Origin of the sequence: Zobellella aerophila, from assembly GCF_039539325.1 — a bacterium.
Classification (GTDB): Bacteria; Pseudomonadota; Gammaproteobacteria; order Enterobacterales; family Aeromonadaceae; genus Oceanimonas; species Oceanimonas aerophila.
The window spans coordinates 456,730-687,415 of sequence record NZ_BAABCX010000002.1 but is presented as its reverse complement, the minus strand read 5'-3'; the positions used below and the strand labels follow the sequence as shown (position 1 = coordinate 687,415).

209 protein-coding genes, 5 tRNA genes and 5 pseudogenes (2 of these 219 running past the window's edge) are annotated in these 230,686 nt (G+C 58.8%); 157 read left to right on the top strand and 62 right to left on the bottom strand.

Going from position 1 to position 230,686, the window contains the following annotated elements; translation table 11 throughout:
• Window positions 1-167 carry the final stretch of a 2OG-Fe(II) oxygenase family protein gene (locus ABD806_RS10845; protein ID WP_344957783.1) on the top strand. The gene continues 676 nt to the left of window position 1, outside the view, so the window shows 167 of its 843 coding nt (coding positions 677-843); its start codon lies off the left edge, out of view; its stop codon occupies window positions 165-167.
• 770 nt (window positions 168-937) lie between these two features.
• Window positions 938-2,635: a cytochrome-c peroxidase gene (locus ABD806_RS10840; protein ID WP_344957781.1), complete on the top strand. Its 1,698-nt coding sequence runs from the start codon at window positions 938-940 to the stop codon at window positions 2,633-2,635.
• 223 nt (window positions 2,636-2,858) lie between these two features.
• On the opposite strand, the gene ABD806_RS10835 is transcribed toward ABD806_RS10840, so the two are convergent.
• From ABD806_RS10835 to rpsU, 5 genes are all read right to left on the bottom strand, one after another.
• A tRNA-Ile gene (locus ABD806_RS10835) sits at window positions 2,859-2,935 on the bottom strand.
• Window positions 2,936-3,074: 139 nt separating this feature from the next.
• Window positions 3,075-5,018: an RNA polymerase sigma factor RpoD gene (gene rpoD, locus ABD806_RS10830; RefSeq protein WP_344957778.1), complete on the bottom strand. Its 1,944-nt coding sequence runs from the start codon at window positions 5,016-5,018 to the stop codon at window positions 3,075-3,077.
• A gap of 141 nt (window positions 5,019-5,159) precedes the next feature.
• The gene (dnaG, locus tag ABD806_RS10825; protein ID WP_344957776.1) at window positions 5,160-6,932 is read right to left on the bottom strand and encodes a DNA primase; all 1,773 of its coding nucleotides are present in this window, start codon (window positions 6,930-6,932) and stop codon (window positions 5,160-5,162) included.
• 74 nt (window positions 6,933-7,006) lie between these two features.
• Entirely contained in the window at window positions 7,007-7,450 is a 444-nt protein-coding gene (locus tag ABD806_RS10820; protein WP_344957774.1) for a GatB/YqeY domain-containing protein, read from the bottom strand.
• 15 nt (window positions 7,451-7,465) lie between these two features.
• Window positions 7,466-7,681, bottom strand: coding sequence for a 30S ribosomal protein S21 (gene rpsU / locus ABD806_RS10815; protein WP_014293599.1), 216 nt, complete (start codon window positions 7,679-7,681; stop codon window positions 7,466-7,468).
• 172 nt (window positions 7,682-7,853) lie between these two features.
• Here rpsU and tsaD point away from each other — a divergent pair, with 172 nt between their 5' ends.
• The gene (gene tsaD, locus ABD806_RS10810; RefSeq protein ID WP_344957767.1) at window positions 7,854-8,870 is read left to right on the top strand and encodes a tRNA (adenosine(37)-N6)-threonylcarbamoyltransferase complex transferase subunit TsaD; all 1,017 of its coding nucleotides are present in this window, start codon (window positions 7,854-7,856) and stop codon (window positions 8,868-8,870) included.
• Window positions 8,871-8,963: 93 nt separating this feature from the next.
• Here the strand turns inward: tsaD and ABD806_RS10805 are convergent, their stop codons facing one another.
• A complete protein-coding gene (locus ABD806_RS10805; RefSeq protein ID WP_344957765.1) occupies window positions 8,964-9,407 on the bottom strand; it encodes a PACE efflux transporter in 444 nt (147 codons plus the stop codon).
• A gap of 87 nt (window positions 9,408-9,494) precedes the next feature.
• On the opposite strand from ABD806_RS10805, the gene ABD806_RS10800 reads away from it, so the two are divergent.
• On the top strand, window positions 9,495-10,370 hold the full coding sequence (locus ABD806_RS10800) for a LysR family transcriptional regulator (protein ID WP_344957763.1): 876 nt from the start codon (window positions 9,495-9,497) through the stop codon (window positions 10,368-10,370).
• On the opposite strand, the gene ygfZ is transcribed toward ABD806_RS10800, so the two are convergent.
• Window positions 10,367-11,245 (bottom strand): CAF17-like 4Fe-4S cluster assembly/insertion protein YgfZ, encoded by an 879-nt coding sequence (ygfZ, locus tag ABD806_RS10795; protein WP_344958064.1) that lies wholly within the window; start codon window positions 11,243-11,245, stop codon window positions 10,367-10,369. The genes ABD806_RS10800 and ygfZ overlap by 4 nt on opposite strands.
• Window positions 11,246-11,444: 199 nt before the next feature.
• On the opposite strand from ygfZ, the gene ABD806_RS10790 reads away from it, so the two are divergent.
• Entirely contained in the window at window positions 11,445-11,657 is a 213-nt protein-coding gene (locus ABD806_RS10790; RefSeq protein ID WP_344958062.1) for an FAD assembly factor SdhE, read from the top strand.
• A complete protein-coding gene (locus tag ABD806_RS10785) occupies window positions 11,626-12,009 on the top strand; it encodes a protein YgfX (protein WP_344957761.1) in 384 nt (127 codons plus the stop codon). Before ABD806_RS10790 ends, ABD806_RS10785 begins: the two co-directional genes overlap by 32 nt.
• Here ABD806_RS10785 and nadB read toward each other — a convergent pair.
• Window positions 11,985-13,610, bottom strand: a complete 1,626-nt coding sequence (gene nadB / locus ABD806_RS10780; RefSeq protein ID WP_344957759.1) for an L-aspartate oxidase — start codon at window positions 13,608-13,610, stop codon at window positions 11,985-11,987. The genes ABD806_RS10785 and nadB overlap by 25 nt on opposite strands.
• 181 nt (window positions 13,611-13,791) lie before the next feature.
• On the opposite strand from nadB, the gene rpoE reads away from it, so the two are divergent.
• The 10 genes from rpoE (at window position 13,792) to pdxJ (ending at window position 22,227) form a co-directional block, all read left to right on the top strand.
• Window positions 13,792-14,367 carry an RNA polymerase sigma factor RpoE gene (rpoE, locus tag ABD806_RS10775; RefSeq protein ID WP_344957757.1) on the top strand — a complete coding sequence of 192 codons (576 nt, stop codon included), beginning with the start codon at window positions 13,792-13,794 and terminating at the stop codon, window positions 14,365-14,367.
• Between the two features lie 18 nt (window positions 14,368-14,385).
• On the top strand, window positions 14,386-14,943 hold the full coding sequence (locus tag ABD806_RS10770) for a sigma-E factor negative regulatory protein (protein ID WP_344957756.1): 558 nt from the start codon (window positions 14,386-14,388) through the stop codon (window positions 14,941-14,943).
• A 15-nt stretch (window positions 14,944-14,958) separates the two neighbouring features.
• Complete coding sequence (locus ABD806_RS10765; protein ID WP_425583113.1) at window positions 14,959-15,936, top strand: MucB/RseB C-terminal domain-containing protein; 978 nt, start codon at window positions 14,959-14,961, stop codon at window positions 15,934-15,936.
• Window positions 15,933-16,382 (top strand): SoxR reducing system RseC family protein, encoded by a 450-nt coding sequence (locus ABD806_RS10760; RefSeq protein ID WP_344957752.1) that lies wholly within the window; start codon window positions 15,933-15,935, stop codon window positions 16,380-16,382. The genes ABD806_RS10765 and ABD806_RS10760 overlap by 4 nt, the downstream gene beginning before the upstream one ends.
• Before the next feature lie 78 nt (window positions 16,383-16,460).
• On the top strand, window positions 16,461-18,257 hold the full coding sequence (gene lepA / locus ABD806_RS10755; protein ID WP_344957750.1) for a translation elongation factor 4: 1,797 nt from the start codon (window positions 16,461-16,463) through the stop codon (window positions 18,255-18,257).
• A 2-nt stretch (window positions 18,258-18,259) separates the two neighbouring features.
• Window positions 18,260-19,174 carry a signal peptidase I gene (gene lepB, locus ABD806_RS10750; RefSeq protein ID WP_344957748.1) on the top strand — a complete coding sequence of 305 codons (915 nt, stop codon included), beginning with the start codon at window positions 18,260-18,262 and terminating at the stop codon, window positions 19,172-19,174.
• A complete protein-coding gene (rnc, locus tag ABD806_RS10745; protein WP_344957746.1) occupies window positions 19,174-19,842 on the top strand; it encodes a ribonuclease III in 669 nt (222 codons plus the stop codon). The genes lepB and rnc overlap by 1 nt, the downstream gene beginning before the upstream one ends.
• Window positions 19,839-20,744, top strand: a complete 906-nt coding sequence (gene era / locus ABD806_RS10740) for a GTPase Era (protein ID WP_344957743.1) — start codon at window positions 19,839-19,841, stop codon at window positions 20,742-20,744. Before rnc ends, era begins: the two co-directional genes overlap by 4 nt.
• A gap of 42 nt (window positions 20,745-20,786) precedes the next feature.
• Entirely contained in the window at window positions 20,787-21,497 is a 711-nt protein-coding gene (gene recO / locus ABD806_RS10735) for a DNA repair protein RecO (protein ID WP_344957741.1), read from the top strand.
• Window positions 21,490-22,227 (top strand): pyridoxine 5'-phosphate synthase, encoded by a 738-nt coding sequence (gene pdxJ, locus ABD806_RS10730; protein WP_344957739.1) that lies wholly within the window; start codon window positions 21,490-21,492, stop codon window positions 22,225-22,227. Before recO ends, pdxJ begins: the two co-directional genes overlap by 8 nt.
• 140 nt (window positions 22,228-22,367) lie before the next feature.
• Here the strand turns inward: pdxJ and barA are convergent, their stop codons facing one another.
• Window positions 22,368-25,061, bottom strand: a complete 2,694-nt coding sequence (gene barA / locus ABD806_RS10725) for a two-component sensor histidine kinase BarA (RefSeq protein ID WP_344957737.1) — start codon at window positions 25,059-25,061, stop codon at window positions 22,368-22,370.
• Between the two features lie 79 nt (window positions 25,062-25,140).
• On the opposite strand from barA, the gene rlmD reads away from it, so the two are divergent.
• The 14 genes from rlmD to rpoS all read left to right on the top strand — a co-directional run bounded on the left by rlmD (window position 25,141) and on the right by rpoS (window position 39,269).
• Window positions 25,141-26,454: a 23S rRNA (uracil(1939)-C(5))-methyltransferase RlmD gene (gene rlmD, locus ABD806_RS10720; protein WP_344957735.1), complete on the top strand. Its 1,314-nt coding sequence runs from the start codon at window positions 25,141-25,143 to the stop codon at window positions 26,452-26,454.
• A gap of 8 nt (window positions 26,455-26,462) precedes the next feature.
• Window positions 26,463-28,667, top strand: coding sequence for a GTP diphosphokinase (gene relA, locus ABD806_RS10715; protein WP_344957733.1), 2,205 nt, complete (start codon window positions 26,463-26,465; stop codon window positions 28,665-28,667).
• 10 nt (window positions 28,668-28,677) lie between these two features.
• Window positions 28,678-29,478: a nucleoside triphosphate pyrophosphohydrolase gene (mazG, locus tag ABD806_RS10710; protein ID WP_344957731.1), complete on the top strand. Its 801-nt coding sequence runs from the start codon at window positions 28,678-28,680 to the stop codon at window positions 29,476-29,478.
• Window positions 29,479-29,602: 124 nt separating this feature from the next.
• On the top strand, window positions 29,603-31,240 hold the full coding sequence (pyrG, locus tag ABD806_RS10705) for a glutamine hydrolyzing CTP synthase (RefSeq protein WP_344957729.1): 1,638 nt from the start codon (window positions 29,603-29,605) through the stop codon (window positions 31,238-31,240).
• A 77-nt stretch (window positions 31,241-31,317) separates the two neighbouring features.
• Window positions 31,318-32,619: a phosphopyruvate hydratase gene (gene eno, locus ABD806_RS10700; RefSeq protein WP_344957727.1), complete on the top strand. Its 1,302-nt coding sequence runs from the start codon at window positions 31,318-31,320 to the stop codon at window positions 32,617-32,619.
• Between the two features lie 106 nt (window positions 32,620-32,725).
• The gene (gene ftsB, locus ABD806_RS10695; protein ID WP_344957725.1) at window positions 32,726-33,025 is read left to right on the top strand and encodes a cell division protein FtsB; all 300 of its coding nucleotides are present in this window, start codon (window positions 32,726-32,728) and stop codon (window positions 33,023-33,025) included.
• Window positions 33,022-33,717 (top strand): 2-C-methyl-D-erythritol 4-phosphate cytidylyltransferase, encoded by a 696-nt coding sequence (ispD, locus tag ABD806_RS10690; RefSeq protein ID WP_344957723.1) that lies wholly within the window; start codon window positions 33,022-33,024, stop codon window positions 33,715-33,717. Before ftsB ends, ispD begins: the two co-directional genes overlap by 4 nt.
• A complete protein-coding gene (gene ispF / locus ABD806_RS10685) occupies window positions 33,714-34,196 on the top strand; it encodes a 2-C-methyl-D-erythritol 2,4-cyclodiphosphate synthase (protein ID WP_344957720.1) in 483 nt (160 codons plus the stop codon). Before ispD ends, ispF begins: the two co-directional genes overlap by 4 nt.
• Window positions 34,186-35,220: a tRNA pseudouridine(13) synthase TruD gene (gene truD / locus ABD806_RS10680; RefSeq protein WP_344957718.1), complete on the top strand. Its 1,035-nt coding sequence runs from the start codon at window positions 34,186-34,188 to the stop codon at window positions 35,218-35,220. Before ispF ends, truD begins: the two co-directional genes overlap by 11 nt.
• 21 nt (window positions 35,221-35,241) lie before the next feature.
• A complete protein-coding gene (surE, locus tag ABD806_RS10675) occupies window positions 35,242-35,988 on the top strand; it encodes a 5'/3'-nucleotidase SurE (RefSeq protein ID WP_344957716.1) in 747 nt (248 codons plus the stop codon).
• A 4-nt stretch (window positions 35,989-35,992) separates the two neighbouring features.
• Window positions 35,993-36,619, top strand: coding sequence for a protein-L-isoaspartate(D-aspartate) O-methyltransferase (locus ABD806_RS10670; protein ID WP_344957714.1), 627 nt, complete (start codon window positions 35,993-35,995; stop codon window positions 36,617-36,619).
• Window positions 36,616-37,197 (top strand): YqaA family protein, encoded by a 582-nt coding sequence (locus ABD806_RS10665; RefSeq protein WP_344957712.1) that lies wholly within the window; start codon window positions 36,616-36,618, stop codon window positions 37,195-37,197. Before ABD806_RS10670 ends, ABD806_RS10665 begins: the two co-directional genes overlap by 4 nt.
• Before the next feature lie 35 nt (window positions 37,198-37,232).
• Window positions 37,233-38,246: a peptidoglycan DD-metalloendopeptidase family protein gene (locus ABD806_RS10660; protein WP_344957710.1), complete on the top strand. Its 1,014-nt coding sequence runs from the start codon at window positions 37,233-37,235 to the stop codon at window positions 38,244-38,246.
• 42 nt (window positions 38,247-38,288) lie between these two features.
• On the top strand, window positions 38,289-39,269 hold the full coding sequence (gene rpoS, locus ABD806_RS10655; protein ID WP_344957708.1) for an RNA polymerase sigma factor RpoS: 981 nt from the start codon (window positions 38,289-38,291) through the stop codon (window positions 39,267-39,269).
• A 298-nt stretch (window positions 39,270-39,567) separates the two neighbouring features.
• Here the strand turns inward: rpoS and mutS are convergent, their stop codons facing one another.
• Together mutS and pdxR are read right to left on the bottom strand one after the other, a co-directional pair.
• Window positions 39,568-42,138 carry a DNA mismatch repair protein MutS gene (gene mutS, locus ABD806_RS10650; RefSeq protein ID WP_344957706.1) on the bottom strand — a complete coding sequence of 857 codons (2,571 nt, stop codon included), beginning with the start codon at window positions 42,136-42,138 and terminating at the stop codon, window positions 39,568-39,570.
• A gap of 65 nt (window positions 42,139-42,203) precedes the next feature.
• Window positions 42,204-43,637 carry a MocR-like pyridoxine biosynthesis transcription factor PdxR gene (pdxR, locus tag ABD806_RS10645; protein ID WP_344957704.1) on the bottom strand — a complete coding sequence of 478 codons (1,434 nt, stop codon included), beginning with the start codon at window positions 43,635-43,637 and terminating at the stop codon, window positions 42,204-42,206.
• A 344-nt stretch (window positions 43,638-43,981) separates the two neighbouring features.
• On the opposite strand from pdxR, the gene ABD806_RS10640 reads away from it, so the two are divergent.
• From ABD806_RS10640 to ABD806_RS10570, 15 genes are all read left to right on the top strand, one after another.
• Entirely contained in the window at window positions 43,982-45,034 is a 1,053-nt protein-coding gene (locus tag ABD806_RS10640; RefSeq protein ID WP_344957702.1) for a TlpA family protein disulfide reductase, read from the top strand.
• Window positions 45,035-45,118: 84 nt separating this feature from the next.
• A complete protein-coding gene (locus ABD806_RS10635; RefSeq protein WP_344957700.1) occupies window positions 45,119-47,149 on the top strand; it encodes a protein-disulfide reductase DsbD family protein in 2,031 nt (676 codons plus the stop codon).
• A 40-nt stretch (window positions 47,150-47,189) separates the two neighbouring features.
• Window positions 47,190-47,837 (top strand): FMN-dependent NADH-azoreductase, encoded by a 648-nt coding sequence (locus ABD806_RS10630; RefSeq protein WP_344957698.1) that lies wholly within the window; start codon window positions 47,190-47,192, stop codon window positions 47,835-47,837.
• Window positions 47,838-48,142: 305 nt separating this feature from the next.
• Window positions 48,143-48,637, top strand: coding sequence for a CinA family protein (locus tag ABD806_RS10625; protein WP_344957696.1), 495 nt, complete (start codon window positions 48,143-48,145; stop codon window positions 48,635-48,637).
• Window positions 48,638-48,719: 82 nt separating this feature from the next.
• Window positions 48,720-49,793 carry a recombinase RecA gene (recA, locus tag ABD806_RS10620; RefSeq protein WP_344957694.1) on the top strand — a complete coding sequence of 358 codons (1,074 nt, stop codon included), beginning with the start codon at window positions 48,720-48,722 and terminating at the stop codon, window positions 49,791-49,793.
• Between the two features lie 76 nt (window positions 49,794-49,869).
• Complete coding sequence (locus ABD806_RS10615) at window positions 49,870-50,322, top strand: regulatory protein RecX (protein ID WP_344957692.1); 453 nt, start codon at window positions 49,870-49,872, stop codon at window positions 50,320-50,322.
• 150 nt (window positions 50,323-50,472) lie between these two features.
• Window positions 50,473-53,097 carry an alanine--tRNA ligase gene (gene alaS, locus ABD806_RS10610; RefSeq protein WP_344957690.1) on the top strand — a complete coding sequence of 875 codons (2,625 nt, stop codon included), beginning with the start codon at window positions 50,473-50,475 and terminating at the stop codon, window positions 53,095-53,097.
• Window positions 53,098-53,246: 149 nt separating this feature from the next.
• Window positions 53,247-53,438: a carbon storage regulator CsrA gene (gene csrA / locus ABD806_RS10605; protein ID WP_116474299.1), complete on the top strand. Its 192-nt coding sequence runs from the start codon at window positions 53,247-53,249 to the stop codon at window positions 53,436-53,438.
• 134 nt (window positions 53,439-53,572) lie between these two features.
• Window positions 53,573-53,665, top strand: a tRNA-Ser gene (locus ABD806_RS10600).
• Window positions 53,666-53,670: 5 nt separating this feature from the next.
• Window positions 53,671-53,747: transfer RNA gene (locus ABD806_RS10595), tRNA-Arg, on the top strand.
• A gap of 32 nt (window positions 53,748-53,779) precedes the next feature.
• Window positions 53,780-53,856 (top strand) — tRNA-Arg (locus ABD806_RS10590).
• 38 nt (window positions 53,857-53,894) lie between these two features.
• A tRNA-Arg gene (locus ABD806_RS10585) sits at window positions 53,895-53,971 on the top strand.
• A 318-nt stretch (window positions 53,972-54,289) separates the two neighbouring features.
• Window positions 54,290-54,544 carry an OadG family protein gene (locus tag ABD806_RS10580; RefSeq protein ID WP_344957687.1) on the top strand — a complete coding sequence of 85 codons (255 nt, stop codon included), beginning with the start codon at window positions 54,290-54,292 and terminating at the stop codon, window positions 54,542-54,544.
• Window positions 54,545-54,598: 54 nt separating this feature from the next.
• Window positions 54,599-56,398, top strand: a complete 1,800-nt coding sequence (gene oadA, locus ABD806_RS10575) for a sodium-extruding oxaloacetate decarboxylase subunit alpha (RefSeq protein WP_344957685.1) — start codon at window positions 54,599-54,601, stop codon at window positions 56,396-56,398.
• Between the two features lie 9 nt (window positions 56,399-56,407).
• Entirely contained in the window at window positions 56,408-57,538 is a 1,131-nt protein-coding gene (locus ABD806_RS10570; RefSeq protein WP_344957683.1) for a sodium ion-translocating decarboxylase subunit beta, read from the top strand.
• A 774-nt stretch (window positions 57,539-58,312) separates the two neighbouring features.
• Here the strand turns inward: ABD806_RS10570 and ABD806_RS10565 are convergent.
• Window positions 58,313-59,158: a Tim44 domain-containing protein gene (locus ABD806_RS10565; RefSeq protein WP_344957681.1), complete on the bottom strand. Its 846-nt coding sequence runs from the start codon at window positions 59,156-59,158 to the stop codon at window positions 58,313-58,315.
• Window positions 59,159-59,450: 292 nt separating this feature from the next.
• On the opposite strand from ABD806_RS10565, the gene dnaB reads away from it, so the two are divergent.
• Together dnaB and alr are read left to right on the top strand one after the other, a co-directional pair.
• On the top strand, window positions 59,451-60,845 hold the full coding sequence (dnaB, locus tag ABD806_RS10560; RefSeq protein WP_344957679.1) for a replicative DNA helicase: 1,395 nt from the start codon (window positions 59,451-59,453) through the stop codon (window positions 60,843-60,845).
• 9 nt (window positions 60,846-60,854) lie between these two features.
• Window positions 60,855-61,937 carry an alanine racemase gene (gene alr / locus ABD806_RS10555; protein ID WP_344957677.1) on the top strand — a complete coding sequence of 361 codons (1,083 nt, stop codon included), beginning with the start codon at window positions 60,855-60,857 and terminating at the stop codon, window positions 61,935-61,937.
• Between the two features lie 274 nt (window positions 61,938-62,211).
• Here the strand turns inward: alr and ABD806_RS10550 are convergent, their stop codons facing one another.
• Entirely contained in the window at window positions 62,212-62,418 is a 207-nt protein-coding gene (locus ABD806_RS10550) for a hypothetical protein (protein ID WP_344957675.1), read from the bottom strand.
• A gap of 40 nt (window positions 62,419-62,458) precedes the next feature.
• The gene (gene zur, locus ABD806_RS10545) at window positions 62,459-62,896 is read right to left on the bottom strand and encodes a zinc uptake transcriptional repressor Zur (RefSeq protein WP_344957673.1); all 438 of its coding nucleotides are present in this window, start codon (window positions 62,894-62,896) and stop codon (window positions 62,459-62,461) included.
• A 134-nt stretch (window positions 62,897-63,030) separates the two neighbouring features.
• Here zur and dusA point away from each other — a divergent pair, with 134 nt between their 5' ends.
• The 5 genes from dusA (at window position 63,031) to oxyR (ending at window position 67,813) form a co-directional block, all read left to right on the top strand.
• Window positions 63,031-64,020, top strand: coding sequence for a tRNA dihydrouridine(20/20a) synthase DusA (gene dusA / locus ABD806_RS10540; protein WP_344957671.1), 990 nt, complete (start codon window positions 63,031-63,033; stop codon window positions 64,018-64,020).
• A gap of 29 nt (window positions 64,021-64,049) precedes the next feature.
• Window positions 64,050-64,286 carry an HP1242/YdcH family protein gene (locus tag ABD806_RS10535; RefSeq protein WP_344957669.1) on the top strand — a complete coding sequence of 79 codons (237 nt, stop codon included), beginning with the start codon at window positions 64,050-64,052 and terminating at the stop codon, window positions 64,284-64,286.
• A gap of 157 nt (window positions 64,287-64,443) precedes the next feature.
• Entirely contained in the window at window positions 64,444-65,172 is a 729-nt protein-coding gene (locus ABD806_RS10530; protein ID WP_344957667.1) for a glutathione peroxidase, read from the top strand.
• 212 nt (window positions 65,173-65,384) lie between these two features.
• Window positions 65,385-66,836 (top strand): dihydrolipoyl dehydrogenase, encoded by a 1,452-nt coding sequence (locus tag ABD806_RS10525; protein WP_344957665.1) that lies wholly within the window; start codon window positions 65,385-65,387, stop codon window positions 66,834-66,836.
• An 83-nt stretch (window positions 66,837-66,919) separates the two neighbouring features.
• Entirely contained in the window at window positions 66,920-67,813 is an 894-nt protein-coding gene (gene oxyR / locus ABD806_RS10520; protein ID WP_344957663.1) for a DNA-binding transcriptional regulator OxyR, read from the top strand.
• 135 nt (window positions 67,814-67,948) lie between these two features.
• Here oxyR and ABD806_RS10515 read toward each other — a convergent pair whose 3' ends face one another.
• Window positions 67,949-70,339: a penicillin-binding protein 1A gene (locus tag ABD806_RS10515; protein WP_344957661.1), complete on the bottom strand. Its 2,391-nt coding sequence runs from the start codon at window positions 70,337-70,339 to the stop codon at window positions 67,949-67,951.
• Window positions 70,340-70,528: 189 nt separating this feature from the next.
• Here ABD806_RS10515 and pilM point away from each other — a divergent pair, with 189 nt between their 5' ends.
• The 9 genes from pilM (at window position 70,529) to ABD806_RS10470 (ending at window position 78,908) form a co-directional block, all read left to right on the top strand.
• Window positions 70,529-71,587 (top strand): type IV pilus assembly protein PilM, encoded by a 1,059-nt coding sequence (pilM, locus tag ABD806_RS10510; protein ID WP_344957658.1) that lies wholly within the window; start codon window positions 70,529-70,531, stop codon window positions 71,585-71,587.
• On the top strand, window positions 71,575-72,135 hold the full coding sequence (locus tag ABD806_RS10505) for a PilN domain-containing protein (RefSeq protein WP_344957656.1): 561 nt from the start codon (window positions 71,575-71,577) through the stop codon (window positions 72,133-72,135). The genes pilM and ABD806_RS10505 overlap by 13 nt, the downstream gene beginning before the upstream one ends.
• Entirely contained in the window at window positions 72,132-72,722 is a 591-nt protein-coding gene (locus ABD806_RS10500) for a type IV pilus inner membrane component PilO (protein ID WP_344957654.1), read from the top strand. The genes ABD806_RS10505 and ABD806_RS10500 overlap by 4 nt, the downstream gene beginning before the upstream one ends.
• Window positions 72,719-73,237 carry a pilus assembly protein PilP gene (locus ABD806_RS10495; RefSeq protein WP_344957652.1) on the top strand — a complete coding sequence of 173 codons (519 nt, stop codon included), beginning with the start codon at window positions 72,719-72,721 and terminating at the stop codon, window positions 73,235-73,237. The genes ABD806_RS10500 and ABD806_RS10495 overlap by 4 nt, the downstream gene beginning before the upstream one ends.
• A gap of 32 nt (window positions 73,238-73,269) precedes the next feature.
• Window positions 73,270-75,297: a type IV pilus secretin PilQ gene (locus tag ABD806_RS10490; protein WP_344957650.1), complete on the top strand. Its 2,028-nt coding sequence runs from the start codon at window positions 73,270-73,272 to the stop codon at window positions 75,295-75,297.
• A 165-nt stretch (window positions 75,298-75,462) separates the two neighbouring features.
• On the top strand, window positions 75,463-75,981 hold the full coding sequence (aroK, locus tag ABD806_RS10485) for a shikimate kinase AroK (RefSeq protein ID WP_344957648.1): 519 nt from the start codon (window positions 75,463-75,465) through the stop codon (window positions 75,979-75,981).
• A 14-nt stretch (window positions 75,982-75,995) separates the two neighbouring features.
• Window positions 75,996-77,078 (top strand): 3-dehydroquinate synthase, encoded by a 1,083-nt coding sequence (gene aroB / locus ABD806_RS10480; RefSeq protein ID WP_344957646.1) that lies wholly within the window; start codon window positions 75,996-75,998, stop codon window positions 77,076-77,078.
• Between the two features lie 194 nt (window positions 77,079-77,272).
• Window positions 77,273-77,989, top strand: a complete 717-nt coding sequence (locus tag ABD806_RS10475; protein WP_344957644.1) for an SPOR domain-containing protein — start codon at window positions 77,273-77,275, stop codon at window positions 77,987-77,989.
• A gap of 67 nt (window positions 77,990-78,056) precedes the next feature.
• Entirely contained in the window at window positions 78,057-78,908 is an 852-nt protein-coding gene (locus tag ABD806_RS10470; RefSeq protein ID WP_344957642.1) for a Dam family site-specific DNA-(adenine-N6)-methyltransferase, read from the top strand.
• Here ABD806_RS10470 and ABD806_RS10465 read toward each other — a convergent pair.
• Entirely contained in the window at window positions 78,905-79,084 is a 180-nt protein-coding gene (locus ABD806_RS10465) for a DUF2970 domain-containing protein (protein WP_344957640.1), read from the bottom strand. The two genes, ABD806_RS10470 and ABD806_RS10465, sit on opposite strands and share 4 nt — an antisense overlap.
• A gap of 105 nt (window positions 79,085-79,189) precedes the next feature.
• Here ABD806_RS10465 and rpe point away from each other — a divergent pair, with 105 nt between their 5' ends.
• The 5 genes from rpe to ABD806_RS10440 all read left to right on the top strand — a co-directional run bounded on the left by rpe (window position 79,190) and on the right by ABD806_RS10440 (window position 82,506).
• Window positions 79,190-79,864, top strand: coding sequence for a ribulose-phosphate 3-epimerase (gene rpe / locus ABD806_RS10460; RefSeq protein ID WP_344957638.1), 675 nt, complete (start codon window positions 79,190-79,192; stop codon window positions 79,862-79,864).
• Window positions 79,857-80,537 (top strand): phosphoglycolate phosphatase, encoded by a 681-nt coding sequence (locus tag ABD806_RS10455; RefSeq protein WP_344957636.1) that lies wholly within the window; start codon window positions 79,857-79,859, stop codon window positions 80,535-80,537. The genes rpe and ABD806_RS10455 overlap by 8 nt, the downstream gene beginning before the upstream one ends.
• Before the next feature lie 22 nt (window positions 80,538-80,559).
• A complete protein-coding gene (gene trpS / locus ABD806_RS10450; protein WP_344957634.1) occupies window positions 80,560-81,567 on the top strand; it encodes a tryptophan--tRNA ligase in 1,008 nt (335 codons plus the stop codon).
• 59 nt (window positions 81,568-81,626) lie between these two features.
• Window positions 81,627-81,839: a hypothetical protein gene (locus ABD806_RS10445; RefSeq protein WP_344957632.1), complete on the top strand. Its 213-nt coding sequence runs from the start codon at window positions 81,627-81,629 to the stop codon at window positions 81,837-81,839.
• A gap of 190 nt (window positions 81,840-82,029) precedes the next feature.
• Window positions 82,030-82,506, top strand: a complete 477-nt coding sequence (locus ABD806_RS10440) for a DUF6515 family protein (RefSeq protein WP_344957630.1) — start codon at window positions 82,030-82,032, stop codon at window positions 82,504-82,506.
• 111 nt (window positions 82,507-82,617) lie between these two features.
• On the opposite strand, the gene ABD806_RS10435 is transcribed toward ABD806_RS10440, so the two are convergent.
• Genes ABD806_RS10435 through ABD806_RS10425 form a run of 3 tightly spaced genes read right to left on the bottom strand, consistent with a single transcriptional unit; the run spans window position 82,618 to window position 85,646 of the window.
• Entirely contained in the window at window positions 82,618-83,172 is a 555-nt protein-coding gene (locus tag ABD806_RS10435; RefSeq protein ID WP_344957628.1) for a TadE family protein, read from the bottom strand.
• 9 nt (window positions 83,173-83,181) lie between these two features.
• Entirely contained in the window at window positions 83,182-85,002 is a 1,821-nt protein-coding gene (locus ABD806_RS10430; RefSeq protein ID WP_344957626.1) for a pilus assembly protein TadG-related protein, read from the bottom strand.
• A gap of 23 nt (window positions 85,003-85,025) precedes the next feature.
• A complete protein-coding gene (locus tag ABD806_RS10425) occupies window positions 85,026-85,646 on the bottom strand; it encodes a TadE/TadG family type IV pilus assembly protein (protein ID WP_344957624.1) in 621 nt (206 codons plus the stop codon).
• A gap of 479 nt (window positions 85,647-86,125) precedes the next feature.
• Between ABD806_RS10425 and ABD806_RS10420 the strand changes: the two genes are divergently transcribed.
• Window positions 86,126-87,838 carry a hypothetical protein gene (locus ABD806_RS10420; protein WP_344957622.1) on the top strand — a complete coding sequence of 571 codons (1,713 nt, stop codon included), beginning with the start codon at window positions 86,126-86,128 and terminating at the stop codon, window positions 87,836-87,838.
• Window positions 87,839-88,277: 439 nt separating this feature from the next.
• Window positions 88,278-89,783: a ShlB/FhaC/HecB family hemolysin secretion/activation protein gene (locus ABD806_RS10415; RefSeq protein ID WP_344957620.1), complete on the top strand. Its 1,506-nt coding sequence runs from the start codon at window positions 88,278-88,280 to the stop codon at window positions 89,781-89,783.
• Between the two features lie 203 nt (window positions 89,784-89,986).
• Here ABD806_RS10415 and ABD806_RS10410 read toward each other — a convergent pair whose 3' ends face one another.
• Window positions 89,987-90,211, bottom strand: coding sequence for a Flp family type IVb pilin (locus tag ABD806_RS10410; protein WP_344957618.1), 225 nt, complete (start codon window positions 90,209-90,211; stop codon window positions 89,987-89,989).
• A gap of 446 nt (window positions 90,212-90,657) precedes the next feature.
• Here ABD806_RS10410 and cpaB point away from each other — a divergent pair, with 446 nt between their 5' ends.
• The 8 genes from cpaB to ABD806_RS10370 all read left to right on the top strand — a co-directional run bounded on the left by cpaB (window position 90,658) and on the right by ABD806_RS10370 (window position 98,552).
• The gene (cpaB, locus tag ABD806_RS10405) at window positions 90,658-91,608 is read left to right on the top strand and encodes a Flp pilus assembly protein CpaB (RefSeq protein ID WP_344957616.1); all 951 of its coding nucleotides are present in this window, start codon (window positions 90,658-90,660) and stop codon (window positions 91,606-91,608) included.
• A 13-nt stretch (window positions 91,609-91,621) separates the two neighbouring features.
• Window positions 91,622-92,863 (top strand): type II and III secretion system protein family protein, encoded by a 1,242-nt coding sequence (locus ABD806_RS10400; RefSeq protein ID WP_344957614.1) that lies wholly within the window; start codon window positions 91,622-91,624, stop codon window positions 92,861-92,863.
• A gap of 10 nt (window positions 92,864-92,873) precedes the next feature.
• Window positions 92,874-94,043 (top strand): CpaE/TadZ family protein, encoded by a 1,170-nt coding sequence (locus ABD806_RS10395; protein WP_344957612.1) that lies wholly within the window; start codon window positions 92,874-92,876, stop codon window positions 94,041-94,043.
• Entirely contained in the window at window positions 94,040-95,287 is a 1,248-nt protein-coding gene (locus ABD806_RS10390; RefSeq protein WP_344957610.1) for a TadA family conjugal transfer-associated ATPase, read from the top strand. Before ABD806_RS10395 ends, ABD806_RS10390 begins: the two co-directional genes overlap by 4 nt.
• 112 nt (window positions 95,288-95,399) lie before the next feature.
• Window positions 95,400-96,218 carry a type II secretion system F family protein gene (locus ABD806_RS10385; protein WP_344957608.1) on the top strand — a complete coding sequence of 273 codons (819 nt, stop codon included), beginning with the start codon at window positions 95,400-95,402 and terminating at the stop codon, window positions 96,216-96,218.
• 1 nt (window position 96,219) lies between these two features.
• On the top strand, window positions 96,220-97,107 hold the full coding sequence (locus tag ABD806_RS10380; RefSeq protein ID WP_344957606.1) for a type II secretion system F family protein: 888 nt from the start codon (window positions 96,220-96,222) through the stop codon (window positions 97,105-97,107).
• Window positions 97,104-98,123, top strand: a complete 1,020-nt coding sequence (locus ABD806_RS10375; RefSeq protein WP_344957604.1) for a tetratricopeptide repeat protein — start codon at window positions 97,104-97,106, stop codon at window positions 98,121-98,123. The genes ABD806_RS10380 and ABD806_RS10375 overlap by 4 nt, the downstream gene beginning before the upstream one ends.
• A gap of 150 nt (window positions 98,124-98,273) precedes the next feature.
• On the top strand, window positions 98,274-98,552 hold the full coding sequence (locus ABD806_RS10370; protein WP_344957602.1) for a DUF3613 domain-containing protein: 279 nt from the start codon (window positions 98,274-98,276) through the stop codon (window positions 98,550-98,552).
• 57 nt (window positions 98,553-98,609) lie between these two features.
• On the opposite strand, the gene ABD806_RS10365 is transcribed toward ABD806_RS10370, so the two are convergent.
• Window positions 98,610-99,347, bottom strand: coding sequence for a response regulator (locus ABD806_RS10365; RefSeq protein ID WP_344957600.1), 738 nt, complete (start codon window positions 99,345-99,347; stop codon window positions 98,610-98,612).
• 348 nt (window positions 99,348-99,695) lie between these two features.
• A complete protein-coding gene (locus tag ABD806_RS10360; protein WP_344957598.1) occupies window positions 99,696-102,413 on the bottom strand; it encodes a PAS domain-containing sensor histidine kinase in 2,718 nt (905 codons plus the stop codon).
• A 421-nt stretch (window positions 102,414-102,834) separates the two neighbouring features.
• Between ABD806_RS10360 and ABD806_RS10355 the strand changes: the two genes are divergently transcribed.
• The 4 genes from ABD806_RS10355 to ABD806_RS10340 all read left to right on the top strand — a co-directional run bounded on the left by ABD806_RS10355 (window position 102,835) and on the right by ABD806_RS10340 (window position 108,064).
• A complete protein-coding gene (locus ABD806_RS10355; RefSeq protein ID WP_344957596.1) occupies window positions 102,835-103,302 on the top strand; it encodes an A24 family peptidase in 468 nt (155 codons plus the stop codon).
• Between the two features lie 321 nt (window positions 103,303-103,623).
• Window positions 103,624-104,985, top strand: a complete 1,362-nt coding sequence (locus ABD806_RS10350; RefSeq protein ID WP_344957594.1) for an aspartate aminotransferase family protein — start codon at window positions 103,624-103,626, stop codon at window positions 104,983-104,985.
• A gap of 200 nt (window positions 104,986-105,185) precedes the next feature.
• Complete coding sequence (locus ABD806_RS10345; protein ID WP_344957592.1) at window positions 105,186-106,607, top strand: APC family permease; 1,422 nt, start codon at window positions 105,186-105,188, stop codon at window positions 106,605-106,607.
• Between the two features lie 8 nt (window positions 106,608-106,615).
• Entirely contained in the window at window positions 106,616-108,064 is a 1,449-nt protein-coding gene (locus ABD806_RS10340; protein WP_344957590.1) for an aldehyde dehydrogenase family protein, read from the top strand.
• A gap of 76 nt (window positions 108,065-108,140) precedes the next feature.
• Here the strand turns inward: ABD806_RS10340 and ABD806_RS10335 are convergent, their stop codons facing one another.
• The 8 genes from ABD806_RS10335 to ABD806_RS10300 form a co-directional block, all read right to left on the bottom strand.
• A complete protein-coding gene (locus ABD806_RS10335) occupies window positions 108,141-108,953 on the bottom strand; it encodes a response regulator transcription factor (RefSeq protein ID WP_344957588.1) in 813 nt (270 codons plus the stop codon).
• A 54-nt stretch (window positions 108,954-109,007) separates the two neighbouring features.
• Entirely contained in the window at window positions 109,008-110,972 is a 1,965-nt protein-coding gene (locus ABD806_RS10330; RefSeq protein WP_344957586.1) for an acetoacetate--CoA ligase, read from the bottom strand.
• Between the two features lie 135 nt (window positions 110,973-111,107).
• Window positions 111,108-111,728 carry a maleylacetoacetate isomerase gene (maiA, locus tag ABD806_RS10325; RefSeq protein ID WP_344957584.1) on the bottom strand — a complete coding sequence of 207 codons (621 nt, stop codon included), beginning with the start codon at window positions 111,726-111,728 and terminating at the stop codon, window positions 111,108-111,110.
• Complete coding sequence (locus ABD806_RS10320; protein ID WP_344957582.1) at window positions 111,715-112,701, bottom strand: fumarylacetoacetate hydrolase family protein; 987 nt, start codon at window positions 112,699-112,701, stop codon at window positions 111,715-111,717. Before ABD806_RS10320 ends, maiA begins: the two co-directional genes overlap by 14 nt.
• A gap of 255 nt (window positions 112,702-112,956) precedes the next feature.
• Window positions 112,957-114,087: a homogentisate 1,2-dioxygenase gene (locus ABD806_RS10315; RefSeq protein WP_344957580.1), complete on the bottom strand. Its 1,131-nt coding sequence runs from the start codon at window positions 114,085-114,087 to the stop codon at window positions 112,957-112,959.
• Window positions 114,080-114,298, bottom strand: coding sequence for a DUF2783 domain-containing protein (locus ABD806_RS10310; RefSeq protein ID WP_344957578.1), 219 nt, complete (start codon window positions 114,296-114,298; stop codon window positions 114,080-114,082). The genes ABD806_RS10315 and ABD806_RS10310 overlap by 8 nt, the downstream gene beginning before the upstream one ends.
• Entirely contained in the window at window positions 114,291-115,973 is a 1,683-nt protein-coding gene (locus tag ABD806_RS10305) for an FAD-dependent oxidoreductase (RefSeq protein ID WP_344957576.1), read from the bottom strand. Before ABD806_RS10305 ends, ABD806_RS10310 begins: the two co-directional genes overlap by 8 nt.
• 24 nt (window positions 115,974-115,997) lie before the next feature.
• The gene (locus ABD806_RS10300) at window positions 115,998-116,966 is read right to left on the bottom strand and encodes an MBL fold metallo-hydrolase (RefSeq protein WP_344957574.1); all 969 of its coding nucleotides are present in this window, start codon (window positions 116,964-116,966) and stop codon (window positions 115,998-116,000) included.
• Between the two features lie 254 nt (window positions 116,967-117,220).
• On the opposite strand from ABD806_RS10300, the gene ABD806_RS10295 reads away from it, so the two are divergent.
• The 4 genes from ABD806_RS10295 (at window position 117,221) to ABD806_RS10280 (ending at window position 120,767) form a co-directional block, all read left to right on the top strand.
• The gene (locus ABD806_RS10295) at window positions 117,221-118,255 is read left to right on the top strand and encodes a TRAP transporter substrate-binding protein (protein ID WP_344957571.1); all 1,035 of its coding nucleotides are present in this window, start codon (window positions 117,221-117,223) and stop codon (window positions 118,253-118,255) included.
• Window positions 118,252-118,767 carry a TRAP transporter small permease gene (locus tag ABD806_RS10290; RefSeq protein ID WP_344957569.1) on the top strand — a complete coding sequence of 172 codons (516 nt, stop codon included), beginning with the start codon at window positions 118,252-118,254 and terminating at the stop codon, window positions 118,765-118,767. Before ABD806_RS10295 ends, ABD806_RS10290 begins: the two co-directional genes overlap by 4 nt.
• A gap of 1 nt (window position 118,768) precedes the next feature.
• Window positions 118,769-120,067, top strand: coding sequence for a TRAP transporter large permease (locus tag ABD806_RS10285; protein ID WP_344957567.1), 1,299 nt, complete (start codon window positions 118,769-118,771; stop codon window positions 120,065-120,067).
• 208 nt (window positions 120,068-120,275) lie between these two features.
• Window positions 120,276-120,767: a MarR family winged helix-turn-helix transcriptional regulator gene (locus tag ABD806_RS10280; protein ID WP_344957565.1), complete on the top strand. Its 492-nt coding sequence runs from the start codon at window positions 120,276-120,278 to the stop codon at window positions 120,765-120,767.
• 97 nt (window positions 120,768-120,864) lie between these two features.
• Here the strand turns inward: ABD806_RS10280 and ABD806_RS10275 are convergent, their stop codons facing one another.
• Window positions 120,865-121,623, bottom strand: a complete 759-nt coding sequence (locus ABD806_RS10275) for a helix-turn-helix domain-containing protein (RefSeq protein ID WP_344957563.1) — start codon at window positions 121,621-121,623, stop codon at window positions 120,865-120,867.
• A 197-nt stretch (window positions 121,624-121,820) separates the two neighbouring features.
• Here ABD806_RS10275 and ABD806_RS10270 point away from each other — a divergent pair, with 197 nt between their 5' ends.
• Window positions 121,821-123,527, top strand: coding sequence for an FAD-dependent monooxygenase (locus ABD806_RS10270; RefSeq protein WP_344957561.1), 1,707 nt, complete (start codon window positions 121,821-121,823; stop codon window positions 123,525-123,527).
• Window positions 123,524-123,727, top strand: coding sequence for a hypothetical protein (locus ABD806_RS10265; protein WP_344957559.1), 204 nt, complete (start codon window positions 123,524-123,526; stop codon window positions 123,725-123,727). Before ABD806_RS10270 ends, ABD806_RS10265 begins: the two co-directional genes overlap by 4 nt.
• Window positions 123,728-124,167: 440 nt before the next feature.
• Here the strand turns inward: ABD806_RS10265 and ABD806_RS10260 are convergent, their stop codons facing one another.
• Complete coding sequence (locus tag ABD806_RS10260; protein WP_344957558.1) at window positions 124,168-124,743, bottom strand: DUF2939 domain-containing protein; 576 nt, start codon at window positions 124,741-124,743, stop codon at window positions 124,168-124,170.
• A gap of 183 nt (window positions 124,744-124,926) precedes the next feature.
• Here ABD806_RS10260 and ABD806_RS10255 point away from each other — a divergent pair, with 183 nt between their 5' ends.
• The 3 genes from ABD806_RS10255 (at window position 124,927) to ABD806_RS10245 (ending at window position 127,602) form a co-directional block, all read left to right on the top strand.
• On the top strand, window positions 124,927-125,310 hold the full coding sequence (locus ABD806_RS10255) for a SpoIIAA family protein (protein WP_344957555.1): 384 nt from the start codon (window positions 124,927-124,929) through the stop codon (window positions 125,308-125,310).
• A gap of 187 nt (window positions 125,311-125,497) precedes the next feature.
• Window positions 125,498-126,715, top strand: coding sequence for a CehA/McbA family metallohydrolase domain-containing protein (locus ABD806_RS10250; protein ID WP_344957553.1), 1,218 nt, complete (start codon window positions 125,498-125,500; stop codon window positions 126,713-126,715).
• A gap of 299 nt (window positions 126,716-127,014) precedes the next feature.
• Complete coding sequence (locus ABD806_RS10245) at window positions 127,015-127,602, top strand: hypothetical protein (RefSeq protein WP_344957551.1); 588 nt, start codon at window positions 127,015-127,017, stop codon at window positions 127,600-127,602.
• Between the two features lie 251 nt (window positions 127,603-127,853).
• Here ABD806_RS10245 and ABD806_RS10240 read toward each other — a convergent pair whose 3' ends face one another.
• From ABD806_RS10240 to ABD806_RS10230, 3 genes are all read right to left on the bottom strand, one after another.
• The gene (locus ABD806_RS10240; RefSeq protein WP_344957549.1) at window positions 127,854-129,323 is read right to left on the bottom strand and encodes a helicase HerA-like domain-containing protein; all 1,470 of its coding nucleotides are present in this window, start codon (window positions 129,321-129,323) and stop codon (window positions 127,854-127,856) included.
• 108 nt (window positions 129,324-129,431) lie between these two features.
• The gene (gene putP, locus ABD806_RS10235; protein ID WP_344957547.1) at window positions 129,432-130,925 is read right to left on the bottom strand and encodes a sodium/proline symporter PutP; all 1,494 of its coding nucleotides are present in this window, start codon (window positions 130,923-130,925) and stop codon (window positions 129,432-129,434) included.
• A gap of 195 nt (window positions 130,926-131,120) precedes the next feature.
• The gene (locus ABD806_RS10230) at window positions 131,121-131,894 is read right to left on the bottom strand and encodes a helix-turn-helix domain-containing protein (RefSeq protein WP_344957545.1); all 774 of its coding nucleotides are present in this window, start codon (window positions 131,892-131,894) and stop codon (window positions 131,121-131,123) included.
• 148 nt (window positions 131,895-132,042) lie between these two features.
• Between ABD806_RS10230 and ABD806_RS10225 the strand changes: the two genes are divergently transcribed.
• Entirely contained in the window at window positions 132,043-133,032 is a 990-nt protein-coding gene (locus tag ABD806_RS10225) for a Vgb family protein (protein ID WP_344957543.1), read from the top strand.
• Window positions 133,033-133,057: 25 nt separating this feature from the next.
• Complete coding sequence (locus ABD806_RS10220) at window positions 133,058-133,291, top strand: hypothetical protein (RefSeq protein ID WP_344957541.1); 234 nt, start codon at window positions 133,058-133,060, stop codon at window positions 133,289-133,291.
• Window positions 133,292-133,345: 54 nt separating this feature from the next.
• On the opposite strand, the gene ABD806_RS10215 is transcribed toward ABD806_RS10220, so the two are convergent.
• The 3 genes from ABD806_RS10215 to flgA form a co-directional block, all read right to left on the bottom strand.
• Window positions 133,346-133,795, bottom strand: coding sequence for a flagella synthesis protein FlgN (locus ABD806_RS10215; protein WP_344957539.1), 450 nt, complete (start codon window positions 133,793-133,795; stop codon window positions 133,346-133,348).
• The gene (gene flgM / locus ABD806_RS10210) at window positions 133,792-134,079 is read right to left on the bottom strand and encodes a flagellar biosynthesis anti-sigma factor FlgM (RefSeq protein WP_344957537.1); all 288 of its coding nucleotides are present in this window, start codon (window positions 134,077-134,079) and stop codon (window positions 133,792-133,794) included. Before flgM ends, ABD806_RS10215 begins: the two co-directional genes overlap by 4 nt.
• Window positions 134,080-134,191: 112 nt before the next feature.
• Window positions 134,192-134,917 carry a flagellar basal body P-ring formation chaperone FlgA gene (gene flgA / locus ABD806_RS10205; RefSeq protein ID WP_344957535.1) on the bottom strand — a complete coding sequence of 242 codons (726 nt, stop codon included), beginning with the start codon at window positions 134,915-134,917 and terminating at the stop codon, window positions 134,192-134,194.
• A 169-nt stretch (window positions 134,918-135,086) separates the two neighbouring features.
• Between flgA and flgB the strand changes: the two genes are divergently transcribed.
• The 11 genes from flgB to flgL all read left to right on the top strand — a co-directional run bounded on the left by flgB (window position 135,087) and on the right by flgL (window position 145,361).
• Complete coding sequence (gene flgB, locus ABD806_RS10200; RefSeq protein ID WP_344957533.1) at window positions 135,087-135,497, top strand: flagellar basal body rod protein FlgB; 411 nt, start codon at window positions 135,087-135,089, stop codon at window positions 135,495-135,497.
• A gap of 31 nt (window positions 135,498-135,528) precedes the next feature.
• Window positions 135,529-135,936 carry a flagellar basal body rod protein FlgC gene (flgC, locus tag ABD806_RS10195; RefSeq protein ID WP_344957531.1) on the top strand — a complete coding sequence of 136 codons (408 nt, stop codon included), beginning with the start codon at window positions 135,529-135,531 and terminating at the stop codon, window positions 135,934-135,936.
• Window positions 135,937-135,938: 2 nt separating this feature from the next.
• Window positions 135,939-136,616: a flagellar hook assembly protein FlgD gene (gene flgD / locus ABD806_RS10190; protein WP_344957529.1), complete on the top strand. Its 678-nt coding sequence runs from the start codon at window positions 135,939-135,941 to the stop codon at window positions 136,614-136,616.
• Between the two features lie 47 nt (window positions 136,617-136,663).
• A complete protein-coding gene (gene flgE, locus ABD806_RS10185) occupies window positions 136,664-137,845 on the top strand; it encodes a flagellar hook protein FlgE (protein WP_344957527.1) in 1,182 nt (393 codons plus the stop codon).
• Window positions 137,846-137,858: 13 nt separating this feature from the next.
• A complete protein-coding gene (locus ABD806_RS10180) occupies window positions 137,859-138,611 on the top strand; it encodes a flagellar basal body rod protein FlgF (protein WP_344957525.1) in 753 nt (250 codons plus the stop codon).
• A 13-nt stretch (window positions 138,612-138,624) separates the two neighbouring features.
• Window positions 138,625-139,407 (top strand): flagellar basal-body rod protein FlgG, encoded by a 783-nt coding sequence (gene flgG / locus ABD806_RS10175; RefSeq protein WP_344957523.1) that lies wholly within the window; start codon window positions 138,625-138,627, stop codon window positions 139,405-139,407.
• 19 nt (window positions 139,408-139,426) lie between these two features.
• Entirely contained in the window at window positions 139,427-140,110 is a 684-nt protein-coding gene (locus tag ABD806_RS10170) for a flagellar basal body L-ring protein FlgH (protein WP_344957521.1), read from the top strand.
• Between the two features lie 114 nt (window positions 140,111-140,224).
• Window positions 140,225-141,418, top strand: a complete 1,194-nt coding sequence (locus ABD806_RS10165; RefSeq protein WP_344957519.1) for a flagellar basal body P-ring protein FlgI — start codon at window positions 140,225-140,227, stop codon at window positions 141,416-141,418.
• Window positions 141,418-142,446 (top strand): flagellar assembly peptidoglycan hydrolase FlgJ, encoded by a 1,029-nt coding sequence (gene flgJ / locus ABD806_RS10160; RefSeq protein ID WP_344957517.1) that lies wholly within the window; start codon window positions 141,418-141,420, stop codon window positions 142,444-142,446. Before ABD806_RS10165 ends, flgJ begins: the two co-directional genes overlap by 1 nt.
• 81 nt (window positions 142,447-142,527) lie before the next feature.
• On the top strand, window positions 142,528-144,135 hold the full coding sequence (gene flgK, locus ABD806_RS10155; RefSeq protein WP_344957515.1) for a flagellar hook-associated protein FlgK: 1,608 nt from the start codon (window positions 142,528-142,530) through the stop codon (window positions 144,133-144,135).
• Window positions 144,136-144,158: 23 nt separating this feature from the next.
• Window positions 144,159-145,361, top strand: coding sequence for a flagellar hook-associated protein FlgL (flgL, locus tag ABD806_RS10150; protein ID WP_344957513.1), 1,203 nt, complete (start codon window positions 144,159-144,161; stop codon window positions 145,359-145,361).
• Window positions 145,362-145,427: 66 nt separating this feature from the next.
• On the opposite strand, the gene fliR is transcribed toward flgL, so the two are convergent.
• The 13 genes from fliR to fliF form a co-directional block, all read right to left on the bottom strand.
• Window positions 145,428-146,216 (bottom strand): flagellar biosynthetic protein FliR, encoded by a 789-nt coding sequence (fliR, locus tag ABD806_RS10145; protein ID WP_344957511.1) that lies wholly within the window; start codon window positions 146,214-146,216, stop codon window positions 145,428-145,430.
• A 6-nt stretch (window positions 146,217-146,222) separates the two neighbouring features.
• Window positions 146,223-146,492, bottom strand: coding sequence for a flagellar biosynthesis protein FliQ (fliQ, locus tag ABD806_RS10140; protein ID WP_344957509.1), 270 nt, complete (start codon window positions 146,490-146,492; stop codon window positions 146,223-146,225).
• Window positions 146,493-146,513: 21 nt separating this feature from the next.
• The gene (gene fliP, locus ABD806_RS10135; protein WP_344957506.1) at window positions 146,514-147,272 is read right to left on the bottom strand and encodes a flagellar type III secretion system pore protein FliP; all 759 of its coding nucleotides are present in this window, start codon (window positions 147,270-147,272) and stop codon (window positions 146,514-146,516) included.
• 2 nt (window positions 147,273-147,274) lie between these two features.
• Window positions 147,275-147,697: a flagellar biosynthetic protein FliO gene (gene fliO / locus ABD806_RS10130; protein ID WP_344957503.1), complete on the bottom strand. Its 423-nt coding sequence runs from the start codon at window positions 147,695-147,697 to the stop codon at window positions 147,275-147,277.
• Window positions 147,694-148,122 (bottom strand): flagellar motor switch protein FliN, encoded by a 429-nt coding sequence (gene fliN / locus ABD806_RS10125; RefSeq protein ID WP_425583112.1) that lies wholly within the window; start codon window positions 148,120-148,122, stop codon window positions 147,694-147,696. The genes fliO and fliN overlap by 4 nt, the downstream gene beginning before the upstream one ends.
• 49 nt (window positions 148,123-148,171) lie before the next feature.
• Window positions 148,172-149,215 carry a flagellar motor switch protein FliM gene (fliM, locus tag ABD806_RS10120; RefSeq protein ID WP_344957499.1) on the bottom strand — a complete coding sequence of 348 codons (1,044 nt, stop codon included), beginning with the start codon at window positions 149,213-149,215 and terminating at the stop codon, window positions 148,172-148,174.
• Between the two features lie 20 nt (window positions 149,216-149,235).
• Window positions 149,236-149,712, bottom strand: a complete 477-nt coding sequence (fliL, locus tag ABD806_RS10115) for a flagellar basal body-associated protein FliL (RefSeq protein ID WP_344957497.1) — start codon at window positions 149,710-149,712, stop codon at window positions 149,236-149,238.
• A 122-nt stretch (window positions 149,713-149,834) separates the two neighbouring features.
• The gene (locus tag ABD806_RS10110) at window positions 149,835-151,118 is read right to left on the bottom strand and encodes a flagellar hook-length control protein FliK (RefSeq protein WP_344957495.1); all 1,284 of its coding nucleotides are present in this window, start codon (window positions 151,116-151,118) and stop codon (window positions 149,835-149,837) included.
• Window positions 151,119-151,126: 8 nt separating this feature from the next.
• Window positions 151,127-151,594 carry a flagellar export protein FliJ gene (fliJ, locus tag ABD806_RS10105; protein WP_344957493.1) on the bottom strand — a complete coding sequence of 156 codons (468 nt, stop codon included), beginning with the start codon at window positions 151,592-151,594 and terminating at the stop codon, window positions 151,127-151,129.
• Entirely contained in the window at window positions 151,591-152,985 is a 1,395-nt protein-coding gene (gene fliI, locus ABD806_RS10100; protein WP_344957491.1) for a flagellar protein export ATPase FliI, read from the bottom strand. Before fliI ends, fliJ begins: the two co-directional genes overlap by 4 nt.
• Window positions 152,982-153,743 (bottom strand): flagellar assembly protein FliH, encoded by a 762-nt coding sequence (gene fliH / locus ABD806_RS10095; RefSeq protein WP_344957489.1) that lies wholly within the window; start codon window positions 153,741-153,743, stop codon window positions 152,982-152,984. Before fliH ends, fliI begins: the two co-directional genes overlap by 4 nt.
• On the bottom strand, window positions 153,736-154,746 hold the full coding sequence (gene fliG, locus ABD806_RS10090) for a flagellar motor switch protein FliG (RefSeq protein ID WP_344957487.1): 1,011 nt from the start codon (window positions 154,744-154,746) through the stop codon (window positions 153,736-153,738). Before fliG ends, fliH begins: the two co-directional genes overlap by 8 nt.
• Window positions 154,739-156,439 carry a flagellar basal-body MS-ring/collar protein FliF gene (gene fliF, locus ABD806_RS10085; protein ID WP_344957485.1) on the bottom strand — a complete coding sequence of 567 codons (1,701 nt, stop codon included), beginning with the start codon at window positions 156,437-156,439 and terminating at the stop codon, window positions 154,739-154,741. Before fliF ends, fliG begins: the two co-directional genes overlap by 8 nt.
• A 284-nt stretch (window positions 156,440-156,723) precedes the next feature.
• On the opposite strand from fliF, the gene fliE reads away from it, so the two are divergent.
• Together fliE and ABD806_RS10075 are read left to right on the top strand one after the other, a co-directional pair.
• A complete protein-coding gene (gene fliE / locus ABD806_RS10080; protein WP_486389743.1) occupies window positions 156,724-157,017 on the top strand; it encodes a flagellar hook-basal body complex protein FliE in 294 nt (97 codons plus the stop codon).
• A gap of 531 nt (window positions 157,018-157,548) precedes the next feature.
• Window positions 157,549-159,483: a putative bifunctional diguanylate cyclase/phosphodiesterase gene (locus ABD806_RS10075; RefSeq protein WP_344957481.1), complete on the top strand. Its 1,935-nt coding sequence runs from the start codon at window positions 157,549-157,551 to the stop codon at window positions 159,481-159,483.
• 93 nt (window positions 159,484-159,576) lie between these two features.
• Here the strand turns inward: ABD806_RS10075 and ABD806_RS10070 are convergent, their stop codons facing one another.
• From ABD806_RS10070 to ABD806_RS10055, 4 genes are all read right to left on the bottom strand, one after another.
• The gene (locus ABD806_RS10070; RefSeq protein ID WP_344957479.1) at window positions 159,577-159,933 is read right to left on the bottom strand and encodes a flagellar protein FlaG; all 357 of its coding nucleotides are present in this window, start codon (window positions 159,931-159,933) and stop codon (window positions 159,577-159,579) included.
• The gene (locus ABD806_RS10065; protein ID WP_344957477.1) at window positions 159,914-161,896 is read right to left on the bottom strand and encodes a methyl-accepting chemotaxis protein; all 1,983 of its coding nucleotides are present in this window, start codon (window positions 161,894-161,896) and stop codon (window positions 159,914-159,916) included. Before ABD806_RS10065 ends, ABD806_RS10070 begins: the two co-directional genes overlap by 20 nt.
• A gap of 114 nt (window positions 161,897-162,010) precedes the next feature.
• Complete coding sequence (locus ABD806_RS10060) at window positions 162,011-162,709, bottom strand: OmpA/MotB family protein (RefSeq protein WP_344957475.1); 699 nt, start codon at window positions 162,707-162,709, stop codon at window positions 162,011-162,013.
• Window positions 162,702-163,511, bottom strand: coding sequence for a motility protein A (locus ABD806_RS10055; protein WP_344957473.1), 810 nt, complete (start codon window positions 163,509-163,511; stop codon window positions 162,702-162,704). Before ABD806_RS10055 ends, ABD806_RS10060 begins: the two co-directional genes overlap by 8 nt.
• A 677-nt stretch (window positions 163,512-164,188) precedes the next feature.
• Between ABD806_RS10055 and ABD806_RS10050 the strand changes: the two genes are divergently transcribed.
• From ABD806_RS10050 to ABD806_RS10000, 11 genes are all read left to right on the top strand, one after another.
• Entirely contained in the window at window positions 164,189-168,034 is a 3,846-nt protein-coding gene (locus tag ABD806_RS10050) for an O-linked N-acetylglucosamine transferase family protein (RefSeq protein ID WP_344957471.1), read from the top strand.
• Window positions 168,035-168,044: 10 nt separating this feature from the next.
• A complete protein-coding gene (rfbF, locus tag ABD806_RS10045; protein WP_344957469.1) occupies window positions 168,045-168,815 on the top strand; it encodes a glucose-1-phosphate cytidylyltransferase in 771 nt (256 codons plus the stop codon).
• Complete coding sequence (gene rfbG, locus ABD806_RS10040) at window positions 168,776-169,912, top strand: CDP-glucose 4,6-dehydratase (protein WP_344957467.1); 1,137 nt, start codon at window positions 168,776-168,778, stop codon at window positions 169,910-169,912. Before rfbF ends, rfbG begins: the two co-directional genes overlap by 40 nt.
• Window positions 169,909-170,469 carry a dTDP-4-dehydrorhamnose 3,5-epimerase family protein gene (locus ABD806_RS10035; protein ID WP_344957465.1) on the top strand — a complete coding sequence of 187 codons (561 nt, stop codon included), beginning with the start codon at window positions 169,909-169,911 and terminating at the stop codon, window positions 170,467-170,469. The genes rfbG and ABD806_RS10035 overlap by 4 nt, the downstream gene beginning before the upstream one ends.
• Window positions 170,466-171,689 (top strand): methyltransferase domain-containing protein, encoded by a 1,224-nt coding sequence (locus ABD806_RS10030; protein ID WP_344957463.1) that lies wholly within the window; start codon window positions 170,466-170,468, stop codon window positions 171,687-171,689. Before ABD806_RS10035 ends, ABD806_RS10030 begins: the two co-directional genes overlap by 4 nt.
• Window positions 171,686-172,795, top strand: a complete 1,110-nt coding sequence (locus ABD806_RS10025; protein WP_344957461.1) for a DegT/DnrJ/EryC1/StrS family aminotransferase — start codon at window positions 171,686-171,688, stop codon at window positions 172,793-172,795. The genes ABD806_RS10030 and ABD806_RS10025 overlap by 4 nt, the downstream gene beginning before the upstream one ends.
• Before the next feature lie 79 nt (window positions 172,796-172,874).
• Entirely contained in the window at window positions 172,875-173,633 is a 759-nt protein-coding gene (locus ABD806_RS10020) for a hypothetical protein (protein WP_344957459.1), read from the top strand.
• Window positions 173,634-173,636: 3 nt separating this feature from the next.
• Complete coding sequence (locus ABD806_RS10015) at window positions 173,637-174,956, top strand: NAD(P)-binding protein (RefSeq protein ID WP_344957457.1); 1,320 nt, start codon at window positions 173,637-173,639, stop codon at window positions 174,954-174,956.
• On the top strand, window positions 174,919-176,061 hold the full coding sequence (locus ABD806_RS10010) for a class I SAM-dependent methyltransferase (RefSeq protein WP_344957454.1): 1,143 nt from the start codon (window positions 174,919-174,921) through the stop codon (window positions 176,059-176,061). Before ABD806_RS10015 ends, ABD806_RS10010 begins: the two co-directional genes overlap by 38 nt.
• Entirely contained in the window at window positions 176,061-176,795 is a 735-nt protein-coding gene (locus tag ABD806_RS10005) for a WbqC family protein (protein ID WP_344957451.1), read from the top strand. The genes ABD806_RS10010 and ABD806_RS10005 overlap by 1 nt, the downstream gene beginning before the upstream one ends.
• The gene (locus ABD806_RS10000) at window positions 176,773-177,549 is read left to right on the top strand and encodes a cephalosporin hydroxylase family protein (protein WP_344957449.1); all 777 of its coding nucleotides are present in this window, start codon (window positions 176,773-176,775) and stop codon (window positions 177,547-177,549) included. The genes ABD806_RS10005 and ABD806_RS10000 overlap by 23 nt, the downstream gene beginning before the upstream one ends.
• 208 nt (window positions 177,550-177,757) lie before the next feature.
• On the opposite strand, the pseudogene ABD806_RS09995 reads toward ABD806_RS10000, so the two are convergent.
• From ABD806_RS09995 to ABD806_RS09985, 3 genes and pseudogenes are all read right to left on the bottom strand, one after another.
• Window positions 177,758-178,174, bottom strand: a pseudogene (locus ABD806_RS09995) (transposase); the annotation flags it as partial.
• 142 nt (window positions 178,175-178,316) lie between these two features.
• Window positions 178,317-179,207, bottom strand: coding sequence for a flagellin N-terminal helical domain-containing protein (locus tag ABD806_RS09990; protein WP_344957447.1), 891 nt, complete (start codon window positions 179,205-179,207; stop codon window positions 178,317-178,319).
• Between the two features lie 343 nt (window positions 179,208-179,550).
• A complete protein-coding gene (locus ABD806_RS09985) occupies window positions 179,551-181,230 on the bottom strand; it encodes a methyl-accepting chemotaxis protein (RefSeq protein WP_344957446.1) in 1,680 nt (559 codons plus the stop codon).
• Between the two features lie 278 nt (window positions 181,231-181,508).
• On the opposite strand from ABD806_RS09985, the gene ABD806_RS09980 reads away from it, so the two are divergent.
• The 37 genes and pseudogenes from ABD806_RS09980 to ABD806_RS09805 all read left to right on the top strand — a co-directional run bounded on the left by ABD806_RS09980 (window position 181,509) and on the right by ABD806_RS09805 (window position 220,718).
• Window positions 181,509-183,203 (top strand): HD domain-containing phosphohydrolase, encoded by a 1,695-nt coding sequence (locus ABD806_RS09980; RefSeq protein ID WP_344957445.1) that lies wholly within the window; start codon window positions 181,509-181,511, stop codon window positions 183,201-183,203.
• Between the two features lie 443 nt (window positions 183,204-183,646).
• The gene (locus tag ABD806_RS09975; RefSeq protein WP_344957444.1) at window positions 183,647-184,801 is read left to right on the top strand and encodes a methyl-accepting chemotaxis protein; all 1,155 of its coding nucleotides are present in this window, start codon (window positions 183,647-183,649) and stop codon (window positions 184,799-184,801) included.
• An 8-nt stretch (window positions 184,802-184,809) separates the two neighbouring features.
• Complete coding sequence (locus ABD806_RS09970) at window positions 184,810-185,178, top strand: response regulator (RefSeq protein ID WP_344957442.1); 369 nt, start codon at window positions 184,810-184,812, stop codon at window positions 185,176-185,178.
• A gap of 279 nt (window positions 185,179-185,457) precedes the next feature.
• Window positions 185,458-185,790, top strand: a complete 333-nt coding sequence (locus ABD806_RS09965) for an STAS domain-containing protein (protein ID WP_344957440.1) — start codon at window positions 185,458-185,460, stop codon at window positions 185,788-185,790.
• A gap of 26 nt (window positions 185,791-185,816) precedes the next feature.
• The gene (locus ABD806_RS09960) at window positions 185,817-187,988 is read left to right on the top strand and encodes a chemotaxis protein CheA (RefSeq protein ID WP_344957438.1); all 2,172 of its coding nucleotides are present in this window, start codon (window positions 185,817-185,819) and stop codon (window positions 187,986-187,988) included.
• A gap of 116 nt (window positions 187,989-188,104) precedes the next feature.
• Window positions 188,105-188,644 (top strand): annotated as a pseudogene (locus ABD806_RS09955) (MCP four helix bundle domain-containing protein); the annotation flags it as partial.
• Window positions 188,645-188,782: 138 nt separating this feature from the next.
• Window positions 188,783-189,745, top strand: a pseudogene (locus ABD806_RS09950) (methyl-accepting chemotaxis protein); the annotation flags it as partial.
• Between the two features lie 12 nt (window positions 189,746-189,757).
• Window positions 189,758-190,285 (top strand): chemotaxis protein CheW, encoded by a 528-nt coding sequence (locus ABD806_RS09945; protein WP_344957434.1) that lies wholly within the window; start codon window positions 189,758-189,760, stop codon window positions 190,283-190,285.
• A gap of 159 nt (window positions 190,286-190,444) precedes the next feature.
• Window positions 190,445-191,308, top strand: a pseudogene (locus ABD806_RS18035) (HAMP domain-containing protein); the annotation flags it as partial.
• An 18-nt stretch (window positions 191,309-191,326) separates the two neighbouring features.
• A pseudogene (locus tag ABD806_RS18030) lies at window positions 191,327-192,178 on the top strand (methyl-accepting chemotaxis protein); the annotation flags it as partial.
• Window positions 192,179-192,190: 12 nt separating this feature from the next.
• Complete coding sequence (locus ABD806_RS09935; protein ID WP_344957430.1) at window positions 192,191-192,721, top strand: chemotaxis protein CheW; 531 nt, start codon at window positions 192,191-192,193, stop codon at window positions 192,719-192,721.
• Window positions 192,722-192,809: 88 nt separating this feature from the next.
• Entirely contained in the window at window positions 192,810-193,607 is a 798-nt protein-coding gene (locus ABD806_RS09930) for a CheR family methyltransferase (protein WP_344958060.1), read from the top strand.
• Window positions 193,608-193,646: 39 nt separating this feature from the next.
• On the top strand, window positions 193,647-194,708 hold the full coding sequence (locus ABD806_RS09925; protein ID WP_344957428.1) for a protein-glutamate methylesterase/protein-glutamine glutaminase: 1,062 nt from the start codon (window positions 193,647-193,649) through the stop codon (window positions 194,706-194,708).
• A 168-nt stretch (window positions 194,709-194,876) separates the two neighbouring features.
• A complete protein-coding gene (fliD, locus tag ABD806_RS09920) occupies window positions 194,877-196,220 on the top strand; it encodes a flagellar filament capping protein FliD (RefSeq protein ID WP_344957425.1) in 1,344 nt (447 codons plus the stop codon).
• A 56-nt stretch (window positions 196,221-196,276) separates the two neighbouring features.
• A complete protein-coding gene (gene fliS, locus ABD806_RS09915; protein ID WP_344957423.1) occupies window positions 196,277-196,696 on the top strand; it encodes a flagellar export chaperone FliS in 420 nt (139 codons plus the stop codon).
• 1 nt (window position 196,697) lies between these two features.
• Complete coding sequence (locus ABD806_RS09910) at window positions 196,698-197,066, top strand: flagellar protein FliT (protein WP_344957421.1); 369 nt, start codon at window positions 196,698-196,700, stop codon at window positions 197,064-197,066.
• A 31-nt stretch (window positions 197,067-197,097) separates the two neighbouring features.
• Window positions 197,098-198,195: a flagellar hook-length control protein FliK gene (gene fliK / locus ABD806_RS09905; RefSeq protein ID WP_344957419.1), complete on the top strand. Its 1,098-nt coding sequence runs from the start codon at window positions 197,098-197,100 to the stop codon at window positions 198,193-198,195.
• Window positions 198,188-198,460: an EscU/YscU/HrcU family type III secretion system export apparatus switch protein gene (locus ABD806_RS09900; protein WP_344957417.1), complete on the top strand. Its 273-nt coding sequence runs from the start codon at window positions 198,188-198,190 to the stop codon at window positions 198,458-198,460. Before fliK ends, ABD806_RS09900 begins: the two co-directional genes overlap by 8 nt.
• A 556-nt stretch (window positions 198,461-199,016) precedes the next feature.
• Complete coding sequence (flhD, locus tag ABD806_RS09895) at window positions 199,017-199,328, top strand: flagellar transcriptional regulator FlhD (protein ID WP_344957415.1); 312 nt, start codon at window positions 199,017-199,019, stop codon at window positions 199,326-199,328.
• Between the two features lie 16 nt (window positions 199,329-199,344).
• A complete protein-coding gene (flhC, locus tag ABD806_RS09890) occupies window positions 199,345-199,899 on the top strand; it encodes a flagellar transcriptional regulator FlhC (RefSeq protein ID WP_344957413.1) in 555 nt (184 codons plus the stop codon).
• 177 nt (window positions 199,900-200,076) lie between these two features.
• Window positions 200,077-200,946 carry a flagellar motor stator protein MotA gene (gene motA / locus ABD806_RS09885; RefSeq protein ID WP_344957411.1) on the top strand — a complete coding sequence of 290 codons (870 nt, stop codon included), beginning with the start codon at window positions 200,077-200,079 and terminating at the stop codon, window positions 200,944-200,946.
• Window positions 200,943-201,890 (top strand): flagellar motor protein MotB, encoded by a 948-nt coding sequence (gene motB, locus ABD806_RS09880; RefSeq protein ID WP_344957409.1) that lies wholly within the window; start codon window positions 200,943-200,945, stop codon window positions 201,888-201,890. The genes motA and motB overlap by 4 nt, the downstream gene beginning before the upstream one ends.
• Before the next feature lie 30 nt (window positions 201,891-201,920).
• Window positions 201,921-204,011, top strand: coding sequence for a chemotaxis protein CheA (cheA, locus tag ABD806_RS09875; RefSeq protein ID WP_344957407.1), 2,091 nt, complete (start codon window positions 201,921-201,923; stop codon window positions 204,009-204,011).
• Window positions 204,008-204,493, top strand: a complete 486-nt coding sequence (locus ABD806_RS09870) for a chemotaxis protein CheW (protein ID WP_344957405.1) — start codon at window positions 204,008-204,010, stop codon at window positions 204,491-204,493. Before cheA ends, ABD806_RS09870 begins: the two co-directional genes overlap by 4 nt.
• Window positions 204,494-204,594: 101 nt before the next feature.
• Window positions 204,595-205,827 carry a methyl-accepting chemotaxis protein gene (locus ABD806_RS09865; protein ID WP_344957403.1) on the top strand — a complete coding sequence of 411 codons (1,233 nt, stop codon included), beginning with the start codon at window positions 204,595-204,597 and terminating at the stop codon, window positions 205,825-205,827.
• 98 nt (window positions 205,828-205,925) lie between these two features.
• Window positions 205,926-208,115, top strand: a complete 2,190-nt coding sequence (locus ABD806_RS09860) for a methyl-accepting chemotaxis protein (RefSeq protein ID WP_344957401.1) — start codon at window positions 205,926-205,928, stop codon at window positions 208,113-208,115.
• Entirely contained in the window at window positions 208,112-208,996 is an 885-nt protein-coding gene (locus ABD806_RS09855) for a CheR family methyltransferase (RefSeq protein ID WP_344957399.1), read from the top strand. Before ABD806_RS09860 ends, ABD806_RS09855 begins: the two co-directional genes overlap by 4 nt.
• 240 nt (window positions 208,997-209,236) lie before the next feature.
• Window positions 209,237-210,298 carry a protein-glutamate methylesterase/protein-glutamine glutaminase gene (locus ABD806_RS09850; protein WP_344957397.1) on the top strand — a complete coding sequence of 354 codons (1,062 nt, stop codon included), beginning with the start codon at window positions 209,237-209,239 and terminating at the stop codon, window positions 210,296-210,298.
• Between the two features lie 42 nt (window positions 210,299-210,340).
• Window positions 210,341-212,017, top strand: a complete 1,677-nt coding sequence (locus tag ABD806_RS09845; RefSeq protein WP_344957395.1) for a methyl-accepting chemotaxis protein — start codon at window positions 210,341-210,343, stop codon at window positions 212,015-212,017.
• A 55-nt stretch (window positions 212,018-212,072) separates the two neighbouring features.
• Window positions 212,073-212,462 carry a chemotaxis response regulator CheY gene (gene cheY, locus ABD806_RS09840; RefSeq protein WP_344957393.1) on the top strand — a complete coding sequence of 130 codons (390 nt, stop codon included), beginning with the start codon at window positions 212,073-212,075 and terminating at the stop codon, window positions 212,460-212,462.
• 50 nt (window positions 212,463-212,512) lie between these two features.
• On the top strand, window positions 212,513-213,205 hold the full coding sequence (gene cheZ, locus ABD806_RS09835; protein ID WP_344957391.1) for a protein phosphatase CheZ: 693 nt from the start codon (window positions 212,513-212,515) through the stop codon (window positions 213,203-213,205).
• Window positions 213,206-213,325: 120 nt separating this feature from the next.
• Window positions 213,326-214,573 carry a flagellar biosynthesis protein FlhB gene (gene flhB, locus ABD806_RS09830; RefSeq protein WP_344957389.1) on the top strand — a complete coding sequence of 416 codons (1,248 nt, stop codon included), beginning with the start codon at window positions 213,326-213,328 and terminating at the stop codon, window positions 214,571-214,573.
• Window positions 214,570-216,651, top strand: coding sequence for a flagellar biosynthesis protein FlhA (gene flhA, locus ABD806_RS09825; RefSeq protein WP_344957387.1), 2,082 nt, complete (start codon window positions 214,570-214,572; stop codon window positions 216,649-216,651). Before flhB ends, flhA begins: the two co-directional genes overlap by 4 nt.
• On the top strand, window positions 216,652-218,907 hold the full coding sequence (flhF, locus tag ABD806_RS09820) for a flagellar biosynthesis GTPase FlhF (RefSeq protein WP_344957385.1): 2,256 nt from the start codon (window positions 216,652-216,654) through the stop codon (window positions 218,905-218,907). It abuts the gene before it with no gap.
• Window positions 218,904-219,416, top strand: coding sequence for a hypothetical protein (locus ABD806_RS09815; RefSeq protein WP_344957383.1), 513 nt, complete (start codon window positions 218,904-218,906; stop codon window positions 219,414-219,416). The genes flhF and ABD806_RS09815 overlap by 4 nt, the downstream gene beginning before the upstream one ends.
• The gene (locus tag ABD806_RS09810; RefSeq protein ID WP_344957381.1) at window positions 219,413-219,817 is read left to right on the top strand and encodes a flagellar protein FlhE; all 405 of its coding nucleotides are present in this window, start codon (window positions 219,413-219,415) and stop codon (window positions 219,815-219,817) included. Before ABD806_RS09815 ends, ABD806_RS09810 begins: the two co-directional genes overlap by 4 nt.
• A gap of 214 nt (window positions 219,818-220,031) precedes the next feature.
• Window positions 220,032-220,718 (top strand): RNA polymerase sigma factor FliA, encoded by a 687-nt coding sequence (locus ABD806_RS09805; protein ID WP_344957379.1) that lies wholly within the window; start codon window positions 220,032-220,034, stop codon window positions 220,716-220,718.
• 12 nt (window positions 220,719-220,730) lie between these two features.
• Here ABD806_RS09805 and ABD806_RS09800 read toward each other — a convergent pair whose 3' ends face one another.
• A complete protein-coding gene (locus tag ABD806_RS09800; RefSeq protein ID WP_344958058.1) occupies window positions 220,731-221,606 on the bottom strand; it encodes a LysR substrate-binding domain-containing protein in 876 nt (291 codons plus the stop codon).
• A gap of 149 nt (window positions 221,607-221,755) precedes the next feature.
• Here ABD806_RS09800 and ABD806_RS09795 point away from each other — a divergent pair, with 149 nt between their 5' ends.
• Both ABD806_RS09795 and fghA read left to right on the top strand, forming a co-directional pair.
• Complete coding sequence (locus tag ABD806_RS09795; protein ID WP_425583098.1) at window positions 221,756-222,880, top strand: S-(hydroxymethyl)glutathione dehydrogenase/class III alcohol dehydrogenase; 1,125 nt, start codon at window positions 221,756-221,758, stop codon at window positions 222,878-222,880.
• 140 nt (window positions 222,881-223,020) lie between these two features.
• Window positions 223,021-223,860 carry an S-formylglutathione hydrolase gene (fghA, locus tag ABD806_RS09790; protein ID WP_344957376.1) on the top strand — a complete coding sequence of 280 codons (840 nt, stop codon included), beginning with the start codon at window positions 223,021-223,023 and terminating at the stop codon, window positions 223,858-223,860.
• Window positions 223,861-223,919: 59 nt separating this feature from the next.
• On the opposite strand, the gene ABD806_RS09785 is transcribed toward fghA, so the two are convergent.
• Complete coding sequence (locus tag ABD806_RS09785; protein ID WP_344957374.1) at window positions 223,920-225,869, bottom strand: methyl-accepting chemotaxis protein; 1,950 nt, start codon at window positions 225,867-225,869, stop codon at window positions 223,920-223,922.
• A 566-nt stretch (window positions 225,870-226,435) separates the two neighbouring features.
• Here ABD806_RS09785 and ABD806_RS09780 point away from each other — a divergent pair.
• From ABD806_RS09780 to ABD806_RS09770, 3 genes are read left to right on the top strand one after another with little or no spacing between them, the layout of a single operon-like run.
• Window positions 226,436-227,398 carry an HlyD family secretion protein gene (locus ABD806_RS09780; RefSeq protein WP_344957372.1) on the top strand — a complete coding sequence of 321 codons (963 nt, stop codon included), beginning with the start codon at window positions 226,436-226,438 and terminating at the stop codon, window positions 227,396-227,398.
• The gene (locus ABD806_RS09775) at window positions 227,395-228,327 is read left to right on the top strand and encodes an ABC transporter ATP-binding protein (protein WP_344957370.1); all 933 of its coding nucleotides are present in this window, start codon (window positions 227,395-227,397) and stop codon (window positions 228,325-228,327) included. The genes ABD806_RS09780 and ABD806_RS09775 overlap by 4 nt, the downstream gene beginning before the upstream one ends.
• The gene (locus tag ABD806_RS09770; RefSeq protein WP_344957368.1) at window positions 228,324-229,409 is read left to right on the top strand and encodes an ABC transporter permease; all 1,086 of its coding nucleotides are present in this window, start codon (window positions 228,324-228,326) and stop codon (window positions 229,407-229,409) included. Before ABD806_RS09775 ends, ABD806_RS09770 begins: the two co-directional genes overlap by 4 nt.
• An 18-nt stretch (window positions 229,410-229,427) precedes the next feature.
• Here ABD806_RS09770 and ABD806_RS09765 read toward each other — a convergent pair whose 3' ends face one another.
• Both ABD806_RS09765 and ABD806_RS09760 read right to left on the bottom strand, forming a co-directional pair.
• Window positions 229,428-230,207, bottom strand: a complete 780-nt coding sequence (locus ABD806_RS09765) for a helix-turn-helix transcriptional regulator (protein WP_344957366.1) — start codon at window positions 230,205-230,207, stop codon at window positions 229,428-229,430.
• 252 nt (window positions 230,208-230,459) lie between these two features.
• Window positions 230,460-230,686, bottom strand: partial view of a class II histone deacetylase gene (locus ABD806_RS09760; RefSeq protein ID WP_344957363.1) — the end only. Its footprint extends 877 nt past the window's final position; 227 of the gene's 1,104 nt are visible here — the last part of the coding sequence; its start codon lies off the right edge, out of view; it ends in the stop codon at window positions 230,460-230,462.

Genomic DNA, 230,686 nt, shown 5'->3' with positions numbered 1-230,686 from the left:
TCCCCTCAACCTCACATCGGGTGATCAATCCCGAGGGCATGGATAAGGGCAAATCGCGCATTTCCCTGCCGCTGTTCCTGCACTCCAGGCCGGAGGTGGTGCTGTCGACGCGTTATACCGCCGACAGCTACCTCAAGGAACGCCTTAGAGAGCTGGGTGTAATCTAAAGCGTTGGTAACCGGTCATGTCAATAACCGGGCCTCCGTGCGCCCAGGATTTTGCCCTGAACAGACTCATCTTAAGCCATCAGCAACATCGGCCGCCAGGAAGGCCGTCATACCGGTACGGCGGGCACTCGCCGACCTTCGAGTCACCGGCGAAATACGAGGCGATGAGAGGCTGAGGGGGTAAACCGTCTCAGGGTTGTTACAAGGCCCGTAAATAATAAAGTTGTAACGACGATGAAACACCAAAAAAATTAAAAAACTAACTTTCTGATTTTAATGAAAACTCTTTGTTTTTAACTGTTTCTTATTCGTTACATCATGTTTTTATATATGGGGGGTTGATATTTTAATTTACTGATATTTAATTTGTTTTTTTATTTTTTATTGTTCGTTATCTTTACTGCTCATCATTTTTATATGGTGTAAGCATCGATGCTGCGCGCGAATAATTTTTTGCAAAGCTCGCGATTTTCGTCAACGCTTAATAAGCGACAGGGATAAGGCTATTTTGCTCCCGCCTTTAATGATGTTTATACGCCTGAAAGGACCTGCCGATTGTCGGCGTGGGCGATTGCGTCTTCCTGAACCTGACGATAAAGAAGAGCAATGTATTTATTATTTAATTGTAAAAAATTAAATAATATTTGGCGGTGATATCGCTGTCACTCAAACGGCTGTAGCAATCGATGGATGATGGATATTGCTGAGTCTGACATTTTCGCCACAGCCGCAACGGCAGGTATTGCTGTAAATGTGAGGAGCATATAGCAATGATCACAACAACTTTTCGGACATCCGCGATCGCGAAAGCAGTGACCATGATCGTGTTTGCGAGTGGCCTGAGCTTAACCGCCGGCCAGGCAGAAGCCAAGAAGGGTACCGTCGTTTTGGACGACAGTGAACGGATCGCGGCCCTGGTCGAACTCGGCAAAGAGGTGTTCTTCGATCCCATCTCCAAACCCAAGGGAAAGCAGTCCTGCTCCAGCTGCCATGATCCGGTGTCGGGCTGGACGGGTCCTACCTCGGACACTAACTTGGTCGAGGTGGCCCAGCCGGGCGCCGACATTCATAAGGATCCCGGGGCCAGGGGTGGACTCAAACCGCCCACCAATGCCTACGCGACCTTGATTCCACCTTTTGCCACGGCCGCAGGACCCGTCCCCGCCTTTGGCGGCACCTTCTGGAACGGTCGCGCCGAAGGAGCCGATCCTCAGTTTCCGGAAGGTGCCACAGCCCATATTTTTTTGGAGGATGTGATTAAAGCGAATGACTCCCAGGGCTTTAAAGCTGCGGTGATGAAATTCATTGGTCCGGTGGCCGATCAGGCCCTTAATCCTTTCCCCAATCCGGTCGAGCAGAATATCCGCGAAAAGGCAGCCTGTCAGCAAGTCAATAAAGCGGATTACGCCCATCTGTTTACGGACGCCTGGGGTGAGCGTATCAAATGCGATCAGAATAACTACAGCACCAGCTTCAAGCGCATTGCGGTGGCGCTGGCAGCCTATCAGGATTCTCCCGAGGTCAATTCTTTCAGCTCCAAACGCGATAATGCGCTGCGGGATGAATTAGCTTGCATGAGTGCACAAGACATACAAGCATTACCCTGGGTGCAGCGGTTGGAAGAGGGAGAGAGTGTCGAAAGTGTCTTGTCCAGATTCGGACTCGCACTTGACGATTTGGAGACATGCGCCGATGGCTTACCCGATGCGACTCCGGGACAGTTTCCGCTGGCGGGGTTGAGCCCTCAAGAAAACTGGGGCCATGATCTCTTCTATGCGAATTCCGTCCAGTTCGGCCCGCCCAGACCGCTCCCTATTCAACCCGGTGCTTTCGCCACTTGTGATGCAGCTGGCAACACTTTTCCCGATGGGATTGAGTTGACGGAAGCCAGGCTTGGTGCCGGCTGTTCATTGTGCCATAGTAATAACCCGGGTGCAGACAACGGCTCAGAGCCGTTACAGACCTATGCCGATCACGGTTATCATAATATCGGCACGCCGGTGAACTTCGAGATCCCCGGGAATGTCGCATCGGATATTGGCTTGGCGGGTCACACCGGGAATGATGGTCACATCGGTCAGGTGAAAGCGCCGACCCTGCGCAATGTTGACAAGCGTCCATCGCCAAATTTTGTGAAGGCCTATGCCAGCAACGGCTGGTTCAAGAGCCTGGAAAGCATAGTGCATTTCTATAATACGTCTTTTGTTAAAACAGCCGACAATAATGTCAATCACTCGGTGACACGCTGTCCTGATGGCGTCACAACCGAAGCGGAAGCGATTGCATTGGGTGATGATGGCCTTCCTGCCTGCTGGCCTGCACCCGGACATGACAATGGGGTATCTTTTAATGCTGCGGGTAGCGTGGGGCGCCTGACCGGTAATCTTGGGCTCAGTACCTGTGACGAAGAGGCACTCGTTGCCTACCTGAAAACCTTGACCGATGAGGCCGTTGTGGAACTCCCATAACGGGCTGAATCACGCTGCTTGATCTTGCCGCCATCGTTAAGGCGGTGGCCAAAGCCGATAGAAAAATTGCCGGTACCATTTGGTACCGGCAATTTTTGTTTAAAGCGTATTGCAAGAGTGCATCGGGGCCTGGGGCGTCGATCAGCAAGCGGTAGGCATAGCATTAACATCGCGCCAAATAAAAAAGCACCTAGCCCGATATGAGCTAAGTGCTTGATATATTTGGTGGCCCCTGCTGGACTTGAACCAGCGACCGATCGATTATGAGTCGAGCGCTCTAACCAACTGAGCTAAGGGGCCAAAAGTGGGGGTGATTATAGGGAAAGCACTTTGGTCTGTCCAGTACCGGCCTTGCTATATGTTTGATTTTTAAGCGGTGGCATGGTGGGGCTGGAAACAATAAGGGGCGCCCTGGCGCCCCTTATTGATGTGTTTTTGCTTACTCGTCGAGGAAGCTGCGCAGCACTTCCGAACGGCTCGGGTGGCGCAGCTTGCGCAAGGCCTTGGCCTCGATCTGGCGGATGCGTTCCCGGGTAACGTCGAACTGCTTGCCGACTTCTTCCAGGGTATGATCCGTGTTCATATCGATGCCGAAGCGCATGCGCAGCACCTTGGCTTCCCGGGCGGTCAGCCCGGCCAGCACGTCATGGGTGGCGTTGCGCAGGCTTTCGCTGGTGGCCGAGTCGGCGGGCAGCGAGAGGGTGGTATCCTCGATAAAATCGCCCAGGTGGGAGTCTTCATCATCACCGATGGGGGTTTCCATCGAGATCGGCTCCTTGGCGATCTTCAATACCTTGCGGATCTTGTCTTCCGGCATGGCCATGCGGTGGGCCAGCTCTTCCGGGGTCGGCTCCCGGCCCATTTCCTGCAGCATTTGCCGGGAAATCCGGTTGAGTTTGTTGATGGTCTCGATCATATGCACCGGAATACGGATGGTGCGGGCCTGATCCGCGATGGAGCGGGTAATGGCCTGTCGGATCCACCAGGTGGCGTAAGTCGAGAACTTGTAACCACGACGGTATTCAAACTTATCTACCGCCTTCATCAGGCCGATATTGCCTTCCTGGATCAGGTCGAGGAACTGCAGGCCCCGGTTGGTGTATTTCTTGGCGATAGAAATAACCAGACGCAGGTTGGCCTCCACCATTTCCTTCTTGGCGCGACGGGCCTTGGCCTCGCCGATGCTCATGCGGCGGTTGATGTCCTTAATCTGGGAGATGGTCAGGCCGGTTTCTTCTTCTATGCGTTTCAGCTTGCCGATGGCGCGTAGCACATCTTCGGTCACCTCTTCCATCTTGGCGGACCAGGCTTTGCCGGCGGTCAGTTGCTTATCGAACCAGGCCTGTTCGCTTTCGTGGTGGGCAAATGCCTGCACGAAGGTCTTTTTCGGCATCTTGCACTGCTCGACGCACAGCTTCATGATGATACGTTCCTGTACCCGTACCCGCTCCATCATGTCACGCATGCTGTTGACCAGGCGATCAAACTGCTTGGGGACCAGGCGGAACTGACGGAATACGTCGGCCAGGATAGTTATCTGCTCGGCGGCCTCATTAGAGGTGCGCCCCTTGGCCTGGATGGTGGCGCGGGTGGTCTCGTACTGGGTACGCAGCAGCGCGAACTTTTCCCGGGCGACTTCCGGATCCGGACCTGTATCGGCGTCTGAATCCTCGTCGTCACCGTCTTCATCTTCGTCTTCATCGTCGTCTTCGTCATCCAGATCTTTTTCGCTCAGCTCAGAGCCGATATGGGTGGCGGTGGGGGCGACTTCATCGGTTTCGTCCAGGTCGACAAAGCCGGAGATGATATCGCTCAGCTTGATGTCGCCGGCTTCAAAACGATCAAATTGATCCAGCAGCGAGGTGATGGCTTCCGGATATTCGGCCACCGAACTCTGCACCTGGTTGATGCCGTCCTCGATACGTTTGGCGATGTCGATTTCGCCTTCCCGAGTCAACAGTTCCACCGTGCCCATTTCGCGCATATACATGCGCACCGGGTCAGTGGTCCGGCCGATTTCTGATTCGACGGAAGCCAGCGCCTGGGCAGCGGCCTCGGCGGCATCTTCGTCGGCGGTGGTTTCCGACATCATCAGGTCATCGGCATCGGGGGCGCTTTCGACGACCTGGATGCCCATGTCGTTGATCATCTGAATGATGTCTTCAATCTGATCGGAGTCGACAATCTCCTGGGGGAGGTGATCGTTCACCTCGGCATAAGTCAGGTATCCCTGTTCTTTACCTTTGGCAACGAGAAGCTTAAGCTGTGACTGTGGGGTTTGCTCCATAGAACTCGTCCGATTAGATGTTGCAAGAGGGTGTAGGCATAAGGCACTCTTTTTATGGCGCGCAAGTAGCCGATTATAACAAAAATTGACCAGCATGACTATGCCGGTCCGTGCTTGCCAACACCTCTCACCATCTTGATTTTTATGGGAGCGGGTGCTGCAGCAGGTTCTGCTTCTGTATCCCCGTCGAGGGGCTTCATACGATATTGGGGCCAAGCATCCATTTTTCAACGACACTCAGCCCAGGCTACTTTTGCTCTCTGTTAACAATAGCAGCAATTCCTGTTTTTCTGCCGGGCTCAGCCCCTGCGGGCTGTTACTTTTCTGCTGCAGGGTCTCAATACGGCTTGCCAGGTACCCGTTGATCAGTACCACGAAGATATCCTGCAGTTCCTGCTCAATATTGTCACCGGCGAATAAGTCTTCGGCCATCGCCAGCCTGGCGAGGGCCTGTTCGGCGCCGTGTCCGCGCCAATGTTCCAGCAGCTGGGCGGTGCTCATGTCTGGCTGACGCTGAACCTGGCCTAGTAGCTCAAGCAGCAATTCGATGCCGGGCAGAGACAGTTCGGTCAGTTCGAACATGGGCGGCAGCCTGGCCGCGACAGCCGGATATTGTAGCACAAGTGCTATGGCCCGGCGAAGGGGGGTCAGCTTTATCTTTTTCGGATCCTGCCGACGTTCGCTGCTGGTCGTTGCCGTTGGCTGGAGACGGCTGAACAGCTCCCGCACCCGGCGTTCATTTTCGCCCCAGTTCAGCTGGCGCGACAGCCGGGTGATCAGCCCCTCCCGGGTAAAGCCTTCCGGTACCCGGCCGATGGCCTCTGCCGCCCGCTTGGCCAGTTCATGCTGGCCCGCCTCGCCACCGAGCTGGTTATCCTGGGCCAGCCGTTCGAACAGAAAATCCCCGAAGTCCTGGGCCTGGCCCAGCATCTCTTCAAAGGCCTGGGCGCCCAGCTTGCGCACCAGGGTGTCCGGATCTTCACCTTCGGGCAGGAAGATGAATTTCAGGCTGCGGCCGTCCTGCATCTGCGGCAGGGCATTGTCCAGGGCGCGCCAGGCGGCTTCCCGCCCGGCCCGGTCACCGTCATAGCAGCAGACCACCTCCTGGGTGGTGCGGAACAGTAGCCGCAGGTGTTCCGGGGTGGTGGAGGTGCCCAGGCTGGCCACCGCATAGTCGATGCCGAACTGGGCCAGGGCGACCACGTCCATATAGCCTTCCACCACCAGGATGCGTTCCGGGGTGCGGTGAGCCTGGCGGGCTTCGTACAGGCCGTAGAGTTCCCGTCCCTTGTGGAACACTGGGGTTTCCGGGGAGTTCAGGTATTTGGGTGTACCCTGTTCCAGGATGCGACCGCCGAAGCCGATGATACGCCCCTTACGATCGCGGATGGGAAACATGATGCGATCGCGGAAGCGGTCGTAGACGCGGCCGTTGTCGCTCTTGAGCAGCATGCCGCCTTCGAGCAGTTGCTGTTCGGCATCCGTGCTTCGAGCAAACTGACGTTTGACGGCATCCCATTGATCCGGGGCATAGCCGATGGCGAACTGCTTGACGACTTCTCCGCTCAGACCCCGGCCTTTCAGGTAATCGATAGCTTGCTTCGATTGTTTGAGCCGGCTCTGATAGAAGCGATTGATGTCATCGAGCCGGGCATAGAGATCCTGGCGCACCGCTTTGGTGGCGGCCTGTTGTTCCGGTGATCCCGTACTTTCCCTGGGTACGGTAACGCCGTGCAGGCCGGCCAGCTCGTCGATGGCGTCGAGAAACTCCAGGCCATCGTATTCCATGATAAAGCCGAGGGCGGTGCCGTGGGCGCCACAGCCGAAACAGTGATAGAACTGTTTATCGGGACTGACGGTGAAAGAGGGGGATTTTTCATTATGGAAGGGGCAGCAGGCCTGGTAATTTTTACCGGCTTTTTTCAGCTTTACCCGTTGATCGATCAGGTCGACGATATCGGTCCTGGCCAGCAGATCGTCGATAAAGGATTGGGGGATTTTACCTGCCATAGTTCACCGGGAAAGCGGAAAAAACAAAGCCGTGCATCAAAAGAAGCACGGCCCGTCGACAGGGAGCAACCAGTTTAAGCCAGTCTGGCTTTGATGCTGGCGCTGACCTTGCCCATATCTGCACGTCCCTGGATCAGCGGCTTGAGTGCCGCCATCACCTTGCCCATATCCTGCATACCGGTGGCGCCGGTATCGGCGATGGCCTGGGTCAGCAAGGCTTCCAGCTCGTCTTCTGTCAGAGGTTGCGGCAGGAATTCCTGCAGCACCACGATTTCCTGGCGTTCACCATCGGCCAGTTCCTGGCGGCCGGCCTGCTCAAACTGAGTGGCGGCATCTTTACGCTGTTTTACCATCTTGGTAATAACAGCGATGATGGCGTCATCATCCAGGGATTCGCGGCTATCTATCTCTTTCTGTTTGATCTCGGCCAGCAGCATACGCAAGGTGCTCAGGCGAGCCTTGTCTTTGGCACGCATGGCATTTTTTTGTTGCTCTGACAGCTGGTCTTTTAAAGACATGAGATCAGCGACTGCTTAGTACAGACGAGTACGACGTGCGTTTTCGCGAGCCAGTTTCTTGGCGTGACGCTTAACAGCGGCAGCTTTGGCGCGCTTACGCTCGGTAGTCGGCTTCTCGTAGTGCTCACGACGACGCACTTCAGACAGGATACCGGCCTTTTCGCAGGAACGCTTGAAGCGACGCAGGGCTACGTCGAAGGGCTCGTTTTCACGTACTTTAATTACTGGCATGTGCCTCTCACCTCGGTTCACTGGCCTGTCACCGACCAGTAGGACAATAAAAAATGGTGCGAAATTCTACTCTGAACCCGGACCCAAAGTAAAGTCCGGCAGCCCTTGGCTGGTTAAAAAATCGCGGGCAGGGTAACATAGCGCCATCTTTTCCGACAGCCTTTATTAAGCCATGCGTGTATTGGGTATAGAAACCTCCTGTGATGAAACCGGCATCGCCATTTACGATGAGGAACGGGGTATTGTTGCACACCAGCTGTACAGCCAGGTCAAACTGCACGCCGATTACGGCGGCGTGGTGCCCGAACTGGCCAGCCGGGATCATGTGCGTAAAACCATTCCGCTTATTGACGCGGCCCTTAAGGAGGCAGGTTGCAGCAAGGAGGATATAAACGGCATTGCCTATACCGCGGGTCCTGGCCTAATGGGCGCGCTGCTGGTGGGGGCTACCATAGGCCGCAGCCTGGCCTTTGCCTGGGGCAAGCCGGCGGTGGCGGTACATCATATGGAAGGTCATCTGTTGGCGCCCATGCTGGAAGAGCGGGTACCGGCGTTTCCCTTTATAGCGCTGCTGGTGTCCGGCGGTCATACCCTGCTGGTACGGGTCGATGGTATCGGTGCCTATCAGATCCTCGGGGAATCCATCGATGATGCCGCCGGCGAAGCCTTCGACAAGACCGCCAAGCTGATGGGCCTGGATTATCCGGGGGGGCCCCGCCTGGCCAGGCTGGCGGCGGCGGGGACTTCGGGGCGTTTTGTCTTCCCGCGACCGATGACCGACCGGCCGGGCCTGGATTTCAGTTTTTCCGGACTCAAAACCTTTGCCGCCAATACCATTGCGGCCGAGGGGAGTGATGAGCAGACCCGCGCCGATATCGCCCACGCCTTCCAGCAGGCGGTGGTGGATACCCTGGCCATCAAGTGCCGGCGCGCCCTGCAGCAAACCGGATTGACCCGGCTGGTGGTGGCTGGCGGCGTCAGTGCCAACCAGTCGCTGCGGGCCCAGCTGGCTGAGCTGATGGCAAGCCTGGGTGGGGAAGTATTCTATCCGCGTCCCGAATACTGCACCGATAATGGCGCCATGATTGCCTACGCCGGCCTGCAGCGGTTAAAAGCGGGGGTCTTTGAGTCTTTGTCTGTCACCGCCCGGCCCCGTTGGCCGCTGGATGAGTTGGTGCCGGTGGTTTAGCGCCGTTTCCCATCCATGGGGGCAGGATCCTTGAAGGGAGTGCTGCCCTTAGTCTGATATCGGGCGGGAGAAATATGCCCGATTGCCCGGTGTTTACCGCTCGGCGGTTGCCTGTCCCGGATGGATGCCGGGAATGGGAAACACCTTGTCATAGAGTAGGTTGTAGACGAAAGCATAGACCAGATAAAACACCGCCATGGTGATGTCCATCATGAAGGCATCCACTAGGCTTACCCCTAAGTGCCAGGCAATCATCGGCAGAAACAGCAACAGCAAACCCCCTTCAAACAGTAATGCATGAAAGACCCGGATCATCGGTGTTTTATGGCTATGGCCACGGATCCGGATCATGGCGTGATCGAACAGCAGGTTGTAGAGGTAATTCCAGACGGTGGCGATAATAGAGCCGGCCAGGGCAATGACTCCCATCTCATGGAGCTCGAAGCCGAACAGCCAGCTGGCCAGCGGGGCGAACACGACTAAGCCAATCAGCTCGAAGCCGAGGGTGTGGCGGATCCTGTCTTTGGTGGTACGCATGGTTACTTCCCTAGAAGAGCAATCTGCGGACTATTCTATCTGCTAATATCCAGTACAAAAGTTAGCTAGTATCGGATAAATAGATAGATGAGTTTCTCTTTTGAACAACTGCAGGCCTTCGTGGCGACCGTGGACACCGGTTCTTTTTCTGCCGCCGCCCGTCGCCTGGGCAAGGCCCAGTCGGTGGTCAGCACCGCCGTCGCCAACCTGGAAATCGACCTGGACAACAGCCTGTTTCTACGCAGCGGCCGCTATCCCCGACTCACGCCGGCCGGTGAGCGGCTGTTGGTGGAGGCCCGGGTGATCCTGGAACGTTGTGAGCATTTCCGCGGCGTGGCCAAAAGCCTGGGGGAAGGGGTGGAAAGCCGGCTGGTATTGGCGGTGGATGAGTTGTATCCCTCTCCTTGGCTGGGCCAGCTGATGGATGATTTTGCCCGTCAGTTTCCCTCGGTCGAGCTGGAGCTGCTGTTTCCGCTGATGGAGGACGTCAGCCGCATGGTGCTGGAGGAGCGGGTGGATCTGGGCATCATGTGGCGGCAGGAAATCTTATCCCCTTCGCTGGGTTTCCATGCCCTCGGTTGGGTGCCGATGAAGATTGTCTGTGCCCCTGGGCATGCCTTGGCCGGGCAAAGGGTGGGCTGGGAGGAGCTGAAGCGCCATCGCCAGCTGATGGTGGCGACCCGCAACGACAGCGAAGAAAAGGTGCGGTTGCGGGTGGCGGCGGACGTGTGGTGGGTGGAAAGCCATTGGGTGATCGTCGAGCTGGTGCAACGCAACCTGGGTTGGGCCTTCGTGCCCGAGCATGTGGTGGCCGGCGCCCTGGACCATGGGCTGCTGGTTTCGCCGGCGTTGGAGTTTGACGATCAGGACTGGCCAGTGGCGCTGGAGCTGGTCTGGCACAAGCAGCGGCCCCTGGGCAAGGCCGCCGCCTGGCTGAAACATGCGGTGATCGGGCGGGGTTAATCCACCAGATCGTAGGGCAAGGGCTGCAGCGTCAGTCGGCTGTTATCCTGGCCCTTGAGGCGCAATATCGTATCCGGCTCCAGATCCTTGTTGAGCACGGCGGTGAGCAGGCAGTGCTCCCCCTGCTGCCAGGCGTTGAGCACGGTGCCGGTCCGGCGCCAGTTGTCGCCCAGCTGCAGTTCCAGATCCTGATTGGCTTCAATCTTATCTTCACTGCTGCCGGCCAGCACAAACATGGCTTTCTTGTTGGCGCCGCGGTATTTGGCCCGGGCCACGGTTTCCTGGCCCATGTAGCAGCCCTTGTTGAAGCTGATGCCGCCGAGGGCCTGCAGGTTCAGCATCTGGGGAATATATTCGCCCTGGTGTACGGCGCTCATATCGGGCATGCCGGCCTGGATCATCAGCCCCTGCCATTCCTGCTCTTCTCCCCTGGGCAGATCCGGCAGTTCGGCGTCCAGCGGCAGCAGCAGCAGGGCATGTTCTGCCGCCACTGGGATAACGATACCGCCCTGCCACAGGTTGCCGTCGCCTACGTGGGCGTTGAGCCAGTGGGACAGCCCTTCACCGGCCAGGCCGAACACCTGCCAGTTGTCACTGGTGTCGTTCAGCTCAACCTTGGAGAACACGGCAAATTTTTTCAGTTCAGGCAGCTGTTTCTCAACCAGGCTGCGGTTGAGCAGCAACAGCAGCTGTTCACCCAGATTGGCAAGCCAGAAATGCGCCCATAACTTACCCTTGGCATCACAATGGCCGCCGAGCGTGGCATCGCCGGCTTCCAGGGTGGCCACATCACAGGTGACCTGGCCCTGCAGGTATTTCACCCGCTCTTCACCGCTGAGGCTGAGTACGGCGCGATCGGACAAAGGATAAAGCATCGGAGTAGAGGCAATAGTCAACACGGGTAATTCCTTTGTTGTCTATGAGGTTGGGAAGTGTGACTCTCATGGTAAAGATGGCCAACACATTTGTCAGTATTCATTTGACCATTTAACATAGGCTTTGTTTTATTTTTCGGGATGGACCAAGTTGAATACCTCTGATAAACCGCGCCTGATATGGGCATGCCGTCGCGGCATGCTGGAGCTGGATGTGATCCTGCTGCCCTTCGTCGAGCATGAATACGATGCCTTGAGTGAGCGCCGCAAGGCGGATTTCCAGCGCCTGCTGGCCTGTGATGATCCCGATCTGTTTGCCTGGTTTATGGGCCATGAGCGCTCAAAGGACCCGGTGTTCCAGGCGCTGGTAGAATATATCCTTGAGCGCAACCAGCTTCGCAATCAACGCTGAACCCTCCGTTATCCATCGCTGGTACCTGGCGGGACTGGGTGCACTGCTGTGGCTGCCGGCCGGACTTTGGCTGGATGACGAGCGCCTGCTCTGGTTTCTGCCCGGTTGGCTGTTGTGGTCGCTCATCGGCTGGCGGCAGGCGGGGAGTTATCGTCTGCAGGGGGAATATCGGGATGGCTACCTGCGGATAAATGGCCGTGACGGCCGGTTATCCGCCCATAGCCGGGCAGGCCCCGGCTTTTTATTGCTGGTGTTGGAAGGCGACCCCTGGCCGCCTTTCTGGCTGTTTAGCGACAGCGTCCCCGAAGAGATGTATCGGCACCTGTCTCAGCGTATCTTGCTGTCCACGTAATTCGGCGGTACCAGTATGGTCGGCTTGGGCTCGGCCAGCTGCTCCGGGTAATCCAGGGTGAAGTGCAGGCCCCGGGACTCTTTACGGTCCATCGCCGACAGTACAATCAGCTCGGCCACCTGCACTAGGTTGCGCAGCTCCAGCAGGTTGTTGCTGACCCGGAAGTTGGAGTAATACTCCTGTATTTCCCGCTTAAGCAGATCGATACGGTGCTTGGCCCGTTCCAGCCGCTTGTTGGTGCGTACGATGCCGACATAGTCCCACATAAACAGCCGCAGTTCGTGCCAGTTGTGGTGTATGACGACTTCCTCGTCCGAGTCGGTCACCTTGCTCTCGTCCCAGCTCGGCGTGGCGGGGGGCTCGGGGACCTGGCTCAGCTTGGCCAACATGTCCTGGCCGGCGGCCCGGGCAAAGACGATGCACTCCAGCAGGGAGTTGGAGGCCATGCGGTTGGCGCCATGCAGGCCTGTATAGCTGACTTCCCCCATGGCATACAGGCCCTCGATATCGGTGCGTCCCTGTAAATCCACCATCACACCGCCACAGGTATAGTGGGCGGCAGGTACCACCGGCATCGGATCCCGGGTGATGTCGATGCCGACCCTCAGGCAGCGTTCATAAATGGTGGGGAAGTGCTTGATAATGAAGTCGGCCGGTTGATGGCTGATATCCAGGTACATGCATTCGGCGCCCAGGCGTTTCATCTCATGGTCGATGGCGCGGGCCACTATATCCCTCGGTGCCAGCTCGTGACGCTCGTCGAAATCGGGCATAAAGCGGCTGCCGTCCGGGCGTTTGAGCACAGCGCCTTCGCCCCTCAGGGCTTCGCTCAACAGGAAGTTGTTATCCGCCGGGTGGAACAGGCTGGTGGGATGGAACTGATTGAATTCCATGTTGGCGACCCGGCAGCCGGCCCGCCAGGCCATGGCGATGCCGTCGCCCGAGCTGACATCCGGGTTGGAAGTATATTGGTATACTTTGGAGGCACCACCGGTGGCCAGGGCCACGAATTTGGCGCGGATGGTTTCAACCTGCTCCCTGTTGCGGTTCCATATATAGGCGCCCAGCACCCGGTTGCCGGGCAGGCCCAGCTTGGCGGTGGTGATCAAATCCAGGGCATTGACCCGTTCCAGTACCCTGATGTTAGGATGTTTCAGCACCTGTTCGGTGAGCGTGGTCTGCACCGCCCGACCGGTGGCGTCGGCGGCATGGAAAATACGTCTGTGGCTGTGGCCACCCTCGCGGGTCAGATGATAGGACGGTTCGCCCTGGCTGCTTTCTTCGGTATCGAAGGGCACTCCCTGACCGATCAGCCATTGGATGGCGTCGGGGGCATCGCCGGCGGTAAATTCGACCACGGCCTCATCGCAGAGCCCGGCTCCGGCGATCAGGGTGTCCTCGACGTGAGATTCTATACTGTCGGTTTCATCGAAAACGGCGGCGATGCCACCTTGGGCGTAGAGTGTCGCTCCTTCGGTAAGCGGGCCTTTGCTCAGCACGTGAACCTTGGCGTGATCCGCCAGTTTCAGTGCCAGAGATAGGCCAGCGGCACCGCTGCCAATGATGAGTACGTCACAGAGGTATTCAACAGGATCGTTCATGCAGTATCATTGGCCCGGTATAAATTGAGGCTCTATGTTATCTCAAGCCGAATACCGGCGCAGCCGTAATTGTCAGTCGGTCATGATTTCAGAACTTTTTTCCGCACTCATAGTCTACTAAAGTGCGCTTATCTCGGGCCGGTGCCCTGGTACCGGAATGATCGGAGGTTACGCGGCTCGCATGAGCGAACATTTAACGGACCAGCAGCTGGTAGAACGGGTCCAGCGTGGCGACAAGAATGCATATAACTTGTTGGTAACAAAATATCAGCACAAGGTGGCGAACTTGGTCTCTCGTTATGTGTCAAACGGAGATATACCGGATGTGACCCAGGAAGCCTTTATCAAAGCCTATCGGGCGTTGCCGGGCTTCAGGGGAGAAAGTGCATTTTTTACCTGGTTATATCGTATCGCCGTGAACACGGCAAAAAACTATCTGGTCTCTCAACGGCGCAGGCCGCCGGGGTCGGATGTTGAGATAGGTGATGCAGAATATTACGAAGGCGGCGAGGCTCTGAAGGAGCTGTCGTCACCTGAACACCTCATGTTGTCGGATGAGATCAAGCGGGCGGTTTTTGACACCATTGATGCGCTTCCGGAGGATCTGAAAACAGCAATTACCCTGCGAGAGCTGGAAGGGATGAGCTACGAAGACATTGCCAATGTGATGGATTGTCCGGTCGGGACGGTTCGCTCCCGGATATTTAGGGCACGCGAGGCAATCGACAAGCGGGTCCAGCCTTTACTCCAGGGTTGACGAATAAGGATAAACCTTATGGCTAACAAAGAGCATATTTCGGCATTGGTAGACGGAGAAATCCAGGATAAGGTGTTGCTCGAACAGCTGGGCAAGGACAAGGCCCTGGCCGCCACCTTCGGTCGCTATCAGCTTTATGGCGACGCCTTACGCAATGAATTGCCCACGCATCTGCACCTGGACCTATCCGACAGGATAGCCGCTGCCCTTGAACTGGAGCCGACGATCATGGCCCCTGGTAGCAACATGACGGCAACGGCGGCACCGCAGGCGGCAACTATCCTTAAGCCGGCTTTCGGCAGAACCCTGGTTCGTCATTTCGCCCAGTTTGCGGTGGCGGCGTCGGTGTCGGCGGCGGTGATCTTCGGCGTACAGCAATATGGTCAGCAGCAGGGTGTCGGTACCGCTCCGGTATTGAATACGGTGCCGGTCAGTGGTTCGGCCGCCCCGGTCAGCCTGAACTACAGTTCCGAGCCGGGCGAACGCCTCAGCCAACAAGAACTGATCGACCAGCAACAAAAGATTAACGCTTTGCTGATGGATCACGAGTTGCAGCAACGGCTGCGCCAGCCGTAAGGAAAGCCTAACTTGATTAAACGCGGATTGGGCGTTGCGTTGCTGTGGTTGTCGGTGGCCGCCTCCGTGTTCGCCGTAACCGATACCAGTCCGGCCACCACCTTGTTGCAGCAGATGCAGCAGGCGTACCGCGAGCTGAATTTTGAGCTGACCCTGATCGAATTGCGTCGGGGCCAGCTGGAACCTAAGCGCCTGACCCGAGGGCATCTCGATGGTCAGGCGCTCACCTACCTGAGTTACCTTAATGGCCAGCCCCGGGAATATGTGCAGCGGGACGACGAAGTCAGCTTTTTCGAATCCAGCCACGATGGTTATACCCTTAAGCCTTCCGAGTTACCGGGCCTGTTTGTCCGTTTTCAGTCCATGCCTGTCGAGCAGATATTAGCCCACTATAATGTGGTCGCGGCGGGACGCAGCCGGGTATTGGGGCGCATCGCCGATGTCCTTCGCCTGGATCCCCGGGAGCCGGATTATTACGGCTATGTGCTGTGGCTGGATCAGGAAACCGGGCTGCTGCTGAAGTTGGATACCCTGGACAAAGAGATGGGTCTGGTAGAGCAGGTCATGGGGGTGGCCCTCAATATCAGTACGCAGCCGGCGGCGTTTTTGACCGAATTGAAAGCCGCCAGTTTGCCGCCGGTGCTTTCCCTGGTGGAGGCCTACCCGGCTCCCCAGCAGGCATTACCATGGCAGGCGGACTGGTTGCCCAAGGGATTTGAGATCCGCTCCCAGGATAAGCATCAGCTGCCGTTGACCGGCCAACTGGTCGATTATCTGATGGCCTCGAATGGCCTGGTCGATGTTTCCGTTTATGTGGCCAACGCCATGCCCAATTCAGACTCTCGTCAGCAGCTGATCCGCCAGGGCGCGACCCATCTGGTCAGTTTGGTGAATGCCGCCAGGATGGAAGTGACGGTAGTGGGGGATATACCGGCGGAGGCCGCTCGGCGCATTGCCGAATCCATTACGGTTAAAACGGGTGAAACACCATGATTGAGGAAGTGGCGACGGTAGTGCAGCTGGTACCAGAAGGGGTGGTGTTGGAGTGCTTCAGCCGCTCGGCCTGTGGCCAGTGCCGGCAGAGCCAACATTGCGGCACCGGCCTGGTGGCCAAGGCATTGCCCGGACGCAGCCATCAGTTTGTTGTTGCCACGCCGTTGCCGTTGCGGGTGGGCGAACAGGTGCGTATCGGTATTCCCGAGCAGAGCTTGATCAAGAGCGCCGTGCTGATTTATCTGCTGCCGCTGCTGTGCGTGTTGCTGGCCAGCCTGCTGGCCAGCCTGCTGTTTAAGCTGGGCGACGGCGGCACCATAGCGAGTGCTATCGCCGGTGGATGGCTGGGTTTTCTGCTGGCCTCCCGTCTGGCCCGGGGCCCTGGGTTTGGCTTGGCCGGGCCGGTGATCCTGGGGCCGCTGATTCCGATCAGCAATATCGACTAAGGATTGGCCACTGCCGCCCTAATCCAGTAGAATCTCGCCTTTACTGTCGCTATTAGAGTTCGGACTCCTTATCGCATCATGAAGCATATCCGTAATTTTTCCGTCATCGCTCACATAGACCATGGCAAGTCGACCCTGTCCGATCGCCTGATCCAGGTATGTGGAGGCCTGTCAGACCGCGAAATGCAGGCACAGGTCCTGGATTCCATGGATCTGGAGCGGGAGCGTGGCATCACCATCAAAGCCCAGAGTGTGACCCTCAACTACCAGGCCAAAGACGGTAATCAATACCAGCTTAACTTTATCGACACCCCGGGCCATGTGGACTTCTCCTATGAGGTTTCCCGCTCGCTGGCGGCCTGTGAAGGCGCCTTGCTGGTGGTCGATGCCGGTCAGGGTGTTGAGGCACAGACTCTGGCCAACTGCTACACGGCGCTGGATATGGAGCTGGAAGTGGTGCCGGTGCTGAACAAGATCGACCTGCCCCAGGCCGAGCCCGATCGGGTCGCCCAGGAAATCGAAGATATCGTCGGTATCGACGCCATGGACGCGGTGCGCTGCTCGGCCAAGACCGGCCTGGGTGTCGACGAGGTGCTGGAAACCATAGTCCAGAAAATTCCGGCCCCGGTTGGCAACTCGGAAGGTCCGCTGCAGGCACTGATCATCGACTCCTGGTTCGATTCCTACCTGGGGGTAGTGTCGCTGGTGCGCATCAAGCACGGCAGCCTGAAAAAGCACGACAAAATCAAGGTAATGAGCACGGGGCAGGTGTGGGGCGTCGATCGTCTCGGCATCTTCACCCCCAAGCAGAAAGACACCGACGGCCTCAACTGCGGCGAGGTGGGCTGGGTGGTGTGCGGCATCAAGGAAATCCACGGCGCGCCGGTGGGCGATACCCTGACCCATGCCAAATATGGCGCCGAAAAGGCCCTGCCGGGCTTCAAGAAGGTCAAACCCCAGGTGTATGCGGGCCTGTTCCCCATCTCCAGCGATGATTATGAAGCCTTCCGCGATGCTCTCGACAAGTTGTCACTGAACGATGCCTCCCTGTTCTATGAGCCGGAAACCTCCAATGCCCTGGGCTTCGGCTTCCGGTGCGGTTTCCTCGGCATGCTGCACATGGAGATCATCCAGGAGCGGCTGGAGCGGGAATACGATCTGGATCTGATCACCACGGCGCCGACCGTGGTCTACGAGGTGGTCAAGACCGATGGGACCATCGTCTATATCGACAGCCCGTCCAACCTGCCGGCGATCAACAACATCGAAGAACTCCGCGAGCCGATCGCCGAATGTAACATTCTGGTGCCCCAGGAGTATCTGGGCAACGTGATCACCCTCTGTATCGAAAAGCGTGGTGTGCAGACCAATATGGTCTACCACGGCAACCAGGTGGCGCTCAGCTATGATATTCCGATGGCCGAAGTGGTGCTGGACTTCTTCGACCGGCTCAAGTCCTGCAGCCGGGGGTATGCGTCCCTGGATTACGGCTTCAAGCGCTTCGAGGCGGCCGACATGGTGCGCCTGGATATCATGATCAACGGCGACCGGGTCGATGCCTTGGCCATCATCACCCACAAGGAAAATGCCCAATATCGCGGCCGTCAACTGGTGGAGAAGATGCGCGAGCTTATTCCCCGGCAGATGTTCGATATCGCCATCCAGGCCTCTATCGGCAACCAGATCATCGCCCGCAGCACGGTTAAGGCGCTGCGCAAGGACGTGACCGCCAAGTGTTACGGCGGTGACGTCAGCCGTAAGAAAAAGCTGCTGGCCAAACAGAAGGAAGGTAAGAAGCGGATGAAATCCCTGGGCCGGGTCGATATCCCTCAGGACGCCTTCCTGGCTATCCTCCATGTCGGTAAGGATAAGTAATTATGGCGAGTACCTTTGCCCTGATCCTGGTGCTGGTGACCCTGGTCACCGGCATTATCTGGGCCTGTGACAAGTGGATCTGGGCCAAACACCGGGCCCAGAAAATCGCCGATGCCCAGGTGACCCATGGCAACAAGGTGGACAAGGCCGCATTGGCCAAGGCCAGCCTGGCCCCGGGCTGGATCGAGCAGGCCAAGTCGATCTTCCCGGTGATCGCTGCGGTGCTGGTGTTGCGCTCCTTTATCTATGAGCCGTTCCAGATCCCGTCCGGTTCCATGATGCCGACCCTGCTGGTGGGGGATTTTATCCTGGTGGAGAAGTTCGCCTATGGCCTGAAGGAACCGGTGAATAACACCAAGCTGATCCCTACAGGCGCACCCGAGCGGGGCGATGTGGCGGTATTCAAATACCCGGAAAACCCCAAAATCGACTACATCAAGCGGATCGTCGGCCTGCCCGGCGACCGTATCGTCTATCAGGACAAGCAGCTGTATATCAAGCCGGCTTGCACCGGTGACGACTGCCCGGACTTTAAGCCGGTGCTGCTTGAGTTTGAACGGGGCGGCGAGTTCAGCCAGATGGGCATTCCGCTGGAGCGTTATGCGGAAGCATTGACCGAACGACCCCACGATATCCTGCGCAATCCCCTGTTGCCGGATCGGGTATCAATGTATTACCGCCAACCAGGCACGGCCCTTAACGAATGGGTGGTGCCCGAAGGACACTATTTTGCCCTGGGGGACAACAGAGACAACAGTACCGACAGCCGTTTCTGGGGCTTTGTCCCCGAGCAGAATCTGGTCGGTAAAGCCGTTGCCATCTGGATAAGTTTTGAATTTGAACGAGACGCCGACAGCTGGCTGCCCTCCTGGGTGCCCTCGGATGTGCGTTTTAGCCGAGTGGGCGCAATCCATTAATGAAAAAACTGAATATTCTGCAAAAAAAACTGGGCCATACCTTTACCGACGAAACCCTGCTGGTGCGGGCCCTGACCCACAGGAGTGCGGGTTCCCGCCATAATGAACGGCTGGAATTTCTGGGGGATTCCATCCTCAGCATGGTCATCGCCGATGCCCTGTTTCACCGTTTCCCCAAGGTAAACGAAGGGGATATGTCACGCATGCGTGCGACCCTGGTGCGGGAAAAGACTCTGGCCGAGTTGGCCCGGGAGTTTGAACTGGGTGACTATCTGATCCTGGGGCCGGGGGAACTGAAGAGTGGTGGCTACCGGCGTGAGTCGATTCTCGCCGATGCGGTCGAGGCGCTGATCGGCGCCGTCTATATAGATACCAGCATCGAAGGGATACGCAGCCTGCTGCTGTCTTGGTATGACGAACGGTTAACTGAAATTCAGCCGGGCATCGAGCAGAAAGATCCCAAGACCCGGTTGCAGGAACTGCTGCAGGCCAAACGCAAGCCGTTGCCTACCTATAACGTGGTGGAAGTGATCGGCGAAGCCCACAATCAGAAATTTACCGTGCATTGTCTGGTGGACGGCCTGGCCGAACCAGTGGTCGGCATAGGAACCAGCCGCCGCAAGGCCGAGCAGGCCGCCGCCGAGCATGCCCTGGAAGCATTATTATGACAGAGCAAGAACAGACCTATTGTGGCTTCGTGGCCATCGTCGGCCGCCCGAACGTGGGTAAGTCGACCCTGTTGAACCAGCTGCTGGGGCAGAAGGTCAGCATCACCTCGCGCAAGGCCCAGACCACCCGTCACCGGATCATGGGCATCCACACCGAAGGTGCCTATCAGGCGATTTATGTGGATACTCCCGGCCTGCATATCGAAGAAAAACGTGCCATCAACCGGTTGATGAACCGGGCCGCCTCCAGTTCCCTGGGCGACGTGGAAATGGTGGTGTTCGTGGTGGAAGGCACCAAGTGGACCGCCGATGACGACATGGTGCTCAACAAGCTGCGCCATCTGCGCTGCCCCGTGGTGCTGGCGATCAACAAGATCGACAACGTCGAGAGCAAGGAAGAGCTGCTGCCCCATATGCAATGGCTGTCCGGGCAGATGAACTTTGCCGATATAGTGCCGCTTTCCGCAGAAAAAGGCGAGAATGTCGAGGTGATCGCCAAGCTTGCCCGCAGCCGGCTCAAGCCTTCGATACACCATTTCCCGGAAGACTATATCACCGACCGCTCCTCCCGCTTTATGGCGGCGGAGATCATCCGTGAAAAGCTGATGCGCTTCATGGGGGAAGAGCTGCCCTATTCGGTGACGGTCGAAATCGAACGCTACCAGGTCAACGACAAGGGCGTGGTGCATATCAACGGCCTTATCCTGGTGGAGCGCAGTGGCCAGAAAAAGATGGTCATCGGCAACAAGGGTGAAAAGCTCAAGGTGATCGGCACAGAGGCGCGCCTGGATCTTGAGCAACTGCTGGAGCAGAAGGTATTCCTCGAGCTGTGGGTCAAGGTCAAGTCCGGCTGGGCCGATGACGAACGGGCGCTACGCAGCCTGGGTTATGGCGATGACTGATGAGCGGGCTCCGGGCAGCCCGAGTCGGGGTGATGAATACTAGTGGCCCTGGATGCCGCCTTCGTTATTCATAGCCGCCCCTACCGGGAGACCAGCCAGCTGGTCGAGGTGTTCACCCGGGAGCAGGGGCGTCAGAGCCTGGTGGCCCGTGGCAGCCGTCAGCCCCGCTCGCCCCTGAAAGGGCTGTTGCAGCCCTTTGTGCCCCTGCGGCTGACCTTCGCCGGCAAGGGCGAACTGAAAAATCTGCATACGGCCGAGGCATCGGCCCCGGCCATTCAGCTGAAGGGTGAGGCGCTGTACAGCGGCCTCTACCTGAATGAGCTGCTATTTTACCTGCTGGAAGCGCACACCCCCTTTGGCGAGGTGTTTGATGCTTATCAGAAAACCCTGAGCAAACTGGCAAGCGGTGTCAGCATTGAACCTTGCCTGCGCCAGTTTGAGTTTTATATGCTGGATGTACTCGGTTATGGGGTGGATTTCACCCAGGATGCTGCCAGCGGCGCTGACGTCGAAAGCCAGGGGTGGTATGCCTATCAGCCCGAGTCCGGCTTTATTGCCCTGGAGCAGGCCGAGCCGGGCGCCTTTTTCGGGGCGCACCTGCTTGCCCTGGCCGAACATGACTTAATCCGGCCCGAGGTACTGGTCGCCGCCAAGCGTTTCAGCCGGCAGGCCCTGGGGCCTTATCTGGGGGGCCGGCCATTACGCAGCCGTGCCCTGTTTATCAAAGGAAAGAGAGGTAATCGCAGTGAGTGAGTTGTATCTGGGGGTCAATATCGATCATATCGCTACCTTGCGGAATGCCAGGGGCACCCATTATCCGGATCCGGTGCAGGCGGCGGCGGTGGCCGAACAGGCGGGCGCCGACGGTATTACCGTTCATCTGCGGGAAGACAGGCGGCATATCATCGATCGGGATGTGGATATCCTGAGCCAGACCATACAAACCCGGATGAATCTTGAAATGGCGGTGACCGATGAGATGCTGGATATCGCCTGCCGCATCAAGCCGGAGTTTGTCTGCCTGGTGCCGGAAAAACGGGAAGAGGTGACCACGGAAGGCGGCCTGGACGTGGCCGGTCAGCTCGACAAGATCACTGCCGCGGTGGCCCGCCTGACCGAGGCCGGGATCAAGGTGTCGTTGTTTATCGATGCGGACAAGGACCAGATCGATGCAGTGCGGGCCGCAGGCGCCCCCTATATCGAGATCCACACCGGCCGTTACGCCGATGCTCCCAGTGATGCCGAGCGTCAGGCCGAGCTGAAGCGGATTGCAGCCGGCGCCTCCTACGCCCATGATCTGGGGCTCAAGGTCAATGGCGGCCACGGTTTGCATTATCACAATGTCAAACCCATAGCCGCCATTCCCGAAATGCTGGAGCTGAATATCGGCCATGCCATCATCGCCCGGGCCGCCTTCGACGGTCTGGAAAAAGCGGTACGGGACATGAAGCGCTTGATGCAGGAAGCCCGTCTGGGGATCTAACCGCCGCGGGCAGGGACTGGTGATTGGTTAGCTGGGACTGGAGCAACACAATGCCAGTCCCTAGTCCCTAGTCCCTAGTCCCTAGTCCCTAGTCCCTAGTCCCTAGTCCCTAGTCCCTAGTCCCTAGTCCCTAGTCCCCGTCACAGGTAGCGTTCCGCTTCTTCCCTAATCTGCTGGATCCGCTCTTCCAGTTCCAGCAGCTCCGGCTCCAGGTTGTCCAGCGGCTGTTTGTCGAGCATGGCCTGCTCCAGCTGGCTGGCCAGGCCCAGCAGTTCGGGGACGCCGCAGTAGGCGGCCCCGCCATGGAGCTTATGCAGAGCCGGATACAGGCCGGCGGTGTCCAGATCACCGGCCAGGGCGGCATTGAGCCGGGGGGAGAACTCATCGAAACTGGCCAACAGCAGGGTCAGCATCTCCCGGGCCAAGTCTTCTTTCCCACCGGCCTGGCGCACGGCCAGGGGCCAGTCTATCTGCCCCTTGCTGCCATGGCCGCGTGCATAGCGCTCGATAATCCGGGCCAGTATCGCCTCGTCGATGGGCTTGGCCAGGTATTCATCCATGCCCTGTTCCATCAGCCGCTCCCGCTCCCCCTGGATGGCGTGGGCGGTGACCGCCACTATCGGTGTGCTGCGGTTAGGCCCCCTGGCCCGAATTTCCCGGGTGGCCTGGATGCCGTCCATCAGCGGCATCTGAATATCCATGAAAATAATATCGTAGTCGTTGACCGTCGCCAGGTTGAGCGCCTCCTTGCCGTTGATGCAGGCATCGACCTGGGTCACCTGTTCCGACAGCATGGCACTGATCAGCTTGAGGTTGGCCGGGTTATCGTCCACCGCCAGCACTTTGAGTTCCTGCTTGTGGGTGGGGGGGGCCAGGGTGATCTGCAGCAATTCCTCCGTCGGCGCCATGTCTTGATCGATCAGGGCGTGGGCCAGTTTCTGGTAATGCACCGGCTTGCTCAGGCAGAGGCTGGCGCCAGCCTTGAACAGCACATCCGTCAGGGTAGGGTCGGTCGAGCTGAGCAACACCAGTACCTTGTCACAGCCGGCTTTGGCCCTGTGTATGGCCTGCTCCATCTGGCTGGGCAGGTGGCTGGGACCAAAGCCCAGGATCACCGTATCTATCGGTATCTCGGCATTCGGCTCATGCACGACCTGCAGGCCCCATTCCTGCAGCAAGGCCTGGGTAGTCCGTCGGCTGAAGTTGTCTTCCTCCAGATACAATACCGTCTGGCCGGCAAGGCCGGCCAGGGGCAAGGGCTCAGCCAGGGGCAGGGCGGCCCGATCGAATTCGAGGGTAAAACTGAACACCGAGCCGACACCCAGCTCCGAATAAAGCTCGATATCCCCGCCCATCTGGTGTACCAGCTTCTGGGTGATCACCAGCCCCAGGCCGGTGCCGCCATAGCGGCGGGAAATGCTGGAGTCCGCCTGGTTGAAGGCCTGGAACAACTGGCGGCGCTGGCTGTCCGAGATGCCGATGCCGGTGTCCTGCACATAAAAACACAGGGCCGTGCGTTCGGGCCGGCTGGCGGGACGGGCATCGACCCGCACATCGACGTTGCCCTGCTCGGTAAATTTGATGGCATTGCCCACCAGGTTGGTGAGTACCTGCTGCACCCGCAGCGGGTCGCCAGTCAGGCTGTCGGTGACCGCGGCATCGACCCGTAGCGACAGCTCCAGCCCCTTGTCGTGGGCGCTGGGGGCCAGCAGCGTCATCACTTCCTGCAGGGTATCCCGCAGCGAGAAAGGGATCTGCTCCATCTTCAGCTTGCCCGCTTCGAGCTTGGAAAAGTCGAGGATGTCGTTGATGATGCCAAGCAGGTTCTGTGCCGACTTTTCGATGGTTTTCAGGTAATCCAGCTGATTCGGGCTGAGTCGGGTCTTCTGCAACTGGCGGGCGAAGCCGATCACCCCGTTGAGTGGGGTCCTCAGTTCGTGGGACATGTTGGCGAGAAATTCGGTCTTGACCCGGGCCGCCTCCTGGGCCCGTTTCTTGGCCATGTCCAGCTCGATATTCTGGATTTCGATCTGCTCCAGGGTTTCCCGTAGATCCGAGGTGGCCTGATCGATGTTCTGCTGCATCTCCTCATGGTACTCCGACAGGGATTTGGCCATGGCGTTGATGCCGTTCTTGAGCACTTCCAGCTCGCCGGTAAACTCGCCATGGACCCGGGTATCCAGTCGGCCCTCGCGGATTTTATAGACGGCGCTGACCATGTCGGTGATCGGCTGGGACACCCCCTTGATCAGCCGGAAGCCGAACAGGGTGCTGGCACAGATGCCGAGCAGCACGATCAGGGCGGCGACCAGGGTGTCCTTATAGTGCACCAGCATGGCCGAGTCGGTGGTCAGCTGCATGGCCACATAGCCCAGCGGGGTGGACGAGGTCTCGCTCCAGTCGGCGTCGACCCGGATATTGTCGGTCAGCACCGGGGTGCGCAGGATAATGCCGTCCTGGCCTGCCTCCACCAGGGTCAGGCGGGGCAGGGTGACCCCTTCGGGCAACCGCATCTGGTTGTAGTCCCGATGATAATTGGAGGTCACCAGCAGACGGCCTTCTTGATCAAACAGCGCGATGGACTTGATCAGTGGGCTGTTGTTGCGGTGAATATTGCTCAGCAGCCGGTTCAGGGCCTCCCGGTTACGTCCGCTCAGGGCCAGTTCGCTGGCCAGCGCCAGGGGCTCGATGACATTGATGCCTTCCTTGATCACCGCATCTTCCAGTTGCTGGTAGCGGTTAAATGAAAAATAGCCGGCCAGCAGGGTGCCGATGATCAGGGTCGGTAATATGGTAAAGGCCAGTACCCGGGCCCGCAGGCCGTATTTGGTCATAATGGGGTTCTGTGGGACAATGCGCGCTTGATTAGGATAGGCGTATGATGACATAGCCGGTTCGGGGGCTCCACGTTTTATGGTTCAGTTCTTCAAGGTGCGCAAGCCCGACCCCAAGGCCCTGGGGGTCCTGGATATCGATATTCTCGAGTTAAACGGCCACGGCGTCGGTCTCGCCCGCTATCGGGGCAAACCGCTGTTCGTGCCCGGCACCCTGCCCGGCGAAAAGGTGCGGGTGCGGCTCACCGGGCAACACAGCAAATATCACAAGGGGCAACTGCTCAAGGTATTGCAGCCCTCGCCCCGGCGCACCAAGCCATTCTGCTCCTATATAGACAGTTGCGGTGGTTGCTCCCTGCAGCACCTTCCCCCGGAACTGCAGCACCAATCCAAGGAGCTGAGCCTAAACTTGCTGTTTTCCCGCCTGTTACCGGCACCCTTGCCCCTCGATGGCTGGCTGACCGGCCCGGAGCGGGGCTACCGGCGGGTTGCCCGCCTGGCGATCCGCCGCCAGGGCAAGGGGGTGGCCCTGGGCTTCCGGCGCGCCCAGTCCCATGAGCTGGTCGAGATCGATCACTGCGGTGTGCTGCACCCAGAGTTGTCCGCCTTGATCGTGCCCCTGCGTCAGTTGCTAAACCGGCTGAAGGGGAGCAGGCAGTTGGGGCATCTCGAGTTGTATCACTGCGCGCAAGGCATCGCCCTGTTGCTGCGCCACACCGACGCCTTTTCCGATCGGGATCTGGATACCCTGCTCAGTTTTGCCCAGCAGCATGCGCTGACCTTGGTTCTGCAGGACGACAAGGACAGACGCCCTTTACATGTGTCTTTCCCACCGTATTATCAGTTGGACGGTTTCAAGCTGGCGTTTACCCCCGGCGACTTTATTCAGGTCAACCCGGTGGCCAATGAGGCCATGGTGACCCAGGCCATCGATTGGCTGGCGGCCACCCCCGAACAGCGGGTGTTGGACCTGTTCTGCGGTGTGGGGAATTTCTCGTTGCCGCTGGCGGCCAGGGTCAAATCGGTAGTGGGCGTTGAAGGCGTGCAGGAGATGGTGGAGCAGGCGCGGGGCAATGCCGAGGAGCATGGCTGCCATAATGTCCGATTCTACCGGGCCGATCTGGCGAGCGATTTTACCCGTGAGCCCTGGGCGCAGGAAGGTTTCGATGCGGTGTTGCTGGATCCGGGCCGGGCAGGTGCCGAACGGGTGATGCCCTATCTGGTCGGCATGGCACCCGGGCGCCTAGTCTATGTGTCCTGCAATCCGGCCACCCTGGCCCGGGACGCGGAGGTCCTGCTGGCGGGGGGCTACCGGCTGACCCGCATGGGGTTGACCGACATGTTTCCCCATACCGCCCATTCGGAAGTGATGGCCTTGTTTGAACTAACTTAAGGGATCTTATGGTTTCAGTTCGCGATACGCATCTAAAGTCTTCGTTCAGCCTGGCTGAATGGGCGGCGAGCCTGCCGATGGAAGTGGAGGCCCGCAGCCAGCTTACGGCCCTGTATGAATATTGCCAGCGTCTGGGGGCGCCACGCGAGGTGGAGCAGCGGCTGCATGCCCAGGGCGTTGAAATGGTAGGCATACTGCTTACCCTGAGCATGGATCTGGATACCCATAAGGCGGCCCTGCTCTACCCTTTCCTGGAAATGGACTATCTCAGCCTGGAGCGGGTGGAGCAAGATTTCGGTGCCAGTATCGCCCGCCTGTTACAGGGGGTGTCCGACATGGAAGGTATCCGCTCACTGCAGCACGTGCACAGCGACAAGGGCTCCGAAGCCCAGGTCGACAAGGTGCGGCGCATGCTGCTGGCGATGGTGGAAGATGTGCGTGCCGTGGTGATCAAGTTGGCCGAGCGCATCACCTGCCTGCGCGAGGTGAAGAGCGCCGACGAAGAAACCCGGGTACTGGTGGCCAAGGAGATCGCCAATATCTATGCGCCGCTGGCCAACCGTCTGGGCATAGGCCAGCTGAAATGGGAGCTGGAAGACCTGTCCTTCCGTTATCTGCACCCGGATACCTATAAGCGCATCGCCCGGCTGCTGGATGAGAAACGCCTGGCCCGGGAAGCCTATATCACCAGCTTTGTCGCCAGCCTCAAGGCGGCGCTGGCGGAGGCGGGGGTAGAGGCGGAAGTCTATGGCCGGCCCAAGCATATCTACAGCATCTGGCGCAAGATGCAGAAAAAGCACCTGGATTTTGACGAGCTGTTCGATGTGCGCGCGGTGCGGGTGGTGACCCGGCGGCTGCAGGACTGTTATGCCGCCCTGGGAATAGTCCATACCCAATGGCGCCATATCCCCCGCGAATTCGACGACTATGTTGCCAACCCCAAGCCCAACGGCTATCAGTCCATCCATACGGTGGTGGTCGGCCCCGAGGGCAGGACGGTCGAGATCCAGATCCGCACCGATCAGATGCACCAGGATGCCGAGCTGGGGGTGGCCGCCCACTGGAAATACAAGGAAGGTGCCGGCGCGACCAAGCAGAGCGGCTTCGAGGAAAAAATCGCCTGGCTCAGGAAACTGCTGGCTTGGCAGGAGGACATGGCGGAGAGCGGCTCGCTGGTGGACGAGTTGCGCAGCCAGGTGTTCGAGGACAGGGTCTATGTCTTCACCCCCAAAGGAGAGGTGGTGGATATGCCCGCTGGCGCCACCCCGCTGGATTTCGCCTACTACATCCATAGCCAGGTCGGCCATCGTTGTATCGGCGCTAAGATAGACGGCCGTATCGTGCCTTTTACCTATCAGCTGCAGACCGGCGATCAGGTGGAGATCATCACCCAGAAGCAGCCCAACCCTAGCCGGGACTGGATGAATCCCAATCAGGGCTTCCTGCGCACCAGCCGGGCCCGTTCCAAGGTGGCCACCTGGTTTAAGAAACAGGACAGGGATAAAAACATCCTCGCCGGCCGGGAAGTGCTGGACAAGGAGCTGGATCGCCTGGGGATGACCTTCGGCCAGATCGACAAGAAAGTATTGGAACGCTTCAATATGACCAGCCTGGATGATCTGCTGGCGGGAATAGGCGGCGGCGATTTGCGCATCAACCAGCTGCTCAACTACCTGCAGGGCCGTCATAAGAAACCGACTGGCGCCGAGCAGGATCAGCAGGTACTGAAGCAGCTGGAGCAGAAGGCGCACAAGAAGCAGGAGCCCAAGAGCCATGTGGTGGTGCAGGGGGTGGGCAACCTGATGACCAGTGCCGCCCGTTGCTGCCAGCCGATCCCCGGCGATGAAATCATCGGTTTCATTACCCAGGGCAGGGGCATTTCCATCCACAGGGCCGACTGTGAACAGCTCAAGGAGCTGGCCAACCAGCATCCCGAGCGGATGGTGGACGCGGTCTGGGGGGAAAACTACTCGGGCGGCTATAACCTCACCATGAGGGTGGTCGCCAACGACAGATCCGGCCTGCTGCGTGATATCACCACCATACTGGCCAACGAAAAGATCAATGTGATGGGGGTGAACAGCCGCTCCAACCGCAAGCAGCAAACCGCCATCATCGATATGGAGCTGGAAGTCTACAACATAGAGGCCCTGAGCCGGACCCTGGCCAAGATAGGCCAACTGCCGGACATCCTGGAAGCAAAACGCCTGTAACGGAGCGCAGATGGAAAATTATAACTATTCACTCGGTGATCTGCTGGCCATCATGGCCGCGTTGCGGGATCCGGAAAGCGGCTGTCCCTGGGATCTGAAACAGCACTTTGCCAGCATAGTGCCGCATACCCTGGAAGAGGCATACGAAGTGGCCGACGCCATCGAACGGAACGATTTAGCGATCCTGCCCGGCGAGTTGGGCGATCTGCTGTTCCAGGTGGTGTTTTATTCCCGCCTGGGAGAGGAGCAGTCTCTGTTCAACTTTGGCGATGTGGTGCAGGCCATCAGCCACAAGCTGGTCGCGCGCCATCCTCATGTGTTCGGCGGCGCCGAATTTGCCGATGAAGCGGCAGTCAAGGCCAACTGGGAAACCACCAAGGCAGCCGAGCGCTTGGCCAGGGATCAGAATGCTACCAGTGTGTTGGATGATATCCCGCTGGTATTGCCGTCCCTGAGCCGGGCCAACAAGATCCAGAAACGTTGTGCCAGCGTCGGCTTCGACTGGGATTCTCTTGAACCTGTGGTTGGCAAGGTGCGCGAAGAGCTGGACGAGGTACTGGCCGAACTGACCCAACCGGCCCGGGATCATCAGCGTATCGGGGAAGAGCTGGGCGATTTACTGTTCGCCTGCGTCAACCTGGTGCGCCACCTTAAACAGGATCCGGAACAGGTGCTGCGCCGGGCCAACAACAAATTTGAACGGCGCTTTAGGGCCCTGGAGCAGGCGTTGCAGGCCGATGGCAAAGCCCATGGTGACTGTAGCCTGGCCGAGTTGGATGGCTATTGGGAGCAAGTCAAAAGTCGGGAATAATGGTAATAAAATTACAGATGGTTGGTATTGTGCGTTGTCGCCATAGGGCATCTTGCGTATACTATGACCCCGTCCCGATTTCCACAAATCCTTAAATTCGTTCCCTAGTTTCTTCAGGTTCAGCATGACGACTAAATATATTTTTGTTACTGGTGGGGTTGTCTCCTCCTTGGGTAAAGGCATTGCGGCCGGCTCCCTGGCGGCCATCCTTGAGGCTCGCGGTCTTAATGTGACCATCATGAAGCTGGATCCTTACATCAACGTGGATCCGGGGACCATGAGCCCGACCCAGCACGGTGAAGTCTTCGTGACCGATGATGGCGCTGAAACCGACCTGGATCTGGGCCACTACGAACGTTTTATCCGCACCAAGATGACTCGCCGCAACAACTTTACCACGGGTCGTATCTATGCCGATGTGCTGCGCAAGGAAAGACGGGGCGATTACCTGGGGGCCACCATCCAGGTGATCCCCCATATCACCAACGCCATCAAGGACAGGGTGATAGCCGGTGCCGAAGGACATCAGGTCGCGATAGTGGAAGTCGGCGGCACCGTAGGCGATATCGAATCCCTGCCGTTTCTCGAGGCCCTGCGTCAGCTGGCGGTGGAAGTCGGCCGGGAAAATACCCTGTTTATGCATCTGACCCTGGTGCCCTACATGGCGGCGGCCGGTGAGGTGAAGACCAAGCCGACCCAGCACTCGGTGAAAGAGCTGCTGTCGATCGGCATCCAGCCCGATATCCTGATCTGTCGCAGCGATCGGGCCATTCCTCCCAACGAGCGCGGCAAGATTGCCCTGTTCTGCAACGTCTCCGAAAAAGCGGTCATTTCCCTGAAAGATGTGGATTCCATCTACAAAATCCCGGCGCTGTTGCGCTCCCAGGGATTGGACGAGCTGGTGGTTAAGCGCTTCGCTCTGGATTGCCCGCCGTCGGACCTGTCTGAGTGGGAACAGGTGATCTATGAGGAAGCCAACCCGGTCGGCGAAGTGACCATCGGCATGGTAGGCAAATATGTCGAGCTGCCCGATGCCTACAAGTCGGTCAACGAGGCCCTCAAGCACGGTGGCCTGAAGAACCGGCTGACCGTCAACATCAAGTATATCGACTCCCAGGATCTGGAAAGCAAGGGCACCGGCCTGCTCGAAGAACTGGATGCCATCCTGGTGCCCGGCGGCTTCGGTGAGCGCGGCGTGGAAGGCAAGATCATGGCGGCCCGCTATGCCCGGGAAAACCGCGTACCTTACCTGGGTATCTGCCTGGGGATGCAGGTGGCCTTGATTGAATATGCCCGTAACGTGGCTGGCCTGGAAGGCGCCCATTCCTCCGAGTTCAACAAACAGAGCCCCTATCCGGTGGTCGGCCTGATCACCGAATGGGTGGATGAAGAGGGCAATGTGGAGGTGCGCACCGAGAGCTCGGATCTGGGCGGCACCATGCGCCTGGGGGCCCAGCTGTGTCATCTGGAGCCCGGTTCCAAGGTGCACGCCCTCTACGGCTCGGACACCATCTACGAGCGTCACCGCCACCGTTATGAGGTGAACAACCGCCTGCTGCCCAAGATCGAGGCCGCCGGCCTCAAGGTGACCGGCCGCTCCGCTGACAAGAAGCTGGTGGAGATCATCGAAAACCCGGATCATCCCTGGTTTGTGGCGGCCCAGTTCCATCCGGAATTCACCTCCACCCCCCGGGATGGTCACGGCCTGTTTGCCGGCTTCGTCAAGGCCGCGGTTCAGCACCAGCAGGGTGAACTCAAGTAATCGAATTCTGCGGCTGAGCCTCTGGCTTGGCCGTTTTTTTAGTACTTTTGTTTGTTCAACTATGGAAGGAAAATAACATGGCTAAGATCGTCAAAGTGATCGGTCGCGAAATTATCGACTCCCGCGGTAACCCTACCGTTGAAGCCGATGTTTACCTGGAAGGAGGCGTAATGGGCCGTGCCGCGGCACCGTCCGGCGCCTCTACCGGCTCTCGCGAAGCCCTGGAACTGAGGGATGGTGACAAGAGCCGTTTCCTGGGTAAAGGCGTGCAGACTGCCGTTGCCAACATCAACGACAGGATTGCCGCCGCCCTGGTTGGTAAAGACGCCACCGCCCAGGCCGACATCGACCGTGTCATGATCGAACTGGACGGCACCGACAACAAGGCCAACCTGGGTGCCAACGCCATCCTGGCCGTGTCCCTGGCTACCGCCAAGGCCGCCGCCGCCGCCAAGGGCCTTCCCTTGTACGCCTGGATCGCCGAGCTGAACGGCACCGCTGGTCAGTATTCCATGCCGCTGCCGATGATGAACATCATCAACGGCGGTGAGCACGCCGACAACAACGTCGACATCCAGGAGTTCATGATCCAGCCGGTGGGCGCCAAGAACATCCGTGAAGCCCTGCGCATCGGTGCCGAGGTGTTCCATAACCTGGCCAAGGTACTGAAGGCCAAGGGCCTGAGCACCGCCGTCGGCGATGAAGGTGGCTTTGCCCCCGACCTGGAGTCCAACGCCGCCGCCCTGGCCGCCATCAAGGAAGCGGTCGAGCAAGCCGGTTACGTGCTGGGCAAGGACGTGACCCTGGCCATGGACTGTGCCGCCTCCGAGTTCTTCGACAAGGAGAAAGGCAACTACAACCTGAAAGGCGAAGGCAAGGTGTTTAGCTCCCAGGAATTCACCCATTACCTGGAAGACTTGACCAAGCAGTATCCGATCGTGTCCATCGAAGACGGTCTGGATGAGTCTGACTGGGACGGCTTTGCCTACCAGACCAAGGTACTGGGCGACAAGATCCAGCTGGTGGGTGACGATCTGTTCGTCACCAACACCAAGATCCTGAAAGAAGGTATCGACAAGGGCATCGCCAACAGCATCCTGATCAAGTTCAACCAGATCGGCTCGCTGACTGAAACTCTGAACGCTATCAAGATGGCCAAGGACGCCGGCTACACCGCGGTTATCTCCCACCGTTCCGGCGAGACCGAAGACGCCACCATCGCCGATCTGGCGGTGGGCACCTGTGCCGGCCAGATCAAGACCGGCTCGATGAGCCGTTCCGATCGGGTCGCCAAGTACAACCAGCTGATCCGCATCGAGGAAGAGCTGGGCGGCAAGGCCCCTTACCGCGGTCTGGTCGAGGTCAAGGGTCAGGCCTAACCCCTGAGCCGTTACATCACCCGTTAATATCAAGCCCCGCCCAGTGCGGGGTTTCTTTTGTTCGCAGCTCGAATATGGGAAACTAACGCGCAACTGAGGAGGACTCATGCGCTTGCTGACGCTGATACTGCTTGCCCTGTTAGGCGCACTGCAATACCACCTGTGGTGGGGGAAAAACGGTTTGGCCGAATATAATGAAACCCGGGAGAATGTGGCCCGGCAAATGGGAAGCAACGAGCAGCTCAGGATACGTAATGCCTTGTTATACCGGGAAATAGAAGACCTGAACGAAGGCCTGGCCGCAGTCGAGGAACTGGGCCGCAATGATCTCGGCATGATCAAGGAAGGCGAAACCTTCTACCGGTTCCTGCCTTCAGACCCGACGCAGGGCAGACCACTGCCATGAGATCCAGACAGACCTTTACCGCGGTGGTGCCTGCCGCCGGGGTGGGGCGGCGCATGGCCGCCCCCTTGCCCAAACAGTATCTGGCGCTGGCGGGGAAAACCGTGCTCGAGCATACCCTGAGCCGGTTGCTTGCCCATCGGGCGATCGAGCGCATCATAGTGGCGATAGGTCCGGAGGACGACACCTTCTCCAGGCTGCCGTTGGCCGCGGATCCCCGGATCAGCTGGGTGCATGGCGGTGCCGAGCGGGCCGATTCGGTGCTCAATGCCCTGCAGCGGGTATCCAGCGATTTTGTGCTGGTTCATGACGCGGCCCGCCCCTGTCTGGCCCAGGCAGATCTGGACGCCTTGCTGGCAAGCGGCACCCAGGCAGACGGTGCCATTCTGGCCAGTCGGGTACGGGACACCATGAAGCGCGGCGATGGCTGGGGCAGCATTGCTCATACCGTGTCCCGGGACGATCTCTGGCATGCGTTGACGCCCCAGTGCTTTCCCACGGTTCCTCTGCGGCAGGCCCTGGTGCAGGCGCTGAACACCGGGGTAGAGATCACCGACGAGGCTTCGGCCATGGAGCTGGCGGGTTTCCGTCCGCGGCTGGTGGAAGGCCGGGCCGACAACATCAAGATCACCCGGCCGGAAGATCTGGCGTTGGCCGCCTTCTTCCTGCAGCAAATTCTAGAGAGCGAAACATGATGCGTATTGGTCACGGCTTTGACGTGCATAAATTTGGCGGTGAAGGCCCCTGTATACTGGGCGGTGTTGCCGTGCCCCATGGGCAGGGGCTGCTGGCCCATTCGGATGGGGATGTGGTGCTGCATGCCCTCTGCGATGCCCTGCTCGGTGCCATCGGGGCCGGCGATATCGGCCGCCATTTTCCCGATACCGATGCCGCCTATGCGGGCATCGACAGTCGCGTGCTGCTGCGAGATGTCTTCAACAAGGTGAGGCTGCAGGGCTATCGGCTGGGCAATGCGGATATCAGCGTGCTGGCCCAAGCCCCCAAGCTGTCGCCTTTTATCGATGCCATGGTGGCCAATATCGCCGCTGATCTGGAGGTCGATTGTGTCCAGGTCAACGTCAAGGCCACCACCACTGAAACCCTGGGCTTTGTCGGCCGTAAAGAGGGCATAGCGGCGGAAGCCGTGGTGCTGTTGGTAAAAAATGATGAATGATTGGCAGTATTTGCATGGGGAGCCCGAGTTCAGCGGGCGCCTCAAGGTTGAGCCCGAGGACTTTGTGGTGGAGGAGGATTTGGGCTTCGAGCCCAGTGGTGAAGGCGAGCATATCCTGCTGCATATCCGCAAGCGAGGCCAGAATACCCAGTGGGTGGCCCGAGAGCTGGCCCGGCTGGCCGGTGTTGCCCAGCGGGATATCACCTGGGCCGGGTTGAAAGACCGCCATGCGGTGACCCAGCAATGGTTCGGGGTGCACCTGCCGGGCAAGGAGATGCCGGACTTTTCGCCTCTGGAAAACGACGATATCCGGATCTTGGCGATGGGGCGCCATCATAAAAAGTTGCGTGTCGGCGCATTGAAAGGCAATTTCTTTCGCCTGCGGATCCGTGAACTGGCGGGTTCCGGCGACCTGGAGGGCCGGCTGACGGCGATTGCCGAAAGAGGTGTGCCCAATTATTTCGGCGCCCAGCGCTTTGGCTTCAACGGCGGCAACCTGGAGCAAGCCAAGGCCATGTTCGGCGGCAAGCGGATAAAGGACAGGAACAAGCGTTCCCTGTATTTGTCGGCGGCACGCAGCTACCTGTTTAACCTGGCGGTCAGCCACCGCCTGTCCCGGCAATTGGCGTATCAGCTGCTGCCCGGCGATTGCGTGATGCTGGCCGGCAACCAGTCGTTTTTTACCATTGAGGATCCATACGACACCCTGCTAAGCCGGTTTGCCGAAGGGGATATCCGGCTCAGTGCCCCCCTCTGGGGCCGAGGCCGGCTGCCGGCAGCAGCGGCGGCGGCCGAGCTGGAGCTGGCGGCACTGGCTGACCATGCCGACCTGTGCGCAGGGCTGGAGGCCAACGGCCTGAAACAGGAGCGGCGCGGCCTGTTGCTGCAGCCGCAGCAGCTGTCCTGGCAGCAGGATGGTGAACAACTGGAACTGGCCTTCTGGCTGCCGGCCGGCAGCTATGCCACCAGTGTGATGCGGGAACTGATCAAGGACAGCGGACAGCATGAAGATACGGCCGAGTAATGAGCAAGGACAGTGACAAAGATGAAGATACTGGTAAGTAATGATGATGGTGTGAATGCCCGGGGCATAAGAACCCTGAGCCGGGTGTTGTCCGAATTCGCAGAGGTGGTGACGGTGGCGCCGGATCGGAACCGCAGTGGCGCCAGCCACTCCTTGACCCTCGAAGTCCCGCTGCGCGTCGACAAGATAGAGGAAACCGGTTTTTATTCGGTCAAGGGAACGCCCACCGACTGCGTGCACTGGGCCGTGAACGGCCTGCTGGATCCGGATCCGGACATGGTGGTGGCGGGCATCAACCATGGCGCTAACCTGGGTGACGATGTGCTGTATTCAGGCACGGTCGCGGCGGCCACCGAAGGCCGTCACCTGGGGTTGCCGTCCATCGCCGTATCCCTCTGCGGCGAACGTTATTTTGAAACGGCGGCCCATTATGCGGCGTTGCTGGTCCAGGGCCTGCTGCGTGCGCCCCTGTCTTCGGATCAGATCCTCAATGTCAACGTGCCGGATTTGCCACTGGCGGAGATCCGCGGTATCCGGGTGACCCGGCTGGGCAATCGCCACCGGGCCGAGGCGGTGATCAAGGAATATGATCCCAGGGGGCGGCCCATCTACTGGATTGGGCCTCCCGGCGCCAAGCAGGATGCGGGAGAAGGCACGGATTTTGACGCGGTGGAGCAGGGCTATGTTTCCATTACCCCGCTGACCGTGGACATGACGGCTTACAGCCATATGACGGTACTGGCCGACTGGTTAACCGAAGTGGAGTGAGAGAGTGCTAACGGTAGCGGGACAGCAACTCTATGCCCAACTGGCCCGTCAGGGTATCCAGGACAGGCGGGTATTACAGGCTATCGCCAGCCTGCCCAGGGAACAGTTCGTGGATGAAGCCATGGCTCACAAGGCATGGGAAAACAGCGCCTTGCCCATCGGTTATGGGCAGACCATTTCCCAGCCCTACATAGTGGCAAGGATGACGGAAGTGCTGTTGGTCAACCGACCGGAGCGGGTACTGGAAGTGGGTACCGGCTCCGGCTTTCAGACCGCGGTACTGGCTCAGTTGGCGTCCCATGTGTATACCATAGAGCGGATCAAGGGGTTGCGCTATCAGGCTCGCCGCCGCTTGCAGCGGCTGGATCTGCATAATGTGTCAGCCAGGCACGGCGATGGCTGGGAGGGCTGGCCGAGCAAGGCGCCGTTTGATGCCATACTGGTCACCGCCGCCGCCCGGGAAACGCCTCGGGCCCTGCTGACACAACTGGTCGATGGCGGACGAATGGTGATCCCCGTTGGCCAGCTGCAGCAATCCTTATGGTTGTACGAGCGCAGGGGCGATGAGTTCCTGCGCACCGAATTGGAAGCGGTCAAGTTTGTACCGCTGGTGCAAGGTGAACTTGAGTGAAGATTTTTTCTCGTTTATATCGACAGGTGATGATGTGGGCAGTGCACCGCCACGCTCCCGTCTATCTGTCTATGACCAGTTTTGCCGAATCCATCTTCTGGCCGGTGCCCGTCGATGTGATGCTGGCCCCCATGGCGCTGGCCAAACCGGAGCTGGCCTGGCGTTATGCGGGCTTGGCGACCCTGTTTTCGGTGCTGGGCGCGGTGCTGGGCTATTTGCTCGGTTATGCGCTGTGGGAGCCGCTGGTGGAACCCTTTATCAACACCATGGGCTATCAGGATAAAATGGCACTGGCCCAGCAGTGGTTCAATGATTGGGGAATTTGGGTGATCTTTATCGCCAGCTTTACACCTATCCCCTACAAGGTGTTCACCGTGACCGCCGGCTTGCTGCACATGGTCTTCCTGCCGTTTGTGTTGATCTCCCTGGTGGGGCGTGGTCTGCGCTTTTTCCTGGTCGCCGGCTTGATGGTGTGGGGTGGGGTCAGGATGGAGCGTAAGCTCATCCAGTATATCGATCTGCTGGGTTGGCTATGTATCGCCGCGGCGGTGATTGCCTACCTGGTGTTTCGCCACTGATGGGCCGGCGGAAGTCTTGCGTCAGCCGTGGGATCATGCTGTCGTTGATCCTGCTGCTGACAGCCTGTACTTCCTCCTCGCCCTCCCGACCCGCACCCGTGGTGAACCTGGGGGCTCACGCCCAGGGCCAATTTCAGGATCCTAACCGTTACATCGTCGCCAAGGGGGACACCCTCTACTCCATCGCCTGGCTGGTGGGGACGGACGTGCCCACCCTGGCCGGACATAATGGCATTAGCGCCCCCTACCGGATTCACCCGGGTCAAGTGATTCGCATGGATGTGCCCGGGATCAAGCGCCCGGTGTATCGGGTCAAGAGCGGAGATAGCCTCAGCCGCATCGCCCAGCAGCATGCCAATTCGGTCGCCGATCTGGCCACCCTCAATGGCCTGGTGCCGCCTTATCGTATCTATGTGGGGCAGCCGCTCATCCTGAATCGTGCCCGGGTTGAGGCGCCGAAAACGCCCGATGTGGGCCGGGTCGCGAGCAGACAGACGGGGGAGGCAACGGTGGTCGAGACGCCGAAGCCAGTGTCAGGCAGGGGGGTATCGGCCCCACCAAAATCCCGCACTCCGGCTGGTACGAGCGGCGCTACAAAAGCGGGCCAGGCCCTTGCGCCCTCCCCAGGAAAGGAATACGCTGGTCCTAGAGTACAAAATAACACCACTGTCAAATCCGCTATTGCCTGGCAATGGCCAACTGAGGGTTCCGTGATTTCGGGCTTTTCGCTGGCGGAGACAGGTAATAAGGGGATCGATGTTCGAGGACGACGGGGGCAGGCGGTGACGGCCGCAGCCGAAGGTAAGGTAGTTTACGCAGGAAGCGCGCTACGTGGATACGGTAATCTGATTATCATCAAGCATGATGACAATTACCTGTCGGCTTACGCTCACAATGATGTCTTGCGAGTGAAGGATAAGCAGGTTGTGAAGGCGGGGCAGCACATAGCAGATATGGGAAGCAGTGGCGCCACTGATGTGCGGTTACATTTCGAAATCCGCTATCAGGGAACATCGGTTGATCCGATGCGTTATCTGCCGAAGCGATAGACTCCGGGAGTCAGGTGGTACCCGGATTTAGGGAGAACTGCCATGAGTCATGATAAAAAAAGTATTCACAATGATGAAGTGGACTATGATGCCGATGTCGAGCAGGACGCGAACGATGATGAGGCCATCACCGATGAGCAGGAGGAAGTCCTCGAAGAGGAGATCCTGAGTGCGCCCAGTCAACGCAGCCTGGATGTGACCCAGATGTATTTGGGGGAAATCGGTTTTTCTCCACTGCTTACCGCAGAAGAAGAGGTGCACTATGCCCGCCGGGCCTTGCGTGGTGATCTGGCGGCGCGCAAGCGGATGATTGAATCCAACTTGCGGCTGGTGGTGAAAATTTCCCGTCGTTATAACAACCGGGGACTGGCGCTGCTGGATCTGATTGAAGAGGGCAACCTGGGCCTGATCCGCGCGGTTGAGAAATTCGATCCTGAACGCGGTTTCCGTTTTTCCACCTATGCGACCTGGTGGATCCGCCAGACCATAGAGCGGGCCATCATGAACCAGACCCGTACCATACGTTTACCCATCCATGTAGTGAAAGAGCTCAATGTCTACCTGAGGACAGCCCGGGAGCTCGCCCATCGGCTCGATCATGAGCCCACCGCGGAGGAAATCGCCGAAGCCCTCGACAAATCGGTCGAAGACGTGTCCCGTATGCTGAAGCTGAATGAGAAGATCAGCTCGGTGGATATGCCCATCGGTGGTGACGGCGATAAGGCCTTGCTGGATGTGATCACCGACGAGCGGGATACGGATCCTGAGAGTGAGACTCAGGACGACGATATGCGGCTCAGCCTGGTGCACTGGCTGGAGGAGCTGAACCCCAAGCAGCGGGAAGTGCTGGCTCGTCGTTTTGGCCTGCTGGGGTATGAGGCCTCCACCCTGGAGGATGTGGGGCGGGAGATCGGCCTGACCCGGGAGCGGGTACGGCAGATCCAGGTTGAAGCCCTGCGCCGGTTAAAGGATATTCTGACCCAGCAGGGACTGTCTATCGATACCCTGTTTCATGATGACTAAATAGCCGACTGTAATTGTGCTACAGAGGTCAGGTCCGAATACAGACACGCCGTAGACCCATCCTTGGAGGCTCCGCCGCACCACCGACCGCCACGGATGGCGGAAATGCCGGAACGGCAGGAGCATTTTCCGGCCCTGGTGCGGAGGGTCTGCTTATCGGATCCTGACCGCCGTCTCAAATATAGCGGTATTGGTATCAGTTATTTCAGCGCTCTCAGCCACTGTGATCGGCGGGGATCGGGGCTTGCTAAACCCCGATCCCCTTTTGCCAATCCCCAATCCCCAATCCCCAATCCCTTTACGCCCTGGCCGCCTTTAACCGGTACAGCAGATCCAGCGCTTCTTTCGGGCTCAGGTTGTCCGGATCCAGCTGATCGAGCAACAGGAGGGCGCCATCTTCCGCACCCAACGGCAGCTGTTGCTGGACGGGAGCCTGCTGCGGCAAGGCTGCGGAGGAGGGTTTCTGACCTGCTTCCAGCTCACTCAGCTTTTGTTTGGCCAGGCTCAGTACGGTTTTTGGCACACCCGCCAGGGCGGCCACCTGCAAGCCGTAGGAGCGGCTGGCGGCCCCTTCCTGTACCGCATGCATAAAGGCGATGGTGTCCTGGTGCTCGACCGCATCCAGGTGGACATTGGCCACGGCTGGCCATAGTTCGGCCAGTTGGGTCAGCTCAAAATAATGAGTGGCAAACAGGGTATAGGCGTGCAACCGGTTGGCAAGGGCGTCGGCGCAGGCCCAGGCCAGGGCCAGTCCATCGTAGGTGCTGGTGCCGCGACCGATTTCATCCATCAGGATCAGGCTGTGGCGGCTGGCGTTGTTGAGGATATTGGCGGTTTCCGTCATTTCGACCATAAAGGTGGAACGCCCGGAGGCCAGATCGTCGGAGGCGCCGATACGGGTAAATATACGGTCTATCCGGCCGATCCTGGCCTTTTGCGCCGGGACATAGGAGCCGATGTAGGCCATTAGCACGATCAGGGCCGTTTGTCGCATATAGGTTGATTTTCCCCCCATATTCGGCCCTGTTATCACCAGCATCTTGCGGCTGGACGACAGCGCCAGGGGATTGGCGATAAAGGGCTCCGCCATCACCTGCTCGACCACTGGATGGCGTCCTTCCTCTATCTCGATCACTTCACCTTCGGTCAGCTCTGGACGGCAATAGCCAAGGGTCTCGGCGCGCTCCGCCAGATTGGCAAACACATCACACTCGGCCAGGGCCGCGGCGCTTTGTTGCAGTGGCGCCAGCTCTTGCAACAGGCGGTCGAGCAGGGCTTCGTACAGTTTTTTCTCCAGCGCCAGGCCCTTGCTCTGGGCGTTAAGAACTTTGTCTTCGTATTCTTTCAGCTCGGGAATGATGTAACGTTCATTGTTTTTCAGGGTCTGGCGGCGTACATAGTGGGGCGGCACCAGATGGGCACTGGCGCGCCCCACCTCTATGTAGAAGCCATGCACCCGGTTATAGGCCACCTTCAGGGTATGGATGCCGGTACCGATCTTTTCCCTTTGTTCCAGCTCTTCCAGGTAACGATGGGCGCCGGCCGCCAGCTCGCGAAGTTCATCCAGATCGGGATGGTAACCATCGCGGATCACCCCGCCGTCTCGTATCAACACCGGGGGGGTGTCGACGATGGCGTTTTCCAGCAAGGCGGCCAGTTCGGGGAAGGTGGAAATACGCCTGGCCAGGGGATCCAGGCAGCTGGGGACACTTTCGGCAAACAGACCCTGCAGTTCGGGCAGGGTCTGCAGGGCCGAGCGCAGCCGACTCAGGTCCCGGGGACGGGCCGAGCGCAGGGCCAGGCGGGCCAGCACCCGCTCCATATCGCCGATCTGGCGCAGCAGCGGTTGGATATCTTCATGACGGCTATGTTCCTGCAGGATGGCGATCAGATCCTGGCGCCGCTGCAATTCCGGCAGGTTGCGGCTGGGTTGATGCAGCCAGCGTTTGAGCAGGCGGCTGCCCATGGGGGTGGCGGTGTTGTCCAGCACTTCCGCCAGGGTGTTCTCCATGGTGCCGGACAGGTTCAGGGTCAGCTCCAGGTTGCGGCGGGTGGCCGCATCCATGATCACCATGTCCTGGGCCCGCTCCAGACGAATGGCATTGATATGGGGCAGGGCGGTACGCTGGGTATCCTTCACATATTGCAGCAGGCAGCCGGCGGCGCACAGGGCCGTGCCGGCCTGCTCCACACCGAAACCGACTAGGTCCCGGGTACCGAACTGCTGGCACAACAGGTGTCGTGCCGTGCCCAGATCAAATTCCCACTCCGGCCGGCGGCGCAGGCCCTTGCGCTGTTCTATCAGCCCGAACCAGGCAAAGCCCTCCGGGTATAGCAGTTCGGCCGGTTGGGTGCGTTGCAGTTCGGCTGCCAGGGCCTCTTCTTCTTGAAACTGATTGATCACGAAGCGGCCGGTACTGACGTCGATGATGCCGTAACCGAATTGCTGACCATCGTGGTACACGGCGGCCAGGCAGTTGTCCTGGCGCTCAACGAGCAGGGCTTCATCGGACAGGGTGCCGGGGGTCACGATGCGCATCACCTGCCGTTCGACCGGTCCCTTGCTGGTGGCGGGATCACCTATCTGCTCACAAATGGCCACCGACTCCCCCAGTTGCACCAGGCGGGCCAGGTAGTTCTCGACCGCATGGTGAGGTACGCCGGCCATGGGGATCGGGGTGCCGGCAGACTGGCCCCGCTTGGTCAGGGAGATATCCAGCAGGCGGGAGGCTTTCTTGGCATCGTCATAAAACAGCTCGTAAAAATCACCCATACGATAAAACAGCAAGATATCGGGATGCTGGGCTTTCAGGGAAAGATACTGCTGCATCATAGGTGTGTGACTTTGCGTGTTTTCTTTGTTTTTCACTTGCTTGACCATCATTAGCCCATGTTTATAAAAATTTTGTTGTTTCGTGCGTTTCTCGCATCGTCTCATATTGTGTCATCAGGTATCACTGAAACCTGCTCAAGCCCGGCCAACCGACTGAGGTGCTCACAGCATTCTTCCAGTCCCCTATCAGGAATATTGGTTATACCTAGCAACAATCCGCTCTGGGATTGCGCCTGACTGGCATACCAACTGGACAGAGCCATGGGGGCCAAGTTGAACGCCAGCGCCTGCTGCGCAATATCGACGTCGTCAGAGCCATCCGGCAGATGTAGGAGCAGTGCCAATCCAGCCATGGCTTCAGTCGCAGCCGGGGCCTTCAAGGCATGTTGTAATGCCGCCAAGCGTGAGCGGTAAATCCGTTTCATTCTGCGCAAATGGCGTAGGTAATGCCCCTTACGCATAAATTCGGCGAGCGCCAGCTGACTGGCCATGGATGTGGCGGGTGCTAAGGCGGCGGCGATATCGCCAGCATGATTAGCCAGCGCCGGTGGTACAACGACAAAGCCGAGGCGGAGGCCGGGGCTGATGGTTTTGCTAAAGGTGCCAACATGGATAACCCGACCGTAACTGTCCTGCGATGCTAACGCCGGTGCGGCTCGGCCGACAAGCTGCAGCTCGCTTAAATAGTCGTCTTCGATGATCCAGCTACCACTTTCAGCAGCCCACTCCAGCAGTTGATGACGCCGTGCCAACGATAAGGTCATGCCTAGTGGTGCTTGCTGCCCTGCCGTGACGACGGCTAAAGCCGCCTTGGCTGCAACGGCGATACCTTCGTCAACGTTAAGACCCTGTTCGTCTACGCCGACGGGAATAGGCTCAATCCCTGCCATGGAGAGCGCCATGCGAGTCAATGGATAACAGGGATCTTCAACCCAGGCCGACTTTCCCTGCAAGCCAAGCGCATGGAGGAGCAAACCCAGGGCGCCGGTATATCCGGAGGTGATGATGATCTGTGCCGGCGAGCAGATAAGCCCCCGCGCTACGGATAAGTAAGCCGCGATTTCGGTGCGTAAAGCCGGCTCCCCCCGAGGGTCGGGATAGCTGACTGCCGCCATGGCAGCCTGACCGGCGGCGCGCGCGGCGATACGTGCCCACACCTTGCCCGGAAACACATCCTGCGCCGGTACTCCGACCTGGAACACCAACGGCATACTGCTGAAAGGGTGCTGGTAAATGGTTGGCAAAGGCGCGCGCAAGCCGCCGATATCGGGCTGCTGAATCACCGGCAAGCGCTGCGCGACAAAAGTGCCCGCCGCGCCATGTGATACGATTAATTGCTCGTCAATCAGTCTTTCATAAGCGGCGCGAACCGTGCCGCGAGCAACCCCAAGCTGAACGCTCAGATCGTTCCATGAAGGCAGCCGTGCTCCGGCGTAGAGCTGCCCCTGACGAATCGACAGGCCAATGGCCGCCGCTATCTGCTCAACCAGCGACTCCCCCGCTTCACGATGGATCTCGATACGTAAATCATTCATAACGCACTGCCTGTTTGCTGAGATGACTAAATAACTGTTCCCAATATTGCTACATCGACCGGGTAGCATATGCAGACACGCCATGCATTCGTCCCTGAGGGCTCCGCTGCGCCATCCCTGGCGCAGAGGGTCTGCTTAGCGATACCCGGTCGCTGTCTTGAGTGACCTACTATTCGGAATAGCTATTTAGCACTGGATTTGACCAAACTGCCCGGAGCAGCTCAGTTAGGACGCATCAATGGTACAGTGAAAATGCATGTTCATGGTCCTTATTATTATATTGTAAGGCCGTATGCTGGAAGGCATTAGACTATCGACGCCATAGCCGCATTAAGGAGCTTGCCTTGCGATTACCATCCCTTGCTACGTTTGTTAAACAACTGGCCACAGTGCTGGTTTTATTGAACTTTGCTCAGTTTTCCTACGCTGACAGCAGCTTTGACGCCGAAGGTGAGCGCCGCGCCAAGGGCGCGGGAGCCTCACTGGCCGGTCAGCTTGGCCCGGTTGCAGAGCTGGAAACCATTGATGGCGAAAAGATTAACCTAGTGCAACTCTATGGGAAAAAGCCGGTTTACTTGAAATTCTGGGCCACCTGGTGTGTGCCTTGCCGCCAACAAATGCCAGGGTTCGAGGACATCCAGCAAAAGTTCGGCGATAAGATACAGGTCATTGCGGTGAATACCGGCTTCGCCGACGATATCGAGTCTATACATGCATACCGTAAAGAGCATGGGTTAACCATGCCCATAGTGATTGACGATGGCAGCTTGGCTACAGGGGTGAACCTGAGGGTGACGCCTCAGCACGTTGTGATTGGCCGTGATGGCCGGATTGCTCATATCGGTCACCTGGATAACGAAGAGCTGCATGCGGCGCTGCGGCATGCGGTGGCAGAAGACGACGACCTGGCAGCTCAAGCGGCCACTGACAAAACCACACAAATCACGCAGTTTGAAGTGGGTGACAAGGTGAGCGATCTGCAGATCACCATGCTGGATGGCACTCGGGTCAGTCTCGCCGCACCTGCCAACCACAAACCACGCGCGCTGGTTTTCTTTGCTCCTTGGTGTGAGTCATACCTTGCAGAAAGCCGCCCTCGGACTTCCCAAGCCTGTCGGCGCGTGCGCGAGGATGTAGATAAGTTGATAGCACAAGGGGGCCTTGACTGGCTGGGGATTTCATCGGGCTTGTGGGTATCGACCGCGGATCTGCAGGACTATAAAGATAGCTCCAGCAGCCGCCTGCCGCTGGCGCTTGACGAAGATGACTCGCTCTTTCGCGCTTTCGGTATCCGCGACATTCCCAGTATCGTATTGCTGGATGCCCAGGGGCGCGTAGCCGATATTCTGGGCCCCCAGGACGCAGAATTGGTCGATGCGGTCAACGCCCTGCAATAACCCGCCGAGTGAGCCCGAGGGTACCGGCTTGGCGCTGAGGAACCAGCTCGGTGCCATGTAACTCCTTATCTGGCCAGGATACTTATGAAACTATTGCCGCTAAAGATGTTGCTGCTCAGTCTTTTCCTGTGTGTAACAACAGCGAGACTGGCGGCGGTAGAAATACCCGGCACCGAGGATGTTTTGATTGCCTCTTCTCTGGTCGCCGCCAGTACAACCCCCGCGGCCGGCTCCACCACGACCTTGGCCATCCACATGGAGCCGAAGGGTGAATGGCACGGGTACTGGAAGCAGCCGGGCGATGCCGGATTGCCGCCACAATTGACCTGGCACCTCCCTCCAGGGGTCAGCGTCGGTGAGCCCGCTTATCCGCTGCCGGAAACGCTGCTGATCGACGGTCTGATGAACCATGTCTACGGGCATCCGTACGCACTGTTGGTTGAACTGGACATTGCAGACGACCTGCCAATCGGCACACCGCTACCGATTCGCTTGGATATGCAGTATCTTGCCTGCCGCTACGATGCGTGCGTACCCGAGCGGGCCTCCCTCCAGACAAGGCTGCACATCGGCAAGGGTGAACAGGATCCTGAGCTGGCGGCGCGTTTTGCCCAGTGGCGTCAGGCGCTGCCAAGACCGCTCGCCGCACCGGCCCAGTTTACCCTGTCTGGCGATACCTTACGCCTTAGTGTTCCACTGCCAGCCAGTGTGACGGTCGACAACCCCCATCTGTTTTCCGCGGCCAAGAACGTCATTGTTGATGCCGTGCCACAGCGGTTTGAACGTCGAGACGATCAGTTCATCGTAGAAACGCGGGTCGGCATTCAACCGGCGGAGTCATTCGCTGCCATGCTGGTGCTGGGTAATGGCCTGGGCCTGGATCTGGAGGCGAAACTTGAAGCCGTTCCCGTTGCTGGCGACACCAGTTTGTCGGTCATGCTGATTGCGCTGGCGGGCGCGGTTGTCGGTGGCTTGCTTCTTAACCTCATGCCCTGTGTGTTTCCGATCCTCAGTCTCAAAGCCATGAGTCTGGCTCGTTCGGGCACCAGTGCCAGTACCGCTCGCCGCGAAGCGGCTGCCTATGCTGCCGGTGTGGTGCTGGTGAGTGTGTTGTTGGGCGGATTATTGCTTGCCCTGCGCGCAGGAGGTGCTCAGATTGGGTGGGCCTTTCAGTTGCAAGATCCGCGCATGATCCTGGCGCTATTGCTGCTGACTTGCGCCATAGCCTTCAATCTTGCCGGGCTGTTTGAACTTGGCTCAGTCAATGCCGGCTCCAGGCTTACCTATCGCAGCGGCACCGCGGGGGCGTTTTGGACCGGAGCCCTGGCTGCCTTCGTCGCCACCCCCTGCACCGGCCCGTTTATGGCCGCGGCACTGGGTACCGCTCTGATACTGCCGCCACTGGCTGCGGTGCTGGTATTTGCCGGCCTTGGTCTGGGCATTGCGCTGCCTTTTCTGCTGCTTGGCTTCATCCCGGCCTTGCAGCGGCGTATGCCAAAGCCGGGACCTTGGATGGCAACACTACGCCATGTGCTGGCGGTGCCGATGTTTCTAACGACGCTGGCACTGCTGTGGGTGCTCGGCCAGCAAGTATCGGCCAATGCGCTTATCGCATCGGTAGGTTGCGCCATGTTGCTGGCACTTGGACTCTGGCTGACGGGCCTGCGACAGCGCACCCTGAAACCGGCTGCCTGGGTTCCTGCTGTATGGGCCGCGCTGCTTGCCGTTGGTCTTGGTTTGAGTCAAGTGGCTGAGCAAACGGCTTCGCCCTCGCGATCGGATCACCTCGTTTTTAACCAAGAACGGCTGGCTGAACTACGGGAAAAAAAGGTGCCGGTGTTTCTTTATTTCACTGCCGACTGGTGTATGACCTGTAAAGTCAACGAACAGGTCGCTATCGACCGCAGCGCAACCGAACAGGCCTTTGCCGCCGCGAATGTGCAAGTGATGCGTGGCGACTGGACCAACGGCGATGCGGCTATTACCGCCTTCCTGGAGCGCCATGGCCGTTCCGGCGTGCCCTTGTATCTCTGGTATGAACCAGGACAAAGTGAGCCCCAGGTGTTGCCCCAGATACTAGGACCAGAAACACTCGTCAAGCTGACTCGGCCATGAGCGACACCGCTCATGGCCCTACTTACAACGAGGAGTTCATATGGAAAACTTACTGGTTATTAACACCAGTCCACAGGGTAGCGCGTCATATAGCAGGCAAATGACCGAGCGGTTCATCCGTTTATGGCGGCACAAGCATCCGAGCGGTAATATCCTGTATCGGGAACTGGGCAATCAGCCTGTTCCCCATATTACCGAGCAATGGATAAACGCAGCCTTCACGCCGGGCGAAGCCAGAAGCCAGGCCGAGCGGGATGTCTTAGCCCTCAGCGATGAGCTGGTCAAGGAGTTGCAAGACGCCACCACCATTTTGATTGGTTGCCCGATGCACAACTTGTCCATCCCCAGCACGCTAAAGGCCTATATTGACCAAGTTGTCCGTATGGGGCTCACCACCACACTGGTGCCCGACAGGCCGCATAGCCCCTATGTCGGACTGCTGGAAAACAAAAAAGCCTATATCATGCTGGTGCGCGGTGGTTACGGTTATGACAAAGGTGGATGTTACTCGCAGATGAATTTCCAGGAGCCCTACCTGGCCGCCGTCCTGAACATGATGGGCATCACTCAGGTTGAGACGGTTACCCTTGAGTATGCAGCGAGCAACGACGGCCGCTTTGATTGTTCCCTCGAACGGGCCAAGGCACGTATCGATGCGGTATTGGGGGGGCCTGCCCACAAAAAGTAGGCGCCGGATTATATACATTTCCGTTCAAACTCCGCAGGGCTTGGGTAGCCTGGAGCGGAGCGCCTAGCTATGAATGCCTTTTTGACTCATGCCAGCCCTGCAGTCGGCTCCGGCTTAGCTATAAAAACGGTGGCCAATATCACGCGACCACTACCGGGAGAGGTCTTGCTTCATACTTACAATCAATGCTTTATGATTTCATTTTCGGGTATTTTAAGCACCCGTGTGTCTGCTCCCCGCCATCGGGGTTTGCGCCGGCTGGGCAAGTCGTCATAATAACAGGATATTTGGCTCAGGATCGTATGATGCACCGGGATACACACCTTATTCAGCTGGCCCAGTCTCTGGGGCGGGCCTTGTTTGCCCGCGGCTTGCTGGCCACCACGGCAGAATCCTGCACCGGCGGTGGGGTAGCTTATGCCCTTACCGAAATAGCGGGAAGTTCCGCCTGGTTCGACCGCAGTTTTGTCACCTACTCCAATGCGGCTAAGACCGAAATGCTGGGGGTGCCCGCCGGGCTTATCGCAGAGCAGGGGGCGGTCAGTGAAGCCGTGGTGATGGCCATGGCCAAAGGTGCCTGCACCCATTCCAATGCGCAACTGAGTGTGGCCATCAGTGGTATTGCCGGGCCCGATGGCGGCACCCCCGATAAGCCGGTCGGCACCGTCTGGCTGGCCTGGTATCTGCAGCCGGAAGACAAAATCACCAGCCGTTGTCTGACCCTTGCCGGTGATCGGGCTCGGATCAGGTCGCAGGCGATCGCCGCGGCCCTCGAAGGCTGCCTCCAGCAGTTGGATTGAACTCGCACTTGATACTGTACGAATAAACAGTATACTCACTAGGTTATTACACGCTTTTACGCTTTATTCAGCGGAGACTTGCATGGATCAGAACAAAGAAAAAGCCTTGGCTGCCGCCCTCGGCCAGATTGAAAAACAATTTGGTAAGGGCTCCATTATGCGCCTGGGCGATAACAAGGCCTTGAATGTCGAGGCCATTTCTACCGGCTCCCTGTCGCTGGATATCGCCCTTGGCATCGGTGGCCTGCCTACCGGTCGAATCGTCGAAATTTATGGCCCGGAATCTTCCGGCAAGACGACCCTGACCCTGCAGGTGGTGGCCGAGGCCCAGCGCCAGGGCAAGGTCTGTGCCTTCGTCGATGCCGAACATGCCCTGGATCCGGTTTACGCTGGCAAGCTGGGCGTGAATGTGGATGATCTGCTGGTGTCCCAGCCCGATACCGGTGAGCAGGCGCTGGAAATCTGCGACATGCTGGTGCGCTCCGGGGCCGTCGATGTGATCATCGTCGACTCGGTGGCGGCACTGACGCCCCGCGCCGAGATTGAAGGTGAGATGGGCGACTCCCATGTGGGCCTGCAGGCCCGCTTGATGTCCCAGGCGTTGCGCAAGTTGACCGGTAATATCAAGAGCGCCAACTGCCTGTGCATCTTTATCAACCAGATCCGCATGAAGATCGGCGTGATGTTCGGCAGCCCGGAAACCACTACCGGCGGCAACGCGCTCAAGTTCTACGCCTCGGTGCGCCTGGACATCCGTCGTATCGGTTCCATCAAGGAGGGCGATGAGGTGGTGGGTAACGAAACCCGGGTCAAGGTGGTCAAGAACAAGGTGGCGCCGCCGTTCAAGCAAGCCGAGTTCCAGATCCTCTATGGTGCCGGCATTTCCAAGGAAGGCGAACTGATCGAGTTGGGTGTCAAGCACAAGCTGATCGAAAAGGCCGGCGCCTGGTACAGCTACAAGGGCGACAAGATCGGCCAGGGCAAGGCCAATTCGATCAAATATCTGCTGGAGCACAAGCCTGTCTCCGACGAGATCGAGCAGCAGTTGCGGCAGATGCTGCTGTTGGCCCCTGGTTCGGTGCAAGGCGAAGGCAGCAAGGAAGCGGATGCGGTTTCCGAGTTTGAGGGCACCGACGGCAGCGAGCACGAATTCTGATCCCGGGGGCCGTTAATTCGGCCCTATCCTGGAGGGCCGAGGCGGAGATTTCCCGCCCCGGCGTGCGTGTTCCCATATGAATGAAGACGAGCAACAAGCCTGGGACAGCGCCTTGCGGCTGCTGTCCCGCCGTGAGCACAGCCGTCGTGAGTTGCTGACCAAACTACGCCAGCGGCAATTCTCCGAGCCGCAGATCACCAGGGTGCTCGATCGGCTGGAACAGCAAAATTGGCTGCGGGACAGCCGCTTTGCCGCCCTGCTGGTGCGGCAGCAGATATTGAAAAAGCATGGCCCCATGCGTATCAGGGCCGAACTGTTTCAGAAGGGCGTTGCCCAGTCCTTGGGCGAGCAGGCGCTGGCCGAAGCGGAGGTCGACTGGTTCGAACTGGCCAAGACCTGTTACCTTTCCCGTTTTGCGCCTGAACCCACCCTGTTGCCTAAAGAGCGCGCCAGACGGATACGCTATTTACAGGGCCGGGGATTCAATCATGAACATATTCAGTATGCGATGAGCCGGGACGGGGACTAACCTCTTCAAATGTGTCCAAAGCTGATACTGACGGGCAATTTCTTTGCCATATTCGCCCCCAATTTCAGGGGGCGTTTTACATTAAGCCGGATAACTTTTAAATTATCAGGGTTAACGCCTATCGATCTCCGGAACATAACAGGATTGTCCATGCAGATGACCACATCTGAGTTACGCACCGCGTTTCTCGAGTATTTTCGCAATCACGGCCATCAGGTCGTGTCTTCCAGTTCGCTGGTTCCCCATAACGATCCGACCCTGCTGTTTACCAATGCGGGCATGAACCAGTTCAAGGATCTGTTCCTGGGGATAGAGCAACGGGCCTATAACAGGGCGGTGACTTCCCAGCGTTGTGTCCGGGCCGGCGGCAAACATAATGATTTGGAAAACGTGGGTTATACCGCCCGTCACCATACCTTCTTTGAAATGCTGGGTAACTTCAGCTTCGGTGATTATTTCAAGCGGGATGCGATCCGCTTTGCCTGGGGATTTCTGACTGGTGAGGTCAAGCTGCCCAAGGACAAATTGTGGATTACCGTCTATGAAACCGATGATGAAGCCTTCGACATCTGGAACAAGGAAATAGGGGTGCCGGCCGAGCGCATAGTGCGGATCGGCGACAACAAGGGGGCAAGATTCGCCTCCGACAACTTCTGGACCATGGGTGATACCGGCCCCTGCGGCCCCTGTACCGAAATCTTCTACGATCACGGTGAGCAGATCTGGGGGGGGCCTCCCGGCAGCCCGGAAGAGGACGGCGATCGCTATATCGAAATCTGGAACTTGGTGTTTATGCAGTTCAACCGCCACGCGGACGGCACCATGGAACCCTTGCCCAAGCCGTCGGTCGACACCGGCATGGGGCTGGAGCGGATTGCCACCATACTGCAGGGCGTGCATTCCAACTACGAGATTGACCTGTTCCAGGCACTGATCAAGGCGGCGGCCGAGGCGGTGGGTACCCGTGATCTGGATAACAAGTCCCTGCGGGTGATTGCGGATCATATCCGTTCCTGTTCTTTCCTGATCGCCGACGGCGTGATGCCGTCCAATGAGGGCCGTGGCTATGTACTGCGTCGCATCATTCGTCGTGCCGTGCGCCATGGCCGCAAGCTGGGGGCCACCGCTTCCTTCTTCCATACCCTGGTCGGCGCTCTCTGCGAGCAGATGTCCGATGCCTACCCGGAACTGAATACCCAGCGCGGCCTGATTGAAAAAGTGTTGCGGCTGGAAGAAGAGCAGTTTGCCCGTACCCTGGATCGGGGCCTACAACTGCTGGAGGACGCCATCGTCGAGCTGGGCGGCAGCAAGGTGCTGCCTGGGGAAGTGGTATTCAAGCTGTATGATACCTATGGCTTCCCCGCCGATCTGACGGCGGACGTGCTGCGCGATCGGGAGCTAAGCATCGATGAGGCCGGCTTTGAAAGTCTGATGAATCAGCAGCGGGAGCGGGCGAAAGAAGCTTCCAACTTCGGGGCCGATTACACCAAGGTGCTCAAGGTAGAGGGGCGCAGTGATTTTACCGGCTACCAGCACCTGGCCGACGCCACCCAGGTGACCGCCCTGTTCCGTGACGGCGAGGCCGTACCGGCGCTGATCGCCGGGGAGGAAGGGGCTGTGGTGCTGGCGAAAACGCCGTTTTACGCCGAGTCCGGCGGCCAGGTGGGGGATGCCGGGGTGCTGAAGATGGATGATGGCCTGTTCGTGGTGAAAGACACCCAGAAGACAGGTAACGCCATCCTGCACCTGGGTTATCTGGAGCTGGGCACCCTGGAAGTCGGTGAGGAGGTCACCGCCGAGGTAGATGGCGACCGCCGTAATGCCACCGCCCTCAACCATTCGGTGACCCACCTGTTGCATGCCTGTTTACGTAAACTGCTAGGTAAGCATGTGGTTCAGAAAGGCTCCCTGGTCGGCCCGGACCGGTTGCGTTTCGACTTCTCCCACTTGGAGGCCATGAGTGCCCAGGAAGTGCGGGAAGTGGAAGATATGGTGAACCAGGAAATCCGGGCCAACCATGCGGTATCCACCGAGCTGATGGATCTGGATGAAGCCAAGGAAACCGGCGCCATGGCGCAGTTTGGCGAGAAATACGAAGATGAGGTACGGGTGGTGGCCATGGGTGACGCTTCTACCGAACTGTGTGGCGGTACCCATGTGCAGCGTACCGGCGATATCGGCCTGTTCAAGATCTTATCGGAGAGCGGCATCGCCGCCGGGACCCGTCGCATCGAGGCGGTGACCGGTGCCGCGGCCCTGGCCTATCTGCACCAGTTGGATCAGGAAATCGCCCAGACCGCGGGTCTGGTCAAAGGTGACTTGTTTTCCGTTTCCGCCAAGGTCAAGCAGGTGCTGGAGCGCAGCCGCCAGCTGGAAAAGGAAGTTAAGCAGCTCAAGGCCAAGTTGACCGCCCATGCGGGCGCCTCCCTGCTGGAGCAGGTGAGGGAAGTCAACGGCATCAAGGTACTGGTGGCCAATCTGGACGGAGTGGATGCCAAGTCTTTGCGCGGTTCCCTGGATGATCTCAAGAACAAGCTACAGTCCGGCGTGGTGCTGCTGGCGACCGTCAATGACGACAAGGTCAGCCTGATAGCCGGGGTCACCAAGGATCTGACCGACAAGGTCAAGGCCGGAGAGCTGGTGAATGTTGTGGCCCAGCAGGTGGGCGGCAAGGGCGGCGGCAGACCCGATATGGCCCAGGCTGGCGGCACAGAGCCGGCCCGCTTGCCCACTGCCCTGGCCTCTGTCACCCCTTGGCTGACAGAGCGGTTATAATCACCAAGGGGCCTGTCATCGACTGGCCCCTTGAATTTTAATATATCGCCCCCACCTGTTACCTAGCATAATGCTAGGTTTTTTAGCGCACATATTAGATAATAAATAACATTTATAATGAAAAACCGGATTAAACAGGAGCAGCCTAAATGCTGATATTGACGCGTCGAGTAGGGGAAACCCTGATGATAGGTGATGAAGTCACCGTAACCGTATTGGGTGTTAAAGGTAACCAGGTACGCATTGGCGTGAACGCGCCGAAAGAAGTCTCTGTGCACCGCGAAGAAATTTATATGCGCATACAGGCAGAGAAAGCACCGGGCCAGGAAGGCAATTACTAAGCATCCCGGGGCGTTTTTTGTTCGGGTTGCTGGCTTTTAACTCATTGTGTTTAAAGACTGTTCGAACGATGAAATCAGGTTGGAAAAATGTTTGACTTATTTTGGCCTGGCGGTAATATACGCCCCGCAAACACGGTGAGGTGGCCGAGAGGCTGAAGGCGCTCCCCTGCTAAGGGAGTATGCGGCTTATACCCGCATCGAGGGTTCGAATCCCTCCTTCACCGCCATTTACGCATCCGTAGCTCAGCTGGATAGAGTACTCGGCTACGAACCGAGCGGTCGGAGGTTCGAATCCTCCCGGATGCGCCATATTTCAAGTCAGTGTTAGATATTTAGATAATGCATCCGTAGCTCAGCTGGATAGAGTACTCGGCTACGAACCGAGCGGTCGGAGGTTCGAATCCTCCCGGATGCGCCATCTAAAATAACCACCCTGACCATTCAAGGTTTCAAGAAGCATCCGTAGCTCAGCTGGATAGAGTACTCGGCTACGAACCGAGCGGTCGGAGGTTCGAATCCTCCCGGATGCGCCATATCAGAAAAAGCCGGCTGACAGCCGGCTTTTTCGTTTTTGTCTTCCTGCCAGTTTCCGCCGCTATCGGTTTTTTGTCCCCTTGCCTGTTTCCGCCTCTCGCCATCCGGCAGTACCATGTAGTGATCTTTTGTATACAAAAAACATATTTTATGCATTTTTTGCATGTTTATTCTTAAATATCAGCATTAAATATGAGTAATTCGCGCTGGTTTATATTTTTTTTTTGTAATCTTTACAACATTTTTTAAGTTGTAACATTGCCAAGCCAGCCTCAAGCTGGGTATGCTCTTGGCCGGATATTTAGACAGCAAGGAGCATGCTGATGACCGATGCTACATCACAACTGCTTGAAGCCGGCTCCCTGATGGGGTTGGGAATGGCGTTTGTTTTTGCCTTTCTTTCCCTGGTGATCCTGGCGGTCAAGATTCTCTCCCGCTTTGCCGCCGAGGCGGCCCCTGTTCCCGCAACTGCCGCCTCGGCTGCGATTGCGACACAGCAAGGGCTGTCATCGCAGCAATTGGCCGCCATCAGTGCCGCCATAGCGCAATATAAGAAAAATAAAAAAATCTAGGCCTGTTTCAGGCCTGGACAACCGAAAACGGAACTTAACGGAGCTTCGTCAACTATGACTAAACCACTTGCCATCACAGATGTGGTGTTGCGTGACGCCCACCAATCCCTGCTTGCCACCCGCCTGCGGCTGGAAGATATGTTACCCATTGCCGAGAAGCTGGATGATATCGGCTACTGGTCACTGGAAACCTGGGGCGGTGCGACTTTTGATGCCTGTATTCGCTACCTGGGCGAAGATCCCTGGGAGCGCCTGCGCGCCCTGAAAAAGGCCATGCCCAAAACCAGGCAGCAGATGTTGTTGCGTGGTCAGAACCTGCTGGGCTACCGCCACTACGCGGATGATCTGGTTTACAAATTTGTCGAGCGTGCCCGTACCAACGGCATGGATGTCTATCGTATCTTCGATGCCATGAACGATGTGCGCAACCTGGAAACCGCCATCAAGGCCACCATCGCCGTTGAAGGTCATGCCCAGGGCACCATTTCCTATACCACCTCACCGGTGCACACCCTGCAGATGTGGGTAGACATGGCCAAGCGTCTGCAGGACTTGGGCTGCCACTCGATCTGTATCAAGGATATGTCCGGCCTGCTCAAGCCCTATGAGGCCGAGAAGCTGATCAAGAGCATCAAGGCCGAGGTGGATCTGCCCCTGGCTCTGCACTGCCACGCCACTACCGGTCTGAGCCTGCCTACCCATATGAAGGCGATCGATGCCGGCATCGATATACTGGATACCGCCATCTCTTCCATGAGCATGACCTATGGCCATTCGCCGACCGAAACTCTGGTGGCCATGGTCGAAGGCACGGATCGGGATACCGGCCTGGACCTGACCAAGCTGGAAGAAATCGCCAGCTATTTCCGCGAAGTGCGCAAAAAATATGCCCAGTTCGAAGGCAGCCTGAAAGGGGTGGATTCCCGTATCCTGCTGGCCCAGGTACCCGGTGGCATGCTGACCAACATGGAAAGCCAGCTGAGGGAGCAGGGCGCCGCCGACAAGATGGACGAAGTGCTGCAGGAAATCCCCCGGGTACGGGAAGATTTGGGCTTTATCCCCCTGGTGACCCCCACCTCCCAGATTGTAGGCACCCAGTCGGTGATCAACGTGCTGACCGGTGAGCGCTACAAGAGCATCACCAAGGAGACCGCCGGTATCCTGAAGGGCGAATATGGCGCGGCCCCCGCCCCGGTCAACAAGGAATTGCAACAGCGGGTACTGGCCGGTGCCGAGCCTATAACCTGCCGCCCGGCGGATCTGCTCAGCGACGAGCTGGACAAGCTGACTGCTGAATTCGGCGATATTGCTAAGGCCGAAGGGCTGCGGGTGGCCGATGCGGTGGTGGACGACGTGTTGACCTACGCCCTGTTCCCGCAGATCGGCCTGAAATTTATCCGTAATCGGGATGATGCCAGCGCCTTTGAACCTGCGCCTAGCATAGAGAGTGCCAAGGCCGCGGCGGCAACCGCCGTCAGCCAGCCGGCGGGCGGGCCGGAGGTGTATGCGGTCAGGATCGATGGTCGGGTCTACGAAGTGGAGGTAGGACCTTCCGGCAGCATTAGCGCCGTACACAACGCACAGGGAGCACCCGCCCCGGTCGCGGCTGCTCCGCAAGCGCCTGCGGCGCCTGCCGGCTCCGGTGAGGCCGTGCCGGCTCCGCTGGCCGGTAATATCTTCAAGGTGGTGGCCAAGCAGGGCACCCAGGTGGCCGCCGGTGATGTGCTGCTGATCCTGGAAGCCATGAAGATGGAAACCGAAGTGCGCGCGTCCCGCGCCGGCCAAGTGCTGAATGTGCTGGTGAAGGAGGGGGATGCCGTATCCGTTGGCGATCCCCTGATCAGCCTGGCCTAAGGAGCAAAAATGGATTCTTTGCTAACCCTGTGGCTGGAAACCGGTCTGGCCAACTTCCACTGGAAGCAGCTGGTGATGATCGCGGTCGGCCTGTTGCTTATCTATCTCGCCATTGCCAGGGGCTTTGAGCCCCTGCTGCTGCTGCCCATCGGTTTCGGTGGCGTGCTGGCCAATATTCCCAATGCGGGCATGGCCGAGCCGGGCGGGATCCTTTATTACGTCTATGAAGTGGGTATCGGCTCGGGCGTGTTCCCGCTGCTGATCTTCATGGGGGTAGGGGCCATGACCGACTTCGGTGCCCTGATCGCCAATCCCAAGACGCTGTTGTTGGGAGCGGCCGCGCAGCTGGGTATTTTTGCCACCCTGTTCGGCGCCATCGCCTTGAACTTCCTGCCGGGTTTCAACTTTACCCTGGCGGATGCCTCGGCCATCGCCATCATCGGCGGGGCGGACGGGCCCACCGCCATCTTCCTGGCATCCAAGCTGGCACCGGATCTGCTGGGTGCCATCGCGGTGGCGGCATACTCCTACATGGCGTTGGTGCCGATCATTCAGCCGCCGATCATGAGGCTGCTGACCACGGAGCAGGAGCGTTCCATCCAGATGGCCCAGCTGCGTCATGTGAGCAAGCGGGAGAAGGTATTGTTCCCGCTGGCGGTGCTGACCCTGACCATACTGTTCCTGCCCTCGGCCACGCCGCTGGTGGGTATGTTCTGTCTGGGTAACCTGATGAAGGAATCGGGGGTGGTGGATCGGCTGTCGAAGACGGCCCAGAACGAGTTGATCAACATAGTCACCATCTTCCTGGGTCTGGCGGTGGGCTCCAAGCTGTCGGCAGACAAGTTCCTGAACGTTGAGACCCTGGGTATCCTGGGCCTGGGTGCGGTGGCCTTTTCCATCGGTACCGCCGGCGGCCTGCTGATGGGCAAGCTGATGTGCAAGCTGTCCGGTGGCAAGGTAAACCCGCTGATCGGTGCCGCCGGTGTGTCTGCCGTACCCATGGCGGCCCGGGTGGTCAACAAGATGGGTCTGGAAGCTAACCACCAGAACTTCCTGCTGATGCATGCCATGGGTCCCAATGTGGCCGGTGTGCTGGGCTCGGCGGTCGCCGCCGGCGTGCTGCTGGCGCTGGTGGGCTAAGCACTGCTTTGATTAGGTAAAAGGCGCCTGCGGGCGCCTTTTCTATTTTCAGTGCCTGATAAGCAACGCACTAGTCGGCCAAAAGCATCTACTCCGCCGACTCGCTGTCACATCCCTGTTCGCTCAAGACATGCCATCCCTAGCATATCTTGGTCGGCGGAGCAGATACCTTCACCCTCCTTTAAAGATAAGATGCCGGATGTTCGAGCTGTTAATATCGGCGCTGGCTGTTTTTACATTCCCACGCGAAGCATGGGTGCTAAATAACTGTTCCTAATTGTGCTACAGAAATCAGGCTCGAACGCAGACACGCCGTAAACCCATCCTTGGGGGCTCCGCCGCGCCATCCCTGGCGCGGAGGGTCTGCTTATCGAATCCTGACTTCTGTCTCGATATGTAGCGGTATTTGTATCAGTTATTTAGACGGTATGGAGTATGGAGCACTGAGCTGCCGGTTAGCTCTGTAACTGGCAACATCGAGGCTTGAAGGAGACCAAAGGGAACGCCTCCATCGACCGTTGGTGCCATGAATGGCGCCGGTCGAGCCTCAACGGATGGATTCACGGCGTGTCGGCGGAGTCGACCTTTGGTTGACTTTCAGGAGACTGAAACAGCGAGCGACGAGCCGCCGGAACTGGCCCTTTCGCCTTTTTCTGCCGCTGTTAGGAGCAGTGCTTTGACCCTGCTCTGCATTCCCATAGGGAGCAGGGTAACAAGATCGCGGAAATAGCAAAGGCGCCTGCGGGCGCCTTTGCTATTTAAGAGAGGAAAAACTCAGGCGTTTTCTTCCAGGCCGACGATTAGCCAGGGGGCATTGGCCTTGGTCAGATCGCGTTCAAGGTGCCATATCTCGCGGATATCCTGCTCAACGGCTTCCTGGAGGTCACGGTAGCGGCCGCTGAACTTGACGCTGACCTGGGCCTGATAAGAGGTGTGATCGGCGCGAACCAGCTCGGCATCAACAAACATTACCTCGGTGTGTTGATCGCCCGTCAATTTGGCCCGTTCCTGGCTCAGCTCGGCAAACAGTTCGGGAGTAACATATTCCCGGATCTTCTCAAGATCGTTCTGGTTCCAGGCCTGCTGCAGGGTGCGGTAATGCTCGCGAGAGCCTTGCAGGAAGGCCTGCATATCGAAGCCCTGGGGCAGGTTGAAGGGTACATCACTGGCCGCGAAACCGGAGGAGGCTGCGGTGCTGGCAATGGGGGATTGCTGAGGGGCTTCAAACTGCTGAGGACCACTGTAGGCCGCCCTGGGCGCCGGAGCCTTGCTCTTGCGCAGGGCGCGGAAAACCATGACGGCGGCAAAGGCTAGGCCAGCTATCATCAGGAAGTCCATCATCTGGAAGCCTTCGAAGGCGCCGGAGCCCAGCAGCCAGGCGAACAGGCCGCCGGCCAGCAGACCACCCAGCAAGCCGCCCATCAGGCCGGATTTTTTCGGCTGCTGGGTCTGGCCGCTGTTAGCGGTATTGGTTGTTTGTTTGGCTGGCTGGCTGGGCGCGGTTTTAAAACTCTTGCCGACCGAGCGGCTGCCGCCGAATTTGGCCGCCTCGGTGTTGAAGGAGGTGGTGCTGATACTGACCGCGAAGATCAGGGTAAACAGGGCCAGAAGTTTACGCATGGTATTTTCCTTGTGTTACAGATAGGCAACATCCTAAAGCAGGGACATATTATGTCAACCAGGGATGGGTTTTATTTAATCAATTTCAGCATTTCGGGTAATATGCCCTGCCGCCGCTTGCCGCCATGGGTACCGATGTCAATACGCGTCAGTCCGACTGAATTGGCCGGTGGTAGGGACATGGAGCCGATTAGCCCCGTTTCAGATTTAACTGGCGGGCTTTTGGGCATGAGGCTTTATGCCGTCCCTAAAAATCCCGATAATAGCCTTTTCCCCGCACCAGAGACAGCCGATGACAGAGAAAACCGCCAACAAGACAGACAAGGCCGTGGCTCAGCTCAAGATGCCGCCCCATTCCTTCGAGGCGGAGCAGTCGGTACTGGGCGGACTGCTGCTGGATAACAATGCCTGGGATCGGGTGGCGGAGAAGGTGTCCGAGACCGACTTCTACGGCCGTCCCCACCGCTTGATCTTTCAGGCCATGCAAAGGCTGGCCCAGGCGAATAATCCGGTCGATCTGATCACCGTGCAGGAAGAGTTGGAGCGGCACGAAGCCCTGGATACGGTCGGCGGTTTTTCTTATCTGGTGGAGATTGCCAAAAACACCCCCAGTGCCGCCAACATCGGCGCCTATGCGGAGATAGTGCGGGAACGGGCGGTGGTAAGGGAGATGATCGCCGTTGCCAATGAAATCGCCGAGGCGGGCTTCGATCCCCAGGGGCGGACGTCGGCAGATTTGCTGGATCTGGCCGAAACCAGAGTATTCAAGATTGCCGAAAGCCGGAGCAGTGCCAATGAGGGCCCGCAACCATTACGGGCCTTGCTAGAAAAAACCATAGATCGCATCGAGGATCTGTATAAAAACCCGCATCAGGGCATCACCGGGGTGTCCTCCGGATACACGGATTTGGATAAAAAAACTGCCGGACTCCAGTCTTCGGACCTGATTATAGTGGCGGCCCGCCCCTCTATGGGTAAAACGACTTTTGCAATGAATCTTTGTGAGCATGCTGCACTAACAAACGACAAACCAGTGCTCATTTTCTCCTTGGAAATGCCATCTGAGCAGATTATTATGCGGATGCTTGCCTCCCTCGGGCGTATCGATCAAACCCGCATACGCACAGGGCAATTGGATGATGAAGACTGGGCGCGGTTGTCGTCGACCATGGGCATGTTGCTCGAAAAAGGTCAGCTCTATATCGATGACTCTTCCGGTCTGACCCCCACCGAAGTCCGTTCCCGGGCCCGCCGCGTGGCCCGCGAACACGGGGGGATCAGCATGATCATGGTGGATTACCTGCAGTTGATGACTGTCCCCAGCCTGTCCGACAACCGCACCCTGGAGATAGCCGAAATCTCGCGCTCGCTCAAGGCGCTGGCCAAGGAACTGAGTGTGCCCGTGGTGGCCCTGTCCCAGCTAAACCGGAGCCTGGAGCAGAGGGCCGACAAACGGCCGGTAAACTCGGATCTGCGGGAATCAGGTTCTATCGAGCAGGATGCGGATTTGATCATGTTTATCTATCGTGATGAGGTATATCACGATGATAGCCCGGATAAGGGCATCGCCGAGATCATCATAGGCAAGCAACGTAACGGACCTATAGGCAAGGTCCGGCTGACATTTCAGGGGCAGTATTCCCGCTTCGATAATTATGCCGGACCCGATTTCGATGATGATTATTAAGGAGCTGTCATGGATGCGAAAGGGGCGGTGGCCCGTATCAACCTGGAGGCTGTCAGGCACAACCTGAATGTCGCCAAGCGCCTGGCCCCCCAGGCCAAGGCGATTGCGGTGGTCAAGGCCAATGCCTACGGCCATGGAGCCCTGTCGGTGGCGGCAGCCCTGCCCGAGGCGGACATGTTTGCCGTGGCCCGCTTCGAAGAGGCGCAACAACTCAGGGCCGGTGGCATATGTCAGCCCATATTGCTGCTCGAAGGCTTTTTCAATCGCGGTCAGTTGGAGCAGGCGGCGACGCAGAATTTCCATATATGTATCCACCATCTGGCCCAGCTGGAAACCTTGGAGCGGACGCCGCTGACGGCCCCCGTGACCGTCTGGGTCAAGCTCGACTCCGGCATGCATCGGGTGGGCTTTCGTCCGGAGCAGGTGGAGGGCGTGTTCGCCCGCCTGGCCCGTTTGCCGCAGGTTATTCAGCCGGTGAACGCCATGACCCACTTCGCCCGTGCCGACGAGCCCGATCAAAATGCCGTGACCCAGGCCCAGATCGCCCAGTTCACACAGCTCACCCAGGGACGGGTCAAGGCGACCGCCCTCTGTAATTCCGCCGGGGTGCTGGCGTTTCCCGAGGCTCATTGTGACTTTATCCGCCCGGGCATCATGCTCTATGGCATCACGCCTTTCGGCGACCAGCAGGGCACGGACTTCGGTTTGCGCCCGGCGATGACCTTTACCTCCAGTCTGATTGCGGTGCGCGAGCACAAGGCAGGCGAGCCGGTTGGCTATGCGGGTTCCTGGGTGAGCCCGCGGGATACCCGTATCGGGGTGATAGCCGTCGGCTATGGCGACGGCTATCCCAGGACCGCGCCTGCCGGTACCCCGGTGCTGATCAACGGTCGTAAGGTGCCGCTGGCCGGCCGGGTATCAATGGACATGGCTACCGTCGATCTGGGGCCGGAAGCCACCGATAAAGTCGGTGATGAGGTGATTTTATGGGGTGAAGGACTGGCTGCGGAAGAAGTGGCACGCCACGTGGGTACCATCGCCTATGAGTTGGTGACCCGGATGACCGCGCGTCCCCATCTCGAATATATCTAGGGGGTGCCGTTATGTCGCTGAAGTTGTGCCGCTTCCGGGCAAGGTGTACCCCGCGCCGTTTGGTGGGGCCAAATCAGCGGTAAGTAACGCCACCGTGGGGCGGCACAGCCTCAGCCCTTAGGGTCGCGTCCCGACGGGCGCGCCCTGCGTTAGCTGGCCGACCCATAGGCCCACACTATGCGTTGCGTCTGCTGCTTTTATCGCCCTCTTGATTAACCCCTCATCCCGGCTGTTTGCTCAGTGGGGACAACCCTGACTAGAAAGGGTCTTCGGCTTAGTTTTCAGGCCGCCACTGATACAGCCATTCATCCTTACCCGGATTCCATTTAATGTGTATCCATGGTTGCTCTGTTTTCCAGCTGGGGAAGGTAACTTCTATCTGGTTTTCTTCATATTTGTACAGCGAGGTGTTCAAATCCACCTCGCTCAGTGCCATAAACAGGATCCCCAGGATCAATATCCATTTGACTAGAGTACCCATAAGACTCCCTATTATCGGCTGAACCCGGCCGGTCGTTCCATCATCTTTTCCGGCACCGCTCACAGTGGCCGTGAGCTTCTATAGTCTGGTTGGTAATGGTGAAGCCATGCTGCTCGGCCTGCTGGTTAAAGGCTTGGTTGATGGCCTCATCATGCAGTTCGATCACCAGGTCGCAGCTGTCACAGATCAACAGCTGCATCGGATGTTGCTGGGCGAAATGATCACAGAATAAAAAGGCATTCAGTGATTCAACCTTATGCACAAAACCCTGGGACAGCAAAAAATCCAGGGCTCGATATACGGTCGGTGGCTTGGCATTGGGCTCCAGCAATTTGAGTCTGTCCAGCAGCTCATAGGCGCTGACCGCCCCCTTGTGCTCGGCGAGCAGGGTGAACACATGGCGCCGAGTTGGGGTGAAGCGTACGCTGCGTTGCTGACATAAACGCTCGGCTTGTTCCAGCTGTCGTTGAACAGACATATATAGGGCAGAAATCCTGATTATCGTTTGTCGGCATATTAGCACAGGCCGACAAAACTTGGACTGCTTCGGATTTGGGTCTGTCGGCAGCCTTGGGTATAATGCGCGCCTTTATGAACAAAAAGTCATCAATTATGAGTCAGTACCCCAGTGCCCGCTTCTCCGTTGCCCCCATGCTCGATTGGACGGATAAGCATTGCCGCTATTTTCATCGCCTGCTGAGTCGCCATGCCCAGCTCTATACCGAAATGGTGACCACCGGTGCCATCCTCTATGGCAAGGGGGATTACCTGGCTTTTAACGAGCAGGAACATCCCCTGGTGCTGCAACTGGGCGGCAGCGACCCCCGGGCGCTGGCCAGATGCGCCGTGCTGGCCGAGCAGCGGGGCTATGACGAAATCAACCTGAACGTCGGTTGTCCCTCCGATCGGGTGCAAAACGGCATGTTTGGTGCCTGCCTGATGGCCGAGCCCGGGCTGGTCGCCGACTGCGTCGCGGCCATGAAGGCGGTGGTGGCGATCCCGGTGACGGTCAAAACCCGCATCGGCATCGATGAGCAGGACAGCTATGAGTTTCTGTGCACCCTGGTGGAGTCCTTGCTGGCGGTGGGCACCGATGCCCTGGTGGTGCATGCGCGCAAGGCCTGGCTGAAGGGACTGAGCCCCAAGGAAAACCGCGAGATCCCCCCGCTGGACTATGAGCGGGTATACCGGCTTAAGGCGGATTACCCCGGGTTGACCATGGCCATCAATGGCGGCATCAAAACCCTGGCGGAGGCCAGGGAGCACTTGCGGCATCTGGACGGCGTCATGCTGGGACGGGAGGTGTATCAAAACCCCTATCTGTTGGCGCAGGTGGACAGGGAGCTGTTCGGTGTGCGGGCCGAGCAGCCCAGCCGGCATCAGGTGATCCGCCAGCTGTTGCCCTATATCGAGCAGCAACTCGGCGAGGGCTGTTATCTGGGTAATATCACCCGCCATACCCTGGGCATTTTTCAGGGGCTGCCCGGTGCCCGTGCCTGGCGTCGGCACCTGAGCGAGAACGCCCATAAGCCCGGCGCCGGCATAGAAGTGGTGGAGGCGGCGCTGGCCAAGGTACCAGAGGAAATGCTCGTCTATAGTTAAATTATTCCCTGTCATTGAGGAGTTGGCTAATGAGACATGCGCTTACCGACGAGTTTCCCGAATACGCAGACAAGATTCAGGAGCTCAAGCAGAACAACCCGGATTTTGCCCAACTGGCCCGGGAGTACCATAAGCTGAATCATGAGATAGAGGGACTGGAATCCCGGAATATGCCCATTTCCGATGCTAATTTTGAAGAACTCAAATTGCGCCGCCATCAGCTAAAGGACCAGTTGTACAAGGGTTGGCTGAACGGTCAGAGCTGAGCGTCTCGCTGAGAAAACGGGGAATGGTTGACCATTTCCCGTTTTTATTATGATTGTTAAAACCTATTGTTTTAAGTTATTCAAACGATTTAATGAATATGATCGTGTCCGGCATACTGAGTCCATCGCTAAAGACACAACCGATGAGGACATCAGTATGTTAACCAACAAGACCGGCCAGACCGTACCCCAGGTAACCTTCCGCACCCGCCATCAGGATCAGTGGCTGGACGTCACCAGCGACGATATCTTCAAGGGCAAAACCGTGGTGGTATTTTCGCTGCCGGGCGCTTTTACCCCGACCTGTTCCTCCAGTCATCTGCCCCGCTATAACGAGCTGGCTCCGGTGCTGTTCGAAAATGGCGTCGATGACATCGTCTGTATCAGTGTCAATGACACCTTCGTGATGAACGCCTGGCTGGCGGATCAGGAAGCCGGCAATATCCGGGTACTCCCGGACGGCAATGGTGAGTTCAGCGACGGCATGGGCATGCTGGTGGACAAGCAGGAGCTGGGCTTCGGCAAACGCTCCTGGCGCTATTCGATGCTGGTGAAGGACGGCATCATTGAAAAAATGTTCATCGAGCCGAACAAGCCCGGGGATCCATTCGAGGTGTCCGATGCGGATACCATGCTGGAATACATCAACCCCGGGGCGAAGAAGCCGTCGGCGATCAGCATCATCACCAAGCCGGGCTGTCCGTTCTGCGCCCGTGCCAAACAGTTGTTGCTGGATAAAGGCATGCGCTTCGAAGAGGTGGTGCTGGGCCAGGATGCCACCAGCATCAGCCTGAAGGCCATGTCCGGACGGACGACGGTACCGCAGGTCTTTATCGACGGCCGTCATATCGGCGGCAGCGACGAGCTGGCCGACCATCTGGCATAAGCGAATGGATGGGGCGTGAGCCCTAATGCCAGTCAGTTAAGGTGACGATCAGGATAAGGTACCCTATGCCAACACGCAGCAAGTACATCCATGTATGCTCGATGGTGGCATCCATGCCATCGACGGTTGGCTCAGGGGACACCCTATCCTTCTTAACCGAATGGTATTGGGCATGGGCCCCGTATTTTTTCCGGATTCCTGAGGGGAAAGCGATGAAGCAGAGTCAGGTTGACGTGGTGATTATCGGCAGCGGTACCGCCGGTTTGGCGGCCTATCGGGGCGCCAAGGCGCATGGTAAAAGCGTTAAGATGATTGAGGCCGGTCCCTACGGCACTACCTGTGCCCGGGTCGGCTGCATGCCCTCCAAGCTGTTGATTGCCGCCGCCGACAGTGCGCATCAACTTGCAAGAGCCCCCGGCTTCGGGGTGCATATCGACGGGGAGATCCGTATCGATGGCAAGGCGGTGATGGACAGGCTCAAGCGGGAGCGGGATCGCTTCGTCGGGTTTGTACTCGAGTCGGTCGACTCTATTCCTGCCGAAGACAGGATTGAGGGGCGGGCCCGTTTTGTCGATGCCCATATATTGGAGATCGATGGACACAGCCGTCTCGAAGCCGAATCTATCATCATCGCAACCGGCTCCCGTCCTGCCTATCCCTCGGAATGGGACGAGCTGGGCGATCGCCTGCTGGTCAATGATGATGTCTTTGACTGGGATGATTTGCCCGAGTCGGTGGCGGTATTCGGGCCCGGGGTGATCGGCCTCGAGTTGGGCCAGGCCCTGCACCGGTTGGGCGTCAAGGTATGGATGTTCGGGATGGGGGGGCAGCTGGGGCCGCTCACCGATCCTCGGGTGATGGATTATGCCTCCCGTACCCTGCAACAGGAATTTTTCCTGGATGCGGATGCCAAGGTCACGCGGATGGAGCGGCAGGGGGACGGGGTCGAGATCGATTTTCGTAACACCGACGGCGGTACCGAGCATATTCGGGTGGACTATGTGATTGCCGCCACCGGTCGTCGCCCCAACGTCGACAACTTGGGTTTGGACCAGCTGGCCATCTTGCTGGATGACAGGGGCGTACCGGAGGCCGACGCCTATACCATGCAGACCAGCCTGCCCCATGTGTTTGTAGCCGGTGATGCCAGCAACCAACTGCCGCTGTTGCACGAGGCGGCGGATCAGGGCCGGATCGCCGGCTATAATGCCGGTCGCTTCCCGGATATCCGCGCCGGCTTGCGTCGCAGCAAGCTGTCGGTGGTGTTTTCGGATCCGCAGATTGCCATGGTGGGTGCTGGCTATCGGGAGCTGGAAAAGCGCTATGGCAGTTGTGACTGCTTTACTACCGGCGAGGTCAGTTTTGAAGATCAGGGCCGCAGCAGGGTTATGTTGCGTAATCAGGGCCTGTTGCGGGTCTATGGGGAGCAGGGCACCGGCCTGTTCCTTGGCGCCGAGATGATGGGGCCGGACGCGGAGCACTTGGCCCATTTGCTGGCCTGGGCCCATCAGCAGAGAATGACGGTGGCGCAGATGCTGGACATGCCTTTCTATCATCCGGTGATTGAGGAAGGGATCCGAACCGCATTGCGGGATCTGAATGACAGGCTGCATCTGGGACCGAAGATCGTCGACCGTTGCATGGAATGTGGAGTGGGCGATTAACCATTAGCCCGGTTCCAAGCCTTTCTATTTTGTGCAAAATAAGTAAATAATGCAGCCAAGCGCAGCAACAGATAGGAAAAAGTGTGAATTTAAGGGATCTGGAATACCTGGTTGCCCTGGCCGAAGAGCGGCATTTTCGTAAGGCGGCCGAGAAGTGTTTCGTCAGCCAGCCTACCCTGAGCGGCCAGCTGCGCAAGCTGGAAGATGAACTGGGGGTGGTGTTGATGGAGCGGACCTCGCGCAAGGTGCTGTTCACCCCGGCGGGGGACGCCATTACCACTCAGGCGCGACGGGTGCTGGCGGCGACCAAGGAGCTGAGGGATATCGCCCGAACCTTCACCGAACCGATGTCCGGCGAGTTGCATATCGGCCTGATCCCGACCGTCGGCCCCTATCTGTTGCCCCATATCATTCCGGCCCTCAGGCAGCATTTTCCCGAGCTGCATATTTACCTCTATGAAGCCCAGACCCAGGTGCTGTTGAAACAGCTGGCCGATGGGGAGCTGGATTGCCTGATCCTGGCGAAGCTGGACGAGATGGGCAACTTCGGTTCCATCCCCCTGTATCAGGAGCCCATGATGCTGGCCCTGCCCGAGGAGCATGCCTGGTCTGCGCGCCAGCAGGTCGGCCTGAGCGAGCTGAAAGGAGAAAAACTGCTGATGCTGGAAGATGGGCATTGCCTGCGGGATCAGGCCATGGGCTTCTGTTTCGCCGCCGGGGTGGGCGAAGATACCCATTTTCAGGCGACCAGCCTGGAGACCCTGCGTAACATGGTGGCGGCGGGCTCCGGCCTGACCCTGATCCCCAAGCTGGCGATAGGGCAACAGCATGAGGCATCGGGGGTTCGCTATCTGCCGGTTACCGATCTGGAGCCGAGCCGGACCATTTCCCTGCTCTACCGGACCCATTCGGTCCGGCGGCCCTGCTTCAATGAAATGGCCAAGGTGATCAGCAAGATCATGCCGTCGCTGCTGTGATCCGACGAGACCCGGGGGCTCGTCGACGCGAGGGGTTCCCCTTGACTGCTAACCGACCCGCCTGGTGCCGATACCATGCCCTGGGCTCACGGCCTGGTGGCGACCGGCTCTGCTGTAAAGCCTGAAAACTGCCGTTTAGAACAACTCTTCGGTGACACTTCGCTCACCAAAACCTGCACCCGGCTGATGGATAATGGTCACGCGTCTGAGCTCTTTGCCTAATTCAAAATATTCATCCCTGGTGTCGACGCCGGTATCCGTGGTGATTTCACCCGTGTAGGTATCGATTTGTGCGCTATACAGGTTGGCGGGCACGGCCCTTTGGCGCACGGGAAAGTCGGCCAACGCGGCTTTCATATAATCAATCCAGATAGGCAAGGCGGCACTGGCGCCGAATTCCCCACCTGAAACCTGAGCGGATGATAAATTCGGGTTATAGGCCGTCCGTCCCAGGGGACGGCTGAAATCATCGAAGCCGACCCAGGCGGTGGCTACCCTGTCCGGGGTAAAGCCGGAAAACCAGGCGTCCCTGGACTGGTTGGTGGTCCCGGTCTTACCGGCAATGTCCTTGCGTTCCAGTGCCAGCCCGGCACGACGACCGGTACCATTCCAGTGCTTGCCCCGGGTGCTGCCCCCCCAGATAGCCGAGGTCAGGGCATCGGTGATCAGGAAGGCATTTTCCTCGGAAATAATACGCTGACTGACCGGGTTGTGCCGATAGATGACGTTGCCTCGGGCATCCTCGATCCGCTCGACCACATAGGGATCAACCTTAAGGCCGCCATTGGCAAAGGCGGCGTAGCCGGCCGCCATTTCCAGCGGTGTCGCCGAGGGCGATCCCAGGGCCAAGCTTTCGGTTGGGGGAATATCCGAGGTATCGAAGCCAAATTGCCGGAGCCGGGTCAGGGCGTTATCTATGCCGGTTTCCCGCAACAGCCGGATGGATACTACATTCTTGGAGCGGGCCAGGGCCTCTCTGAGTCGAATGGGGCCGTCGTAGACATTGGGGGAGTTGCGCGGCCGCCAGGGAACGCCCTTGCCCGGATCCCAGCTGTCGATGGGGGCATCGTCAATCAGGCTGGACAGGCCAAAGCCCTGATCGAGCGCGGCGGAGTAAATGAAGGGTTTGATGTTTGAACCCATTTGGCGCTTTGCCTGCTCGACCCGGTTGAATTTGTTCAGGCTGAAATTAAAACCTCCCACCAGCGCGGTGACGGCGCCGTCGCTGGGTCTGAGTGATACCAGGGCGCCGTTGATTTCAGGCACCTGGGCCAGCAACCAGCCGTCGGCTGTGGATCGCACCCAGATTTGTTCGCCGGCCTCGAGGATGTCCCCGGCCCGGCGGGGAGGGTGTCCCTGACGGCTATCGGTAATGTAGCGCCTGGCCCACTTCATGCCGTCCCAGGACAGCTGCCGCTCGCCCTTTTCTTTAATCACTATGGTTGCGCTATGTGCCTGTACGGCCGTGACCACCGCCGGCTCCAGGGGCCAATAGCCGGGTTGTTCATCCAGGTGCTGTCGGATCCTGCTGTCATCCCAGGGGCGACCTTGCCAGAGCTGCGCCTCGGCCCCCCGGTAACCATGGCGCAGATCATATGCCAGCAGGCGATCGGTCAGGGCGCGGTTGGCTGCCTCCTGCTCCTTGGCATGGACTGTGGTGTAGATGTTCAGGCCCAGGCCATAGGCAGCTTCCCCATACATGGTCAGGGCGAATTGATGGGCCATTTCGGCCAAGTAGGGGGCGCTCAGGGTGATCTTGGTACCATGATAGCTGGCGGCGACGGGGGCGGCCATCGCCTGCTGATAGTCCTGCCGGCCTATCTTGCCCAGTTCCAGCATCCGCCCCAACACCAGGGCGCGGCGTTCGGCAGCCCGCTCCGGCGAACGAATTGGATTCAACAGCGACGGCGCCTGAGGCAAACCGGCGATCATGGCCATTTCTGCCAGGGTCAGTTGATCAACCGTTTTCCCGTAGTAGACCTGCGCGGCGGCACTGACGCCATGGGCGCGATTCCCCAGGGGGATCTTGTTGAGGTACAACTCAAGAATTTCCTCCTTGGTCAGCAGGCTTTCGATATGCAGGGCGAGGAAAATTTCCTTTACCTTGCGGGTGACGGTTTTTTCCCGGCTGAGGAAAAAGTTGCGGGCAACCTGCTGGGTAATGGTACTGGCCCCCTGGCGCTTTTCCCCTGTGGTGATCCAGACAATGGCGGCGCGGGCAATGCCGATGGGGTCTATGCCCGGGTGCTCATAGAAACGGGCGTCTTCCGTCGCCAGAAATGCGTCTATCAGCAGCGGCGGCAGTTGTGCCAGGGTCACCGGATCCCGCTTTTGCTCGCCGAATTGAGAGATCAGCTCGCCATCCTGGCTGAGGATACGCAAGGGCACGTCCAGCTGGACTTCCCTGAGGGCCGAGACATCCGGGAGTTCGGCCTTGACCTGCTGGTACAGTGCAAAGACGGCGGTAGCGCCGGAGAACACCAGGAGCAGACATAATAAAAACAGGCGAGAGAGCCATTTGAGCATTAGTTGGTAACCCAATAAACTATTTGTTAATCAATAGTGTGCAAGTATATTTTTGTTCGGTAGTGTGCAAGTATATCTTGTGGATGGGGGGTGATTCGAGCGCTTTGTTTTTATTAAATAATTTTCTGCAAGTCCGATTGAGTCTGCCTATCCTTACCCATACTCATCACAACAAACGCATGGATGCTTATGTTGAGTCTATTGAAAGACAAAAATACCCAGTGGCTGGTGGGCATCGATTTTGGTACCAGCCATATCAAGGCGGTGGCGCTCAAAGGGCGTCCCGGCCATTATCAGCTCGAAGCCATCGGTTCCGTTGCTACCCCCAAGGGCAGCCTGGTCGATCATCAGATTCAGGATGTGGAGCAAATCGGGCTTGCCCTTAAGCTGCTCAGGCGACAGCTGGATTGTCCTTACGATAAGGTGGCCACGGCCGTGAGTGGCAGCAGTGTCATCACCAAGGTGATACTGGTGCCCCGCAACCTGAGTGCCGAGGAGCTGGAAAATCAGGTGCTGGGCGAGGCGGAACAACATATTCCCTTTCCCCTTGACGAGATCAGCATCGACTATGAAAGCCTGGGCCCGGACAGCAACCTGCCGGAGCGGGAAGACATATTGCTGAGCGCGGCGCGTACCGACAGCATCAGTACTCGCATCTCCGCCCTGGAGGAGGCCGGCTGGCAAACCAAGGTCGTAGATATAGGGGTGCATGCCCTGGCTCGCGCAGTCAAGGCTTGCCTGGATATCGAGGGAGCCCGGGCACAGGTCCTGGCCCTGGTCGACATCGGCAGCGAATGTCTGACCTTTGCGGTGATGGACGGAGACGACATCATCTATAACCGCTTGCAGAACTTTGGCGGTGCCCACTTTACCCGCGAGCTGGCCAAGGTGACCGAGTTGTCGCTGGCTGAGATCGAACTGGCCAAGCTGAATAACGGCCTGCCCGAAGCGGTGAGATACGACATAGAGCAGCTGCATATCAACGCCATACTGCAGCATGTACGCCGCAACATTCAGCTTTTTTGCAGCAGCTCAGGTAAAAAGGCGCCTCAGGGGGTAGTGTTGAGTGGTGGTGGCAGCCTGTTGCCCAACCTGGCCGAAGTGCTTGAACAAGAATTGAGTTTGCCGGTGTTACATCCCGATTTTATCCGCCTGTTCAATGGTCAGGCCGCGGAGGGGACCACGGGCGCCGCCTATATGATGGCGCTGGGCTTGGCATTACGGAGCTATACGCCATGTCCAATATAAACCTCTTGCCCTGGCGCGATGCGGTTCGTGCCCGCCAACAAAAACAGTTCTGGCTTACCCTGGCGGTATCGGCGCTGTTTGCCCTGACCCTGATGGTGGGGCTCAACCTGTGGGTCATCAAGCTGATCGACGAGCAGCAGGCGCGGAATCGGTTCTTGCAGGACGAGACGGTTAAGCTGGACGTGGTGCTGGGACAGATAAACCTGATTAAGAAGCAGCATGAGCAAATTCAGGAGCGCATGCGGCTGATCGGTGATTTACAGCAGAGACGCAATTTTTCCGTTCGTTTATTCAATCAGATGCCGGTACTGGTTCCCCCCGGGGTTTACCTGAACTCGATGAAGGTTGCGCAAGAGCGCATCGATGTGGTCGGCAAGACCGAGGCCTATACCCGGGTGGCCAGCATGATCCGCCAGATTGAAGACAGTGACTGGTTGTCCGAGCCCAAACTCAGTACTATTTTTTCCAGCGACACTCAACCCATCGCCCTGAGCCAGTTCTCCATGTTGTTTCTGGTGGCCGATAAAGGACAGGGGGTGAGCCAATGAACTGGCAGAAAATCAATGAGCTGGAATTAGACTTCGACAATATTGGTCAGTGGCCCAGAGCCGCCAGGATCGTTGCCATCCTGATCGTGTGCGTCCTGTTGTCGGCGGCCTTCGGCTACCTGTTTATCGGCGACAGCATCAAGGGGCTGGAGCAGGCCCGCACTCAGGAACTCAAGCTGAAGGAGGTATTTGAGGAAAAGGCCCGGCTGGCGGTGCTGCTGCCGGAATACAGGCTGCAGGTGGCCGAGCTGGAGGAGCAGCTGGCGGAACAATTAAAAAAACTGCCCAACAGCCTGGAGATTGCCGGCCTGCTGGATGACATCAGCTTTATCGCCACCGACAACGGCCTGCAGCTACAGCGGATTAACTGGGAGCCGGAGAACCCCAATGATTTCACGACCGAACTGCCGATGCGCATCATCGTCAGCGGCGATTATCATCAGCTGGGCAATTTTGTTGCCGATATCGCCGCCTTGCCGCGAATCGTGGTTATCGACAGCTTTGATGTGTCCCGGGCCGGCAACGAACGGCTCAACATGAGCATGCTGGCTAAAACCTACAAATACAGTAAGCAGGAGGCACCATGAAACCCCTGTTGCTACTCGGCCTGCTGATACTGGTGACGGCCTGTAACGACGATGCCGGCGATCTGAGGCTGTATGTTGCCGAGGTCAAGGCGCGTCCGGCCAATCCGCCCGAGCCCTTGCCGGACATAGTGGCGTTTGTGCCCGAGCAATACAGCCCGGTGAGCGAGCGCAGCCCCTTTGCCCAACCACAGCCGGAAGACATGGTCGAGCAGCTCGCTAACAATCAGACCTGTGATCCCCTGGATAACGAGCGGCCAAAAGATCCGCTGGAACAATATTCGCTGGATAACCTGTCGTTGCGGGGCTCGCTCGGCGACGGCCGGAGTGTATGGGGGCTGGTTCGTACCCAGGATGGCGTGACCCACAGGGTCGGTGTGGGTCATCGGCTGGGCCTGTATCACGGCAAAGTCACAGACATTAATGACCATGAGCTGACCCTGACAGAATATATTCCCGATGGTAAGGGATGCTGGGAGCCCAGGGTGACAAAACTGACCTTGTCCACAGGCGGATAACAATAAGACCAAACGTCACAGGGGAGTGCGTTATGATAAAAAACGTCGGAATTAGGCTGGCGACCTCGCTGGCTTGCGTACTGTTGTCGGTGGCGCAGGCGCAGGCGCTCAGCCTGGAAGAGATCAAGGTCAACCCGTTACTGGGCCAGCAGCTGGTGCTGGAGATGGCGTTTGATGCGGTTCCCAGCGGGGTAAAGGATCAGCAGCAGACGGATCCGGATCGTATCCTGTTGCAGATCCCCGGTGCCTTCTCCCAGCTGGCCGACAACCTGATCCCCATCGAGCGTCAGGGTGTCGAGCGGGTGGCGGTGCGTCGGGCCGGCTCCCATCTGGAAGTGGACATAGCCTTGAGCGAGCCTATGCCTTATCGGCTGGTGACCGAAGGCAAGCGGTTGCGGTTGGTCACGGGGGCGGCCGGCAGTGCCAGCCAGGGTGAGCGGCTGCCGTCCGGTGCCATCAATGCGGTGACCGGCCTGGACTTCAAGCGCGGCCGGGATGGCCAGGGCCAGCTCTTGGTCAATCTGGACAATGGCACGGCGGCCGTGGATATGCAGGTACAAGGCAACCTGCTGCTTGCCCGCTTTCATAACACCCATATTCCCGATGAATTGCTGCAGGTGATGGATGTCAATGATTTTGCCACCCGGATAAGCAGGGTAACCAGCAGCAGGGACAAGGGCGGCACCCTGTTGACGCTGGAAACAAAGGGGCCCTTCGAATATCAGTATGATCAATCGGGGCGGCTGTTTGTACTGGACGTCGCCCAGCCTGCCAGCGCTTCGTCACATGCGGCGGCGCAGGGGCGGCGGCGTTATGGTGGCAAGCCCATCTCGATGAATTTTCAGGATATTCCGGTACGCACCGTATTACAGCTGATCGCCGATTTCAATAATTTCAACCTGGTGACCACGGATTCGGTGCAGGGTAACCTGACCCTGCGCCTCGATGGGGTGCCCTGGGAGCAGGTGCTGGATATGATACTGCAGGTGCGGGGGCTGGATAAACGGCTGGAAGGCAATGTGCTGTTGATCGCCCCGGCGGCGGAGCTGGCCCAGCAGGAACAGCAACAGCTGGAAAACCGCCAGGCCCAGGATGTGCTGGCGCCGCTGGTGACCGAATTCCTGCAGGTGAATTATGCCAAGGCCACCGATATTCAGCTGGTGTTGACCAGCGATACCACCCGTCTGCTCAGTGAGCGGGGGGCGGTCAGTGTCGATGACAGGACCAATACCCTGATTATCAAGGATACCGCCGACAACATACAACAGATCCGCCGCATGCTGCAGCTGCTGGATATTCCCATCAAGCAGGTGGTGATCGAGGCGCGCATGGTCACCATAGACGACGGCTTTGAAGAGGCTTTCGGGGTGCGTTGGGGATACAGCAATGACAGCAGCAGCGGACGCAACCAGCAGTCGATCAGCGGCACCCTGGAAGGGTTGCAGGCCGCCGCCAGTGGCTTGCCGGACAATTCGCTGAATGTGAATCTGCCGGTAACGGGCGGGGGCAATATCGCCTTCCAGGTGGCCAAGCTAGGTGACGGCCGTATCCTGGATCTCGAGCTGTCGGCGCTGGAGCGGGAAAACAAGGCCGAGATAATCGCCAGTCCTAGGGTGACCACTTCCAACCAGAAGCAGGCGTTGATCGAGCAAGGCACCCAAATCCCCTATACCACGGTGAGTGACAGCGGTACTTCGGTGGAATTTGCCGATGCACTGTTAAGTCTCAAGGTCACCCCGCAGATCACCCCCGATAACCGGGTGGTGCTGGACCTGACCGTGACCCAGGACTCCCTGGGCGATGTGATCCCGCAGTCTGGCGGCGGCAGCGCGGTGGCCATCAACACCCAGTCGATTAATACCCAGGTGTTGGTCAGCGACGGTGAAACCCTGGTGCTGGGGGGGATCTTCCAGCAAAATATCCTGCGCAGTGTGACCAAGGTGCCGGTCCTGGGGGATATTCCGGTGATGGGACACCTGTTTAAAACAACCCGGGACAGCAACACCAAGCGTGAGCTGATTATCTTTGTGACCCCGCGTATCGCCCACGACAGCATCTGAATCCGCTGCTCATCCCCGGCAATCTGGCCGGGGATCGGCTTTGGCCTTGCCAGCGACCGGCTCAGTTGCGATAATCCGGCGTCCAATTTCAGAAAGTAAAGGGTTCATCATCGTCTACCCTGCGGTGTTCGTGGGGTGCATTTGTTTGTGAGAATTTCGAATAACATGGCTGAGAAACGCAATATCTTCCTTGTAGGGCCTATGGGTGCGGGCAAGAGCACCATCGGTAAATACCTGGCGCAGCAACTGCACATGGAGTTTTATGACTCCGATCATGAGATCGAGCGCCGTACCGGTGCCGATATCAGCTGGGTGTTTGATGTCGAAGGCGAAGAAGGCTTCCGCCAGCGTGAAGAAAAGGTCATCAACGAGCTGAGCGAGCTGCAGGGCATAGTGCTGGCCACGGGTGGCGGTGCTGTGATCAGCAAGGAAAGCCGTAACCGCCTGTCTGCCAGAGGCATAGTGGTGTATCTGGAGACCACGGTCGACAAGCAGTTGAACCGGGTGCAAAAAGACAAGCGCCGTCCCTTGCTGCAAACCGAAGAGCCGCCTCGCCAGGTGCTGGAACGTCTGGCGGAAGAGCGCAATGAGCTGTATCTGGAAATTGCCGATTATGTGGTGCGTACCGATGAGCAGAGCGCCAAGCTGGTCGCCAACCAGATAGTCGAACTGATCGGTCTGTAACAGACGGGAGCTCCATGGAAAGGTTAACGGTCAACCTGGGGGAGCGCAGCTACCCCATTATTATCGCCGAAGGATTACTGGGGCAGGGGGAACTCCTGCGTGGTGCCATCAAGGGTGGCAGGGTGCTGGTGGTGACCAACGAGGTGCTGGCGCCCCTCTATCTCGACACCCTGGTGGCCGGGCTGGCCCCCCTGCAGGTGGATACCCTGGTACTTCCCGACGGCGAGCAATTTAAAACCCTGGATACCTTTAATCAGGTGATGGGGCATTTGCTGGCCGGCAATCATGGTCGGGATACCACCCTGATCGCCCTGGGCGGAGGGGTTATCGGTGATCTGACCGGCTTTGCCGCCGCCTGCTATCAGCGGGGCGTACCTTTTATTCAGGTGCCCACCAGCCTGCTGGCACAGGTCGACTCTTCCGTGGGGGGCAAAACCGCCGTTAACCACCCCCTGGGCAAGAACATGATAGGGGCTTTCTATCAACCCGAGCTGGTGTTGATAGATACCCTCTGTCTGCAAACCCTGCCCGAGCGGGAATTTGCCGCCGGCATGGCCGAGGTGATCAAATACGGCATCATCTGGGATCCTGCGTTTTTCGGCTGGCTGGAGCACAATATCCAGCGCTTGCAACGCCTGGACCCGGAGGCCCTGGCCTATGCCATCCGTCGTTGCTGTGAGATCAAGGCCGAAGTGGTGGCCAGCGACGAGCGGGAACAGGGGGTGCGTGCCCTGCTTAACCTGGGCCATACCTTCGGCCACGCGATCGAAGCCGAGATGGGCTACGGCAACTGGTTGCACGGCGAGGCAGTTGCCGCCGGTATGATGCAGGCCTGTCACACCGCCCGCTTGCGGGGGGAGATGTCGGTTCAGGACCTGGCGCGGGTAGAGGCCTTGTTGATCAAGGCCCATCTGCCGATCCAGGGACCCGGCACCATGTCGTTGGCCCAGTACCTGCCCCATATGTTACGGGACAAGAAAGTACTGGGTGGCCGGTTGCGCCTGGTGTTGCCCAAGGGCATAGGCTGCGCGCAAGTGGTCGACGGTGTAGAGGAGCAGATCCTGGCCCAGGTGGTTGATCTTCCCAGGGAAAAATAGCCGAACGGACTATTCCCTTGACGGCAGCCGTGGGCACGGCTGCCGCTTCGGCGTTATCTTCTGCCTGCTCGTTGCGGCCCTTACCGGGGGTGAAAAGATGTCTGTTTTGCTGATAGCATGGTGTCAGGCATCATGAGGGCAGCTGCAGAACCCTCTTAATTCGGCGGGATCTTACTACTATGGCGGGACGGCAGATGGGTAAAAATGGTTATTCGCGGCTATTGGGGCAATGGTGGGTCAAGGTGGTGCTGACCGCTATGATAGTCTTGCTGCTGGTGGCCCTGATCCTGGGCCTGCAGGGCCGCAAGGTCAGTTCCGATCCCCAGCCTGTTGCGCCCACCATGGAGCGGCCCGTCGATAACCCGCTTGCCGAGCCGCTCCCCCAGGACGGACAAGATGCAGCCGACGAGCCGCAGGCCTGGCCGGAGCAGACATTACCCGTGTCTCCCGATGTCGATACCCTGGTGGTGGATACCCCGGATGACAGTGATAAGGAACGGGTGGTGATCGAAGATAAGGTGGTCAGACGCCTGCTGCAAAGGGAGCTAGACCCGACCACGGGCCGCACCCTGGTGCCCGCCCAGCCGTCTGTTAAGCCAGCGGAACAGACCGCGCTGAACACCAGCGCCATGAGCCTGCTGAGCGAGATGTCCCCCGAGCGCTATACCCTGCAATTAAGGGCGGGACGCAACTTGGCCGCGCTGGATCAACTGGTGCTGACACACACCCTGACGCCGGCCTGGATCTATCCCAAAGCCATCGATGACAAGCCCTGGTTTGTGCTGGTATTCGGTAATTTTGACAGTGCCGAGCAGGCACGCCGGGCGGTGGCCGTGCTGCCCTTCGAACTGCAAAGCGCCAAACCCTGGCCCAAGACCTTCGGCCAGGTACAAAAAGAAGCCAAACCATAGTCATGCGGCCTGCGTTGCGGTTACAATGCGTGCCCTTTTGCAGCTGGTTTGATGGCACAGCCTTGATATGAGTAAGACTCGGGCATTCTTAAAATGGGCCGGCGGCAAGTACGGCCTGATTGAACATATCAACCGGCGCCTGCCCGAAGGGCGGATGTTGGTCGAGCCCTTCGTGGGCGCCGGCTCGGTCTTTTTGAACTCCGACTACGACGCCTACCTGCTGGCCGATATCAATGCCGACCTGATCAACCTGTACCAGCTGCTGAAACAGACTCCCGAGACCTTTATCAGGGATGCGGCGGCGCTGTTTGTCGACGTCAACAATGAAAAAAGCGCCTATTATGCCTACCGCACCGCCTTCAACCAGGAGCGGGATCCCTATCGACGGGCGCTGTTGTTCTTATTCCTGAACCGCCATGGCTATAACGGCTTGTGTCGCTATAACAAAAAAGGCGGTTTCAATGTGCCTTTCGGCGCCTACAAGCGGCCCTACTTTCCCGAGAAAGAGCTGTGGTTTTTTGCCGAGAAGGCCCAGAAGGCGACCTTTGTCTGTCAGGGTTATGATCAGCTGTTTGCCCAGGCCCGGAGTGATCAGGTGTTTTATTGTGATCCGCCCTATGCGCCCCTGTCTTCTACCGCCAGCTTTACCACCTACGCCGCCAACGGCTTTACCCTGGACGATCAGGCGATCCTTGCCCGTTTGGCTCGGGAAACCGCGGCCAAGGGGGTACCCGTGTTGATCAGCAATCACGATATCCCCCTGACCCGGGAACTGTACCGGGATGCCTCGCTGGATGTGGTGGCGGTCAAGCGCACCATCAGCCGCCATGGCCATAACCGCAAGAAGGTGGATGAGCTGCTGGCGCTGTTTTACCGGGAGGCTGTGACATTCGAGTGCAGCCAGCGGGCAGCGAGTTAGTCCGGCACTACCCAGTGCACCAGTGCCAGCAGCCCCATGACCAACAGCCCGATGGCGGCGGTTCCGATGAGGATATAGGGCCAGGGGCTGCCCCGAAACTGCAGTCGCCGGTTCTGCTCTGACTGGACCCCGAACAGGGCGGCCGCTACCGCCTGCAGTGCCTGTCTCCAGTTCATATGACCTCCTTGCCCAGTTCGTTAGCGACAGCATAGCCGCCTCGCTAGAGAATAACCGTGCGCTGAGGTAGAATTGGTGCGTTTTTTGCGCTTAAGGGATCCCCAATGAAAGACTATCTGATTGCACCCTCTATTCTGTCCGCCGACTTCGCCCGTCTGGGGGAGGAAGTGGACCGAGTATTGGATGCAGGTGCCGATGTGGTGCACTTCGATGTGATGGACAACCACTATGTACCGAATCTGACCATAGGCCCCATGGTATGCAAGGCATTACGGGATTATGGGGTGCAGGCACCGATTGATGTGCATCTGATGGTCAAACCGGTGGACAGCCTGGTGCCAGAATTCGCCAAGGCCGGTGCCTCCATCATCACCTTTCATCCCGAAGCCTCGGACCATATCGACCGGACCTTGAGCCTGATCAAGGAGCATGGCTGTCAGGCGGGCCTGGTGTTAAATCCGGCCACTTCCCTGCGCTACCTGGATTATGTGATGGACAAACTGGACGTGATCCTGCTGATGTCGGTCAACCCCGGCTTTGGCGGTCAGTCCTTCATTCCTTCGACCCTGAACAAGTTGCGTGAGGTACGCCGCCGTATCAATGACAGCGGCCGCGATATCCGCCTGGAAATCGACGGCGGTGTCAAGGTCGATAATATCCGTGAGATAGCCGAAGCCGGTGCCGATATGTTTGTGGCCGGCTCCGCCATCTTTGGCAAGCCCGATTACAAGGCGGTGATCGAGCAGATGCGCAACGAGCTGGCCCAGGCCCATGGCTAAGCCGGCGGTCAAATTAATCCAGTTTGACCTGGACGGCACCCTGATCGACAGCGTACCCCAGCTGCACCTGGCGGTCAACGCCATGCTGGCCGAGCTGGATCGTGCCCCGGCCTCGGTAGAGGCAGTACGCGGCTGGGTTGGCAATGGCGCCGATATGTTGGTCCGGCGGGCGTTGCTTGCCGGTAGGGAAGCAGACTATGCACCTGCGCCGGCCGAGCTGGCCCGGGCCAGGGCGGCCTTCGATGCCGCCTATGATCGGGTGGCGGATCGGCAGCTGATTTTTTATCCTGGGGTAGTGGATGTCCTCGGGCAACTGCACCGGGCCGGGTTTATCCTGGCGATGGTGACTAATAAGCCCAGTCGTTTCGTGCCGGCCATCCTGACGGCGGCCGGGCTGGGTGAGTTGTTCTCCCTGGTGTTGGGGGGGGATAGCCTGCCCGAGAAAAAGCCCAGCCCGGCGCCCTTACTGCATGCGTGCGCGCATTTTGATATGGATCCAAGCCAGTGCCTGATGGTCGGGGATTCGGAAAACGACGTGCTGGCGGCCAAGGCGGCAGGCATGGCGGTGGTGGGACTGAGCTATGGCTATAACTATGGCCGTCCCATCGCCGAGAGCGAGCCTGATTGGGTAATGGATGATTTTTCTCAGCTGGTGGATCTACTGCTGGCTTAAAAATGAAAGATAAAGGATAAGTATGGCTAAACCTATCGTATTCAGCGGCGCCCAGCCTTCCGGTCAGCTGACCATAGGCAACTATATGGGGGCCCTCCGCCAGTGGGTGAAGATGCAGCAGGACTATGACTGCCTGTATTGTATCGTCGACATGCATGCCATTACCGTGCGCCAGGATCCACAAGCCCTGCGCGCGGCCTGTCTCGACGCGGCCGCCCTGTATCTGGCCATCGGCCTGGATCCGGCCCAGAGCACCGTCTTTCTTCAGTCCCATGTGCCCGAGCATGCGGAGCTGAGCTGGGTGCTGAACTGCTATACCCAGTTCGGTGAGCTGTCACGCATGACCCAGTTCAAGGACAAATCCAGTCGCTATGCGGAAAATATCAATGCCGGCCTGTTTACCTACCCGGTGCTGATGGCGGCGGATATCCTGTTATATCAGGCCAATAAGGTACCGGTCGGCAACGATCAAAAACAGCACCTGGAGCTGTCCCGGGATATCGCCTATCGCTTCAATCAGCTCCATGGCGATGTCTTTAGCGTGCCGGAGCCCTTTATTCCCGAAGACGGCGCCCGCATCATGAGCCTGCAGGATCCGACCAAGAAGATGTCCAAGTCCGACGACAACACTAATAACTTCATTGGCCTGTTGGAAGATCCCAAGGTCATCGCCAAGAAGCTCAAGCGGGCCGTGACCGATTCGGAAGACCCGCCTACGGTCCGCTTCGATGTGGCCAACAAGGCCGGCGTGTCCAACCTGCTGACCCTGATGTCCGGCGCCAGCGGCCGCACTATCCCCGAGCTGGAGCGGCATTTTGAAGGCAAGATGTATGGCCATCTGAAAACTGAGGCCGCCGAGGCGGTGCTGACCGTGCTGGAGCCGATACAGCGCCGCTTCCATGAGTTCCGGGAAGACGAAACCGAGCTGAAGCAGATCCTGACCCAGGGAGCCGACAAGGCGCGAGCCAAGGCTGTACAGACCCTGGAAAAGGTATATGATGTGATTGGCTTTGTGCCCAAAAGCCGTTAATACTTAAGGGAGCCGTCAAGGCTCCCTTTTCGATTGTTTCACTGGATTCCTTCCCACCTATGATAGAAGAGAAAATCCTTGATCGGGAATTGACCGACAAGTTTTACTGGCTGCGTAAGTTTCGTATGGCCAAGAACGATAAAACCCTGGAATTGATGGTATCGAAAGCCGTTGATGATTATCACTGTCACTCTGCCGTGGTGGCCGCCATCTATCTGGCCGAATGTCAGCGCGAACGGGAAATGATGCAGGGTCGTTTTCTCGATCAATAGTCCCCAGGCCTGAGCTGCTTTCGGGTTGAGATAAGCGGTTACTCCCTGGGTATCCCCCGTCACAGGCTGACGCTCGGCCAGAGGCACGGCTGTCCTTATCGTCGGCTTTGACCCATTATTAAGGTATCTCTAGCGAATCGGCAGTCAAGCCGATAGGTCTTTTGGGGCCGGTTGAGAGAGGAGATACCTAATGATTCATCAGATATCCAGACGTTGCCGCTGGTTGTTACCCCTGCTGAGTGCGCTGACATTCGGTCTGATGGCACCCCAGGCGATGGCGGACAGGGATGAACGCGGTCATGGCCGGGGTTACGACCGGGGCTACGACCGGGGCTACGACAGGCACCACAACAAGCGCTTCAAGCATTATAAACACCATAAGCACCACAGATACCAGAGCCATTATCGTCATGCTCCGCGCAGGGTGAGGGTGGTGGAGCACTATTATTACCGGGAGCCGCCCCGCCATTATTACCGGGAGCACAGATCACCGGGGGCCAGCATCTCGGTGACCCTGCCGTTGGGCACCATAGTGCACGGCCTGCCCGGCGGCTATGTCAGCTTCAACCTCGGCGGCGACCCTTATTACTACCACAGCGGTAATTACTACCGCCCCTATCGTCGGGGCTATGAAGTGGTGTCTCCCCCTTCAGGGCACAGATGGTAGCGCTAAGCTGTCGCAACAAGGCCGGGACTATCCCGGCCTTGTTGCGAACAGACTTGTTACGAACAAAGAAGGGAGCCGATTTTTGTTCAGGATGGCGGGCAATTGAAACACTTATAAACGGGTAATGGTTTCGCCTCTGATGATGGTCTTTCCCTGCTCATTTTGTGGCAGGCTGGGTATACGTGCCCCGGCCAGGCTAATAATGGGGATGATGGCTCTTTCCTGTATATCACCGTTTTGATTGTAGCCCCGTTGAATACAGGTATGGAGGATATAACGGGGATTTTGGGGAGTGCTTTCATCTAATGCCAGATGGCCATAGCTGGCACCATTTTCGTTGGGCAGCGGCTGCCAGTTATATTCACTGGCGGTTGCCGGTGTCGGGCAATTGCCATGCCGCCAGGACTCGGGTAGCCAGCTGTTGCCGACCGCCTCGTTGACTTCCCGAGCGACGACCGCTACGTAGTCGGCTTGGGGCCGGGCCGGATCGACCCGGTAAATGACCCGGCCAGCATCCGCACTCAGCTGCCGAAAGCTCAGCTCCAGCAGCAGCGGTATGCTGTAAGCCACAATGCCATACAGCACCATAAAAAATGCCAGGAACAGCGCCGCAAATTCGATGGCGACGGCTCCGCACTGTTGGTGTTTCGAGGTGTATTTTGGCACCGTTTATCCTTAATTCACCAGGCGGGGGGCACCGCAGTTCAACTCGTACAGTTCAAGGTACGACTTTCCTGCACCGGCATCGCTGCCTAACAAGCTACTCAATAAGGGCGTCAATATCATTTCTCCTGCCTCATCTAGCATGGGAGTGACCAACGCTATGATACTAGCTGATACTGTATTGACGGTGCCCAACAAGCCACCAGTAAGAAAGTCTAAAATATTAAATATGCTACTGATAAAGCCACCAAGTAGCCCCTTGCTTTTATCCGAGCTGATTATGCTGATAACTGCCTCTTTTAGTCCCTGGACTATATTATCAACCGTGGTGCCTACCGCCAGGCCGTTCGGCCCGGTAGGGCGGCTTTCGTTGACCATGACATCTTCCAGTGTTTCTGAATGAGACAAGCCTTCGATATGAGCACTGCCCGGAATTTTTAATATGCTGCCAGCCAGTATGGTGACGACATCCACCTTTTCAAGTCCTACCTCGCAGCCTTGTGATTGTGACCACTTACTTTCCTCCGGCATACTGCCAAGACAAACATTGAGGATTGTTGAGGTGACAAACATATCGGCCCTGGGAGGAGATTCGGTGCAGATGGCCTTATCGAATGTGGCCTCCGCTGTCGTCACATCGATCCACAGGGGGAGGCGTATATTGACGAACTTTCCACTCAATTTGGACAACCCTCCGGGAAGCGACTCTTCGGAGTTGATATCAATATAGGCCCTCACCTGCGCATTGTAGGCTTTTGTGCCCACAGGGCCGACAGCAATCGATGGTGGCTCGACTATGCCCAGCTCTACATTAGCTATGCCTAACATGTTTAAATCGGGGATCATCAACCCTCGGCCCTGGGCACCGATGAGTATGGTGGTTTTGAGTAACTCCCCCAGGCTTACCGCTGTCGTTAGCGCAGCACCGGCAGGATCGGTACTGGATAATTGTAATAGCCCAGGCTCATCTTCTGTGCTGAACAGGTTGATGATGACATCCTGAATATCACTGTCGAGAATATCGATGCTCAATGCATCCAAATCACTTTTAAGGGTTGAGTCGGAAATTAATTGTGCCGATGCAGCTAGGATTTGACCTGCGGTTACTATCCCTATCTCACTATGAATGCGCTCTACCAACCCTGCGGGAGTTAATGCTTTTAACTCGTAAATAGAAATATTAACCCCTAATGCCTTTAATAGGCCGGCGGTAGTAATACGGGCATTTACCAAGCCATCGCTATCAAGTACGGTTAAGTTGTTAATATCTAATCCCACCTCGCTGGCCACCCGTCCCAGCAGCCCCCCGTTACTTACTTTTAATAATTGTGCCCCGATGCTAAAGGCGGCTATCGGCTCATTTTCCCGCGTGGCCACGGCTTGTGCCTGCAAGGTCACGGTATTGTTGGCATTTAAGCCAAACAGGCTGCCAGCCCTGAGCAGCAGGCTGGCGGGTACGGTTTCAATGGCTGTGGTCTGCACCGCTTTTCCTGCGGCATGAGCAGCAGGAATATTGACGCCATCCTGAGTGTTCATAGTCACACAGCGGGTGGTTAGCGACTGTTGTTCATTCGTTAAAAAGTCATTGATAGCCGCATTATCCTGCGCATGGCTCAGCACCAGGCCGTCGGGATCATCTGCGCAGTTTCCTGAGGGGAGACGGGCAATGCTTTCCAGCGCGGCGGAATCAGCCAGTTTTTGTAGTTTACGCTGTTCCATATACAGGCGGCCACTGTCCAGCACCAGCACCAGACAGCTTAACGCCAGCAACAGGGTACCGGCGGCCAGGATACTGAATACACCTGATTGACGAGATGGATGGGGCCTGACCATATTACAGCTCCTGAATGGCAGAGTTAGCGAATACGCAGTTTGGCTTCGCCTTTGATTTCATCGGGCAGTTGCGGTACTTGCCAGCCAAAGACAGAAAAAGTTGGTAGTATAGCCCCGGGGTTATCGTTACGAACACATACGCTCCACACACCGCCACTGACCTTTAAGTAACTATCGGCATAGCCGGTGCATTTTTTAGCCCATTGTTCCGGCAGCCAGGATTCTTCAATAACTCTACTTACCCCTGTATGGTCAGCCGCGCTGGCAGCGCCGTCGGCTGTAATCAGATAAATATTCGGGCTACGTACCGCTTCGTGCAATGCCTCGGCAGACAGCTGCTGATAGGCTGCCCCCAGTAGCAGCGGCATGGTGTAGCTGACCAGACCGTAAAAAAGCATAAAGATGACCACAAAGATAAACGCAAACTCAAGGCTTGCTGCCCCTCGCGGTCGTTTGCTCGAATGTTGATGCAATTTATATTCTCCCGACTTTCTGCATGGTTTTTGCTCAGTTGGCTTTGTTTGATCAAAAAGCAATCGATTTATTGTTGTGCTACCTGCATTTATAACTCGAATAACGACTTGCATAAGGCCGCTTGGGTAAATAACTGTTCCTAATACTGCGACATCGACCGAGTAGCACATGCAAACACGCCATGCACTCGTCCTTGAGGGCTCCGCTGCACCATCCCTGGCGCAGAGGGTCTGAGCTTCCCCGATACCCGGTCGCTGTCTCTAGTGATCTACTATTCGGAACAGCTATTTGCATCGTAATGCTCCAGGAAATCTGAGTTTTATATCAAGTCATAATCATAGATTATTTCCTTCACTTTGGTGTAGGGGAAACTATATATGTATATATTCATTTCTGGCTATAACCAATTAAATGTTTTTTGACGATGTCTGTTGAATGGCTCACCTAATGCCTGTTTTTCTTAAATTTTTATTTCCGGCATCCCGCCTGGGTTGAAATGGTCGTTGTTGCATGTGGTGGCAGGGGTGTGTGCATATGCTTAGCACTGATTAATACCAATGTTAGGGTTGCCGATAATGGGCGTGTTACCTATAACGATTGTGGTGTGTTAAATGAGCATGATTTCCTCTGGTGTTCTTTGTGGTGAAAATTGACTCAAAAAAATAAAATATCAGGGAGCGATAATATTATGAAAAACATAAATATATTTGTGCCTAAAACAGGCATGACGCTGGCGTTGATGTTATCCCTGGCAATGATGGCGGGTTGTACCGGTACAACCCGGGGCGATTTTACAAGTGTGGACAAGACAGACCCAACGGTAAATCCCGATGGCGGTGGCGCTAACGGCGGCGGTACTAGCAATGGCGGTGGTGATGGCAACGGTGATGGGAGCGGTAGTGGGGATGGCAGTGGAGATAGTCGCAGTAAAAGTTCGGGGGGGGCGGTAAGTGGGGTACAGACGACGACCAAGAATGTGACCGATGATTCTGTACTGGCTCCAACCTCGGATCTGGCCAATAACCTGGTCGACAGTGAAAATGGGCTATTGGCCCCCGTGACCGGCGTGCTTGAAAATGTAACCGGCAAAGAGGGGAAGCTACACCCCGTCGGAGGGCTGGTCGATGGTCTGGCCGGTACCGATGGTACCTTGTCTCCTGTTATTGATTTAGTGAATAACACCCTGACTCAAGGTACCGCAGGTACTGGTACTGTTGATGACGTACAGGGGGCGCTCGAGCAACTGCTCGGGACAGATGATGGCCTGTCACCGGTTAATGGGTTGGCCAATACCCTGGTCGATCCGACTAGGGGATTGCTGTCTCCTGTCACCGGGGTCGTCGATAAAACCACAGGCCAGGGTGGTACTTTAGAGCCGGTAGGGGATCTGACCGGCGGCTTGCTGAATGCAAACGGAGTGCTGAGCCCAGTGGTGAACACAGTTAACGGTCTGGTCACCAACCCGGCATTATCTCCGGTAACAGACACTGTTGGCGGTGCGATTGCTGCGGTCGATGGCGCCGTGGAAAGCCTAACTACCGATTTGGCATCGGCTGAAATGGGCACAGGCCTTGTTACCGATGCGCAAGGCGGAGTGTCGGTCTTGGTAAACAATTCAGCACTGGAACCGGCCGACACCCTAGTCGATGGACTGATTAACCCTCATGCGGGGATGCTGGCACCTGTTACCGGAGTGATAGAGGGACTAACTGGCCAGGAAGGCGGGCTACAGCTGCTTGGTGATCTGTCCAAGACACTGATCGGTGAAGAGGGGACAGTCACTCCTGTTTTGGTCGTCGCTAATGATATATTGCTCGGTCTTACCGATGGCGCGGGAGGCCTGCTCGGTGGCTTAACTGTCAGCAAAGGAGGCCTGCTCGGCGGCACGACAGATGGTGAATACGGTCTATTCGATGATCTAAGTGGCGTTACAGGCGGCCCACTAGGTGGAGTGACCGACCGCTTAACCGGTGGTAAGGGAGGTCTGCTCGGCGGTACGACCGGCGGCTTGGTCGGCGGTGGGAATAGCCTGCTTGGCGGGGTGGCCGATAAGGTAGCAGGGTTGACCGGCGGCACGCCCGGTGGCCTGCTCGGCGGTGGAGGTAACGGCCTGTTTGGCGGCGTGACCGGTGGTCTGCTCGGTGGTGGAGGCAATGGCCTACTCGGCGGGGTAACCAATACGGTAGCCGGGGTGACCGACAGCCTAGCCGGCGGTGAGGGCGGATTGCTCGGCGGCTCGGCCGGCGGCCTGAGCGATGGTGAGGGTGGCCTGCTTGGTGGTGTCACCGATACGGTTGGTGTTCTGGCCGGTGGGGTAACCACTGGCGGCGGCTTGCTCGGTGGTGTGCTGGGCTCTAAATGAGACAATAATATTGCTAATGCCAACTAACGAGTAATATACTCGCATAATAAACGCAGCAGCCGGGTCAGCGACTGCTGCGTTTTATTTTAAGGTGTTGTTACCCCATGACTTGTAGCAACAGACAATAATAGCCTCCAAGGTAGTTTTGTTGTCATATATATCTTGTGAAAATAGTCGCCGATATATTTATACGGCTGTATTTTTTGCCTCCGCTGGCGAGGTCTGATGTTTAGGAGTCTGGTTAATGCGCCCTCTCATCTGTCTTATGTTGCCTGGGCTGGCGGTGCTGTATATCAATCATGCATCGGCTAATGCACCAGCGTATCTGAACAGTAATAATATTGATAATGTCTTACCTGGCCAGAATCTGCCGGCAGAGGAATACCGGCCGAAATCAACGACAGCACAGCTGCCGGCGGCGCAGCGGCAAGAGTTGCCGATGGGGACAGTGATTCAACTCGATAACGTGCTAATAGAAGGGGGGACCGTTTATCCCTTCGAGGAAATAGCCGCGCTGTTTACCCCCCTGATAGGCAAAGAAGTCACGCTGGGCCATCTGATGGCGATAACAAACCGCATAACCAAGCGTTACCAGGATGACGGCTATGCGTTATCCTACGCGGTCATTCCCGCCCAGGATCTGAATTATGGCCAGGTCCGGTTGATCCTGGTGGAAGGTTATATTGCGGATCATGAAATGCGTGGCGATGTGGGGCCGGTTGAAGACCATATCGGCAAGCTGGCGGCGAAGCTGATCAATGAACGGCCGCTGCGAAAAGAAAGTTTTGAGCGCTATACCACGCTGATGGCTCAAATTCCAGGAGTGACGCTGCGTGCCAATGTACCGGCGCCAACCACGACCGATGGTGCCGTTACCTTGGTCACCGAAGCCGTGCGCAAGCCCTTTGCCATGAGCGCGAACCTGAGTCACAGCAACAGGGATGATGCGAAAGTACTGCTTGCGGCGACTAGCAATTCACATACCGCGGTGGGGGAGCAAGTCACCCTGAGCACCCTGCTTCCCCCCGGAGACGATGACGAACGCTATGCCCGGATTGATTACAGCCAGTTTATCGGCGACGAGGGGACCCGCTTAAACGGCTATGTTTCCGCCTATCGCAGCGATCCCGATAAGATCTATCCGGTCGGCGTGGCCAACACCGAAATGAGCCGTAAAAACGATCGGTTCTCAATAGGCATAGCCCACCCCTTTAAAGCCTCCCCCAGTGAGACCCTGACCGGCGGTGCCCGTATCTATGCGGTTAACGACGAGCGTGACTTTACCCGCCTGACCCCTTTGCCCGTCGTGCCTGATGCGATAAAAGTAAAGAGCAAGGTCCGGGCGCTGGCGCTGGAAGGCGAATGGAAAATAGCGGAGCAAAACCAGCTGCGTATCGCCAGCGGCGGACTGTACCAGGGTTTGGATGCGCTGGGGGCGGAAAGTGATGTAAAGGTTCTGAATGAATCCAGTGGCCGGTTTCACGATCTGGATTTCCTGCGCTTGCGGCTGAGCGGTGTACAGACCAATGTGTTCGATGACAACTGGCAAAGTGTGCTGTCTGGTGCTTTCTATTGGTCCGAGGACACCCTGCCAACCAGTGAACAGGTGTTGTTCGGCGACCGAAACTTCGGTCGTGGTTATCCGGCCGAGCAGGCGTATGGTGACAAAGGTTGGGGCCTCGGTTACGAGCTGGGTTACAGCCTTCACCCGGGACAGTCTTGGCTGCGGTTGATTCAGCCCTATGCGGCGGCAGATGCAGCCCGGACCTGGTTTAACGACGACGGCATAGACTCGCAGCTATCGTCCTATGCCTTGGGCATGCGCTTTAGCGATCGGCGCTACTATAACCTGGCGCTGGAAGTGTCCCGTCCCATGGGCGACAAGGTGATAGACAGCGCCGACCGGGACCCCCGCTTTAGCTTTAGCCTGAGTTATAACTTATAGTTCGCTAGTATAAAAAAATATAAAGCCCTTGCTTGGCAGGGCTTTATATCGATAAATGGCGTGATAATCTGAGTAATTGTCGATAATCGCAGCCAAGGCCGAATAGCGGGATAGCCGCACGGCCTCCCAAGGGGATCCGTGGTACCGTTCCTGCTATTGGTCACGGCATATTAGACAGTGTTGAGGGCGCACTTATTATTTAATTATTGAGGTGCGGGGATTTTTGCTTCCAATGTGTCGCCGATATTGCCAAATACTGTGCCAATATCAACACCCAGTCCATTAGCGGCAGTGATGATTGCTAGTGCCAGAAAGCCCGCGATAATGGCATATTCGATGGCAGAAGCACCATCTTCTTTCTTGAGTAATAATTTCAGTTTAATATACTGCTGTAAAAGATAATTTTTCATATCCATATCCATATCCATATCCATATCCTTATAGTGCGCAGAGGCAGGGCTGCGGATATACATCTCTCCTCAATATATACCCATTGTCATGTTAGTACTTTTTTGTAAATTATAAATATATAAAAAGTATTATATCTTTAGTTATATTCATTATTTTAATATGGTCTAATTGGTTTTTTTTTAATCAGTTGGCGTGTGGGCACCATTAGGCGAGTGAAAACAGCTTAAAATTTATGGTGTTGTGAGCGTTGTTGGTTTAACGTTGTTAACGTCCTTTAAGTTTTGCCATCTGTCATGGTGTCCTCTATATCTATGATCTATAGCTGGCTAAAAAAATATTTAGGCCTTTATCGTTCATATGTTGTGCTAACAAAGCATGTAATACCTCCTTAAGCGTATCATCGTTCAAAAATCCGTTATCAGGCGATTTTTAGGTTTACTGACCAATGTGAGGAGAGCGGGGCATGAATAGTCGACTGACTCTGGGGTTAGCCGGTTTACTGCTGGTCGGCGCTGTTGCTGCCGGTTATCAGGGCCTGAAGCTCAGCCATGCGCCTCAGGCTCCTGCCGTCGTGTCGGTGGCCCAGCCCTCTATGGCCAAAACGCTGCCGCTGACCGAACGGGTAGAAGCCAGAATAGATCAGGAACAACGCAGCCCTGTGGTGGTGCTGGCCCGGGAGTTGGCGCCGCTGGTGCCGATCACGGCCGATGATCTGATGGTGGAGCGGCTACGCATAGCGCCGCCCGACAGCTTTGACTCCCCAGACGAGCTGATTGGCCGGCAGGTATGGCGGGGCTTACCGGCTGGAGTGGTACTCAGCAGGGCTAGCTTTGAGGAGGGAGGGCCGCTGGCGCGCATGATCGGGCCCAAAGAGCGGGCACTTGCCATTGCCGTCGATGAGGTGGTGGCCGGAGGGGGATTCATCAGTCCAGGGGATTATGTCGACGTACTGCTTTATCTGCGGGACAGCGACAACAATCCGGAGCAGACCGCACAGGTCGTCGTGCCCGCGTTGCGGGTATTAAGCTACGGAAAAACGTTGGGGACCACTGTCGCTGGCGAGCCTGTGGTTTATACCCCCGCCGGTCAGGAACAGGAGCAGGGACGGCGGCGTGAGGTACCGGCCAGCACCGCCGTGCTGGCGGTACCGCAACAGCTGCTGACCCGTTTTATGCTGGCCACTCAGGTCGGCACCCTGCGGCTGGCGGTGCGCAGTGCCGATGAACAATTGTTGGCGGGTTACTATGCAAACGGCTTGCCCACGGACCAGCTGAAAGAGATGGAGAGCCAGCTGTTCCAATTTGAAAAGCTGGCCTTACGCCAGGCCAGGCGTCCGCAACAGGGGCTGGCATCCGGCAGGCCCGCAGGGATCAATATTTATCGTGGTCCGGACGTGTCCCGACAGACTCCTTAAACAGGCAGCATCCATGAAGAACCGCATTTTTTCTTATCGAGCATTACGGTCACCGGTCGTCCTGGGGACATTGTATATCCTGCTGTCCGCCGGGGCGCACGCTAATTCCTGCGGTTTGCTGGAGCCGGCACCCAGCACGCTGGAAATTAACCAGGGTATGCAGGATGAACTCAGGCTGCCAGTGCCCATTATCCGGCTGGCGGTGGGAGATCCCCAGGTGGCGGATATACGCCTGACCGGCAAGCGATCACTATTGTTAACCGGTATCCGGGAAGGGGCAACCAATATCAGCATCTGGACGCGCTGTGCCGCAGCGCCGCGTCAGAGCATGGTGTTCGTAAGGGGCCCGGCAAGCCAGGCGATGGCGGCCGTCGGCGGGCCGCAGGACGGCACCGCGGCGTTACCGAGCCAAGTGCAGACCGATATCCGGTTTGTCGAGGTAAACCGCAGCAAGCTGAAGGATGTGGGCATTTCTTTATTCGGGCAACGCGGCAGTTTTTTATTCACGTCGCCGGGCAGTTCCCCTGCCAGTGTACCCTTGGGAGGCATTCCCTCCGACAATAGGGTGCCCCTGTCCAATCAAGGATTTAACATCGTCTGGGGCGGCGGCAGCCAGCATTTTTTGGGGATCTTGAATGCCCTGGAAAACAGCAATTTTGCCTATACCCTGGCCAGCCCCAGCCTGGTTGCGCTCAGTGGCCAGAGTGCCAGTTTTCTCGCGGGTGGCGAGTTTCCGGTGCCAGTACCCAGTACTGGTAGCGATTCGGTATCCATCGAGTATAAAGAATTCGGAGTCCGGCTGACGCTGTCACCGACCGTGGTCAGCCAGGATCGCATCCTGCTGAAAGTATCGCCCGAGGTCAGCGAGCTGAACTTTAATACCGGCGTCTCTATTCAGGGCACGACGGTACCGTCACTGGATGTACGGCGTACCGATACCAGCATATCGCTGGCCGATGGTGAAAGTTTTGTGATCAGTGGCCTGATGAGCGCCCGCAATTTCTCATCGGTGGATAAGCTGCCCGGCCTGGGCGATATTCCGGTCCTTGGCGGTTTTTTCCGTTCTTCCCGGATCGAGCGAGAAGAAAAAGAGTTGTTGATGATAGTGACTCCGCATCTGGTGCAGCCGCTGGCGGCGGAGGCCAGACTGCCCGAACTGCCCGGCGAACACCTGCGTCAGTATGAGCCCAATGCGTTTGAGCTGCTGTTTCTAGAGAATGGCGACTTCGATCAGCGCAGCGGGCTCTCAATGTAAGGGAGAGTTCATGGAACAGACCTTTCTGGTTTATTCGCACAATCAGGCCGATGTGGAATGGCTGCAGACGGCCCTGTCACCGCAGCAGGTGCTGGCGGTAAATGAACAACTGGATGACCTGCTTAGCCTGGTCGATGTCACCGGAAGCAGCCTGGTGTTTATCGGGTTGGAACAACAGAATATGGTGGCGCAGTGCGGAGTGATAGAAGGTTTGCTGGAAGCGAAGCCTTTTGTGACAGTGGTCGGTCTGGGTGACGGCATGGATAACCAGCTGGTCATCCATGCCATGCGCGCCGGTGCCCGAGATTTTATTACCTACGGCATGCGCAGCAGTGAGGTTCAGGGCTTGGTACGTCGCCTGTCGCAGCGCCTTCCCCAGTTGCCGATACAGAAAAAACAGGGAGAGCTGACATTGCTTTATGGGGCCCAGCCCGACACGGATGCGGCCCTGGTGGCAGCCCACCTGGCGCTGAGTTGCCAGCAACGCGGGGACTCGACCTTGCTGCTGGATCTGGGCATTCCCTACGGCGAAAGCCTCGAGGGACTGGGGCTGAAAACGGCCTTTTATTTTGGCGATGCACTGCGCAATTTGCGCCGGCTGGACGCCAGCCTGATCGAGAGTGCTTTCTGCCAGCACGGCAGCGGGCTTAAGGTCTTGGCCCACGACAGGCAGGATGAGCCGTTGTCGGGGATACATTCGGCCGAGCTGTATCTGTTGCTCGGCGCCCTGCGGCAGAATTTCGGACAGGTGATAGTCAACCTCTGTGGCCAGCCGGACAGCGAGTCGCTGCGCACCTTTGTCGGTAACAGCCAGCGTCTGTACTGGTATGTGGATCAGAGTGTTTCCTGCTGTAAGCGTAGCCTGGAGGTGCTGGCCGAATGGCGCCAAAGAGGCGTGAAACTGGAACATAGCCAGTTGTTGGTCGACCGTTATATAGCAAGCGTGGCCCCGGATGCGAAAGTCCTGGCCGGCTCTTTCAATATGCCCTTGGTGTCGGCTTTGCCGCTCAGTGCGGCATTCAGGCTGCAAGTCAAGAATCAGGGGCGTACCCTGTTTCAAATCGCCCCGCGAGATCCGCTGAGCCGTGCGCTCAGGCGCTTGGCCGGTATAGCCGCTAAGCCCGTCGCTCAAGGCAGGCCCGTCAGCTGGCTGAAACGCCTGATAAGGGTGGCAGAATGAGTCGAGATCTTTTCTTTGGCAATCATGGCGGTATCACTCATTCCAGCGCGCTTAAGGGAGCCTTGCATCGCTATCTTATCGATGCACTGGAAGATGAAGATAATAATTTGCTCGACGGCAGTCGCCTGATGCTGCTGCAGTTTGTGACCAGCCAGATAGGCGACTATATCCGTGCCCGACATTTGGCATTTTCCCGTTATGAACAGGATCAGCTGGCCGAAGAGCTAGTGGATGAGCTGATCGGTTTCGGCCCCTTGGAGGTGTTGTTGCGGGACCCGTCGGTCACCGAAATTCTGGTTAACGGTCCCCATCGGGTGTTTGTCGAGCGTAAAGGCGTGTTGCAGCAAAGCGAGCTGCGCTTTATTGACGAGGCGCATCTGCTACGGGTAATACAGCGGATCCTCGCCCCCATAGGCCGCCGCCTGGATGAATCTGCCCCCATGGTTGATGCCCGCATGCCCGATGGTAGCCGGATAAATGCGGTGATCCCGCCGGTGGCCATAGATGGAGCGGCATTGTCGGTACGTAAATTTCGGCAGGATATGCTGAGGAGCGCCGATTTGCTGGCCTCTCGCTCGCTGGATAAAGCGATGCTCGAGTTCCTGGAGCTGGCGGTGAAACAACGTTGCAATATCCTGGTCAGTGGTGGTACCGGCACGGGTAAAACGACCATGCTGAATATGCTGAGTCAGCTGATATCGCCGCGGGAACGGCTTGTCACCATCGAAGATACCGCCGAACTACAGCTGAAGCATGAGCATGTGGTACGGCTGGAGACCCGGCCTCCCAATGCGGATGGCCACGGGGAGGTGGCCGCCCGCGACTTAGTGCGCAATGCCTTACGGATGCGGCCCGACCGCATCATCCTGGGGGAAATCCGGGGGGCGGAAGTGCTGGATGTGTTAATGGCGATGAATACCGGTCACGACGGCTCCATGACCACATTGCATGCCAACAATGCCCAGGATGCCCTGTTGCGGCTGGAAAGCCTGGTGGGGATGTCGGGAGTGCAGGTAGCCGAACGGACATTGCGCCAGACTATCTGTTCTGCCATCGACGTCGTGGTGCAGCTGATCCGGCTGGCTGATGGCCGGCGTTGTGTGAGTGAGATCCTCGAGGTGGTCATGTTGAGGGAAGATCAGTACGTGACCAATACGCTGTTCCGTATCGATCGACAGGGTAACGGGGCCTTTGCGCGTGAGGCGGTCAACCCGGCGGGAGAAAAGCTGAAGCGGATATTCTAATGCCTGGTTGAATGATGATTCATACCCGACTAATGGATGCTGAGAGGTGCCTATGGGCTTGCCATTGCTGCTTGGCTTGATTTCCCTGGTTTTGCTGTTGGCGGGACTGCTCATGCTGCGGCGCAGCTGGTTTAAGGCCAATGCCGAAGCGATCGCGGTTCGCCTAGCTGAACATCAGGAGTATGCAGATGAAAAAAAACTGGGCCGGATTGAAAAGGAATTGCTGAGGGCGGGAATTGACCCACCGCTTTGGCTAATAGCCCTGGTGCTTTTTATTTGGCTGTGCCTGTTGTTTTTTATGTTTTTGCTCGGAGGCTTTCAGCTGCTGTTGCTGGCAATTTTAGGCTCCCTCCTGACCATGCGTTTATATTTGTCATTCCGCTATCGGCGGCGGGTAAAGCAGATGGTCAGCCAACTTCCCCAGATGCTGGATCATATGATCCGTAGCCTTAAATCCGGCCGAACCTTGGGGGATGCCACCTTGCTGGCGATGAATAGCGCCCCTAATCCTTTGCAGCGGGGTATGGGCCGGAGTCGCCGTTTTATCGAGCGAGGTGGGGGCTTGGGGGATGCGATGGACAGCTTTGCCGAACTCTATGAGCAGCCTGAATTCAGGCTACTGGCGTTGGGAGTGAGGGTCAACCAGCGTTACGGCGGGAATGCGACCGAAGTGCTGCAGAATCTCATTAGCCTGATCTGGGAACGGGAGAATGCATCCCATCAGTTGCGGGCCATGACGGGAGAAACCCGGATCAGTGCCTTGGTATTGGGCGGCATGCCGCTGGCCATGGCGGCGTATATTTTTGTCTCTAATCCGGAGTTTTTAATGGGATTATGGCAGGATCCTGCTGGCAAGCTGGTGTTGTTAAGCGCGTTGATATTTCAGGCCCTCGGTAGTTTCATGCTGTGGCGTATGCTGAGGAGTATCTGAAATGAACGGGCTTATTATCAGTGCTTTACTGCTGGCCAGCGGAGCCATGCTGTTATTGTTGTTGGTATGGCGTGAGCAGAAAGCCAGGCGCGATGTCGTGCACCGGCTGGGCAAAGGCGAGGGAGCTGAAAAAGAACGATTGCTGCGTGAATTTGGCAGCAGCCGGCTGGGCCAGCGCAGCCTTAATGTGGACAGTGAGACACGGCTGCTGCTCGACCGGCTTGGTTGGCGGAAAAGTAGCCGGAAGTCGCTGTTTATGGTTATTCAGCTGGGTTTGCCCCTGTTGCTGGCGTTGCTGGTTCAGGTGTTACTCTTGTTCAGGGACGAGCCGTTGACGCAGCCCTGGATACCCATGTTATTTGCGCTGGGTACGGGTTATTTAATACCTAAGCGCATCCTGGCGAGTGCGGTAAAAAAACGGCAGGCACAGTTGGCAGAAGACATTTCATCTGCCTTGCCCTTGCTCCGTATCTTGTTTGAAGTCGGTATGATGGTGGAGCAAGCGCTGAGGGTTCTGGCGACGGAAGGGCGTCATATACTGCCGGTGTTATCAGATGAATTGCACCAGCTGTTGCAACGGGTTGATGCCGGTCTGGATCTGCAAAGCGAATTGCGTCGCACCGCCGAGCTGATGGATGTTGATGAATTAACAGATTGTTTTGTTGTCCTGGAACAGCTTGCTCAGCAGGGCGGCGGCGCCATGGCTTCGTTGTTGTCGATGAAGAAGCTGCTGGATGAGCGACGGGTGACGAACTTACAGGAAAAAGTATCGAAAATGTCGGCCAAAATGTCGATCGTGATGGTCGCCTTTTTGTTTCCGGCTTTACTGATTGTGCTAGCGGGCCCGGGGTTTATTGCTATTGTTCGGGCGATTGGAGATATGGGATGACGCGAGTCACTGGTTTACTGCTGGTTGTCGGGGCATTGAGTGGTTGTGCTGCCACCACTGGCGATGACGGCAAGATAACGAATAACTACTCGCCTTGGTTGATCAAGAGAGAATTGCCTCAACCGGCTGCCTGTACACCTTTAGACAAGGAACAGGAGCTGGCCTTGAATTTGTCGAGGAAAATGGCGGAGAGCGGGCGCTTACATGCGGCGCTGGCGAATGCTGAACTATTGTCCAATACGTTACCTGAGGCTCGCTTGGGCAAAGCGAAGATCCTGCGTTTGCTTAATCGACCCGAAGCCGAGGAGCTATATCAGAGCCTGCTGGATACTTGTCTGGTTGCCGAGGGGTACCATGGCATGGCACAGATGGCGGTGGCCGCTAATCGCGATGAACAGGCGCTTGCCTACCTGCAAAAAGCCATTGCCCTGAAACCAACCAACGACGCTATGCGCAATGACCTCGGGATTGTCTATCTGAATTTACGTAAGTTGGATGAGGCGCGCTTCGAACTGCTAACGGCTCTCGAGCTTAATGAAAGTGAACAGCGTGCGGCCGGGAACCTGCTGACGCTCTTGATTTATCAGGACAAACTCGATCAGGCGGGCAAGCTGGTGTCCCGTTATCAACTGTCGACTCGGCAATATAAGCAGGCTGTGGCCAGGGCGAAAATGCTGCAGCAGGAGGACATCGTCAAGCGGGCGGCCGAGGGAGGAGTGCCGGCCAACGAATCGGAGACAGTGGCGGTCGCCGCATCTGAGTTCTCGCCACCGACCACTGCGGCCCGAAGTATTACCCAGCAACCCGCAGACAACAACAAGGGAATGAGCCAGCCTAAGGGACGGCAGGTTCGGGAAGATACGGCGGCAAGTGAGGGTGAGGTTTCAACCGAAACCGCAGCTATACCCCGGATGCCGAGTGGGGTTCAGGGGGTACAAAGGGTGCGCACCGCTAGCTCTAGGCCCATAGTGCCTCTCGTCATCAGTAACGCCGATACGCCCCGACAAGGTATCTAGCCCATAGATTTAACTGGCGCGCCATTGCGGGTTGGCGCGTTAAGTAGAGCCAGGGCATCAGAAGGCGCCCTCGAACCTAGGCGGGCGTCTTCACCCTGAGCCGCTGTGGCGGTTCAGGGATCCTGAAAACGGACTTGGAGGTAGGGGAAAATGAATAAGAAAAGGTTGATCAGCCTTGTCCTGTTGCTGAGCACGCCGGGCATGGCAAGTGCCAACAACTCGCAGATACCTGGGTTGGGGGCGGAGCATAAGGGGCTACAGACCGGGATCTGGTTACAATTGCAGCGGGAAGGCCAGGTGGCCTCTGAGCATATTCAGACGGTTACCCCAGCAGAACGGGAGCTTATCATGAAGCGCTGGCTGGAAAGTTACAGGCATCCCGTGCCCGAGTTCTATGATCAGGAGGCCGCAGGCACATTTACTCCCTGAATACCTGCCCGTCGAAGGTAAACCGGAACCCCGTTAGTGTCAGGGGCGCCGGTTTGCTCAGCCCTGATGTTCCGCCAGCGCCAAAGCCAGCTGGGTACGGTTACTCATATTGGTGAGCCGTAAAATCTGGGACGCATATAGTTTGACGGTATTCTCTGTAATGCCCAGCTCATGGGATATTTGATAATTGGTAATTCCTTTGGCAATCAGCAGGGCTACTTCTTGCTGTCGGGGTGATAGCTTGGCAAGCAGGGCAGACTGGGGCGTCGTATATTCTGTATCTTGCGCCGGCTCCGGTGCCTGGTGCAGATGATTAATATCCTGGCAGAGCTCCTGCAGTGACTCGGTCAGCCGGAGCACCCGTTCATTCAATCCGCTGATGGATACCTGTTGTTGGGTTTTCGTCAGGCGAGCCGCCAGACGGCGCACACCGGCAGCGAGTTCGTCCATATCCAGGGGCTTTTGATAGAAATCGGCGATACCCGCCTTCAATGCCATAATGACATCGTCTTTTTCCGATTTTCCGGTAAAAAGAATGGCTTCAACAGGGCGTTGTTCCCGGCTTGCAATCAGCATGAGCTCTTGGAGCAGCTGCAGGCCATTTTTGCTGGGCATGTGCAGATCGCTGAGCACGATGTGAACATCGGGAGTGTCGGAAAATATCTGGATAGCGTCATCAGCCGAGTGGCAGCAAAGGCACAGATAATCATGGTCAGTGAAAAATTCACCGAGTTCTTCCGTGATCAGTGGCTCATTATCGACGATCAGCAATTTTTGAGGTTTCAGGTCACGCATAGTTATATGTTCTTTTTTTGTGATGGTTCTGTTTGAGTATCGTGCACTATAACCTTAATTTGAACAATTCTAGGTTGTTTTTTACTCTTTCCCACCGGGCCGTGGCATTTTTCGGCTATGAGTGGCGTGCGAATCGGGGCCGGGTTCATCTTTGCTGTAGGTATTGGAAATAACGGCGAGAGTCGTGTCTGGTATAAACGTTAATCCGAACATACTTTGCTGATATTTTAATATTGTTAGGTTTTTTATGTTCCCCGGATAGGTTATTTAAAATATTAAATAACTGTTTTTTCATGCCTCTATATTTTAAGCCCCGCATCAACATGAGTCCAACCTGATATATCACGCTTATGTCTTGGCAAGCATGGTAGTGGTGGGCTGCGGCTCTGCCGGTATGACGATGGTGAACAGGGCTCCCTTCCCGGTATTTTCGACGCTCAGCGTGCCCTGCATCTGCTGTATTATGCCGTGACTTACCGATAACCCCAGGCCCGTGCCCTGTCCGGCTGGTTTTGTGGTGAAGAAGGGTTCAAAAATTTCCGGCAGCTGGTGGGGGGCTATGCCTCCGCCATTGTCTTCTACCTGCAGCTGGACGCTGTGGTCGTGACAATTGGCACTGATAATAACCTGGGGATTGAGCGTGGGCTGCTGGCTCTTGTATTGGAGCAGGGCATCCCTGGCATTGACCAACAGGTTGATCAATACCTGTTCGAGCTGATCGAGGTGTCCACATACCTGGGGTAACGGAACTACCTTGATCGTCAGTTCGATGCCGCTTTGTTCCAGGGTATCCCGGGTCAGTGACAAAGCCCCTTCTATGGCTTTCTGTGGATCGAAAGGGTACTTCTCCAGGGCCGAGCGCCGGCCAAAAATGCGCATATGCTCGATGATGCGGGAGGCGCGAACTATCTGGCTTTCAATGCGTTCTAGTTTATTTTTGATATATTCCGGTGAGCATGCTTGGGTTTCCATGCGTCTCAGCAGGTTGACCAGCGCGATACGCATGACATTCAGGGGCTGGTTCATTTCATGGGCCAGGGTAGTGGCCATTTCACCAATCATGGCCATTTTGGTGCTTTGATAAAGCTGCAGCCTGGCTTTGTAGACTTCGCTGTTATCCCGGCCGACGGCCTGAACTTCGCACAGGATACCTTTGTCGTCGAAGATCCCCCGTTCGGCCCAGACGACCCAGAGGGGTTCCCTGTCGGGGAGGTGCAGGCAGATTTCAGCATTGGCGATAGGGTTGAGCGGGGTCAGGGTACTCAGTCGCTCCCGAAAGGCACTTAGCTGTTCGGCCGACAGATAAAGCGCCAGACTCACACCTTGCGTTTGTTCCTGAGTGACCCGCAGATAACGGGTAAGCAAGGCGTTGGCAAAGGTCAGCGTCAGGTCGGGACGATAGCGGCAGATCATCGCCGGTGAGTCTTCTACCAGTACCCGGTAACGCTCCTCGCTGTCACGCAGGCGTTCCGTGGCGATGGTGGCATCGGTGATATCGATGCACAGGCCGACGACTTCTATCGGTTGCCCCCACTGGTCCCGCAGCAATCGGGCTTCGTCCAGCATCCAGTGATAGTCATGCTGTTTATCTCGTATGCGGTAACGGCAGCTGGCCACCCCTTCGGTCAGCAGGGTATGGGTACATTGATAAAAGGTGTCCCTGTCATCCGGATGAACAAAGGCGGCCATGGATTCTTGCTGTACCTGCTCCGGCAACCAACCCAGCACCGAGTACAGGCTGGCACTGAAAAATACCGGTTTCAAGGCTCCTTCTACATAATGTTGTACATAGATGATGGCCGGTGCGCTGTCCACCAGGGACTCGAGCCGGGTGTTGGCGGTTTGCGCCTCGGTTTGCTGTTGCTTGAGATCCTGTATATCGAGCAGGGTGCCGACCAGGCAAGGCGCTTGCTCCCGGATTTGCGCCTGCATATCAAGCCGGTACCAGCGGAGTTCGCCGTCTATCTGCAGGCGAACATGCTGGCTGAAGGATTTTCCTGCACTGGCTTCCGTAAGGCGGATACGAAATTCGCCCCTGTCCGCCGGGGCCAGCAATTCCAGCCACCGGGACAGGGAGACCGCCTCGGTGGCGGGCAGTGCCAAGGTCCGGAGCAAATGCGGCGCTATATGAAACAGTTCCAGTTGCGGATCGTATTCCCACCAGCCCACGTTTTGTAACTGTTGCAACGCGTTGTAACGCGCAACTTCCTGATCATGTTGCTGTTCCTGAAGCCTGTGCAGGAGCGGAGCCGTGATCTGGGCACCAATATGGGTCCATTCCTCCGAGTTGAGGTAGGGGGCTTCTTGTGCGGCGTGGTAGCCGGCACATAACAACCAGGCGCAGATCCGGTTTTGGGCCCGGTAGGGAATGGCCCATAGCCGCTCAGAGGCGTTGCTTGCGGTATCCAGAGAAAGCAACACTGGCCCAGAGTAATCCAGCTTGCTCAACCGTGGGCCTATTTTATATTCGTCCCACCAATGGGGAGTGGTGCCGGGCAAACAATAATGCTGATAAAGAGACCAGCCATCATTGCCGTCCTCCAAGGCAATGGCGATACAGGGGATCCTCAGCCGCAGGGCCAGCCCCTCGAGTAATTCGCGGGTTAGTTCCGGAAGCTGGCGGCTGCTGCGCATTGCCTCTGCGATGCGCATGGTATAGGTCAGCAGCTGGGCCTTGCGTTCATAAAAGCTGACTTTGCCAACGATATCGGTGATGTCTGTCAGTGTGAGTCGCCAGCCGGCGTCGGCCTGGGTCAGCCAACCGCGCGTATACAGAGGCTGGCCATTTTTTCTCTTAAAGCAGAGGTCTAGGCATTGATTGCTCCAGGCGGAGGGCGTTTCCTGCAGCAGCGGCGCAGGCGCGAGCAGGTAGTCACCGAGTGTCCTGCCAGCTACTGCTGGGGCGGGCGATAACTCCCTGCTCAGCTGTCCGCTACATTGGATGACTAACCCGCGGCCATCCAGCCGGATATTCAGGCTGTCCTGCTGTGATGACGGAATCAGGTCGGACTCGGTTGCGGGTCTATCGGTTTCTTTCTGAATTCGATGTAACCAACTTTTTAGCATGATTCCCTCATGGCTATCGGCAAACGGAGCATCGGCTGGCTTTGTGTTGTATTTGCTCGGTGTTGCTAAATAATTTTCTTGTCTGAACAATCAAAAAATTAAGAGAAAGGCCATGTTTCGTATCTTGAGCCAATTTGTCGGGCAAAGAGTGCGGCAATGAAAACCGGGTACAGATATGCAACGGATGCGGCTGTCAAACACAGGGGCAATTACCGCTGGAAAAGCTCCGCTCGAAGCTATACTAGGACGATAGTGGCGGCAGATCCAGAGTCGGATACAGAGATCGGCATTCAGCTGGTTTGTATCTCCGTCCCGCTCGCCAGGAGGCGCGGCGTTCGGGTTAAGGCCGGCATGGTCCGCTTAAGAATGAATTTATCATGACGGCTTTGGTATTATAAAAAATGAGTTTGGAGACAGGCACATGCTATATCCAGTGTTGCTTGCATGGGCCGGGGTTTGCGCCCTGCAGGACGTCAGTCAAAAACGCATTGCCAATAGCCTCACTTTTTCTGGCATGGCTATATCCCTGGGCTATTTGTTGATCACCGGTGAAACATTCACCGGTGCCGCTCCGGGCCAGGCGATGGTCGCCGTGGCCATGGTGATCTTGCTTATATTGCCGGGTTGTATCATCGGCAGAATGGGCGCGGGAGATCTTAAAATGCTGCTTGGGCTGGCATTGGCAAGTGATGCGCCGCATGTATTAACCTGTATGGTTACCGCCGGGGTTGGATTGGGGCTATGGACGCTGCTGTCATCCCATATCTGGCCCTGCCTGCCTGCGAGGCTGCAAAATCATATGCCATACATGGCGCCGAACATCGGCGGTGGCATTCCCTATGCCCCCTTCATATTCCTCGGTTTTCTCTGTGCCGGTGGATGGGTGTGATTATGCTGAGGCATTACAGCAGATAATGGTGGCGCACCGCCAGCTAAATGCAGAGACGTTCTTTACTTCGGCCATGGGTGTTGCACCTATTATCTGAAGTCCCGTCCGAGGTATCGGCCTCCCTCTGTATGACAACCCCTCCTACTATATCGATGTCACTTTTGCTCTCTTTCTCAACGCTAGTACCGTTTTCCCCCACTTTGGTCCCTAAAGGGACATGGTGTCGTAGTGAATGATAATGGAATACTTCAATTGTTCTTTAATTGTTAATTTTGTTTTGCGTATTGGAATCGTCCAATGAGGAACTTAGGGAGAAGGAAGATGACCGTATTCGCCAATACCCAGCAGGCACAACAATCATTCTGGCACCCGATGGCCCACCCGGCGAGCGTCCGGCAGAGCGCCGTCACCCGTATCGTCTCGGGGGAGGGCGTCTATGTGACCGATGATAAAGGGCAGCGGATGGTCGACGGAGTGGCCGGCCTGTGGAACGTCAACTTGGGCCATAACCGGCCGGAGATCAAGGCCGCCATCATGCATCAGCTCGATGAGTTGGCCTATTACCAGAGTTTTGATGGTGTCAGTCACCCCCGGGTGGAAGAGCTGTCGGCCAGGCTGTCGGCCATGCTGGCCCCGGAGCAGATGGCCAGGGTCATGCTCAGCTCCGGCGGTTCGGATGCGGTGGAAACCGCACTCAAGGTCAGCCGTCAGTACTGGAAGCTGGTCGGAGAACCCGAGCGCACCAGATTTATCTCCCTCAGGCAGGGCTATCATGGTACTCACTTCGGTGGTACCTCGATCAACGGCAGCTTGGTTTTCCGTCGCAATTACGAGCCACTGTTGCCCGGCTGCATCCAGATAGACGCACCTTGGCCCTATCGTAATCCCTGGAATGCCGGTGGGGAAGAGTTAGGGGCCTTATGCGCCGCCCAACTGGAGCGAGAGATCCTGGCTCAGGGGCCGGACACTGTGGCGGCTTTTATTGCCGAGCCGGTGCAGGGGGCGGGTGGCGTGATAGTACCGCCGGCCAATTTCTGGCCTTTGGTTCGTGCCGTCTGTGATAAATATGGGGTGCTGTTGATTGCCGACGAGGTGGTGACCGGCTTTGGCCGCAGCGGCAATATGTTCGGCTGCCGGGGATGGGGGGTCAGCCCGGATATCATCTGCCTGGCGAAAGGCATTACCTCTGGTTATATCCCTTTGGGGGCGACACTGGTCAACCAGCGGATTGCCGGTGCCTTCGAGCAAAACGGCAATTTTACCGGGGCTCTGATGCATGGTTACACCTACTCCGGCCATCCGGTTGCCTGTGCCGCCGCCCTGGTATGTCTGGATCTGGTCGAAAGAGAGCAGATCCCTGCCAATGCCGCCAAGCAGGGAGATTACCTGCTGCAGGCTCTCAAGCCATTCGAGCAGAAGTTTGCCGCCGTAGGCGAGGTTCGTGGCAAGGGCCTGATGCTGGCCTTGGATCTGGTGAGCGATAAAGCCAGCCGAGAGCCGGTTGATCCCATGGACGGTTTTGCCAACCAGATAGCCCGGGTTGCCCGCGCGCATGGCGCCATGGTCCGTCCCGTCGGCACCAAGATCATCCTCTCGCCACCCTTGACCATACAGCTGCCGGAGCTGGATATCCTGGTCAATGCCCTGGATACCGCCTTTAGCCAGACGGCGCCGGTGCGTTAAGGACCACCTAGCTTGTTTGATCGATACCGCCTGGGTCGAGTAGGCCGCGGTATCGGAAGCAATGTCAAGGGGGAGCTGCGCCGCGCTATCTCTGGCGCGGAGGCGCTCCTTTGTACCTCCCACCAGACCGTCGAGTCGCCGCCAGACGGTATCAGCCGAGGCGCTTGCGTCTGTATTAAAGTTGCACCAAGGAGACCAGGATGTCCCAGAGTAAACCCCTTTCCATGGCCAACCCCGCCGGGCTGACCAGCCCATCTCGGCCCGGGTTGGGCCTGATGACCCTGTTTGCCGTCGCCGTGGGTGTTGTGGTGGTGCAGGGCACCATGGTGTCGGTGCTGCAGGGGGCCGGCATCGGCGGTTATGGCTTTATGCTGGCCATCGTGCTCGCCGCCCTGCTGGCCCTCTGCTATGTATTCACCTTTTCCGAGCTGTCGCTGATGCTGCCCGGTGCTGGCGGCATCAGCGTGTATACCCAGGTAGCCATGGGGCATTTTCCCGCTATCGTTGCCACCCTGGCCGGCTATCCTGTGGTGGCCATGTTTGCCCTGTCGGCGGAATTGCTGCTGGTGGAGTTTATCCTCGGTCAGCTCTATCCGATGTTGTTCGGACTTCCCGGCATCGGCCTGGGGCTGCTGGCCCTGCTCGCCGGCCTTAACCTGCTGGGTGTGAATATTTTCGCCCGGGTACAGAGCCTGCTGGCCTTCGTCATGCTGATGACCCTGGCACTGATCGGCCTGGCCGGGGTGAGCGAGCTGGGTACGATAGCGCCAACCGTGTCGGTGACCGAGTTCAACCCGCTGGGGCTGGGAGTGCTTTCGCTGGTGGTCTTGGCCATCTGGGCCTTTGTCGGGCTGGAATTCGTCTGCCCGCTGATCCCGGACAGCCGCCAACCCCAACGCCATGTGCCTCTGGCCATGATATCGGCGCTGGTGGTGCTGACCTTTATCTACCTGTTGCTGGCCTGGGCCGGACTCAAGTTTGTACCCGTAATGACCCTGGCCGGAGCAGAGCTTCCCCATATGGAGCTGGTGCTGGCGCTGTTTGGCGACAGCGGCATGCTGTTGCTGGCGGTGGCCGCCATCACCGCTACTTGCAGCACGGTCAATACGGTGTTGGCCACGGTGCCGCGCATGCTGGCGGGCATGGCCGACAGTGGCCAGTTGCCTGCCTGCTTTGCTCACCGCAGAGCCAACGGTACTCCCTGGCTCAGTATATTAGTACAGGCGCTGATGATAGCAGCGCCTGTGATGCTGCTGGGTCACGACCCCGATAGCATCATCATGCTTCTGATCTCGGCGGCGGCGGCCTGGATAGTGACCTATGTCATCGCGCACCTGGATGTGCTGGTGTTGCGCCGACGCTACCCAGAGTTGCCACGCCCCTTCAAAACCCCCTGGTACCCGCTGCCCCAGCTGTTGGGTATGGCCGGCATGGGGTATGTGTTTTTCAACAATTCGCCGAGCCCGGAACTGAGCGCCCAAGTATATGGCAATACCGCCCTGGTACTGGGATTGGTGGCGCTGTTTGCCCTGGCCTGGGTACGGCTGAAAATGAAAAAAGGCTTGTTTGCAGCCACCCCGCTGTCTCATTTGTCCCTGGTGAGCCAGGGTCTGAACACCTAAGGAGTAAGATGATGACCCAGTATATGGATACCCGGCTGTTGCCCGCCTTTTCCCAACTGATCGACGGCTGCCTCGTTCAAGGCGAGGGAGCGCCCTTAGCGGTGGTGAACCCGGCAAATGGCGAAACGGTGACCGCCTGTCGGGCCGCCAGCCTGGGCCAGCTGGAACAGGCGATAGCCAGTTCCAAGCGAGCCTTTGGGAGCTGGCGCCACAGCGACCATGAACAACGCCGGATCCTGCTCGATACCATCGCGGATACCCTGGTCGCCCATGAAGAGGAGCTGGCCCGGCTGATCACCCTGGAGCAGGGTAAGCCCCTGGCCCTGGCCCACTTCGAGGTGCAGGGTGCGGTGGCTTGGACCCGCTACACAGCCGGCCTCGAGCTGCCGGTCAGCGTGCTGGAGCAGAGCCCGCAGCGGCGGGTGGAGCTGCAGCACAAGCCGTTGGGCGTGGTGGCTTCCATTACGCCCTGGAACTGGCCGCTGCTGATCTGCGTCTGGCATATCATGCCGGCGGTGCGGGCGGGCAATACGGTGCTGTGCAAGCCCTCATCCCAGACCCCGCTGGCGACCCTGCGGTTATTCGAACTGCTCAACCGGGTCGCACCGGCTGGCCTGTTCAACATCGTCACCGGTGCGGGTGGCGAGCTGGGACGGGCCCTGTGTGAGCATAAAGACATTGCCAAGTTGGTGTTTACCGGCTCCACCGGCACCGGCCAGGACATCATGGCGCGTAGCGGTGCCACCCTCAAACGGCTGACCCTGGAACTAGGCGGTAACGATGCCGGCCTGGTGCTGCCCGATGCGGATCCGGCCACCATAGCTCAGGCCCTGTTCCAGAGCGCCTTTATCAATATGGGCCAGACTTGCGCCGCCCTGAAGCGGCTTTATGTGCCCGACGCTCTCTATGATGAGCTCTGTGAACGGCTGTGGGAACAGGCCAAGGCCCAGGTGGTGGGCGACGGCATGGCTGAGGGGGTGACCTTCGGCCCGGTGCAGAATGAGCACCAGCTGCAGTATGTGCAGGAGCTGATTGCCGAGGCGAGCGCCGAAGGCGCCACCCTGCTGGAGGGCGGCCAGGCCTTGCCCGGCCAAGGCTGTTTTATGGCGCCTACCCTGGTGCGGGACATAGCCCCCCATAGTCGGCTGGTGGTGGAGGAGCAGTTCGGGCCCGTGTTGCCCATAGTGCGTTATCAAAGCCTGGAGCAGGCCCTGGCCTGGGCCAACGAGGGCGAGTTCGGCCTGGGCGGGTCGGTGTGGGGGAAAGATCCGGAACAGGCCCGCCAGGTGGCGGACCGCCTTGAGTGCGGTACGGTGTGGATCAACGGTCATGCGGAGGTGCTGCCCCACGTACCCTTCGGCGGCAGTAAGATGTCCGGTATCGGTTGCGAATTTGGCCTGGATGGACTGCTGGAATATACCCAGAGACAGGTGGTGAATATCCGAGGGAGAGGATAAGGGAAGGTTTCTCCTGGTTGAACTGCTTGCTCATTGCGCCGAAAGTCGGCCAAGGGTCGACTTTCGGCGGCGGTATTTAGGCTTGACGTCCGTTGTCCAGGGTGATCAGGTGATTGAGGAACATCAGAAACAGGTCGGCTTGGGAGTTCAGGTTCAGTTTGGCATAGGCCCGTTTGCGGTGGTTCTTGACCGTGCCTTCGCCTATGCCCAAACGTTCGCCGATTTCCCGTGAGCGATGGCCGAGGAGCACCAGGCGCAGTATTTCCCGCTCACGTCGGGTCAGTAGCATATCGCCCAGGCTGTCGAAGGCCAGATCGATACGGGCTTTGACATTATCCTGGTCCGGAGGGGCCGACGACAGTTCGCCGCTGAGCTTGCCCCAGTGCTGTAGGCACAGATTTTGGAGCAAGGGCTCGAGCTGGCGCAGGGTGGCCAGCTCTTCCTGGCCTGGGGCGGCATGCTTGCCCAGGCGGCCGAGGGAAAACACCACAGTCACCTCGTCGTTCACCCGGCTGATAATGCCCACTTCGTCGTGCCAGCCGGTATTCTGGTAAAAGCCCCGATAGTAGTCGCTCTTGGTAAAAAAGCGGGGAAACAGTTCGGACAGCAGGTAGACGCCCGGAGCCATCCCCGACTGCACCGCCTGGTAGAAGGGATCTTCCCGGTAGGACTGGTGCAGGTAATGTTCGAACAGCACCTGCCGTTGCTCGGTGAGGGAGTCGTACAGATAGATGGGCTTGTGGCTCCGGCTATAGCCGAGCACGAGGGCGCAGTCGAAGGCCAGGCTGGTATTGATAAAAGCCAGCAGGGCACGGGGAAAGGCCGGGGTATGGATGGCGGCCACCGCCTCGGACAGGGCCGGCAGCCAGGAGGGACTGAGGTGTGACATCGAATGGCTCTCTGTATGTGTCTATTCACACCTTGGCCGGATTAGCGGAGCGGGTCAAGAGGCCAACTCCGGCCGTTCTTTAAAATATTCCAGCGTCTCCGGGTTGGCGAGGGCGCCGATATTTTTGACCGGCTCCCCATGCACCACGTTGCGTACCGCCAGCTCGACAATCTTGCCCGACTTGGTCCTGGGCACATCATTCACCGCCAGGATTTTGGCCGGGACATGGCGCGGCGTACACCGGCTGCGAATACGTTGGCGAATGGCGGCCTCCAGCCCGGGGGTCAGCTCAGCTCCTTCCGCGAGTTTGACAAACAGCACCACCCGTACGTCCTGCTGCCAGTGCTGGCCGATCACCACCGAATCCAGAATGGCTTCGAACTGGTTGACCTGGCGGTAGATCTCGGCGGTGCCGATGCGCACCCCGCCCGGATTGAGCACCGTATCGGAACGGCCGTAGAACAGCATGCCGCCCTGGGGGCTCAGCTCGACAAAATCCCCATGGTGCCAGACATCCGGGTAAGTGGCCCAGTAGGCGTCGTGATAGCGGCGGCCGTCGGCATCGTTCCAGAAGCCGAGGGGGCGGTTGGGGAAGCTGTTGCAGCAGACCAGCTCGCCGCGTTCGCCCCGCAATGAGCTGCCCTGATCGTCGAACACCTGCACATCCAGCCCCAGGCCGATGCACTGGCATTCACCCCGGTAGACGGGACTGATGGGGTTGCCGAGCACGAAGCAGCCGCAGATATCGGTGCCGCCGGCGATGGAGGCCAGCTGCAGGTCTCCCTTGATGCCTTGGTAGACATAATCGAACTGTTCCGGTGCCAGCGTCGAGCCGGTGGAGCAGAGCGTGCGCAGGGCGCTCAGGTCATGGCTGTCGGCCGGCCTGACGTGTTGTTTTTCCAGTGCTTCCAGATATTTGGCCGAGGTGCCGAACAGGGTCATGCCCGCCTCAACGGCCCAATCCCACAGCACTGCTGCGCCGGGTACAAAGGGTGAGCCTTCATACAGCAGCAGGGTGGCGCCGCTGGCCAGCGCCGAGGCCAGCCAGTTCCACATCATCCAGCCGCAGGTGGTGAAATAAAATACCTTGTCGCCGGGACGGATGTCGGAATGCAGCCGGTGCTCTTTCAGGTGGTTGAGCAGTATGCCGCCCGCCGAATGCACTATGCACTTGGGCTGGCCCGTAGTGCCCGAGGAATAGAGGATATAGAGCGGCGCGTTGAAGGGCATGGGGGTGAATGCGAGCCGGGCGTCCCGGTACCGGGCCAGCAGCTCGGGCCAGAGCCGGACCCGCTCCCGCTCGCTCAGCCTGTGCTGGCCGATATAGGGGATCTGCACCCAGTACTCTATGCTGTCGATGGCGGCGACGATGTCCCGGGCTTTTTGGCTGGTGTCGTGCAGCTTGCCGTTATAGCGGTAGCCGTCGGCGCTGAACAATACCCTGGGCCGGGTCTGGCCGAAGCGGTCGACCACGCTGTCGACCCCGAAGTCCGGCGAGGTGGAGGTCCACACCGCCCCCAGGCTGGTGGTGGCCAGCATGGCCACCACGGTTTCCGGCAGGTTGGGCAGATAGCCGGCCACCACATCGCCCGGGCCTATCCCCTGCTCCCGCAAGAACCGGCTGACGGCCGCGACCTGCTCCCCGAGCTGCCGCCAGCTTAAGGCGCGATGGCCCTGGCCTTCGGCCTGGAACAGCAAGGCGTCCCGATCGGCAAAGGCCTGGCCATGGGCCAGCAGGTTTTCGGCAAAGTTCAGCCGGGCCTGGGGGAACCAGATGGCTCGTTCGGCACTATTCGGCTCTACTACCAGCGGTTCACCCTGCTCACCGATCACCCCGGCAAAGTCCCACAGGCTGCTCCAGAAGGCGGGGCTGTCTTGCACCGACCAGGCGTGCAGGCCGGCGTAATCGGTCAGGTGCAGCTCAAAGCGCCGGTTTACCTGCTGTATAAAATCGTGCAACAGGCTTTGCTTTATACGGGCGGGAGAGGGTTGCCATAACAGGGCGTTTTGCGGTCGCATAACCTTGTCCTTGTCGATGCCGTGGTCATTCAAGCTTAACAAGAGAATGCAGGCTTGGGAGGGCGGCTGGACAGATCCCGCCGACCGAAGTGGGTGATTATCGCATGTGGGCAATGGGGCCGCTTGGCCCCTGATTTATTGTTGATCCGGGTGAGCCCGGTGAAAGGCCTCCAGCCGGTTGCAGGCCTGTTCGATGGCGGTGAGCCGCGGATAGGGCGTCATGTCCAGCTTGAATCGATGGGCGTTATAGAGCTGAGGGATCAGGCAGATATCCGCAAGACCGGGAGTGTCACCACAGCAGAACGGCGTGTCGCTGCCGCTCAGCTGTTGCTCCAGCGGCGCCAGCCCCTGTTGCAGCCAGTGGTGATACCAGCTGGTTTTCTGCGCTTCGCTGATGCCGAGTTCGCCGGTCAGGTACTTGAGTACCCGCAGGTTGTTGAGCGGGTGGATATCGCAGGCGACCTGCTGGGCCAGGCTGCGGATGCGGGCCCGCTCAAACGGCGAACCCGGCAGCAGGGCTGGCTCCGGGTAGCGCTCGTCCAGGTATTCGATAATGGCCAGGGACTGGCCGAGCACGCCTTCGCCGGTATCCAGGCTGGGCACCAGGCAGGTCGGGTTCAGCGCCCGGTAATCATTGCTCCCTTGGGCACCGTCCAGCAGGGAGACGGGGCTGGCCTCATAGGCCAGCCCTTTCAGATTAAGCGCGATACGTACCCGGTAGGCCGCGGAGGAGCGCACATAGTCATAGAGTTTCATATTTCACGACCCGTTGATCGATGGCGCCGAAGATGGACTGGCCCTGCTGGTCGAGCATCTCGATACGCACCCGGTCGCCGAATCTCATAAAGGGGGTCTTGGCCGCGCCCTGGTCGATGATCTCCAGCATGCGCCGCTCGGCCAGGCAGCAGGAGCCGGTGCTGCGATCTTCGTTCGACACCGTGCCCGAGCCGACGATGGCGCCGGCGCACAGCGCCCGGTTGAAGCTGACATGGGCCACCAGCTGGGCAAAGTTAAAGGTCATGTCGGTGCCCGCATCGGGCTCGCCGAACAGCTGGTCGTTGAGGTGCACCCTGAGTCTGTGGTGTACCTTGGTGTCCTGCCAACTGTCACCCAGTTCGTCCGGGGTCACCGCCACCGGCGAAAAGGAAGAGGCCGGTTTGGACTGGAAGAAGCCGAAGCCCTTGCCCAGCTCGCCCGGGATCAGGTTGCGCAGAGACACATCGTTGACCAGCATCAGCAGCTTGATATGGGTGCCGGCCTGCTCCGCGGTGGTGCCCATGGGCACGTCGTCTGTGATCACCGCTACCTCGCCCTCGAAATCGATACCCCAGGCTTCGTCGGCCAGGCGGATGTCCTCGCGCGGGCCGATAAAGCCGTCGGATACGCCCTGGTACATCAGCGGATCTGTCCAGAAACTGGCGGGCATCTCGGCGCCGCGGGCCTTGCGCACCAGTTCAACGTGGTTGACGTAGGCGCTGCCATCGGCCCACTGGTAGGCGCGGGGCAGGGGCGAGGCGCAGGCGTCCTGGTCGAAGGCGAAGCTGTCGGCGCAGGCGCCGTCGTTCAACTGCTGGTACAGGGCCTGCAGTTTGGGCTCGGCCCCCACCCAGTTGTCCAGGGCGGCCTGCAGGGTCGCAGCGATACCGGTGGCCTTGACCGCCCGGCTCAGATCCCGGGATACCACGATCAGCTGGCCGTCGCGGCCCTGTTTCAGAGAGGCTAATTTCACAATATTCTCCTTAAGATAAATCTATCGACGCCAAAGCTGGTTAATAAACGGGGTTGGTTGGCCTCTAAACCGACCGTTGGCGCCATGGCCGGAAAATGCTCCTGCCGTTCCGGCATTCCCGCCATCCCTGGCGGTCAGTGACGCCGTTGAGCCCCCATGGATGGGTTCCCGGCGGGTCGGTGTGAGGACAATGAATCCCGTTTTTCTCCTTACTAACGTCAGCGCCTATTTTTAATTTGTCGCTTCCGGCTCTCTTCAGCCTTTCACCTGCCAGGAATTAACATAGTCGATATTCTCCACCCCTTCGGGCAGCTCGGCCACTTCCAGCGGCAGGCGAGTGTCGATCATCACCGCCACTTCATCGGTTTCGGTACGGGCGTGTTTGGCGCCGGCGGCGAAGGCCTTGGGATGGGGACCATGGGTAAAGCCGCAGGGATGCAGGGTGACCATGCCCGCCTCGATGTTGTCCCGGCTGAAGAAGTTGCCCTTGTGATAGAAGATGACTTCATCGTAGTCGTCGTTGTTATGGTAGAAGGGCACCTTGAGCGCACCGGGATCCGACTCGATCGGCCGGGGCACGAAGGTACAGATCACGAAGCCGTTGGCCACGAAGGTGGTGTGGGCGGACGGCGGCAGATGGAAACGGTGGCTCATCAACGGACGGATATCGCGCCAGTTGAGTTTAAACACCGTCAGATCGCCTTTCCAGCCCTGGGCATCCAGGGGGTTGAAGGGGAAGGTGATGCAGTTCATCTGCTCCCGGGCCTTGAGCAGCACCCGCCAGTCACCGGCTTCGGCCTGCTGGGCCTTGAAGGCGTCGTCGATGCGCGGATACTCGAGGATGGCCGGATCGAACACCGCGTGCTGGCCGACCAGTCCGCGTTCGGCGGTCATGTAAGAGCCGGCGGTGGCCTCAATCATCAGCATGGTGACCGGCTCATCCAGCTCCAGGCGCCAGCTGGTGGAGCGGGGCAGTATGATGTAGTCGCCGTCACGGAAACTCATATGGCCGTAATCACAGTAGAGATGACCGCTGCCCTGGTGGATAAACAGGCATTCGTCGCCGTCGCCGTTGCGCACCAGATGGTCCATCGAGCGGCTGCTTTTCCAGATGCGTACCTTGGTGTTGGCATTGTGCAGCAGGGGCGTGGCATCCCAGGGGGTATGACCCGGCTGCTCCAGTTTGTTGGTGTCGAAGGCGCGGGGCCGCAGCGGTCCTTCCCAGGCGCTCCAGCCGGTGGGGGCATGATCGTGATACATATGGGTCGCCGGACCGAAAAAGCCCTCCTTGCCGATTTCCCGCTCGAAGGTGCCATCCGGCATGTCACAGTGGGCCTGGTGAGACGTGTTCCCCTCACGGATGGGGAACTGGAACCATTTACGCATGAGCCTTCTCTCCTTGCATTTCCATCGAGCCGGCTATCTCAAGAGCCTGCTCGAGTATCTGGGTATCGCCAATATGATTGGCCAGTAATAAGATAAGTCTGGCATTGATCCGCAGACTGCGCTCCACGTCGTCGACCCGGTGCAGCTTGATCAACCGGCTGTAGATATGGTCCGGATCCGGGCAGTTCAGGGTCAGCTTCAGATCATTCATGCTCAGTCTCCTCGAGGTTGGCACAGGCTCTGGCCTGGGCCCGACGGACATCCTCGATATCCCATCGGCGCCAGCGGGCGCAGACGTGTTGATCCGGGCGGAACAGGTAGAGGCTGCCCGGGGTGGCGTCGAAGCGTTCGAACAGCACCCCTTCCCGGTCTTGCAGCAGCGGCAGCCCTGCGCAGGTGCCCCGGGCGCCCTTCGCCAGCAGCACCAGGACGCGGATTGGCATATCACCCTGCTGCAGGGCCTGCAAGGCGCCGACCGGCACCTGCTCGGCGTCATCGGCAAAGAACAGGGCACAGAACTCATTGCCCAGCTGGTTAAGCAGCCAGGCCAGTTCGCCGTCCGCGGTGAGCACGGGACCATCGGTGGCCACCACGCCCGGCGCCTGCCGGTCACCGAAGGCGTCCCGATCCGGCGTGTTGAGCGCCGAGTCCAGCAGCCGGCTGGGCAGCGACAGCCGGCCCGAGTTAACGAAGCCCTGGGCGAAGGGGTAATCCCTGGCCAGCGCCAGCACCTGATCCCGGAACACCCGGCTGACCTTGTTCTTGGGGCTGATAAAGTCGGTGGAGCGGGTGGAGTTCAGGATATTTTCATCCGCCGCCTGACTGCGCTCCTGCTGATAGCTGTCCAACAGCCGCCGGGGTGCCTTGCCGTCCAGGACCCGTTTCAGTTTCCAGATCAGGTTGTCCGCATCCTGGATCCCGGAGTTGGCGCCGCGGGCGCCGAAGGGGCTGACCTGATGGGCGGCATCGCCGATAAAGATCACCCGCCCGTGCACGAATTTGTCCATGCGCCGGCACTGGAAGGTGTAGACGCTGACCCATTCCAGCTCGAAATTGTCGTGGCCGAGCAGGGCACGCACCCGGGGGATCACCTGCTCGGGCTGTTTTTCAAATTCAGGATCCGCGTCCCAGCCCAGATCGAAGTCGATGCGCCACAGGTTATCCGCCTGCCGGTGCAGCAGGGTGGACTGGCCCCGATGGAAGGGCGGGTTAAACCAGAACCAGCGTTCGGTCGGGTAATCGCCCTGCATCAGCACGTCGGCTATCAGGAATCTGTCCTGGAAGATCTGCCCCTTGCTCTCCAGCCCCATCAGGGTGCGGATGCCGCTGTTGGCGCCGTCGGCCACCAGCAGATAGTCGCAGCGCAGCCGGTAGAGGCCGTCCGGGGTCGTTATATCCAGCAGTACGCCCTGTTCAGACTGGCTCAGGCCGGTGACCCGGTTTTTCCAGCGCAGATCGATCAGTGCTTCGTCCTGGATCTGCTCCACCAGGAACTGCTCGAAGTAATATTGCTGCAGGTTGATAAAACCGGGCCGGCGGTGGTGGGCTTCCGGCTGTAGGTTGAAGTCATAGACCGCGCCCTCGCCGGCGAATACCCGGCCCCGGTTCCAGGTTATCCCCTTATCGACCAGGCGCTGACCCGGCCCCAGCCGGTCCATGATCTCCAGGGTGCGCTTGGCATAACACACGGCCCGGGAGCCGATGCTGACGGTGTTGTTGTCGTCCAGCACCACTACCGGCAGGCCCTGGCGGGCGCAGTCCAGCGCCGCCGCCATGCCCACCGGACCGGCGCCGATGATCACCAGCGGGTGGTGCACCGGCTGCTCCGCTTGCTGGTCCGGGCTGGCCCGATAGTCGTACACCGGATTCTGATAGGTAGCTTGCATCCTTGGCTTCTCCCTGCTGCCTTGTTAAGACTGCTGTTCCAGTACCTGCTGCAGGCTGTGCCACATTTCGGTATCCCGCTCGGCGGTCCAGATGCGCGGGTCGGCATGGTCACCGGCTTCGTCGTAGCAGCGGGTAATGTCGAACGGCAGGCAGTGATCGAAGATCACCCAGTGGCCATACTGGGGCGCCAGCTGCGCATAGGTTTCCTTGTAGCAGTCGGCCAGGCTCAGGCCCCGGGCGCGGCCGTCGGCCACGCTCTGGAACATGGTGCGGATAAAGTTGCGGGTGCCTTCTATGGCTTCTCGGCACTGCTCTGGGCTGGTCAGGGCATCGCCCCGGCCGGGCACCAGCTGGTTTGGATTAAGTGCCAGCAGGTTACCCAGGGTCTGCGGCCAGTCTTTATGATAGGCGTCGCCGCTGTAGGGGGTGGCGCCGTATTCCACCAGATCGCCGGCGAACAGTATGCCTTCTTCCGGCAGCCAGGCGATGGTGTCGCCCTTGGTGTGGCCGCGCCCCACATGCATGATCTCCACCCGGCGGTTGCCCAGATCCAGGGTCATGCGCCCGTCGAACACGACATTGGGCCAGGTCAGGCCGGGCACCGACTCCACTCCGGCGAACAGGCGGGGGAAACGGCCGACTTCCGATTCGAAGTCCTGCTGGCCCCGTTCCTGGATCAGTTCGAAGGTCTGGCGGCTGGCGATGATGTTCTCCGGCTGGTAGGCAGAGGCGCCCAGTACCCGTACCGCATGATAGTGGCTCATCAATACATGCTTGATCGGCTTGTCGGTCACTTCCCGTACCCGGCGGATCACGTCTTCGGCCATCACTGGGGTGGCCTGGGTGTCGATCACCAGGGCCGATTGCTCACCGATGATGATGCCGGTGTTGGGATCTCCCTCGGCGGTATAGGCATAGACGCCAGGAGCGAGTTGCTTAAAGGTGACCTGTTTTTCTTCCACGTCGGCGTGAGAGGCGAATTGCTTGCTCATCATCTGTTCCTTATGAATTGCGGATTAGCGACAGTTTGAAATCAATATTTGGTTGCATATGTAACTAATATGGCGATATGCAATGTGTCTGGCAAGTGTTTTTTTGGTTAATTTATTGTGGGAGTTTTTTTGTTGAATATGGTGTTTTTTGCTTATATCTTGGTTTTCGACTGAACTCGTGCCGATTTTTCATGCAGGGAAGTCAGAAAATAAAAAATGGATTTAAATTTCATATGAAACTAATGAGGTGGGTTATGTTAGGTCGCAAACTCAGTATGCTGGCCCTGGTCGGCACCCTGTTATTCGTCCCCTGCAGCGCCTGGTCGGCGGAGAAGGTGATCCGTATCAGCACCTGGGGCTCTCCCCAGCATGGCATCAACACCCTGGTTTGGCCTACTTGGGGGAAATGGGTGGAAGAGGCCACCGAGGGCAGGGTCAGCGTCAAGGTGGAATATGATCTGGGACCTGCCGACTCCCAGATAGACCTGGTCACCGACGGCATAGGGGAGGTGAGCTGGGTGTTCCACGGCCATAAGCCGGGCCGGTTTAACCTGACCCAGTTGCCGGAAATCCCCACCCTGACCCGGGATGTGAATTCGGAAGTCGCCTCCGCCGCCTACTGGCGTGTCCATGAGCAGTACCTGAGTAAAGGGGGGGAGCACAGGGGAGTGGTGGTGCTGGCCACCGGGGTGCACGGTCCGGGCGAGATCTTCACCAAGGAAAAGGTGGAAAGCCTGGCCGATCTGAAAAACAAGAAGATCCGCATCGGCGGCGGCATCATGGCCACTCTGGCCCAGGGCATGGAGCTGACGCCGGTCAGCCTGCCGCCCACCCGCACCTATGAGGCCCTGGCCCAGGGAGTGCTTGACGGCGCCCTACTGACACTGGAGTCCCTGAAAAGCTTCCGGATCGGGGAAGTGGCGCCCTATACCCTGAGCATACCGGGCGGCCTCTACCGAGGCAGCTTCACCATAGTGATGAACCCTGACACCCTGGCCGGCCTGTCCAAGCAGGATCAGCAGGCGATCCTGGCGGTGTCCGGCGAGCGGCTGTCCCGCCTGTTTGGGCGCATGATGGACCAGGCCGATGCGGAAGGCGTGGCGTATGCGGAGTCCATCGGCAACACCGTTACCCCGGCCTCGCCCGAGCTGATGTCGCAGCTCAATACCCTTTCCAGTGGTCTCGAGCAGGACTGGCTCAAGCTGGCGGCCCGCAAGCCGGCGGTGGACGGGGAAGCGGCGCTGACCTATTACCGGCAGCAATTGCGTGAATTGCAGGAGGCGATGTGAAGTTCCTGACCCGGCTGAACGGCACCATAGAGCACAGCCTCACCTTTATTGCGGGAAGCAGCCTGTTTGCCATGATGCTGCTCACCTTCGCCGACGTGGTGGGGCGCAACCTGTTTAATCACCCCATAGTGGGGGCCATCGAGTTGCTCCAGGTACTGCTGGCGCTGATGCTGTTCAGCGCCTTTCCCCTGGTGACCTGGAAGGAGGAGCATATCTGCGTGGACCTGCTCGACAGCCGGTTTCCCGCGCGCTGGGTCAACCTGCGGCAGCTGGCGATCAACCTGCTGTGTGCCGTCGCCCTCGGGCTGGTGGCCATGCGCAACTGGGAACTGGCCGGGCGCTCCCTCGACTACCAGGAAATGACCGATATGCTGGGCATTCCCCTCGGCTATGTGACCTACTTTATTGCGGTGATGGGCGGACTGGCGGCGCTGTTGACCCTGGGCAACGGCATCTTGTATCTGCTGGGTGGCGGCCGTCTGCCTGCCGCGCTGACCGAAAATGGAGGCTGAAATGCTGATCTCTCTGGTGGGCTTTGTGGCCCTGTTGGTTCTGGTATTTTTACGCCTTCCTTTGGCCTTTGCCATGGGAATGGTCGGTTTTTTCGGTTTTTGGTATCTCATCGATTACAACTGGGCGGCGGCCATGGCGATGGTCGCCCGGCGCATCATCGATACCGGTCAGGATTACAGCCTGTCAGTGATCCCGCTGTTTATCCTGATGGGCAACCTGGTGACCAGGGCGGGCTTGTCCGGGGAGCTGTACCGGGCATCCAACGCCTTTGTCGGTCATCGCAAGGGTGGCCTGTCGATGGCCACCATCTTGTCCTGCGGTGCCTTTTCGGCCATCTGCGGTTCCAGCCTGGCGACCTCGGCCACCATGGCCAAGGTCGCCATGCCGCAGATGCGCAAGTACGGCTACTCCGACGCCCTGGCCACCGCCTCCATCGCCGCAGGCGGCACCCTGGGCATACTTATTCCGCCCAGCGTGATGCTGGTTATCTATGGCCTGCTCACCGAAACCAGCATTCGTGAACTGTTTGCCGCCGGCTTCCTGCCCGGCCTGCTGGGCGTGTTGCTCTATCTGGGGGCGGTGCGCTGGGTGGTGGCCCGGGATCCGGATGCTGCCCCGCCCATGGCGCGCCTGAGCTGGCCGGAAAGATGGCAGGCATTGAAAGGCGTGCTGTCCACCCTGCTGCTGTTCGTGGTGGTGATGGGCGGTATCTATATCGGCTGGTTCACACCGACCGAGTCGGCCGGTATCGGCGCCATGGGGGCCTTCGTGCTGGCCCTGTACCGGCGAGCCCTGAATTATCGGGTGCTGAAGACGGTATTGCTGGATACCGCCAAAACCTCCGCCGTGCTGTTTGCGGTGGTGATCGCGGCGCTGATCTTCTCCAACTTTATCAACCGGGCCGGGCTGCCCGACGCCATGCTGGAGCTGGTGGCCGGACTGAGCCTCTCACCCTGGCTGGTGATAGCATTGATCCTGCTTATCTATATCCTGCTGGGCTGCGTGTTTGAAAGCATGTCGATGTTACTGCTGACGGTGCCGGTGTTTTTTCCGCTGGTCGCCGGGCTGGGCTTCGATCTGATCTGGTTCGGCATAGTGGTGGTGGTGGTTACCGAAATCAGCCTGATCACGCCGCCGGTGGGCATGAATGTGTTTGTGCTGTCGGGGGTGATGAAGGACATCAAGACCTCGACCATCTTTAAAGGGGTGGTGCCCTTCTGGTGCGCCGATATCATCCGCCTGGCATTGATAGTGGCGATACCGGCCATAGCGCTGTTTTTGCCCGGATTGATGTACTGAGTCGGCGGTGACGAAACATCAACAGTAGCGGGACACATCCTAATACCCGTTGGTTAACCGGAACAATGGGCCGAACCGACCTCATTTCGACTGGCAGTAGGCCCAGCTATGACGTCGACGGCCGGCTAAGCGACCGAGACTCATCCCGTCGCTGCATCACATGGTGAGGAGGGGCGATTGATGGTACAGGCCGGTCATGATTGCCTGTATGATGGAAGTGGTTCCCGTTGTTGCCCTGTATATCGGAAATAAAGTGAAAGAGATAAAGCATTTTGTGCTGGATGATTTTGTTCCCTATAAGCTGGTATTGACCGCCGAACGGGTCAGTAGCCGGCTGGCGGAGCTATATTCCAAGGAGTTTGGCATCACCCGGCCCGAATGGCGGCTGTTTGCCGCCATCGGCCATAGAAAGCAGGTGATAGCCCGGGATCTGGCCGCCATCAGCAGCATGGACAAGGTCAAGGTCTCCCGCGGGTTGCAGGGGCTGGAAGACAAGGGGTTGATCGTCCGCACCCCTGTGCCCGAGGATCAGCGGGCCGCCTTGGTGAGTCTGACCGAGGCGGGCCTCACCCTGTATCGACAGATGGTACCCAGGGTGCAGGAGTGGGAAGCCAGCCTGATCGACTGCCTGTCGGCCTCCGAGTACCGGGATCTGGTCAGCGGCCTGGATCGCCTGCTGAAACGGTTGGATGAAATATAAGGGCTACGCCGTAGATGTTGAATGGCGATGTGAAAGTGTCATGTTGAACTGTGATGGCGTTGTTCCGATAGGCCGACTCAATTCTGGGCGGCTTCGCCTACGCTGTTTGTAACAAGGTGACCAGTTCGGATTTACGGTTGATCCCCAGCTTCTGATAAGCCCTGCGTCGATAGGTGATAACGCTGGTTTCGGCTATATTCAGCTGCCTGGCGATGGCTTTACTGGTCAGGGCATTGGCAATCAGCCTACATATTTGTGCTTCACGCTCAGAAAGACCCGCCAATAACAGGCCGTTGTTATTGCGCGTGATGGTTTTTTCCTGCCGCCTTAACTGCCTGATCAGCAGGGCGCTGATGATCGGAACCGATTGGCTTAGCTGTTCGAGTTCAGTTACGCTAAAGGCCTGCTCCGAGGCTGCCCGGTAAAAGTTGATATAAAATAAATTCCCACTGACTTCGTCCTGAACCATGATGGCAAATTTGCTGTTCAAATCCGCGTTATTGAAAAAACGCTGGCGATATACGGCCGGCAGGGATTTATGCAGTATCAGCTGACAAACCGGCTGAAAGCCGTTCAGTAATACTTTTTTAGCCAGCTCCTGTAATAACGCATCTTCCTGGTAAGGACCATCTACATAAAGAGACGCCAGCTTCAGTCCCAGATGAGGATGGCGCTGGTTATGGGCCAATCGACAGACTGCCTCACTACCATCCGGTTTCAATTCAAACACCATAGTCTGCTCTATACGCGCAAGGCCTCTCATCAGTTGAAAGAAACGTGGATAAAAACGTTCGCTGCCCAATGCCTCGATGCAGGAGGCGGTCGATAAATAAAAAATGTTCAGTTCTGCCGGCATGGTGATGATTTTCTCCAGGGGAAATGTCCTCTTTTTTAGAGGACACAGCCGGCATCATATACCTTTTAACATTTCATCATCAAGCAACAGTCAGCTAACAAGGCTGCATTTAAATAAACATATCCGTATTTAAATAAACATGCAGGAAACCGGTGGATAACTGCCGTTTCGTGAAAAACACAGACAGGAATCAACTCATGCATCAGCCGGACATGCAAGCCCGAACATCCCTCTACTACGATTATCAGCTGTTTCCTTTTGTTTGTCCGCCCGAGCTCAAGGGGAAGGTCAATCGGCATCCGGTGGCCATTGTGGGCGCCGGACCCATAGGTCTGCTTTGCGCCCTGAATCTGGCTCAGCAGGGCGTGGCCAGTGTCGTGTTGGAGTCGGAGGCGCAGGTTTCCATGGGCAGTCGAGCGATTGTCTTCACCCGTCGTTCCATGGAAATTTTGCAGCAGGCAGGGGTCGCTGAACGCATGCTGGAAAAAGCCTTGCCCTGGCGTTGCGGTAATTCTTTTTATCAGGGAAAGCGGGTGTTTCGCATGGAAGCGCCGCATCGGGAAGATGATCGCTTCGAACCACTCAACAACTTGCAGCAGCAGTACCTGGAGCAATACCTGCTGGAGCAGGCTGCGGCTTCGCCATTGGTCGAGGTGCGCTGGGCCAGTAAGGTGGTGACCGTCAGTCAGGACCAAGAGGGGGTGCTACTGGGTATGGATACCCCCGAGGGGGAATATCAACTCCAGGCTGACTGGCTGATAGCCGCAGACGGTGCTCGCTCTCATGTTCGCAAGGCCCTGGGGCTGAGGATGACGGGCAGCAGCTACAGTGGCAACTTTGTCATTGCCGATATTCGTATCGATCTGGATCTTCCCACTGAACGATTGGCATTTTTTGATCCCGTCTGGAATCGGGGGAATACGGTGTTGATGCATCGTGAGCCTGAAGGTATCTGGCGGATAGATTATCAATTACCAGAGGGAGAAACGGCGGAGCAGGCGTTGTCCACCGACTCCCTGCATGAAAGGATCAACGCCCAATTGGCGATGATGGGAATAACGGCAGACTGGGAGATGGACTGGTGTTCTGTTTATTCAGCCCGAGCCATGACCCTGGATAACTATCGTCATGGTCGGGTGTTGTTCTGTGGTGATGCCGCTCATCTTTTGCCTATCTTTGGGGTGAGAGGAGCCAATACCGGCTTGCAGGATGCGCAAAATCTGTCTTGGAAGCTGGCCATGGTGGTCAAGCAGCAGGCCGGCGCTACATTGCTGGATAGTTATTCTGCAGAGCGGGTAGCCGCGGCGCGGGAAATTATAGATGAGGCAGGCAAGAGTACCCGCTTTATGACTCCGCCTTCCCGGGGCTATCGGTTATTGCGGGATGCAGTGCTGTCGCTTTCCCTGAAGGAAACGTTTGTAGGTCCCCTGTTCCATTGGCGTACGTCACGTGCCCATGATTATCGACAGTCTCTGCTGACCCTGCCGGATCAGCCGGGCTTTGTACGGGGGCCAGAGCCGGGAGCACCATTATTGAATATGCGTTTGCGCGAGGACTATTTACTGGATTACACGGGTAACCGATTTAATCTGCTGCTGTTCAGCGATAACAATACCGTACCGGAAACGATACAACGACAGTTGGACGAGCTGAATGAGCAGGGGCTGTCCATGGGTATTATATTGCTGTCACCAAGCGTTACCGACAGCAGTGTGACCGGCAATCTGACGTTATTGTCCGATGAACAACTGCGTTGTCGACATGCCTATGGTGCCCAGGACGGCTCTGTCTATCTGGTGCGGCCGGATCATCATGTCAGCGCCCGCTGGATAGAGGGAACAGATATAGCGTTTAGCGACATTCTGGAACAATTATTAGCCACCAAACTGGGAGTAATGGCATGAGTATCAGCAAACAGCCGTCATTATCTATTGTTGACCTTGAATTGTGTTATGACCGACTGGCCGAGACGCTGGATGAAATCGGAACCGAGCAGGAGAGCCTGTTTTTAACCAAACTGGTTCTCTATCTGGCTAACCAGACAGCTGATGGAGCCTTGGTTGAGGCTGCGATCGCTCAATGCCGGCGGGATTTACCATGCTGATATCTGCTTCCAATCCGTTTATCTATCAGGGATGAACAAAGAGGGATAAACAAAGAAGCCGGATAGGCCGGTGAGCCATCAAACGGCCGGAAAGGTTATTATACCAATTTGAGTAAACATCTGGTCATTTTTAAACCTGATCTCAGAGGCAACACAGTCGCACCCACGACACGCCATAGGCTAAGGCCATCTCTGTTGCCTCTTATCGAGCACCGAGTTGCCTGTAGACGACGCCAACAGGCAACTCCCTGGCATCGGGGAAGATAAAGGGATCTGCTCCGCCGACCCTCCGCGCCAGGGCCGGAAAATGCTCCTGCCGTTCCGGCATTTCCGCCATCCATGGCGGTCAGATGGCGCGGTGGAGCTACATGAAGGTATTCACGACGTGTCGGAGGAGTTGGCCCCTTGTCCGACCTTTGCAGAGCAACCAAACAGAGCAGTTATTTAGCCTGTTTGCTATTATCCAGCGGCAGTACTATGGCGGTCAGCTTCCACTCCAGCCCACGGCGCCGCAGGATAAACCGGGCTTCTTCCTCGTTTTCGTCCTTCATGGTCACCACAAAGGTATTGGGCGAGACATAGCCCATGCTGGCATCGGAAAACGGCTTGTTAGGTTTGTAGGGGTCGGACTGGGAGCCGCTTTGAGTCTTGTTCTGGGACGACGAACGGCTGGGTATGCCGGGGGCCGGGGTTTCGCCACGCATCAGTTGCTCTATACCGGCTGGTGTCATATAGGTATCAACCAGGCCATCCACCATCATATTGGCAAAGGCGGCGCCCAGGGCGGTGAAGGGATTCTGCTTAATCTCGCCGCCCAGGCCCTGTAACAGCCGGGCATTGAGCTGATCTTTCAGGCTCTGGCGGACGCTGTCAAACTCTACGTGTTGCGCCAGCGCCCGGCTGTCGCGCCGATCGGCCGCCTCCCTGATCTGGTTGACGGTGATATAGGGCATGGCCGCCAGATAGCCGAGGGCGGCGACCGCCAGCAAGGCTACCAGGTATTTCATCTTTAACATCTCAGGTTCCCGCATATCGATAATTGGGCCTAAGGCTGCATCCAAATGGCGGCAGGATCAAGCCGTAAGTCGCCGCCCTGGCCGCGTGTTTTTTTGCCCAGTTTTATGCCGTGTTAGCCAAACAGGACCCGCAATTAGAACCATACTTAGCGGGTGTAAGCGGGCACAGTGGAGGGGAAGCGGATGTTGGAAGCACATGGCATGGCGGTTGAACTGGATAGGCAAGGCGATACCCTGCTGCTCACCATCAAGATTTACGGCGATATTGCCTACGACGATTTCATGGAGATGGAAACCCAGGTAGAGCAGGCGCTGGAGGAGATGGAAACGCCTAAAATCAAGGCCTTAATCAATATGATCGACTTTAATCACTGGGAAACCATGGCCCTGTGGGAGGATATTGTGTTTACCCGCAAGTACGCCAAGGCATTTACCCGGGTAGCCATAGTGGGCGTCGATCTCAGGGAAAGGCTGATGGCAAAGCTGGCCCAATGGTTTATCGAAGGGGAAGTGAAATATTTTGAAAAGCTGGGCGAGGCCCAAGCCTGGCTGGAAGCTGAAAAGTAACATCATGACGGGGCCATCTTGACCATGTTGCCGGCTGAAAGTGCCAGTTACTGGCGCACGGACGCGTGCTCCGGGTGGTTGCAGGTGATATCGGCTTTCATCCCGATGCAGGCCCTTGTCTTCTACGCAAGAGCTGTCAGAATCCACAGCAGTCATTGTTCTTTCTAGGATATCGGGATTTAACCTTATGCATCTGTATAGATTGGGGCTACCCCTGCTGGTAGCGACTATGTTGGCTGCTTGTCAAAGCGCACCCGAGAAGAATGTTCCGCCTGCCGATATTCAGGTGCTGAAAGGCCCGACCCAGATCCAGGGGGGGGATGCCCGGGGCGAGGAGGATATCACCATAGTGACCCCCTATTTTGCCTTTGCCATCGCCGCCGGTGATCAACCGGGCCAGGCCGGCAGCATAGTGGATATGGCGCTGGTGGAAAACGGCGTGTTCGGCGCCGATCGCATCGTCTCTCTGGACTTTATGCCCGGTGAGGGGGCCATGACTCTGAACGCCATCGAGATCACCGAGCAGTCGCCGGAGCGGGTAGTGGTCGAGGTGGACCGCAGCTGGAACGGAAACCGGCTGTTGAGCCGCTACGAAGTCGAGAAAGCCTATTCCGGCATCAAGCTGAGCAGCCGGTTGGAGAACCCGGTCGGACAGACCCTGTTTGCCGGTTATCGGCTGGTGCAGGAAGCGCCGCCGGTCGCGGCGGGCAGCCTGCATAAAGAGGTGGCCCAGGCGGTGCTCGGTCACTGGTCCCAGGGCCAGTTGCAGCAAGGGCTGGGTGCCTTGTCCGAGTCGGATGATTTAAGGCGCAACCATCAGCAAGTCCAGCAGTTCGACGCCTGGTTGAGCGCCGGCTCGCTGGGCAAGGTATTGACCGATGAGCTGGTGACGGGGGAAAGCCCCCATACGGTGATCAGCCTCTATGAATATGACGACAGCAGCAACTTTGAAACCCAGATGGCCAAGCTGCGTCAGCGCTGGAGCCTGGGGGAGCGGGTCTATCTCAGCGCCAATCACCTGCTGCGGGGGCCACGGCAAAACAGCGGCCGGCTGTATGCGTATACTCCCAACGGCAAGATCAGCGCCGACTTTGCCAGTGCCGCCGGCAGAGGCCAGAGCTTTGTCAGCTTTGGTCCCCAAATCTATGCGGCCGGCGCCATGTTCGGCGGTGAAATCTCCCCCTTCAGCGAATCCAAGGTGGAGCTGCGCTCCGATGCCGGCCTGAGCAAGGCCGAAGTCTGGCTGGATGGTGAGCAGGTCGCCGGCTGGCGGATCAATGGTGCCAAGGTGTTCCGTACCGGGGTGCCGGTGCCGCCCAACTACACCTGGCTGCAGTGGGTGGTGGAAGACAGCAACGGCAACCGGGCCTATTCCAACCCCATCTGGATAAAAAATAACGGTTAACGCCCGAGGCCGGGGAGCCCTTTCCTGACCCTTATTGACATGCCCCGCGTGCGGGGCATTATTGTTTCTTCGCCCGGCAGCGTCGGCAGATGGTGGCGGACCCTGTTTGCCTCTCCCGGTGTACAGGAGCGCCCAGCCCGTTTTTCAGCCCCTCCGCCTGGAGTGGCGCCCTCCTTTAGGGAATCCGCCCGGCTAACCTGCTTGCCCGTTACCCCGACAGTTCCGATTTCGGTCTATGTTGAAAGGGTAATCTCATGGGATCTCACAACAGATGAGGGCTTGTGCCCGGGGTGATGCAGATGGAAAGCTTTTATGTCAGCCATACGGTGTTCTGTACCGATGCCCAGGCGGTGGCCGCGGTGCTTGCGGGAAGAAACGCCTTCGTGACCCCGGCCCACAAGGGCTCGGTGGTGGTACTGGATGAAGCCTCCGAACGGCAGGAGCCGGAGGTGATACTGGAACTCGGTGCCCGGCTGTCGTCAGAGCTGCAAGCGCCCGTGCTGGCGGTGCTCAATCATGATGACGATATCCTGATGTATGCCCTTTGTGAGCAGGGCTGGGTGGTGGATCAATATAATTCGTCACCGGAATTGTTTGAACCGGATCAGGATGCCGAGCCTATCGGCCCCCAAGGGGGCAATGCCCAGCGCCTGGCGGAGGCGTTCGGCAGCCGAGAGGTCGAGGCGATCGAAGCTATTTTACGCAGACCGGCCACCGATGAAGGCTATATCTTCGCCTATGAGCGGCATTTTGATTTGGTCAAGGCCCTGGGCATTTCCGAGTTTGGCGTCAATACCGGCTTTCAGTATCTGAAGGCTGGCGAGATCCCCGCAGGTCTGGATGCGGCGCAGCTGATCCCGGTGGGCACGGCCACGCCGGGTGCCTAAGCCGGTCTTGAGCGGGCATGAGTGCCCGCCCGGGCGGGACAATCAACTCGAACACAGCCGCGCCTGAATGTCATTTCCCGCCGTTCCGTATTTGTTTCCGGCGAGCCCCTGCCCATGACATGCTTCACCCCGCATCTGCAGATGCGGCATGTTCCGGCACCCATGGTTTCACGTCATCCTTTCCTGCTGTTTGTGTCACGGCCGTTCAATGATGTTGCCGCTTTCACCGATCGACAACCAAAATCAGTTGGTTAGCGCTTGCCACCAAAAATAGAGCCCAGCAGGCCGCGTACCAGCTGCCGACCCAACTGGTTGCCGATGGCACGCAGGGTGCTTTTGGCCATGCTTTCCAGCAGTGAATCCCGGGGCCGGCCCGCCGCGGCCCGGGCCTGGTGCCGGGCCTGCGGTGCTTGTTCGGGCTGGCGTCGTTCTAGCTCCTCCATCCTGGCTTTCAGCAATTCAAAGGCCGATTCCCGGTCCACCCTCTGTTCATAGCGCCCGGCCAGAGGGGACTCGTCGAGTTGGGCGAGCCGCTGCTCTCGGCTCAGGGGGCCGAGTTGGGACTCGGGGGGAGAGATCAGGCAGATCTCCACCTCAGTGGGCGAGCCTTGCTCATCCAGCACCGAGATCAGGGCTTCACCGACGCCCAGCCGGGTAATTGCAGTTTCGGTATCAAATGCCGGGTTTGCCCTGAAGGTTTGCGCAGTGGCTTTGACCGCTCTCTGATCCCTGGGAGTAAATGCTCTGAGCGCATGCTGCACCCGGTTACCCAGCTGGCCGAGCACGGCATCGGGAATGTCCAGTGGACTCTGGCTGACAAAGTAGATGCCAACCCCCTTGGAACGGATAAGCCTGACCACCTGTTCTATCTTTTCCACCAGCGACTTGGGGGCCGCGTTAAACAGCAGGTGAGCCTCGTCGAAAAAGAACACCAGTTTGGGCTTGTCCATATCGCCGACTTCCGACAGCTGCTCGAACAGCTCGCTCAACAGCCAGAGCAAAAAGGTTGCATATATCCGGGGACTGTTTATCAGTCGGGTGGCGTCCAGGACGCTTATCATTCCCTGACCGGAGCCATCCTTTTGCATCAGATCATTGATATTTAACGCCGGCTCGCCAAAAAAATATTCGCCACCTTCCTGTTCGAGCCTCAGCAGGCGGCGCTGAATGGCCCCCAGGCTTACAGGTGCCAGGTTGCCGTGTTCCCGGCCCAGGGTGCTGGCGTGCTCGGCAACCCAGGACAGCAGGGCGCGCAGGTCTTTCAGATCCAGCAGCAACAGCCCCTCGGTATCGGCGATGTGAAAACAGCCGTAGAGCACGCCGGTCTGCGTTTCATTCAGTTCCAGTATATTGGCCAGCAACAGGGGACCCAGATCCGAAATGGTGGCACGTATCGGGTGCCCCTGCTTGCCGAACAGATCCCAGAGCAGGGTAGGGGATGGCCGGGACTGGTGGTCAGAGCGGCTCAGTTGAGCCAGGCGCGCCCGGACCTTGTCGTTAGGCTGGCTGGCGGCGCCAAGGCCGGATAAGTCGCCCTTGACGTCGGCCATGAACACCGGGGTTCCGTGGCGGGAGAAGCTTTCTGCCAGACTTTGCAGGGTGACGGTTTTGCCGGTACCTGTGGCGCCGGCGATCAAACCGTGGCGGTTGGCCATGGGCAGTCGCAGATAAACGGGGGTGTGCTGATGGGTATCGCCGAGATAAAGCCGGTCTGTGGTCATGGCCTGGCCCGTTTGCATGTGAGGATGCAACAAGCTTAGTCGATGGTAAGCTTGGGGCCAGACAGGATGAGATTAATCAGGCCCGGAAACCGGGCCTGACAGGAGTGGTTAATCCAGGGTGTGCAGGCTTTTCTCGTAGTTGTCGAAGGTCTTGGTGACCGATGCCTTGGGCGCACCGGTCAGCTTGCTGACCAGCACGATGGCGATGGAGGCGAAGATAAAGCCGGGGACGATTTCATAGATATCGAAGATGCCGCCGGAGATCTGTTTCCAGACCACCACTGTGACCCCGCCGACCAGCACCCCGGCCAGGGCGCCGTTACGGTTCATGCTACGCCAATACAGGCTGAACAACAGGGCGGGACCGAAGGCGGCACCGAAACCGGCCCAGGCGTATGACACCAGACCCAGTACGGTGCTGTCCGGGTTCATTGCGAGCAGCAGGGCCACCACCGCTAGGGCGATCACCGCAAACCGGCCTATGTTGACCAGGCTCTTGGAGCTGGCACCGGGAAACACCTGTTTGTAGAAGTCTTCGGCCAGGGCTGAGGAGGAAACCAGCAGCTGGGAGTCGGCGGTGCTCATGATGGCGGCGAGGATGGCGGCCAGCAGGATACCGGCGATCACCGGGTGGAACACGGCGTTGACCAGCACCATGAAGATGGTCTCGGCATCGGCCAGCTCTTCGCCGATATTATTCTGGACGTACAGCAGGCCCACCAGCCCGACCATCAGGGCGCCGGCCATGGACAGGAAGCTCCAGGAAACGGCGATGCGGCGGGCAGTGGTGATGTCTCCGTTGCTGCGGGTGGCATTGAAGCGGGCCAGGATGTGCGGCTGGCCAAAGTAGCCCAGGCCCCAGGCGGCCAGAGAAATAATGGCGATGGCGGACAAAGGCTCGCCCTTGATGTCGTTCCACAGGGTCAGCAGCTCGGGATTCTGGGCATGCAGATCAGCGCCCAGCTGGCCGAAGCCGCCTTCCATCGCGGCGATCGGTACTATCATCAGGGCAGCGGCCATCAGCAGGCCCTGCACCAGATCGGTCCAGGAGACGGCCAGGAAGCCGCCGAACAGGGTATAGGACACGATACAAAGGGTACCGACCACCACGGCCACCTGGTAATCCATGCCGAACACGGTCTGGAACAGCTTACCGCCGGCCACCAGGCCCGAGCTGGTGTAGAACAGGAAAAACAGCAGTATGACCAGGGCGGAGATGATCTGCAGCAGCTTGGAGTTGTCTTCGAAGCGACGGGACAGGTACTCGGGTATGGTGATGGCGTTATCCACCTCCAGGGTGTAGGTCCGCAGCCGTTTGGCGCAGAACATCCAGTTGGCCCAGGTACCTAGCAACAGGCCGCCGGCCAGCCAGAAGGATTCGATACCGGCGGCATAGGCGTAACCGGGCAGGCCCAGCAGCAGCCAGCCGCTCATGTCGGATGCGCCGGCGGAGATGGCGGCGGGCCAGGGACCCAGGGATCGGCCCCCGAGGAAATAGTCGGCCGAGTCGGAGGTGCGTTTATAGGCATAGTAGCCGATGGCCATCATGACTATAAGATACACAAGAAAGGTGCCGGTGATGGCGTAGTTGGATTCAATCATTCCCTATTCCTCTTGGGGGGTCCTGCCGGGGCCAAAAATCGTCAAGCCAGGGCTGGGCCGGAGCATGCCTAGGTGATTATTTCGCGCCTCGCGATTAAACAGTGGTTAAACTTTTGTTACTTAACTAAATATAGTAGGAGAAAGTGGCCCTGCCGGTCTTTTGCGTTACTCCGTTTTTTTTATGAAATACTCCGGTTAACGGTGCGATTTGCGGTAACGGGCGGGAGAGATATCGAATCGGCTGGAGAATATCTGGGTGAACAGACTTTGGCTGGAAAAACCGCAATGTTGGGCGATATAGGCGAGGCTGTGATGGCTGGAGATGAGCATGTTCCGGGCTTCGGCCAGGCGTTTTTCCAGTACATACTGATAGGGGGACAGGCCGGTCTGATCCTTGAACAGCAGGTGAAACTGACTTTCGCCCAGGAAGGCGCAGCCGGCGAGTTGAGCCACCGTGATCTTGCGGCCCAGGTGCTGTGCTATATAGGCGTCTATTACTTCTATGTTCAGGCGTTTGGCCCGAGGACGGGGTTGGGGTAAGTCCATATGCCGTTGCAGGGCGCACAGCAGGGTATTGGCACAGGCCTGGCCGAGCAGGACGTCGTCCGGATTGGCGTGCATCTCGGTACTCAGTACACTGACCAGTTGTTGCGCCTGGGGGCTCAGTTGAAAATAGCGCGGGTGTTGAAACAGCTCATGCACCCGCTGTTGCTGTTCAGGTAGTGTGCCATCCGGCTCAGGGGCCAGGTTGACCACCAGGATGCGGTTGCTGCCCAAGCCCCCGAAGGCATGATTGAGGGCAGAGGAGACCAGGCAACCCTGGCCCGGCCCCACCAGGTTACCATTACCCTCTATATCAAATTCCGTCCGGCCGTTCAGGCCGATGACTATCTGATTGTAATCATGCCGGTGATGCGCCATTTCGGCTGGCAATGCCATGATTTCAAAGGGGTTAAATACAGCACTCATAGAACTGGCCAAGCGGATGAACAGAGGGTGGCGACAAAGTGCTAGCTTAACATATCGCCGACCGGACAACCTATGAGCAGATCCCATTCCCTGGATCTTCCCGGGCACTACACTAAAAGGGTCATGGGTTGGTACAGAGGAGGGCAGGATGAGATTTATTTTCTTCGCCCTTGGTGTGTTGCTGGCGCCCTGGATCAGGGCCGAGGCGGTGAATGAGACGGTCGCCATACAGGAATGGCCAGTGCCCTGGGCAGCGTCCCGGCCGCGTGATCCTCAGGTGGATCCTGGTGGTGGGGTCTGGTTCTGTGGCCAGGCGGGTAACTATATAGCCCGGTTCGATCCCGAAACCGGGCAGTTCCGCCGTTTCGAGCTGGCGGCGGGTACCCATCCCCATAACCTGGTGGTCGACGGCAGCGGCATGATTTGGTACGCAGGCAATCGCAACGCCCATATCGGTCGGCTAGACCCGCGAACCGGCGAGATCACCCGCTTTGCGATGCCGGATCCGGCGGTTCGGGATCCTCATACCCTGATACTGGATAACGGAGGTAATCTCTGGTTTACCGCCCAGGACAGTAACTATATCGGTCGTCTGAATATCGCCAGCGGTGAGATCAAGCTGGTGCCGGTGACTACGCCCGGGGCCCGGCCTTACGGCATTAAAATCGATGGCCAGGGGCGCCCCTGGGTGGCCTTGTTCGGTACCAATAGGCTGGCGATGGTGGAGCCCCGGACACTGGTCCTGACCGAGGTGACCCTGCCCCGGGAGCAAGCCCGGGTGCGCCGGCTGGAAATCACCGCTAACGGGGATATCTGGTATCTGGATTTTGCCGGTGGCCGGCTCGGCCGCTATCAACCCGGGTCACGGTCTTTCAGCGAATGGCCGATCCCCGGCCAGGCCCGGGCGCAGCCCTATGGTTCGGCGTTGGATGGGCAGGACAGGATCTGGCTGGTCGACGTGGGTTCCCGCCCCAACCGGCTGATGGGCTTCGATCCGGTCGGCAGCCGCTTCTTTGGCGTCACCCTCATTCCCAGCGGGGCGGGGGCGGTGCGTCATATGTATTACCACCCCCGGAGCAACAGCATCTGGTTCGGCACCGATGCCAACACCTTGGGACAGGCCCGACTCGGGCCCTGAGCCGGCGGCACGCCGAGGAGGACAAATGCAGGTGCAACTACTGGTCACCCGGACCGATTTTTCCACCGCTAATCTGGACCAGGAATTCAGGGACCTGGGGGTGTCCTACGAGCTGCTTTATATCGAGGATCATCCCGATCTGGTGGCAGCCCACGGCATCCAGCACTCCCCCTGTATCCTGGTTAACGGTCGGCTGGCCTTTCGCGAGCAGCCGACCGAAAATCAGCTGAGGGAGTATTTCAGCCGGCTGGGCCAATGAGTGATTCGCCATGGCGAGATCTTCATCCGCTCGCGGCAAGCCGCACCGGGAAGGTCAGGCCTGGGAAGCCAACTTACCGCCGTTTTTGCGTGCCTGACCGTCGGGACCGTACAGGGATTGACCGGCAGCTTCGTGCAGGAAGTTGAGCATGCGCTGGTTGTGCTGGAGGCGCTGGCCGATCAGGGTGCCATTGAGGCTGTTTAACCGGGCGATGCGCTGCGCATTGTCCTGCAGTGCATGCCACAGTGGCAGGCAGCCGGCTTCCCGGGCAGCCTGCTCGGCTCCCTCCATATCCTTGCCATAGCCCAGCCTGAGCTGAGCCTGGCGCCGCTGGGCTTCAGCCCCCTCCAGCTGGGTAAGCAGGGCCTGTTTTTCAACGGCGAGTCGCGACAGCAAGGGGCCGTCTACCCGGGCCTGGCTCAGCGCCTGTTGCTCGTCGGTCAGTAGCTGGGCCAGTTGCTCCAGTCGCTGCACCTGCAGCGCAAGATGGCGGTCCAGGCTCATCGACTTTGTTGACTCAGCAGCTCGCGTACGCTGTCCAGCAGGCCATCCGCTATTTTATCGGCGCGGAGCTCCAGGCGGCCTTCGCTGATCGCTTGACGGATTTCGTTGACACGGGCCCTGTCTATGTCCTGGCCGGCATATTCTACAGCCTGACTCAGGTGGGTAACCACAGCGGGCCCGGCCTTGTCGGTAGCCTGGGCAGGGTCGGGTTGTACCCTGCCGTTGTGTTTACCCTGCTCGACTTGACCGGAGCGGGAAAGCGGCTGCTGCTGATTGATTTTCAAGGGAGATTCCTCTTGATGGACACTTATCTACAGTATCGGCGGAACGCGTCGTAACTTTAAGTTTGCCGCCAGCATAGTCGTTTGGGCGCCCGGTTGTCCAAGGCGAATCGGCTCAGTAAGCGGGTTGATGGCCCACCGCCAACCGGCCGCGACCGACCACTTCACCGGTCAGTATCTCTCTTGCCGCCACCTTCACTCGCACCCGTTCCCCCATGGCACCGGATTCCATGGCCTTGCCTTCCCGGGTGATGCGAAACCCCGCGCCGGCGGCCTCGAGCACCACCCGCTGCCCCCGCTCCACCAGCGGCAATTCGCGTAGCTGGTGACGCTGGATGACAGTCCCGGCCGCCAATGGCCGCCTGGCCAGTTGGCCGATCGCTTCATCGGCGTCGAGCAGGGCCTGCCGAGGCAGGCTGCCGAGATCGCCCTGCCTGAGTTCGATCATGTCGGCGTCGATACGGGTACCGGCGGCAATGGCCCGGGCGGCGACCGGGTAGTGTCCGAGCACCCGGATCTGGGCCTGCATGTAGCGTACCTGCTCGCCCTGCTCACCGCAACGCACGGCCACTGCGACGCGCCCCCACTGGCGCTGGCCGTTACCGGGGAAGAAAGGTTGTGGATGGTCGCAAGGGGGTAACTGGGCCGACGGCGGGAAGACGTCGATGGTGACGTCCTCACCCAGTTGATGGGTCTGCTGGTAAAGGAAGGAATGTACCGCCTCCATCAGCGTCGAGGCACTGGCTCGGGCAGGCGTAAGCAATGCACTCAGCAACAGCAGGAGCGACGGCAGTGACCAGGCTGACTGGGGAAATCTGCCCCGGGACACGGCGTGCGGCATGGCGTTATTCCCTGGTGGAGGTCGCTAAAATTGCATCCATTATAAGGTGGCGAGAGCGGACCCAAGAACAGAATTGGCGGTTAAATATCGGCTTGTTTATCCCTTTGCTGCATTCGGGCGCGGTTATGCTCCAATCTGATAAATTTCTCGCCGCAGCAGGGCCAACAAGATGATCGACAAACTTGAAGGAGCATTGGGGTTTTACCAGGACGCCCTGAACCTCCGTCATGAGCGCCAGAAAGTGTTAGCCAGCAATATCGCCAACGGGGACACGCCCAATTACAAGGCGCGTGATATCGACTTTGCCCAGGAGCTGTCACGGGTGCAGCAGGGGACCGCCCGGCAGCCGGTGGCGCTGAGCACCACTTCGCCGATGCATATCGGCAAGCCGCTTGCCGACGGTTCCCAAACCCGGGAGCTGCTTTACCGGGTGCCGGCCCAGCCGAGCCTGGACGGTAACACGGTAGACATGGACAGTGAACGTGCCCAGTTCACCGATAACGCGGTGCGCTATCAGACCAGCCTGGTGATGATCAACAGCCGCATCCAGGGCCTCAAGTCGGCGATGCAGCCGGAATAATTACAGCCTGACCGATTGCCAGGAGCAAACCATGTCGATGTTTTCCATCTTTGAAATATCAGGCTCGGCCATGAGCGCCCAGTCCCAGCGAATGAACGTCACCGCCAGCAACCTGGCCAACGCCGACAGCGTGGCTGGGCCCGATGGTCAGGCCTACCAGGCCAAACAGGTCATTTTTGAATCGCAGATGCAGGGGCAGCAGGGCGTGGGCGGTGTACGGGTCAGTAAGGTAGTCGAGGATCCCACCCCCATGCGTGAGGAATACATGCCCGAGCACCCGCTGGCCAATGAGCAGGGCTATGTCACCATGCCCAATGTCGAACCGGTGCACGAGATGGTCAACATGATCACCGCCTCCCGCTCCTATCAGGCCAACGTCGAGGTACTGAACACCAGCAAACAGCTGATGCTCAAGACCCTGACCCTGGGCGAGGGCTGAGCATGGCCAACACCATAGACGGCGGCGTACTCAGCAGCATCAACAGGGGGGGGGCCGGCACGGGAAGCGCTGGTGTCGGTGAAGACTTGCGCGAAAACTTCATGACCCTGCTGGTCACCCAGCTGAAAAACCAGGATCCGCTGAACCCGATGGAAAACGCGGAGATGACTTCGCAGCTGGCGCAGATCAATACGGTTACCGGTATAGAATCGCTCAACGATACCCTCTCGGGGATCACCGGCCAGATAGACGCCGGCCATACCCTGCAGGCCGCCGGCCTGATCGGCAAGGGGGTACTGGTGCCCGGGGATCGGCTGTTGGTGGGCGAGGAAGGGGCAACCACTCCCTTCGGCATCGAGCTCGGCAGTTCCGCCGACCAGGTCAATGTCAGCATCCTCGACGGCAGTGGCCAGGTGGTGCGCCGCTTCGAGCTGGGCGCCATGTCGGCCGGCGTGGAATCCTTTGTCTGGGACGGCACCCTGGATGGCGGTTCCCTGGCGCCTAAAGGCGCCTATCGGCTGTCGGTCGAGGCGCTGGCCGACGGCAAACAGCAGAGTTTCCAGACCCTCAACTATGCCCAGGTCATCGCCATCAGCACCAGCTATAAAGACGGCCCGCGGCTGGATTTGGGCGGTATCAACGAGCCGGTGAAAATGAGCGACATCCGTCAGATCCTCTGATCGCGGCGACACCAGCTAACCATACAGATTTTCAAAGGAGCGGAGCAATGGGTTTTTCTCAGGCGCTCAGCGGCCTCAAGGCCGCGGCGACCAACCTTGACGTTATCGGTAACAATATTGCCAACTCGCAGACCGTGGGCTTCAAAGGCACCTCGGTCCAGTTCTCCGATGTCTATGCCGGCGCCCAGGTCGGCCTGGGCACCCGGGTGTCGGCGGTGTTGCAGGATTTCAGCGACGGCACGCTGGAGTCCACCAACCGCAATCTCGACCTGGCCATCAGCGGCAACGGTTTCTTCCGTTTCATCCAGAATGAGCAGGTGGTGTATTCCCGCAATGGCCAGCTGACGGTGACCAACGACGGTTATCTGGTCAATGCCCAGGGGGCCCGGCTGACCGGCTATCCGGCGGAGGTCGGCACCGGCGGCAATCCCCAGCAGCTCAGGGTGCCTGCGGGTGCCTTGCAGGCCAACGCCACCTCGTCGGTCAAGGCCAGCCTGAACCTGGACGCGCGGACCGATATCATCGACCGCACCAGCGTCACCTTCGATCCTGCCGATGACGACAGTTATTCCTACGCCAACAGCGCCACCGTGTTCGACTCCCTGGGCAACGCCCACAATGTGACCCTGTATTTCACCAAGACCGCGGACAACCAGTGGGAAGTGCGCCAGACCCGTGGCGGCGAAACGGCCCCACAGGCGGGCACCATCAACTTCAACACCAATGGTACCCTGTTGTCGACCAGCGGCATGGACTTTACCTTCAGCCCGGGCAGAGGTGCCGATAACATCAATATCGCCCTCGGCGTGGTCGGCACTACCCAGTTCGGCAACGACTTCGAGTTGAACTCCCTCACCCAGAACGGCTTCAGCTCGGGCAGCCTGGTCGGGGTGAAGATAGATGATCAGGGCAACATCATCGGCAACTACTCTAACGAGCAGTCGAAGGTCCTGGGCTCCATCGCCCTGGCCAACTTCACCAATCCGGAAGGATTGATCCCGGTCGGCGACAACTCCTGGGCCGAAAGCTCCGCCTCCGGCCAGGCGCTGATGGGCGTGGCCGGTACCGGCCTGTTCGGCAGCATACAGGCGGGTGCGGTGGAGACCTCCAACATTGACCTGACCCGGGAGCTGGTCAGCCTGATCATCGCCCAGCGCAATTACCAGGCCAATGCCCAGACCATCAAGACGCAGGATGAAGTGCTGCAGTCTTCGATCAACTTGCGTTAACGGGGACTGAGTCGTGGACGGCATTTTCTATACCGCCATGAGCGGTGCCAAGCAGACGCTCGATGCCCAGGCGGTGATCAGCAACAACCTGGCCAATGTCTCGACCAGCGGTTTCCGGGCCCAGCTGACGGCTATGCGGGCGGTGCCGGTACAGGGCGACGGCCCTTTGGCGACGCGGGTGTCGGTGGTGACCTCGACCCCGGGGGACGACTTCTCAGCGGGCACCGTGACCGCCACCGAACGGGCGCTGGATGTGGCCATCCACGATGATGGCTGGCTGGCGGTACAGGGGGACGATGGGGGCGAAGCCTATACCCGGCGTGGCGATCTGCAGCTGGACGGCAACGGCCTGCTGTTGAGCGGCGGCCGCCCGGTGCTGGGCGGCGGTGGGCCCATCATAGTGCCGCTCGGGGCCCAGCTGTCGATAGGCGCCGACGGCACCCTCAGTGCCATCGGCGCCGGTGAGGATCCCGATGCCCTGGTGCAGATAGACCGGCTCAAGCTGGTCAGGGCCGAGCCCGGACAACTGCAACGGGGAGAGGACGGCCTGTTCCGGCCGGCACCTGGCAGTGGCTTGGAGCTGTTGCCACAGGACGAAAACCTGCGGCTGACCGCCGGCGCCCTGGAAGGCAGCAATGTCAGCGCCATCGAATCCATGGTGGCGATGATCGAGAATGCCCGGCGCTACGACATGCAGATGAAAGTGATCACCAACGCCGATGACAATGCCCAGCGGGCTAACAGCCTGCTGTCCATCCAGGGATAACGAGGAAGACATCATGATTAAAGCACTGTGGACCGCCAAGACCGGCCTCGAATCCCAGCAGGTGCAGATGGACGTGATCGCCAACAACCTGTCCAACGTCAACACCAATGGCTTCAAACGCTCCCGGGCGGTGTTCGAAGACCTGCTGTATCAGAACATGCGTCAGCCGGGCGCCATGAACAATGCGCAGAATGCCTTGCCATCCGGCATGCAGATAGGCACGGGGGTGCGCCCGGTCGCGACCGAGCGGCTGCACAACCAGGGCGGCCTGGTGAGCACCGAAAACTCCCGGGATCTGGCGATCAACGGCAATGGTTTCTTCCAGGTGCTGATGCCCGACGGCAACGTCGCCTATACCCGCGACGGCAGTTTCCAGCTCGATCAGAACGGACAGATGGTGACCGCCAACGGTTATCCATTGGAGCCGGCCATCATACTGCCGGACAACGCCCTGTCGGTGACCATAGGCGAGGACGGCGTGGTCTCCGTCACCCAGCCCGGCAACACCCAGAGCGTGCAGGTGGGCCAGCTCAGCCTGGCGACCTTCGTCAACCCCACCGGCCTGGAGAGCATAGGCGGTAACCTCTATCTGGAGACCACCTCATCGGGGCCCCGCAACGAGGGGACACCGGGTTTGAACGGCATCGGACGCCTGTTCCAGGGCTATGTGGAAACGTCCAACGTCAATGTGGTGGAGGAGATGGTCAACATGATCCAGACCCAGCGGGCCTACGAGATCAACAGCAAGGCAGTCAAAACCAGCGATGAGATGCTGGCCCGCCTGACCCAGCTGTAAACGGAACAGGATGATGCGGATGAACAGGCAAGCAAAGGGGGTCGGGTGGCCGTGGCTGGCGGGGCTGGCGTGCATCGCCCTGAGTGGCTGTGCCCAGTTGCCGCGTCCTTCCGTGGTTGGCGAACAGGAGCAGGTGGTTGTTCCCGAGCCTGCCGCGGCCCGGCCCGATGGTGCCATCTTCCAGGCCCACCGTGGCTATCAGCCGCTGTTCGAAGACAGGCGTCCGCGCATGGTGGGGGAAATCCTCACCATAGTGCTCGATGAACAGGTCAGCGCCAGCAAGACCTCGGCATCCAACGCCAGCCGAGATGGCTCGGCCAGCCTGGCCTTCGCCGAGCTGCCGGAAAAGCTGGAAGAGCTGGCCGAATATGGCTTCGATCTGTCCGGGGATAACGCCTTTACCGGGGCCGGTGGCTCCCAGGCCAAGAATTCCTTCACCGGCACCATCACGGTATCCGTGCTGGAAGTGATGAATAACGGCAACCTGAGGGTGCGTGGCGAAAAGCAGATCGCCATCAACCAGGGGGTCGAATTCATCCGTTTCTCCGGGGTGGTCAACCCCCGAACCATCACCGGCCAGAATACGGTGCCGTCCACCCAGGTGGCCGACGCGCGCATCGAATATGTGGGCGAGGGCTATATCAACGAGGCGCAGCATATGGGCTGGCTGCAGCGTTTGTTCCTTAATATTTCTCCCTTCTGAGCTGTGGTGTTTATGCAAATTTCGGTATTACGCCGGTCAGTAACCTCTCTATTCTCGCAGGGCAACGGCTCTTGGAGACGACGGAAGGATTCAGCTAAGCAGATCGTTGGCGTCATGGATGACGTCATCGAGCCCCCATGGATGGATTTATGGCGAGTCTGCGTGCCGGGCCTTCCGTCGAGGTGCTTCGGGACCAAGGCATTCCGCCATGCGCTTATCGTCAGCCTGCTAGCCTTGCTCTGGCTGGTGCCGGGCCAGCCGGCCCGAGCCGAGCAGCTGCGCGATATCGCCACCTTCGCCGGGGTGCGCGACAACGCCCTGGTGGGCTACGGCCTGGTGGTCGGTCTCGACGGCTCGGGTGATCAGACCATGCAGGCGCCCTTTACCGGCCAGAGCCTGACCAACATGCTTTCCCAGCTGGGCATCACGGTGCCGCCTGGCACCAACATGCAGTTGCGCAACGTGGCGGGGGTGATGGTCACCGCCGATCTGCCGCCGTTTTCGCGTCCGGGTCAACGGCTCGACGTGGTGGTGTCTTCCATCGGCAACGCCCGCAGCCTGCGCGGCGGCACCCTGCTGATGACCCCGCTCAAGGGCGCGGATGGCGACATCTATGCCCTGGCCCAGGGCAACCTGCTGGTGGGCGGCGCCGGGGCCGAATCCGGCGGCAGCAGCGTGCAGATCAACCAGCAGGCCGGCGGCCGCATCAGCGGCGGCGCCATCGTGGAGCGGGAAGTCCCGCTGCAGCTCGGCGGTGACTCGGGCCGGCTGGAACTGCAACTCAAGGACGCGGATTTTGGCACCGCCGAACGGGTGGTGAGCACCATCAACCTGGCCTTCGGCGGACAGGTGGCCAGTGCCCTCGACAGCCGGGTGATCCAGCTGCGCGGCCCACTCGCCGCCAATGACAGGGTGCAGTTCATGGCGAAGGTGGAGAGCCTGCGGATCGAGCCGATGGAGGCCCCGGCCAAGGTGGTGATCAATTCGCGCACCGGCTCGGTGGTGCTCAACGGCGCCGTGACCCTGCGTCGTGCCGCCGTGGCCCACGGCAACCTGTCCATCGTCATCGATACCCAGTTCCAGGTCAGCCAGCCGGCCCCCTTCAGCGAGGGGGAAACCGTGGTGGTGCCCGACAGCCTGATCTCGGTCGACCAGCAGGAAGGCTCCCTGCAGGTCGTGGAAGGTGCCGATCTGATGGCGGTGGTCAATGCCCTCAATGCCCTGGGGGCGACCCCGGCGGATCTGATGTCCATTCTCGAAGCGCTCAAGGCGGCGGGCTCCCTGCGCGCAGAGCTGGAGATACTGTAATGAGTGTCAACAACCTGGATTCCCAGTTTGCCCTCGATATGCAGGGGCTGCAGCGCCTGAAGCAGACTGCCGGCCGGGACCCCGCCGAGGGGCTGGAGCAGGCGGCCCGGCAGTTCGAGTCGCTGTTTGTGCACATGATGTTGAAAAGCATGCGTGAGACCGTGCCTGACTCGGGCCTGACAGAGGGGGATCAACGGCAGTTCTATACCTCCCTGCTCGATCAGCAGCTGTCCCAGGAGCTGTCCGGGCGGGGCATAGGCCTGGCCGATCAGTTGATCCGGCAGCTGGGTGGTCGGCGGCCGGAGGCGAGCGGCGCGGGTACGCATGGCAACGACGACCTGATCGCCGGCATTCCCCGCGGCGCACCCAGGGTGCTGACCGGCAGCCTGGCCGCGGTGCAGCCCGGCAGCGCCGGCGAGCGGCTCACCGCCTATCGCGCCGACGAAACAAGCGGGCCCGGGCCGGCCGCAGAGGTGGCCACGACCAGAGGGCGGCGGCAACAGCCGGCGCACGTGGCGGCCTTCCTCGAGCGGCTCGAGGAGCCGGCTTTGGCCGCCAGCCGGGCCAGCGGCGTGCCCGCCGAGCTGATCCTGGCCCAGGCGGCGCTGGAAACCGGCTGGGGCCGTTACGAAATTGCCACCGCCGAGGGAGGCAACAGCCACAACCTGTTCGGTATCAAGGCCGGCGACAACTGGCGAGGCAGGAGCACGGACGTCAGTACCCATGAGTATGTCCAGGGCAGGCGGGTCGCGGTGACCGATCGTTTCCGGGTATATGACTCCTTCGAGGCCGCCTTCACCGACTATGCCCGGTTGCTCGGCGATAATCCCCGTTACTCGGGCGTGCTCTCGGCACCCGATGCGCAACAGGCGGCCCGGGCCTTGCAAGCCGGCGGCTATGCCACGGATCCCGGCTATGCGGACAAGCTGGCGGCGGTGATGAACATGCTGGGACCGCTGGACGAGGGCACCCGGCTGGCAAGGGCCTGGCCGCCAGCCGGAGAGTTCGAGCTGGGCAGCATTTTCTGATGCCGGCAGGCGTCGGCCCATGGCCTAAAGGATCGGGGCCGGCCGCCGATAACCATTACAACGAGTTAAGGGAACGGGATAATGAGCATTTTCTCCATCGGCGTCAGTGGTCTTAACGCCGCGCAACAGGCCTTGTATACCGCGGGCAACAATATCAGCAACGTCTATACCCCGGGTTACAACCGTGAGGTAGCCCTGCTGGGTGAAAGCAATACCGGAGGGGTAAAAGTCAATGATATTCAGCGTCAGTTCAGCCAGTTTGTGGCCTCGCAGCTGAATGCCTCCAGCAGTAAACTCAGCTCGCTGCAGACCTACGAAACCCAGGTCAGCCAGATCGACAGCCTGCTGGCCGATCAGGAGGCGGGCCTGGCACCCTTGATGCAAAAATTCTTTTCCTCCCTCGAGGATCTGGCCGGTACGCCTTCCGATCCGGCGGCCCGCCAGGGGCTGCTCGGCACCGCCGATACCCTGACCGCCCAGTTCCGTTCCTTCGATGACTACCTGAGCGACATACAGCAGGGTATCAATGGCCAGATCCGGGATGAAGTGATCCAAATCAACAACACCGCCGAACAGATCGCCGGGCTCAACCGGGAGATCGGCCTGGCCAAGGCCAAGACCGGCAGCGCCCCCAACAGCCTGCTCAACCAGCGCGATCAGCTGGTGGCCGAGCTCAGCCAGCGGGCCGACGTACGCCTCAACATCCAGGACGGCGGCACTTATAATCTGACCATCGGCAACGGCCAACCCCTGGTCGCAGGCAGCCATTCCTACCGGCTGGAGGCCATGGGCTCCTCGGCCGATCCTTCCCGCATGGTCGTCGGCTATAACGATTCGGCTGGCAATCTTGTCGAACTGAAAGAGAACACTTTCAAGAGCGGCACCCTCGGCGGCCTGCTCAGCTTCCGCTCGGAAACCCTCGACAAGGCCCAGAACCAGCTGGGCCAGCTGGCTGTCTCCTTGGCCCAGGGATTCAATGCACGGCACAAGCTGGGCGTCGATCTCAACGGTGAGCCGGGCAAGGATTTCTTCGCGGTGGGCGAGCCCCTGGTGTACAGCAATGCCGATAACACGGGCAACGCCGAGCTCGGCGCCGTGTTCGGAGATATCAATGAGCTGAGCGCCAGCAGCTACGACCTGCGCTTCGACGGCGGGGATATGATAGTTACCCGGCGGGACACCGGCGCCCAGGTGGCGGCCAACTATGATGCCTCGGCCGGCACCTTGAGATTCGGCGGCATGGAACTGACCCTGAGCGGCACTCCGCAAGCGGGGGACAGGTTTCATGTCAATCCGGTCCAGCGGGCCGCCGGTGGTTTCCAGAATCTGATCCGCGACACCGCCGGCATCGCCGCCGGCCTGGAGCCGGGCAGCGGCGACAACCGCAATGCCCTGGCGCTGCAGGATCTGCAGAACAAGCAGTTGGTGGGCGGCAAGGCCACCTTCAACCAGGCTTACGGTGCCCTGGTCAGCGACGTGGGCAACCGCACCAATGTGGTTAAGGTCAACCTGGCCGCCCAGCAGGGGCTGAATGAACAGCTGCGCGGCCTGCAGCAGTCCGAGTCGGGGGTCAACCTGGACGAGGAAGCGGCCAATCTGCTGCGCTATCAGCAGTACTACCAGGCCAATGCCAAGGTCATCGAGGTCGGCAGCACGGTGATCGATACCCTATTGGGCCTGCGTGCCTGATCACTCCAGGAGAGAAAACTTATATGCGTATCAGTACCCTGACCATGTTTGAACGGAACGCCTCGTCGATGAACCGTCAGCAGAGTGAGTTCCTCAAGGTGGGTCAGCAGTTCGCCAGCGGGAAACGGGTACTTAACCCGTCCGACGATCCCCAGGCGGCCTCGCGGGCGGTGGGGGTGAGTCAGGCCAAGGCGGTTACCCAGCAGTACATGGACGCCCGGATCACGGCCCGTAACGCCCTGTCCCAGGAAGAAAACGTGCTCAACAGCATAGGTGACGCCATCACCAGCGCCAAGACGCTGATGGTACAGGCGGCCAACGGTACCCTGAGCGATGCCGACCGAGGTTCGGTAGCCAGTGAATTGCGCAGCATTTACGAGACCATCTTCGGCCAGGCCAACGCCACCGACGGCAATGGCCGCTACCTGTTTGGCGGTTACCAGGACAACAGCCCACCCTTCGTCAAGGGCGCCGGCGGCACGGTCAGCTATGAAGGGGACCTCAATACCCGTGAACAGCGGGTGGATGCCTCCCGGCTGATGCCGGTCGGTGACAACGGCAATACCATCTTCCGGAGCGTACACAGCAGCGCTGGCTATGTGGCCGAGGCGAATGCCGGCAATAGCGGCAATGTCACCTTCAAAGGCCCCCTGGTGCTCGATGCCGCCGATCCCGGCTATGGTAATGCATTTGAGGTGAGTTTTTCGGTGTCCGGCGGTGTACTCGGCTATAGCCTGGATGGGGGGGCCACCACGCAGCCTTATAAACCCGGCGAGGCGATTACCTTCGGTGGTCTTTCATTGACCCTGGAAGGGACCCCGGCCGCCGGTGACAGCATTAAGCTGGCGCCAGCCAAGGATATGAACACGGATCTGTTCGCCACCTTGGAAAAGGCCATCGCGGCCCTGGATTCGCCGAGCGGCGGTGCCCGACAGCAGGCGGCATTGGCAAATACCCTGAATACGGTGATGCGCGAGCTGGACAACAGCTTGGATAACGTGCTGACGGTGCGTGCCTCGGCGGGTGCCCGGCTCAACGAGCTGGATGTGGTGGACACGGTCGCCGGCAACCGCATGCTCAACTACGAGCAGACCCTGTCGGATCTGGTGGATCTGGATTATGTGCAGGCGGCGTCCGAATACAGCCTGCGTATGGTGGGCCTGCAGGCGGCCCAGAAATCCTTTGTCGATATTCAGGGTATGTCGCTGTTCAACTTCCTCAGATAATCATTTCCGGGGCCTGGGGAAAGTTGCTCAATTCCCCAATCCCCAATCCCCAATCCCTCGATGCCATCATAGCGGCGCCATCGTCTCCACCAGCTGGCGCATAAAGATCAGCCCTTGGCCAAACAGTCCCTGCAGGAAGCGGCCGATATCGGTCATCAACACCATCAGCAGGAAAATCCCCACCGTCAGCGTCAGCGGAAAGCCCACCGAAAACACCGTCAGCTGCGGCGCGGAGCGGTTGAGGATGCCCAGTGACAGGTTGATGATCAGCAGCGCCGCCACCACCGGCAGCGCCAGCAGCAGGCCGGAAACGAATACCGTGCTGCCGAAGCGGGCCAGCAGTTCGAAGGCGCCCGGGTTCAGGCCGCTGATGCCGATCGGCAGGGAGACAAAGGTGCCGGCGAGGATCTCGATCACCATCAGGTGACCGTCGAAGGCGAGAAACATCAACAGGCTGATCATATACAGCAGCCGCGACAGTATCATGGTATTGGCGCCGCTGTCCGGCGCGAAAAAGGTGGCGAAGGCGAGTCCCATCTGCAGGCCGATAAACTCCCCCGCCGCCTGTACCGCGGCGAACAGTATGTGTATGGTCAGTCCCATGGCCAGGCCGATCAGCATCTGCTCGACCATGATGCCGAGACCGGCCCAGGACATCAGGGGGACACTCGGCAGGGGCGGCAGGCCGGGCGCAACGGTCAGGGTGAGCAGGGCGGCGAGGCCGATTTTCACCTGATTGGGGATGCTGGAATGGCCCAGCAAGGGGGAGGCGACCATGAGCGCGCTGATCCGGGTGAACGGCCAGAGGAAGGCGACCAGCCATCCCTGCAATTGGGCGAAGGTCACCTCGACCATGGCGGCTCAGGACACCATGAAGGGAATGTTGGTGAACAGATCGCGGGTAAAGTCGACAATCAACTTGATCAGGAAGGGGCCGGAGGCCACCAGCACGGCGAACACGCCCAGGATCTTGGGTATGAAGGACAGGGTCATTTCGTTGATCTGGGTGGCGGCCTGGAACAGGCTGACCAGCAGGCCGATCAGCAGCGCGGTGAGCAGCAGGGGGGCGGACATCAGCAGGGTCACGCGCATGCCCTGATAGGCCAGGTTCATGACCATTTCCGGCGTCATGTCATCCTCCTCGGGTGAAACTTAGGATACATAGAAACTCTGGGCCAGCGAGCCGATGATCAGCTGCCAGCCGTCCACCAGCACGAACAGCATCAGCTTGAAGGGCAGGGAGATCGTAGCCGGCGGTACCATCATCATCCCCAGCGCCATCAGTACGCTGGCGACCACCAGATCGATGATCAGGAAGGGGATGAAAATGGTGAAACCGATCTGGAAGGCGGTTTTCAGCTCGCTGGTGACGAAGGACGGCATCAATACCCGCATCGGCAGCTCTTCCGGTCCCTGCAAGGGGCCGACATCGGCCAGGCGCACAAACAGCGCCAGATCCGCATCCCGGGTCTGGGCCAGCATGAACTCGCGCAGGGGCTGGCTGCCCATGGCGATAAACTGCTCGAAGTTGATCTCATCCCGGGACAGCGGCAGCCAGGCGCTCTCGTAGACCTGGCCGATGACCGGCGACATCACAAAAAAGGTCAGAAACAGGGTCAGCCCCAGCAATACCTGGTTGGGGGGCGCCGACTGGGTACCCATGGCGGTACGCAGCAGGCTGAGCACTATGATGATGCGGGTGAAGCTGGTCATCAGCAGCAGCAGGGCGGGCAGGAACGCCATGCTGCTGAGCAGCAGCAGAGTTTGCAGCTGAATGGACCATTGCTGGCCGCCATCTGGGGTGGGCTGGCTGGTGATGCCCGGGATGGTTTGGGCGAGGGCGGCGGTCGGCCACCAGGGCAGGGTGGTGAGCAGCAGAGTCAGCAGCCTGGAACAGTGGGTTAGCTTCATGCTCAGGCTCCGTCGCGGTGCGCGGAGCGGCTTCCGCCGAGCCGCTCTCCGGCCTGCTGTTTCAGGGCCTGGGCGAAGCGGCCGGCAAAGCCCGCCTCGGGCCGGGCGATATCCCCGGGAGGCAGACGCTGCGCCGGCAACTCATGCAGCTTGCTGACCTGGCCGCCGCCCACCCCGAGTACCAGCCAGGTGTCTTCCAGCTCGACCACCACCACCCGCTCGCGGGGGCCGAGGGCGGTACTGGCCACCACCTTGAGGTTCAGCCCGGGACGCGAGCGGTGAGGGCCCAGGCGCCTGAGCAGGTAGCCGCACAGCAGGATCAGCGCGATGATCAGCGCCAGCACGGCGGCGGTTTTGCCCAGGGCGGCCATGCCCAGCAGGGCATCGCCGCCGGCGGCCGGCATGGGAGGAGAAGGTGCGCTCATCGGTTCAGCTTTTGGACGCGCTCGGAGGGGGTAACGATTTCGGTGATACGGATGCCGTATTTGTCATCCATCACCACCACCTCACCCTGGGCGATCAGGTAGCCGTTGATCAGGATATCCATGGGCTCGCCGGCCAGGCCATCGAGCTCGATAACCGAGCCCTGGGCCAGTTCCAGCAGCTGCTTGATGGTAATGCGGGTACGGCCCAGCTCGACGGTGAGCTTGACCGGAATATCCAGGATCATGTCCAGATCCCGGGCGGCACCGCCGTCGGCGCCTTTTTCCAGGGGTTTGAACACGCTCTTGCCGGCGGCTTGCACGCCCTCCCGGGTGTCTTCCTGCCCGCTGGTGGCCGCCTGCTCGGCCAGCGCCGCGGCCCAGGGATCATCTTCCTCGGCCGGAGCCGATTCCTGCTGTTCGGCCATGGCCATGGCCCATTCATCGTCGGGCGTGGTCTGATCGGGTTTGTGGGGATCAGTCATGATGAGAGTCCTTCGCTTTAGCTTTCGGCAATTCACCCCTGACAAAACTGCCGGAGGAAGGGCTGCCGGTGGGAACATGTTCAATGATGCGGATCACGCGCAGGGCGCGCAGTTCATGCTGGCTGCCGTACTCGCACTCCATGACGGGCACGCCGTCGACGCCGGCGACCACGGTATCCGGCAGCTCCATGGGCAGCACGTCGCCCACCTTGAGCGCCATCACCTGGGCGATGCGGGTGGGCAGGGTGACGAAGTTGGCCACCAGCTCTACCTCGGAATGTCTGATCTCCCCGGCCATGCGCTGGGTCCAGGCGCGATCGCCCGCGCCGTTGCTTTCGGTTTTCAGGTTGCTGAGCTTGTCGCGCAACGGCTCTATCATCGAATAGGGCATGCAGATCTGGAAATCGCTGGCCAGGTTGCCGACTTCCAGATGAAAGGTGGTATTGACCACTATCTCGCCGGGCGAGTTGGTGATGTTGGCGAACTTGGTCTGCATTTCCGAACGCAGGTAGCTGACTTCCAGCGGATACACCGCCTGCCAGGATTCCTGATAGGCGTCGATGGCCAGGTTCAGGATGCGCATGATGATGCGCTGCTCGGTATTGGTGAATTCGCGGCCTTCGGATTTGGTGAGGAAGCGTCCGTCGCCGCCGAACAGGTTTTCCACCACCATGAATACCAGGCTGGGTGGAAACACCACCAGGGCCGAGCCACGCAAGGGTTTCATGGCAATCAGGTTGATATTGGTCGGCACCGGTACATTGCGCGCGAATTCACTGTAGCTCTGGTAGCGCACCGAATCCACCGTGATGTCGGCACTGCGCCGGATCAGGTTGAACAGTGCCATGCGGAATTGTCGGGCGAAGCGCTCGTTGATGATATCCAGGGCGTGCAGACGTTCACGGATAATCCGATGCTGGGTCGCCGGATCGAAGGGGCGTACGCGCGGCTTACTGCTGACCGGCTCGTCTTCATCAAAGGCGCCGTTGAGCAGGGCATCGATTTCTTGCTGGGACAGCAGATCGTCTTTAGACATGGAATAATAAGGGTATCCGGTTACTGGACGATAAATTCGGTAAAGAGCACGTCATTGATGAGCAACTCCGGCTGTGGCTCCGCCAGGGGCAGCCTCAGCTGCTCGAGGATCCTGGCGGCGAGTTGCGCCTTGCCGCCGGCGGAGGTGATCTCCTCCGGGTCCTGTCCCGACAGCAGCAGCAGCAGGCGGTTGCGTATCTGGGGCATGTGGGTGGCTATCATGTCCCGGGTCAGGGTATTGCCGACCTTCAGGGACAGGCCCGTGTAGAGCAGGCGCGGGCCGTAGTCATCGGCCTGCAGGTTCACCGTAAAGGGATCGATTTTAACGAAAATCGGTTCCGGGGAGGGAACGGCCACGGCCTCGGCGGCAGGCACGGCTGTGCTGTCCCGACCGTTCAGCAGGAAATAGGCATTGACGCCGGTCACCGAGACGGTGATAACCATCATCAGCCCGAGCAGCCAGCCCGTTTTACGGCGGCTCCCTTGAGATTCAGACATTGCTGTTTCCTTTTATTAACAACCAGCGGTCACGCAGGTCGATGAGTATGAGGGGGACGGACCGATCCCGATGGCCCGAAAAGGCCGGCAGAACGGGCTTATCTTCACCTTTTAGCCGGTTTTCAGGCATAAAGATCTACCTGGCCATTCAGCGTCAGTGGGCGGATTTGCACCTCGTTCGGGGCGGCGCCATGGGGGCTGGACTCATCCGGACTGCTTAGCGACGATGGCCGCCCTTCCGGTTCCCGGGCGAACGACTGGTCGGGCTTACCGCCCTGCTCGCCGATCGAGGCCTCACCCAGGGTGATGCCCTGCTCGGCCAGCGCTTCGCGCAGTTGCGGAATGGCCTGTTCGAGTGCCTGGCGCACCGGTGCATGGGCGGAGATGAAATGCGCCTGCGCACCCTGCTCGACCAGCTTCAGGCTGACCTGTAAGGGGCCCAGTTCGGCCGGATTCAGGTGCAACTCCATGCTCTGATCGGGACGCAGGGCGAGCCCGACCAGCTGTTGGCCGAGCTGCCGTTGCCAGGCCGGTGTGGCGACCGGCGCGGACAGCGTTGCCGTAGCGGTCAATGGCTGGATAGGCTGAGTGCCGGCCGCCGGCGTCAGGGCCGGGCCGGTCATCGTCGGGCCGACGGTAATGGGGGGCTCTACCGTCGGCACCGCTTCGCCACCACTCCGGAGTGGTGGCTGGCCGCTATCCGCCATGGTCTGCATGGGCGCCGCCGCCGGGCTTGGCAATCGCGCTTTCGGCTGCCCGGGCATCATCTGCTCCGCTTGTCGCAGGTCGATCTGGACGGTTATCGGTTGCTGCCGTTGAGGGCCAGGCTGTTCCGGTATTGGCGTGCCCTGCTGCCGGAGGCCGGACGGCTCAGGCATCGGCTGGCCCGGCGGTTGACGTTCGGGCTTGAAGGCCTCCGTCAAGGGTGGCGCATTTACCCTGCCCAGCGCCCCGGCATCGGCGCCGTCCATGGTCCCGGTCGGGGTCATCGGTGTCAGCCTGCCCGCGTTATCGATCAACGCCATACGCTCGGTGATGGCCGCCAAGGACGACTGGCGGCCATCAGCCGCACCGGCCAATTCCGCCGGCGCTTCACCGGCCGGCGGGGTCGGCAGGTAGCGCTGCCCGTCGGTAACCTGTGCCACCTGTGCCGACAGTACGCCGGCCTCGACAAGCGCCATCAGGGGGGACGCCGTGGCCTCTTCCGGCCGTTCCTGTGCTGGCTCGCTCACCGGCTTGCCGGGTTCGCTCCGGCCGCTTTCTTCGGCCGCGTGCGATTTCCCCCCCAGCCTGGCCAGCCGCTGGGCAAAGCCTTCGCCGTCGGGGGCCGGGCCGGTGCCGTTTCCTGCCTTCGTCGGGCGTGCCTGAGCCGGGCCCTGGGCGGCAGTCAACAAAGTGATATCCATAAGGTCTCCTAGCTGCCCTGTTCTGTGAACCCCTGCCCGGTTCTGCGGGCCTGGGCATTGGTGGTCATTTCATCGCTCTGGCGCCGCTCATTGCGCTGGGCCCGGCGTTCGTGCTCGTCGGCACGCCGACGGGTGAGGGTGGTATAGGATGACAGCCGTTGCTGTTGCTGTTGCCAATGCTGCTGACCGGCGGTGACCCGCTGATGTTGTTGGTTTACGGCCTGATGGGCGCGGGCGATGGAGGCGTCCAGCGAGCCGAGGAACTGCTGATAATTGTGCAGGGTGGCCGGATCTATGCCGGTGTGCAGCAGTTGCTGCAGCCGTCCGGCGTATTCCAGACGGTAGCGGTTCAGGGTCTGCAGCTGGGTTGCCAGCTGGGCCTGGTTGCGTCGCTCGTTGGCCAGCATCTGACCGGCCTTGTCCCTGGCCTCGCGGGCCAGTTCGATCAGGGTATCCAGCGGGGTGGGTGAGCTCATGCCTGACCTCCCAGTAGTGCCGCCATGGCCTGTTGCGAGGCTTCGGTGGCGGCGCGCTCATCGATGCGTTGTTGCAGGAAGCTTTCCAGCCTGGGGTTGAGTTGCACCGCCCGGTCGAGCTGGGGATCCTGTCCGGGACTGTAGGCGCCGACGCTGATCAGATCCCGGTTGCGCTGATAGCGCGAAAACAATTGCTTGAACTGCTGCGCCTGCCGCTGTTGGGCTGGGCTGACGATGGCATTCATGGCACGGCTGATGGACGCCTCGATATCGATGGCCGGATAATGGCCCGCCTCGGCCAGGGTGCGCGACAGCACGATGTGCCCGTCGAGGATGGCCCGTGCCGAATCGGCAATGGGATCCTGCTGATCGTCGCCTTCGGTCAGCACGGTGTAAAAGGCGGTGATCGAGCCACCGCCGCGCGGCCCATTACCGGTGCGCTCCACCAGGCCGGGCAGTTTGGCGAACACCGAAGGCGGGTAACCCTTGGTGGCGGGAGGCTCGCCGATGGCCAGGGCGATTTCGCGCTGGGCCATGGCGTAGCGGGTCAGGGAGTCCATGATCAGCAGCACGTCACGGCCCTGATCGCGGAAGCCTTCCGCCAGGCGGGTGGCATAGGCCGCGCCCTGCAGTCGTTGCAGTGGCGAAGTGTCCGCCGGAGCGGCAACCACCACGGCCCGGCGGCGTCCTTCTTCACCGAGGATATTGTCGATGAAATCCTGAACTTCCCGACCCCGCTCGCCGATCAGCCCGACCACGATCACGTCGGCCTGGGTATAGCGGGCCATCATGCCGAGCAGCACCGACTTGCCGACGCCGGAACCGGCGAACAGGCCCATGCGCTGGCCGCGGCCGACGCTGAGCAGGGCATTGATGGCGCGGATGCCGACGTCGATCTGAGTTTCGATAGGCGCCCGCGCCAGCGGGTTCAGCGGTGGCGTGGCCAGGGTTGCATGGGGGGCCTCATCCAAGGGGCCCTTGCCGTCCAGCGGCCGGCCGTTACCGTCCAGCACTCGACCGAGCAGGCTGTCGCCGAGCGGGAAACGGCGGGCGCTGGTAGCCGGGCCTTCTCCCAGCGGGAACACCCGGGCCCCAGGTGACAGGCCGCTGAGTTCTTCCAGCGGCATCAGGAACAGCCGGTCGCCGGCGAAGCCGACCACCTCGGCTTCGGCAAAGCGCTCCTGGGGGGCACCATCCGGGCTCGACAATTCGATGCGACAGGCACTGCCGAGGGGAACCCTGAGCCCGACCGCTTCCAGTACCATACCGGTGGCGCGCACTACCCGGCCGCTGGCCCGATAGTGCGGCAGCGCTTCGATACGGGCGCCGACCTTGCCGAGGGCATGGCGCCAACGGTCTTGATGGATATTACTGCGGACGGCGCCATTCATGGGACCTGCTCCGGGGTTGTCTGCTCAGGATGGGCGGTGCGCTTGCGTTGCTGATGGATGACGGCCTGCCAGCGGCTTTCCCAGCTGGCATCCAGTTCGCCGCCGGTACTGGTCACGCGGCAGCCGCCCCGGCTGAGCTGATCGTCGGGTTGCAGCTGCCAGCCGGCGGCCGCCAGCTCGGCACCCAGATGGGTGTGCACCAGATCCAGATCCGCCGGGTGCAGCCACAGTCGGGGAGTGCCGGTCAGCGCCGGCTCCACATGCAGCAGCTCGCGTATCAGGCTCAGCACCTGCTCGGGGTGGGCATCCAGGGCATCGGCCGCCAGTTGCCGGCCGGTGGCCAGCGCCAGGGCGACCAAGGCCTGGGCGATGTCATCGTCCACGCAGCTCAGCGCCGTGCTGAAATTCTGCGCCAGCGGCAGCAGGGGACTCAGGGTCTGTTCAGCCTGCAGGCGCGCCTCTTCGGCGCCGGCGCTCCGGCCCTGCTCCAGGCCCTGGCGATAACCGTCCTGACGACCGGCTTCGAAACCTTCATGGTAGCCCTGCTCGTGGGCCGCCTGCCGGGCCTGCTCGCGCAGGGTTTCCAGTTCCGCATTGCGGCGGAAGGCCTGCAGGCGGACCTTTTCCTGGCGGGCCAGCTCTTGTTGCGACTGTTGCAGCGCCTGCTGTCGGCCCAGTTGATCCATCTGCCAGGGTTGCCAGTCGTCGCCTTCTCGACGACCGTTGCCGTCGGCATCGGGCTCAAAAGGCTTAAACATAGGTGTCGTCTCCGCCGCTCAATACGATTTCGCCGCTGTCCGCCAGGCGCCTGACCACCTGCAGTATGGCCTTCTGCTCGGCTTCCACCTGGGAAATGCGGATCGGGCCTCGGGCCTCCATGTCCTCGCGCAGCAGCTGGGCGGCGCGCTGGGACATGTTGTGGGCGAATTTGTCCATCAGCGCCTCCGGCGCACCCTTGAGCGCCACCACCAGGGAGTTGGTGTCGATCTCCTTGAGTACCAGCTGGATGCTGCGATCGTCGAGATCCAGCAGGTTTTCGAACAGGAACATCTCGTCGATGATCTTCTGGGCCAGCTCCTCGTTGTGGGCGCGAATGGTCTCGATTACCGCCTCCTCCTGACCGGCGTTCATCAGGTTGAGGATCTCGGCGGCTGTCCTTACGCCGCCCATCTTGCTGCGCTTGAGATTCTGGCCGTCGAGCATGCCGCCGAGCACTTCGGTGAGCTCCTGCAGTGCGGCCGGCTGTACCCCGGTGAAGGTGGCGATACGCAGCACCACGTCGTTGCGCAGCTTGTCATCGAACAGCTCGAGTACATCCGAGGCCTGATGCCGTTCCAGATGGATCAGTATGGTGGCGATGATCTGCGGGTGCTCGTCGCGGATCATTTCGGCCACCACCGACGATTCCATCAGGTTTAGGGCATCGATACCGGTATTGCTATGGCCGGTGTCGATAAGATCCTCGATCAGGCTGGAGGCCCGCTCGCTGCCCAGTGCCTTGGTCAGCACGGCGCGGATATGATCGCTGCTGTGCAGGTTGATGGCGGTGAACTCTTCCGATTCCTGCTCGAATTCCGCCAGTACCTGGCGCATCTCTTCCTGGGAGAGCTTGGTCAGGCTGGCCATCTCCTGGCTGATATGCTGGATTTCGGTGGCCGAAAAATATTTGAACACCTCGGCGGCGCTGTCTTCGTCCAGCGCCAGCAACAGGATGGCGCCACGGCGGGCGCCGCTCATCTTGATAGCGGTAGCATTACTCATATTTGTTCATCCAGCTGCGAATGATCATGGCGACCAGGCGGGGATCCTCCTGGGCCATGTCACGGAGCAGCTTGAGGTGCTGCTCATGGGTCTTCATCTTGAGTCGGCGCTGGCTAAGATCATAGGTGTTGCCGGTCGCGTCACCGGTGTCCAGCTCGACGTGGCCGTCATCATCGTCGTCGTCCACCTGCACGCGAATGGCTTTTTCCTCAACCACGGGGGCGGGCTGGCGGGTATAGCGGCGCAGCAGCGGACGCAGCAGCAACAGGTACAGCAACAGGGCGGCGAGTCCGACCAGCAGGTAGCGGGCAAGGGTCAGCGCCAGCTGCTGCATGGCTGGTTTTTCCCACCATTCCCGCACGACAAGCTCTGCACTGCGGTCGATAAAGGGGCTGTTGACCACTTCCAGCTCGTCGCCGCGGGCTGCGGAAAAGCCCATGGCCTGGCGCGCCAGCCGGGTGATATGGTCGAGTTCGGTATCGCTGAGCGGGGTCTGGGTGAGTTCGCCGTCTGCGCCGGGCTGTTCCCGGTAGTTGACCACCACTGCCACCGACAGCCGCTTGATCTGACCACGGCGGTGCTGAACATGGGCGACATTGCGATCCACTTCATAGTTGATGACCTGCTCCTGGCGTTGCTGGCTGGGCGGCTTGGGGGTCTCAACCTGGGTGCCGTCGGCGTTTTCTTCCTGCGGCTGTTCGATGGGGGAGGGGGCCGAACCGGGCGGGACATTGCTCAGGGCGCCGGGCACGCCCAGGGCAAGCTCGTCTCCGCCGGTATAGGAGGCATTTTGCTGGGAACTGCGCACGGCGGCCTGATTGGGGGCCTGGTTGGGGCTGTAGCGTTCGGAGGTTTCTTCCCGGCTGGAAAAGTCGAGCTGGGCGGCGACCTGAGCGCGGACATTAGGGGCCCCCAGGATAGGGGCCAGTATATGTTCGATGCGCTGCTGGTAGGAGCGCTCCACTTCTTCTATGTAGCTGAGCTGGGTGCCGTCCAGATCGCGGGCATGGCCGCCGGGCCGCGACAGCAGGTTGCCGTGCTGGTCGACCAGGGTGACGTTTTCGGCCACCAGCTCGGGCACGCTGCTCGATATCATGTGCACTATGGCGTTGACCTGGCCGTCGCCGAGCGCCCGGCCCGGATGCAGGGTCAGCACCACCGAGGCCTTGGCGGGCTCGCGATCGCGCACGAACACCGACGGCTTGGCCATGGCCAGATGTACGCGGGCGCCGGCGACCGGGCCCAGTGATTCGATGGAGCTGGACAGCTCGCCTTCCAGTGCCCGCTGAAAATTGACCTGTTCGGCGAACTGGCTGATCCCGAAGGCCTGGTTATCCATCAGCGAGAAGCCGGCATTGCCGCTTTGAGGCAGGCCCTGTTCGGCCAGGCGCAGGCGCAGGCTGTGCACCTGGTCACCGGGTACCAGCAGGGTCTGGCCGCTTTCACCGAAACGGTAGGGAACGCCCTGCTTGTCGAGTTCGCCGATGATGCGTCCGCCGTCGGCCTCGCTGAGGTTGTTGTAGAGCACGCGATACTCGGGGGTGCTCGCCCACATCAGCATGGCGATGACCACGGCGACCACGGCGGCGCCGGCAAACAGCAGGGGGAGCAGGGGATTGCCGCGCAGCCGGGCCAGCAGTTGGCCGGGTGCGGCAAGATTTTGGCGATTTACGTCTGTGACGCCCTGGCTCATGCACGCCTCCCTGGCCGGAAAGCGTGACTAACTCGTGAATATACAGGCGTGGGTGCCGAAGGCATGGTTACATCCGTCGATTACGGTTAGCCGCCCGGTAGGGGCGGATCTGTGATGGGGAGCCATTATGCGCAGTGGCGCACGGGACAAAGGAAAGAAAAGCCCCTATTTTTACCGTTAATTGACGGTATAGCCCGCCGCCCTGGCTGTTAGTCTTGGTCTCCCAGTCTTGCTAGCAGAGCATATTTATGAGCGTTCCAGCGATTCAATCGGCAGTGCAACAGATGGCGAGCCTAGCCACCCAGGCCGCCGGCCAACGCGCCGATCCCCTGCAACAGGCATCCGCCGTGGGCCAGGGGGGCTTTACCGGTGAGCTGCAGGCCTCGATCCGGCGCATCAACGAACTGCAGCAGAACGCGGGTAACAAGGCCAAGGCATTTCAGGCCGGCGATCCCGATGTGGCCCTCAATGACGTTATGGTCGACATGCAAAAAGCCAGCATCGCCTTTCAGATGGGGGTGCAGGTGCGTAACCGCCTGGTCGGCGCCTATAAAGAAGTCATGAATATGCAGGTATAATACGGAGCCCGCACCGTCAGCGGCATGTCGCCGCGCCATCTTGTTGTCCCGCCCTCCGTCTTTCAATCCTCCCCTTCAAATAAAGGTTCCTTATGGTAGAGCACGGCTCAGGTGTCGGATGCAGACAGGCTGTGCTCCTACAAGGACATGAATTTAAAGCAAAGCAGCTGGCTGCCGATTCGCTGTGCGTGCTCTATCGTCGCCAAAGGGGCGGCCGGTACAAGAAACATTCAAGTCCGGGCGTCATCCGCCGATATACATAGCGGGCTGTTGGAAATCTTGCCGGCCTGGGGCAACGGGTGAACGAGATCTGGAACAAAAAACACGGAGATATCTTCCCGTCCGGTAATACATGCTGCCCTATATGACGACGGCAAAACTCGCAACGTCATTGCCCTGTTCCAGGATATCGGCAACCGTAAAGGTATCGAGCCGGAGTTCGAATGGCAGGCTCCGCACCAGGCAGGCTAAAGGATCTGGCCGCAACGGCGTGGTGGTGACTATTTCAATATGAGCAGGGAAACACCAAGGATGAGTCAATTACCCGGGCGTTTAGCCGATAACGAGCCCGACATGGACGTGCTGCCGGAACAGGCCGCGGGAGCTGAATATTTTCCGGCCAATGCTCCGGTTGCCGTCGGCCAGGAATATACCCTGGGTGTTTTTCATCACCTAAACGAAGCTATCGTGATCACCGACGGGCGTAACCGGATTATCGATGTCAATCCGGCTTTTGTGGCGCTGACCGGCTTCCAGCGGGAAGAGGTCATCGGTGAGTCCCCCGACGTGTTCAGTGTCCGCTGCCTGAGCAACCTGGGCCCGGACCAGTCCGCTCAGCCGCAACACGGCCGGGACAGCTACAGGGAAGAGCTGAACTACCGCGATAAACGGGGCATGGTCTACCCCGCCATGTTGTCGGCGAGCCGCATCCGGGCGGCGGACGGGCAGCTGTCGCATCATATTATCGTGCTGGTGGATCTGTCGGGGCTGGCGTCCCGAGCCCATAAGCTCAGCCGCGAGGTGTACTTCGATGCACTGACCGGGCTGCCTAATCTGCAGTTGCTGACCCAGCTGATCCAGGAGTCGATGGAGCATGCCCGGCGCACCGCCAGCTCGTTGCTGGTGTGCGTGCTGGATATCGACCATTTCAAGGTCATCAATGATCGCATCGGGAGAACTTCCGGCGATGTGCTGCTGGCCAGCCTGTCCCGGCGCATCGGTCAGCTGTTATCCGGGGATGACGTGTTGTCGCGGGTCGGCGGCGATGAATTCGTCTTGCTGCTGCACCGGGAGCTGGAAGAAGCCTTTCTGCTGGAGCTGCTGGAAGCGATTTATCGACCGCTGCTTATCGAAGGTCAGCAGCTGAGGGTGTCGGTGAGCATGGGGATCGCTATTTATCCGAGCGATAATGTCGACGGCGATGTGCTGCTGCGCCATGCCAACCAAGCCATGTATCTGGCCAAACAGCAGGGACGCAATACCTATCATATATTCGACCCCCTCAATGATCAGCAACTGCAACGTCGGCAGGAGCAGCGCCAGCGTTTTGCCGAAGCCCTGGTAAATAATGAACTGCGGCTGCACTATCAGCCCCAGTTGAATATGACTTGCGGAAAAATTATCGGGGTTGAGGCGTTGGTTCGCTGGCAACATCCGGAGCTGGGTTTACTGGCACCGGGACTGTTTTTGCCGGTTATCGAAGGCTCCGGCCTCGAGGTTGCGCTGGGTGAATGGGGGCTTGAACAGGCGCTGATCCAGCTGCAGCAATGGCAGCAAGAAGGCATCATGCTGCCAGTCCATGTCAATATCAGCCCCGCCCACCTGCTGACCATAGATTTTATCGATCGCCTGCTATATCTGCTTGAGCGCTATCCGCAGGTGCCGGCGCACATGCTCAAGCTGGAAGTGCTGGAAACCGCAGCCATGCATGATATTGACGCGGCTCTGAGCGCGATTCACCGCTGCCAGGCGCTGGGCATCGATATCGCCATCGACGATTTCGGCACCGGTTATTCGTCATTGACTCATCTGCGGCAATTGCCGGTCAACCTGATTAAAATCGATCAGAGCTTCGTGCGGGATATGCTCACCGATAAAGATGATATGGCTATCGTTGAAAGCGTCATCTATATGGCAAACCGCTTCGATCGCCCCATGCTGGCCGAAGGAGTGGAGACGTTGGAACATGCCCGGGCACTGGCGGCATTGGGTTGCCGACTGGTGCAGGGCTATGGCATTGCCCGTCCCATGCCGCCCTGTCAGCTACCGGCCTGGCTGACCCAGTGGCCCGGTCGAAAAGACTGGGCCGCCCTGGTCAGCATGGATGACACCGACGCCGGTTGTAGCGGCTGCTTCGGCCTCGATCAATGTCTCTCAACCGCCCCAGGTAGCCGGCAGGCAAGGATAGCTCCGCTGACCGGGTTGGCGGATGCCGGTGGCCGCACTGTCGGCGCTATCGGAAGCTAGCCCTGCGATCGGTAAGTACCACCATATACGGTTAGCGACGACATCTCCGCCGTCGCTATCCAATCCTGCTTAACTGGCCGGCATGGGCGTTATCTATGCCTGCAGTTTGAGCAAGGCGCCCTGGAGTTCATCCAGCCGTTCTGCCAGGCGCAAGACTTCCTCGGATGGGATCTGGCGGATCAGGGTCCCGCTTTCCTTGTCGATGATGCGCACCACCACTCTAGACGACTCATCGCTCAGCTCAAATTCCACCCCGTAATTGCCCAGCACTGAGTTCACCCGTTGCAGGGGGGGCAGCAAATCATGATGAGCCGGCTCAAGGGCGTCTGCGGAGGTTCCCGATACCGGGGCGGCAACCTGGCCTGTCAGTGTTTTATCCAGGCGCTGGCGCTCCGCCACGGATTGGATCAGGGTAGCGACAGACGTCACATTAAGTGGTGGCAAACTCATGGTTAACATCCTTTTCAGAGAGAGTGAGTAGATGTTGCCGGTGTTCAGTCGGCGGTTCATTTATCTTGAACCTGTCCACCAGTCGCTCCAGTTCCATGCCCTGCGCGTCCAGAGATGCGCTGGCTGCCGCAGCTTGCTCCACCAAGGCTGCATTCTGCTGTGTGACCTGTTCCAACTGACTCAGAGCCAAGTGTATTTGTTCTATGCCCTGCGACTGTTCACCGGCCGCGGCGGCGATATCATTGACCAGCTCCCGCACCTTGCGAGTGCCTTCCATGATGTCATTCAGACTCTGGTTGGACAGTTCAACCAGCCGGGCGCCTTCGTTGACCCTAGTTACATTGTCGTCTAGCAGGCCGCGGATCTGTCGGGCTTCACCGGCACAGCGGCCTGCCAGGTTACGCACTTCCGCCGCCACCACCGCAAACCCCCGGCCCTGTTCACCGGCCCGGGCCGCCTCCACTGAGGCATTCAGTGCCAACAGGTTGGTTTGAAAGGCTATATCGTCAATGGCGCCGATAATGTGGGTTACCCGTTGGGTGGCGCTTTTAATTTCGTTCATGGCATCGCTGGCCCGGCTGCTTACCTCACCGGCCTGGCGGGCTTGATTGTCTACTCCCAAGGTCAGTTGACGGGCTCGTTCGGTATAGTCGGCGGTCTGCTTCACCGTGATTGAAATCTGTTCCATACTGGCGGCGGTTTCCACCAAGGAAGCTGACTGTTCTTCGGTGCGTTGGGCCAAGTCCTGGTTGCCGGTGGCGATATCACTGCTGGCCTGTCCGATAGAGCGTGACTTCTGTTTGATGGTGAGCACCATCTCGGCAATGTTGTCGATGGAGCGGTTATAGGCCAAGTTGAGCTGAGACAGCTCGTCGCTGCCGGGTACCGTCAGCCGGCGGGTGAGGTCACCATCCATTTCGTCAATAGTGTGCAGGGTACCTTTAAGCTGTCCGCGGATGCTGCGCATGATCAGTACCGCCAGGCCAATGCCGAGGCCTGCTGCCAGCAGCACGGTGAGCAGGTAGCGCCACCAGGCGTAGCGTGCCTGTTGCGACAGGTCCCGGACACTGGCGAGCAACTCGCTGACCAGTTTTTTTTCCACCCGCATCAGCAAGTCAATTCTGGCGGTTTGCTGTTCAAACCAGTGGTTGGCATCTACCCCGAAGTCGCCTTCTCGGGCCCGAACGATGGCCAGTTCGCGCAACTGCACGGCACGGCCAGCCTGGGGTGAGTCCATTGCCAGTTCATAGGCCATGAGCACCTCTGCCCCGGCCTGCATGCGGAAATTGGCGGCAAAGGCGTCTTCCCGGCCAATCAGCTGGCCGAAGCGCTCAAACTGGCCATCGGCAAAGCGGTCGGCGGCAAACACACTGGCCAGTATGGCCCGTTCCTGCCCGGCCAGCTCCTTCTGGTTGAGCAGGCTGTAATAGGCGAACAGCCGCTGGGTGAGTCCGGCATGAGTCACCAAGTGGCTCATATCACCGACCATACCGAGCAGGTCTGTGATGGTGCTGGTATAGCGGGCCAGGGCCGGTGCCATGGGAATTGACATAGCATCTATCTGGGCTCTGTGCTGCCCTAGTTGCTGCAGCGTCTGCCGGGTGCGCTGTATTCGTTCGTCGATGGTGCCGGTGAGCAGCAGCGGATCCATGCGCTTCAGGATGCCGTTCAGTGCCGTTGCTGCCTGATCCGCTAATTTGCGTTGAGCATCGAGTTCGGAGACAAAGCGCTGACCCTGGCTACCAAAATACCCTGCACTCATGCCCCTCTCACGCTGCAGTTCGTGCACGAGCTCGCCGGCGCCTTGTGCCAAGCCCATCAGGGCCTCCAGTTGTACCATTTCCAGTTCCAACTGGCGGCGTTCACTCATACCGCTGACGGTAAACCAGCCCAGCGCCAGTAAGAGTGGCATCAGGGCCAGGACAAATTTATTTCCAATGGATATTGAGTGTAAAAACTTCATACAAGAGTGCTCCAGCTGTGCGAAAGAGATAGGCTGCCGTGGTTGATGCACTCGGTCGGTATGCGGGACCGAAAATTATTTTTATTTTTATCATCGGCCCGGTGGGAAAATACTTTAGGGTTCGCGCAACACCAGCTCTACCCGCCGGTTGGCTGCCCGGCCTTCGGTGGTGATATTGCTGGCCAAGGGGCGGGTATCGGCGTAGCCGATGGCACGCAGCCGGGCGTGCGCTATCTTCTCCTGCTCCAGAAAGCGCAGCACTGAGATGGCCCGCCCGGTCGACAGCTCCCAGTTGGAGGCAAAACGGCGGGTGTGGATCGGGATGTTGTCTGTATGGCCTTCCACCGAAATATCCCCCTCGAAGCTGTTCAGCACCACCAGCAGCTTGCGGATCACCGCCTCACCCTCTGGGGTCAGCTCCGCCCGCCCGCTGGCGAACAGCAGGTTGTCGGCGATGCGCAGGGTCATGCCCTCGTTGCCCTGACTGGCCTCCACCCCTTCCAGGGCCAGTGCCTTGAAGCTTTGCTGCAGGCCGTCGTACTGGGGTAATAGACCCTCATGCTGCGGCAGCAGTCCGTCGTGCAGGGGGAGTACGTCCTGCTGCCGGGTCTGCTGGCTGATGGCGGCCGTCGCGCTGGAGTTGTGCTCCTGGCCATTGCCCCGCTCGGTCAGCGCCAGCAGCAGCACGAACAGGGTGATCAGCAACGTCAGCACATCGAGGTAACTGATCAGCCAGGCTTCGGCTCCCTGCTGCTGACTGTTATCGGACAGCAGTTCATCCAGCGTCCCGTTCATCTCTTGTCGGTTAGGCATGCCTTCTGACCTCCGGGCGGGAGCCTGCACCCGACTCGCGGATCTCATCTTTATAGGTGGTCATAAAGGAATTTAGGGTTTCCTCGATAAAGGAAGGCATACGTCGCTTGGTGATCAGCGATATGCCTTCCAGCACCATGTTCATGGCGATCAGCCGTTCCTCGGTACGTCGCTCCAGCTTGACCGCAATGGGCTGGAACAGCACGTTGGCCAGCAGGATACCGTAGAAGGTGGTGAGCATGGCCACCGCCATGCGCGGACCTATGATATCCAGCTGGGCGCTGTCCATCACTTCCAGCATGTTGACCAGTCCCACCAGGGTGCCGATCATGCCGAAGGCCGGGGCATAGGTGGCCATGGTGCGGAAGATCTGGGCTTCGGCCTGCTCCCGGGCCTTGAGCCGGGCGATACGCCAGCGCAGCAGCTCGATGATCTCCTCCTCCTTGGTATTGGCGATCACCAGTTGCAGGCCGGTACGCAGGAAGGGATTGCGGGTACGCCCCAGGGCTTCTTCCACGGCCCGGACATCGCCCTTGAGCCAGAGCTTGGACATGTCCACCAGCTCCTTGATGTCATCGCGGGTATAGGTGTTCTCACGGCGGAACACCAGCCCGACCAGGCGTATTACCCGCACCACTTCCTTCATCGGGTAGCTGATAAAGGTGGCGGCCAGGGTGCCGGTGAAAACGATGGCCAGCCCCGGCAGGTTGATAAAGCTCTGGGGCGTTTCGGCGGTAAAAAACAGCACGCTGGCCAGCAGCGCCATACTGGCAAACATGCCAATAAGGGTAGAGGGGTTCATGGGCGTTCCTTGGGGACAAGACAGATGACTTTAGCTAGCTATCGGCCGGTGGCGGGTGAACTTTAGCCGGATGCTGTGCTGCGGCAGCGACGATCCGAGGGGGATGTCTGAGATTGTTGCGGGGAGAACAAGAATGTTTTATGACCACATTATCGGATCAGACCCGCTGACCGTATTGTGATCTTATACTCCCTTTTCGGGAGAGCCAGGATGAGCATTGATACCTTTCACAGCATTTTGGTGGATTAAATAACTGTTCTTAATACCGCTACCTCGACCGGGTAGCGCACGCAGATACGCCATGCACTCGTCCCTGAGGGCTCCGCTTAACGATCCCCGGTCGCTGTCTCGAGTGACCTACTATTTCGGGACAGCTATTTAAACGCGCCTCGTCAGCCTGCCCAAATCAGTTATCCCCATCTTCGATGTGCTGTTCTTGACCATCTGTGCGGTGAGTGCTGGTGCAGGCAGCGCATATCTGGACAAGGTGTTGACGGTAGAAACCCATGAGCTGAGTGAAAAACGAACAAGCGTACCCTTGTCCTGGCTTTTTATTACCCAAATAACGGGGAAAAACCACCTTTCTTCTCCCGTCCATCCATCTTGTTCTTTGATAGCATGGAAAATAGAGGAATTGTGAGTATATTGGATTGGCTAGGGGTAAAATGAATAGCAAAATGCGCCGTAAACACCATAAGGTGATCTCAAAAAGCACCACATTACCTACCGAAAAGCCCAGGAACGCGACTTTTCAGAAGCAAAATCGCTTTATGGAGCTCTATACTCAGGGATATGTGGCAGAGGCAATTACATATGCTGAGCAGCTAACCATCCAGTATCCGGATGATGCCTTTTCATGGAAGGCGCTAGGTAACAGCCTTTATAAAGCTGAGCTAAATTTGCAGGCTCTAGACGCTCTTGAAAAGGCCAGGGCGCTTGCGCCTGAAGACTACCTTATATTTAACTCTCTGGCAAAAGTGAATCAAACCCTTGGTAATCATCCTCAGGCTATCGCTGAACAACAGGAAAGTATCAGGCTCAACCCAAGCTACTCCTCTGCTCATATTGCCTTGGCTAAAATGTTTCTGGACCAAGGTAATAAAAATAAAATAACAGAGCACTTGGATGAAGCAGAAAAATTGGGTCATGATCTGGCCGAGATATTGTCAATTCGGGTTATCGCTGAATCATATAGCTTTCAGTTTCATCAGGCACTGAACAATGTCCGAACCCTGTTAAAGTTGAAGCCGAATGAAGCCATCGTGCAAAACCATGCGGCCAATATATATAAAGACATGGCTGATTTCGAGATGGCTGAACGACATTATAGCCAGGCTCTAAAGTTAGATCCAGATTATACGACTGCATATTCTGGCCTGCTCTATTGTATGCACTATAACCCCCATCGCACGCAAGAGCAGATCCTGGCGTTTGCAAAACAGTGCGCAGGGCGCTTCACGCCGAAAGAGAATGTCTCGCTCACCTCCTCTTATGATCTTACCCCAAACAAGCCGCTGCGTATTGGTATGATTTCATCAGGGTTTAAGCTGCATCCTGTCGGTCAGATGATTACCCCTGCGCTTGAGAATCTTCCATCCGATATTGAGCTCTATGCATATAGCACTAATGATAACCATGATTTCATTACGGGCAGGATTAAAAATTCAGTTAAGTCTTGGAGTGCCATTCACCATCTTAGCGACAAACAATTAGCGGAGAAAATTCAGCAGGATGGCATTGATATACTGATAGACTTGGCCGGTCATGGTGATGGCAATCGCTTGCGCACTTTTTGTATGAACCCAGCTCCAGTCAATATCAAGTGGGTTGGTGGATTAGTCAATACCACCGGACTCTCTGCTTTCGATTATTTACTATCAGATCACATCGAAACACCATCGGCCGTGGATCAATGGTATGTAGAAAAACTAATCCGAATGCCGGATGATTATATCTGCTATCTGCCGCCACCTTATATTCCAGATATCACCGCATTGCCAGCCATCTCGAATGGCTTTATTACCCTTGGCTGTTTCAATAATCCAGCCAAGATCAATCCAATTTTGCTTGCTCAATGGGCAAAGTTAATGCACGAACTGCCAAATAGCCGTCTATATCTCAAGGGGGGGCAGTATAACAGCGCCGAGGTATGTGACCGTATCCGCAATATCATGCAGGAGCATCGCATAGGTGCTGACCGACTGATACTGGAAGGCCCTTCTTCTCATAAGGAGCTGCTGGGATCTTACAACAAGGTCGATATCGCCCTCGACCCCTGGCCCTATTCCGGAGGCTTAACCACCTGTGAGGCCATGATGATGGGGGTACCTGTGGTTACCCTGCCCGGGCCAACTTTCGCCGGACGGCATTCAGCGACCCACCTAGTCAACGCCGGCATGCCTGAGCTGGTAGCCAGCGACTGGGATGAATACCGCCGTCGTGCAGTTGAACTGGCCAGCGATTGGCCCAATCTCAGCGTGATCCGTGCCTGTCTGCGCCAGATTCTATTGAAGTCACCGGTGTGTGACGGGCCACGATTTGCCAAGCACTTCACCACTGCCATGCGCGCCATCTGGCAGCGCTATTGCGAGGATAAAAAACCGGCCGCGCTTTCTATAGATAAAAATGGCCAAGCCTGGTTTGAAGGCGAAGAACGACCGGTCAAATTACCGGCACTGGTCGGTGGCGAAGACAGCGGATTCAACTTTGGCTTCCATGGGCAGATCATCACACTCGACAATGGCAGCCTGATGCTTAAGGCTCCCAACTTCTCTAAGCTGCAGGAGGGGGGGAAATTTGCGATAATCGCCTTCGATCCTGCGAATAACACCGACAATATCGAGGCACTGCAACAGCAAGGCGAACTGTACCATTATCCACTTGTAACTTTGGGTAATGGCAAAGAAACCACCTTGTATTCCTGCCTCGGTCCGGCCATGACCGCCACCCTGGAACCGCTGCCAACAGAGCGGCAATTGGCCAGCAACGAGCAGTCTACTCAGGTAACGGCAAAGCAGCCCATCGGTACCCTGCGTCTCGATGATATCGAAGGCTTGGAAAGCATCGACTGGCTGTTGCTCGACAATATGAACGACAGCCTTACTATCCTCGAGAATGGCGAGAATGCTCTGGAACATACCCTGCTGGTGCAAGCCCGGGTCAATTTTACCCCTACCCATAAACAACAGCCTGAACTGACTCAGATCAGCCACTGGCTGGCTCGCCACGGCTTCAGCTTCTACCGGTTGAATAACCTGGAGCATCGCAGCCGTTTGCCCAAACCTGATGACCTGCTCAAACAGCAGGCCAGCCAACTCACCTGCGCAGATGCCATCTTTATCCCCAACGCCAAACGCATGGAGGAGCTGACCGATAACCAGCGCTTAAAGTTGGCATTTTTACTGCACACGGTTTATGGGGTTCATGATCTGACATACAGCCTGCTAAGTGCGCATACTCCGGCTATGGCAGAACAATACCAGGCTGAAATAACGCCTGTAGTCAACAATCGCGCAGTCGCTGCTAACAAGGCAGTCACTGTGCCTCAGGCTGACATGCGTGGAAATGACAGAGCACAGACCAGTGCCGAGCTCATCGACGTAAATAAAGAAAGCAGCTCGACTGAAATAAAGAAGAATGTCACCGTTCTCAAGGCTTCAAAAAATATGGATACCCACACCCGTATCTGTATTGGTGTGCCCATTTATAATGAAGAGCTGTATATTGCTGAAACGCTCAACTCCCTGAAAGCACAAAACATCGACAACGTGCATTTTCTGGTAACAGACAATCACTCAACGGACAGAACGTTGGAAATCTGTCGCGAGATCATTGGTAACGACGAAAGATTTACCCTTATCCAGCACAAACAAAACATAGGTGCATTAGAAAATTTCAAATTTGCATTTGAAGCAAGCCGTTCTGATTATTTTATGTGGCTTGGCGGGCATGACTTCATTTCCGGTCGATATATTGAAACGGCAATCAAAATTCTTGATAAATCACCACAGATATCCATGGTATGTGGACAACCTCATGCCATACTAAACTCCGTTGATCGTGGCGTAATGAAAGAAGCCATTTATGACTTTACTGACCAAAATCCCATCAATCGTTATCTTCAATCTGTCGGTATGCTGTCTAATTGTACTGTTGTGCACTCTGTTTTTCGCAGAAGTGCACTGAGTAACTTCCAATTCCGCATAACCATTTCGGGAGATCATGTATTGATCAGCCACTTGCTTTGGCAAGGGCAACTCCGTTATATGGAAAAAGAAAAGTATTCAAGAAGATTTTTCGAACAACGGAGCTCAACACAGCCAGAACGAATCTCTGGAGACCAGCGGTACTTGAGCAGACATGATTTTTACAAATATTATTTAGACGACTTTGCCAGCCTGTATCATGAAGATGAAAGAATGTCACGGTATCTTGAAGGGAAGATTTTAGAACTGCTGGACAGACGGTGGGGACGGCAAGGTTTTATTTTTAATGACGGCTTTCAATCTTTAGCTGGCGAATAGGAATCTGCATATGAAAGCTGTTATTCTGGCAGGTGGACTTGGGACTCGCATTTCCGAAGAGACCCATTTAAAGCCAAAGCCGATGGTCGAAATCGGTGGCAAGCCGATTTTATGGCATATAATGAAAAGCTATTCCGCCTATGGCATCAATGAGTTTATTATTTGCTGTGGCTACAAGGGATACGTCATCAAAGAGTATTTTGCCAACTACTTTCTGCATATGTCGGATGTGACCTTCGATATGTCGAACAATACCATGGAGGTCCACCAGCGCTACGTTGAGCCCTGGCGGGTCACCCTGGTCGATACCGGAGAGAATACTCTGACCGGCGGACGGCTGAAACGTGTACGCCAACACCTTGGTAATGAGCCATTTTGCTTTACCTATGGTGACGGCGTCGCAGATATCAATATTCGGGCATTGATTGACTTTCATCTCAGCCACGGCAAACCGGCAACCCTCACCGCCATTCAGCCACCCGGCCGCTATGGGGCGCTGAACCTACAAGGTCATGCCGTGAATAATTTTCAGGAAAAACCCGCAGGCGACGGCGCCTGGATCAACGGCGGATATTTTGTACTCGACCCCTCGGTCATCGACTACATCGATGGAGATATGACCAGCTGGGAAAGCCAGCCACTGTCAAAAATGGCCAGTGAAGGCAATCTGATGGCCTATCAGCATTATGGATTCTGGCAGGCCATGGATACCCTGCGCGACAAAAACCATCTGGAAGAACTGTGGGCCAGCAACAATCCGCCCTGGAAGTGCTGGCCGTGAAGCAATTTGCCGATATTTATCATAACCGAAAGGTACTGCTGACCGGCCATACTGGGTTCAAGGGAAGCTGGCTGGCCAGCTGGCTGACCCAGCTGGAAGCCAAGGTCACCGGTTTGTCTCTACCGCCGGAACGTAGCCCGAATCACTGGGACCTACTGACCACCCCAACTCTCGATCTGCAGGGCGATATCCGTGATTTGCCTGCCGTCCTACAGGCATTCGACCAGGCCCGGCCCGAAATCGTATTTCATCTGGCGGCACAGGCACTGGTTCGGCGTTCTTACCAAAACCCGCTGGAAAGCTGGTCGACCAATGTGATGGGCACCGCCAATGTGCTCGAGGCATGCCGTACCACCCCAGGCGTACGGGCCGTTGTGATCATCACCACCGACAAGGTCTACGCCAATCAAGAATGGCCCTGGGGATATCGCGAAAACGATGCGCTGGGAGGACATGATCCTTACAGTGCATCAAAAGCGGCGACGGAATTGCTGGCTGACAGTTATCGGAGCGCGTTTGGGGACTCTGACTCGGCACCGCTGCTGGCAACCGCCCGCGCCGGTAACGTTATCGGCGGCGGCGACTGGGCGGAAGACCGGCTGATCCCCGATCTGGTCCGGGCCCTCGCCCAGGGCCAGCCGTTGGAAATCCGCTCGCCCCAGGCCACCCGTCCCTGGCAGCACGTACTGGAATGCCTGTCCGGTTATCTGCTGTTGGGACAGCGGCTGCTCGAAGGTGACGCCAGCGCGGCCCGGGCCTGGAACTTCGGTCCGGCCTCAGCCGACAACCGTTCGGTGCAGCAAGTGCTCACCGGCCTGCAACGACACTGGCCCGAGCTGGACTGGCAAGTCTCGAGCGCCTCCCAGCTTCATGAGGCCCGGTTGCTCTATCTCGACTGCGCCCGGGCACGTACCGAGCTTCACTGGCAGCCGGTGTGGAGCCTAGAGCAGGCCCTGGAAATGACGGCAACCTGGTACCGGCACTTTTACGCCACCGGCCGGGCCTGTACTCGAGAACAGCTGCGTCAGTATCTCGACGCCGCCCGCCAAAGCGGCCAGCCCTGGATCACGTCACCACCGGAGGCCGCGCCCGAATGAGCACCTTTACCGTGACTGAGTTGCCGCTGCCGGGCCTGAAGCGCCTGACCCGCAGCCGCTTTGAGGATCACCGGGGCCGGTTCAGCCGCCTGTGCTGCCCGATGGCACTGCAACAGGCCGGCTGGCAGGGACCGATTGCCCAGATCAACCACAGCGTCACCCAGCATGAGGGCACGGCACGCGGCCTGCACTATCAGCGCCCGCCCCATGAAGAAATGAAGCTGGTGACCTGCCTGCATGGCCGCATCTGGGATCTGGTGGTGGACCTGCGCCCCGACTCCCCCACCTTTCTGCGCTGGCACGCCGAAACCCTGGATGCCGACGAGGACGGCTCCCTGCTGATCCCCGCCGGTTTCGCTCATGGATTTCAGACCCTGACGCCGAATGTCGAATTAATCTATTGTCACTCGGCCGGTTATGAACCGGCCTTTGAGGCTGGACTACGTGTCGACGATCCGGCCCTGGCCATTCCCTGGCCGCTGGCCGTCAAAAACCTGTCGACACGGGACCAGACCTTTACCTTGATCGAATCCGGCTTTGAAGGAGTAGGTAGATGAAATGCCGCCATTGCCAGCATGAGTTAAGTTTGCCTCTGGTTGATTTGGGTGTCATGCCGCCTTCCAATGCTTATCTGACGGCGGAAGGGCTGCACAGCCCTGAGCCCAGTTATCCATTGAAGGTGTGGGTTTGTCAGCATTGCTGGCTGGTTCAAACTGAAGACTTTACCAAAGCCGAAGAGTTATTTACGGCAGATTATGCTTATTTTTCATCGACGTCTGTCAGTTGGCTGGAGCACGCCAGACAGTTTGCTTTGAAGAGTATTCAAGAGTTAAACCTTGATCAAAACAGTTTTGTTGTTGAGCTAGCGTCTAATGATGGTTACCTGCTAAAAAACTATTTGACTGCAGGTATTCCATGTCTGGGTGTTGAACCCACAACCTCAACGGCCACCGTAGCCAGAGAACAGGGCATAGAGGTCGTGTCTGCATTTTTTGGCAGGTCGCTGGCGTCAGAACTGAGCACTCAATACCATAAAGCAGACTTGATTATTGCCAATAATGTGTTGGCTCATGTGCCCGACATTAATGATTTTGTAACAGGAATCGCCTTACTGTTGGCGGACAATGGCACTGTCAGTATCGAGTTTCCACATCTCCTGAACTTACTGACTTTATGTCAGTTTGATACCATTTATCATGAGCATTACTCTTACCTGTCATTACATACTGCCTGTCATATTTTTAGAACAGTTGGATTAAAAGTATTCAAGGTGGAACAACTCCCCACCCATGGGGGCAGTCTGAGGCTATGGATTTGTCACGAGCATGATCCGAGGGAGATTCAGCCAATGGTGGCAACTCTGCTTCAGGAGGAGATGGCGGCAGGCTTGCTTTCCTCTGATAGCTACAGGGGGTTTCAAGCCAGAGTTAACAAAATTGCCAACTGTTTACAAAGTTTCCTTGCAACATGTGCACAGCATGGCCACACAGTGATTGCTTATGGTGCTGCAGCCAAAGGTAATACGTTACTCAATTATGCCGGGATTAATAGTTCGCAGCTCCCCGTCGTTATTGACACCGCTTTGTCTAAACAAGGTAAATACCTGCCTGGCAGCCACATACCTATTTTTTCACCAGACTCGCTGAGAAATATCAACCCGGATTATGTACTTGTACTGCCCTGGAATATTAGGCAGGAAATAGTTTTTCAGCTGAAATCAGTGTTAAATGAAAACACCCGCTACGTGACCATGATACCGGAATTGAGTATTGTATGAATAATCCCATTGCTTATACAAAACCGTCTATTACTGAACTTGAAATCCGTTATGTAACGGAAGCTGTGACTAATGGTTGGGGCGCGAGTTGTTATGAATATATTGAACGGCTTGAGCATCAGTTTTCCAGTTATTTAGGTGTCAATTACGCTGTGGCGACGTCCAGCTGCACCGGTGCTTTACATCTGGGTTTGGCGGCGGCGGGCATTGGGCCGGGTGATGAGGTTATTATTGCCGACAGCAACTGGATTGCCAGTGTCGCACCAGTAGTTCATTTGGGAGCTACACCCGTTTTTGTTGACATTCTGGAAGATAGCTGGTGTTTGGATCCTTCAGCTGTAGAGGGTGCAATCACTGCAAATACCAAAGCCATTATTGCTGTGCATTTGTATGGAAATCTTTGTCAAATGTCAGAATTAAAATTATTGGCAGACAAGTACAACCTGCTATTAATTGAGGATGCAGCCGAAGCGCTTGGCTCTGAATATCATGGCAAGAAAGCGGGCAGCATGTCTGATTTTGGTGTCTTCTCTTTTCATGGAACAAAAACCATGACTACTGGTGAAGGTGGCATGTTTGTTACCAATAATAGCCAACTGTACGAGAAAGTATTGACCCTCAGCAACCATGGCCGTAAGCGTGGTCAGCAGAAACAATTCTGGCCTGATGAATTGGGCTTTAAATATAAGATGTCAAATATTCAGGCGGCACTTGGCTGTGCGCAGCTGGAAAGAATTAATGAAATAATAAAACGTAAACGTGATATTTTGCATCAATACAAAAAAACACTTGCCCATTACTCAGAAATCACTCTAAATCCAGAGCCGACAGGCACCGTCAACTCAGCCTGGATGCCAACGGCTGTCTTCTCCGCAGAAAGCGGCATAACCAGAGAAAAATTACAACAAGCTTTTACGGCTGAAAATATTGATGCCAGAGTGTTTTTTTGGCCTCTCAGTCACCTCCCCATGTTTGCTCAGCCTAACGAATCATCTGTATCATGGTCTATTTGCAACAGAGCAATCAATTTGCCAAGCTATTTTGACATGACAGAAGCAGACATCCAAAGAGTTGTATCGGTAATAGAAAGAACCATGCTAGGATAACCCCTTGGAATTGGTGGCGGTTTATTTTTGCAAGTTCAAAATTTATTTAGTTGCAGTGGTAACTTGAACGGTTGTATTAATGGAACAGTCCAATCCTCAAAATTATAAAACAAATGAACATAGATATTTCTCTGAACTTCCTGAATATTTTCAGTATGCCAGTGGAAGCTTCGGTGAAAACATGCACTGTTTCACCAAGTTTTTTCCGCGTCAATCACTTGCCTATTTTATGGCACGAGCTGAAATATATAAAAATGTAGTAGCATTGCACGGCTCTGTGTTTGACTTCGGCATTTATCATGGTGGATCATTTTCCACTTGGCTACTATTGAACTCAATTTATGAGCCTTACAATCACGTCAGGAAAATTGTTGGCTTCGATTCATTCTCCGGCTTTTCTGAAATATCTCGAGAAGATATTGGCGGTGAACGTTTGGAGCTTAATAAAATCGGTGGCATGTCTTACATCAATGGTTATGAAGAAACTGTTAACGGTATTAACTTGTTAGATTTAAACCGGCCATTAGGTCATGTGAAAAATGCGTCCGTGATCGCAGGTGAAGCATCCGATAAATTCTCCGAGTACCTTTACTCACATAAAGAAACCATCATCGCCATGGCTAACTTTGGTTTGGGGAACTATGAACCTACTGTAAAAATCTTGTTTTTGTTAAACCCGAGACTACAAAAAGGAAGTGTGCTGGTGTTCGAAGGTTTAAATCAGGCAAACTGGCCAGGAGAAACCAGGAATTTATATAAAATTTTTAAATCTGAAGAAATTACACTTCAGAGATTTCCATTCTTCCCTCAGTTAAGCTATATGATTTACGGGAGTTAAGTCATGGCAAAGATTGCCATTATTGGTGCCTCGGTGGCTGGACTGACTGCGGCTGTTAAATTAAAACAGCTGGGATTGGATGTTACTATTCTTGAAAAAAAACACTCGGTAGGTGGTTTGTTTTCAAAGATAGAAACACCATTTGGCATGTGCGAGCTTGGCATGCATGTTCTTTACGTGAATGATGAACAACACGAGCTGTTGTCTGACATATTTGGTAAAGCTAATTTTATCGAACAACAAGGCGTGTATACAGATATCGGCGGCTGTTATAATCAGGATCTTTTTATCGACAGTATTTATCCGGATCTGAGAGGTCACTCCTCGCTAAATGTCATCATGGAAGACCTTTTTGATTCAGAAAGAATAATAGACAATGCTAGCAATTGCTTATCTGCATTGCAGCAACGCTTTGGACAAGCTGGTGCAAATATAATCTCACCTATCCTGGAGAAACTATGGAAATATCCAGTTGAAAAGTTAACCCCGGGAGCGATTCATTGTTATTTTGATCTGCGTCGTTTGGTTGTGGCAGATAAAACTACTTCTGATGAAATTAAAAAAGATCCAAGATTGAACAATCTTGTGGCAAATCCTTTACAGTTGCAGCCCATGGGTGAGGTTTTTAATGGAAGGAAAGCCCTGTTTTTTAGTGGAGTCTCGACTAAAAATGCTGAGGAAATAGAAAAATCCATTTCCGAACTGGGTATTAACCTGGTTCTCAATAGTGATATAAAGCTTTACGACTCATCTTTATACAATGGTTCAGAGTTGATTGCAGACAACTTTGACGCTTGTATCATCGCAAGCCCTTTAAATTCTCTTCAAAGAGAATTGGCTGACAAGCTGGATAATGCAGAGTTATCTATCTTCTATTTCAGAGTAGATCGGAGTCACTGTAGACCGATTGATAATTATTATATTGTTTGCCATGACCCACACCTCCTATCAACCAGAATAGTCAATTATTCAGCTTATAACTTTGAGAAAGTGGATCACCTGGAGGATATTGTAGCAGTCGAAGTCATTCATCCTTTAAATCATAAGCCTGATGTCGATATCATTAGCAATGAGTTAAAGCTCGTTATGAGTGGAATCATTATTATTGATTGCTATGAACTGCCACACACTCTGAAAGTCCCGATCCCATCCTTAAATAATGCTCGCTTATTGGACTTGGAAGTTTCAGCGATGCAGAAAAATTTTGTTGATAAGCCACTATTTTTCGTAGGAATGCGTACAGACAAAGGTGTGTTTTTTTCCCATCATACAATAGGAGCAGCTTATGACGCAGCATTGGCGTGTGCATCAAAATTATCTTGAGTTGGGAAACATGCCTTTTTATTGGCGGATGAGTCAGTCATCTGATCCCGTCGCGGGTATCAAACCGAGCCTTCCAGCCAGGATCAGCATCAATTCAGAATTTGATTTTCTGGAATTAATGATGTCCGACGATGAATGGGAAAACTTGGAAAAAGCATATAGTAAGAATGAAAACATAGGTTTCATTAACCCTGAATCGGGACAGTTGGATACTTATGGGAATAGTGTGAATCAATTTTTCTTGAAAGTAGCAAACTCAGTTCAACCTAATAAAATTTACGAAATTGGTTGTGGTGCCGGTTTTACAATTAACTTTCTAAAACAATTTGGTTGGAATGTTACAGGCATAGATCCTTCCGATTACTCAAAAAAATGGAGTGAAACACTAGGTTTTGAATTATTATCAACTTACTTTGATGACTTAACCCTGAATGCTGAGGCCGAGTTGATAATCTGCAATGATGTATTTGAACATGTCAGAAATGTACCTGAATTTTCTTCACAAGTTTACCGAGCTTTAAAACCGGGAGGAGTTTTTTGTTTTTCTACAACAAACTCGACGTTATCGGTTCAGATCGGTGATATCTCCATGCTTGAACATCAGCATGTAAATATGTTTACAGAACACTCCATTTTTCTCATTTTACGTAATGCAGGCTTTAATCAGATTGAGTTAAATAGAGGGGATTACGGTAACACCTTTCATGTTGTGGCCAGAAAAGTGTCAACTACACATAACAACGTGACGCAGAAAAATTTCTGCTGCACAGGTTTTTTTGAGCGGGCGGCGCATAGGCTTGAGCGTTTTTCTAAGTTTTACCATAAATTTGGCGCCCAATGTGCTTTCTATGTCCCTTTACGTTGCATTCCATACTTGGCCAGTGTTGGAGATTTTGGCGACCGTCCGGTTTTCGATTCAAATATCAAATGGACTGGAAAGTATATTGATGGTTATAAACGTCCAATATCAGGCCCAGCAGATATAGATTCAAATTCCTGCCCTCATTTCTTTATTGGCTCAATGACATTTGAAAAGCAAATCACTGAAATGCTTATTTCCCGAGATATAGATCCGAATAACATTCACCGGATAAGGGAGATCTGATGAACATTGTCATCACTCAATCTATGTTTTTTCCCTGGGTTGGTTTGCTTGAACAAATACGTTTGGCTGATGTAATCGTACACTACGACGATGTTCAGTTTTCTAAAGGTAGTTTTGTAAACCGGGTACAACTGAAAACGTCACGAGGAATGCGATGGATGACGGTACCTCTAAAGAAATTCAGTCTTGGTACCGAAATTAAAAATATTGAAACAAGCCGACACCATGATTGGCAGAAAGCACACCTTGACTTAATGGGGGAAAGTTTCTCCGGTTCACCCTTTTCTCAAGATGCAATTGAGTTGGTTCAGTCGTGTTACCAGGATGGTAATATCAGCAACATTGGACATCTTGCCAGAATATCGATGTATGGTTTGCTCGATTATTTTAATTTGATAGGTAACAAAGAATTTATTGACGTAACCGATTTGAATATTTCCGGATCCAGCAGTCTTAGAGTATTTGACATTGTAAAAATGCTTGGCGGAACCACTTATATAACAGGCCATGGTGCAGCCAGCTACCTCAACCATTCCTTATTTGAAGAAAATGGAATTAACGTTGAGTATATGAATTATCAATGTAAACATTACCCACAGAATCACGGTGATTTCACACCTTATGTCAGTAGCTTAGATTTGATTGCAAACATGGGAGCTAATGGCATCGACGTCATTTGTTCAGGAACAAAAAACTGGAAGGATTTTATCGATGAACGAAATCGAGAAATTTGAGATTGAAGTGCAAAACAATATAGATAGCCTTATGAATGACAAGGACATCCAGGCATTGTCACGGATTTGGATAAGAGAAATTATTCCCCACAAATGGGTTTATAATTTTTCTTGGTTAGGACGTCCGGCAATTCAGGTTCCAAATGATGCATGGGCGCTTCAGGAGCTGGTGTGGAAAATAAAACCGGACTTGATTATAGAGACAGGTATTGCTCATGGTGGGTCATTGATGATCAGTGCCTCATTACTGGCTTTGTTGGATTACACCGATGCCGTGGAATCTGGGAAAGTACTGGATCCAAAAAGTAGCAACCGTAAAGTCATCGGTATTGATATAGATATTAGACAGCATAATCGACTGGCGATAGAACAGCATCCATTGTCGCACAAAATTCAGATGTTTGAAGGATCAAGTATTGATCCATCGGTAGTTAACGCGGTCAAGGAAGCAGCCAAAGGATATCAGCGGATACTGGTTTGTCTGGATTCAAATCATACACATGACCATGTTCTGGCTGAGTTGGAAGCTTACGCGCCACTGGTGACGTCAGGAAGTTACTGTATTGTTTATGACACAATAGTCGAAGATATGCCGGAAAGCATGTTTCGCGATCGCCCTTGGAAACCCGGGAATAGTCCCAAATCAGCAGTTTCTGCATATCTAAATAAATGCGATGATTTTGTTGTCGACGAGCAAATGGATGCTAAGTTGCTGATTAGCGTTGCGACCGGAGGTTTTTTAAAACGCTTGTAACTGCTGCTTTAGTTTCTCGGCGTTGTTGAGCAAATCAGAGCCGGGACAGCCTGTCCCTACTGGGCCTGATGCCCTTAACTGACCGGCTGGCGAACAGGCATACCGAGTCTTATGACGTTGTGCATGACCTTGCACGCCAGCCAGGATTTCGCCGGCCTGACCGTTGTATTTACGCAGGTTGAGCAAGGTGGGCAAGACCTCGTTATCCACCATGCTTGCGCTGTTTCCATTTTCCTTCACCGAATACCTTCAGCCCGGTGGCATTGATGACTAGGTGAGTGGCAGCACCTTTGCTGGGAAGGCGGTATTGCACCGTTACCGTCCGGGCGCGCTTGCTGATGCTGCTATAACCCGGCGAGGTCAGGGATACGTCCATCAATGGAAAAATGGAGTTGATGAACCCTTCCAGCGCCCGGAACGGCAAGCCGAAGAAGGCCTTGAGCATGAGGGCGGTTTCGATGGTGCCGTCACCGTAGTGAAAGCCGCGCCCCCGGCGGCCATGGTGCTGATGACAATACCATTGCTCGATGGCTTGTTCATCGATCCAGAAGGTCAGTGAACCGGGATTGACCAAAGCCCGGTTGTACTGCCGCCAGTTACTGATGTTGTGCCGCGCTTTACCCATCTGCCTGCTCCTGAGTCCGTTCGTCAGTTGATCAGATCATGGGGGAGGCTGATAGTTCACTGATTTAGGAAACAACGCCCCATTATTTAGGTAATAAAAAGCCGGCTTGCGCCGGCTGTTATTAGCTTGGAAAACGGTATGCTTAACGCAGTAACGACAATACGCCTTGGGGGACCTGGTTAGCTTGGGCCATCACCGAGGTACCGGCCTGCTGCAGGATTTGAGCCCGGGTCATGTTGGCCACTTCCACCGCGTAGTCGGCATCCTCGATGCGCGAGCGGGCGGCAGACAGGTTGGTCGCCGTGGTGCTGATATTGTCGATGGCCGATTCGAAACGGTTTTGCACCGCACCCAAGTCGCTGCGCACATCGTCAACATTACTGATCTTTTTATCCAGAACGGCGAGTGCATTGGCATTCAAGACATCGAAGCCGAAGGACGAGACGGTACGGGTACCGCCATCGGCGGCAGCTATACCAGCAGTACCTGTGCTGGAATGCATATTCCAACCACCACCAGTGGAGTTGGCCGCGGCGGTATAACCGCTGATGTTGATATCAATGACTTGATTATCTTTGGAACCAACCTGGATGCTGAAGCTGGTGCCGGTAGATGTAGCGGAAAACAGGTCTATGCCGTTGAACTTGGACTCGGTAGTGACACGATTGATTTCGGTCAAGCGTTCGTTGACTTCCTTCTGGATGGAGTCGATATCTGCTGAAGAGTTGGTACCGTTCTGGGCTTGCACGGTCAGATCGCGGATACGCTGCAGGTTATCGTTAACCTGGTTCAGGGTACCTTCGGCGGTCTGAGCCAGAGAAATACCGTCATTGGCATTGCGCTGTGCTTGGGCCAGTCCCTTGATTTCACTCGTCATACGGTTGGCGATGGCCTGGCCGGCGGCATCGTCCTTGGCGCTGTTGATGCGCAGGCCGGAAGACAGCCGCTCCATGGAAGTAGACAGTGCTTGCTGTGATTTATTCAGGTTATTTTGGCTGATGAGAGCGGTGATGTTGGTATTGATTACTGACATAGTGATGTCCTTTTTAATGTACAGAGCCGGCGGCTCTTAGGGTTACTCTTGTTCGCCTTTCTTTGCCGTGCTCATACCGGTCTGTCAGGCTGTTACCCTTATATATCGGGCGACCAGGCTCAAGCTTTAGGGCAAAAGTGCGTTTGGTTGATTTTTTTTTTAGCCGCAGCCGGGACGTTGGCAATGGCTGCTGGTTATATCGGCGGGGGCGGCAAATCTTTAAGGATTATTGAGATGAGGGAGGGCCAGGGAATGGGGATAGGGTCCAATCATTCCTCATTCCCGGTTTACATCACCATTATCATTGGCAAGGGGGCCGGCAGCATAGGCCCCGATTAAACATTTACCACGACTGTGAAAGCATGGGTTGCCGCTCGCCCGGGCCCCTGTCCTGTAGCTGGGGGAGGGAGGGCAGATCCGGTTCGGATCGCCGGTCGTCGTCCAGTATAAAGGCGGCGAGCAGGTTGTTGAGCCGCTCCGCGTGACTACGCATGTCGGCGGCGGCATTGGTGGATTGTTGTACCATGGCCGAATTCTGCTGGGTCATGGCATCCATTTCGGCTACCGCGGTGTTGACCTGGCCAATACCGGCGCTTTGCTCCCGGGCCCCGGCGCTGATCTCACCGATCACCTCGTTGACCCGGGTCACCCGGGTTACGATTTCCTGCATGGCGGCGGCGGCGGAGCCGACCAGTTCGGCGCCGGCGCGGGTATGACCGGCCGAGGTGTCGATCAGCACGCGGATTTCCCTGGCGGCATCACCGGCACGACCGGCGAGGGCGCGTACCTCTTCGGCGACCACCGCAAAGCCCCGGCCATGTTCGCCGGCCCTGGCCGCTTCCACCGAGGCGTTGAGTGCCAGGATATTGGTCTGGAAGGCGATGCCGTCGATCAGGCTGATGATGTCGCCGATCTGGCTGGCCGACGCGTTGATGTCATCCATGGTACGCGCCACCTGGTGCATGGCGTCCTGCCCCTGGCTGGCGCTGTCGGCAGTGCCAAGCGCCAGCTGGTTGGCCTGGGCGGCGGACTCGGCACTGTGGTTGACGGTGGCGGTGATCTGCTCCATGGACGCCGAGGTTTGCTGGAGATTGGCGGCGGCCTGTTCGGTGCGTGACGCCAGTTCTTCGCTGCCCAGGGCTATCTCTCCGGCGGCGGCGTACACCTGGTTGCTGCTGGCCCGAACCGTCTGCAGGGTCTGCTGCATGCGCGCCACAAAGGCATTGAACTGGCGGGCCAGCTCGCCGACTTCGTCGTTGCTTTCCACCGTCAGGCGGCGAGTCAGGTCGCCTTCCCCTTCGGCTATGTCATGCATGGCAACGGCGGCCCGGCGCAGGGGGCGTACCGTCCTTCGTATCAGCAGTACAGCCACCAGGGTGGTCACCGCCAGCATCAGCAGGCCGGTGAGCAGGATACCGAGCAGGGCGTGCCGCAGGGAGGAGGCAGCGGCGGCCTCGGCCCCGGACATGGCCTGTTCGATGGAGGTGGCATAGACACCGGCACCCATGACCCAGCCCCATTTTTCCAGAGGCATGATATAGGAGTATTTCTGCTCTTCCTGGCGAGTATTCGGATTTTTCCAGTTATACAGGTAATAGCCGCCGCCGGCCCGGGCGACATCGAGGGTTTTCCTGACCAGGTATTCTCCGTTCGGCATACGGGTATCCAGCATATTGGTGCCCTCTTTTTCCCGGGCGTGCGGCGACACTATAGCGGTGCCCTGCTCGTCGTAGACAAACAGATAGTTGTCTCCCTCGAAGCGAACGGCGCGCAGCAGCTCGGCGGCCCGGATCCGGGCTTCGCCGTCGTCGGCAGAGGCCAGTGGGTAGAGAGGATCGATGGCGCTGGCGGCGGCTTGCACCACATTGCGTACCGCCTGTTTGCGATTTTCAATGAGGATCTCACGTTGCTGCGCCAGGCTGGCCCGGTTTTCGTCGATCCGGGAACTGGTTTCGGTGATCACCAGGATACCGGTGCTCAGCAGTAGCGGCAGCAATACCAGCAGCAGAATACGGGTTTGCAAGCTTAGGGTGCCTTTGATACGCATGAATAATATGTCTCATAGGGTTAGGTTGTGTGGCGGAAGGTATCGGCAATGAGGGGATTAACTTAATTATTGGATACAAAGTATCGATAAGATATGTGCATTATTCTTGCCTTTAGGATTCAATTGGTTCTTTTTTTGTTTGATCATTGTCCCGGAGAAACATGCTGCCTGGCAGATAACCAGTATGGCTAAAGTCATGCCTTGCGGTGCCGATAGACTGAGGTGGGTTAAACGCAGTTAAGAGAGCAGGATAAGTGCAAGCAGACAATCATTACACACCGGTTATGCATCCGGCCGACATAGAGGCCATGGTCGAGCTGCTTAGTCAGCCGGGCGGCGCCTCCTTGGCACCGGACAAACCGGACGGCAGGCTGCTGCCGGTGGTGGTGGTGGAGCAGACGCCGGGAGAAAGCCTACAGCTGGATATCAGCGCCATTCGCGAGGTGGCCGGCGAGCTGATGAGGGGTCTGGAGTTCCGCCTGCTGGGCCAGGGGCGCGAGGGCATGATACGGACGCCGATGCTGAGGTTGCGCGATTGCCATGAGTCGGAAGGTCGGCTGCACTGTTTCTGTGACTATCCGGTCTCGCTGGAGCTGATGCAGCGCCGTGAAACCTTTCGCGCCCAGCTGCGCCTAGGCATGGACGTGGGGGTGATCCTGCGCGCCGGCGAGGGCGAGCAGGCCCGCACCCTGCAGGGGGATCTGCGGGATCTGTCGCTGACCGGTTGCCGGGTTGAATTTGCGCTGTCGGCGGGGATGGCTCAGGTGTTGACCGCCTCGCCCATCGAGCTGGAGCTGTGCTTTCCCAACGGCCAGCGATTCTTGCTCAATGGGGAGCTGCGCCACCGGCACACCGACAATGACCGACAGATCATTTGCGCCGGGTTCCACTTTGCCGCGGGGTCTTCCGAGCAGGATCGTCAGCTGTGGTACTTTGTGCGTGAAATCGAGCGCGAGGCGGCCCGGGGCGCGGGGCAGGAGAAAAGCGGGCGCGCTTCCTCCGCGCTGTTTCAGGCCGATGAGTCGGCGGCCGGCCGTATCGGCAGGCGCAACCCCCAGGAATACGCGACCCCCATGGCGCGCCGGCTGGCGCGGATCGCCGGCTATCTGGACAGCCAACTGTTGGAACTGCAGCAGGACGGCAATATTGACTCGGTGCAGCTGTCGCGTCATGCGGATCGGCTGCTGGCACTGCTGGATGAAGACCGGGAGGCGCTGCTGTTTGCTACCCGCTGCATGCACCGGGAACCCCCCCTGGTCAGTCACGGCCTGGCGGTGGCGGTCAGGCTGGTGGATCTGCTCAGCCGGCAGAATATCCCCCGGGAGTTGCGCAAGGCGCTGGCGGCCAGTGCCATGGTCCATGATCTGGGCAAGATATTATTGCCGGCCGAACTGTTGCACGCCGTTTCACCAACCACCGAACAGCGCGAACAGTTCAAGAATCATGTGGCCTTGCTGTTGCCCAGGCTGGTCGAATGTCAGTGGCTGTCGGCGGCGGTGGTGGGCTCGGTGATCCAGGGGGCCAACGAGCGACTGGACGGCAGCGGTTATCCGGAGGGGCTGGCCGGCGACGCTGTGCATGAGCTGTCCCGGCTGATGGCGGTGGTCGACATGGTGGACGTCATGGCCAGGGCGAGCCCCGAGCGGCCGGCCAACTCGATCGATGCGATCTACCGGCATCTGTTGTCTCACCCCGAACAATTCGATCAGCGCTGGGTGCAACGCTATATCCAGCATTTCGGCCGTTTTCCCATAGGCACCCTGGTGCGCTACAACGGCGGTGAGCTGGCTTGGATACAGCGTCTCGATGAGCGTGGCCGGCCCAGCCAGGTACAGCTGACCGTCGAGGCGACGCCGCCCGCTCCCGGGCTGGGCGAGGTGCTGCGCAATAAAGAGTTGGCGCGCCTGGGCGCCGTCGAGGAGATAGTGACCCCGGCAATGGCGGTGTGACTCCCAGGGCACCGAACAGTTTAAAAGTTGACCACCCAAGGTAGATGAAGAGGCAACAGGGCCACCTCCGCCGACGCGCTCGGCACATGCCTCCCTGGCATGTGACGGTTGGCGGAGGCAATTCCTGTTGCCTCAGCCGAGTCCCCGGACGTCGTCTAATTGATGGTGCCAGCCGTCAATAAGGTCTCCGATCATTGGCTAATATAGCTTCGATTGAGTCTTTTTTTGTGTTAATCTGTTTGCCTGAGTTCGCAGCTACCGCTCAATTTCTCTTGTTTTTCAACATATTTTTCTTAAATGGCTAAAGCTGGCTAGTTTTTGGTCGAGAGATTAGATACTGAGCAATCGGTATGGCGGAGTCGCCTGGCTCAGCGCGTTGTCTGGGACGAGACCGTCCCTGCCGTACTACCCGATGGCGCAATGCAACATGGGAGATGAGCACTGTGATCACAGTAAACATGGGTAAAGAGAGCCAGCTACTGCCCTTCTTGTGGCCCTCCTTCATGATCGGTTTGTTGGGCGCCTGTCTGGTCGCTCTGGCTGGCGGCCCCTTGTGGACCAGTACGGCCACCCTTTTGCTGACCATGGGCGTCGGTCTGTGGAACGGGCGTATTCACCAATCCCTGTTGCAGGCTGAGTCGAGCGAGCCCCGTAGAACTGACCTGGACGGCCCCGAGTCTGTCTGCTTGCAGGCCATGCCGATCTGGGCCCGCCAGATAGAAGTGTCACGTATCCAGACCGAGGAGGCCATCGTCGCCCTGGCGGAGCAGTTCTCCGACATGGTGGTCAGGCTGGAGGAAGCGGTGCGGACCTCACAGGAGGCAGCCGGGGACACCGACGACAGCGGCGTGGTCGGGGGGCTGAACCAGAGCGAGGCCGAGCTGACCCGGGTGGTCGATTCGCTCAAGCTGGTGCACCAGAGCCGCGATGACATGCTGGCCCAGGTACGCGGCCTGACCGACTACACCACCGAACTCAGTGCCATGTCCGCCGAGGTGGCCAATATCGCCGTGCAGACCAACCTGCTGTCACTGAACGCCGCGATCGAGGCGTCCCGGGCCGGCGAGGCAGGGCGTGGCTTCGCCGTGGTCGCCACCGAAGTGCGCACACTGGCCAACCTTTCCCGGGAGACGGGGCAGAAAATGTCCGCCATCGTCGACATGATCAACAGGGCCATCGGCCAGCTGGTCAAGAACGCCGCCCAGACCGCCGATCGGGAACACCATTCCGTGGCCAGCTCCGAACTCAGCATCCATCAGGTACTGGAGCGTTTCCATCTGATTACCCGGCAATTGTCGGCGTCCACCGCGCTGCTGCAGGCGGAAGGTGCCGGCATACGCGACGAGATCAGCGAAGTGCTGGTGGCCCTGCAGTTCCAGGACAGGGTCAGCCAGATCCTGATCCACGCCCACCATAATATGAATGCCCTGCACCAGTACTGGGAACGGTATCGCGAGGATCCCGGACTGGTCGACCCCATAGATGCGGAGGCCTGGCTGGCGGAAATGGAGCTGAGCTATGCCACCACCGAACAGCGACAGGCACACCAGGGAAAACCCCTGGATGATCCCAAGGAAGCGGATATTACCTTTTTCTAGGAGGAGTTATGGCTAAAACAGTGATGGTGATCGACGATTCCGCCAGCATCAGGCAGGTGGTCGGCATTGCCCTGAAAGGGGCGGGGTACGAGGTGCTCGAGGCGCGTGACGGCCAGGACGCCCTGTCCAAGCTGACCGGACAAAAGGTGCATCTGATGATCAGCGACGTGAACATGCCCAACATGGACGGCATCGCCTTTGTAAAAGAGGTGAAGCAGCGACCGGCGTACCGGTTCACGCCCATCATCATGCTGACCACGGAATCCCAGGAGGAGAAGAAGCGGCAGGGTCAGGCCGCCGGCGCCAAGGCCTGGGTGGTTAAGCCCTTCCAACCGGAGCAGATGCTGGCGGCCGTGTCCAAGCTGATCTTGCCCTAGGGTGTGTCCCGTGACTGTGCATTAATTACGCTGATGCTGTGCCGCTTCGAGGCAAGGCGCGCACCGTGCGGTTTGGTGGCCCCAAATCAGCGATAAGCAACACAGCAACGGAGCGGCACGGCATCAGCCCCTCGGGTCGCCCCCCAACAGGGCGCGTTCTGCGTTAGCAGGCTCAGGCCCACTATGCGCTGCACCTGCTGCCTTGAGTGCCCCCTGTTGGGGGGGCGACGAAATCATGAACAGTATCGGGACACACCCTAGTCCCGAGAGGAAAGTCCGATGCAAGTGAACACGGAAATCAAGGACGGGGTGTCGTTGCTGCGTATCGAAGGGGAAATGACCATCTATACGGCAGCCGACCTCAAGGCACAACTGCTGCCCCGGCTGGCCAGTCCATATGAGTTGGAAATCGACCTGTCCGGGGTGAGCGAACTGGACAGTGCCGGTGTGCAGCTGTTGATGCTGGCCAAGCGCGAAGCCGGACTGGGCGGCCGGGAGCTGCGGCTGAGCCGGCACAGCCCAGCGGTGCTGGAGGTGTTTGAACTGTGCCAGCTCGGCGGTTATTTCGGCGATCCCCTGGTGTTTGCCGGTCGCGGCCAGGGCGACGCCTAGCCGCTCCTCTTCACAAGGATGAACGCATGAACCTGAATCTCGACCAAGTCCTGCAAACCTTTATCGCCGAGGCCCGTGAGTTGCTGCAGGAGATGGAGGAATCCCTGTTGCGGTTGGAACAGGCGCCCACCGATGCCGACACCCTGGACGCCATTTTCCGGGCGGCCCATACTATCAAGGGCTCGGCGGGGCTGTTCGGGCTGGAGCCGATCATCGGCTTTACCCATATCGTTGAGGATCTGCTGGATCGCCTGCGTGACGGAACCCTGGCCATCAGCGAGGAGCTGGTCGCCCTGTTGCTGGCCAGTGGCGATCATATCGCCGAGCTGGTCGAGGTGGTGGCCGCCCGGGGAGAGCAAATGGATGCCGCAGCCCTGGCCAGGGAGCGGGAGCTGCGGGCGCGATTGCAGCGCTATCAGGGGCCGGACCTTTCCCTATCATCCGGCCCGCGGACGGATGGCGATGTGTCGGCGGAGGATGACACCCAGGTCGTCTCGGGGCTTTGGCACATCTCCCTGCGCTTTGGTCCGGAGGTGTTGCGCAATGGCATGGACCCCCTGTCTTTCCTGCGTTACCTGAACACCCTTGGCAAGCTTGTCTCGGTCACCACCCTGGTCGAGCCCATGCCACCGGCGGAGCAGATGGATCCCGAGTCCTGCTATCTGGGGTTTGAAATCGACTACCAGTCCACGGCAGACAAGGCAACCATTGCCGAAGCCTTTGATTTTGTGCGCGACGACTGTGTGCTGCACATACTGCCGCCGTACAGCAAAATTTCCGAATATATCGAATTGATCCGACTCTTGCCGGAAGACGAGGCCCGCCTGGGGGAGATCCTGCGCGACAGTGGCGCACTCACCCCCCAGGAGCTGGAGCAAGGCCTGGCCATCCAGCGTCGCGAGGTCATCGAAACCGGCGCCGGCAGCCTGTTAGGGGAAATTCTGATGGAGCAGCAAGCGGTCGAGCCCGTCGTGGTGCAGGCCGCCCTGCACAAGCAAGCCCAGACCCAGGACAATAAAAAGAAAGAAAGCCGCTATATCCGGGTGCAGGCCGACAAACTGGATGAACTGATCAATCTGGTGGGCGAGCTGGTTATCGCCGGCGCCGGCGTCAACCTGCTCGCCCGGAAATCCCAGGATACGGCATTACAGGAAGCCTCGTCCCTGGTCTCCGAGCTGGTGGAGGAAATACGCGACGGCTCCCTGCGCCTGCGCATGGTGCCGATTGGCGATACCTTCAACCGCTTTCAGCGGGTGGTACATGATGTCAGCCATGAGCTGGGCAAGGACATAGCGCTGCATATCAGCGGCGCCGAGACCGAGCTGGACAAAACCGTGGTGGAAAAAATCGGTGATCCCCTGATGCACCTGCTGCGCAATGCTATGGATCATGGCATAGAGGCGCCTGCGCTGCGCCAGGCGGCGGGTAAGGCGCTCACCGGCAACCTCTATCTCAATGCGTTTCACGACTCCGGCAGCATAGTGATCGAGATCAGCGACGACGGCGCCGGCCTCAACCCTGAGCGGATCCTGCAAAAGGCCATCGAGCGTGAGCTGGTTCCCCCCGGCGCCAGCCTGACGGAGCAGGAGGTCTATCAGCTGATCTTCGAGCCCGGCTTCTCCACCGCAGACGCGGTGACCAGCCTGTCCGGGCGGGGGGTGGGCATGGACGTGGTGCGCCGCAACATCATGGCCTTGCGGGGCAGCATAGATCTCGACAGCCGCCCGGGGCAGGGTACCCGGGTGAGCATCCGTTTGCCGCTGACCCTGGCGATCATCGACGGCTTTCTGGTTGGCGTGGGTCATGACCGCTACGTGGTGCCGCTCGATATGGTACAGGAATGCATCGAGCTTACCGCCGCGGATCGTCAGGCGGCCGGCCGGCACAATTACCTCAACCTGCGCAGCGAGGTACTGCCGCTGGTCCGGCTGCGCGAACATTTCGGCCTGAGCGGCGGCAAGGCCAAGCGTGAGAACGTAGTGGTGGTGCAGTGCGCGGAACAGAAAATTGGCTTGGTGGTGGATGAGCTGCAGGGCGAGTTCCAGACGGTGATCAAACCCCTGGGCACCTTGTTTGGCGCCCTGCACGGCATCGGCGGATCGACCATCCTGGGTGACGGCTCGGTGGCGTTGATCCTCGATGTTCCCGCCTTTGTGCAGCAGATTGTCCGGCGGGAGAGCCGGGGGGTGCTCGCCTGAGCGGCGTGGCCGCCACAGGGCAAGGAATCATGGCAAGGCAAGCGTCGTTCTGCTGACGGTGGCTGCATTCGGGCACGATCAGCGGGATAACAACAAATAAAAGGAAGGAACAGCCTATGTTCAAAGGTATGAGAGTCGCCACCAAGCTGGCGCTGGGGTTCGGCATGGTGATCGCCATGCTGGCGCTGGTGTCCTTTATCGGTATTACCCGCATGCAGCAGCTCAACGATGCGCAGACTGAGATAGTCGAGGAGTTCTGGCCCAAGACCGAGATGGCCAACAAGGTCATCGATTATTCCAATGTCATCGCCATCGCGCTGCGCAATGTGATGCTGGCCGATGACGACCTGGATCGACAACAGCAGGAGGCGCGGATCCTGGAATCCCGGGAGCAAATCGGCGCGGTCGTGGAGCAATTGCAGCAGCGGATACATTCGGCCAGGGGTATAGAACTGTTGCAGCAGCTCAAGGACAGCCAGCAGCGCTATGTGGTCGCCCAGCAGCGCTTGTTCGCGCTGCTCGAGCAGGACAATCAGGGCGAAGCCCGGCGCTTCCTGCATACGGAACTGGGCCCGACCCTGGAGATCTACCAGGAGAATATCATCGCCTTGGTGGACTACCAGGGCGAGTTGCTGGAACTGTCGGGGCGTGAATCTCAGCAGACCTATGAACAGGCCCGTCAGATGATGCTGACCGCCGCCGCCGCCGCCGCCTTGGCCGCGTTGCTGGCGGCCTGGTTGATCACCCGCAATTTGCTGCGTCAGCTAGGGGGGGAACCCGGGTATGCCGCCGGCATCGCCCAACGGGTGGCAGAGGGCGATTTGTCCGTCGACATCCAGTTACGCAAGGGCGACGACGGCAGCCTGCTGGCGGCCATGAAGTCCATGGTCGACAAGCTCTCCCGTATTATCGGTGAAGTGCGTGGTGCCGCCGACAGCCTGGCCAGCGCCTCGGAAGAGGTCAGTGCCACCGCCCAGTCCATGAGCCAGGCGACCAGCGAGCAGGCGGCCAGCGTGGAGGAGACCAGTGCGTCTATCGAGCAGATGAGCGCCAGCATCAACCAGAATACCGAAAATGCCAAAGTGACCGACGGCATGGCCGGCAAGGCCGCGAAAGAAGCGGGCGAGGGCGGGGAAGCGGTGCAGCAGACGGTGGCGGCGATGAAGCAGATTGCCCAGCGCATCGGCATTATCGACGACATCGCCTACCAGACCAACCTGCTGGCGCTCAACGCGGCCATCGAGGCGGCCCGGGCCGGTGAGCACGGCAAAGGCTTTGCGGTGGTGGCGAGCGAGGTGCGCAAGCTGGCCGAGCGCAGCCAGGTGGCGGCCCAGGAGATCGGCGAGCTGTCCGACAGCAGTGTGGCGATGGCGGAAAAAGCCGGCCGGTTGCTGGAGGAAATGCTGCCTTCCATCAACAAAACCTCCGACCTGGTGCAGGAGATCAGTGCCGCTTCGGAGGAGCAGGCGTCGGGTGCCGAGCAGATCAATACCGCCATGACGCTGCTGAACCAGGTGACCCAGCAGAATGCCTCCAGCAGCGAAGAGCTGGCCGCCACCTCGGAGGAGATGAGCAACCAGGCCGAGCAGCTGCAACAGACCATGAGCTTCTTTACCGTCGAGGCCGGGGGGAGGAGCCAGGCCAGGGCGGCCCCGCAACAAGCGTCCAAGCCGGTCAAGCAGGGGCGAAGCAGCCACTCGCGTCCGGACGACGAACCCGGTGATGATGGCCTGGAACCCGAATTTACCCGCTTCTGATGGGAGGAAGAGATGGGCGCATTAGTTAAAACCGAGCAGCCGGACCCGGCTGCACCACGGGACGAGGCCCAGTACCTGACCTTCGTCCTGGGGGAGGAGATGTTTGCCATGGACATCCTCGGGATCAAGGAAATTATCCAATACGGCCATGTGACCGGCGTGCCCATGATGCCGACCTTCGTGCGGGGGGTGATCAACCTGAGGGGGGCGGTGGTGCCGGTGGTGGACCTGGCGGCGCGCTTCGGCCGGCCGGTGGCGGAAGTGACGCGCCGCAGTTGTATCGTGATCCTCGAAACCCGTTCCGAGCAGGGCGCGCAGGATGTGGGGGTGCTGGTGGACGCGGTGTCGGCGGTATTGACGATTCCGGCGGCTGAAATAGAGCCGCCCCCCAGCTTCGGTGGCGGTATCCGCGCCGATTTCATCGGCGGCATGGCCAAGGTGGAGGGCCGGTTCGTGATAGTACTGAACATTGACCGGGTGCTGTCGGTGGCGGAGATGGCCTTGCTGTCCCAGGCCAGGGAGGGAGAATCCGCCCGCTAGCGAACATCACGACGAACGGCTCGGCGCCAGCCATAACTCAAACCAATAACATCTGATATTTCCGCACTCGGAGGGCGTTGCCCGGTACCGGCATAATGCAGTGGCCGGGGCAAGCTCCGTCGTCCCGGCGGATCGTCCTGACGGTATTAAGGAGACCCTATGTTCCAATTACGGATAAAAACCCTGTTCCTGGGGTTGACCATGACCTCGCTCGGCATGCTGATGGTGACCCTGATGGCGGTCAACCGCTATCAGGCGGCGGTGGAACAGGTGGCAGAGGCCAAGGATCAGCAATACCGGTCCTACCTGCTGGCCGATGAGCTGCGGCAAAGTTCGGACGATCTGACTCGCCTGGCCCGAACCTATGTGGTCACCGGCGACAGCCGCTTCGAGCAGCAATACTGGCAAGTGGTGGCCATCCGCAACGGAGAGCAGCCCAGGCCTGAGGCCTACCACCGGATTTACTGGGATTTCGTGGCGGCGGGAGACGGCAAGCCCCGGCCGGACACTCCGGCCATTTCGCTCGCCGAGCTGATGCGCCGGGCCGGTTTTACCGAGGAGGAATTCGCCCTGCTGACCGACGCCAACGCCAAATCCGCAGCCCTGGTGGAGACGGAAGCCGTGGCCATGCAGGCGGTGAAGGAGCATGCCCGGGGGGGGCTCGGCACCGTCGGCCCGGAGCAGGCCCGGCAGATGCTGCATGATGTGGCCTATCACCGGGAAAAGGCCAATATCCAGCGCTTCATAGATGATTTCTTCGTGCTGATGGAAAACCGCACCGTCGCGATGGTGGCGGCGGCGCTGGCCGACAAGGACAGGGCCTTTTCCTGGGTGCTGGTCAGCATGGCCTGCACCTTGCTGGTGCTGGGGCTGGTTCTGTGGTTCGTTTACCGTCGCCTGGCTGGCTCCCTGGCCGTGGCCGTGCACGCGGCCGAGCGGTTGGCGGAAGGGGATCTGAGCCAGCGCATCCAGGTCCGTTCCCGGGATGAGGTGGGCCTGTTGCTGGCGGCCATGGGGCAAATGCAGGACAGGCTGGCTCACATCATCGGCGAGGTGCGTGGTGCCGCCGACAGCCTGGCCAGCGCCTCGGAAGAGGTCAGTGCCACCGCCCAGTCGATGAGCCAGGCGGCCAGCGAGCAGGCGGCCAGCGTGGAGGAGACCAGTGCGTCTATCGAGCAGATGAGCGCCAGCATCAACCAGAATACCGAAAATGCCAAAGTGACCGACGGCATGGCCGGCAAGGCCGCGAAAGAAGCGGGCGAGGGCGGGGAAGCGGTGCAGCAGACGGTGGCGGCGATGAAGCAGATTGCCCAGCGCATCGGCATTATCGACGACATCGCCTACCAGACCAACCTGCTGGCGCTCAACGCGGCCATCGAGGCGGCCCGGGCCGGTGAGCACGGCAAAGGCTTTGCGGTGGTGGCGAGCGAGGTGCGCAAGCTGGCCGAGCGCAGCCAGGTGGCGGCCCAGGAGATCGGCGAGCTGTCCGACAGCAGTGTGGCGATGGCGGAAAAAGCCGGCCGGTTGCTGGAGGAAATGCTGCCTTCCATCAACAAAACCTCCGACCTGGTGCAGGAGATCAGTGCCGCTTCGGAGGAGCAGGCGTCGGGTGCCGAGCAGATCAATACCGCCATGACGCTGCTGAACCAGGTGACCCAGCAGAATGCCTCCAGCAGCGAAGAGCTGGCCGCCACCTCGGAGGAGATGAGCAACCAGGCCGAGCAGCTGCAACAGACCATGAGCTTCTTTACCGTCGAGGCCGGGGGGAGGAGCCAGGCCAGGGCGGCCCCGCAACAAGCGTCCAAGCCGGTCAAGCAGGGGCGAAGCAGCCACTCGCGTCCGGACGACGAACCCGGTGATGATGGCCTGGAACCCGAATTTACCCGCTTCTGATGGGAGGAAGAGATGGGCGCATTAGTTAAAACCGAGCAGCCGGACCCGGCTGCACCACGGGACGAGGCCCAGTACCTGACCTTCGTCCTGGGGGAGGAGATGTTTGCCATGGACATCCTCGGGATCAAGGAAATTATCCAATACGGCCATGTGACCGGCGTGCCCATGATGCCGACCTTCGTGCGGGGGGTGATCAACCTGAGGGGGGCGGTGGTGCCGGTGGTGGACCTGGCGGCGCGCTTCGGCCGGCCGGTGGCGAAAGTGACGCGCCGCAGTTGTATCGTGATCCTCGAAACCCGTTCCGAGCAGGGCGCGCAGGATGTGGGGGTGCTGGTGGACGCGGTGTCGGCGGTATTGACGATTCCGGCGGCTGAAATAGAGCCGCCCCCCAGCTTCGGTGGCGGTATCCGCGCCGATTTCATCGGCGGCATGGCCAAGGTGGAGGGCCGGTTCGTGATAGTACTGAACGTTGACCGGGTGCTGTCGGTGGAGGAGATGGCCTTGCTGTCCCGGGGCGGCGACCCGGGGGAGGCGGCCAGTTGACCATCCACTCCCCCAGGTGATGATCGGCGGCGTACTTTACCGGGGGCTGATGTCGGCTCACCCGGCAGGAGGGTGCAAATTGAACGTGATGCCACTCAAGGATAGTGAATTCCAGCGCTTCAGGGGCTGGTTGTATCAGACGGCGGGGATCAACCTGTCTCTGGCCAAGAAGGCATTGGTTGCCGGTCGGCTGTGCAAGCGGCTGAAACATTATCAGCTGGCGAGTTACGGCGATTATTTCCGGCTGATCATGGCGGGCGAGGAGGGGGCAGAGTTGCAGCTTGCCCTGGATTTGCTCACCACCAATGAGACCTACTTTTTTCGCGAACCCAAACATTTTGATTTTCTGCGTGAGCGGGTGTTGCCGCAGGTGCCGCCGGGACGACACTTTCGTCTGTGGAGCGCGGCCTGCTCTTCCGGGGAGGAGCCCTACAGCCTGGCCATGACCCTGGCCGAAGGGCTGAACGGGACCAGCTGGGAAATCGTGGCCTCGGATATCAGCACCCGTGTGCTGGCGCAGGCCCGCCGCGGCCATTATCCGATGACGCGGGCGGATACCATAGACACCCCGCTGCTGCACAAATACTGCCTGAAGGGTGCAGGCTCCCAGGAGGGGACCTTCCTGCTCGAGCGCAAGCTGCGGCAGAGGGTGAGCTTCATGCACATCAATCTCAACCAGAGGTTGCCGAAACTGGGGGAATTTGACGTAATTTTCCTGCGTAATGTGATGATTTATTTCGACCTGGACACTAAGCGCAAGGTGATCGAGCGGATACTGCCGCTGTTGAAATCCGGGGGGTATTTCATCGTCAGTCACTCGGAAAGCCTGAACGGTATCAGCGATGGACTCAAGCTGATAACGCCGTCCATCTACCGCAAGCCGTGAATGGTGGGCGGCATGGGCGGCCCGGATTGGAGGTAGGATATGAGACAAATCAAGGTATTGCTGGTCGATGATTCTGCCGTGGTACGCCAGGTGGTGCAGGCGATACTGGATAAGGAACCGGACATTCAGGTGATGGCGACGGCGGCCGATCCCATCTTCGCGCTCGACAAACTCTCCCGTGCATGGCCGGACGTGATTGTGCTGGACGTGGAGATGCCGCGGATGGACGGTATTACCTTCCTGAAAAAAATCATGGTCGAGCGACCCACCCCGATAGTGATCTGTTCTTCACTGACGGAAAAAGGCGCGGAAACCACCATGCAGGCGCTGGCCGCCGGGGCGGTTGAAATCGTCACCAAGCCCAGGTTTGGCCTGAAAAGCTTCCTGCAGGAATCCGCAGCGACGCTGGTGACTGCGGTCAGGACCGCCGCCCAGGCCAATGTCAGACAGCTGATGCCAAAGGCGTCGCGACCCGGTGCTCCCCGTCAGGAGGCCGTGCCGGCTTCCCCCGGCGGCCATGCCATGGCCAGGACCACGGAGCGCATCGTCGCCATCGGCACTTCCACCGGTGGCACCCAGGCGCTGGAGGCCATATTGACCCCTCTGCCACGGGTCTGCCCGGGGCTCGTCATCGTGCAGCATATGCCGGAAAAGTTCACCGCATCCTTCGCCGAGCGCCTCAACAGCCTGTGTCGGATAGAAGTGCGCGAAGCCAGGCATAATGATCGCGTGCTGCCCGGGCTGGCCCTGATCGCACCGGGAGGTAAACATATGCTGCTCAAGCGCAGCGGCGCCTATTACCATGTCGAGGTGGTGGATGGCCCGCAGGTCAACCGGCATCGTCCCTCCGTGGACGTGCTGTTCCGCTCCGTGGCCAGGTTCGCCGGTAAAAACGCTACCGGAATTATCATGACCGGCATGGGGGATGACGGCGCGCGCGGGCTGAAGGACATGGCCCGGGCCGGTGCCGGCACCGTCGCCCAGGATGAAGCGTCCTGCGTGGTGTTCGGCATGCCCAAGGAGGCGATCAAGCTGGGCGCCGTTGACCGGGTGTTGCCGCTGCAGGAGTTACCCCTGGCGATTCTCGGGCAGAAGGGCTGACCGCCCGGAGCCTGTTGTTCGGCATTATCAGAGAGAATGCTGGCTTCGGTTAAAGTTGCGTGATCTGACGCCGATAATTTGAATTAACGGCAAATAACGTGCTTTTTTGGCCGCTGTCCGTAGCGGCGGGACGGTCAGAATACGGCACAATCTTAAGGGGGCATCATTATGGCGAGTATTTCGTCACTGGGGATTGGTTCGGGGCTGGACCTGAATGGCCTGCTCGATCAGCTGGCGGCGGCCGAGCGGCAAAAACTGACGCCGCTCACCAAGCAAAAAGGCAGCTATCAGGCGAAAATTTCCGCCTACGGCAAGCTGGAGGGCGCCCTGTCCCAGTTTCAGGCGGCGGTGGGCAAGCTCAATGATGCCGGCCTGTTTCAGGGGGTGACCAGCAAGGTGACCGGCACCGGCCTGGCGGCGGCGGCCGGCACCGAAGCGAGCGTGGGCAGCTATCAGATAGTTGTGTCCAAGGTGGCGCAGGCCTACAGCGAGGCGACGAACGGGGTGGCCGATAAAACCGCCGAGCTGGGCGCGGGCACCCTGACGTTCACCTTCGGCAGCGGTGATCCTCTGAGCGTGGACATTACCCAGGCGGGGAGCTCGCTGGAGGGGATCCGCAATGCCATCAACGCTAAAAACGCCGGCGTCGGCGCCTCCATCGTCAACGACGGCAGCGGGACGCCTTACCGGTTGGTATTTTCTTCCACCAAAACCGGCACCGACGCGGCCATTGCTTCCGTTGATTTTGGCACCGTGGGTGGCTTGTCACTGGATGCCGCGACTCAGGTTCCGGCGGTAAATGCCGAGCTCAAGGTGAACGGTATCGATATCGTCAGCCAGGGCAACCGGGTCGAGGGGGCCATCCAGGGGGTGACCCTGGATATCACCGAGGCTGGCACCAGCAGCCTGAGCGTGGAGCGGGATAGCGAGGCGATCAAGGAGGCGGTCAAGGGGTTTGTCAGTGCCTACAACAGCCTGCAAGACAGCATGTCCGGGCTGAGCAGCTTTAATGCCGAAACCGGTGCCGCCGGTCTGTTGCTGGGCGACAGTACCCTGCGCAGCGTGCAGTCCCGGTTGCGCACGGCGTTGACCGACGGCGTGGCCGAAGGCCAGTTCAAGGTGCTGAGCGATATCGGCATCAGCCTGCAACTGAACGGCAAGCTGAAATTGGATGAGAGCAAGCTGGATACCCTGTTGGCCGACAATATGAGCGCCTTATCCGACTTCTTTGCCGGCGACAGCGAGGAAGCGGGCCTTGCTGGCCAGCTTAACCAGACCCTGGATAATATTCTTCAGGACAAGGGTGCGCTCGATAATGCCACCGATGGCCTTAAAGACAGTATCAAGCGGGTGAATCTGCGTTATGAACGTGTGGAGCAGAGTATCGATGCCACCATCGCCCGTTATCGTACCCAGTTTGCCCAGATGGACACCCTGATCTCCGGTATGAATTCAACCAGCAGCTATCTGGCCCAGCAGTTCAGTATGATGAATACCCAGCTGGGGCGCTAAGCATGAGTAGCTGTGAACCTATGCGGTTGGCAGCGCCACTTAAGAGGGAGTAAGCGATGAATACAGTGCGCGGTGCGGCCGCTTATGGCAGGGGAGCAGGAGCCTATGCCCGGGTCGGAGTCGAGACCAATGTGATGTCGGCCAGCCCGCACCAGCTGATTATGATGTTGTTCGACGGCGCCCAGTCCGGCCTGCGTACCGCCCGGTTGCATATGCAGGGCGGCAATGTGGCTGAGAAGGGCATGGCGATTTCCAAGGTGCTGGATATCGTCAACAACGGTTTGCTGGCGGCGCTGGACATGGAGCAGGGCGGAGAGCTGGCCGAGCGATTGGCCTCTCTCTATGACTATGTCGGTGATTTGTTGTTGCAGGCCAACCTGCATAACGATGAACAACGGCTGGATGAGGCCGCCCGCCTGTTGGACTCCATAGGTTCGGCTTGGCGCGAGATCGGCGACCAGATCAGAGGAGCTTGATATGGCCATCCAGTGGCAACAGCGTGTCCCCGTGACCCAGGAAGAGGTGATCGCCTCCTACCAGTTTTTGCTGGAATGTTCGGTCAGGATGTTGTTCAGGGCCCGGGACGAAGACTGGGGCTCGTTGATCGACGAAGAATCCCGCTATGTGGCCGAGGTGGAGCAACTCGCCAAAGTGGAGCAAGGGCTGGCGCTGGATCGGCCCCATCAGGAGCGTAAGGCCGTTTTGTTACGGCAGATCCTGGAGCAGGACAGGGAGATCCGTGAGCGTCTGACCCGGCGGCGGGAAGAACTGAGCCGGCTGATGGGGGTATCCCAGCGCCAGCGCCAGCTCAACAGCGCCTATCATCCCCCCGGACACCGACAGTGAGCGTTGAGGCCATTGACAGGCGGACTTCGCCGTGAGCGGCATCACCCCGCTGCTCGATACCCTGCTGCATCAGGTACTGGGCAAACGGGTGGATGTGCCCGTGGCACCTGAACTCAACGCGCCGGTCAGGCCGCTGACACCCACGGATGCGGCCCGGGCCGTGCACAGCGATTCCCGGCTTGATGCCCGGCCGGCCTTGGCCGAGCTGTTCGCAAGCCGGGCCCAGGCGGCGTCGGCAGCGGGACAGCATCAGTCGGCATCGGCCCCCCCGGTGTCGTCCAGCAGCACCCACTTCAGTTCGGCCGCGCGTACCATCGCCGATGTGCTGGTCCGGTTTCCCGCGCCTCCTTCGGTGATTCGCCCCCTGGCGCCCTTGTTGCCGGAAGCGGGGCCGGTTTCCGCCCCGCAGTTGGCCACCCGGCTGGAAGGCAGCATCAGGGACAGCGGGCTCTTCTATGAGTCGCACCTGGCCCGCTGGTTTCGCGGCGACCTGTCGCGTGCCCAGCTGGAACGGGAACCACAGATGGGGCTCCTGTCTGGCCAGGCGCACCAGTCGGCCAAAGGTGCTCCGATCGCAACAGGGCCCCAACCTTCACCCCTTGCCTTGCCGGCCCCAGGCCAGATCCTCGCCTCCTCGACCCCGGGCCCCGAGCCGTTGGCCAGCCAGGACGAGGGCTCGAGCGCGGCCCGGGCGCCAGTCAATGAAGCCATGGATGACGGCCTGCAGACCCTGGTGCGTCATCAGCTGGAGCTGTTGGTTACACCCGTGCTGCGTTGGGAAGGAGACATCTGGTCTGGGCTGTTTATGGCGCTGGTTATCCCGCTGCCCGAGGCACTGGAGCAGCAAAGGCAGCATGCCTCGGGCCAGGGGGAGCCGGAGGAGCCAGCTCAGGAGCAAGCCTGGCGCACCGAGTTGACGCTACGCCACGGGACCTTCGGTGATATCAGGGCGAGTCTGTGCCTGCAGGGCACGGGGTTGGCGGTGACCCTGTACGTCGAGGCCGAAGCCATGGTGGCCCGTCTGGAAAATGGCGTCGAGCAGTTGCGACCCCGGTTGTCGGCCTGTGGCTTCAATGAGGTCGGGATACAGATCCGCCGGATGCCGGCAGGGGATGATGCCGGTGAGTGACGGTCATCATGAAGGTCGCCGCCGTCAGGCGGTGGCCCTGGCCTATGGCGAAGGCAGCCAGGCTCCCCGGGTGGTGGCCCGGGGCTATGGCGAGCTGGCCGAGCGGATCATCGCCGAAGCGCGGCGGCAGCATGTCTATATACACGATGCCCCCGAGTTGGTTGCCCTGCTGATGCGCCTGGAACTAGACGAGCAAATACCCCGGCAATTGTATCAGGTGATCGCCGAACTGCTGGTCTGGATCCGGGAGCTGGAGCAGAGTTAATACACTTTAATTATTCTTTATGTGTCGGCCCCGAACAGAGGCGTGGCTGTTTTCCGGTTGCGCGCAGCTATTGTGCCGCCCTGTCTTTTAGCATAATGAGAAAGTTCACGGCGTTAATCCACTATCTGGGTACAGATTTTCGCCGGCGGCATGCTTCGTTCGATCTTATGGCGGACACGGCAGCACCCGTGCTGATACCGTCAACACCCGGGTGGCCCTCTTTCTATTAACATCTCGTTATCAGGCTGTCATCAATTTATTTTCAAAAACAACGATTGGCACCTGGGACAGGCGGGAAAGTGGGTTATTCCTTAAAAGTGCTTATTTTTAACGCACCGTCATGAGTCATTTTGTTGCAAAATGCAAAAACCATTGATTTAAATCAAAAAAATCTCCTTATTTAATACTAAAGTAATATTTTTTTTGTGGCGATGATGTATGCTCGGACGTCGTTTTACGACAGCTTTTGTCTTGTGGAATAGAAGGAAGAGGCAGCGCACGGTAAAAGTTGACTTTATGGTTAATACCTGGACGTTGCTAACAGGGGGTTAATAGATTGGAAAGAGATAGCATTCTAGATGAGATTCAGGAGTTGAACCTGTCTTATTTATTATTGGTACAGCGTTTATTGAGTGAAGACCGCGCCATTGCCATGTTCCGGTTGAAGATCGACGAGCCGATGGCGGATCTGCTGTCGTCGCTTTCCATTAAAGAGATCAGCCAGCTTTCCCGCATGAATCAGTTAGTCAGCCGGCCCAGCTTCGAGGATGCCGCACAGCTGGAGACGTTGCTGCGCAATCAGCGCGGGCAAGGCCTGACCCAAACGCATCTGGCGATGTTCATGGCGTCGCCGGTGTTGTCCAGCTGAGCGGGAGGAGAGCCGAGTGTCAGAAAAAAGTCTGGTGGATGAAATGCTGCAGGTGCAGATGGCCATCGAGCTGATCGAGCTGGGCGCACGCCTCCAGGTACTGGAAACGGAGATTTCCCTGAGTCGCGGACGGCTGATCCGCTTATACAAGGAAGTTCGGGGTATGTCGCCCCCCAAGGGGCTGCTGCCATTTTCCACCGATTGGTTTATCACCTGGCTGCCCAATATCCATGCGTCACTGTTCTACAACATCTATCTGCAAATGACGGAGGCGCATGGTTGTGAGCGGATGGAGGGCTTTGTCAAGGCGTTCCGCCTGTATCTGGAGCAGCTCCGACTCGACGGTTCAGAGCAGGTGCTGGGGCTGACCCGGGCCTGGACCCTGGTGCGCTTTTTTGAAAGCGAGATGTTCCAGCTGTCGGAATGTACCAGCTGCGGCCTGCGGTTCGTCGCCCATGCCCATACCCCCAGCCAGGACTTTGTCTGCGGTATCTGCCAGCCGCCTTCACGGGCGGGCAAGACCCGCAAGTCGGTACCTGAAACCAAGGTGGACAGCGCCGCCGGGGTGTAGCTCGGCGGACATGAGCCGCCTTACGCCCGGGCAAATATAGGTACCTTCCGTTTGGTCCCTATGGCAGCCAGTCGGTTTTCCGCAGTTTTTTTCCACCCGCTCCTCAAGTTATTCCCCGGCCGGTCGATAGAGTCAGTGACACTGTTTATGCTGTATCACAGTTAAGGATACCCGCGTGTGCTGATACCCATAGGATTTATCATCGTCACCTTCTCCGTGTTCGGCGGTTTTTGGCTGGCCGGCGGCAATCTGGGACCCCTGTATCAACCTTTCGAGGTGCTGATGATCTGCGGTGCCGCCCTGGGGGCCTTTGTCGCCAGCAACAACGGTAAGGCCATCAAGGCGACGTTGAGTACGACCTCCAGACTCAAGCGCACCACCAAATACAACAAAGAAACCTACATGGAGCTGATGGCGCTGCAGTTCAAGTTGCTCAGCAAGGTCCGTCGGGAAGGCATGCTGGGCATCGAGCGGGATATCGATAATCCCCAGGACAGCGCCCTGTTTGCGGAGCATCCCAAGATCCTCAATGATCCCATGATCATGGGGTTTCTAGGCGACTATCTGCGGCTGATGATCAGCGGCAGCATGGATCCCCATGAGCTCGACGAGTTGATGCTGCACGAAATAGAGGCGTTCGAACATGAGGCGCATGTGCCCGCCGAGGCCCTGACCAAGGTCGCCGACGGCCTGCCGGCGTTCGGCATAGTGGCCGCGGTGATGGGCGTGGTCAAGGCGCTGAGCGCCGCCGATGCCTCGCCGGACGTGATGGGTGAAATGATCGCCCATGCCCTGGTGGGCACCTTCCTCGGTATCCTGCTGGGCTATGGTTTTGTCGCCCCGCTCGCCAGTCGCATCGAGCGCCAGGTTGCCGAGGCGGTGAAGATATTGCAGTGCGTCCGGGTGACCCTGTTGGCCAGCCTCAACGGCTATGTGCCGCAACTGGCGGTGGAGTTCGGCCGCAAGGCATTGCATACCGCCGAACGGCCTTCCTTCAGTGAGCTGGAAGACTATGTGCGTGGCGCCAGGGAGGCGGGCGGGGGATGAGTCAGGCGCCTCGTCCCCGCATCATCCGACGCAAGAAGGTGGTCAAGCACCACCATGGCGGCAGCTGGAAAATCGCCCTCGCCGACTTCATGACCGCCCTGATGGCCCTGTTTCTGGTGATGTGGATACTGTCTTCCTCCAGTGCCGCCCAGCGGGAAAGCGTGGCTGAGTATTTCCGCACCCCGCTGGCGGTGGCCGTGGCCGGCGGCGACAAGAGCACCGCCAGCACCAGCGTCATCCCGGGGGGCGGCCCGGATCCGACCCATGCGGATGGCGAACAGATGCGTATCGACCGGCGCAGCCAAACCCGGCCCAGCGACTCCCAGGAGAGCTTGAGACGGCTGCGGCGGCGGATCGAGGCGGCGATCGAGGCGGATCAAACCCTCCGGGAACTGCGTGCCCAGATACGCCTGGAAATCACCCCGGAAGGGTTGCGCATTCAGCTGGTGGATACCGAGCAAAGACCCATGTTTGAGCTCGGCAGCGAGCAGGTGGCGCCTTATATGCGTAGCCTGTTACGTACCCTGGGGCCCTTGTTGAACGAACTGCCCAACGAGTTGAGTATCAGCGGCCATACCGACAGCCTGGCCTATGCCGCCGGTTATCGTGGCTACAGCAACTGGGAGTTGTCCAGCGGTCGTGCCAATGCCTCGCGGCGGGAGCTGGTAGCCGGGGGACTGGATCCGGACAAGTTGCTGAGGGTGGCCGGCATGTCCGATCGGGTGCCGCTGAACGACAGGGATCCGGAAGATCCGGTTAACCGTCGCATCACCCTGATGGTGCTCAATGAGCAGACGGCCGACACCATCCGCTCGCAGGGAATGCGTGGGAGCGGAGACCAAGCGGCGCCTTTCCTGACCGGACAGGCGGCCGCATCAGGGACGGCGATCCCGCCCCTGGCCCAAGCCGGTAACCAGCCCGGTGATTCACCGAGCCGGAACTAGCGGCTTCCCTACACTTATGTGGAAACGAACATGGATATTACCGATTTCTACGATACCTTTTTCGAGGAAGCCGAAGAGCTACTCGACGATATGGAGCGGCACCTGCTTGAACTGGATGTCGACGACCCGGATGCGGAGCAGCTCAACGCCATTTTCCGTGCCGCCCATTCCATCAAGGGCGGTGCCGGCACCTTCGGTTTTGACGCCCTGCAACACACCACGCACCTGCTCGAAAACCTGCTTGATCACACCCGGCGCGGGGAGCTGAAACTGCGCCGGGATATCGTCGATACCTTTCTTGAGGCCAAAGATATGCTGCACGACCAACTGGATACCTATCGCCGGGGAACCGAACCGGATCCCGAGGCCTATGAGCGTATCTGCCGGGTATTGCAGCAGCTGGCGCAGGAGGAGATCGGGCAGCGGCTCGGCGACGCCGGACAGGCCGCTCCAGCGCCAGCACCGGCGGTGGTTGCCGAAGCGCCGGTGAGCGAAGCGGAACATCGGCCCCAGCCTGCCAGCCTCGAGGGGGGCAACCTTGCGGTGGTGCTGCGCGGAGTGGCCGACAAGGATCGCCAGTTGCTGCAGGAAGAGCTGAAGCTGTTCGGTGATATCGTCGCGACCCGGGAGCAGGACGATCGCTATGAAATTGCGTTGAACACCACCGCCAGCGCCGACGATATAGAGGCGGTGATGTGCTTTATCGTCGAACCGGAACAATTGGAAATCCGTTCGTCGACAGTGGCGGCCCCGGTTGAAGTGGCGGCGATCGCCACTGAGCCCGAAGTTCAGGCTCCCGTACCGGCGCCGGTTGATGACATCAAACCGGCCGGCGCCCCCGCGCCGGCCCGGCGACGGGGTGACAAGCCCGGCGGCGGTGGCAAGGGGGCCGAGACGGCCTCCATCCGCGTGCCGGTAGACAAGGTCGACCAGATTATCAACCTGGTGGGGGAGCTGATCATCACCCAGTCGATGCTGGTGCAGACGGTGAGCGAGCTGGACGGGGGCAGCCACAGCGCCCTGTTCAACGGCATGAACCTGCTGCAACGTAATGCCCGGGATCTGCAGGAAGCGGTGATGTCGATCCGCATGGTGCCGATGGATTATGTGTTCAGCCGTTTTCCCCGCCTGGTTCGGGATCTGGCCGCCAAGCTCGACAAGGACGTGGAGCTTCTCACCCTGGGGGAGTCCACCGAGTTGGACAAGAGCCTGACCGAGCGCATCATCGACCCCTTGACCCACCTGGTACGCAACAGCCTCGATCACGGAATCGAGGGGCCCGAGGCTCGGGAAGCGGCGGGCAAACCGCGAGCCGGCCGGCTGACCCTGTCGGCCCAACATCAGGGCGGCAATATCCTCATCGAGGTGAGTGACGATGGCGCCGGCCTGAACCGGGGCAAGTTGCTGGCCAAGGCCCGGGCCAACGGCCTGAATGTCTCCGACAACATGAGTGACGACGAGGTCTGGCAGCTGATCTTCGCGCCCGGCTTTTCCACCGCCGAGCAGGTCAGCGATGTGTCCGGACGTGGTGTCGGCATGGATGTGGTCAAGCGTAATATCCAGGCCATGGGTGGCCATGTGGAACTGTTGTCGAGAGCGGGCCAGGGCACCACCACCCGCATCGTGCTGCCCCTGACCCTGGCTATTCTCGACGGCATGCTGATCAAGGTCGGCGGCGAGGTGTTCATCCTGCCGCTGAGCGCGGTGATCGAGTCACTGCAGCCGACCCACGACCACCTGTACGCCATGGCGCGCGAAGGTGTGCTGCTGAAGGTCCGGGAGGAATACCTGCCGGTGATCGCCGTGCACCAGGTGCTGGATGTGGCCGATGCCCAGACCGAGCCCACCGACAGCATAGCGGTAATAGTACAGGGGGAGGGGCGCCGCTATGCCCTGCTGGTGGATGAGTTGCTCGGCCAGCAGCAGGTGGTGGTCAAGAATCTGGAAACCAATTATCGCAAGGTGCCGGGTGTGTCCGCTGCCACCATACTCGGTGACGGCAGCGTAGCGTTGATCTTGGATATCGCCGACATGCACCGTTTGAGTCATGTCAAGAAAGAGGCGGGCCGGGCTGCCGAGTCCGTCAAGCCGATGCTTTTGAAGGAGGTAGTATCCGCATGAGTAATATCAATACCGCGGCCGTCGAGGCCCAAAGCCGTGAATTCCTGGTGTTCTCCCTCGGCACCGAAGAATACGCCATCGATATCCTCAAGGTGCAGGAGATCCGCAGTTACGAAAATGTGACCCGTATCGCCAATGTGCCGGACTTTATCAAGGGCGTAACCAACCTGCGGGGCGTGATCGTGCCCATCGTCGATCTGCGCATCAAGTTTTCCTTAGATTCGATCGAATACGGGGTGCAGACGGTGGTGATCGTGGTCAATGTGGGCGAGCGGGTAGTGGGCATAGTGGTCGACGGGGTGTCGGACGTGATGACGCTGACGCCCGAGCAGATCAAGCCGGCCCCCGAGTTCGGGGTGGCGCTGTCGTCCAACTATCTGAGCGGCCTCGGCAGCGTGGGTGAGCGGATGCTGGTGTTGGTGGATATCGACAAGCTGCTGACCGGTGAGGAAATGGCGCTGGTCGAACAGGTTGCGGACTGAGTAACGGCGAGTTGACCGGGGGAGGAGAGCCCGGCTGTTCGCTCAAGTTTTCTGTGGGGCGGCCGATAGTTGCTGGAGAGCCATGATGGTAGGGAGTTCAGGTGAAATATCTCGATAATATGACGGTACGGCTGAGCTGGGTGCTGGTGCTGGCGGTGTTCGGCGCACTGGTGGTGGCCTTGAGTATGCTGGGCCTTTACGCCTTGAGCCAGGCGTCGGCCGCACTCCTCAACCTGAGTACGAACGCCGGTGCGCTGGATGTACTCCATGACTTCGAGTCCGTCGCGGGCAGGTTGAAGCTCGCCATCATGGCCGTGCTGGTGATCACCGTGGCCATCGTTGCCTTCGTGATGTGGGGGGTGACCGTCAACGTGATCCGTCCCCTGGAGCGCATGGTGGTGCATTTTGGGCGTATCGCCGGCGGCGATCTGTCGCAGCCGGTCGAGGAGCTCGGCCGTAACGAGATTGGCCAGCTGTATGCCTCGCTGACGGACATGCAATACAGCCTGGCACGGATTGTCGGCCGGATGCGTGGCTGCAGCCAGTCGATCCAGGATGGTGCCAGGGAAATAGCCGATGGCAATGGGGCCTTGTCGGTACGAACCGAACAACAGGCCGCCGCCTTGCAGCAAACTTCCGCCAGCATGGAGCAGTTGACGGCGACGGTAACGCAGAATGCCGATCATGCCCGCCAGGCCAGCCAGCTGGCGGTGACGGCCGCCCACACGGCGCAACGGGGCGGTGAGGTGGTCGGTGATGTGGTCGGCACCATGCACAGGATCAATCAGAGCGCCCATCAGATCACCGAAATCATCCAGACGATCGACTCCATTGCCTTTCAAACCAATATCCTGGCGCTGAATGCCTCGGTGGAGGCGGCCCGTGCCGGTGAGCAGGGGCGCGGTTTCGCCGTGGTGGCGGGTGAGGTGCACAGCCTGGCCAAGCGCAGCGGTGAGGCATCCCGGGAAATCCGTTCCTTGATCGAGGCCTCCCTGCAGCAGGTTGATGAGGGAACCGTGCTGGTCGATGAGGCGGGCAAGACCATGGGGGAGATAGTGACGGCGGTCCAGCAGGTGACCGACATCATGGAGGAGATCGCCTCGGCCTCGCGGGAGCAGAGCGAGGGTATCGGCCAGGTCAACCAGGCCATCACCCAGATGGATCAGGTTACCCAGCAGAATGCGGCCCTGGTGGAGCAGGCTGCCGGTGCGGCAACCGCGTTGCAACAGGAGGCCGATCGCCTGAGTGGCGAAGTGGTGCAGTTCCGGGTGGACCGGGCTGAGGAGAGCCAGCCGGTCGAGGCAGCGTGGCTGCCGGCGCCGGTCGCATCCTAATACGCTAACCGGCCCCCGTCGTGTGGGGCCAGGAATTAGACCAATGATAAGGATATCAGCTTCGGCACTGAGGCCGGGTATTCCAGAGGAGTGTTGAAATGCGCAATAACCATCCGGTCACCAACCGGGAATATCAGATCCGTGATGACCATTATCTGATCTCGCGGACCGATCTCAAGGGCGATATCGTCTACGCCAATCCGGCCTTTGTCGAAGTCAGCGGCTTTGAACGGGAGGAACTGCTCGGCGCGCATCACAGCATAGTGCGCCATCCGGACATGCCGCCGGCGGCCTTTGCCAACCTGTGGGCGACGCTCAAGGCCGGCGAAACCTGGAACGGCCTGGTCAAGAACCGGCGCAAAAACGGGGATCACTACTGGGTCAACGCCACCGTTACCCCGATCATCGAAAACGGGCAGACGGTGGGGTACGCCTCGGTGCGGATCAAGGCCAGCCGCGAGGCGATCGCCCAGGCCGAGAGCGCCTATGCGCAGCTGCGGGAAGGACGCGGTGGCGGTCTGATGCTGGAGCGTGGCCAGTTACGCCGCCGCGGTCTGCTCGGCAGGATCCGCCGGTTCAACCTGCAATCGCTGCGGGCACGCCTCACCGCCATGATAGCGATGGCGGCGCTGCTGCTGATATTTGCAGGTGGTATGGGGCTCTATGGCCTGCAGACCTCCAGCCAGCGTTTCAATGATCTTACCCGGGACGGGCTGGAGGACGTGGCCCGCCTGCAACGTATGGATCAGCTGACCATACAGGGGCGCCAGCATTTCTCCCGTTCGAGCATGGAGCTGATGGGCGGGGATAAGGCGGCCCTGTTGGCCGAAGTCAGGCAGATGTCTGCCGATATGGAGAATATCTGGACGGAGTATACGGCCAGGGCGGTCAACCAGACGACAGCGGCCGCCGAATTTGGCGCGCTGCTGGATACATATCTGCAGGACGGCCTGCTGATGATCGCCGAAAAGCTGGGTGGTGACGATCCTTACGAAATTTATGTCACCCTCAAGGATGTCACCGAACGCTTGAACGCGGAAGGCGGCGTACTGTCCGAGCGCATCAACGGGCTGATCACCGCCAAGCAGGAGGCGGCGGAAGCCATGGCGCAGCAGGCCCGGCAGGAGCAACGGCTGATGTTGCTCGCCCAGGGGGCGGTGCTGGGGCTGGGGCTGCTGGTGCTGTGCATCCAAGGGGGGCTCACCATGCGCGCCCTGCTCCGGCCGTTGCGTGATTCGATGAACTTCACCCTGCAGATCGCGGTCGGCAACCTGGGCGCCGAAATGCCCAGGCACCGCAATGACGAAGCCGGTCAGCTGATGCAGGCGCTGAATATTATGCGCAAGAGCCTGGGGAGCATAGTGACGGATGTGTATGACGGTATTTCCGTGGTGACTCCGGCGGCGCGGGATATTGCCAGCGGTAACGAGGATCTGTCATCGCGCACCGAGCAGCAGGCGGCTTCATTGCAGGAAACCGCGGCCAGCCTGGAGCAGATGACGGCGACGGTGAAACAGAATGCCGACAATGCGCGTCAGGCCAGTACCCTGGCCGGGGCGGCGTCGCAGACGGTGGGCGAAAGCGGCGCCGTGATGGGACAGGTGGTCGATACCATGGGTCGCATCACCGACAGTTCCCGCAAGATGACCGACATCATCAATGTGATCGATTCGATTGCCTTCCAGACCAATATCCTGGCGTTGAATGCCTCGGTGGAGGCCGCCCGTGCCGGTGAGCAGGGCCGCGGTTTCGCGGTGGTCGCCGGCGAGGTGCGTAACTTGGCGGGGCGCTCCGCCGATGCATCCAAGGAAATCCGCCGCCTGATCGACAGTTCATCCGATGAGATAGTCAATGGTGCCGAGCTGGTGCGTCGCGCCGAGCAGTCCATCGAAAAAGTGGTGGAGTCGGTGACCCGGGTCAACGACATCATGGGGGAAATCTCCGCCGCTTCCGAAGAGCAGAGCGCGGGGATAGGCCAGATCAACCAGGCGGTGTCGCAGATGGATGAGGTGACCCAGCAGAACGCGGCGCGGGTACAGGCTTCCGCCCATGCGGCGACCGAGCTGCAGGTGCAAATTGAGCATCTCGGCAATTCGGTAAGCGCGTTCCGCCTGCAGGGCAGCAAGCAGCAGCCCGAGTCGGCCGTGGCTGTCAACGCGGCGCGGCAGGATCATCCCCGGGTGCGGGCGCTGCAACCCGTGGCCCGTCCTCCCAAGGAGAAGGCGTCCGTCCACAGCCTGCCGGCCCGGCGACCGGCGGCTGAACTTGAAGAATGGGAGGCCTTTTGAGCCCGACCTGGTTGCCGGAAGCCGCGCCCGAGGCAGTAAGACCCGAGCCTAGTGAGCAGCTGATTGAACGGGATCTGGTGATGACCCAGGCGGATTTCACCCATATCTGCGAGTTGATCCACCGGCATGCGGGCATAGTGCTGGTCGCCAACAAGCGCAATATGGTCTACAGCCGTCTTGCCAGGCGCCTGCGCCATCATGGTATGACCCATTTCAGCCAGTATCTGGCCTTGCTGAAGCAGGAGGGGCTGACGGGGGAATGGGGGGCCTTTACCAATGCCCTGACCACCAACCTCACGGCGTTTTTCCGGGAGGCGCACCACTTTCCTCTGTTGGCGCGTCATGTGACGGGCCGGAGCGGGCCGGTGCGGGTGTGGAGCGCCGCCGCTTCCACTGGGGAAGAGCCTTACTCCATCGCCATGATCTTGCAGGAGGCGCTGGGCCACCGGGCTAATGAGGCCCGGGTGGTGGCGACCGATATCGACACCGATGCCCTGGCGCAGGCCAGGGCCGGCGTCTACCCCCTGGAGCAGGTGCAGAAGCTCGACGAAGTCAGGATCAAGCGCTTCTTTATGCGCGGCAAGGGTGATAAAGCCGGCCTGGCGAAGGTGCGCCCCGAGCTAGCGGCCATGGTCGAATTTGGACCGCTGAACCTGTTGTCACCCCAATGGCCGGTGAGCGGCCCTTTCGACGCGATTTTCTGCCGTAATGTGATGATCTATTTCGACAAGGCGACCCAGGCCCGCATCCTGTCCCGTTTTGCCCCCCTGCTCAAACCGGATGGTTTGCTGTTCACCGGACATTCCGAAAATTTTTCCTACACCAGCCAGGCGTTTCGCCTGCGCGGCCAGACCGTCTACGAATTGGCCTCCCGAGCTTAGGGGGGTCCCGTTACTGTTGATGATATCGTCTCTGCCTCGACCGGACGCGAGCAAGGCAGCAGGCGCCAGGCAGGAAGTGCGCGGCCCGCGGATTTGGCGTCGCCAAACCGCACGGTGCGCGTCTTGCCCTGCGGTGGTACCGCCTCGACGTCATTTATGCACAGTTACGGGGCACATCCTAAAGTTCGGCCCCGAGTGGCCGATACAAGGGTAGCCGTATGTCACAAAAGGAGTACTGCCTTGAGTGCAGCCAAGATCAAGGTGCTGTGCGTCGACGATTCGGCGCTGATTCGCGATCTGTTGCGTGAAATTATCAATGGACACGACGATATGGAGGTGGTCGCGGTCGCCCCGGATCCGCTGGTCGCCCGTGATCTGATCAAACGCCATAACCCGGATGTATTGACCCTGGATGTGGAAATGCCGCGCATGGACGGGCTCGACTTTCTCGAGCGACTGATGCGGCTGCGGCCCATGCCGGTGCTGATGGTGTCGTCCCTGACCCAGGCCGGCTCGGAGGTCACGCTGCGGGCGTTGGAGCTGGGTGCGCTGGATTTCATCGCCAAGCCGTCGTTGGGCATCCGCAGCGGCATGCTCGAATACGGGGAGCTGATTGCCGAAAAAATACGTGCTGCCGCCTGTTCCCGGCCCCGCCAGTCGCGACCCATGCCCGAACGGGCACAGGCGCCGCTCAGGGCGCCGCTGATCTCCAGCGAGAAGCTGCTGATCATCGGTGCCTCCACCGGCGGTACCGAGGCCATCCGTACCCTGCTCGAACCCCTGCCGGCCAACAGCCCGGGCATTCTGATCGCCCAGCATATGCCCGGTGGCTTTACCCGCTCGTTCGCCGAGCGGCTGAATAAATTGTGCAGCATTACCGTCAAGGAAGCCGAGGATGGCGAGCGGATCCTGCCTGGTCACGCCTATATAGCGCCGGGCGAGGCACACCTCAAACTGGCCCGCAGCGGTGCCAACTATATCGCCAGCCTGGACCATGGGGAGCCGGTTAACCGTCATCGCCCATCGGTGGATGTTCTGTTCCATTCGGCGGCGGCCCATGCCGGGCGTAACGCCATCGGCGTCATCCTGACCGGCATGGGCAAGGATGGGGCGGCCGGGCTGCTGGCGATGCACAGGGCGGGAGCCAGAACCCTGGCTCAGGATGAAGCCAGCTGTGTGGTATTCGGCATGCCGCGGGAAGCGATCGCCCTCGGCGGCGCCGACGAAGTGGTGCCGCTGGAACAGATAGCGTCGCGGCTGATGGCGCTGGTGTCCGCCTCCGGTCGGGCGCAGCGGGTATGAGCCCAGTCGATAAAGCATTCCCCATTTAACCAGGAAGTATGTATGACCAGACTACTGCGTAATATGAGCATCAATACGGCCATGAGCGGAGTGATGCTATGTTTTACCTTGTTTATCTGCGTGATTGCCGCCCTTGGGATCGGCGCGAGCCGCATGGCGGATGGCGCCATCCAGACCCTTTATAAGATCAATGTCGAGCAGCTCAACAGCATCAGCCGTGCCGAGGCGGATCTCAACCGTGCCCGTTTCAACCTGGAAGTGGCCCTGACCCATTTCGGTGACGGCCGGCTCGGCAACAGCAAGGAATTTACCGGCCATGCGCAAACGCTGCTGGTCAGCGCTGATAGGGCGCTGGAGCAGTTTCTGAACAGTGAAAAAACCGCAGAGGGCAAGGCACTGGCCGACAGCCTGGGTGCGGATTTTCGGGTGATGATGAGCCTGATGGAAGAGCAGCAGGCGGCGCTGGCCGGTTTTGACGTCGAGCGGGTCAAGAAATTGCGTGAACAGGCGATTGAAGCCAGCAATACCCTGGCGGAGAGCATGGCCAGCTTCGTGAGTTACGCCGATGGGCGCGGGCGTGAGCTGATGACCGGCTACGAGACCCAGATTGCGCGTTTTACCTGGGTGGGGCTGCTGGTACTGTCGTTAACGGTCCTGATCTTGGGTGGCGTGTATGTCGGCCTGCGCAAGGTGATCATCGGGCCGTTGCACACCGCGGTGAGTAACCTGCAGCATATCGCCAAGTCTGATCTGTCCCGTGAAATAAGGGTCCTGAGCAAGAACGAGATCGGCCAGCTGTTCGCCGCCATGCGCGATATGCAGCAGGGGCTGCAGGCCACGGTGGGCACGGTGCGCGACAGCAGCGGCGCCATCCATCTGGGGACCCGGGAAATCGCCAGCGGCAACGCGGACCTGTCATCGCGCACCGAGCAACAGGCCGCCTCCCTGGAAGAAACCGCGGCCAGCATGGAGCAGCTGACGTCCACCGTCAAACAGAACGCGGATAACGCCCGCCAGGCCAGCGGCCTGGCGCTGGATGCCTCCCATACCGCGGTCCGGGGCGGAGAAGTCGTCGAACAGGTGGTCAGCACCATGTTCCGGATCTCCGACAGCTCGAAGAAAATCGCCGATATCACCGGCCTTATCGACTCCATTGCTTTCCAGACCAATATCCTGGCGCTGAATGCCTCGGTAGAGGCGGCCCGGGCCGGCGAACAGGGCCGGGGGTTTGCCGTGGTGGCGGGAGAAGTGCGCAACCTGGCGGGGCGCAGCGCCGAGGCGGCACGGGAAATCAAGGGGCTGATAGAGAACTCGGCGGTGCAGGTTCAGCAAGGTTCCAAGCTGGTGGAGCAGGCCGGTGAGACCATGGCGGAGATAGTCGCGGCGGTAAAACGGGTCACCGATATCATGGATGAGATTTCCGCCGCCTCCCAGGAGCAGAGTGAGGGTATCGAGCAGGTCAGCCTGGCCGTCGGCCAGATGGACGAAGTTACCCAGCAGAATGCGTCCCTGGTGCAGGAGGCCGCCGCCGCCGCCGCTTCGCTGGAAGATCAGGCCAACCGGCTCGAACGGGCGGTGGCCGTGTTCCGTTTGCCGGGCGGCATACTGGAGCCGTCCCATGAGGACGCTTTGCCGGCCACGGAGCGGCAACCCCGGATAAAGAGCCTGCCGGCCGCCGGTCGCCCGGCGACCCTTGAAGAAAACTGGGAAGCATTCTGAATAGTCGGCCGGCGGTGCGCCGGCCAGGTAATAGCCATACACACGAGGACAAGAGATGGCCGACAAGAACATGAGCATACTGGTGGTCGATGATTTCCCCACCATGCGCCGTATCGTACGCAGCTTGTTGAAAGAACTGGGTTTTACCAATGTGGATGAAGCGGAAGACGGTCGCGATGGGCTGAATAAGCTGAAAGCGGGTGGTTTCGAGTTCGTGGTGTCTGACTGGAATATGCCCAATATGGATGGCCTGGAGATGCTCAAGGAGATCCGCGCCGACGACAGCCTGAAGCACCTGCCAGTACTGATGGTGACCGCCGAAGCCAAGAAAGAAAACATCATCGCCGCCGCCCAGGCCGGGGCCAGCGGTTATGTGGTCAAGCCGTTTACCGCCGCGACCCTGGAAGAAAAGCTGAACAAGATCTTCGAAAAACTGGGCAAATAACGCAATGATAACGGGATAAAGGGGCTTAACCCCAGGGAGGAGAAGTGATTATGAGTGGAGATGCTCAGCCGAAAATCGCCCCCGGCGGCGCCGGTACCGACGACCTGATCACCCGCATCGGTCAATTGACGCGCATGCTGCGTGACAGCATGCGGGAACTGGGTCTGGACAAGGACATAGTGAAGGCGGCCCAGGCGATCCCCGATGCCCGGGACCGGCTCAGCTATGTGGCGACCATGACCGAACAGGCCGCCGAGCGTGCACTCAACGCCATCGACAGGGCACAGCCTCTCCAGAACGAAATCGAAGCGCGCGCCGAAGAACTGGACCGGCGCTGGCAGACCTGGTTCGAGTCACCGCTCGAGCTGGAACAGGCCCGGGAGCTGGTGACCGAAACCCGCGACTATCTGAGTTCGGTACCGGAAAAAACCCGGGCGACCAATGCCGAGCTGCTCGAGATCATGATGGCTCAGGATTTTCAGGACCTGACCGGGCAGGTGATCAAGAGGATGATGGAGGTGATCCGGGAGATCGAGCACCAGCTGGTACAGACGCTGCTCGACAGCGTTCCGGAGGGGCTCTGTGGTGACGCCACGCGCAGCCGCCTGGAGGAGCAGTGGGCCGCCGACGACAAGCAGCGGGAATCCCCCCTGCTGAACGGACCCCAGATAAAACCCGATGGTCCAGATGTGGTCAGCAGCCAGGATCAGGTCGACGCCCTGCTGGACGAGCTGGGCTTCTGAGCCGTAAGCCACGCCGGTTTGATGCGACCGGCGTGTTTTTCCCCTTCCGCATTGCTCATTTTTTTGCTCCCCATGCTCATGAGGGAGCCGGGTATTGGGAATAAGGCATGATTCGCTGCGTTGTTCGGCGTATCGAACCGGGTGCGCTTTCCCGACAATGGCGACCATTTAACCGACGCCTGCCCGAACAGACCCGATACCATGGCCGACGAGACCAGTGATCAGGATAAAACAGAAGCCGCGACGCCCCGACGAATAGAAAAGGCCCGCGAGGAAGGCCAGATCGCCCGTTCCCGGGAGCTGGCCACCTTCCTGTTGCTGCTCGGGGGAGTCATGGGCCTGTGGGCCATGGGCGGCAGCCTCTATGATCAGCTGGGGCTGGTGATGGAGCAGTCTTTTATGTTCGAACGCCGGCAGGCGTTTGATGGCATGGTGATGCTTTCCCATGCCCTGGAGCTGGGCCAGCGTACCCTGGTGGCCTTGCTGCCCCTGTTTCTGCTGCTGACGGTACTGGCACTGGCGGCACCGGCATTGCTGGGGGGCTGGCTGCTCTCCGCCAAATCACTGACACCGCAATTTTCCAAGCTCAATCCGGTCAAGGGGCTGCAGCGGCTCTTTTCCAGCCAGTCGCTGGCGGAGCTGGCCAAGGCGGTGGCCAAGTCGGTGCTGGTGGGCAGCGTGGCGATTTTTTTCCTGATGTCCAAGCGCGGCGAGTTGATGTCGCTGATGGAGCAACCGGTGCCGCAGGCACTGGCCAATGCCATGCAACTGGCGGCCCTGGCCTGTGGCCTGATGGTGTTGACCCTGATCGTGGTGGTGCTGATCGACGTGCCTTATCAGCTATGGAGCCACGGCAAGAAACTGCGCATGAGCAAGGAAGAGATCAAGCGCGAGCACAAGGAGTCCGACGGCGATCCCCATGTTAAGGGACGTATCCGTGCCCAGCAGCAGGCCATGGCCCGTAATCGCATGATGAGCAAGGTACCGGAGGCCGATGTGATTATCACCAACCCCACTCACTATGCGGTGGCCCTGAGTTACCAGGACGGCAAGATGGCGGCTCCCAGGGTCGTCGCCAAGGGGGCCGATGCGGTGGCGGCGAGGATCCGCGAACTGGGCCTTGAGCACAGGGTGCCGCTGTTGGAGGCGCCGCCGCTGGCCCGTGCGCTGTATCACCATGTGGATCTGGATCGGGAGATCCCCCTGGCGCTGTATACCGCGGTGGCGGAGGTACTGGCCTGGGCCTTCCAGCTCAAGCGGGTGCGGGAGCAGGGCGGCGAGCCGCCCGCCACGCCGCGCGACCTGCCGGTGCCGCCCGAGCTGGTCGAACCGAAAGTCCGAAGCCAATTACGAGAGGAAGCTGAATGAAGGGGCTGAGCCGCCATCTGGCGCGTTTTAACGGGGTCAACGACGGACAGCTGAAAGTGCTGGCCGGCCCGGTTCTGATCATCATGATACTGTCGATGATGATCCTGCCGCTGCCGCCGTTCGCCCTGGATCTGTTTTTCACCTTCAATATCGCGTTGGCGATCATGGTGCTGCTGGTCAGCATGTTCACCCAGAAGCCGCTCGATTTCGCCGCCTTCCCCGCCGTGTTGCTGTTCACCACCCTGCTGCGCCTGTCACTGAACGTGGCCTCCACCCGGGTGGTGCTGATGGAGGGACACATGGGGGGCGACGCCGCCGGCAAGGTCATCGAGGCCTTCGGCCAGTTCCTGGTCGGCGGTAACTTCGCGGTGGGCCTGGTGGTGTTCCTGATCCTGGTGATCATCAACTTCATGGTGATCACCAAGGGTGCCGGGCGTATCGCGGAAGTGGGCGCCCGCTTCACGCTGGACGCCATGCCCGGCAAGCAGATGGCCATAGACGCGGATCTGAATGCCGGCCTGATCGCCGAGGACGAGGCCCGTCGGCGGCGGTCCGAGGTCTCCCAGGAAGCCGATTTCTACGGCTCTATGGACGGTGCCAGCAAATTCGTGCGCGGTGATGCGGTGGCCGGTCTGGTGATCATGGCGGTCAACATCCTCGGCGGCCTGCTGATCGGCGTGCTCCAGCATGATATGGGCTTCGGGGACGCGGCGCAGACCTATGTGCTGCTGGCCATAGGTGACGGCCTGGTGGCGCAGATCCCGGCCCTGGTGATCTCCACCGCCGCCGGCGTGACCGTCTCCCGGGTCAACACCGAGCAGGATGTGGGCCAGCAAATGCTCGGCCAGCTGTTCGTCAGCCCCCAGGTGATGATCCTGTCCGCCTGCGTGATGGGGCTGCTGGGGCTGGTGCCGGGCATGCCCAACTTCGTGTTCCTGTTGTTTACCGTCCTGCTGGGTGCCCTGGCCTGGTGGACCCTGCGTCGCAACGAGCAGCAACTCACCGAGGAGGTGGTGAATAAGCCGTTGTTGCCCGCCCCGGAAACGCCGGAAGCCAGCTGGGACGATGTCCAGCTGGTCGATACCCTGGGCATGGAAGTGGGTCACCGGCTGATCCCCCTGGTCGATCAACGCCAGCAGGGAGAGTTGCTCGGGCGTATCAAGAGCGTGCGCAAGAAATTCGCCCAAGACATCGGCTTCCTGCCGCCCGTGGTACATATCCGCGACAACCTGGAGCTGAGCCCGAACAGCTATGTGATCACCCTCAAGGGCGCGGAAATCGGCAGGGCCGAGGTGTTTCCGGGAAAATGGCTGGCCATCGATCCCGGTCAGGTCTCGGGGAGCCTGGAGGGCACCCCGGCCCGGGATCCGGCCTTTGGTCTGCCGGCCGTCTGGATCGATGCCGGACAGCGTGAACATGCCCAGGTCTATGGCTATACGGTGGTGGATGCCAGCACGGTGGTGGCCACCCACCTCAATCACCTGCTGCAACAGCATTCCTCCGAGATGCTCGGCCGCCAGGAGGTCCAGCACCTGCTTGACAAGCTGGCGGGGGATAACAAGGCGCTGGTCGAGGATGTGGTGCCCAAGCTGGTTTCCCTGACCCAGTTGCAGCGCCTGCTGCAGAACCTGTTGGATGAGGAAGTCTCTATCCGGGATATGCGTACCATACTCGACACCCTGGCGGAACATGCCGGTCAGCAGTCCGATGTCTTTGAGCTGACCGCACAGGTGCGTACCGCGCTCGGGCGCGGCATTACCCAGCAATGGTTCGCGGGCCAGCGGGAGTTGCGTGTGCTTGGGCTGGAGGCGGGCCTGGAGCAGGTATTAATGCAGGCCCTGCACAACGGCGGCGGACTGGAGCCGGGACTGGCCGAAACCCTGATGGAGCAAACCCAGGCGGCGCTGGAGCGACAGGAAGCGGTCGGGGAGCCGCCGGTGCTGGTGGTCCAGCATAGTGTGCGCGCCCTGCTGGCGCGCTTCCTGCGTCGACGATTGAAATATCTGGTGGTGATGTCCCAGGCCGAGATCCCCAATGACCGGACCCTGAGGGTCACCAGCCTGGTAGGAGGACAATAAATGAGCGTGCAACGTTTTGTGGGGGCCAACAACCGGGAGGTGATGCGCCAGGTACGTGTCGCCCTGGGTGAGGATGCCCTGATCCTGGCTTCCCGTCAGGTGGCGGAGGGCGTCGAGATCCTGGCGATGGCGGAGCAGGATGTGGCGCCCATGACCGGCGGCGCGGTGGCGTCCCCGGCAGCGAAGACGACAATGCCAGAGGCGGCTTCCCCGCCGGCGGCAGGGAGCCCGGCCATGTCTGTGCCTTCAACGCCCTCCGTGCCGCCCGCAGCGTCGACACGGCCATCACCGGCGGAGGAAACGGATTTTTCGGCCCTGGGCTCGCGTTTGTTGAGTGAAATGCAGGGGATGCGCGAATTGCTGAGTCGCCACCCCATCCAGCCGGTGCCGGAGGCAGCCGATAGCGCCCAGGCCCGGTTGCGGCGCTGCCTGCTGGGGGCTGGGTTCAGCCAGCGGCTGGCGGCGGAAGTACTGGCCGGCCTGCCGCCGGAGCTGGCCCAAGCGCCGCAGGCGGCGGCCATGGAGTGGCTGGAGCGCCAGCTGTGTGCCCGGCTGCCGGTGCCGCACAGTGAATTCGAGTTGCTGGACGGCGGCGGGCTGATCGCCCTGATCGGTCCGACCGGGGTCGGCAAGACCACCACTACGGGCAAGCTGGCCGCCCACTATGTGATGCGCCATGGCGGCGACGGGCTGGCCCTGGTCAGTACCGACAGTTACCGGGTCGGGGCTCAGGAGCAGCTGCGCATTTATGCGGAGATCCTGGGCGTCGAGATGCACGCCTTGGCCGAGGGCGATTCGCTCGAGGCACTGCTGGCCGGGCTGGCGCACAAGCGACTGGTGCTGGTGGATACGGTGGGCATGAGTCAGCGTGATCAACGGCTGGTGGAGCAGGTCGCCCAGCTGCGCGCCGGCGGGCAACCGGTGCGGTTGTTGCTGCTGCTCAATGCCGCCAGCCAGGGAGAAACGCTGGCGGAAGTGGTCGAGACCTACGGCAAGGCGGCCCGGGCCGCCGGGGCCCGGCTCGAAGACTGCGTGCTGACCAAGCAGGATGAAGCGGCCCGGCTGGGCCCGCTGCTGGATACCGTCATACGCCAGGGATTGCGGCCGCACTGGGTCTCCTGTGGCCAGCGGGTACCGGAGGATCTTGTTCCGGTCGAGCCTCGCAGCCTGATACGGCAGGGGCTGGCGGTGGGACCGGGCGCGGCCGATGACACCGCGCCGCTGATGGAAACGCCGGAGCGGTCGGAGCACTGGTCGCGCAACCTGCTGGGCCAGGGCCGGGCTCTGGCCGCCACCCTGACGACCCTGGCCGAGCAACTGCCGGGATTTGCCCTGCTGCAGCAAGCCTGGGAGCTGAGTTCCTTGCCGGTGAGCGTACAGTCGCAACGGCTGTCCGCCTTGTGCGGCGCAGTCCCCGAGCTGGACTGGGACACTGTGCTGTGGGCACGGCAGCGTCCGGCGCCCGGCTGCTCCTGGGTCATGCCCGATCTGGTGCTGGCCGGGAGGGGCCTGCCGTTGCCGTTGTCGCGCCGCTCGGGCATGGATCTCGCCAGCCATCTGGCCTGGGTTGCCGACTCCCTGGGGGTCAGGGCTCATATCTTGTCTGGCATACCCGACCCCGGTGCCTGGCAATGGCTGGAGGAGCGGGAGTTGCCCTGGCTGGCGGTGGCCCATGCCAATACCCGGGTCCGGTTCCGGGGCGAGCGCCAGACCCTGGCCCAGTTGCCGAAACAGCCGGAACCGGCTCACAGCCACGAAGGCCGTTATCGGGGGCAGCCGGTACAGGTTGAGCTGAGTCGCTGGCCGGTGACGGTAAAAAGCAGCGGGGAAATGCTGCAGGCCTGGGGCGGGGAGCTGCGCGCGCTTGATAGCGGACTGGTGCTGGGCCGGCGTTATTGGCTGGCCCCTGTGTACGGCGAGGATGATGACAGCATCGCCTTGCTGTGCGAGCAGTTGCGCCGTGACGAAGTGTCCGTCCTGACCCGGCAGGCGTGGAGCCAGCTGGATGCCGCCGGCTTGGCGGGTACCGACGGTGAGCTGATGCGGTTCCTCTCGGCCAGCCTGGCGTCGTTGGCCTGCCAGCTTGAACAGACCCAGGCCGACTGGGCCATGGATGTGCGCGCCCAGCTGATCAGCCTGTTGGGCCGGCGTCGCTCGTGCAACGGCCGGGTGCTGCTCGATGCCCTGGTGCACCTGTTTACCGCCCGTGACGCCATCCGGCAGATGGGCATATTCGGCACGGTGGCGCCGGGGTGAGCGGGGCGGATCAGGCGGCGGGGCTGAGGCGCTGGGTGCAGGCCCGGCAGCCCCGGGTTGATGAGCCGCCGACACTTGAGGCGGCAGTCCCACCGGCCTCATCCGCCCCGGTTCGCCCACCAGACAAGACCACCTTGATGCTGGTGGGCCTGAAGGACGGCTCACCGGAGCAGCTCGCCCGGGCGAAAGCCGCGCTGGCACACTGGGCCGCCCAGGGCAAGCGCTGGGTCGGGGAAGCAGATTCCTGGCGCATCGTCCCGCTGGATGCGGACAGTGGCTACCTCGAACTGCTGGCGGGCCAGCAGCGGCGCTGGGCCCTGTGGATCGATACGGATGAAGAAGGCTTCAGGAGGGCCTATCGGGTGCTGCAGCAGCTGTCGCGACAGCCGGGTCCGAAGCGCCTGCTGGCCCTGCATCCGCCGCTCCGCTCCAGCCGGGGCCTGTTGAACAACGTGCGGCAGGTGGCGGCGGAGCTGTTCGGCATTGAATTGCTGGTGCTGTTGCCGTGAGCCGAGTGCTGTGGGCCGGCTGGTTGAGCCTGATGCTGCTGCCGACGACCGGGGCGATGGCCGCGGCGGGCAGCTGGGTGGCGAGTGCGCCTGCGGTTCGGGTGGCGGTGCCCGGACGCCAGTATGTGTCTGCTCCGCTGGGGGCGTCCGAGCCGGAACGGCTGGCGGGACGACGGATCGTCAGCGTGCGCTGGCACTATCGCGTGGCTCAGGGGCAGGCGGTGAGGGCCTGGCTGTGTCAGGACAGCTTCTGTATGCGGGTGCCGGGGAGGCAAGGCGGCAATCGGATGGATGTACCGCTGGATGCAGCCTCACCCTGGCAGTTTCGTTTTGAACTGCCGCCGGGCGAGCGGCAGGCGGTGCTCGTTCAGGGGCTGGGCCTGATCGTCAATTATCATTGAGCACCGATGACGGAAACCCTGGCCAGTCATCAAGTCCGGGTGGTCGAGCCGATCTCCGCCACCTTAGGGTGCTTTATCACAGGAATAGCCGCCAATAATGGGGCCTATTTGAAGATTACAAATCGGAAGGGCTGCCGATAATGGGACGGGTAGCAGATCAGGACGGTATCGACGGCCGTATTTTCCGGTATGTCGCCAGCCCCGAGGTAACAGCATGTACACGGCACAGGGCAAGATTAATCAGGGCGTACTGCTCGAGCAATATTATCCCGTCGTCAGACGGCAGGCACTGGCGCTGCAGGTAAAGCTGCCGGCCAGTATCGAGCTGGATGACCTGATCCAGGCCGGCATGGTGGGGCTGCTCGATGCCCTCGGTCGCTTTGACGCCGGGGCCGGGGCCAGTTTCGCCACCTTTGCCAGCCAGCGCATCAGGGGGGCGATGATCGACGAGCTGCGCACCCGCGACTGGTTGCCGCGCAGCGTGCGGCGCAGCGCCAGGGCGATGGATGCCTGTGTGCGCCAGCTGGAGCAGCGGCTGGGCCGGCCACCGGAAGAACGGGAGATTGCCGCCGAGCTCGATATCAGCCTGCAGGACTATCAGCAACTGCTCAACGACACCAATAACGGCCAGTTACTGTCCTATGAAGAGGATGCGGGCGAGCCGGCCGCCGATGTGGCGTCGCCCTTTGCCGCCGCCCTCGATGGTGAGCAGCGGGGCCGGCTGCTCGAGGCCATCGACGCCCTGCCGGAGCGGGAGAAGCTGCTGATGGCCCTCTATTACCAGGAGGAGCTGAACCTCAAGGAGATCGGCGCCGTGCTCGGGGTGACAGAGTCCCGGGTCTGCCAGTTGCACAGCCAGGCGGTCAGCCGGCTGCGCGCCCGGCTGCTGGATGCGGAATAGCATCCGCGTGGGTTATTTTTTACCCAGCCTGGCCACCAGATAATCCACCAACAGCCGTACCTTGGGCGACAGGTGGCGGTTATGGGGATAGAGCACCCAGATGCCGTCGTCGGGCAGCCGGTATTGTTCCAGCAGGCTGACCAGGGTGCCCTGCCGCAATTCTTCCAGCACATAATAATCGGGCAGTTGCACTATACCGATCCCTTTTAACGCCGCGTCTTTCAGCGCCAGACCCGAATTGCAGTGCCAGCCCGCCCCCAGGCGCAGGTTTTTGGGCTTGCCGTCCTCCACCAGGCGCCAGTGATCCAGGCTGCCCGCCAGGCATTTGTGCCGGGCCAGCTCGGTCAGGCTGTGGGGCGTGCCGTGGCGGGCCAGGTAGCCGGGGGAGGCACACAGGTACTGGGTACGCCGGGCCAGCTTGCGGCACATCATGCTGGATGAGTCGAGGGTACCCAGGCGGATGGCCAGATCGTAGCCCTCTTCCACCAGATCGACCGCCTGGTTGGTGAGCATCAAATCCAGCTCCAGTTGCGGGTAGAGCAGCAGGAAGTCGTTGACCAGGGGGGCGAGGAAGCGCTCACCGTAATAGACGGGAGCGGTGATGCGCAGCTTGCCGCTGGGTTTGCCTTCCATCGCCATCACCGCCCGTTCGGCTTCGGCCAGGGAGTCCAGCACGTTACGGGCATGGTGGTAATAAACCTGGCCGACTTCGGTCAACTTGAGCTTGCGGGTGGTACGGTACAGCAGCTTGGCGCCGAGTCTGTCCTCCAGCTGGGTGATGCGCCGGCTGACATGGGCCACCGAGACGTCCAGCCGCTTGGCGGCGGCGGTAAAACTATCGGTTTCCACCACATAGACAAATTCGTTGATGCCTTCCCAGTTCACTATTATTACTCAGCCGTAAAAATGATTTGTGCTATCGCCCATTATCGCCAGCCACCGGCGTAATACAATGGCGGCATCGGCTATGAGCCAAGCCTTTCCTTACCGCCATAGCCCACTATATTGACAGAGCCGTAAATAATCAGGAGTGAATAATGGACATGATCAAGACCCGCGCCGCCGTCGCCTGGGAAGCCGGCAAACCGCTCTCCATCGAAGAAGTGGATCTGATGCCGCCCCAGAAGGGTGAGGTGCTGGTGCGCATCGTCGCCACCGGCGTGTGTCACACCGATGCCTTTACCCTGTCCGGTGACGATCCCGAGGGGATCTTCCCGGCGATCCTCGGCCACGAAGGCGGCGGTATCGTCGAGGCGGTGGGCGAGGGCGTGACCAGCCTGGCCGTGGGCGACCACGTGATCCCCCTGTATACCGCCGAATGCGGCGAGTGCAAGTTCTGCAAATCCGGCAAGACCAACCTGTGCCAGGCGGTGCGTGCCACCCAGGGCAAGGGCCTGATGCCCGACGGCACCACCCGTTTCTTCAAGGACGGCAAGCCGATTTTCCATTACATGGGCTGTTCCACCTTCGCCGAGCATACCGTGGTGCCGGAGATCTCCCTGGCCAAGATCAGCAAGGCGGCTCCCCTGGAGAAAGTCTGCCTGCTGGGCTGCGGCGTGACCACCGGCATGGGCGCGGTCAAAAACACCGCCAAGGTGCAGGAAGGCGATACCGTCGCGGTATTCGGCCTGGGCGGCATCGGCCTGGCGGTGATCATCGGCGCCGTGATGGCCAAGGCCAGCCGCATCATCGCCATCGACATCAATGAAGACAAGTTCGATATCGCTAAGAAGCTGGGCGCCACCGACGTGATCAACCCCAACGATTACGACAAGCCGATCCAGGACGTGATCGTCGAGATGACCGACGGCGGCGTGGACTACTCCTTCGAGTGTATCGGCAACGTCAAGGTGATGCGTTCCGCCCTGGAATGCTGCCACAAGGGCTGGGGCGAGTCGGTGATCATCGGGGTGGCCGGTGCCGGCCAGGAAATCTCCACCCGTCCGTTCCAGCTGGTCACCGGCCGGGTGTGGAAAGGTTCCGCCTTCGGTGGCGTCAAGGGGCGCTCCCAGCTGCCGGGCATCGTCGAACAGTACCTGAACGGCGAGTTCGAGCTGGATACCTTCATCACCCACACCATGGGCCTGGAGGACATCAACCACGCCTTCGACCTGATGCATGAAGGCAAGTCGATCCGTTCGGTGATCCTGTACGACAAATAAACTTAAAGGCAGCTGTAAGCCGTCAGCTTTAAGCTGTAAGACAAACATGGTGGCTTGCAGGCACGGCGTTTTGCCTGCAAGCCGTACAGGGCGCCTTACAGCTGATGGCTTGAAGCTTACAGCTCCCCGAAGGGGAAATAATGCAACTGATACAAGAGCAAAAGTGTTTTGGCGGCCGCCAAATCCGCTATCAACACGACTCCGCCGCCCTTAACTGCAGCATGCAGTTCTCGGTATTTTTGCCACCCCAGGCGGAGCAGGGCCCGGTCCCCGCCGTCTACTGGCTGTCGGGCCTGACCTGCAGCGATGAAAACTTTTCCAGCAAGGCGGGCGCCCAGCGGGTGGCGGCGGCGCTGGGACTGGCGCTGATCATCCCCGATACCAGCCCCCGGGGAGAGGGCGTGGCCGACGATGAAAACGGTGCCTACGATCTGGGCCTGGGTGCCGGTTTCTATGTCAATGCCACCCAGGCACCCTGGGATAAGCACTACCATATGTACGATTATGTGCTGAACGAGTTGCCGGCGCTGGTGGAGGCCGAGCTGCCGCTTAACGGCCGCCGTGCCATCAGCGGCCATTCGATGGGCGGCCATGGCGCGCTGGTGCTGGCGCTGCGCAATCCACAACGGTTTGTGTCGGTGTCGGCCTTCGCGCCCATTTCTCACCCCAGCGATTGTCCCTGGGGCAAGAAGGCGTTCGCCGCCTACCTGGGGGAAGATCGGCAACAGTGGGCCCAGTACGATGCCAGCCTGCTATTGGCGGCGCTGGGCAGTCAGTTGCCCATGTTGGTGGATCAGGGGGAGGCCGACAACTTCCTGGCCGAGCAGCTCAAGCCCCAGGCCCTGGCCCGGGCGGGCGAGCAGGCTGACGCGGCGCTCAGCCTGCGCATGCAGCCCGGTTATGACCACAGCTACTACTTTATCGCCAGCTTTATCGAGGATCATCTGCGCTTTCATGCGGAGCATCTGAGGGGAGGCTAAGCGGTCACCAGCACCGATATTGGGCACGGCTGCCCAATATCGGTGGTACTGTCAAGGGGTTAAAAACTCTCCCATTCCTGGGGCGGCTCGGGTTGAAGGGTGATGCGCTGGTGTTGCCCAGCCGAGGGCTGTGCCAGCCTGCGTGGCGAAACTCCTTCCATTGCCATCCCGGGCAAGACATCATTACCCAGCACAAAGGCGGCCAGCAGTTCGTTCAGTCGTTCCGCATGATGTCTCATATCGGCGGCGGCGCGGCTGATCTGCTGCACCATGCCGGCATTTTGCTGGGTCATGCTGTCCATTTCGGCCACCGCCTGGTTAATCTGGCCGATGCCCGCACTCTGCTCCCGCGTACCGGCACTGATCTCGCCTATCACATCGGTCACCTTGGAAACACTGTCCACTATGTCCTGCATGGTGGTACCGGCGCTGCGCATCAGGCTGGTCCCGGCCCGGACATGATTGACCGAGGTGTCGATTAGGGTGCGGATTTCCTTGGCCGCTTCGGCGGAACGACCGGACAGCGCCCGGACCTCCTGGGCCACCACGGCAAAGCCACGCCCATGTTCGCCGGCGCGGGCGGCTTCGACCGAGGCATTCAGTGCCAGGATATTGGTCTGGAAGGCGATGCCGTCGATCAGGCTGATGATATCGCTGATCTGGCCGGCGGAATGGTTGATGTCATCCATGGTGGTTTCCACCTTGTGCATGGCCCCCTGGCCCTGGCGGGCGGTGTCGGCGGTGCCGAGCACCAGCTGATTGGCCTGGGCGGCGGAGTCGGCGCTGTGCTTGACGGTGGCGGTGATCTGCTCCATGGAAGCCGAGGTTTCCTGCAGGTTGGCGGCCGCCTGTTCGGAGCGCGCCGCCTGTTCTTCACTGCTGCGGGCAATCTCACCGGCGGCGAAATAGACCTTGTCGGCGCCGGCCCGGACTTCCTGCAGGGTCAGTTGCATCCGTTCCACGAAGGCATTGAACTGCTTGGCCAGCTCGCCCACTTCATCCTGGCTCTCGACGCTCAGGCGGCGGGTGAGGTCGCCCTTGCCCTGCGCGATATCCTGCATGGCGGCGGCGGCCCGGCGGATCGGATCCAGGGCCTGGCGGATCAACAGCACGGCGACAAACACCAGCACAAACAGTGAGATGGTGAAATAAAGCAGGGTGGAGCGGGCGAAGCTGCCGAGGCTGGCGAGCGCTTCCGACTCGGCGATGGTCACGGCGACGGTCCAGTTGGTCAAGGGCACCGGCGAATAGGCGACATAGTTTTCACCCCGGCCGTCGTCTATCAGCGTGACGCCCTTTTTGTGCGCGGCGATGTCGTTGGCGAGCGTCCCCATGGCGTCAGACATCTCATTCATCTTTTTACTCATGACCAGGGATTTATCGGGGTGATACATAAGCCGGCCATCGAGGGTGGTCAGGAAACTGTAACCGGTTTGCCCCAGGGTATAGGACTCCATGATCGTCGGCAGCACATCCAGCAGGATATCGACGGCCACAAAACCTAGGATGTTGCCCGCCGTCTTGACCGGCCGCATGACACTGATCACCAGTTGCCCGGTCTGGGAGTCGATATAGGGTTCGGAATAATAGATATCTTTAGTGCTGGCGGCACCCGGGTACCAGGGCCGTTGTGTTACCTGGTAACCGGGGTCCGACATGCCATTATCACCCAGGTAGAAACTGCCCGGCTCGCTGACAACATAGGCGAAGCCGAGGGTTTCATCGGTTGCCATAATGGCATTAAGGGTGGCCGCCACAGCCTGGTGATGCGGGTTGCTGGTGGCCTCGTCCCTGCTTCGTACCGATTGCAGGTACTGGACAAAATCGCGGTTGACGCTCATTTGCCGGACCAGGGTGCCTTTCTCCTGGAGGATGGCGTTCAGCTGGCCGGCGATGGATTCCCCCTTGATGACCAGGCTCTCTTCTATTTCCTCGGTCAGGAAATTACTGACGCGGGAATAAATGAGCTGGCCGATAATCGAAAAGGACAGCACGATAACCGCGACCATGACGATGGCCAGCTTGGTTGAAATGCTGTGCTTCGTTTTATTTAGAATCTCTAAGAGGAAAAGGCGTCTTAATAAATTTCCCATATATATTACCCAATGGTCCGAAGTGTAAGTAGTTGTGTCAAAGCGCGGCCCGGGATCATCCTTGTTGTATTCCCTAGGTACCTGCGAGGCCCATATTGGCCCTTGATAACGCGCTTGTTCGGCGGGGTGAGACGGCAGTAAAGAGGTGCTTGCGTCCCATTTGGTGAAGATGGGTACAAACAGACCAATTTTGATTGGCTTCTTATGTATACATTTATGTGGGCGGGTGTGACAAAGCTTTCTATACTCGCTGTCTGGTCAGAAATGGTCGCCGGCATGAATAACGCCGGCTGATGTGCTGACATAGTGTTACAACCCTGAATTTTCCCGAAAAACTATATCGGCCGAGAAAAGTGAAAGTTAAATACTGATCAGGACTTATTTTTACCCGGCAAGCGGTGTCAGCTTTATCGTTCATGTGAGTCCTGCTGGCCGTCCGCCGTTCGTCTAAGCTGAACCCATTAGCCTCAATGGACACTGATATGCGTCATCTATCCTGGCTTGTCCTCCTGTGCTGCTGTGCGTGGCTGACCGCCTGCGGGCCGTCGCCGGGAAAGCGCTGGCTCGGTACCCTGGAGCGGGATCGCATCGAACTGACTGCCACCGCCGACGAGCTGGTGCTTGAGCAGCCGGTGGCGGAAGGGGCCAGGGTCGAGTCCGGGGAGCTGCTGGTGCGGCTCGATGATGCCCGTCAACGGCTGGAAGTCAGCCGCCAGCAGGCCCGTCTGCGCCAGGCAGAAGCCGAGCTTGCCCGCCTGCTGGCGGGGGCCAGGGCCGAGGACATCAATGCCGCCCGCGCCGAGCAGGCCCAATACCAGGCCCTGCTGCCGGAGGCGGAGCGCAACCTGGCGCGCATCCGCACCCTGGCGGGCCGCCTGCTGGCCAGCCAGGCCGAACTGGATCGGGCCGGGGCGGATGTCGACCGGCTGCGGGCCCTGATAGAGGGGGCCCGGGAACGGCTGGCTAGGCAGATGGCGGGCAGCCGGATCGAAGATATAGACGCCGCCTATGCCGCGCGGGATACGGTGCAGGCCGAGCTGGCGCTGTCCCGCTATCACCTGGATGAGCTTGCCATCCATGCCAGCCGGGCCGGCATCCTGGAAAGTCTGCCCTATCAGCCGGGAGATCGGGTGGCCAGGGGCACGGTAGTGGCGGTGTTACAGGCGGAGGGGGCGCCTTACGCACGGGTCTATGTGCCGGCCGGCGCCCGCACCGGGCTCAAGGTGGGCGACCCGCTGCGGGTATGGGTCGAGGGGATCGCTGACCCCTATCGGGGGAATCTGAGCTGGATTGCCGTCGAGCCGGCTTTCAGCCCCTATTATGCCCTGACGACCAGCGAGCGCAGCCGGCTGATGTATCTGGCCAAGGTGCAATTGCCCGAGTCGGCGGCTGGGCTGCCCTCCGGCATTCCCGCCCAGGCTCTGCCGGAGGCGAGCGCGCCATGAGCGAGCCGGCCATCTACACCCGGGGGCTGAGCCGCCGATTCGGCGAGCTGGTCGCCGTGGATCAACTGGATCTGGCTATTCCCGTCGGTACCATCTACGGTTTCCTCGGCCCCAACGGCAGCGGCAAGTCGACCTGTATCCGCATGCTGACCGGCCTGCTGTTGCCCAGCGCCGGCGAGATAGCCGTGCTCGGGCTGAAGATCCCCGGGCAGGCCGAGGCCCTGCGCCGCCGGGTCGGCTATATGACCCAGAAATTTTCCCTCTATGACGATCTGTCGGTACGGGAGAATCTGGTGTTTGTCGGCCAGATTTACGGCCTGGGAGCCAAGGCCGTCCGCGACCGCATTCGCGAACTGTTGGGTATCTATCAGCTGGAGGCCCTGGCCGGCCGTTATGCCGGCACCCTGAGCGGTGGCCAGAAACAGCGGCTGGCGCTGGCCGCCGCCACCCTGCACCGGCCGGATCTGCTGTTCCTCGACGAGCCGACCTCGGCGGTGGATCCGGAGAACCGGCGGGAATTCTGGGAGAAGCTGTTCGATTTGTGCGAAGGCGGCACCAGCATACTGGTAAGCACCCACTATATGGATGAGGCCGAGCGTTGCCATGGCCTGGCGATCCTGGAAAACGGCGTCAAGCGGGCCGATGGTTCGCCGGAGCAATTGATGACCGACATGGGCGTCAGCGTGTTGGAAGTGGCCGCCCCCGGCCTGCGCGAGCTGAAAACCCGCCTGCTGGCGTTGGACGGAATACGTTCCGCCGCCCAGCTGGGGCTGAGGCTGCGGGTGTTGGTGGCGGCGCAGGTCGCCGATCCGGTCGGCTACCTTCGTCAGTACCTGCCGGAGTTGCTGACCGGGGCGGAGATCAACCGGGTGCGGCCCAACCTGGAGGATGTGTTCGTCAGCTGCACCGGTGGACGGGAGCGGCCATGAACAGCCTGAGGCGCATCCAGGCGGTGATGGTGAAGGAGTTTCGCCAGCTGTCCCGGGATCGGCTGACTTTCGCCATGGTGGTGATGGTGCCGTTGATCCAGTTGCTGTTGTTCGGCTACGCCATCAATACCAAGGTGCGGGATATTCCGGTGGCGCTGGTGGATCAGGCCGCCACCGGCCAGAGCCGGGAGCTGGTGGCCCGGCTGGAAGCCAGCCAGCTGGTTACCTTTAGCGAGCGGCTCGCTCATCCGCGTGATGCCGAAACCGCGATCGTCACCGGCCGGGTGCGGGCGGCGCTGATCCTGCCGGCCGATTTGGAACGGCGCCGCCAGGACGGCCGGCCCCGGGGCCAGTGGCTGGTGGACGGCTCCGATACCCTGATTGCCAGCGCCATCCTGCAGCTGGCCAACCTGCCCGAGGATCCGCGCCAGATCAGACCCCAGGGCAACCTGGAAGTGACCCTGTTGTTCAACCCGGAACGCCGGGCGGCGGTCAATATCATCCCCGGGTTGATCGGGGTGATCCTGACCATGACCATGGTGCTGTTTACCGCCTCGGCCATAGTGCGGGAGCGGGAGCGGGGCAATCTGGAGTTGTTGATCACCACCCCGGTCAGACCGATGGAGCTGATGGTCGGCAAGATAATTCCCTATATTTTCGCTGGCCTGGTGCAGTTGGTGATCATCCTGGGCCTGGGCTATTTTATCTTTGCCGTGCCGCTCAACGGCAGCCCGTTGCAGCTGTTGCTGGCTACCCTGCTGTTTATTGCCGCCAGCCTGGTGCTGGGGCTGGTGATCTCCACCCTGGCCAAGAGCCAGCTGCAGGCCATGCAGATGACGGTGTTTGTGCTGATCCCCTCGATCCTGTTGTCCGGCTTTATGTTCCCCTTTGATGGCATGCCGGTGGCCGCCCAGTGGCTGGCGGAAGGCTTGCCCGCCACCCATTATATGCGCCTGGCCCGGGGCATTTTGCTGCGCGATGCGGATCTGCAGGCATTGGCGCCCGACGCCCTCTGGCTGGGGGGCTTTACCCTGCTGGGGTTGGGGGTGGCGGCCCGGCGCTTCAGGAAGCGGCTGGATTAGCCAGGTCAGGGCTGGCGCTCAGTCGGTGGCGACGCCCTGATGCTGCAAAAACAGCTGAAACAGGGTGGCCTGGCTGTTGATGGCGAGCTTGCTGTAGATATGCTTGCGATGGTTCTTGACTGTGCCCGGGCTGATGGACAGGTGTTCGGCGATGGCTTTCGAACTGTAGCCCTGCAGGATCAGCTGGGTGATCTCCTGTTCCCGCTCGCTCAGCAGTTCGGCGGCAAAGGTTGCCAGACCATGACGCGCATTCTCTTCCTGCTGGCCCTGCCATTGCCACTGATGCTGCTCCAGCAGCGCCTGCAGCAGGGGAAACAGGTACTGCATCTGGGCACTCAGCGTCTGTTTGTCGAGGCTGTCCGGTCGCTGGTAGAAGCCGAACGAGAAAGCCAGGGCGCCCATGCGGTCGCCGGCGAAAAAACACATCAGCTCATCGTGCAGCCCCAGTTCGGTATAGTAGGTGGAGAAGTACTCGGAATGACGAAAGCCTCCGGGGGCAATTTCGTCCAGGGTGAACACCCCCTGAGGCGCTCGGTTGAGCCAGTACTGATAGAAGGGATCCAGCAGGTACATGCCGGCACAGTAGGGCTGCAGGGTCTTGCGCCGCTGCCGGTCGCTCAGGTTGTGCAGCAGGATATCCGGCCGCCGATGGGTATGCAGCCGGCACAGCACCAGGTCGATACCCGGAAAGTAGGCCTCCAGGCAGGTTCTCAGTTGCGGCAGAAACTGCTCTGAGTTGATGGCCGCCAGCAGCCGGGCCAGCGGCGCCAGCGAGGCGGGAGCGATTTCGGTATGCATCTCTATGCTTGATGGCCTAATAACAGCCTCCATGGTGAAAGCTTGTCGGTGAAAAGTAAAATTCATCGTGCGGGTTTGGTGGTTAACCCCCGGTTTTGCTATTGAAAACAGTCCTAACGTTGAGTAGGCGGTAAAAGGGAGCAGATCAGCCGACCATCCGCGCCGGGGATGGCGCGGCTGAGCATACAGATCTACTTGCTGTGAGTCGGCGGAGCTACCCCTTTTGCCGCTTTCTGCAACACAGCCTGCCGCTCAGCGAATATCGGCCAGATATGGCCGCAGGCTCTCCAGCAGGACCGCCTGGTGGGGCTGCAGCGACTGCTGGCCCCAGCGGGCGATATCGGCGCCGGCCGGATCGGGCACCCGTATCTCGCTGCCGCTCAGGGTTTCGATGACCCTGTGGCCGCAAAAGGGCACATAGCCTTCGGAATAGCCGCCTTCATGCACCATCACCAGCCGACCGCCGCACAGGCGCTCGG

Excerpts from the sequence above, each read along its gene's own strand:
- ABD806_RS10360 (WP_344957598.1), bottom strand. The coding sequence starts at position 102,413 with ATGCTAAAAAGTTGGTTACATCGAATTCAGAAAGAAACCGATAGACCC.
- cheA (WP_344957407.1), top strand. The coding sequence starts at position 201,921 with ATGGATATTACCGATTTCTACGATACCTTTTTCGAGGAAGCCGAAGAG.
- ABD806_RS10535 (WP_344957669.1), top strand. The coding sequence starts at position 64,050 with ATGAGACATGCGCTTACCGACGAGTTTCCCGAATACGCAGACAAGATT.
- ABD806_RS10015 (WP_344957457.1), top strand. The coding sequence starts at position 173,637 with ATGGCAAAGATTGCCATTATTGGTGCCTCGGTGGCTGGACTGACTGCG.
- ABD806_RS09765 (WP_344957366.1), bottom strand. The coding sequence starts at position 230,207 with ATGCATACCGAAATCGCTCCCGCCTCGCTGGCGCCGCTGGCCCGGCTG.
- ABD806_RS10580 (WP_344957687.1), top strand. The coding sequence starts at position 54,290 with ATGCTGATGACCGATGCTACATCACAACTGCTTGAAGCCGGCTCCCTG.
- rnc (WP_344957746.1), top strand. The coding sequence starts at position 19,174 with ATGAAAAAACTGAATATTCTGCAAAAAAAACTGGGCCATACCTTTACC.
- ABD806_RS10065 (WP_344957477.1), bottom strand. The coding sequence starts at position 161,896 with ATGAAGTTTTTACACTCAATATCCATTGGAAATAAATTTGTCCTGGCC.
- ABD806_RS10415 (WP_344957620.1), top strand. The coding sequence starts at position 88,278 with ATGGGGACAGTGATTCAACTCGATAACGTGCTAATAGAAGGGGGGACC.
- ABD806_RS10215 (WP_344957539.1), bottom strand. The coding sequence starts at position 133,795 with ATGAGCCTGGACCGCCATCTTGCGCTGCAGGTGCAGCGACTGGAGCAA.
- ABD806_RS10250 (WP_344957553.1), top strand. The coding sequence starts at position 125,498 with ATGCATCTGTATAGATTGGGGCTACCCCTGCTGGTAGCGACTATGTTG.
- ABD806_RS10525 (WP_344957665.1), top strand. The coding sequence starts at position 65,385 with ATGAAGCAGAGTCAGGTTGACGTGGTGATTATCGGCAGCGGTACCGCC.
- zur (WP_344957673.1), bottom strand. The coding sequence starts at position 62,896 with ATGTCTGTTCAACGACAGCTGGAACAAGCCGAGCGTTTATGTCAGCAA.
- pilM (WP_344957658.1), top strand. The coding sequence starts at position 70,529 with ATGTTGAGTCTATTGAAAGACAAAAATACCCAGTGGCTGGTGGGCATC.
- ispD (WP_344957723.1), top strand. The coding sequence starts at position 33,022 with ATGAGATCCAGACAGACCTTTACCGCGGTGGTGCCTGCCGCCGGGGTG.
- ABD806_RS10375 (WP_344957604.1), top strand. The coding sequence starts at position 97,104 with ATGACGCGAGTCACTGGTTTACTGCTGGTTGTCGGGGCATTGAGTGGT.
- eno (WP_344957727.1), top strand. The coding sequence starts at position 31,318 with ATGGCTAAGATCGTCAAAGTGATCGGTCGCGAAATTATCGACTCCCGC.
- ABD806_RS10260 (WP_344957558.1), bottom strand. The coding sequence starts at position 124,743 with ATGTTAAAGATGAAATACCTGGTAGCCTTGCTGGCGGTCGCCGCCCTC.
- ABD806_RS10240 (WP_344957549.1), bottom strand. The coding sequence starts at position 129,323 with ATGACCACAGACCGGCTTTATCTCGGCGATACCCATCAGCACACCCCC.
- cheZ (WP_344957391.1), top strand. The coding sequence starts at position 212,513 with ATGAGTGGAGATGCTCAGCCGAAAATCGCCCCCGGCGGCGCCGGTACC.
- rpsU (WP_014293599.1), bottom strand. The coding sequence starts at position 7,681 with ATGCCAGTAATTAAAGTACGTGAAAACGAGCCCTTCGACGTAGCCCTG.
- ABD806_RS10170 (WP_344957521.1), top strand. The coding sequence starts at position 139,427 with ATGAACAGGCAAGCAAAGGGGGTCGGGTGGCCGTGGCTGGCGGGGCTG.
- ABD806_RS09925 (WP_344957428.1), top strand. The coding sequence starts at position 193,647 with ATGAGACAAATCAAGGTATTGCTGGTCGATGATTCTGCCGTGGTACGC.
- lepB (WP_344957748.1), top strand. The coding sequence starts at position 18,260 with ATGGCGAGTACCTTTGCCCTGATCCTGGTGCTGGTGACCCTGGTCACC.
- ABD806_RS10225 (WP_344957543.1), top strand. The coding sequence starts at position 132,043 with ATGAGATTTATTTTCTTCGCCCTTGGTGTGTTGCTGGCGCCCTGGATC.
- ABD806_RS10455 (WP_344957636.1), top strand. The coding sequence starts at position 79,857 with ATGGCTAAGCCGGCGGTCAAATTAATCCAGTTTGACCTGGACGGCACC.
- fghA (WP_344957376.1), top strand. The coding sequence starts at position 223,021 with ATGCAACTGATACAAGAGCAAAAGTGTTTTGGCGGCCGCCAAATCCGC.
- surE (WP_344957716.1), top strand. The coding sequence starts at position 35,242 with ATGAAGATACTGGTAAGTAATGATGATGGTGTGAATGCCCGGGGCATA.
- ABD806_RS09785 (WP_344957374.1), bottom strand. The coding sequence starts at position 225,869 with ATGGTCGCGGTTATCGTGCTGTCCTTTTCGATTATCGGCCAGCTCATT.
- ABD806_RS10370 (WP_344957602.1), top strand. The coding sequence starts at position 98,274 with ATGAATAAGAAAAGGTTGATCAGCCTTGTCCTGTTGCTGAGCACGCCG.
- ABD806_RS10050 (WP_344957471.1), top strand. The coding sequence starts at position 164,189 with ATGCGCCGTAAACACCATAAGGTGATCTCAAAAAGCACCACATTACCT.
- ABD806_RS10005 (WP_344957451.1), top strand. The coding sequence starts at position 176,061 with ATGAACATTGTCATCACTCAATCTATGTTTTTTCCCTGGGTTGGTTTG.
- ABD806_RS10385 (WP_344957608.1), top strand. The coding sequence starts at position 95,400 with ATGCTGCGGCGCAGCTGGTTTAAGGCCAATGCCGAAGCGATCGCGGTT.
- flgB (WP_344957533.1), top strand. The coding sequence starts at position 135,087 with ATGATCGACAAACTTGAAGGAGCATTGGGGTTTTACCAGGACGCCCTG.
- fliJ (WP_344957493.1), bottom strand. The coding sequence starts at position 151,594 with ATGAGCTCACCCACCCCGCTGGATACCCTGATCGAACTGGCCCGCGAG.
- ABD806_RS10315 (WP_344957580.1), bottom strand. The coding sequence starts at position 114,087 with ATGCGTAAATGGTTCCAGTTCCCCATCCGTGAGGGGAACACGTCTCAC.
- ABD806_RS10805 (WP_344957765.1), bottom strand. The coding sequence starts at position 9,407 with ATGCGTACCACCAAAGACAGGATCCGCCACACCCTCGGCTTCGAGCTG.
- cpaB (WP_344957616.1), top strand. The coding sequence starts at position 90,658 with ATGAATAGTCGACTGACTCTGGGGTTAGCCGGTTTACTGCTGGTCGGC.
- ABD806_RS10440 (WP_344957630.1), top strand. The coding sequence starts at position 82,030 with ATGATTCATCAGATATCCAGACGTTGCCGCTGGTTGTTACCCCTGCTG.
- ABD806_RS10350 (WP_344957594.1), top strand. The coding sequence starts at position 103,624 with ATGACCGTATTCGCCAATACCCAGCAGGCACAACAATCATTCTGGCAC.
- mazG (WP_344957731.1), top strand. The coding sequence starts at position 28,678 with ATGGAAAATTATAACTATTCACTCGGTGATCTGCTGGCCATCATGGCC.
- ABD806_RS10635 (WP_344957700.1), top strand. The coding sequence starts at position 45,119 with ATGAAACTATTGCCGCTAAAGATGTTGCTGCTCAGTCTTTTCCTGTGT.
- flgK (WP_344957515.1), top strand. The coding sequence starts at position 142,528 with ATGAGCATTTTCTCCATCGGCGTCAGTGGTCTTAACGCCGCGCAACAG.
- ABD806_RS10265 (WP_344957559.1), top strand. The coding sequence starts at position 123,524 with ATGAGTATCAGCAAACAGCCGTCATTATCTATTGTTGACCTTGAATTG.
- ABD806_RS10245 (WP_344957551.1), top strand. The coding sequence starts at position 127,015 with ATGGAAAGCTTTTATGTCAGCCATACGGTGTTCTGTACCGATGCCCAG.
- maiA (WP_344957584.1), bottom strand. The coding sequence starts at position 111,728 with ATGAAACTCTATGACTATGTGCGCTCCTCCGCGGCCTACCGGGTACGT.
- ABD806_RS10390 (WP_344957610.1), top strand. The coding sequence starts at position 94,040 with ATGAGTCGAGATCTTTTCTTTGGCAATCATGGCGGTATCACTCATTCC.
- ABD806_RS09870 (WP_344957405.1), top strand. The coding sequence starts at position 204,008 with ATGAGTAATATCAATACCGCGGCCGTCGAGGCCCAAAGCCGTGAATTC.
- ABD806_RS10270 (WP_344957561.1), top strand. The coding sequence starts at position 121,821 with ATGCATCAGCCGGACATGCAAGCCCGAACATCCCTCTACTACGATTAT.
- ABD806_RS10345 (WP_344957592.1), top strand. The coding sequence starts at position 105,186 with ATGTCCCAGAGTAAACCCCTTTCCATGGCCAACCCCGCCGGGCTGACC.
- pyrG (WP_344957729.1), top strand. The coding sequence starts at position 29,603 with ATGACGACTAAATATATTTTTGTTACTGGTGGGGTTGTCTCCTCCTTG.
- motB (WP_344957409.1), top strand. The coding sequence starts at position 200,943 with ATGAGTCAGGCGCCTCGTCCCCGCATCATCCGACGCAAGAAGGTGGTC.
- tsaD (WP_344957767.1), top strand. The coding sequence starts at position 7,854 with ATGCGTGTATTGGGTATAGAAACCTCCTGTGATGAAACCGGCATCGCC.
- ABD806_RS10025 (WP_344957461.1), top strand. The coding sequence starts at position 171,686 with ATGAATAATCCCATTGCTTATACAAAACCGTCTATTACTGAACTTGAA.
- flgG (WP_344957523.1), top strand. The coding sequence starts at position 138,625 with ATGATTAAAGCACTGTGGACCGCCAAGACCGGCCTCGAATCCCAGCAG.
- ABD806_RS09845 (WP_344957395.1), top strand. The coding sequence starts at position 210,341 with ATGACCAGACTACTGCGTAATATGAGCATCAATACGGCCATGAGCGGA.
- ABD806_RS09990 (WP_344957447.1), bottom strand. The coding sequence starts at position 179,207 with ATGTCAGTAATCAATACCAACATCACCGCTCTCATCAGCCAAAATAAC.
- fliS (WP_344957423.1), top strand. The coding sequence starts at position 196,277 with ATGAATACAGTGCGCGGTGCGGCCGCTTATGGCAGGGGAGCAGGAGCC.
- fliP (WP_344957506.1), bottom strand. The coding sequence starts at position 147,272 with ATGAAGCTAACCCACTGTTCCAGGCTGCTGACTCTGCTGCTCACCACC.
- barA (WP_344957737.1), bottom strand. The coding sequence starts at position 25,061 with ATGACCAAATACGGCCTGCGGGCCCGGGTACTGGCCTTTACCATATTA.
- ABD806_RS09795 (WP_425583098.1), top strand. The coding sequence starts at position 221,756 with ATGGACATGATCAAGACCCGCGCCGCCGTCGCCTGGGAAGCCGGCAAA.
- ABD806_RS10230 (WP_344957545.1), bottom strand. The coding sequence starts at position 131,894 with ATGAGTGCTGTATTTAACCCCTTTGAAATCATGGCATTGCCAGCCGAA.
- ABD806_RS10030 (WP_344957463.1), top strand. The coding sequence starts at position 170,466 with ATGAAATGCCGCCATTGCCAGCATGAGTTAAGTTTGCCTCTGGTTGAT.
- ABD806_RS10300 (WP_344957574.1), bottom strand. The coding sequence starts at position 116,966 with ATGAGCAAGCAATTCGCCTCTCACGCCGACGTGGAAGAAAAACAGGTC.
- ABD806_RS10280 (WP_344957565.1), top strand. The coding sequence starts at position 120,276 with ATGATGGAAGTGGTTCCCGTTGTTGCCCTGTATATCGGAAATAAAGTG.
- ABD806_RS10000 (WP_344957449.1), top strand. The coding sequence starts at position 176,773 with ATGAACGAAATCGAGAAATTTGAGATTGAAGTGCAAAACAATATAGAT.
- ABD806_RS10760 (WP_344957752.1), top strand. The coding sequence starts at position 15,933 with ATGATTGAGGAAGTGGCGACGGTAGTGCAGCTGGTACCAGAAGGGGTG.
- ABD806_RS10570 (WP_344957683.1), top strand. The coding sequence starts at position 56,408 with ATGGATTCTTTGCTAACCCTGTGGCTGGAAACCGGTCTGGCCAACTTC.
- ABD806_RS10515 (WP_344957661.1), bottom strand. The coding sequence starts at position 70,339 with ATGCTCAAATGGCTCTCTCGCCTGTTTTTATTATGTCTGCTCCTGGTG.
- fliR (WP_344957511.1), bottom strand. The coding sequence starts at position 146,216 with ATGGTCGAGGTGACCTTCGCCCAATTGCAGGGATGGCTGGTCGCCTTC.
- aroB (WP_344957646.1), top strand. The coding sequence starts at position 75,996 with ATGGAAAGGTTAACGGTCAACCTGGGGGAGCGCAGCTACCCCATTATT.
- fliH (WP_344957489.1), bottom strand. The coding sequence starts at position 153,743 with ATGTTTAAGCCTTTTGAGCCCGATGCCGACGGCAACGGTCGTCGAGAA.
- fliF (WP_344957485.1), bottom strand. The coding sequence starts at position 156,439 with ATGAGCCAGGGCGTCACAGACGTAAATCGCCAAAATCTTGCCGCACCC.
- ABD806_RS09935 (WP_344957430.1), top strand. The coding sequence starts at position 192,191 with ATGGGCGCATTAGTTAAAACCGAGCAGCCGGACCCGGCTGCACCACGG.
- ABD806_RS09930 (WP_344958060.1), top strand. The coding sequence starts at position 192,810 with ATGCCACTCAAGGATAGTGAATTCCAGCGCTTCAGGGGCTGGTTGTAT.
- fliL (WP_344957497.1), bottom strand. The coding sequence starts at position 149,712 with ATGTCTGAATCTCAAGGGAGCCGCCGTAAAACGGGCTGGCTGCTCGGG.
- ABD806_RS10790 (WP_344958062.1), top strand. The coding sequence starts at position 11,445 with ATGCTGGAGCTGGATGTGATCCTGCTGCCCTTCGTCGAGCATGAATAC.
- ABD806_RS10770 (WP_344957756.1), top strand. The coding sequence starts at position 14,386 with ATGGCTAACAAAGAGCATATTTCGGCATTGGTAGACGGAGAAATCCAG.
- alr (WP_344957677.1), top strand. The coding sequence starts at position 60,855 with ATGGATGCGAAAGGGGCGGTGGCCCGTATCAACCTGGAGGCTGTCAGG.
- dnaB (WP_344957679.1), top strand. The coding sequence starts at position 59,451 with ATGACAGAGAAAACCGCCAACAAGACAGACAAGGCCGTGGCTCAGCTC.
- cheY (WP_344957393.1), top strand. The coding sequence starts at position 212,073 with ATGGCCGACAAGAACATGAGCATACTGGTGGTCGATGATTTCCCCACC.
- flgL (WP_344957513.1), top strand. The coding sequence starts at position 144,159 with ATGCGTATCAGTACCCTGACCATGTTTGAACGGAACGCCTCGTCGATG.
- fliO (WP_344957503.1), bottom strand. The coding sequence starts at position 147,697 with ATGAGCGCACCTTCTCCTCCCATGCCGGCCGCCGGCGGCGATGCCCTG.
- ABD806_RS09805 (WP_344957379.1), top strand. The coding sequence starts at position 220,032 with ATGTACACGGCACAGGGCAAGATTAATCAGGGCGTACTGCTCGAGCAA.
- ABD806_RS10070 (WP_344957479.1), bottom strand. The coding sequence starts at position 159,933 with ATGAGTTTGCCACCACTTAATGTGACGTCTGTCGCTACCCTGATCCAA.
- ABD806_RS10330 (WP_344957586.1), bottom strand. The coding sequence starts at position 110,972 with ATGCGACCGCAAAACGCCCTGTTATGGCAACCCTCTCCCGCCCGTATA.
- ABD806_RS10305 (WP_344957576.1), bottom strand. The coding sequence starts at position 115,973 with ATGCAAGCTACCTATCAGAATCCGGTGTACGACTATCGGGCCAGCCCG.
- ABD806_RS10660 (WP_344957710.1), top strand. The coding sequence starts at position 37,233 with ATGCTGTCGTTGATCCTGCTGCTGACAGCCTGTACTTCCTCCTCGCCC.
- fliE (WP_486389743.1), top strand. The coding sequence starts at position 156,724 with ATGGCGAGCCTAGCCACCCAGGCCGCCGGCCAACGCGCCGATCCCCTG.
- flhA (WP_344957387.1), top strand. The coding sequence starts at position 214,570 with ATGAAGGGGCTGAGCCGCCATCTGGCGCGTTTTAACGGGGTCAACGAC.
- ABD806_RS10060 (WP_344957475.1), bottom strand. The coding sequence starts at position 162,709 with ATGCCTAACCGACAAGAGATGAACGGGACGCTGGATGAACTGCTGTCC.
- fliM (WP_344957499.1), bottom strand. The coding sequence starts at position 149,215 with ATGTCTAAAGACGATCTGCTGTCCCAGCAAGAAATCGATGCCCTGCTC.
- ABD806_RS10400 (WP_344957614.1), top strand. The coding sequence starts at position 91,622 with ATGAAGAACCGCATTTTTTCTTATCGAGCATTACGGTCACCGGTCGTC.
- ABD806_RS10010 (WP_344957454.1), top strand. The coding sequence starts at position 174,919 with ATGACGCAGCATTGGCGTGTGCATCAAAATTATCTTGAGTTGGGAAAC.
- flgE (WP_344957527.1), top strand. The coding sequence starts at position 136,664 with ATGGGTTTTTCTCAGGCGCTCAGCGGCCTCAAGGCCGCGGCGACCAAC.
- rfbF (WP_344957469.1), top strand. The coding sequence starts at position 168,045 with ATGAAAGCTGTTATTCTGGCAGGTGGACTTGGGACTCGCATTTCCGAA.
- ABD806_RS09780 (WP_344957372.1), top strand. The coding sequence starts at position 226,436 with ATGCGTCATCTATCCTGGCTTGTCCTCCTGTGCTGCTGTGCGTGGCTG.
- ABD806_RS10495 (WP_344957652.1), top strand. The coding sequence starts at position 72,719 with ATGAAACCCCTGTTGCTACTCGGCCTGCTGATACTGGTGACGGCCTGT.
- era (WP_344957743.1), top strand. The coding sequence starts at position 19,839 with ATGACAGAGCAAGAACAGACCTATTGTGGCTTCGTGGCCATCGTCGGC.
- ABD806_RS10110 (WP_344957495.1), bottom strand. The coding sequence starts at position 151,118 with ATGGATATCACTTTGTTGACTGCCGCCCAGGGCCCGGCTCAGGCACGC.
- ABD806_RS10295 (WP_344957571.1), top strand. The coding sequence starts at position 117,221 with ATGTTAGGTCGCAAACTCAGTATGCTGGCCCTGGTCGGCACCCTGTTA.
- putP (WP_344957547.1), bottom strand. The coding sequence starts at position 130,925 with ATGATTGAATCCAACTACGCCATCACCGGCACCTTTCTTGTGTATCTT.
- fliN (WP_425583112.1), bottom strand. The coding sequence starts at position 148,122 with ATGGCCGAACAGCAGGAATCGGCTCCGGCCGAGGAAGATGATCCCTGG.
- ABD806_RS09775 (WP_344957370.1), top strand. The coding sequence starts at position 227,395 with ATGAGCGAGCCGGCCATCTACACCCGGGGGCTGAGCCGCCGATTCGGC.
- ABD806_RS10020 (WP_344957459.1), top strand. The coding sequence starts at position 172,875 with ATGGAACAGTCCAATCCTCAAAATTATAAAACAAATGAACATAGATAT.
- aroK (WP_344957648.1), top strand. The coding sequence starts at position 75,463 with ATGGCTGAGAAACGCAATATCTTCCTTGTAGGGCCTATGGGTGCGGGC.
- rpoS (WP_344957708.1), top strand. The coding sequence starts at position 38,289 with ATGAGTCATGATAAAAAAAGTATTCACAATGATGAAGTGGACTATGAT.
- ABD806_RS10365 (WP_344957600.1), bottom strand. The coding sequence starts at position 99,347 with ATGCGTGACCTGAAACCTCAAAAATTGCTGATCGTCGATAATGAGCCA.
- ABD806_RS10800 (WP_344957763.1), top strand. The coding sequence starts at position 9,495 with ATGAGTTTCTCTTTTGAACAACTGCAGGCCTTCGTGGCGACCGTGGAC.
- ABD806_RS10840 (WP_344957781.1), top strand. The coding sequence starts at position 938 with ATGATCACAACAACTTTTCGGACATCCGCGATCGCGAAAGCAGTGACC.
- ABD806_RS10035 (WP_344957465.1), top strand. The coding sequence starts at position 169,909 with ATGAGCACCTTTACCGTGACTGAGTTGCCGCTGCCGGGCCTGAAGCGC.
- flgC (WP_344957531.1), top strand. The coding sequence starts at position 135,529 with ATGTCGATGTTTTCCATCTTTGAAATATCAGGCTCGGCCATGAGCGCC.
- ABD806_RS10410 (WP_344957618.1), bottom strand. The coding sequence starts at position 90,211 with ATGGATATGGATATGGATATGAAAAATTATCTTTTACAGCAGTATATT.
- rpe (WP_344957638.1), top strand. The coding sequence starts at position 79,190 with ATGAAAGACTATCTGATTGCACCCTCTATTCTGTCCGCCGACTTCGCC.
- ABD806_RS10075 (WP_344957481.1), top strand. The coding sequence starts at position 157,549 with ATGAGTCAATTACCCGGGCGTTTAGCCGATAACGAGCCCGACATGGAC.
- trpS (WP_344957634.1), top strand. The coding sequence starts at position 80,560 with ATGGCTAAACCTATCGTATTCAGCGGCGCCCAGCCTTCCGGTCAGCTG.
- ABD806_RS10630 (WP_344957698.1), top strand. The coding sequence starts at position 47,190 with ATGGAAAACTTACTGGTTATTAACACCAGTCCACAGGGTAGCGCGTCA.
- oadA (WP_344957685.1), top strand. The coding sequence starts at position 54,599 with ATGACTAAACCACTTGCCATCACAGATGTGGTGTTGCGTGACGCCCAC.
- ABD806_RS10255 (WP_344957555.1), top strand. The coding sequence starts at position 124,927 with ATGTTGGAAGCACATGGCATGGCGGTTGAACTGGATAGGCAAGGCGAT.
- ABD806_RS10500 (WP_344957654.1), top strand. The coding sequence starts at position 72,132 with ATGAACTGGCAGAAAATCAATGAGCTGGAATTAGACTTCGACAATATT.
- ABD806_RS10285 (WP_344957567.1), top strand. The coding sequence starts at position 118,769 with ATGCTGATCTCTCTGGTGGGCTTTGTGGCCCTGTTGGTTCTGGTATTT.
- fliD (WP_344957425.1), top strand. The coding sequence starts at position 194,877 with ATGGCGAGTATTTCGTCACTGGGGATTGGTTCGGGGCTGGACCTGAAT.
- ABD806_RS10530 (WP_344957667.1), top strand. The coding sequence starts at position 64,444 with ATGTTAACCAACAAGACCGGCCAGACCGTACCCCAGGTAACCTTCCGC.
- ABD806_RS10565 (WP_344957681.1), bottom strand. The coding sequence starts at position 59,158 with ATGCGTAAACTTCTGGCCCTGTTTACCCTGATCTTCGCGGTCAGTATC.
- relA (WP_344957733.1), top strand. The coding sequence starts at position 26,463 with ATGGTTTCAGTTCGCGATACGCATCTAAAGTCTTCGTTCAGCCTGGCT.
- flgJ (WP_344957517.1), top strand. The coding sequence starts at position 141,418 with ATGAGTGTCAACAACCTGGATTCCCAGTTTGCCCTCGATATGCAGGGG.
- ABD806_RS10445 (WP_344957632.1), top strand. The coding sequence starts at position 81,627 with ATGATAGAAGAGAAAATCCTTGATCGGGAATTGACCGACAAGTTTTAC.
- ABD806_RS10430 (WP_344957626.1), bottom strand. The coding sequence starts at position 85,002 with ATGGTCAGGCCCCATCCATCTCGTCAATCAGGTGTATTCAGTATCCTG.
- fliG (WP_344957487.1), bottom strand. The coding sequence starts at position 154,746 with ATGAGTAATGCTACCGCTATCAAGATGAGCGGCGCCCGCCGTGGCGCC.
- ABD806_RS10220 (WP_344957541.1), top strand. The coding sequence starts at position 133,058 with ATGCAGGTGCAACTACTGGTCACCCGGACCGATTTTTCCACCGCTAAT.
- ABD806_RS10615 (WP_344957692.1), top strand. The coding sequence starts at position 49,870 with ATGAATGAAGACGAGCAACAAGCCTGGGACAGCGCCTTGCGGCTGCTG.
- ABD806_RS10505 (WP_344957656.1), top strand. The coding sequence starts at position 71,575 with ATGTCCAATATAAACCTCTTGCCCTGGCGCGATGCGGTTCGTGCCCGC.
- ABD806_RS10625 (WP_344957696.1), top strand. The coding sequence starts at position 48,143 with ATGCACCGGGATACACACCTTATTCAGCTGGCCCAGTCTCTGGGGCGG.
- flgD (WP_344957529.1), top strand. The coding sequence starts at position 135,939 with ATGGCCAACACCATAGACGGCGGCGTACTCAGCAGCATCAACAGGGGG.
- rlmD (WP_344957735.1), top strand. The coding sequence starts at position 25,141 with ATGGTTCAGTTCTTCAAGGTGCGCAAGCCCGACCCCAAGGCCCTGGGG.
- fliI (WP_344957491.1), bottom strand. The coding sequence starts at position 152,985 with ATGAATGGCGCCGTCCGCAGTAATATCCATCAAGACCGTTGGCGCCAT.
- ABD806_RS09910 (WP_344957421.1), top strand. The coding sequence starts at position 196,698 with ATGGCCATCCAGTGGCAACAGCGTGTCCCCGTGACCCAGGAAGAGGTG.
- dusA (WP_344957671.1), top strand. The coding sequence starts at position 63,031 with ATGAGTCAGTACCCCAGTGCCCGCTTCTCCGTTGCCCCCATGCTCGAT.
- ABD806_RS10475 (WP_344957644.1), top strand. The coding sequence starts at position 77,273 with ATGGGTAAAAATGGTTATTCGCGGCTATTGGGGCAATGGTGGGTCAAG.
- flgA (WP_344957535.1), bottom strand. The coding sequence starts at position 134,917 with ATGCCGCACGCCGTGTCCCGGGGCAGATTTCCCCAGTCAGCCTGGTCA.
- ABD806_RS10335 (WP_344957588.1), bottom strand. The coding sequence starts at position 108,953 with ATGTCACACCTCAGTCCCTCCTGGCTGCCGGCCCTGTCCGAGGCGGTG.
- csrA (WP_116474299.1), top strand. The coding sequence starts at position 53,247 with ATGCTGATATTGACGCGTCGAGTAGGGGAAACCCTGATGATAGGTGAT.
- ABD806_RS10355 (WP_344957596.1), top strand. The coding sequence starts at position 102,835 with ATGCTATATCCAGTGTTGCTTGCATGGGCCGGGGTTTGCGCCCTGCAG.
- ygfZ (WP_344958064.1), bottom strand. The coding sequence starts at position 11,245 with ATGCTTTATCCTTTGTCCGATCGCGCCGTACTCAGCCTCAGCGGTGAA.
- ABD806_RS09965 (WP_344957440.1), top strand. The coding sequence starts at position 185,458 with ATGCAAGTGAACACGGAAATCAAGGACGGGGTGTCGTTGCTGCGTATC.
- ABD806_RS09970 (WP_344957442.1), top strand. The coding sequence starts at position 184,810 with ATGGCTAAAACAGTGATGGTGATCGACGATTCCGCCAGCATCAGGCAG.
- recA (WP_344957694.1), top strand. The coding sequence starts at position 48,720 with ATGGATCAGAACAAAGAAAAAGCCTTGGCTGCCGCCCTCGGCCAGATT.
- alaS (WP_344957690.1), top strand. The coding sequence starts at position 50,473 with ATGCAGATGACCACATCTGAGTTACGCACCGCGTTTCTCGAGTATTTT.
- ABD806_RS09770 (WP_344957368.1), top strand. The coding sequence starts at position 228,324 with ATGAACAGCCTGAGGCGCATCCAGGCGGTGATGGTGAAGGAGTTTCGC.
- rpoE (WP_344957757.1), top strand. The coding sequence starts at position 13,792 with ATGAGCGAACATTTAACGGACCAGCAGCTGGTAGAACGGGTCCAGCGT.
- ABD806_RS10380 (WP_344957606.1), top strand. The coding sequence starts at position 96,220 with ATGAACGGGCTTATTATCAGTGCTTTACTGCTGGCCAGCGGAGCCATG.
- ABD806_RS09960 (WP_344957438.1), top strand. The coding sequence starts at position 185,817 with ATGAACCTGAATCTCGACCAAGTCCTGCAAACCTTTATCGCCGAGGCC.
- ABD806_RS10395 (WP_344957612.1), top strand. The coding sequence starts at position 92,874 with ATGGAACAGACCTTTCTGGTTTATTCGCACAATCAGGCCGATGTGGAA.
- flhF (WP_344957385.1), top strand. The coding sequence starts at position 216,652 with ATGAGCGTGCAACGTTTTGTGGGGGCCAACAACCGGGAGGTGATGCGC.
- pdxR (WP_344957704.1), bottom strand. The coding sequence starts at position 43,637 with ATGAATGATTTACGTATCGAGATCCATCGTGAAGCGGGGGAGTCGCTG.
- ABD806_RS10820 (WP_344957774.1), bottom strand. The coding sequence starts at position 7,450 with ATGTCTTTAAAAGACCAGCTGTCAGAGCAACAAAAAAATGCCATGCGT.
- dnaG (WP_344957776.1), bottom strand. The coding sequence starts at position 6,932 with ATGGCAGGTAAAATCCCCCAATCCTTTATCGACGATCTGCTGGCCAGG.
- fliQ (WP_344957509.1), bottom strand. The coding sequence starts at position 146,492 with ATGACGCCGGAAATGGTCATGAACCTGGCCTATCAGGGCATGCGCGTG.
- truD (WP_344957718.1), top strand. The coding sequence starts at position 34,186 with ATGATGAATGATTGGCAGTATTTGCATGGGGAGCCCGAGTTCAGCGGG.
- ABD806_RS10165 (WP_344957519.1), top strand. The coding sequence starts at position 140,225 with ATGGATGACGTCATCGAGCCCCCATGGATGGATTTATGGCGAGTCTGC.
- rpoD (WP_344957778.1), bottom strand. The coding sequence starts at position 5,018 with ATGCTGGTCAATTTTTGTTATAATCGGCTACTTGCGCGCCATAAAAAG.
- ABD806_RS10465 (WP_344957640.1), bottom strand. The coding sequence starts at position 79,084 with ATGAACTGGAGACAGGCACTGCAGGCGGTAGCGGCCGCCCTGTTCGGG.
- ABD806_RS10490 (WP_344957650.1), top strand. The coding sequence starts at position 73,270 with ATGATAAAAAACGTCGGAATTAGGCTGGCGACCTCGCTGGCTTGCGTA.
- ABD806_RS10425 (WP_344957624.1), bottom strand. The coding sequence starts at position 85,646 with ATGTGCTACTCGGTCGATGTCGCAGTATTAGGAACAGTTATTTACCCA.
- ABD806_RS10275 (WP_344957563.1), bottom strand. The coding sequence starts at position 121,623 with ATGCCGGCAGAACTGAACATTTTTTATTTATCGACCGCCTCCTGCATC.
- ABD806_RS09945 (WP_344957434.1), top strand. The coding sequence starts at position 189,758 with ATGGGCGCATTAGTTAAAACCGAGCAGCCGGACCCGGCTGCACCACGG.
- ispF (WP_344957720.1), top strand. The coding sequence starts at position 33,714 with ATGATGCGTATTGGTCACGGCTTTGACGTGCATAAATTTGGCGGTGAA.
- ftsB (WP_344957725.1), top strand. The coding sequence starts at position 32,726 with ATGCGCTTGCTGACGCTGATACTGCTTGCCCTGTTAGGCGCACTGCAA.
- ABD806_RS10340 (WP_344957590.1), top strand. The coding sequence starts at position 106,616 with ATGATGACCCAGTATATGGATACCCGGCTGTTGCCCGCCTTTTCCCAA.
- ABD806_RS10470 (WP_344957642.1), top strand. The coding sequence starts at position 78,057 with ATGAGTAAGACTCGGGCATTCTTAAAATGGGCCGGCGGCAAGTACGGC.
- ABD806_RS10055 (WP_344957473.1), bottom strand. The coding sequence starts at position 163,511 with ATGAACCCCTCTACCCTTATTGGCATGTTTGCCAGTATGGCGCTGCTG.
- lepA (WP_344957750.1), top strand. The coding sequence starts at position 16,461 with ATGAAGCATATCCGTAATTTTTCCGTCATCGCTCACATAGACCATGGC.
- ABD806_RS10310 (WP_344957578.1), bottom strand. The coding sequence starts at position 114,298 with ATGAATGATCTGAAGCTGACCCTGAACTGCCCGGATCCGGACCATATC.
- nadB (WP_344957759.1), bottom strand. The coding sequence starts at position 13,610 with ATGAACGATCCTGTTGAATACCTCTGTGACGTACTCATCATTGGCAGC.
- ABD806_RS09860 (WP_344957401.1), top strand. The coding sequence starts at position 205,926 with ATGCGCAATAACCATCCGGTCACCAACCGGGAATATCAGATCCGTGAT.
- ABD806_RS10550 (WP_344957675.1), bottom strand. The coding sequence starts at position 62,418 with ATGGGTACTCTAGTCAAATGGATATTGATCCTGGGGATCCTGTTTATG.